The organism is Kitasatospora sp. NPDC034023, assembly GCF_055575795.1.
Genome location: NZ_JBVIRY010000014.1, coordinates 24,177 through 194,864, shown reverse-complemented (window position 1 = coordinate 194,864; position 170,688 = coordinate 24,177). Strand labels below are relative to the sequence as shown.

The window sequence follows — 170,688 nt, the reverse complement described above, 5'->3', positions numbered from 1 at the left end:
ATGCAGACGCAACCCAGCCCGAACCTGGGAAGTGGTGTTTCAGAGGATTGGCCGCCCCGGGACCGTCCGCGCCGATGCGTGTCCGGTGCTCCCTGTCAGGCAACTCGAAGAACACTAGACCTCGGGGATGATCGAGTCAAGCTCCGCAAGCGGATTTTCGGCGACCGCTTCCGCCGGCAGGTGGAAGGCCAGGATGGCGACGTCGTCGTCGTGTTCCGAGGTCACTCCCATCGCCCGCAGCAGCCGGGCGCAGATCACCTCGGGGGTGCCGATCGCGCCGGTCAGCGTGCGGGCCAGGAGGTCGAGGCCCTGGTCGATGTCCTCGTCTCGGCGCTCGACCAGGCCGTCCGTGTAGAGGACACCGGTCGTGCCGGGGAGGAGGCGCAGGGTGTGGGAGAGGTGCAGGCCGCCGCCGGTGCCGAGCGGGGGACCGTTCTGTTCCTCGCTGCGCAGGATGGTTCCGTCGGGGCAGCGCAGCAGCATCGGGAGGTGGCCGGCCGAGGCGTAGGAGAGGGTGCGGCGCTGTGGGTCCCACACGGCGTAGGTGCAGGTGGCGATCTGGTTGGCGTCGATCTCCATGGCGATGCCGTCGAGGAGGCGCATCACCTCGTGCGGCGGCAGGTCGAGGCGGGCGTAGGCGCGGACCGCGGTGCGCAGCTGGCCCATGACGGCGGCTGCCCGCAGGCCGCGGCCCATGACGTCGCCGATGACGAGTGCCGTGCGCCCGCCGTCGATGGCGATGACGTCGTACCAGTCGCCGCCGACGGCCGCCTCGGCGCCGCCGGGTTGGTAGGTGGCGGCGACCCGCAGGTCCGCCGGCTGGTCGAGCTTCTGCGGGAGCAGGCTGCGCTGGAGGGTGACGGCGGCCTCGCGCTGGCGGCGTTCGGCTTCGCGCAGGCGGGCGGCGGCGAGGACCTGGTCGGTGACCTCGGCGGCGAAGATCAGGACGCCGGCGGGCGGGCCCTCGGCGGGGGTGTCGGTGGTGTCGCCGGGGCCGAGCGGGACACAGGAGACGTTGTAGTAGCGGTTGCCGGTGAGCCCGAGGATGCAGCGGGCCTTGACGCTGCGCGGGCGGCCGCCGCGGATGACCTGGTCCATCAGGGCCAGGACGCCCATGGTGCCGAGTTCGGGGAGGGCTTCGCCGGCGGGCCGGCCGGTGGGGCGTTCGCCGAAGAGTTCGCGGTAGGCGCGGTTGGCGTAGCCGAGCTGGTGGAGCGGGCCGTAGGTGACGGCGACCGGGGCGGGGATGCGGTTGAGGACCTCGCGCAGGTTCTGGGGTTTGTGCGGGTCGAGGAGTTCGGCGGCGGTGGTGGGGCTGGTCGGGTCGCGGGGGCTGGGCACGACGACACCGTCGCTGGAGGGCGTGCCCTCGTCGGTGCCGGCCCCGTTGGACGGGGTGGCACGCCAGGGGGCTCCGGTGAGCCGGGCGCTCCAACGCATGAGGTTCAAACGACGGCCGCTTCCTCGTTTTCCAGGCATATCATCACTTTTTGTGTACGCAGCAGCACACGGGGTAATGACCAGGTCGGGCTGATCCTGTCAGGCAGAGGCCCGATTTCGGAAGTCGCGCGCCCGGCGTGGCCGTCCGATCGACCTCCGGCCCGGGTCGGCGGGCGCGGTCAGCGGGGCGCATCCGGTCCGGCGTCGGACGGTCGCCCGAACTTCTGGTCGAACCCGTCCTCGAAGGCCGAACGCGGGTGCTCCATCGCACCCAGCGAAACCACCTCGCGGGAGAACACCCCGCCCAGCACCCAGTCCATCAGCACCCGCACCCGGCGCTCCGTGCTCGGCAGCCGCCGCAGGTGCCGCGCCCGGTGCAGCCACCAGGCCCGCCGACCGGTGAGCGTGCCGCCCCGCCGGGTGTGCGCGACGGCCCGGCGCAGGCCGAGCGAGGTCGAGCAGGCCGCGGGGCCGGGCCGGTACTCGGCCAGGCCCGGCGCGTGCGGCCCACGGTCCAGGGCCACCGCGATGTTGCGGGCGAGCAGCTCGGCCTCGGCGAAGGCGTGCTGGGCGTTGGGCGCGCAGGGGGCGCCGTCCGCGTTCGGGTTCGGTACGGCCGCACAGTCGCCGGCCGCCCAGACGCCGGGCAGGGCGCGCCCGTCCGGTCCGACTGCCTGCAGGGTGGAGAGACAGCGGACCCGGCCGAGGGTGTCCAGCGGCAGGTCGGTGTCGCGCAGCAGCGGGGACGGCCGGACGCCCGCCGTCCAGACCAGGGTGCGGGCACCGAAGCGGCTGCCGTCCGAGAGCGCGACGACCCGGTCGACGGCGGACTCCAGGGTGGTGCGCAGCCGGATGTCGACTCCGCGTTCGCGCAGTTCGCCGAGGGTGTGCTCGGCGAGCTCGGGCGACTCCTCGGCGAGGATCCGGTCGGTCGCCTCGACCAGGACCCAGCGCAGGTCCTCCGCGCGGACGTTGTGGTAGCCGCGCACGGCGGCGCGGGCCATGTCCTCCAGCTCCGCGAGCGCGCCGACGCCCGCGTAGCCGGCACCGACGAAGACGAAGGTGAGCGCGGACTGGCGCAGCGCGGGGTCGCGGGTGGCGGAGGCGAGGTCGAGCTGTTCCAGGACGTGGTTGCGCAGGCCCACCGCCTCGCCGACCGTGGAGAAGCCGAGGCCGTGCTCGGCGAGGCCCGGCACCGGGGCCGTCCGGGAGACCGATCCGGGGGCCACCACCAGGATGTCGTAGGGGAGTTCGATCGGGGCGGGGGGTTCGCCGGGGCCCCCGGCGTCGGCCAGGGCGCGGCGGGCGGCGTGTTCGATCCGGGTGATCCGGGCGGTGAGCACCCGGCAGTCCGGCAGGACCCCGCGCAGTGGGACGACCACGTGTCTCGGGTCGATCGAACCGGCCGCGACCTCGGCCAGCAGCGGGTGGTAGGTGAAGTAGGCCTGGGGCTCGACGACGGTGATCTCCACCTCGCCGCGCCGCAGCCGCTCCCGCAGGCCGCGCTGGAGGTGGAGTGCGGTGGCGGTACCGGCGCATCCGCCGCCGGCGATCAGGATCCTGATGGTGCACCTCCTGCCGAGTGACGTTTCGTCCCGGCCTCGCGGCCGGGGGTGTCCCCCCATCACGCCCCCTATGAAGGACCGGCGGAGGTGGTCTTGTCCACAGTCCGTACGGGGCGGGTTGCGACGCGAGTGACTGTCGTGGCCAGTTGTGCTTCCTGGGCGACTTTCTGACGCACTTTCGGCCGCGAAGTGCCGTGAACTATGGTCGGATTGTGTACCGGGGCGGCTGTCGCCATGACAATCGGCGGCGACGCACCGTGGAGCGGCCACTACGGCCAGTTCCAGCGTTGGCGTGAGAACCCGACTGGGCCACAGTCATCCGGGGAAGGTTAGTTCCCGGACAGGGCCCCGGACGGTGCCGACGCGCCGAGCCGGACGTGGACCCGGCCCGGCGGCACGAACCGTGGTCACCGGAACGGGACGGGCGGCACGAGCGATGGGTCATCGGGTCATTTCTGACGAGCTGAGCTGCACCGGGGGGTGCGGGGGCGGGCGACGACAGGGTCCGGATTCGGACGCCTGCGGGGGAGAGTTGGGATGATGGAACAGGAGCAGGTGTTGGGTCGGGCGGGTGCACCGCAGGCCGGGCCGGGCATGGTGCCCGAGCAGCGCGGCCCGGTGGACCTGCCGGCGCAGACCGGGATGGCGCAGGTCGGCTTGGTTCAGGCCGGCATGGTTCAGGCCGGAAGCCCGTACCGGGCCGAGCCCGCACAGGCCACCGCGCCGGTGCCCGGGGCACGGCTGCGGGTGGACGCCCGGCGGAACCTGGAGAGCGTGCTGCGGGCGGCCCGCGAGGTGTTCGGCGAGTTCGGCTACGGCGCGCCGATGGAGGAGGTCGCGCGCCGGGCCGGGGTCGGGGTCGGCACCGTCTACCGGCGCTTCCCGAGCAAGGAGGTGCTGGTCCAGCGGATCGCCGCCGAGGAGGTGGCGTGGCTGACCGCGCAGGCGCGCGAGTCGCTGTACGGCGGCGACGGCGCCTGGGCGGCGCTGGCCGGCTACCTGGCCCGGGCGGTGAGCAGCGGCGCCGGGCGGCTGCTGCCGCCGGAGGCGTTCCGGTACGCGGAGGAGCTGGGCCGGGTTCCCGAACAGCGGGTGCCGGAACCGCCCGCGGCGGTCCGCTTCGACCTGCGCGGTGAGGAGGCCCGCTCCGGCGGCGAGGCCGATCCGTCGGCGGCCGACGCCGATCCCCGGCTACTGCTCCAGCTGCTGGCCGCGCTGGTGGCGCGGGCCGGTGCGGCGGGCGAACTGCGGCCGGGCGTCACGGTGTCGGACGTGGTGCTGGTGCTGACCGCGTCGGTGCCGGTGCACGCGACCCGTCCGTCGGTCTCGACTCCGCCGGCGGGCGGTTTCTCGCCGGTTTCCCCGCAGACGGACGGTCAGGCACTCGCCGGGCCATCGGACCGGCTGCTGCAGATCCTGCTGGACGGTCTGCGGGCACGCTGACATCCGACGGCGAGCGCGGGCGGCGCGCTTGGCGGGCAGGAGAGTCGGACGGATCACCGGCGCGCGGGACTGGAGCGCGCGCCGGGTGCGGGCGTCGTGCGACCCGGCGTCGCGCGCTGGGCGAACACATCCGCGACGGCCCCACGGAAGAGTGGGGAACGGCCGGTCCGGCTACCGCCCGTCCCTGCGCTATGCCATCCTTTGCCCGTGGTTGGAGCCAATGTCCCGATGCGCGCCCTTCGCGCGCCGTCGGCGCCGTACGCCGGGGAACCGTGCGCCTACGTACTCCCGCGCGCCCTGCCACACTACGGGGGCTGTCGTGGAATCTGGGGTCCGTTGTGAGCGCCGAGGAACAGAACGACTACGGGTACGGCCTCGACTTCGGGGGCCTGTCCGGTAGTACCGCCGAAGGGTCCGCCGCGGGCCCGGGCGGGGTCGGCGGCGCAGGTGGCGCAGGTGGCATCGGCAGTGTCGGAGGGGCCGGCGGTGCCGGCGGGTCGGCCCAAGTGCCGGGCGCCGCACCGGGTTCGGCCGCCGGACACGTCCCCGACCAGGCCGGGATGCCCAGCCGCGAGTCACTCTCCGCCTCCGCCGCCGCGCTGCCCTCCGGCCGGGTGCCCGGCCAGGCCCCGGCGGGCCGGGGCGGCGTCGCCCCCGAGGCGTTCGTCGGTGAGCCGTTCGGCGACAGCCGGCCCGCGCGCCCGACCGTGCCCGCGCCCGCCGACCCGGTGGACGGCGAGCGCCCGCCCTCCGACGCCGAGTTGACCGCCCGGGTCCGGGCCGGCGACGACACCGCGTACGAGGAGATCTACCGCCGGCACGCCGACTCGGTCCGCCGTTACGCACGCACCTGCTGCCGGGACAGCTTCACCGCCGAGGACCTCGCGGGCGAGGTCTTCGCCCGCACCCTCCAGGCCCTACGGGCAGGCAGGGGACCGGAGTTCGCCGTCCGCGCGTACCTGCTGACCGCCGTGCGCAACGTCGCCGCCGCCTGGCACCGCAGCGAGCGCCGCGAACAACTCGTCGACGACTTCGCCGTCTTCGCGCAGACCTCGGCCGCCGTGGTCGACCTCGACCTGGCCGACCCGGGCGCCGACGCCTGGGCGATGGCCATGGCCGACCAGCGGATGGTCATGCAGGCCTACGCCGAACTGCCCGAGGACGACCGGGTGGTGCTCTGGCACACCGAGGTCGAACGCGAATCCCCCAAGACCGTCGCGGTGATGCTGGGCAAGACCGCCAACGCCACCGCCGTCCAGGCCCACCGCGCCCGCGACCGGCTCGCCGCCGCGTTCCTCCAGGCGCACGTCTCCGGCAGCCAGGACAGCGGGTGCGAGGCGTACGCCAACCGGCTGGGGGCGTACGCGCGCGGCTCGCTGCGCAAGCGCGCCTCGGCGGAGGTCGGGCGGCACCTCAGGGAGTGCGACCGCTGCACGGCGGCCTGCCTGGAACTGACCGAGATCAACACCGGCCTGCGCGCGCTGCTGCCCGGCGGCGTGCTCATCTGGGTCGGGGTCGGCGGGTTCAGCGCCGCCGCGGCCGCCGTCGGTGGGGTCGCCGCGGTCGGCGGCGCGGCGGCGGGGACGGCGGCGGCGACCGCCGGGTCCTCGGGGGCTGCGGCCGGTACGGCGGGTACTGCGGCGGGTTCGGCCGGTGCGGCGGGTGCCGCGGGCAGTGGTGCGGCCGGTGCCGGTGCGGCTTCCGGCGGGAACACGGCCGCGGCCGCGGTCGGCGAAGGCCTGGGGACCGCCGCCAAGGCCGGGATCGCCGCCGCCGTCGCGGTGGCCGCGGCCGCCGTCGCCGCGTACGCGCTGACCGGCTCGCCCGAACCGAAGCCGCCGGTGGCCGCTCCCCCGGCCACCAGTGCCCCGGCTGCCCCCGCTCCGGCACCGCCCGCTCCCCGGGCACCCGCCCCCGTGTCGGCCCCGCCCCCCGCTCCCGCCCCTCCGGCCCCGCAGCAGCCCGCGCCGAGCCCCAGCGCGAAGCCGTCCGCCAGGCCCGCGCAGGCTCCGCCCGCCATCCGGGCGCCGAAGCCCGCCACGCCCGCGCCCAGCCGCCCGGCCGCCCCGAAGCCGACCATCGCTCCCCCGGTCGGGCCCGAGCCGACCCTGCCGCCGGTGCCCATGCCCGAGGTGCCCGTCGTCCCGACGCCCACCCTGCCGCCGATCCCGACCCCGACCGTCACCCCACCCAAACCGCCCGCGCCCACCGACTTCTGGGCCGACTCGCTGCCCGTGGTCAAGCCCGGCCACAACCGGGTGCCGCCGGACCGGCCGAGCATCCGGCAGAAGGGCAGTGACAACTTCTGGCAGCGCGAGGGCGGCTGGATCGGCGGCGACTACCACCCGCACGCCCTCACCGTGCACGCCCCGGCGACCACCCTGATCGACCTCAACCGCAGCTGCACGTCCTTCGACGCGGTGGCCGGGGTGGACGACGCCACGCTCTCACCGGGCGGGGTGGTCTTCTCCGTCCAGGCCGGCGACGGCCGCACCCTGTGGCACTCCCGGACGCTCGCCGCCGGCGACGACGCGGTGCCCGTGCACGTGCCGCTGGCCGGGCAGACGTCGATCCGGCTGGTGGTCACGCCGGCGCACGGGATCTGGTCGGCGCTGAACGTCGCGGACTGGGCCGAGGCCCGCTTCAGGTGCTCCTGAAACGGGCCTCGGGCTCCGGGCGGTAAGGCTCCGGGCGGCCGGGGTCGGCTGCGGTACGGGTCAGATGGCGCAGGAGCCGTCCGCGCAGGCCTCCCCGGCCGGGGCGACCTGCACCGGGGCCGGCCGGCGCTCGCCGATCTCGGCCGCGACCTGGTCCAGCACCTTGCGGAAGGTCTCGGCCTCCTGGCCGCCCTGGACCGCCCACTTGCCCTCGAACACGAAGGTCGGCACGGCGGTGATGCCCAGTTCCCGGCCCTCGGCCAGCTGGGCGTTGACCTCGGCGGTGCCCTCGTCGCCCGCCAGGTAGGCGGTCACCCGCTCCCGGTCCAGGCCGACCGCCACGGCGACATCGGTCAGCGCGGCGCGGTCGCCGACGTCGACGCCGTCGGTGAAGTGCGCCGTGAGCAGCGCCTCCTTCAGCCGCCCCTGGACGGCCGGGCCGTACTCGGCCTCGGCAAGGTGCAGCAGGCGGTGACCGAGGAAGGTGTTGGCGTGCAGCGCGGCGTCGAAGTCGTACGTGATGCCCTCGGCGAGGCCCAGCTCGGCCACCCGGGCGTCCATCGCCACCGACTGCGGGCCGTAGCGCTCGGCCAGCCAGGCACGGTGCGGGCTCGCCGTCGCGGGGGCGTCCGGGACCAGCTGGTACGGGCGGTAGACGACCTCGACCTGCTCCTTGCCCGGGAAACCCTCCAGGGCCTGCTCGAAACGGCGCTTGCCGATCCAGCACCAGGGGCAGGCGATGTCGGACCAGATCTCGACCTTCATGCGGGGGGCTCCAGGGGGCGTCTTGTCAGATGTGTACGAGATGGGTGAACGATGAACCATCTCGGTACATTCCCGGCAACCCCCTGACCTGCCGATTCAGCCCGCGGGCGGCGCCGGAACCACCAGAACCGGACACGCCGAGTGGTGGACCAACGCCGAACTCACCGAACCCAGCAGCAGCCGGGCGAAGCCACCGTTGCCCCGGGTGCCGACCACCAGCGTGTGCTGCCGGGTCGCCGCCTCCAGCAACACCTCGATGACATTGCCCAGCACCACGTGCAGCGACATCTCCCCCACGTACGGGGCGGGGCGCTGCCGCTGCACGGCGGCCACCGAGCGGCGCAGCCCGTCCGCCGTACTCTCCACCAGCGTCTCCACGCTCTCCTGCACCAGCTCCGCCATCCCCGGCGGATAGCCGGCCGGCGCCGGGTTCACCACGGCCAGCACGTAGAGCGGCAGGCCGAACAGCTCCGCCTCCGACATCGCCCGGTCCAGCGCCCACAGCGACCCGTCCGACCCGTCACACGCCGCCAGCACCCCGGCCGGCCGGCCGGTCGGCGGCCGCCCGAGCACCGACAGCACCACGGGCACGTCCCGCCCCGCGCTCCCACCGGCCACCGCACACCCTCCTCACCCGGATCCACACCCCCGCCATCATGGCCCGCCCCGCCGACCGCACCCCCGCCACCGCGCCGAGAGCGAGAGGAGGAGACCGGCGGACGGCGGGCGGGGTTCGGGGTGGGCGCCGGGGCTGAGCTCGGGGCCGGTGGGAGCGCGGGGCGGGGCCGGAGGGTCAGGGGGCCAGGGCGGGGGGTTGGGGGTGGGGGAGGCCGGTCCAGCAGGCGCCGTGGCGGCGGGCGCGGAGGCGGCGGAGCCAGAGTTCGGTGGAGACGAGGTCGGCGAGGCCGGCGAGGGCGGCGGGGGAGAGGGGAGTGGCGGGGTCGGCGGAGTGGGCGAGTTCGGCGCGGACGGCGGGGAGGTCGATGAGGCCGGCTTCGGCGAGGAGGGGGGCGTCGAAGAGTTCGGCGAGGCCGTCGGCGGCGAGGCGGAGGCCGGCGCGGGCGGGGGCGGTGCGGTCGGGGCGGGGGCCGCGGCCCCAGTCGGGGGGCAGGTCGGTGCGGCCGGCACCGGTGAGGACGGCGTGCAGGAGGGCGTGCCGGGCGCCGGGTTGGAGGCGGACGTCGTCGGGGAGCAGCCGGGCGGCGCGGACGACCTGGTTGTCGAGGAAGGGCGCGTGCAGCCGCTGGCCGGGTTGTTCGGCGGCGTGCACGAGCGTGCGGAAGGAGCGCGCCTGGCGGTAGAGGGCGTGCCGGGCGCGGTGTGCGCCGGGGTGTTCCCCGGGCGCCGGTTTGCGCGCCGCCAGGCGGAGCCGCAGGGCCACCGAGGAGAGCGCCTCGTCGGAGAGCCAGCGGGCGGCCGGGCCGGGCACGCACCAGGCGAGGTCGACGGCCGAGCGGCTGCCCGCCGTCCCGCCGCCGTCCGGGACGTGGCGGGCGGTCAGTTTGGCGGCGGCCTCGTCCAGCGCCTCGGCGTAGCGGATCCGGGAGAGCCGGTGGGCGGCCCGGACCACGGTGAGCGGGGTGCGCAGCGCGCCGGTCAGGACGCCCGCGACGGCCCGGTCGGCCCCGGCCAGCGCGGCGACCGGGGGCAGGAGTTCGCGCGGGCGGCCGGCCCGGATGAGGTCGGCGAGGCGGGCCGGGTGGCCGTCGAGGACCTGGCGGGCGCCGTAGCCGGTGAGGTGGTCGGTGCCGCCGGCGTCGAAGCGGGCCTCGGCGCGGTCGGCGGCCACGAGTTCGGGCCCGGGCTCGTCGGTGAGCCGGCCGGCCTGCGGGTCGGTGCGGAGTCCGGCGTACGGGAGGGTGTCGGGGCCGGGGTCGAGCACGGTGTGCCGCAGGCGCGGGGTGTCGGGGGCGAGCGCGAGGGTGGCGGGGGGTTCGGTCTCGCCGAGCGTGACGGCGGCCAACTGCTCGGGGGCGGCGGGTTCCCGGGCGGCGGGCCGGGCCCAGGAGCCCTTGACCGCGCCGTTCCTGGCGCCGACGGTCTCGGCGGTCTGCTGGGCCGGGACGGTCGGCGCGGGCACCGGCGGCACCGGCGGCAGCGGGACGGCGGCGGCGAGCAGGGCGACGGTCGCGGAGGCCGTGCCGTACGAGAGGTCGACGCCGAGCCGGGCCCGTCCGGCCGGATCGAGGACCGGCGCGGTGGTACGGACCCGGGAGCGGACGGATTCCAGCAGGGCGCGGGTGAGTTCGCGGACGGCGGGCGCCTCGTCGCGGGGCTGCTCGGCGAAGGGCGGCTCGTCGTAGGCCGACAGGTACGGCCGGCCGCCGCGGATCCCCAGCACGTGGCCGGGCGGCACCTGCTGGACGCCCAGGTACGGGGTGCCGGTGCCGAGCGCCTCGGGAGACTCGGGGCAGGCGAGGCGGGCGGCGAGGTGACCGGTGTCCACGGCGGCGCCGACCAGGTCGGCCAGCGGGAGGGCGGCGGTGGCGTACGCGGTGCCGCCGCCCCAGGGGGTGTGGAAGACGGGCTGGGCGCCGGCGAGGTCGGTGAGCAGCAGGGTGGAGCGGGTGCCGGAGCGCAGGACGACGGTGTAGCTGCCGGGCCAGGCGGTCAGGTGGCGGACGGCTCCGCCGCGGGCGCCCGCGAGGCCGGCGGCGAGTTCGGCGTCGGTGGCGCCGCAGTGGCCGAGGACGGCGAGCCGGGTGGTGGCGGGGGTGTCCTCGACCGGGTCGGGGGCGGTGGGGCCGGTGCTGACCACGGCGGGGGCGCCGGGGCGGAGCGTGACCAGGCGGATCTCCTCGGGGCGCCAGTCGCCGACGGCCCAGAGCGGGTCGGCTCCGGTCCACAGCGGGCGTGCGGCGATCGGCGCGACCGTGCCGGGCGTCTCGCGCGCGGGTGTGCCCGCCCGGGGTGTGCCCGCTCTGGGCGTGCCCGTGCACCAGCCCGTCAGCCACCGCATCGTGCCTCCACCGGACGAGGACCTGCATCCGCGCGGCGCGTTCGCCGCCGGGCGGGCGGTGCCGTCGGGCGGCCGGGTGGGTGTGCCGTGGCGGCCCGCGCGCGTCCCGACGTGCCTCCGCAGCTCGACGCGCCGTCAGGGGACATCGTGCCACCGCTCGGCGTCGCCGGGGCCGGTGTTGCCGGTTCCGCTTCGGTGGCGACCGGCCGACGGCGGGTGGGAACGGGCGGAGCGGCTGTCGGCACCGCGGCAAAACCGCGCGGAGCGGCCTGTCGGCGCCGGGTGGAGCCGAGGTGGGGCCGGGCGGGCCGGGCCTCCCCCTCCGTGGCCCGGACCGCCCGCGGGCCGCCTTTGGCATGGGCATCGCGAGATGGCCGAAAGGCGTCACCCGGCCCGGGAGGGCATCCGCATGCCCTCCCGGACTTCACCGCCACCCGCGGGGATTGAGGCGGCGGCATCCCCGGCCCGCCGGGTCCTCGACGGCGGGCCGACCCACGACCACCAGCGAATCGCCGACCAGCCGGTCGGGCCAGGGGGCACGGCCGGGCGCACGTGAACACGGGACCGGAGCACGACGCTCCGGCGCGCGGCGGGATCGGCCGGATCCGAGCGGTCCGGACCAACTCCCGTGCAACACCGCCGAGTGCGCGATCCCGCCATCCGGAATGCGACCTCTTAACCGTCGGAACGCGTCCGACTACTCTAGGTACAGCAGCCACGGCCCGGTGCCGCCCGGGCCCCGCGCACAAGGCCGCAGGAGGTGCCGCCGCCACCATGACCGTCAGCCCACGTGGACCGAACGAACGGCTCGGCACGCTCCTGACCCTCGCCCAGATCAGCAACGCCGGACTGGCCCGTCGGGTCAACGACCTCGGTGCCCAGCGCGGGCTGACCCTGCGGTACGACAAGACCTCGGTGGCCCGCTGGGTCAGCAAGGGCATGGTCCCGCAGGGGCCCGTCCCGCACCTGATCGCCACCGCGATCGGCGGCAAGCTCGGCCGGCCCGTCCCGCTGGAGGAGATCGGCCTGGGCGACACCGACCCGGCACCCGAACTCGGCCTGGCCTTCCCGCGCGACGTCGCCGAGGCCGTCCGCTCCGCCACCGACCTGTGGCGGGTCGACCTCGATCTGCGCCGGGGCCCCGGCGGCGGCCGGTGGAGCGACAGCCTGGCCGGCACCTTCTCGGTCGCGGCCTACGCGACGCCGGTCTCCCGCTGGCTGATCACCCCGGCCGACGGCTCGGTGGCCCGCGAGGTGCCGCGCTCCCCCAGTGACACGTCCTCCTACCGGGTCGGCCACTCGGACGCCGCCAAGCTCCGCGAGGCCGCCCAGGAGGCACGCCGCTGGGACTCCAAGTACGGTGGCGGGGACTGGCGTTCGTCGATGGTGCCGGAGTGCCTGCGAGTGGAGGCGGCGCCGCTGCTGCTGGCCTCGTACAGCGACGCGGTCGGCCGGGCGCTGTTCGGTGCGACGGCCGAACTGACCCGGCTGGCCGGGTGGATGGCCTTCGACACGGGGCAGCACGAGGCCGCCCAGCGGTACTACATCCAGGCCCTGCGGCTCGCCCGGGCCGCCGCCGACGTGCCGCTCGGCGGCTACGTGCTGGCCTCGATGAGCCTGCAGGCGGGCTACCGGGGCTTCGCCGAGGAGGCGGTCGATCTGGCGCAGGCCGCCCTGGAGCGCAACCGGGGCCTGGCCACCGCCCGCACCATGAGCTTCTTCCACCTGGTGGAGGCGCGGGCCCAGGCCAAGGCGCGCAACGCGGCGGCGTGCGCGACGGCGCTCGGCGCGGCGGAGAGCGCACTCGAACGGGCACGCGCCGGGGATCCGGATCCGGCGTGGATCGACTTCTACGCCTACGACCGGCTCGCCGCCGACGCCGCCGAGTGCTTCCGCGACCTCGGAGTGCCCTCGAAGGTCCGGCAGTTCACCCGCGAGGCGCTGGCCACGCCCACCGAGGGCTTCGTCCGCTCGCACGGCCTGCGGCTGGTGGTCTCGGCGATGGCCGAGGCGGAGGCGGGCAACCTGGACGCCGCGGTCGCCGCCGGCGAACGCGCCGTCGAGGTGGCCGGCCGGATCTCCTCGCAGCGCAGCCGGGAGTACGTGGTGGATATGCTGCGGCGCCTGGAGCCGTTCCACGGCGAGCGCCGGGTGCGGGAGCTCGCGGAGCGGGCACGGGCGGTGATCGTCGCTCCGGCGTGAGCGGTCGGGCCGGCGGGCGGCGGGGCGAAGGGGCGAAGAGCCGGCGGGGCCCGTTACGGCCTGACGGTAATTGAGGTGCGCCGGCGAGAGGGGCCTGGCTATGGTCTCTCTCGTCCAGGTGCGCAGGCAGAGGTTACTTCCAACTCCTTATTGGGCAGGTCGCGGGTTCGAATCCCGTCACCGGTTTCGGACCGGTGTAGCTCAGTGGCCAGAGCAGCTTCGTCACCTCAGCCGCCTTCGATCTCTGGACACCTACACGTGAATAGGTTTTTCCGCACCTCCCGGTGCGACGGCAGCGGTTACTTCTGGTAGGCGCCGGATTTCCGGCGTAGCGGTTCGAACCCGCGAAACACCGCCGCCACTCCGATCTCGGGAGGCAGTGCGCTTCGGAGTGCCCGGTGCGCAGGCGGGGGTTACTTCGGATCTTGCGGTTCCGGGTTCGAGTCCCGGGTGTGCCGTGCGCGAGCGCGGCCGCTAGCTCAAGTGGTAGAGCACAAGGCATACACCTCCGCCGACGTCGGCCGTCCCACGGTCGGCACGATCTCGGGCACCCCTCATGCGGCATGCCTCCGTCCCACTGACACCAACAGGCCGAGGGGGGCTGTCGCATGTCCAGGTTCAACATCCGCAAGACCAAGGCGAGTCCGAGTTCACCGGTGGCCACGACCGGGCAGCTCACCCGCAACCACAACGGCGGCGTCGGCCACGTCCGGGACCGCAAGTCCGAGCTGTTCCTGCTCGCGGTGGCCAACATGGTCGGCAAGGACACCTTCTACGAGCGCGGCGGCGACCGCGACGACCGCTACACCGCACTGGTGCGCGAACTCGCCGTCGCCGAGCCCGAGTGGACCCTCGGGCTGCTGCGCTGGCTGCGCTACGGCGCCCACATGCGCACCGCCGCCCTGGTCGGCGCCGCCGAGTTCACCCGCGCCCGGCTCGACGCGGGCGCCCACGGACACTCCCGACAGGCCGTCGCGGCGGTGCTGCGGCGCGCCGACGAGCCCGGCGAGCTGCTCGCGTACTGGACCTCGCGCTACGGCCGGGCGCTGCCCAAGCCGCTCAAGCGCGGCGTCGCGGACGCCGTCCGGCACCTCTACGACACCCGCTCGCTGCTCAAGTACGACACCGCGGGCAAGGGCTACCGCTTCGGCGACGTGATCGAGCTGACGCACCCTTCGCCGGACCCGGACAAGCCGTGGCAGGGCGCGCTGTTCGCGTACGCGCTGGACCGCCGGCACCGGCCGGAGGAGGCCGTCCCGCCCGCGTCCGACCGGATGCTGACCGCCAACCGCGCGCTGCTCTCGCTGCCCGTCGAGGAGCGCCGGGCCGCGGTGACCGCCGAGGACGGCGCCGAGCGGCTGGCCGCCGCCGGGCTGACCTGGGAGGCACTGGCCGGCTGGCTGCGGGGGCCGCTGGACGCGCCGGTCTGGGAGGCGGTCATCCCGTCGATGGGCCCGATGGCGCTGGTGCGGAACCTGCGCAACTTCGACCGGGCCGGGGTGTCGGACACTGTCGCGGCCGAGGTGGCCCGGCGGATCTCCGACAAGGGCGAGGTACGGCGCTCGCGCCAGTTCCCGTTCCGCTACCTGTCCGCGTACCGGCACGCGCCCTCGCTGCGCTGGGGGCACGCGCTGGAGACGGCGCTCGGGCACTCGCTGGCCAACGTGCCGGAGCTGCCCGGCCGGACGCTGATCCTGGTGGACCGCTCCGGTTCGATGTTCGACCGGTCCGGCGGCCCGACCGAGCTCAACCGGGCCGACTCGGCCGCGATCTTCGGCACCGCGCTGAAGGTCCGCGCCGCCGAGGCGGACCTGGTCGAGTTCGGGACCACCAGCCGGGTGATCGAGGTCGGCCGGGGGGAGGCGGTGCTGCGAGTGCTGGATCGTTTCTCCAGTCTCGGCGGCACCAACACCGCCGACGCCGTCCGCGCCCACTACCGCGGCCACGACCGGGTGGTGATCGTCACCGACGAGCAGACCGGCCCCCACCACTGGGGCGGCGACCCGCTCGCCGCCGTCCCCGCCCACGTCCCCGTCTACACCTGGAACCTGGCCGGCTACGCCCCGGCCCACGGCCCCAGCGGCGGCGCCCACCGCCACACCTTCGGCGGCCTGAGCGACGCGGCCTTCCGCCTCATCCCCCTCCTGGAAGCCGGGGCGAACGCCCACTGGCCCTGGGAGGAGTAAGAGGAGCAGGGGGCGGCGGCCGGCACGGTCGGCGGCCGGCCCCGGGGGCCGCACCGACCGAGGGGAGACGGTCGGCGTGGCGGCGAGCGGCCGGGAAGGGACCCACGGGGGTGGTTCCTTCCCGGCCGCTCGCCGTTCCGGCGCGGGCCCGTCGCGCCCTCGACCGGTCCGGGCCGCCGTGGCAGCATCGGCGGCGGGGGCGGCCGGGCGAGGCGAGGAGTCGGTGGTGGCGGACGAGGTCGACGTGCTGGTGGTGGGCGGCGGGATCGTCGGGCTGGCCACGGCGTACGCGCTGACCCGGGCGCGGCCCGGGCTGCGGGTCGCGGTGCTGGAGAAGGAGGCCGGCTTCGCCGCGCACCAGACCGGGCGCAACAGCGGGGTGATCCACAGCGGCGTCTACTACCGACCCGGTTCGTTCAAGGCCCGGTACGCCGTGGCGGGTGCCGCCGAGCTGGTGGCGTTCTGCCGCGACCACGGCATCCCGTACGAGGTGACCGGCAAGCTGATCGTGGCCACCGGCGCCGCCGAGCTGCCCCGGCTGGCGGCCCTGGCGGAGCGCGGGCGGGCGAACGGCATCCCGGTCACCGAGCTGGACCGGGCCGGGATCGCCCGGTACGAGCCGGAGGTGGCCGGGCTCGCCGGGCTGCACGTCGGCACCACCGGCATCTGCGACTTCCCGGCCGTCGCCACCGCCTACGGGCGGCTGGCCCGGGAGGCCGGCGCCGAGCTGCGGCCCGGCAGCGAGGTCCGGACGGTGGCGCGGCGCAGGGACCTGGTGACGGTGGGCACCGCCACCGGCGAGCTGCGCTGCCGGGTGCTGGTGAACTGCGCCGGACTGCACAGCGACCGGATCGCCCGGCTGGCCGGGGACGAGACCGGGGTGCGGATCGTGCCGTTCCGCGGCGAGTACTACGAACTGACCGAACGGCGCCGGAACTTGGTGCGCGGCCTGGTCTACCCGGTGCCCGACCCGGCCTTCCCCTTCCTCGGCGTGCACCTCACCCGGGGCATCCACGGGGACGTCCACGTCGGCCCGAACGCGGTGCCCGCGCTGGCCCGCGAGGGGTACGACTGGCGCACCGTCCGCCCGCGCGACCTGGCCGGGACGCTGGCCTTCCCCGGCACCTGGCGGATCGCCCGCCGGCACTGGCGGTACGAGCTGGGCGAGCTGCACCGCTCGCTGTCCAAGCGGGCGTTCACCGAGGCCGTCCGGCGGCTGCTGCCCGCCGTCTCCGCCGAGGACCTGGTGCCGGCCGCCGCCGGGGTGCGGGCCCAGGCGGTGGCCCGGGACGGCTCGCTGCTGGACGACTTCGCCTTCGCCGGCTTCGACCCGCAGGACCCGCGCTCCCCGCGCCGCGCGGTGCACGTGCTGAACGCCCCCTCCCCCGCCGCGACGGCCTCGCTGCCGATCGGCCGGGAGGTGGCCCGCCGCGCCCTGGCCGCCCTGGAAGCGGGCGGCTGAGCGGGCGGGTCCGCGGGCGGGTCCGCGGGCGGACGAGCGGGCGGACGAGCGGGCGGACGAGCGGCGGAGAAGCCCCGGAATGAGCCCGGTCACAGGCCCTTCGGGGGAGCCCCGGCGGCCCCGTAGACTCGGGGGATTGTGACTGCCACCGCCCCGATCCCCCAGCCCTCGCCGTCCGCCCGGATGTCCGCGGCGCCGGCCGCGTACCCCGCGCCGATGTACCCGCACAAGGCCACCGAGGCCCAGCACCGGGAGCACCGGATCCGCAGCTTCCAGCCGCGCCGGGGCCGGATGACCAACGCCCAGGCGAGCGCGCTGGACCGGAGCTGGGAGACCTTCGGCATCCCGATCGACGGCGCCCCGCTCGACCTGCGGGAGCTGTTCGGCGAACTGCCGGTGACGCTGGAGATCGGCTTCGGCATGGGCGAGACCACCGCCGCGATGGCCGCCGCCGACCCGGGCATGGGCATCCTCGCCGCCGACGTGCACACCCCGGGCCACGGCAACCTGTTCGGCCTGCTGGAGCGGGACGGCTCGGAGAACGTCCGGTCGGCCGCCGGGGACGCGGTGATCCTGCTGCGCGACATGCTCCCGGACGCCTCGCTGGCCGGTCTGCGGGTCTTCTTCGCCGACCCGTGGCCCAAGCCCAAGCACCACAAGCGCCGGCTGGTCCAGCCCTCCTTCCTCGACCTGGTGCTGCCCCGGCTCGCCCCCGGCGCCCTGGTGCACTGCGCCACCGACTGGGAGCCGTACGCGGAGCAGATGCTGGCGGTGCTGTCCGCCTCGCCGGAGCTGGAGAACCTGCACCCCGAGGGTGACGGGACCGGCTGGCTGGAGCCCGCGGACCACCCGGACGGCAGCGTCCCCGGTTACGCACCGCGACCGGACTGGCGGCCCGTCACCAAGTTCGAACGGGCCGGGATCGCCAAGGGCCACGTGGTCCACGACCTGCTGTTCCGCCGCCGCTGACGCACCGGCCGCCGTTCGAACGGCGGCCACCCGCCGACCGTACGGGCGGGCCACCGGCGGACGGTTCGTCCCGAGTCCTCCCGGCGGGCGGCTGCCGTGGCCTACCCTGTGCCGCATGGGCGGCCCGTCCGGCGGCGGGTCCCGGCCGATCGTTCGGACGACTGTTCGGACAGAGGTTCAGGTCGCCGCCGACGCACCGGAGACGGTCCCGCGCACCGGCGACACCCGGACCATCCCGGGGCCCCGGAGGCGCCGGGTCCACCGCCTGCTGCCCCGGCCGGGCGGCCCGTTACCGCGGGCCGCGAACGCCCAAGCCGCCGCGCCCGGCACGCCCGGGGGGCCGCCGGGCCGCAGCCGCTCGGTGGCGCTCTCCTCGGTCACCGCGACCGCCGTCCTGACCATGGTCGGCTGCGGGGCGCTGATCCTGCACCTGGTCCAACGGCAGACCGGCACCGTCGGGCTGCTGGTCGGCCTGGGCCTGGCGATGGTGCCGCTGCCGTTCGTACTGGGCGGCCTGGCCTGGCTCAACCTCACCGCCCGGGTGCCGCTGCGGCACACCGTGTTCTGCCTCGGCTGGGGCGCCTGCGCCGCCACCACCGTCGCCATCCTCGCCAACAACTGGACGGCCGACTACCTGACCCGGCACCAGGGTTCGCTCGGCGAACTGCTCGGCGCCGGAATCGCCACCCCGGTGATCGAGGAGACCGCCAAGGCCACCGCCCTGCTGGTGCTGCTGCTGCCGCTCGGCCGGCGGCAGCGCTGCCAGGGCCGCCGCACCGGGCGCCCCTGCGCGCCGCTGCTGCGCCGACTGCCCGCGCCCCGGCGCCCCCGCCCGTACCAGCGCCGCCAGGTCGGCCCGCACGCCCGCGGCCGGCTGCGCCCGTACCTGCGGCCGCTGCCCTACCTCCGCCCGGCCCCGCCGTCCGGCGGCGCCGGGCCGCACCGCCGCTCCCGGCCGCGCACCCTGGCCGCCGGAGTGGTGCTCGGCGGGATGACCGCGTGCGGCTTCGCCTTCACCGAGAACGCCCTCTACCTGGGCCGGGCCTTCACCAGCGACCAGCGGCAGCGGCTGGACAGCATCGGCCTCGGCGATCGGCCCAGCCTGCGCGACTTCGACAGCACCGTGCAGACCTTCGTCCTGCGTGCCCTGCTCTCCCCCTTCGCCCACCCGCTGTTCACCGCGCTGACCGGGATCGGCCTGGCCGTCGCGCTGACCACCGGGCGGCGCCGGCTCGCCCGGCTGGCCGCGCCGACCGGGCTGCTGCTGGCGATACTGCTGCACGGCACCTGGAACGCCGCCGCCGACCTCGGTACGGACGGCTTCCTGGTGGTGTACGCGGTGCTGATGGTGCCCTGCTTCGTCGCGCTGGTCTGCTTCGCGGCCTGGGCGAGGGCCCGCTCGGCCCGGCACCCGGCGCGGGGCCCCCGGCGCGGGCGGTCGAAACCCTCGCCGAGGGGCGCTTGAAGAACCGATTTCCCATCTCGGTGACTTCCACGTATTGTTGTGTTCACCGACGCGGGGTGGAGCAGCTCGGTAGCTCGCTGGGCTCATAACCCAGAGGTCGCAGGTTCAAATCCTGTCCCCGCTACTCAGTAGCCGGAAGGCCCGGAGGATTCGTCCTCCGGGCCTTTCGCGTTCCCGGCACCACCGCACCGCCGCAAGGCCGCGAATAAATCCGTTGCCCTCCGATCGGTGGGCTGCCTATCGTGGCAGCACACTGAAAGGAGGTGATCCTGAATTGAGTACCGTCAGGATGTGTGAGGTGGCTGCTCGCTAGAGCCGCCCCTGCCTGCGCAGGGTGAGGCCCCTGGCCTCCGGCAGGCGAAATCCATAGCAGTCACCCGGCCCGCGGGCTCACCGGAACATCCCCGGTGCCTCGGCGCCTGGCCAGTGCACGGGCCGGCGCGGAGGAGTAGCCCGCGGGTCGTCTGCGTTTCCGGGGGCGCCCGGGCCGCCCGCGGACTCCTGGCGCCGCAGTCGGTGCTCCCGTGTCGTAGCCGGGGCACCCGTGTGTAGCCGGGGCACCCGTGTCGCAGTCGGTACTCCCCCGTGTCGTAGCCGGGGCGTGCCCGGGACGTTTCCGGGGTGGGGCCGCGGCGCTAGAGTCGGCGCCGGGTTCCGGAGCGGAGCGGCACGGACACAGGGGGTAGGCGATGACGAAGGCGCGACGACTTGGCGGCGGATCGGCGCTGCGGACGGCGCAGTGGGGTGCCGCCGGAGTACTGGCCGGGACGGGGCTGATCGGGCTGCTGCTGTTCGCCCTCGGCCGGGACCAGACCTGGCAGGCGCTCGGCGGCGGCCTGGTGGTGGCCGGAGCCTCGACGGTGCTCGGCGCCGGCCTGGGCTTCCTGTTCGGTGTGCCCCGGGTGCGCGGCGACTCGGGCGAGCCGCACGGCTCGTACGCGCCGAACACCAATCTGGAGCAGGTCTCGGACTGGCTGACCAAGGTGCTGCTGGGCGTCGGACTGACCCAGCTCGGGTCGCTCGGCGAGCGGCTGCACGAACTCGGGTCGGCGCTGGCGCCCACGCTCGGCGGGGGCGACGCCGCGGTGCCGTTCGCGGCGGCCCTGGTGCTCTACTTCCTGGTCTTCGGCTTCCTCGCGGGCTGGCTGGTGACCAGGCTCGCGCTGCCGCGGGCGCTGAACGACGCCGACCGGGCGCTGGACCTCTTCCTCGCCGGGCAGGACCGCGACCGGCACGGCGACAAGGTGGGTGCGGACGACCTGCGGGTCCGCGCGATGCAGCAGCTCGGGCTGCTGGGCGGCAGCGCGGAGCACCCCGCCGCGCTGGCCGGGCAGCTGCCGCCCGCCTCGGGTTCGCCGGCCGGGCCGGCGGGCGTGGTGGCCGAGGTCCGCTCGACCGCGCGGCGGTCGGCGCTGACCGCGGACCAGGTGCGGGACCTCTTCACGGACGGCTCCGAGGGGCGGCGGATCCAGGCCCTCGCCCTGATGCAGGGCGACCCGTCGCTCGCGGACCTGGCGAGCGTGCTGGACGCGATCGAGCACCCGCGCTCGGGCTTCGAGCAGTACCACGCGCTGCTGGCCGCCCGGGGACTGCTCTCCCGGCTGCCGGCCGCCGAGGCGCAGCGGCTGCGGGACGCGGTGGCGGCGCAGCTGGTCGATCCGCGGGGCATCCCGTACGGGTCGGACCGCAGCTGGCTGGCGGAGAAGATCCTCTCCCGGCTGCAGGTGACGGCCTTCGTGCCGGCCCAGCAGGCCCAGGCACCCCAGCCGACCCAGCCGACCCAGCCATCCCAGCCGTCCGGCTCGGCTGCACCCGATGCGCCGACCGCACCGGATGCGCCGACGTCGCCCGCCTCGCCCGCCACGCCGTCTGCATAGCGGCCCCTACAGCCCGGCGGCCACGGGCTGCCCGGCCTCCGCCCGGGGGCGGCGGTCGGCGGCCCGCAGGACCAGGACGCGGCGGGTGCGTCCGTCCTCGGCCCGGGGGAAGCGGCGGACCTCGCTGGCTATCCGGCGCTCGCCGAGCGCGTACCGCAGGGGGTCGAGGTGCCCGCAGCGGCGGCCCCGGCCGTCGTGCAGGGGCTGGACGCGGACCTCGCCGCCCAAGGAGGTGACCCGGACCAGCTCGGTCAGGGCGGCCAACTGGTGCTCGGGGCCGAAGAGTTCGGGGTAGGCGAAGAGCAGGTAGCCGCTCAGGGTGAGGGCGAAGGTGCCGTCCGCGAAGGGCAGCCGGGGCAGCGCGGCGGCCACGTACCGCTGCGGGTGCGCGGCGGAGTCGGCGGCGAACAGCCGGCGGGCGCGGTCCCAGCTGCGCAGGTAGCGCTCGGGCCGGTGCGGGCGGGGCGCGGGGTAGAGGTGCGGGCGGGCGGCCATCGCGACGGCCATCGCCGCCCGGGCGGCCCGGGCGCGGTCCGCGACCACCGGCAGCGGCAGGGCGTACGCCGGGTCGGCGGCGATCACCCGGCAGCCCAGCGCGCGCGCCTCGGCGGCCAGGCCGGCCGCGCCGCCGGGGCAGTCCAGCAGCGGCCCGGGGAGGGCGGCGAGCTGGGCCCGGGTGAGGTCGAACAGGGCGCAGTACTCGTCCAGCGGGCGGGAGGTGACCAGGACGTCCGGGGGTTCGGGGGGAATGCCTGGGGCGGCCACGCGGTCATCCGAACACGCGGCGGCCCCGTCCGCATCCGGAGTGCGAACGGGGCCGGGACCGAGTCGGGGCCGGACGGTCAGCGCCTGGTCAGCGGCCGAGCAGGCCCTGGGCGGCGGCCCGGTTGACGTTGGTCAGGCCGCGGACGAGCTGCGCGGTGAGGAAGACCAGCACCACCCCGACCAGCGAGAACCCGGCGATCTGCCACATCCCCTCGACGTAGTAGACGTGCCGGACGTGGTGGCCGTCGGTGTAGTCGAACAGCTGGTACCCGCGCCAGCCGGTGTAGGTCGGGAAGACCCAGTGGTAGGCCGGGTAGAGCGCCATCGCCCAGCCGAGCAGCAGGAACACCAGGGTCATGGTGAAGCTGAAGATCGCCCAGGGGAACATCACCACCTGGTACAGCGCGGCCTTCCAGCCCGCCCCGTCCGCCAGCCGCGCGGTGATCGCGCCCCAGTTGCCCGGGCGGACCGGGCGCACCGGCTTCGGGCCGGGAACGTCCAGGGCCAGCATGCCCCGCGCCCGGGCCCGCTCCAGTCGGCCGAAGCCCCGGGCGGCGATGGTCAGGCCGGCCAGCACGGGCAGGCCGAGGGCGGTGACGAAGGTGCCGAGGCCGAGGCAGAACAGGGTGATCGCGACGGCGAAGCCGGCGATCGCCACCGGCAGGCCGCTGAGCACGTAGCCGACCTCGCGGTAGTAGTGCGCGGAGAACGGCGCCGTCCAGAAGGCGGGCGGCTGTCCGGTCCGGTGGGCCCGGGCGGGGCGCGGGTCGTCGCCGTGACCGTCCAGGACGTCCCACTCGTGGTCCCGTGTGCTTCGGCTGCTGCTCATGTTCCGGCCCCCGGCCCCTCGTACTGACGGTCGTTCGTGCTCGCTGACGTCGTCCAGTCTGGCCGAACCGCAGGTCGCGGCGGCATCCGGAGGCCTGGCGGATCGGGGGTGGGGTTAACCCCCCGGCCCCCGGCCCCCGGCCCCCGGTCCGCCGGCCCGCCGGTCTCCCTGGCCACACGGGTGCGCCGTGGGGGTTCAGCCGGTCGGGCCCGGCCACTCGTCGACGAGCAGCGCGAAGAGGTGCGAGTCGGAGCGGACGCCGTTCTCGAGCCGGTCGTGCCGGGCCCGCCCCTCCAGCCGGAACCCGAGTCGGGTGAGCACCTTGGCGGAGGCCGTGTTGCCCACGTCGGCCGAGGCCGTCAGCCGGTGCAGGTCCAGGGTGTGGAAGGCGAAGTCGCAGAGCAGGCCGGTGATCTCGCCCGCGTGGCCTCGGCCCCGGAAATCGCGGCCGAGGACGCAGCCTAGGTCGGCGGCGCGGTGCTTCCCGAGGGTGAGTGCGGCGTGTCCGATCGGGGTCGCGTCCTGCGGGTCCTCGGCGTCGGCGAGCCTGGTGACGGCGAGCCGGTAGGTGTCCCGCTCGTCGGCCATCGCCTCCTCCAGGTAGAGCTCGATCTGGTCGGCGCAGGTCTCGCGGTCGTACGGCTCGAACGGCAGGTGGCGGGTGACCTCCGGGTCGCCGAACAGGGCGTGCAGCGCGTCCACGTCGCCGTCGGTGTGGTGGTACTCGCGGATGGCCAGCCGGGGGCCGGTGAGTCGTACGGGGACCATGGCGGCCGACCCTACCGGCCCCCGGAGGCTACCGTTCGGACTATGAACGACGAAGACCTGCGACTCGCCCCGCGCACCAGGGCCGCCGACCTGCTCGCCTGGGCGGCCGAGCAGGGCCGCACGCCGGTGGCCGAGGCGCCGCTGCGCGCGGTGCTGGCGCTGCTGGAGCTGGGCGAGGGCAGGATGCACGACGGCTGGCCCGAACTGACCTCCGACGCGGTGGAGCACCTGCTGTACGAGCGGCTCCACCTGTACGTCCAACCCACCCCCGAGGAGGACCCGCTCGCGTACGGCGACGCGGTCCGGTTGCTGATCGACCACCAGCGGGCGGTCCGGCGGCTCAACGCCAAGCGCCAGGAGCGGCTGCACGCGGAGGCCGAGTGGCAGGGCGAGGTCGCGGCCGGGCTGCTGCGCCGCGCCGACCTGGTGACCTGGCCCCGGCTGTACGCGCTGCTGCTGCACGCGTACGGGGTGGACGTCGCGGACGAGGCGGCGGTGCGGGACTGGCTGACCGGCTTCGGCGAGCTCCCGGAGGAGGAGCGGCTGGCCGCGTACGAGTCGCTGGTGCCGGCCGGCTGGCTGGACGAGCCGGACGAGCGGGGCTGGGGACCGGGCCGGGTGCTGTCGGTCGGCATGGCCACGGACGGCGCGCGGCGGCTGCTGGAGCAGGGCCTGATGCGGCGCAGCTACCGCAACCTGGCCGAGCTGACCGCGCTCGGGCGGCCGATGCCGGACGAGCTGGCCGGTGACTTCGGGCAGTTCGAGGAGGCGGCGGTCGACGCGGCGCTCGACCTGTTCGGGGAGTGGACGGTGCCGGGGCTGCCGCGGCTGCTGGTGGCGGAGTTCCCCGAGCTGGCGCCGGAGCCCGGCCAGGAGGAGATCGACGCGTACGTGGCGCAGTTGCCCGCGGAGGAGTGAGACGCCGCGAAAAGCCCCCGGCCGCTCGAACCGAGCGTGCGACCGGGGGCTTTCGGGTGTCCGTTACGGGTTGAGGCCGTGCTGCTGGAGCCAGGGCTCCGGGTCGACCGGGGCGCCGCCGCCGGGGCGCACCTCCAGGTGCAGGTGCGGGCCGGTGACGTTGCCGGTCGCGCCGACCTTGCCGATCTGCTGGCCGGAGGCGACGCCGCCGGAGCCCTTGATGATCGAGGAGAGGTGGCAGTACCAGATCTCGGTGCCGTCGGGCAGGGTCTCGACGATCCGGTAGCCGTACGAGCCGGACCAGCCGGCCGAGGTGATGGTGCCCTGGCCGAGCGCGTACACCGGGGTGCCGGTGTCGGCGGCGAAGTCCAGGCCGGTGTGCAGGTTGGCCCAGTAGCGGGCGCTCTGGCCGTAGTGGGCGGAGAGCCGGTAGTCCTTCACCGGGAGGGTGAGGGCGGCGGCGCGCTTGGCCTCCGCCTCCGTCGCGGCGGCCTTGGCCTCCGCCTCCTTGGCGGCGGCCTTGGCCTCGGCCTCCTGCGCGGCCTGCACGCGGGCACCCTCCTCGGCGGCGGTGCGCTGGCTGTCGGCCTGCTGCTGGATGCGGGCGGCGAGCGCGAGGCCGGGGTCGGCGGCGAGCGCGACCGGGGTCTCGTCGGGGGCCTCGATGGCGGGCGCGACGGCCGGGGTGGCCGAGGCGAAGCCGGTGGCACCGAGGGTGGCGGCGACGGCGGTGACGCCGAGCAGCGGGGAGGCGCCGCGGGTCTGACGCGGCATCCGGTGCCGGTTGGCCTCGGCCTCCGGGCCGAGGGCCTCGGGCCCGTCCACGCCGGGGTGGTCGAGGAGCTGGGTACCGGCTGCGGGGCCGGCCGGGTGTGCCGGGGTGTGCGTCGACGCCACGGAGGCGCGCTCCTTTCCTTCCTTCGCGCCTACCGGGTTAGCTGACGGGTTCGGAGCAGGAAGGTCTCCTACGGCCGGGCCGGGGCCCCGCCGATTCACCCCAAGGAACATGGTTCCCCGGCTCCCTGACCTGCCCGGAGGCCGGTCGGCGGGATTAGGCGACGGCGCACGGTGCCGTCTGGGAACGGCGTTGACGACCGCGCTGCGTTATCAAACGTTAATCCTAGGACGCTCTGATTCCAAGCCATCCGTCCGGGACGGCAGTGGAGCGAGTGATCGGACGTCAACGAACGACCCCTCATGCGAGCACCCCATCTGAGTACTCCTACTCATGTGCGGCCCGGCCGGGCGGCCGCATCCTGGCGCCATGAGCGCACCGATGCAGAACCGCACGACGGCCGCGTACTACATCCAGGCCATCCTCTCCTTCGCCCTGTCGGGCACCGCCCTCGCCGTCGGGATCGCCTACCTGCCGGTCGGCGGGTGGACTCGGGCATTCCTCGGGATCGGCCTCCTCTACACGGTCACCTCCTCCTTCACCCTGGCGAAGGTGATCCGGGACCGGCACGAGTCGAACGAGATCGTCAGCCGGGTCGACCAGGCCCGACTGGAGAAGCTGCTCAGCGAGCACGACCCGTTCAAGCCCGAGGGGATCTGAGGCGAGCCAGCCTTCCCCTCTCCCGTCGACGCCCTCTTCGACAGTTCCTTCGAGACTCTCTTCGGCCGAGGGCTTGACGGCTAAGGCTATTAGCCTTAGCTTTATGGCTATCGGCAGCAGCGCCGATGTCGCAGCGAAGGACCGAGGAGGCCCACCATGAACGCCCCCATCAGCCCGGACACCCAGTACCTGACCGTCCCCGGCGGGCGGATCGCCTTCGACGACACCCGACAGGGCGACGGCACCCCCGTCGTCCTGCTCCCCGGAATGCTCGACAGCCGGGCCGCGTACCGGCACCTGCGCCCGCTGCTCGTCGCCGCCGGCCACCGCGTCGTCACCATGGACCTGCGCGGCTTCGGCGAATCCTCCATCGCCTGGGACGACTACGGCCCCGCCGCCATCGCCGGCGACGTCCTCGCCCTGCTCGACCACCTCGGCATCGAACGCGCCGTCCTCGCCGGGAACTCCTACACCGGCGCGACGGTCGTCAAGGCCGCCGGGGACGCCCCGGAGCGGATCGCCGGGATCGTCCTGATCGACGCCTTCGTCGAGAACCCGCAGCCCGGCGCCCTGATGCGCGGCGCCCTCCGCCTGATGAGCGCGGCCCTCGTCCACTGGCCCGCCTTCTGGGGCTTCTACCTGCGCCGGATGGCCTTCCCCGGCGCCAAGCCCGCCGACTTCGACGGCTACGTGGACGGACTGGTCGCCGCCCTGCGCACCCCGGGCCGCAAGACCGCCACCCGCGGATACGTCACCGGGGACTCGTCGCCGGCCGGCTGGACGGCCGCCGTGCGGTGCCCGGCGCTGGTGGTCATGGGCAGCAAGGACCCCGACTTCCCGAAGCCGGAACTCGTCGCCGACCGGCAGGTCGCGGCACTGGGCGCGCGGAAGGCGATGATCGAGGGGTCCGGGCACTATCCGATGGCCGACAACCCGCAGGCCACCACGGACGCCCTGCTGCCCTTCCTCGCCGAACTCGCCTGACCGCCGGCCCGGCCGCCCGACCGAGCGGCCGTCCGGCCCGACCCGTCGCCCGACTTCCGTACGGAGAAGCCGAAACCATGCCCCGCGTAGGACTGACCCCCGACCAGGTCGTCGACCACGCCCTCGCCCTCATCGACGAACAGGGCGCCGACGCCCTCACCCTGGCCGCCGTCGCCGCCCGGGCCGGGGTCGCCACCCCCTCGCTGTACAAGCACGTCAGCGGCGGCCTCGCCGAACTGCGGCAGCTGATCGCCGTCCGGGTCACCGAGGAGTTGGCCGACCGCCTCGCGGACGCCGCCGTCGGCCGCAGCGGGGACGACGCCGTCGCCACCGTCCTGCGCGCCTACCACGCGTACGCCACCGAACGCCCCCACCGCTACAACGCCCTCCCCCAGGCCCCGCAGCCCGACGACGACCTGGCCCGGGCGGCCGCCCGGCTCGTCGGCGTGATCATCGCCGTCCTGCGGGAGTACGGCCTCGACGGCTCCGAGGCGATCCACGCCGCCCGCACCGTCCGCTCCCTCGCCCACGGCTTCGCCTCCCTCACCACCGCCGGCGCCTTCCAACTCGCCGAGGACCTCACCACCACCCAGGACCGCCTCATCACCGCCCTCACCACCGGCCTGCGCACCTGGCCGGCGTAGCGGCCCGACCAGGTGCGCAGGCCGTGGTGGGCGGGGGCCGGTGCGGCGGCTCGGTCACCCTCCACCGTCCGGGGAAATGGGGTATTAAGAATCAGTGCCCCCCTCCGAGGACGACAGCCGGACTCCCGACCAGCGCCGGACCCCGCTCAGCGGTTCGACCACGCGCAGTGCGATGCGCTGTGTGCGCCTGCTGCTCGGCTGCACCAGCGCCGCCGAACTGCTCGGCACCGTCCTGGCCGAGGGCCCGAGTTGGATCACCGGCGAGGGTTCCGCGCTCTACCTGCTGGATGCCGCCGGGATGCTCCGGCTGACCGTCTCGCACGGGCTGCCGGAGCGGGCGCACGAGCGCTACGGCGTGGTCGATCCGGCCGGTGAGCTACCCGCGGCGATGGCCCTGCGGCTGCGCCGCCCCTACCTGCTCAGCCCGGAGCACACCGGCATCGACTACCCGAACCGGAACGCCGGCATGGGCACCGGGATGGTCACCGTGATCACCCTGCCGATGGTGGTGGACGAGCGGCCGGTCGGTGTCCTGGCGCTCGCGCTGGCCCACCGGGGCACCGTCCCGCGCCGTGACCTGGACGTCCTGGAGACGATCGCGGAGGCCTGCGCGCACCGGATCGACCACCTGCTCGACCACGCCGCGGACGCCCGGCTCCCGCAGGGCGCCCGTTGGCCGCTCGGCGCCCGCTCACCGCAGGGCGTCCGGTTATCCGACGGCCCGGTGCCGGAGGGGGCGGACGGCCGCCCCGCCGGGCCGGCCCATCCGCTGTTGTCGCTCGCCGTCCGGGCCGCCGGGCACGGCGCGTTCGAGCGCGATCTGGTCACCGGGGAGAGCTACTGGGACGCCGCGGCGTTCCGGGTGGCCGGGCGGCCGGTCTCCCCGGACGGCGCCGCCCCCGAGCTGGACCGCCTGGTCCACCCCGAGGACCTGCCGGACGTGCAGGCCGCGCTGGCCGAGGCGCTGGCCGCCGGCGGGCACTACCGGATCGGCTACCGGGTGCAGCGCCAGGGCGGCAAGGTGGCGCGGGTGGAGGAGTCCGGCGAGGTGATGCTGGACGTGCACGGGCGGCCGGTGCGGATCGCCGGGCTGCTCGCGGACGTCGGTCACCGGGAGCGGCCGCCGACCGACGAGGGGAGCTCGCCCGCCACCGCCCGGACGGCGCTGCTGCTGGCGCTCACCCGGGCGCTGTCGCGGGCGGTGACCGTCCGGGACGTCACCGCGGCGGTCACCGACATCGCCCGGCCGGCCCTCGGCGCCGCCGGCATCGTCCTCGACCTGGTGGACGAGGGCCGGCTGCTGCCCGTCTCGCACACCGTGTACGGGGGCCCGCGGCGCACCGAGCTCACCCGGCTGGCGGACCTGTCCGAGGCCGTGATGCAGCGTTCGCCGGCCCGCTCCGCCCCGCTGTTCAGCGAGCCCTCCGCCGCCCGCGCCCGGCACGACCCGCTCACCCCGGCGGCCTGGGCGGTGCTGCCGCTGGTCGCCTCCGGGCAGCAGGTCGGCTCCTGCCTGATCACCTTCGCCGCCGAGCGGGTGTTCAGCCGCGAGGACCGCACCCTGTACTCGGCCTTCGCCGGCATCCTCGCGCAGTCCCTGGAGCGGGCCCGGCTGTACGACACCCACCACCACCGGGCCACCGAGCTGCAGCGGGCGATGCTGCCGCGCACCCTGCCCCGGCTGCCCGGGATCGCCAGCGCCGCCCGCTACCTGCCGAGCACCGAGGGCATGCAGATCGGCGGCGACTGGTACGACCTGCTGCGGCTGCCGGACGGCCGGGTCGGGCTGGTGATCGGCGACGTCCAGGGGCACAACGCCGAGGCGACCGCCGTGATGGGCCAGCTGCGCAGCGGCCTGCGGGCGTACGCGACGGACGGGCACGACCCGGCCGCCACCCTGACCCGCACCAGCCGGCTGCTGGCCGAGCTGGACACCGAACTGTTCGCGACCTGCCTCTACCTGACCCTGGACCCGGCCGACGGCGAGCTGACGGCGGCCCGGGCCGGCCACCCGGCGCCGGTGCGGATCACCGCCGGCGCCCGGGCCGTCGAGCTGGACCTGCCGGGCGGGCCGCCGCTGGGCGTGGCCCCGGAGCGGCCGTACCCGCTGGCGGTGGAGCGGCTGGCGGTCGGCGAGACGCTGCTGGCGTACACCGACGGGCTGGTCGAGGACCGCGAGGAGGACTACGACGAGTCGGTGCAGCGGATGCTCGGCGGGCTGGAGCTGTGGGCCCGGCAGACCGAGCCGGGGCGGATCGGTCCGGCGGCCTCGCTGGAGCGGCTGGCCGACCTGCTCACCCTGAACGTGACCGAGCGGCGGTCCCGGCCGGACGACGTGGCGCTGCTGCTCCTGCATCGGACGACGCCCCTTCCGTAACGCCCTGCACACAGGTCCCACACATCACGGGACGTGAATCGGCCATCCGGCGTGACGCCGCCGCACCGCGGTCGGCCTGGCGGCGCCGTCCCGAGGTCTCGTGAGGTGCGGCGATCGAGGGCGAACGAGTCCGGGTTGAGGGCGGATTGGCGCGATTTTGACGAGATCCGGTCACTTGGCGAGATCCGTTCACACCTTCGTAGGATCATCACCCTAGAATTCGCCGCGTGACGATGACTCAGTGGTCCGTAACGGCAACCGGCGTACTCGCCGTCCTCGCCCTCGTGGCCGCCGCGCGGTACCGCGCCGTGTCCGTCACCCAGCGCCGCCGTGCCGACAGCCTCCAGCTCTCGCTGCACATCGCCGGCAAGGAGTTCCTCCTCGAACACAGCCGCCGGAACACCGAACTGGCCGCCGTGCAGCAGGAGCAGGAGCACACCGCCTCCACCCAGCGGGCCTTCCTCAGCGTCGCCCGCCGGATCCTGGTGATGGCCCACGACCAGCAGGCACTGCTGGACGAGATGGAGCGCACCCACGACGACCCGGCGCTGCTGGAGGGCCTGCTCAAGGCCGACCACGCGGCCGCCCAACAGGCCCGGCTGGCCCAGACCCTGGCCGTGCTGTGCGGCGCCCGGGCCGGGCGGCACTGGCCGGAACCGGTCACCCTGGAGGACGTCGTCCGCGGCGCCCAGTCCCGCATCCTGCCGTTCCAGCGGGTGGTGGTCCGCAGCCGGATCGAGACCGCGGTGGTCGGCGCCGCGGCCGAGGCGCTGATCCACGCGATCGCCGAACTGCTGGACAACGCCACCCGCTACTCCCCGCCCAGCACCCAGGTGTTCGTCACGCTGATGCCGGTGCACAACGGCGCCGTCATCGAGATCGACGACGGCGGCGTCGGCATGCCCGAGCAGGCCGTCGCCAAGGCCGCCGCCGCGCTCGCCGGCGGCAGCACCCTGGAAGTCTCCCGACTGGGCGAGGTGCCGCAGTTGGGCCTGGCCGCGGTCGGCCGGCTCGCCGAGCAGTACGGCTTCCGGGTCACCCTCAGCTCGGCGCCCTCACCGTACGGCGGTGTGCGCGTGGTCGTCCTGCTGCCGAACGCGCTGCTCACCGAGCCGCTGCCGCCCACCGTCCCCGGCCTCGGGCCGGACGACCGGACGTTCGACCCCGACCCCCGACCGGCCTCTCCCGTCGGTCACCCCCTGGTGGAGACCCCACCGCCCGGTCGGGCCCCCCAGCTCGGCGACACCCCGCCGCCGCTGCCCCGCCGGAGCCACCGGCGCGACCGCGCCGACCGCCCCGCCCAGCACGCCGCTCCCCCGCCGCCGCCCGCCCCGCCGTACCGCTCCGCCCGGGACGCGCAGGCGTTCATGGCGATGTTCCAGGCCGGGACCGCCAGCGGCCGATCGGCCGCCCGGGCCCAGGCCCCCTCCGACCCTTCCCGTCCTGCTTCCCCCCGACTTCCCCAGCGCTCCGGAGAGTTCCATGACCACCACCCCTGATCTCGGCTGGCTGCTCGCCGACATCATCGCCGTCCCGCAGGTCCAGCACGCCGTCGTCGTCTCCAACGACGGCCTGGAGATCGGCCGCAGCACGGGCATCGCGCGCGAGGACGCCGAACGGCTCGCCGCGGCCTGCTCCGGACTGCAGTCGCTGGCCCGCGGCGTCGCGACGGGCTTCGGCGGGCCAGGCAGCGCCACCCGCCAGATCATCATCGAGTACGGCGGCGGCTACCTCTTCATCGTCGCCGCCGGGGCCGGGGCGCACCTGGCCGTGGTGACCAGCGAGGCGGTGGACGCCGGCCTCGTCGCGTACCAGATGCAGGTCCTGGTCGAGCGGATCGGAACCCACCTCACCAGCCCGCCGCGGGTCGACCACGCGGCGGGGGGCCACCGGTGAGCGGGCCGGTCCGGCCGTACGTCATCACCGGCGGGCGCAGCCGCTCCACCCGGGCCGAGCTGGCCGTGGAGAGCCTGGTCAGCGCCCTGCCCGGACCATTAGGGCGGCCCGAACCGCCGCAACTGCCCGAGCACGCGCTCCTGAACCGGGAGCACCGGCGCATCCTCGGACTCTGCCACAGCCTGCTGTCCATCGCCGAGGTGGCGGCCCACCTGGGGCTGCCCTTCGGCGTCGTCAAGGTGCTGGTCGGGGACCTGTGGGACCTCGGCGCCGTGCAGGTGCTCCCGCCCGTCCCGCAGGCCGAACGCCTGCCCACAACCCTCCTGGAAGAGGTGCTCGTTGGCCTCCGCCAACTCCGCTGAAGCCGTCCCCGAGGCCGCCGGTGCGGCCGACGGGCCGCAGTACCTGCCGTCCTCGGTGCAGGGCGCGGTCAAGATCCTGGTCACCGGCCCGTTCGGGGTCGGCAAGACCACCCTGGTCGGCTCGCTGAGCGAGATCACCCCACTGCGCACCGAGGAGACCATGACCGCCGCCAGCAGCGGCGTCGACGACCTCACCGGGCACGACACCAAGACGACCACCACGGTCGCGCTGGACTTCGGCCGGATCACGCTCAACCCGCGGCTCGCGCTGTACCTGTTCGGCACGCCCGGACAGCAGCGGTTCTGGCCGCTCTGGGACGACCTGTCGCGCGGCGCGCTCGGCGCCATCGCCATGGTCGACCTGCGCCGACCGGACGAGAGCTTCGACGTCCTCGGCCGGCTGGAGGAGCAGCGCATCCCGTTCGCGGTGGCGGTCAACACCTTCCCGGACACGCCGAGCTACCCGGAGGAGGAGCTGCGCACGGCGCTGGACCTGCTGCCGGACGTGCCGATCCTGTTCTGCGACGCGCGCGACCGCCGGCAGTCCTACGACCTGCTGATCGACTTCGTCGACCACCTGCACCGCAGCTCGATCCTGGAGCTGCAGGGATGAGCGCCCCCGAACCCCCCATGCCCTCCGGGTGCCCCGTCGCGCACGGCGGCCGCCCGCCCGGCAGCGGACTGCCCGTCGGCGTGCCGCTGACCCCGCTGTACGGACCGGCCGTCGCCGAGGACCCGCACGGCCTGTACGCCCGGCTGCGCGAACGCCACGGCCCGGTCGCGCCGATCGAGCTGGAGCCCGGGGTCGAGGCCTGGCTCGTCCTCGGCTACGCCGAACTGCTCGAACTCACCCGCAACGAGGCGCTGTTCTCCAAGGACTCGCGCCGCTGGCGGGTGCCCGCCGAGGGCCGGCTGCCCGCGAACTCCCGGCTGCTGACGATGACCTCCTGGCGGCCCACCCTGCTCAACCTGGACGGCGCCGAGCACCAGCGGCTGCGCTCCGCCGTCTCGGACACCCTCGCCCAGATCGACCACCACCAGCTGCGCGGGACCACCGAGGCCGCCGCCAACAGCCTGATCGACAGCTGGGGGCCGGACGGCACCGCCGACCTGATCACCCAGTACGCCCGGCGGCTGCCACTGCTGGTCTTCACCCAGCTGATCGGCCTGCCGGCCGAGGCCGGCCCCCGACTGGTCGAACTGATCAGCCACTTCGTGGACAGCAGTGCCGAATCGCAGCGCGCCGGCGCCGAGTTCCAGGCGATCCTGGTCGACCTGGTCCGGCGCCGCCGGGCCGCGCCCAGCGCCGACCTCACCTCCTGGCTGCTCGCCCACCCGGCCGGGCTGACCGACGAGGAGGCGGTGCACCACCTGGTGGTGCTGATGGTCGCGGGCAACGAGACCTCGATCAACTGGACCGGGAACACGCTGCGGCTGCTGCTCACCGACCGGCGCTTCCGGGCCACCCTCACCGGCGGCCGGCTCACCGTCTCCGACGCCCTGGAAGAGGTGCTCTGGCGGGACCCGCCGACGCAGAACTTCCCCGGCCGCTGGGCCACCGGCGACACCGTGCTCGGCGGCCAGTACATCAGCGCCGGCGACATGCTGGTCCTCGGCCTGGCCGCGGCCAACGCCGACCCGGCCGCCCAGGGCGTCTCCGCCGCCGCCCAGGGCTCCCTCGGCGGCAACCGGGCGCACCTCGCGTGGGGCGCGGGCCGGCACGTCTGCCCGGCCCAGCACCCGGCCCGGATCATCACCGAGACCGCCGTCGAGACCCTGCTGCACCGCCTGCCGGACCTCCAACTCGCTGTCCCGTCGGGCGAACTGGCCTGGCGCCCGTCCCCGTGGTCACGGGCCCTGACCGCCCTTCCGGTGCTGTACAGCGCCTTCACCCCGCCCCGCCCGCCAGCCCCCGAGAGGCCCGCATGGACACCGCCGTCGACTCCGCAGGAACCCGCCCCGAGCCCATCAGACTCGACCCCTTCGGAAGCGACCAGCACGGGGAGAACGCCCGACTCCGCGCGGCCGGCCCCGCGGTCCTGGTGGAGCTCCCTGGCGGGGTGGTGGTCTGGGCGATAACCCACCACGACACCCTCCAGTCGCTGCTGGCCGACCCCCGCGTCGGCAAGAACGCCGGACTGTGGACGACCTTCCGGGAAGGGAAGCTCCCGGAGGGCTGGCCGCTGACCAACTTCATCGTCGTGCCCGGCATGGTCACCGCCGACGGGGACGACCACCGGCGGCTGCGCGCACTGGTCTCGCAGGCCTTCACGCCGCGCCGGATAGCCGCCCTGGCGCCCGCCATCGAGGCCAGGGCCATCACGCTGCTCGACGAGGTCGCGAAGCTGGAGGGCGAGTTCGACCTCCGCACGCACTTCGCCTACCCGCTGCCGATGCAGGTGATCGGCGAACTGCTCGGCCTCGCGCTGGAGCAGCAGGACGAGCTGCACGCGCTGTCCGACACCCTGGTCTCCAGCTCGGCCACCCCGGCCGCGGCCATCGCCGCGCAGCGGGACCTGAACGCGCTGCTGGCCTCGGTGGTGGCGGCCAAGCGGGCCGCGCCCGGTGACGACCTGACCACCGACCTGATCGCCGCCCGCGAAGCCGGCCACAGCCTCGACCAGCAGCGGCTCAGCGAGGCCGAACTGGTCGGCACCCTGCTGCTGATGCTGGTCGCCGGGCACGAGACCACGCTCAACCTGATCACCAACGCCGTCCGCGCCCTGCTCGCCCACCCGGACCAGCTGCGGCTCGTCCTGGACGGCGCGCAGCCGTGGTCGGCGGTGGTCGAGGAGACGCTGCGCTACGACTCGCCGGTCGGGCAGTTCCCGCTGCGCTACGCGGTCGAGGACATCGAGGTCGGCGACGTGGTGATCCGGCGCGGCGAGGCACTGCTGGCCTCGTACGCGGCGGCCGGGCGCGACGCCGGGCACCACCCCGACGCCGACCGCTTCGACCTCACCCGCCGGCCCGCCCGGCACCTGTCGCTCGGCCACGGCCCGCACTTCTGCCTCGGCTCCGGGCTGGCCCGGCTGGAGGCCGAGACGGCGCTGCGGCACCTGTTCACGCGCTTCCCCGGGCTGGCCCTGGCGGAGGGCCGGACGAACGAGCCGATCGCGTCGTTCGTCAGCAACAGCGTGCGCACCCTGTGGGTGACGGTCGGCGCCGCCCGGTGACCTGAGGGCGGCCGGGTCGTTCGGCAGGGCATGAAGAAACTCGCCACTCTGGCCGCCCTCACCATGGCGGGCCTCGCCATCGCCGCCCCGGCGGCCTCCGCCGCCACCCAGACCGCCTCCTCGCCGGACGCCACCGGCGGCCTGACCGACGGCCTGAGCCTCTCCCCCGCCGACCTCGCCCTGAAGACCGCGAGCAAGCTCCCGGTGGTCGGGCACACCGCCGACGAGGTGGAGGCCGTCGGCACCAACCAGATGAGCCACCCCGGGCTCAGCGGGCAGATCGGCTGACCACCCGGTCAGCCGAGGGCGGCCGGCCGACCCCCGAACGGCCGGCCGCCCGGTTCGAGGTGCTCAGCCGGCGAAGAGCCCGTTGAGCTCCGGGTAGGTCAGCCCGCCGTCGAGGGCGGTGTACGTGCCACTCGCGTACACCTCCTCGGCGGCCCGGCGGACCGCCGCGTACGCCGCCCTGGCCAGACCCGGGCCGAGGCTGATCCGGGCCACGCCGAGCTTCGCCAGCTCGGCGACCGACGGCGAGCCCGGGCCGGCCAGCACGTTCAGCGGCGCCGGGACGGCCGCGACCAGGGCGGCGATGGTCTCCGGGTCGGCCACGCCGGGGACGAACACGCCGTCCGCGCCCGCCTCGACGTACGCCCGCAGCCGGCGGACCGCCTCGTCCAGCCGGCTCTCCGGGGCGCCGATCCCCAGCAGGAACACGTCGGTGCGCCCGTTGACGAAGAGCGGGACGCCGGCCGCGTCGGCCGCCGCCCGGGCCGCCGCGATCCGCTCGGCGGCCTCCTCCAGGGGGCGTCCCCCGTCCTCCAGGTTCACCCCGACCGCGCCGGTGTCGAGCAGCGCGGTGACGCTCTCGCCGACCCCGGCGGCGGTGTCCGCGTAGCCGCTCTCGAGGTCCGCGGTGACCGGCAGGTCGACCGACCGGACCACCTGGGCGGTCCTGGCCAGCACCTGCTCGCGGTCGGCGCCGCCGCCGTCCGGACTGCCGAGCGACCAGCAGACGCTCGCGCTGGCCGTCGCCACCGCGCGGGCCCCGGCGACGGCCACCAGGCGGGCGCTCGCCGCGTCCCACACGTTCGCCAGCACCAGGGGCTCGCCCGGGCGGTGCAGCTCCCGGAGCAGCCGGGCCTTCTCCTGCTGGGCGGTCAGCGTCGTCATGTCCCCGCTCCTCACTTCGCGGCCGGGCTCATGCGGGTGCTGACGGCGATCCGGTTCCAGGCGTTGATGGTGGCGATCAGCGCGACCAGCTGGGCCAGCTCCGCCTCCTCGAACTGCCCGGCGGCCTCCGCCCACACGGCGTCCGGCACGTGGCCCTGGGTCAGCAGGGTGACCGACTCGGTGAGGGCCAGGGCGGCGCGCTCGCGGGCGGTGAACCAGGGGGTCTCGCGCCAGGCCGGGAGGGAGAGCAGACGGTGCTCCCGCTCGCCCTGCTTGACGGCGTCGGTGGAGTGCATGTCGATGCAGAAGGCGCAGCCGTTGATCATCGAGGCGAGCAGCTTGACCAGCTCGACGATCACCGGGTCGAGGCCCGTCCGGGAGGCCCGGTCCACGGCCACCATCGCCTGGTAGTAGGCGGGGGCGTGCTCCGGCATCGAGAGGCGCTGGTCCGGGCCGGGCACGTGGGCGTGGGTCCCGTCCGCCGTCACGGTCTCATTCGTCGTCGTCATGGCTGCCAGCCTAGGCAGTCGGTGGCCCGTTGCACTGGTGCATTGGGTGCCGGGTTCCTTGGGCCACTTCCGGTGCACGAACAGGCGTGCGAGGATCGCTGGGAGGACGAGGTCAGGGGACAGGGTCGTGTGCACGGCGTTCGTCAGCATCGAGCCGGGTGCGGCGGTGCCGGTGCTGCTGCTGTCCGTCCGGGACGAGTACCTGGGGCGCGCCTGGCTGCCGCCGGACCACCACTGGCCGGACCGGCCCGAACTGCTCGGCGGACTGGACCTCGCGGCCGGCGGCACCTGGCTGGCCGTCGACCCCGCCCGGCGCACCGCCGCCTGCCTGCTGAACGGCTTCGGCCCGCTCGCCCCCGCCGACTCCCGGCGGACCCGGGGCCGACTGCCGCTCACCGCCGTCACGGAGGGCGGCATCGGCCACCTCGACCTCACCCCGTACGACCCCTTCCACCTCGTCCTGGTCCGCCCGGACGGCGCCACCGTCGCCAGCTGGGACGGCAACCGCCTGGCGGAGCGCGAACTGCCCGCCGGCCTCAGCGTGGTGCTCAACGACGGGCTGGAGGGCCTGGCCGCCAACCGCTCCGCCTCCGAGCGGATCAGCGCGCTGATGGCCGCCCGCGCCGCCCACTTCCGGGCCCGCTTCACCGCCGCGCCCCGGCCCGAACCGACCGGCGACGGGCCCGCCGCGCGGGCCTGGGGCGGGTGGCTGCCGATCGTCTCCGGCGACGGGCTGGCGCGGGACGAGGACGCGGCGCTGATCCAGCGGCGGGACTTCGGCGACGGGCGGATCTGGGGCTCCTCGTCGATCTCGCTGCTCGCGCTCGGGCCGGACCGACTGCGGTACGACTTCGCGGCCGCCCCGGTGGCGGCGGACGGGTCGGGCTGGCAGCGGGTGGCGGTCTCCTGAGGCCCGCCGTCGGCGGCTACGGCGTCAGGGACTTGAACCTGACGTTGCGGGAGGCGGCATCGTGGCGTGCGCCGAGCCCGAAGCCGCACCCCGAGGAGCCACGATGCACCGCCTGCCCGCCGTCCTGACCGTCGCCCTGCCGCTGGTGGGCACGCCGCTCGCGGTGAGCGCCGTCGTCCTGCTCGGCGACGCGGCGCACCGGGCCGTCCCGTCCCCCACCGTACTGGCCGTCGTAGCAGGGGCGTTGATCCACCATCTCGGCGCCGATGTCGCCCGGACGTACGGTCGGTGAACTTCTGGCGGCGGGACTGCCGGGCGTCTACATGCCCGTAGTAGCTTCGCGAGGGCCACCGGATCAGGCCGGCCGCCGACCCCCCGAGCGAAGGTGCGCGATGTCCACCCTGACCTACCCGGAAGCGATAGGCGTCGGCCTGCTGCAGGGTGTGACGGAACTGTTCCCGGTCTCCAGCCTCGGCCACAGCATCCTGCTGCCCGCCCTGATCGGCGGGAAGATCCAGCACGACCTCGACATGACCGCCGAGGGCTCGTCCTACCTCGCCGCCCTGGTCGCCCTGCACCTGGCCACCGCGCTCGCGCTGGTCGTGTACTTCTGGAACGACTGGGTCCGCATCGTCGGCGGGCTCCTCAGCTCGATCCGCCACCGCCGGGTGGAGAGCCGCAACGAGAAGCTCGCCTGGCTGCTCATCCTCTCCACCATCCCGGTCGGCGTGGCCGGCCTCGTGCTGGAGAAGGCCCTGCGCAACGCGCTCGGCAAGCCCGTCCCGGCCGCCGTCTTCCTCGCCCTCAACGGGCTCGTGCTGCTCGGCGCCGAACGGCTCAAGCGCGGCGGCACCGGCCGCCGCCGGGCCACCGGGCACGCCGCCCCCGTCGACGAGCCGGGCCTGGACCCGGCGGTCGCCTCCGACCAGCGGCTGACCAGGCTGGGCTACGGGCAGGGCGCCTGGATCGGCGCCGCGCAGATCCTCGCGCTGTTCCCCGGCATCAGCCGCTCCGGCGTCACCATGAGCGCCGGCATCCTGCGCGGACTGCACCACGAGGACGCCGCCCGTTTCTCCTTCCTGCTCGCCACCCCGGTCATCCTGGCCGCCTCGGTGCTGAAGGTCCCCGAGCTGTTCAAGCCGGAGAACTCCGCCGTGCTCGGCCCGGTCGCCGCGGGCAGCGTCGCGGCCTTCGTCGCCGGGTACGTCTCGGTGCGGTTCCTCACCAAGTACTTCGAGACCCGCAGCCTGACGCCGTTCGCGGTCTACTGCTTCCTGGCCGGCGTCGGCAGCGCGGTCTACCTGTCCGTCTGACGACCCACGGGGAACGGCCGGACCGGGCGGGACGCGCCGCGGTGGGCGGCCCTCCGGGCCCGGCCGGCGGGGTGCCGGACGGGCCCCGAGCACCGGCCGGGCCTCAGACCACGAGGCCCAGGGCGGCCAGGCGGGTCGGGTCGGTGAGGATGTTCATCTCGGTGATGCGCCCCTCGTGGATGGTGAACGACATCACCGACAGCGGACGGCCCTCGGCGAAGGACACCACCCCGGGCGAACCGTTGACCAGGACCAGAGCGCCGTCGGCGGCGAAGCGGGCGAAGGCGATCGCCTGCGACGCGACGTCCGCCGCACCCCGGCGCAGCACGCTCGGCACCAGCGTGCCGCCGTCGGAACGGGCCACCACGTCCGGGTCCAGCACGGTCAGCAGGGCATCGAAGTCACCGCCCCGGGAGGCCGTCAGGAAGGCCTCCACCACCTCCCGCTTACGGGCGTTGTCGGCGTCCGCGGCCGGGGTGGCGCCCTGCACCCGACGGCGGGCGCGACTGGCCAGCTGCCGGGTGGAGGCCGCGGTACGGCCGAGCACCTCGGCGATCCCGTCGAAGGGCACCTCGAACATGTCGTGCAGCACGAAGGCCACCCGCTCCGCCGGGGACAGCGTCTCCAGGACCACCATGAGCGCGATCCCGACCGAGTCGGCGACCAGGATCTCGTGCACCGGGTCCAACGCCGCCAACCCGCTCACCACCGGGTCCGGCAACCGCACCTGCCCGTCCTGCTCCGGCAGCGGGTCCTCCCGGCGGGACGTGCGGGAGCGCAACTGGTCCAGGCAGACCCGGCCGACCACCGTGGTGAGCCAGGCCCCGAGGTTGCGCACCTCGCCCACGTCGCTGCGGCTCAGCTTCAGCCAGGCCTCCTGGACGGCGTCCTCGGCTTCGGCGATCGACCCGAGCATACGGTAGGCCACCGCCCGCAGTTGCGCGCGCTCCGCCTCGAAACGCCCTGCCAGCACGGCCAGTTCGGCCGGAGAAATTTCCTCGCTCACGCTGTCACATCCTCGCGTCGGGATCCGTCGGTCCAGTGACGGACGCTAACCGAAGAGGAGATCACCGTGACCACCGCCCGCATGAAGAACCCCGCCATGGTCCTGCCGGACGCGACCAAGGGCATCCAGGCCATCTACAAGGCCGCGTACCAGGGCGGCGTCGCCCCGCAGCTCCTGGAACTGGTCCACCTGCGCGCCAGCCAGATCAACGGCTGCAGCGCCTGCGTGTTCTCGGGCGTCAACGGCGCGAAGAAGCACGGCGAGACCGACGAGCGGCTGCACGCCGTCGCGGCCTGGCGCGAGGCACCGTTCTTCACCGACGAGGAACGCGCCGCCCTCGAACTCACCGAAGCCGCCACCCGCATCGCCGACCGCTCCGGCAAGGCCGTCCCGGACGCGATCTGGGACGCCGCCGCCGACCACTTCACCGAGGAGCAGCTCTCCGCGATCATCCTGATGATCGCGCTGACCAACTTCTTCAACCGCATCAACACCACCATCGAAGAGCCCGCCGGCACCACCTGGTGAACCCGGCTGGCAGCTCCCCCGCGCGAGAATGGGAGCGTGACCGGCTCCTGGACCTCCTTCGGCGGCGACCTGCACCTGGACCTCACCGAGCGGCGCGCCGCCGGAGCCGGGCTGCGGGCCGCCCTCGAGGACGCCCTGCGCGAGGCCGTCCAGGACGGGAGACTCGGACCCGGCACCAGACTGCCCTCCTCCCGGGCCCTCGGCGAAGACCTCGGGATCGCCCGCAACACCGTCGTCGAGGCGTACGGCCAGCTCACCGCGGAAGGCTGGCTGAACTCCCGGCAGGGCTCCGGCACCACCGTCGCCGGACGGACCGTGCCGGACCCGCCCGCCGCGGGCCGGCGGGCCGCCGCCCGGACCGAGCCCCGGCGGCGGCCCGTCCGGCACGACCTGATGTCCGGGCGGCCCGACCTCTCGCTCTTCCCCCGCACCGCCTGGCTCGCCGCCGCCCGCCGCGCCCTCGCCACCGCACCGCACGAAGCCCTCGACTACGGCAGCCCTCTCGGCCGGATCGAACTGCGGCAGGCCCTCACCCACTACCTGGCCCGGGTCCGCGGCGTCCGTACCGACCCCGACCACCTGCTCATCTGCTCCGGCGTCACCCAGGGCCTCGGCCTGCTCTGCACCGCCCTGCGGCAGCGCGGCGCCCAGGCGCTCGCCGTCGAGGAGTACGGGCTGCCGCCCCAGCACGCCATCGCCCGGGCCGCCGGACTCACCACCGTCCCGCTGCCACTGGACGAGGAGGGCGCCCGGACCGACCGGCTCGACACCCGCCCCGGCGCCGCCCTGCTCACCCCGGCCCACCAGTACCCCACCGGCGCCCCGCTCTCCGCCGAACGGCGGGCCGAGGCGGTGCGGTGGGCGCGCGAACAGGACCGGTACGTCATCGAGGACGACTACGACGGCGAGTTCCGCTACGACCGGCAACCGCTCGGTGCCATGCAGGCACTCGACCCGGAACGCGTCGTGTACGCCGGAACGGCCGCCAAGAGCCTCGCGCCGGGCCTGCGGCTGGCCTGGCTCGCCCTGCCGGACGCCCTCGTCGAACCGGTCGCCCGGCTCAAGGTGCTCGCCGACACGATGTCCCCGGTGCTCGACCAGCTGACCCTGGCGGAGCTGATCACCTCCGGCACGTACGACCGCCACGTACGGCGCTGCCGCCTCCACTACCGGCGCCGCCGCGACACGTTGGTCGCCGCACTCGCCGAACACGCCCCGCACGTCCGGGTCACCGGCATCGCGGCCGGCCTGCACGCCGTCCTCCAACTCCCGCCCGGCTCCACCCCCGAAGCCGAACTCCTCGCCCGTGCCCAAGCCGTCGGCCTCTCCCTGAACGGCCTCACCTGGCACCGCGCCACCCCGACCCCCACCGACACCCCGCCCTCCCTCGTCATCGGCTACGGCACCCCGCCCGACCACGCCTTCCCGGCCGCACTGCAGGCCCTCTGCGAACTGCTGCGTGGCGCGTGAGGAGGAGCGGGCGAAGGGTTCCGCCCGCCTCCCTCGGGGTGGGGGCGGGCGGGCGGCGGGGGCGGCTACTTGTTGCGGCTGCCGAGTTCGAACAGGAGCATGATGAAGCCGGCGAAGACGTGGATGCCGGCGGTGTAGATGACCAGCCGGAGGTAGACCCGCTTGTTGGCCCACTTGCCGGCGTCCATGGTCTTCGGGCCGGCGGGAGTGTCAGCGGCAGCGGCCGGGGTGGCAGTGGCGGGGGCCGGGGCGGCAGTGGCGGGATCGGCCATGGGGATCTCCTCCGAGGTGTTCTGACGGCAGGTCAGTGGGTCGCGGCGGGGCCGCCGCCGAGGCAGAGTTCGCCGCCGGGACTCTGCAGCAGGGTGTGGACGAAGAGCAGTTCGACGCCGTGGTCCGACTCGGCGGCGATGCAGTGCGGGGTGAGCGAGTCGAAGTGGGCGGAGTCGCCCACGGCGAGGTGGTGGACCCGGTCGCCGAGGGTGAGCCGGAGTGCGCCCTGCAGGACGTACAGCCATTCCTCGCCGGGGTGGACCCGGACCACCGCGTCCTGGACACCCGGCGGGACGTGCACCCGCAGGGCCTGCATGGCGCGGCCGGGGGCGCCGGCCCGGCGGTAGCCCCAGCCGCCGGCCCGGCCGGGTTCGATGGCGCCGCCGCGGACCACCGGGTCCGGTTCGGCCATGGTCTCGCCGAGCAGGCCGGACACCGAGGTGCCGTAGGCGCGGGCGAGGCCGAGCAGGACGGGCAGCGAGGGCTGGCGCCGGCCGGTCTCCAGCCGGGAGAGATACGCTGGGGAGAGTCCGATCCGCGCGGCGGCCACTTCCAGGGTGAGGCGGCTGCTGAGCCGGTGCTCGCGGAGGCGGGCGGCGAGGCCGGCGACCTCCTGGTCGTCGAGCTGGTCGCCGGTGGCGGGGGTGCCGGTGGAGCTGGTGGTCATGTGCCCAGTGGACACCTGGCGTGCCGCACGGGCAAGAAATTTGCCTCAGAGGCAAGCCCCGGAGGCGCTCCCCCGTCGCTCAGGGCCGGGGGATGTTCCGCAGGTTGCTCCGGGCCAGGTCGATCATGCGTCCGACGCCGCCGGAGAGCACCGTCCGGCCGGCCGCCAGCGCGAAGCCCTTCAGCTGGGCGGCGGTGATGTGCGGCGGGATGGACAGCGCGTTGGGATCGGTGACCACGTCCACCAGGGCCGGCCCGGGCCGTTCGAGCGCCTCGGCCAGCACCTCCCGCACCCGGGCCGGTTCGGCCACCCGCTTGGCCGGGATCCCCATCGCCCGGGCGATCCCCGCGTAGTCCACGTCCCCGTTGTCGATCTCGTACTCCGGGTAGCCGGAGACCAGCATCTCCAGCTTGATCATGCCGAGCGCGCCGTTGTTGAACACCACGGTCTTCACCGGCAGCCGGTGCTTCGCCACCGTGAGCAGTTCGCCGAGGAGCATGCCGAGGCCGCCGTCGCCGGCCATCGCGATCACCTGGCGCCCGGGGTTGGCGAGCTGGGCGCCGATGGCGTGCGGGAGGGCGTTGGCCATCGAGCCGTGGAGGAAGGAGCCGATCACCCGGCGGTGGCCGTTGGGCTGCAGGTAGCGGGCGGCCCAGACGTTGTTCATGCCGGTGTCGACGGTGAACACCGCGTCCTGGGCGGCGACGTCGTCGAGGACGGCGGCGACGTACTCGGGGTGGATCGGCAGGTGCTTCTCGATGTCGCGGGTGTAGGCGCCGACCACGTCCTCCAGCGCGCGGCAGTGCTTGCGCAGCATGCCGTCGAGGAAGGCGCGGTCGGGTTCGGCGTCCAGCAGCGGCAGGACGGCCCGCAGGGTGGCGGCGACGTCGCCGTGGACGGCCAGGTCGAGCGCGGTGCGGCGGCCGAGGCGGGTCGCGTCGTGGTCGACCTGGACGGTGTGGACCTGCGGCAGGAAGGAGTCGTACGGGAAGTCGGTGCCGAGCAGCAGCACCAGGTCGGCGGAGTGCAGCGCCTCGTGGCAGGCCCCGTAGCCGAGCAGGCCGCTCATGCCGACGTCGTACGGGTTGTCGTACTGGATCCATTCCTTGCCGCGCAGGGAGTGGCCGATCGGCGCGTTCAGGGCCTGCGCCGCCTCCATCACCTCGGCGTGCGCGCCACGCACCCCCGCGCCGCAGAACAGCACGACCTTGCGGGCCGCGTTGAGCAGCCGGGCCAGCTCCTGCACCTGGGACCACGGCGGCGCGGCGACGGCCTGCTCGGTGAGGAAGTGGCTGGTGCCGGTGGGTCCGGCGGCGGGCAGCGCGGCGACGTCGCCGGGGAAGGCCAGCACCGAGACGCCGTGCGAGCCGAGCGCGTGCTGGATGGCGATCCGCAGCAGCCGGGGCAGCTGGGCGGGGGTGGAGAGCATCTCGCACCAGTTGCTGCAGTCGGTGAACACCCGCTCGGGGTGGGTCTCCTGGAAGAAGCCGGTCCCGATCTGGCCGGACGGGATGTGCGAGGCGAGGGCGAGGACGGGCAGGCCACTGCGCTGGGCGTCGTAGAGGCCCTGGACGAGGTGGGTGTTGCCGGGGCCGCAGGAGCCGGCGCAGACGGCGAGCCGGCCGGTGAGTTCGGCCTCGGCGGCGGCCGCGAAGGCGCCGGCCTCCTCGTTGCGCACGTGCACCCAGCCGATGCCCTCGGACCGGCGGATCGCGTCCACGACGGGGTTGAGGCTGTCGCCGACGACGCCGTAGACCCGCTCCACCCCGGCCTGCCGGAGCACCTCCACCATCTGTTCGGCCACGCTCGCCACGGGTGCGACTCCTTCGCTGGGCGCCGATCGTCATGGGCACCTGCACCCTCCGACGGACGGGGGGTGCGCGCAACCGGGGTGCGCCGAACGGGTGACAGGGCAGGTCGGGTGACAGGACAGGTCGAGGGTCGGGCAGGTCGGGAGCCGGGCAGGTCGGGAGCCGGGCAGGTCGGGAGCCGGGCAGGTCGGGAGCCGGGCAGGTCGGGGGCCGGGCGCTACTCGGCCGCGAGGTGGTCCGGTTGGCCGAGTTTGCCGGCAGCCAGGCCCGCCTGGGGTTGGCGGCGGGCCGGTTCGCGGCCGGGAGGCTGGGCGACGCGCTCCTGCGCGGGCGGGGCGGTGGTGGGCAGGGTGACCGGCCGGCCCGCCTTGACCTGGACCGTCTCGCCGTCGTGCCGCAGATGGAGGACCTCGCCGCGGCGCAGCGTGTACGTCGTCTGCTCGTGGCTGATCCGGACGCCGAGCAGGTGTCCGCGCACCAGCAGGGAGAAGCTCAGCCGCATCAGCCCGGACGGCAGCCGGGGGCGGAAGAACAGCGTCTCGTCGTGGTCGCGCAGCCCGCCGAAGCCGGCCACCAGGGCGATGCAGGCCCCGGCGAGCGAGGCCATGTGCAGGCCGTCGCGGGTGTTGCCGCCGAGGTCGTGGAGGTCCATCAGGGCGGCTTCGGCGGTGTAGTCGTACGCGAGGTCGAGCTGGCCGACCTCGGCGGCGATAACGGCCTGGGTGCAGGCGGAGAGCGAGGAGTCGCGGACGGTGAGGCGCTCGTAGTAGGCGAAGTTGCGGGCCTTCTGCTCGTCGGTGAAGGCGTCGCCGCGGACCTGCATGGCGAGCACCAGGTCGGCCTGCTTGACCACCTGCTTGCGGTACAGGTCGAAGTACGGGAAGTGCAGCAGCAGCGGGTACTTCTCGGGCGGGGTGTTCTCGAAGTCCCACACCTGGTGGTGGGTGAAGTCGTCGGCCTGCGGGTGGACGCCGAGGTCCTCGTCGTACGGGATGTACATCGCGGCGGCCGCGTCCCGCCAGGCGGCGGTCTCCTCGGTGTCGACGCCGAGGGCGGCGGCCTCGCGCGGGTGGCGGACGGCGGCCTCGGCCGCGGCGCGCAGGTTCGCCTGCGCCATCAGGTTGGTGAACACGTTGTTGTCGGCGACGGCGCTGTACTCGTCGGGGCCGGTGACGCCCTCGATCCGGAACCTGCCGGCGACGTCGTGGTGGCCGAGCGAGCGCCACATCCGGGCGGTCTCGACGAGGAGTTCGAGCCCGTACTCGCGCTCGAACTCCTCGTCCGCGGTGGCCCGGACGTAACGGGCGACGGCGGCGGCGATGTCGGCGCCGATGTGGAAGGCGGCGGTGCCGGCCGGCCAGTACCCGGAGCACTCCTCGCCGCGGATCGTCCGCCACGGGAACACCGCGCCGGACAGGCCGAGTTGGGTGGCCCGTTCGCGGGCCAGCGGGAGGGTGGTGTGCCGCCAGCGCAGGGCCTGGTTGACGGCGGCGGGCAGGCAGTAGGTGAGCACCGGCAGGACGAAGGTCTCGGTGTCCCAGAAGCTGTGCCCGTCGTAGCCGGGGCCGGTCAGCCCCTTGGCGGGGATGGCCCGCTCCTCGCTGCGGGCGCCGGCCTGCAGGACGTGGAAGATCGCGAACCGGACGGCCTGCTGGAGTTCGACGTCGCCCTCGATCTCGATGTCGCTGGTCTCCCAGAACTCCCGCAGGAACTCGGCCTGTTCCGCGACCAGTCCGTCCCAGCCGGTGTACCGGGCGGCGGTCAGCGCGGCCTCCACCTGGTCCCGGACGGCGGGCAGCGAGCGGGTGCCGGACCAGCCGTAGGCCATGAACTTGGCCAGCCGCAGCCGCTGTCCCGGCTCCAGCACGGAGGTGACGCTGATCCGGCACTGGTCGGGGTCGGCCTCGGCGACGGTGTCGAGCTTCTCCGGGCCTTCGATGACGTGGTCCATCCCGGCCGCGACCCGGATGCCGCTGTAGCGGGTGCGGTGGACCAGGACGCCCTTGGTGGCAGTGGCGTGGTGCGCCTCGGACTGCAGCGGCGCCTCCAGGACGGCCGCGGCGCGCGGGTCGCCCTCGGGGCCTCCGGGCAGCTGCTCGTTGGCGACCAGCTCGGACTGCAGGACGATCCGCACCGGGCCGTCCACCGCCTCGACGCTGTACTCGACGGCGGCGACGGCGCGCTGGGTGAGCGAGACCAGCCGGGAGGAGCGCACCCGGATGGTCCGGCCGGCCGGGGAGACCCACTCGGCCTCGCGGTGCAGCAGCCCCTCGCGGAAGTCCAACCAGCGCTTGTGGCTGATGAGTTCGCCGTAGCGCAGGTCGAAGGGCTCGTCGTCCACCAGCAGCCGGATGATCTTGCCGTTGGTCACGTTGATGACGCTCTGGCTGGACTCCGGGTAGCCGTAGCCGCCCTCGCCGTACGGCAGCGGGCGCAGCTCGAAGACGCCGTTGAGGTAGGTGCCGGGCAGGCCGTGCGGCTCACCCTCGTCCAGGTTGGCCCGCAGGCCGATGTGCCCGTTGGAGAGCGCGAAGACGGACTCGGAGCGGGCCAGCGCGGCCAGGTCCAGGCCCAGTTCGGTGATCTGCCAGGGGTCGATCGCGAAGTTGTCCGAGGGACTCATGCACCCACCTCGCTGCGCTCGGCAGGGGCATTCGCCCAGACGCACCCCTCGATGACTCGCTCACTACGCTCGCTCATGCACCCACCTCGCTGCGCTCGGCAGGGGCATCCGCCCAGACGCACCCCTCGATGACTCGCTCACTACGCTCGCTCATGCACCCACCTCGCTGCGCTCGGCAGGGGCATCCGCCCAGACGCACCCCTCGATGACTCGCTCACTACGCTCGCTCATGCACCCACCTCGCTGCGCTCGCTCATACGGGCTCCTGCAGGAGTTCGGAGAGGTCGTCGACGACCACGGTGGCGCCGTCGCGGCGCAGTTCGGCGGCCTGTCCGGTGCGGTTCACGCCGACCACCGCGCCGAAGCCGCCGGCCCGGCCGGAGGCGACCCCGGCGAGCGCGTCCTCGAAGACGGCGGCGCGCGCGGGCTCGACGCCGAGCGCGCGGGCGGCGTACAGGTAGGTGTCGGGAGCGGGCTTGCCGGGCAGGCCCTCGGCCTTGGCGACGGTGCCGTCCACGATCACGTCGAACAGTTCCTCGATGCCCGCCGCCCGCAGCACGTCACGGCAGTTGGCGCTGGAGGAGACCACCGCGCTGGGCAGCCCGGCCGCGCGCAGCCGGTGCACGTAGGCGACCGAGCCCTCGTACGGCTGGACGCCCTGCTCGCGGATCATGCGCAGCACGGTGTCGTTCTTGGCCCGGCTGATCCCTTGGACGGTACGGGAGTTGGGCGGGTCGTCGGGGGTGCCCTCGGGCAGGTCGATGTCTCGGCTGTGCAGGAACGCCCGGGTGCCGTCGAGGCGTGGGCGGCCGTCCACGTAGGTGTCGTAGTCGATGACGGCGTCGAAGGGGACGAACGGCCCGCCGGTGCGGGCGGCTTCGGCGCGCAGGAAGGCGTCGAAGGTGTCCTTCCAGGCCGCGGCGTGCACCTTCGCGGTCTGGGTGAGCACCCCGTCGAGGTCGAAGAGGAAAGCGCGGATGTCGTCCGGTAGCCCCAGCATGGGTGCAGTCTTACCCGGGAACGGGGGGAAGCCGCCCATTTCCCGGCGGCGCGTCGCGGGAAGGGCGGCTTCCGCCGGCCCGGCCGTGCCGCGGGCGGCTACGGGGGGCACGCGGACGACTACGGGGAGTCGGGCAGCTGCGCGTCGGGCGCCTGGACGACCGCGAAGACCGCGCCCTGCGGGTCCCGGACCACGGACATCCGGCCGGACTGCATGTCGAACGGCGGCTGGATCACCGAGCCGCCCGCCTTGACCAGGGCGTCCACCGTGGAGTCGGTGTCGTCCACCGAGAAGTAGGTCATCCAGTGCGAGGGGGTGCCCGGCGCCAGGTAGCCGGGGATCGGCTGCATGCCGCCCACCGTGCGGTCGGCGACGTTGAACGAGAAGTAGCCGTCCATGCCCTGGATGGTCGCCGCGCGCAGCCCGAGCGCCGGCCGGTAGAAGCGGCCGGCCGCGTCGGTGTCGGCGGTGTTGAGCTCGTTCCAGACCAGCGCGCCCGGTTCGTTGACCACGCCCGCGCCGATGAAGTCCATGGCCTGCCAGACGCCGAACACCGCGCCGGTCGGGTCGGCGGCGACCATCATCCGGCCGATCGTGCCGACGTCCATCGGCTCGTACAGGATCGTGCCGCCGGCTGCGGCGATCGCCCGGTTGCTCTCGTCGGCGTCGTCCGAGGCGAGGTAGGTGGTCCAGGCGACGGACGGTGCCACGTTGCTGCCCGACGGCGCGACCGCCGCCATGATCCCGGCGACCGGCCGGTCGTTGAGCATGCACACGGAGTAGCCGCCGAAGTCGGCCGGGCCGACCTCGCCCTGCCAGCCGAACAGGTCGCGGTAGAAGTCGAGCGCGGCCTGCTGGTCGCTCGCCATCAGGTCGACCCAGCACGGGGTGCCGGGCTGGTACGGATCGGTGACTACGGGCATTGCGGGGCCTCCCGGAGGCGGTGGTGGCCGACGGCTGTGGAGACAGGGGGGCGGGGAAACAGGGGGGGCGGGGAGACAGGGGGGCGGGGAGACAGGGGGGCGGTGGTCGCGGGAACGGGGCCGGTGCGACGGCGCCCCACCGCCACCATCGGCCCGGCGCCGCGATCCCGCCACCGGACGGCGCCCCGGCGGGCGACCTGCGGCAGGTTACGGAGCGTCGTGGCGCCGGGCCGTGACGAAGTACGGCTGCACCTTGCCGCTCTGCGCGTAGTCCTTGAGCCGGACCAGCAGTTCGGCCCAGGTGCCGGCCACCGCCGGGACGCCTTCCTCGCTGCCCGGCTGCCAGCCGCCGTGCCGGAACAGCAGCCGGGTGCGGTCGGGCGCTCCGGGCTGCTCGGGCTGTCCGGGGTGTCCGGGGTGTCCGGGGTGCTGAGGCTGCTCGGGCTGCTCGGCGAGGTCCCAGCTGATCCAGGTGCCGGCCCAGTGCGGCGGGAAGGCTCCGGCGTTCGTCCACACCACCCGGTCCTGGTCGGCCCGTTCCACGCGGAGCCGGAACGGCTCGGGGACCTCGGGGAAGTCGAACAGCAGGATGTCGTCCTCCCGGTCCACGGCGGTGGTCCACCAGGCGGTCAGCCCGTCGTGCGTGGTGAGTGCGGCGAGGACGACGGTCCGGGGCGCGGCGATGTCGAGCTGCAGGGCGATCTCGGGCATGGGGTCCGCCTTTCGGGACCTCGGACAGGCCTACGGCCACCATGGCACGACCCCCGGGCCCACGCGCCCCGGAGGGCGCCGGCCCGGGGGTCGTCCCCGCTGTCCGGTGGCTGCGGTCAGCCGCCGCTGCCGTAGGTGGTGTTGGCGCAGATGTCGTCGTCCGCCGAGCGGGCGTCGTTGGTGACGGTGGTGGGCAGCGGCTGCGGCGGGGTCGAGGCGCCCGGGGCGCCGCCGGCCGCGGCGGAGGGGACGCCGAGGCCGACGGCCGACGCGAAGTCCTGGCCGACGATCACCGAGATGCCCCGCGAGCTGCCGGAGGAGAGCTCGGCGCCGGGGAACAGCGCGGCGATCTTCTCGGCGTTCGCCTTCTGCCCGGAGCCGTACTCGATCGTGGTGGTCTTGTACTTGGTGCTCGCCGCCTGGCCCCCCGTGGTGGCGGTGAACTTGGCGGCCTTCAGCTGCTCGGTGCCCTTGCCGGCCAGGCCGTTGACGACGGTCCCGTTGTAGACCGCCACCTTGATCGCGGCGTTGGAGGCGTCCCCGACCGGGGCGGGCGGGGTGGTGGGCGAGGGCTGCTGCGGAGCCGGGCTGGTGCCGCTGCCGGCCCCGTCCGGCTGCTGGCCGGTGGCGTTCTGGCCGTCGATGGTCTGGTCGGCCTTGAGGGTCTCCCAGAGCTTGTTGGCGTCCGGCTGGATGAGGTCGATGTTGGCGTCCTGGGTGCGGTAACGCCAGGGCGCCGTCACGAACTTGAGGTCGTGCAGGTCGATGTTCTTCAGCGACAGGCCGAAGGAGAGCAGCTTGTCGGCGGAGTCCAGGCCCGGGTCGACGGTCAGCGACTTGGTGGCGGCGTCGGCGAGCGGCAGGAGGGTGGTGGGGCCCATCCCCTCCTTCTTGATCTTGCTGATGAGGGAGCTCATGAAGGCCTGCTGGCGCTTCATCCGACCGATGTCCGAGCCGTCGCCGATGCCGTGGCGCAGGCGCACGTAGTCGAGCGCCTTCTGGCCGTCCACGGTCTGCTTGCCCTGCGGGAGGACGAGCGCGCCCTTCTTGTGCAGGTTGGGGTTGATGTCCCCCTCGTAGATCGGCTCCGGCAGGCAGACGTCCACGCCGCCGACGGCCTTGGTCATCGAGGAGAAGCCGTTGAAGTCGACCACGAGGGTGTGGTCGACCCGGATGCCGGTCACCTTCTCCACGGTGTTCTGGGTGCAGGCCGGGTTTCCGGCGTCAGTGCCGCCGGTCGAGAAGGCGGCGTTGAACAGGTCGTTGTTGCCGCCCTTGCTCCACTTGCCGTTGGGCAGCTTGCAGGACGGCAGCTGGACAATCGTGTTGCGCGGGATCGAGATGCCCACGGCGTGCTTGTGGTCGGCGTAGACGTGCAGCAGGATCGTGGTGTCCGAGCGGGCGCCGCCGTCCTCGCCGCCGCCGAGGTCGTTGTTCCCGTTGCCGCGGCTGTCCGAGCCGATCAGCAGGATGTTGACCGGCTTGTTGCCGTCCGCGTCGGCCTTGGCCTCGGGCGGCCGGTCGGTCGCTATCGCGTCGGCGTCGAAGGACTTGATGTTGGCGTTCAGCTTGAAGTAGATCGCACCGCCCGCACCGGCGATCAGCACCAGCACACCGGCCGCCGACCAGGCGACGATCTTCTTCACGTTCTTCTTCGGCTTGGCGTTCTTGCGCGCCGCCGCCCGGCCGCCGGCCCCGGAGTCCGCGTTGCCGCCGCCGCGGCCGCCCTTGCCCTGGGCAGCGGCACGGCGGGCCTCGGCCCGTCCGCCGGACCGCGGGGACGGCACGGCGTCACCGCTCTCGGTGCCCTCCGCCGTGAGGGCACCGGGCGCGTCCTCGCCCCGAGCCGGGCCCTCGCCCCACTGACCTGACATGCGCGTACCTTTCACCGACGGAAGCGACGCCCCGGACGATCTGGCGCACCGCACACAGAGAGACGGCCCGAACCGTTCCCAGGTTGCACATACGACCGTCGGCATCAACCGACGATCGTGGCTTCCGATCATATTTAGGTGCGACACGGTCACGGACCCCCGGTCGGCGGGCAAACCCGCCGACACCCGGGCAACCACCAGGCAGAACACCCGAAACCGCCCGATTCCGACGTGACTTACGCCACTCCGGCGCTCCCTGCCCGGGGTGCGGACGGGCGCTGCGACGGGCTCCGCAGCAGGCCCTGGGGCATGTCCCGGGACATGTCCCGGGACATGCCCCGCGGCAGGCTCTGAGACATGCCCCGTGGCAGGCCCTGAGGCATGCCCCGCACAAGGCTCAGAGCCAACCTCGGCGCCCGGCCAGGAGGCCGGCCTCGAAGCGGCTACGGGCGCCGAGCCGGTCCATGAGGTCGGCCATCATCCGGCGCACCGTGCGCAGGGAGACACCGAGGTGCTTGCCGGCCGCCTCGTCGGTGTAGCCCTGGCCGAGCAGGCGGAGCAGCTCCTGTTCCTGGCGGGTCAGGCCCTGGGCGTCGCGCTCGCGCGGGGCCCCGAAGGGGGTCGCGTCGGCCCAGGTCTGCTCGAACAGCGAGAGGAGGGCGGTGATCACGCCGGGCGAGGAGATCTGCACCGCGCCCTTGCGGGTGTTGGCCGGGTCGATCGGGACGAGGGCCACCCGCCGGTCGATGACCATCATCCGTAGCGGGAGCGCGGGCACCGTCCGCACCTCGCAGCCCAGTCCGGTCAGCCACTCGGCGTGCTGGACGGTGGCCCGGTCCTTGCGGACGCTGTCCAGGTAGACCGTCCGCATCGCCACGCCGCGGGCGAGCAGTTCCTCGTTGCCCGGGCGGCTGGCCTGGAGCGAGGCGGCGGACTGGGCCCCGCCGGGGTTGAAGGTGAGCAGTTCGTTGGAGACCGAGCGGACCAGCTCGTCCAGTCGGGCCTGCACCGTGGCGAGCCCGATCAGCCGCTCCAGCTGGCTGTCCTCCCGCGCCGACTCGTCCCGGTACTCGGCGAGCAGGGTGGTGATCGCCGCCTGGCGCCGCTCGAACTCCTGCTGGGCACGCTGCTGGACGGACTCGTAGTGGCGCAGCAGGGCGGGCAGCCCGACCCTCGGGTCGACCGGCCGCAGGCCGCCCGGGAGCTCGCCCGGGAGTTCCTCGGACGGTCGGAGCAGGCGGAGGTCGGCGAGCTGGTCGAGCGCGCCGCGGACCCGCCCCTCGGTCAGGCCGAGCTCCTCGGCGAGGCCCTTGGCATCCAGGTGATGATCGGTCAGCATTAACCGGTAGACCGCCTGTGCCGCGTCGTCGATCCCGTCCAACATCGGCGCACCACCCCCGCAGTCCGTCCCCTCGACCGGCAACTTCGACCGGACGAGTTGCCGCCTGATCATGCCAGGGCGAACGGACCGGGACAACCGTCCGACGCCCCCCGTTCCGCCCCCCGGATCGGCCGGATCGGGACAAGGTAATGGAAGGGTAATGGCACCATCGTGCCAGGGCGATCTTCCTGCCGTCCCGAACACCTTCCGGTGCCCCTCGGCGTGCAGCAGACTTTCGGTTGTCGGGGAGCGGCGAGCTCCCCGGCCGGGCCCGCCAATGACCGCGGACCGCCCTCACCGGCGGTCGACCGCCGCGGCCGCGGAAATGCCCGGCATCCGCTTCCGAAACATCGCTCGTCCAGGGGGATTCCATGCTTTCCTGTCGCAAGTTCGCCTGCACCACCGCCGCCGCGATCGCCCTGGCCTGTGGCGTCCTGGCCGGGTCCGCGCAGGCCGCGACCGGCCACGCACCGATCGTCGGCACGGGCGTCACCCTCCCGGCCGCCACCGTGCTGGGCCACCTCGCCGACGAGATCAACATGTCCCGGCTCGCCGAGGCGCCCGCCATCAACACGCCGGGAGACTGGCGCTGGGAGTGATCGGCAACACCGCCGACGATCCCCGCACATGACGTCTCCTCACCGCACCCCGGCAGCCGGGCAGCCTGACCGGACGGTGAAGGACTTCCCGGCGGACGCGCCCGGCCACTGAGCCGGGCGCCGACCCCGATGCACCGCGCCCCCCACCCGTCCGCACCGGCCGCAGCGCCGCCGACAGGTGCTCCCCGGCCCCGCACGCCCCACCTGGGCCGTCGCGGCCGGGACGAACTCCGGGTGCCATCAGAAATTGAATGTGCAACAAACCCGTCAGGAGCGACAGTGCCGGTTATCGAACCGATTGTGCTGAACTTCTTCGGCATCGAGGTCGGCCTCGTCCGGGCCGACCGCGACGAGATCTCGTTCCATTTCGGCCCGCACCTCACCGGGATTTCCCAGGACCCCGACCAACTGCGGGTGGAATTCTCCGGCACCCCCGGAAAGGGCGACCCCGTCGATTTCCTGGTCCGCCGCAGCGACGGCACGCCCCTGCTGCGCCGCACCTTCCGGGGCTGGGGCAACGTGCCGCCCGCCGTGCCGCCGTTCGCCGCGCTGCAGGACCGGTTCTGCCTGGCCCCGGCCGTCGTCCTGGCCAAGGGCGGCGCCACCGTCGCGCTGCTCGGCGGACCGTACTCGGAGCAGGCCAACGTGGGCGCCGCGCTGGCGCAGCGCTCCTGGGAGTTCGTCTCCGGACGGCTGCTGGTGCTGGACCGGCGCAGCGGCCACGTGCTGCCCTACCTCGCCCCGCTGGAGGCGCGCGGACCCGCCGCGGCCTGGCTGCGCGGCGCCGGACTGCCGGAGGGGATGTGGCGCACGGTCGCCTCGCCCATCGGCGGTGAGGTGCTGCTGGTGCGCCCGGAGTGCCTCGGCCCGGTCGTCCCGGTACGGGCCCGGCTGGCGCCGCCGGCACTGGTTCGGCTGTGTCGCAGCGCCGACGAGGAAGTACGCCTGGCACCATGGGAGTTCACGACCCAGACCTGGCCGGCCGGATCGGCCGGCCTGCTCGCCGAAGCGCCGACCCACTGCCTTCACCTGCCCGGTGTGGGCGGAGCGGAGGAGGCGGCGGGCCTGATCGACCACGCAATGACCAACGAGAAGGACGAGTCGTGCCTCGACGTACCCGCTATGCCATCGGTGCACCGTGCTGGGCTGACTGCATCACTCCCGATCTGAGCGGCAGCCGGGACTTCTACTCGGCGCTGTTCGGCTGGGAGTTCGTCACCGAGTCGACGGACTACCAACTGGCCATGCTGGACGGGGAGATCATCGGCGGCTTCGGTGCCGCGCCGACCGGGCTGCCGCCCGGCGCGGTGTGGAACATCTACCTGGCGACCAAGGACGCGAACCACAGCTGCGCGCAGGTCGGGCGGCACGGGGGCCGGGTGGTGATGCCGCCGGTCCCGGTCGGGGCGAACGGACGGCTCTTCCTCGCCGTCGACCCCGCGGGCGTCGCGGTCGGGTTCTGGGAGGGCAGCCGCGCCGAGGGCGTGGTGCTCGCCGACGAGGCCGGCGCGATCTGCGGCCACGAGCTGCGGGTGCCGCTCGCCGCCGCCGCCGAGTCCTTCTACGGCGCGCTCTTCGGCTACCGGCTCACCGCCGACGGGGAGTTCGAGCTCGACGGGGTCGGGCAGGCCCGGGTGGTGGAGAGCGACCAGGGCCGCCCGCTGTGGCTGCCCCACCTCGGCTCCCCCGATCCGGCGGACACCGTGCGCCAGGCGATGGAGCTGGGCGCCCGGCTGATCCGCCCGGGCCGCGAGGAGCCGCCGGTGCTGCGCGATCCGTGGGGCGCCGAGTTCGGCGTCGTCGCGGTGCCGGACGGGGCCTGACCGACCGAGGCCGCGGGGGACGGCACGGGGGCCGAGGCCGCGGGGGCCGGCACGGCCCGGGTCACGGGGGACCCGTGGGGGCGGGAACGGGGGGACCGCACGGGGGCGGGAACCCGGGGGGAGCGAGTGGGCGGGGTCACGGCTTACGGCCGCGGCCCCGCCCGTCGGCATGTCCGGGCGTGGGGCGGGGCCGGGCGGGGCCCGAACCGGCCCCCGCCGTCACAGCGCCTTGACGGCCGAGGCCAGTTCGGGCCTCCCCTTGATGGCCAGCTTGCGGTAGATCCGGCCCAGGTGGGTGTCGACGGTGCGCTTGCTGAGGCAGAGGCGTTCGGCGACCTCCAGGTTGCTCAGCCCCTGCAGGACCAGTTCGGTGACCCGGCGTTCGCTCGGCGTGAGCCGGACCGGGCCGGCGTCGCGGGTGCCGATGGCGGGGCCGCGGTCCTCGGCCGGACGGGGGCGGGCGTCGCCGCCGGGGAGCGGGTCGGCGGCGATGGTGCGGGCGGCGGCGGGTTCGCCGAGTGCCTGGTAGGCCTGTGCGGCGTGCGAACGCCACGGTACGCAGGCCGGGTTGGCGATCCCCCGGGCGGCCAGCTGGTGGCCGCACTCGAGGAAGAGCCGCAGCGCCTGCTGGTGGTCGCCACGGTGGGCGGCGAGCAGCCCGCGGGCCTCCAGCACCACCGCGCGCAGCAGCGGGTGGGCCTCGGCCGGCAGGTCGACCGCGGCGAGGTCCGCGCCGTCCACCGGCAGGCCCCGGCGCAGCCGGGCCCGGACGACCAGTGCCCTGGCCGCGCCCGCGAGTTCGTCCGCCCGGACCCGGCAGGCCAGTTCGGCGGCGTGTTCGGCGTCGGCCAGGGCGGCGTCCAGCCGGCCCTGGCGGTGGGCGATGTCGGAGCGGGCCAGCAGGGCGAGGGCCAGTTCGCCGCGGTGGTTCCAGCGCTGGGCGGAGCGGACCGCCCGGCCGGCCCAGGCGGCGGCCTCGTCCAGCCGGCCGGTCCAGGCGTAGGCCATCGCCGCGCCGAGCACTTCGACGCCGGCCTCGGCGGGCGAGACCCCGCGCACGCTGCGGGCCGCGAGCCGGACCGCCGTACGGGGCAGTCCGCCGGCGGCGGCCACCGCGGCCTGGGCGCCCAGCAGGTCGGGGGCGGCGGCCGCGGAGGCGTCGGCGCGCAGCGCGGCGACGGCCTGCCGCAGGGCGGTGCGCCGGCCGGTCAGCAGCGCCTGGGCGGCGAGCGGCAGCAGGAGGTCGGCGGGCGGTTCGGTGGTGGCGGCGAGGGCGTGGGCGGCCTCGGTGAAGGGGACCGGCGCGGCGCCGGAGGAGCTGAGTGCCAGGACCGGGCCGGCGAACGGCCGCAGCAGCTCGGCCCGTTCGACCGGGTCGGCGACGGCGGCCAGGCCGGTGGCGCAGCGGGCGGCGGCGGAGACGTCCCGGTGGAGTTCGACGGCGCCGAGCTGCCCGGTGAGCGAGCGGACCGTGTCCGGGTCGGTGGTGTCGGCGAGCGCGCGCTGCAGGTAGCGGGCGGCGTCGTCCCAGTGGCCGTCGACGGCGGCCTCGCGGGCGGCGGTCCGCAGGACCGGGACGGCCCAGTCGAGGCCGGTGGTGCCGGAGGACATCAGGTGTTCGGCGGTGCGGCCGGCCGGGGCCCCGAGCCGGACCAGCAGGGCGGCGGCCCGTTCGTGCAGGGCGACCAGGACCCGCGGGTCGGTGCGGGCCAGCACGGCGGTGCGGACCAGCTCGTGCCGGAAGGTCTCCGGCGGTCCGGGCTCGATCAGGTCGGTGCGGCGCAGTGCCTCGCGGGCCTCGTCGGCGAGCAGTTCGCCCTGGCCGGCCAGCAGGGCCGCGGTGGCGAGGTCGGCGTCGGCGCCGAGGACGGCGAGGCCGGTGAGCAGTTCGGCGGCGCGGGGGTGGCTCTGCCGCAGCCAGCTGAGTGTGGTGTCGGCGAGGGTGCCGGCGCCGATCCGGCGCACGGTGTCGAGGTCGGGCGAGCCGGGTGAGATCCGGGCGGCGACCAGCCGGGCGGTGAGCTCTTCCAGCACCAGCGGGTTGCCCCGGGAGAGGTTGTGGCAGACGGCGGCCAGTTCGGGGTCGACCGGGGCGTCGAACTCCTCGGCGACCCGCTCGGCCACGCAGCTGTCGCAGAGCGGTCCGGGGGTGACGGTCCGGGCGTGGCCGAGTGCGCCGAGTTCGGCGGCCAGTGGGTCGTCGGCCTCGTCGGCGGTGGTGGCGAGCAGCGCGACCGGCAGGCCGTCGAGCCGGCGGGCGAGGTAGGAGAACCACTGCCGGGACTCCTCGTCGGCCAGGTGGAGATCGTCCACGGCCATCACGACGGGGGTTCGGGAGGTCAGCGAACGGGCCGCGTGGAAAAGGCTGTTGAGGACCCTTTCGCGCCCGTTCCCGGGGGTTTCGGAACTCTCCGGGATCGCTTCGGCGAGGAATTCGCCGCCGGGGAATTCCCCGTCTTGCGCGGAGATGCTTGACATGCGCATGATGGGGTCGAAGAGCTGGCGCACCACCCCGTACGGAAACTCCCGCTCGTTGTCGTGACATCGGGCCCGCAGCACCACCGCCTCGCCCGGCATCCGGGCCAGCGCGGCCCGCAGCAACGCACTCTTGCCGATCCCCCGCGGACCCCTGACCAGCACCACCGCAGGCCTCCCGGCACCGGCACCGGCCACCGCGCGGGCCAACTCGGCCAGCTCCTGTTCACGGTGCAGCAAAACTCCAGTCGGCATCGCAACCCCCCGTCGACACGCTCGCGCGGACACAGCAGTATCCCCTGCCCCACCCCACTGTCAACGCGCCGGACGAATACGTACCGCACTACGTACCGGCGCCGCGGAATACGTAATTCCACGCGATGCGTATATCGACCGGCCGACCGAATATGCAGTATGTACAGCTGTTTTGACGGCGTGTTGAATATCCGCAAGGAACTTGTGAACACAGGGGGATGACTTATGGAGCGTCCGCGGCTCAAGGCCCATTTCCTCACCGAGACGGTGGGCGAAAAGGTCTTCCTGCTCGGAGAGGGTCAGGACTACCTCGTACCGGGGGCCGCCGCGGTGCGCCTCCTGCCCTACCTGGACGGACGGCGCACCGTCGCCGAGATCCTCCAGGAACTCGGCACCGCCGTGCCGCTCGGCCAGGCGCTCACCGCGCTGCGCCGCTACGAGGCGGCCGGGCACCTCGCCGAGGGCCGGCCCGACCTGCCGGACCACGTGCTCGCCTACTGGGACGCCCAGGGCGTCGACCCGGCCGTCGCCCTGGAGGCCGCCCAGGCCACCGAGCTGCTGGTGCTGGCCCTCGGCGCCGCCGACGCCGCGCCCGTCGTGGACGCGCTGACCGCGACCGGCCTGCGGGCCCGGGCGGTGACCGAGGACGACGCCGTCGCCGCCGGCCCCGACACCATGGTGATCGCGCTCACCGACGACTACCTGGACGGCGCGCTGGAGCGGCTGAACACCGCCCGCCTCGCCGACGGCCGCCCCTGGCTGCTCGCCAAGCCCACCGGCACCGCCCCGTGGCTCGGCCCGCTGCTGCGCCCCGGCGAGACCGGCTGCTGGACCTGCCTCGCCCAGCGGATCAGCGGCAACCGCCAGGTCGAGCGCTACCTGGCCGGCAAGCGCGGCGAGACCGTGCCGCTGCACCCGCTGCGCGCCGCGATCCCGGCCGGCCCGGCGATGGCCGCCCAGCTGCTGGCCGCCGAGACCGCCCGCACCCTGGCCGACGAATGCTGCTCCGCGCTGGCCGGCACGATGGTCAGCCTCGACCTCAACACCCTGCAGACCACCGAGCACACCCTGGTCCGCCAGCCGCAGTGCCCGAGCTGCGGCGACCCGGCGCTGCTCACCGAGCGCAGCCCCAAGGTCGTCCTGCAGCCCAGCCCCGCCCGGCACACCACCGACGGCGGCTACCGGGTGCAGGCCCCGCAGTTCACCTACGACCGGCTGAAGCACCACATCAGCCCGCACCTGGGCGCGATCACCCGGCTCGGCGCGCACGAGGACACCGGCAACGGCATCACCTACAGCTTCACCGCCGGCCACAACTTCGCCATGGTCAACGACAACATGGACCTCCTGCGCCGCAACATGCGCGGCCAGAGCGGCGGCAAGGGCCGGTCCGAGATCCAGGCCAAGGTCAGCGCGATCTGCGAGGCGATCGAGCGCTACTCGGCGGTCTGGCGCGGCGAGGAGCCGGTGGTGCGCGCCGCCTACCGCGACCTCGACCCGGCCGTCGCCGTCCACATGGACGCCCTGCTGCAGTTCTCCGAGGAGCAGTTCGCCGGCCGCGCCGCGTGGAACGCCGACCCCAACCACCGGCTGCACCTGGTGCCCGACCCGTTCCCGACCGACGTCGAACTGGACTGGACCCGCGCCTGGTCGCTCACCCACGACGCCGAGCGCCTCGTCCCCTCCGGCTACGCCTGGTACGGCCACCCCGACCTGCAGCAGCACTTCTACTGCGTCGGCGACTCCAACGGCTGCGCCAGCGGCAACACCCTGGAGGAGGCGATCCTCCAGGGCTTCTGCGAGGTCGTCGAGCGCGACGCGGTGGCGCTGTGGTGGTACAACCGGCTCGCCCAGCCCGAGTTCGACCTCGACTCGCTGAACGACCCGTACGTGGACACCATGCGCGCCTTCTACGCCTCGGTCGACCGCGAGCTGTGGGTCCTGGACATCACCTCCGACCTCGGCGTGCCGGTGTTCGCCGCCATCTCCCGGCGCAAGCACGCGGTCGAGGACATCATGGTCGGCTTCGGCGCCCACCCGGACCCGCGGATCGCCGCGATCCGCGCGCTCACCGAGGTCAACCAGTTCCTCCCGTTCGTCGACCGCCGGGACGAGGAGGGCAACACCCTCTACCGCACCGACGACCTGGAGACCCTGGAGTGGTGCAAGACCGCGACCGTCGCGAGCGAGCCCTGGCTGCTGCCCTCCCGCGACCAGGCCGCCAGCACCCTCGCCGACTTCGCCCCGCTCGTCGGTGACGACCTGGCCGGGCACGTCCGGGACTGCGTCGAGCGCGCTGCCAAGGCCGGCGTCGAGGTGATCGTGCTCGACCAGAGCCGCCCCGACCTCGACCTGAGCGTGGTCAAGGTGATCGCCCCCGGCATGCGCCACTTCTGGCGCCGCCTCGCCCCCGGCCGGCTGTACGACGTGCCGGTGCGCCAGGGCCGGCTGGCCCAGCCGCACACCGAGGAGCAGCTCAACCCGAAGAACGTCTTCTTCTAGGAACGGCCGGGTGCTGACACCATGACCACCGCACTGACCACCGCGCCGACCACCGCCGTGGACGAGATCCACCTGCCCGCGACCGCCCGTACGGTGCGCCGGCTGCGGCTGCGCCCCGACGGCGCGTTCGCGCCGCTCGGCCCGCGCGCCGTCCGGCTGACCGCGCCCGTCGGCGCGCTGAACCTGAACGACCTCGCCCCCGGCGCCCTGGAGGCCGTGGCCGCGCTGGCCGCCGGGGAGCAGACCGAGGAGGAGCTGGCCGCCCTGGTCGCGGCCCGGGACGGCGACGCCGGGCTGCTGCGCTGGCAGCTGACCCGCCGCCGGCTCGGCACCGCCGGGCTGCTGGAGCACTCCGTCCACCTGGTGACCGAGGCCTCCGAGGCTTCCGAGGCCTCGGACGAGCCGCTGGCCCGGCTGCGGCCCGTCGGGCGCGGCGCCGCCGAGCCGGGGCCGACGCCGGACCCGACCAACCAGGTCAAGCTGTCCCGCTTCGCCTCCGCCTCGGCCGAGGACGGCGCCCTGCTGGTCCGCGCCCCGGGCAGCCCGCTGGCCGTCCAGCTGACCGCCCGGGCGGCCGGGCTGCTGGCCGCGCTGGCCGGCTGGACCAGCCCCGCCGCCCTCGCCCAGCTGCCCGGCGGCCTGCCGCTGGACGCCGTCCGGCAGACCCTGCGGCTGTTCGCCGCGGCCGGCCTGCTGGCGTACGGGGCCCCCGGCGCCGAGCCGGAGGCCGAGGAGCAGCGCTTCGCCCAGTGGCAGGCGGCCGACCTCGCGTTCCACTCCCGCACCCGCCGGCCCACCACGGTCGCCGGGTACGGCGGCACCTACCGGTTCGGCGACCGGTTCGCCCCGGAGCCGGCCTCGCCCGCGCCGTTCCCCGGCGAGAAGGTCGCCCTGCCCGTCCCCGACCCGGACGAACTCGCGCGGGCCGACCGGCCGTTCACCGAGGTGCTGGAACAGCGCCGCTCGGTGCGCGACCACGACGAGCAGGCGCCGATCACCGTCGAGCGGCTCGGCGAACTGCTCTGGCGCTCCATGCGCCGACGGCAGACCTTCACCGGCGGCGACGGCCAGGAACTGGCCGACCGGCCGTACCCGAGCGGCGGCGCGGTGCACGAGCTGGAGGTGTACCCGCTGGTCACCTCCTGCGCCGGCCTCGCGCCGGGCCTGTGGCACTACGCGACCGACCGGCACGAGCTGGAGCTGGTCAGCGAGCCCAACGCGGCGACCGCCCAACTGGTCGCCGGCGCCCGCAAGTCGAGCCTGATGAAGGCCGACCCGCAGGTGGTGCTGCTGGTCACCGCGCGCTTCGGCCGGGTGATGTGGAAGTACGAGACGGTCGCCTACCCGCTGATCCTCAAGCACGTCGGCGCGCTCTACCAGACCCTCTACCTGGTCGGCACCGCGATGGACCTCGCGGTCTGCGGCCTCGGTGGCGGCGACGCCGCCGACTTCGCCGCGGCCAGCGGCATCGACTACTTCACCGAGGGCACCGTCGGTGAGCTCGTGATCGGCAGCCGGCCCCCGACGCTGCGCCAGGACGTCGGCGTCCCACGGAGAGAAGCCAGACGATGAAGTTCCGTTTCAAGGCCCTGCAGCGGATGCGCGAGCCGGACGAGCTGGACTCGCCCACGCTGCTCGCCGCGCCGCGGGGCTGGATCGCCCTGTTCGTCGTGATGATCACCATGGCCGCGGCGCTGCTGTGGACCTTCGCCGGGAACATTCCGATCACCGTCGACGCCCCCGGCCTGCTGACCCGCCCGCACGGCACCGCGATGATCCAGAGCCCGTTCGGCGGGATGGTCCGCTCCGTCCTGGCCCGGCCCTCCGACCAGGTCAAGCAGGGCCAGTCGGTGGCCCGGATCGAGGACGCCGAGGGCCACAGCCGGGAGATCACCAGCCCGTTCGGCGGGCGGGTGGTCGGCCTGTCGGTCACCGACGGGCAGGTCGTCACCCCCGGCTCCCCGGTCGTCTCGGTCGAACGGATCGAGGACCCGCAGGAGGGCATGGTCGCGATGGTCTTCGTGCCCGCGGCCCGCACCGTCGGGCTGGAGCCCGGCGACCAGGTCGACCTCAACGTCTCCACCAGCCCGGCCGGCGCCTTCGGCCTGCTGCGCGGCACCGTCAGCTCGGTCAGCCCGTACGCGCTCACCAAGGAGGCCGTGTCCGGCCTGGTCGGCGGCGACCTCGCCGCCCAGCGCTACCTGGGCAAGGAGGCGCCCCGACTCGTCGTCGTCGACCTGATGCCCGACCCGAACACCCCGACCGGCTACTCCTGGACCTCGCAGAGCGGCCCGCCGAACCCGCTCGGCACCCAGGTGTCCGTGACCGCCACGATCAACGTCGGTCAGCAGACGCCGTTCAACCTGATCCTCGGCCGCTGAGGGGGGCTCCGATGACAGCCACGATCCCGGAGAGCACCCGGACCACCGCCCCGGAGCCCGCACCGGGCAAGAAGCCGAGGAAGAGCCGCCGCGACCGCCCCACCCGGGCGGCCGCGTCGCGGCGCTGGCGGCACGTCGTACCGACCGTCCTGCAGATGGAGTCGGTGGAGTGCGGCGCCGCCAGCCTCGCCATGATCCTCGCCTACCACGGCCGCTGGGTGCCGCTGGAGGACCTGCGCGGCGTCTGCGGCGTCTCCCGCGACGGCGCCCGCGCCTCCACCCTGCTCAACGCCGCCCGGACGTACGGGCTCAAGGCGCGCGGCTACCAGACCGAGGCCGAGAAGCTCCGCGACCTCGACGGCCCGGTGATCATCTTCTGGGCCTTCCAGCACTTCATGGTGGTCGAGGGCATCCGCACCCGGTACGGCCGCACCGTCGTCGCGGTCAACGACCCGGCCAGCGGCCCGCGCCTGATGGAGTGGGACGAGTTCGACTCCGGCTTCACCGGGATCGTGCTCTCCTTCGAGAAGGGCCCCGACTTCGAACCCGGCGGCGACAAGGGCGGCATCACCCGCGCCCTGCTGGAACGCCGGCTGCCCACCGGCCGCGCCATGCCGCTGGTGCTGCTCGCCAGCCTGCTGCTGGTGCTGCCCGGCATCGCGATCCCCGCCTACACCCGGGTGTTCATCGACCGGGTCCTGGCCGGCAGCGGGAGCGGCTACCTCCTCCCGCTGCTGGCCGCCATGACCGCCACCGCCGTGGTCGTCTTCGTGCTGACCTCCGTCCAACGGCACTACCTGCTGCGGATCGAGATCCGGATGGGGCTGGTCAGCTCCGCCCGGTTCTTCCGGCACCTGCTGCGGCTGCCCGTCGACTTCTTCCTGCAGCGCCGCCCCGCCGAAGTGGCCAAACGGGTGTCCGGCAACGACGTGGTCGCCGAGATCCTCTCCCGCGACCTCGCGCTGACCGTCATCAACCTCGGCCTGGTGCTGTTCTACGCGGCCATCCTGATCCGCTACGACATCCTGCTCGGCGTCGTCGGCGTCGGCATGGCGCTGCTCAACATCGTCGTCCTCCAGGCTGTCGCCCGGTCCCGCACCGACGCCGTCGCCGCGCTGCGCACCGACCGCGGCAACCTGACCGCGACCACCTTCACCACCCTCTCCCTGATCGAGACGGTCAAGGCCACCGGCGCCGAACCGGACGCGTTCAGCCGCTGGGCCGGCTTCCTGGCCAAGGTGGTCACCGCCAAGCAGAAGCTGGGCATCCCCAGCGCCGTGCTCACCGTCGTCCCGCCGATGCTGGCCGCCCTCAACAGCGGGCTCATCCTGCTGGTCGGCGGGCAGCGGGTGGTGGACGGCGCGATGAGCGTCGGCATCCTGGTCTCCTTCCAGACCCTGCTCTCCTCGCTCAGCCGCCCGGTCACCCAGCTCACCAACCTGGGCGGCCGGCTGCAGGACGTCACCGCCGACATCAAGCGGCTGTACGACGTCGAGCGCTACCCGGTCGCGGCCGCCTTCGCCAAGCCGGAGCCGCCCGCCGGGCCCAAGCTGGACGGCAACCTGGAGTTCGAGAACGTCCGCTTCGGCTACAGCCCGCTCTCCGACCCGATCATCAAGGACCTCAGCCTGACCGTGGTCCCCGGCCGCCGGATCGCCGTGGTCGGCGGCTCCGGCAGCGGCAAGTCCACCCTCGGCCGGCTGCTGACCGGCCTCTACACCCCGTGGTCGGGCCGGATCCTGCTCGACGGGCGGCCCCGCGAGGAACTCTCCCGGACCGTCCTGGCCTCCTCGCTGGCCTACGTCGACCAGGACATCTCGCTGTTCGAGGGCACCGTCCGGGACAACCTCACACTGTGGAACGACGACGTCCCCGACGAGGCGGTCACCGCCGCCCTGCACGACGCCGCCGTCTTCGACACCGTGATGACCAGGCCCGGCGGCGTCCACAGCCCGGTCCTGGAAGGCGGCCGCAACTTCAGCGGCGGCCAACGCCAACGCCTGGAACTGGCCCGGGCCCTGGCCACCGAGCCGACCCTGCTGGTCCTGGACGAGGCCACCAGCGCACTCGACCCGGAGACCGAGCGGGTGATCATGGACAACCTGCGCCGCCGCGGCTGCGCCTGCCTGATCATCGCGCACCGGCTCTCCACGGTCCGCGACGCCGACGAGATCATCGTGCTGAACCAGGGCGAGATCGTCGAACGAGGCACCCACGACGAGCTGTTGGCGCTGGGCGGGCACTACACCGCGCTCATCGAGTCCGCGCGCCGCGAGGAGGAGGACGAGCTGTGAGCGAGCGAACCATCAGAAGGTGCGACTTCGCGGCAGCGGCTGCCGAGCGAAGCGAGGTGGCCGCATGAGCACTGCCCTGGAGGTCTTCTCGCCGTTCTTCACCGAAGCCGCCGAACCCGTCGAACCGCTGACCGACCGCTACCTCGTGCTGGACGACCCCGGGCGGATGCTGCTGGTCCGCTCCGGCGCCGTCGACCTGTTCGCCGTCAGCCTCGACTCCGGCACACCACAAGGCCGTTGGCACTTCCTCTGCCGGATCGAGGCAGGCACCCTGGTACCCGGCGCGGCCGCCGGACCGCGCCGCGGCATCGTCGCCCGCCCGGTGCTCGGCGCCGAACTCTCCTTCCTCGCCACCACCTGGGTCGAAGGCCTCTCCGCCCGCGGCCGCGAATGCGGCACCGCGGCCGGCGCCGCCGTCCGGGCCCTGCCCGCAGGCGAACAGCAGCAGGCCGCCGACCAGTTCCTCGCCGGGCTCGCACGCGGCCTCACCGCACTGGCCGGCGCGCTGCGCGACACCCTGCCGCCCCGCGAGTTCACCCCGCTCGACCCGGCCGAACCGACCGTCCTCAAGCGCGGCCAGGCGCTGCGCTCCGTGGACGGCCTGCAGTGGGTCCGGGTCGAGGAAGGCGCCGTCGAGGCGCCCGAAGGCGCGGCCGGCTGCGCGGCCGGTGAACTCGCCGAGGGCGCCGAACTCTGCCTCACCGAGAAGGACTGGCTGGTCGCCACCGGCCCGGCCACCGTCCGGGCCCGCTCCCCGCGCGAACTCCTCGACGAAGGCGGCCTCTGGGAACGCCTCGCCACCCACTGCGGCCGACTGCTCGACGCCGTCGACCGCCGGATCGGGACCCGCCGCGACAGCGAGACCGAACTCATCGCCGCCCGCCGCGAACGCGACGCCGGCACCCTCGCCGACTCCGCGCGCGGCTTCGAGACCATCCTGCGCGACACCGCCTCCCGGCTGCGGATCGGCGACGCCACCGGCGACGATCCCACCCTGGCCGCCGCCCGGCTGGTCGCCGCCCACGAGGGCTACACCGTCACCGCCCCGGTCTCCGGCAACGGGCACGACCGCCGGCTCGACCGGCTGCAGGCGATCGCCCTGGCCTCCGGCGTCCGTACCCGCTCCGTCCGGCTGGACGGCCGCTGGTGGCACCACGACCTCGGCGCGATGATCGGCTACCGCAAGGCCGGCGCCCCCGTCGCGCTGCTCCCCCTCGGCGACGGCTACGTCCTCGCCGAGGGCGGCAAGGTCACCCCGCTGACCCCGAAGGTCGCCGCCGAACTGCAGAACAAGGCGACCGTGCTGTACCGGCCACTCCCGGCCACCGTACGGACCGTCGGCGGACTGCTGAAGTTCGGCCTGCGCAACAACCGGCGCGACCTGTGGATGTTCACCGGCATGGCCGCCCTCGTCGCCCTGATCGGCCTGCTCGTCCCGGTGATGACCGGCGAAGTACTCGGCACCTTCGTCGCCCACGCCCAGCGCAACCTGATCACCGAAGGCGCGCTGGTCGTCATCGGCTCCGCGATGGCGGTGGCCGCACTGTCCATCGTCCAGAACATCGCCGTACTGCGGATCGAAAGCCGCTCCACCGCGGCGATGCAAGTCGGCGTCTGGACCAGGCTGCTGTCCCTGCCCGCGCCGTTCTTCGCCAACTACTCCACCGGCGAACTCGGCACCACCGTGCTCGGCGTCAGCGCCGCCCAGGAAACCCTCTCCGGGATGATGACCACGGCAACCCTCGGGCTGCTCACCGGGCTCGCCAACCTGGTGCTGGTCTTCTTCTACGACCTGCGGCTGGCCGGGCTGGCCACCCTGCTCGTCCTCGTCGGCGGCGGCTTCGCCCTGGCCGCCGGCCGGTTCGAGGTCCGCTGGCAGCGCCGGCTGTACGCGCACGAGCAGACCATGTCCGCCCGTGTCTTCCAACTGCTTACCGCCATCCCCAAGTTGCGGGTCACCGCAGCCGAGGACCGGGTCTTCGGGGTGTGGGCCGCCGAATTCGGCAAGGGACGCGGCCTCGCCGCCTCCTCCCGCCGGGTCCAGAACGCCGTCACCACCTTCAACGCCGGCTTCCCGCTGGTCTGTTCGGTCATCGTCTTCGGCGTGATCGCCGGCCCGCTGGACGGCCGCGTACCGATCCCGGTCTTCCTGTCCTTCTTCACCGCCTTCAACCTGCTGATCGCCTCCAGCCTCCAGTTCACCTCGGCCGCGGTCACCGCGATGGGCGTCGTCCCGATGCTCGAGCGGCTGCGGCCGATCCTCGAGGAGAAGCCCGAGGTCGACGACACCAAGGCCGACCCGGGCGACCTCTCCGGACGCCTCGGCCTCAGCCACGTCACCTTCCGCTACGGCCAGGACGGCCCGCCCGCCCTGCAGGACGTCACCCTCACCATCGAACCCGGTGAGTTCGTCGCCGTCGTCGGGCCGTCCGGCAGCGGCAAGTCCACCGTCCTGCGACTGCTCCTCGGCTTCGAACGGCCCGAGGCCGGCACCGTCCTCTACGACGGCCAGGACCTCGGCGAGTTGGAGGTCTCGGCGGTCCGCCGACAGTGCGGCGTCGTGCTCCAGCACGGCGCACTACTGGCCGGCGACATCAAGGCCAACATCGTCGGCTCCACCAACCACACCCTCGACGACGCCTGGGCCGCCGCCGAAATGGCCGGCATCGACAAGGACATCGCCGCCCTCCCGATGGGCATGAACACCGTGCTCTCCGAAGGCACCAGCACCCTCAGCGGCGGCCAGCGGCAACGCCTCATGATCGCCCGCGCACTCGTCTCCCGGCCCCGCATCGTCTTCTTCGACGAGGCCACCAGCGCCCTCGACAACCCCACCCAGCGCCTCGTCACCGAATCCACCCGCCGGCTCAACGCGACGCGCGTGGTGATCGCCCACCGGCTCTCCACCGTCGCCGAAGCCGACCGGATCATCGTCATGGACCAGGGGCGGGTCGTCCAACAGGGCCGGTACGAGGAGCTGCTGGCCGACCGGGACGGACTGTTCGCCCGACTCGCCAGCCGCCAGATGTAGGCCGTTCTTACCGGGGAGGGGACGCATGGAGTACGCACTGCTGGTCTACGGCCAGGAAACGGACTGGGACCGGATGACACCCGAAGAACGCGAGGCGCGGTTCACCGCCAACCGCGCCTTCGGCCGGGAACTCGCCGAAGCCGGCGTACGGATCTCCTACGGCGCGCGGCTCGCCCGGCCCGCCGCCGCCGAAGGCGAGGCCCGGGCAGCGGACGGCGTACCGGAGGTCGGCGGCCTCTGGGTGATCGACGTGCCCTCCGACCAGGAGGCGCTCGGCTGGGCGGCGAAACTGCCGGTCAGCGAATCAGGCCGGGTGGAGGTCCGTCGCTGCGACGGACCCCCGCGGACCAACCGGCCGGTGGGAACGGAGAACTGAGGATCATGGAATACACCCTGCTCATCCACGGCGACGAGCGGGTCTGGAACGGGCTGACCGAGGCCGAGGAGGCCGAACTCGACGCCGCCCACGCCAGATTCGGCCGCGACATGCACGAGGCAGGGGTGGCCGTCCGGTACGGCGGCGGGCTGCACCGCAGCTGCAGCGCCCGACTGGTAGTGCCGGGCGGCGCCTCCGGAGCCCCGGTCTCGGACGGACCGTACCGGGAGGGCCACGAACACCTGGGCGGCATCTGGGTCATCGACGTCGCCGACGAGGCGGAAGCCATCACCTGGGCCCGCCGCATACCCTCCGCCCCGGGCGACCTGGTCGAAGTCCGCCCAGTCCGGGCCACCTGAGGCGAGTACTGAAAGAGCGGGAAGTCGACGAGGTCGACTTCCCGCTCCTCGCACTCACGGGCCCCTATGAGACACCGGTTCGCGCGGCGAGCTCCCGCACACCGGGCACCGTCACCGGCGCGTACAGCAGGTCCGCTGTGAGGGCCCGCAACGCCGGCCGACGCACCTCCTCCGGGGCGACCTGCTCGGTGAACCGCAGCGACGCGAACGTCTTGCGGTGGTCGCCGAGGTGGTGCCACATGCGCGCGCAGTCCGTGCCGTACCGGGCCCGGCGCTCGGCCGTCGGCAACTGCCCCGGCGCGATCCGCGCCGCGTACGGCACGCCCTCGTCGGGGGTGCCCAGCGCCGTGTGCACGCCGATCCAGTACAGGTCCGCCTGCGCGCTGGTGGCGTCGACCGTGAACAGCGGGGTGCCTGGTCGGAGCCTGGAGCCGGCCAAGCGGTCGACCGCATCCTCGGCGCCCGCCATGAGGTCAAGGGCGTCGCCTCGGCGCTGACCGCACGCGGCCGTGTAGGCGGCCGTCATCAGCAGGGTCGCCGCCACTGCCCAGGACACGTCGTTTCGATCCTGAGAGAGCGAGTCGGCGGTGCGACGCAGGAGATCGACGGCGGCGGCCGGGCGACCGGAACGCCGCATCGTGATCGCCAGAACCCGAGCCGCCTCCCCGTGCACCACCGGGTCACCGCCGGCCTGGGCCGCGGCCAGGGCCCGGTCCGCTGCCGGCCACGCGACGTCGGAATGAGCCTTCAACGCAAGCTCCGTCGCCAGCACCCAGGCACGGGCCACGCATGCATGGGCCTCCTCGCGGTTCCGGCCGGACAAGGCCTCGCGGGTGGCCTGCGCCGAACCCAACAGGCTGGGCAGGAAGTCGCCGAGGTGCTGGTAGCGGGCCGCCGTGAACTGCACGCGAGCCGAGGTCAGCGACGCCTTGAGCTGCTGTAACGGCATGGGTGCGGACGGTTCGGGCTCATACAGGGCCCCAACGATCCGGGCTGACGCATCGGGGCGCGCGGCAGTTGCCGAGGCGGAAGGCAGCACTGACGCCCCGGCTGCCGCCATGCCAACCAAGAGCAGCTGCCTGCGGCGCATGGCGTCCTCCTGACCCTGAGTCACATCCTGGGCCAGCGTAACCGGTCGGCCCATCCCGATGGCGTCAAGCGGCAGGTCCAACGCCTGAGCGATCAGCAGAATCGCCTGCTCGGTCGGCCGGAGCGTGCCCGCCTCGACCCGGCTGATCGCGGATGCCGAGTAGCCGCACACCCGGCCCAACTGGACCTGGGTCATCCGCTGCGCACACCGGGCGGCCCTGATGACCGTCCCAAGCTGACGTTGACGTAACACGGCGTTGCCCTTCGGCTGCGTGGAGTGTCCACCGTATCGACAGGGCGACACCCCCAGGCAGGGCGCGCACGGGGTGTGCGGGGCACGCACGAGGCGTGCGGGAGCCGCCCGGCGGCATCCACATCCGGCCCACGGCCCGGTTCCCTGGGTGATGCCCGGCCGGCGCACCTCTGCCACTCCATCCCGAGGGGAGACGCCATGATCACCATCCTGCCCGACAAGCCCGTCACCAAGACTGAGCCCACCACCGTCGCCGCGCCCACTACGCTGCGGGAGCGGGCCGATGGGCCGAGTGCCCGCGCCTGCCCGGTCTGCGGATCGAGCGCCACCTACCAGACCATGGACGGCCGATGGGGCTGCACCGCGTGCGGCTCCACCTGGGCCTGACTCCGGGGAGGACCCGATGGCGGACTGTACGCAGTGCTCTGCTCCTGCGGTGATCTCGGATCTCGACGTAGAGCCGCCGCAGCCCTGGTGCCTCGGGTGCGCGACCGCCCTCGTGCGGGCCGGCGATCCGGTGATCAACTACCGCTCGCTCAACGGAGAGAGTGAGTACGAGCGCGTCTTGGCCGGTGGCAGCACCCAGGTCCTGCCCTTCGGCTGACCGGCACGCACATGCGGCCCGCTCCCTGCGTCGGGGAGCGGGCCGTACGCGTTCGGGGTCCCGGTAGCCGGCGGGTTGGGGACCGTGACTCGAGACAACGTCAAGTGCTGTACTCGGCATGGCAATTCCTTCATCAATCTTCGCGCCGCACCTCTTGCCGGGCTCATGACAGGTCGGCAACTCTGGACTGCCGCCGCGTCACGGCCACCCCCACGGCTCGTGCCGGCGTGTGAGCCTCCTGCCTGTTCCCCCACGAAGGAGCCAGCATGCGCACGTCCCTGATACGCGTCGCCACCCTCGCGGCGGCCGCCGTCCTCGCCGCCCCCGCCGTGCCGGCCACGGCGGCGGCCGCGCAGGCGGTGTCGTTCCGCCCGCTGAGCTACAACACCAACGGCTACAACTGGGGCGGCTACGCCGCCACCGGCAGCGGCTTCACCTCGGTCTCGGCGACCTGGACCGAGCCGCACGCGACGTGCAACTCCACCAACGACCTCTACGCCCCCTGGGTCGGCATCGACGGGTACGGCTCCTCCACCGTCGAGCAGACCGGGGTGGCGACCGACTGCTCCAGCGGCAGCCCCGTCAACCAGGCCTGGTACGAGATGTACCCGGCGAACCCGGTCTACCTGAGCCTCAGCTCGTACCCGGTGTCGGCCGGTGACTCCATCACCGCCTCGGTGACGTACGCCGGGAGCAACAGGTACACCCTCAAGCTGACCGACTCCTCGCGGGGCTGGACCTACAGCACCACCAAGTCCCTCACCGCGCAGCGGACCAGCGCTGAGGTCATCATCGAGTCGCCGACCGGCTCCTACCCCAACTTCGGCACCCTGAGCTTCACCTCGGCGACCGTCAACGGCAAGTCCCTCGGTTCCTCGGGCCCGGTCGCCCTCGACCCCAGCTCGAACGGCACCTACGAGGCCCGCACCGGTGGGCTCGGTTCCAGCGGCACCAGCTTCACCGAGACGTACCTGCACCAGTAGCCGCACCGACGTCGAAACGGCCCGTTCCCTGCGCGCAGGGAGCGGGCCGCACTCGTACGACGTTCAGGCGAGGTGCGCGGCGATCAGCGGGGCGCAGACGTCGGGGCGCTCCAGGAGCGGGAGGTGGCCGGTCTCCTTCAGCGACGACAGCCGGCAGTCCGGCACGGTGTCGCGCAGCAGCTCGGCGTTGCGGACGAACGCGGGCATGTCCTCGTCGCCGAGCACGACCAGGGTCCGTGCGGTGATCCGGCGCAGGTCGTCCGCCGTGTGCCGGTGGGCGGTGAGGGCGTCCATCGCCCGGTTGCCCAGTTCGGCCCAGCTGTGGCGGGCGATGACCTCACGCAGGGCGGCGCGGAGTTCGGGGTGGCGCCGGGTGCCGGTGAAGATGTCGGGCGGGGACTGCATCCAGAGGTCGGCCAGCTGTTCGCCGGGGCCGGCGAAGCGGTAGAGCATGGCGAGCTGCCGGTAGCGGACCCGGGCCGAGTCCTCGTTGGGGATGCCGGCCAGGGTGGGGGCGGCGAGGACCAGGCGGTCGAGCAAACCGGCGTCCTGAAAGGCGAGTTGGATGGCCGACATGGAGCCGAAGGAGAGGCCGACGAGCCTGCGGGCGCCGGTCTCCTTCGCGACCTCGGCCAGCTGCCCGGCCAGGGCGGTGAGCGTCAGCCCCGGGGGGAGCGGGGCGGAGCCGCCGTGGCCGGGCAGGTCGACGCCGATGTGGGTCCAGCCGGGGAGGCGGTCCCACAGTGGCTGCCAGGTGGTGGAGTCCATGGTGTAGCCGTGGATCCACAGCACGGCCGGGCCCTCGCCCTGACGGCGCAGGTGCAGGTACGGGGCCTCAGGCACCGGTGCCTCCGGAGAAGTCGGCGCAGAAGGCCCGGAAGGCGAGCACCGGCTCGTCCCGGGCGTCGTAGCGCGGGGTCATCGTGTGGTCCAGGTGCTCCCAGACCACCTTGTCCTCGGCGAGCGCCTTCTCGCTGCCGCCGAGCAGGGCCGGCAGCGCGGCCCGCTGGTTCTCGCGCACGCCGATGGCGACCCGGGCGACGCAGCCGCCGTCCTCGGTGGGCACCGAGCCGGTGACGATCACCTGCCGTTCCTCGAGCGGGCCGAACTCGGTGACCACGATGTTCGGGCTGAACGCCTGGGCGTGGAAGCGCGGTTTGAAGTCCCAGCGGACGCGGCCGGTGCGGACCGCCTCCCAGCGGATCTCCTCCAGCTTGCGGGCGTCCTGCCAGGGCGAGGCCTGCATCAGGAACTCGCCCTCGATGACCAGCTCGCCGTTGTCGCCGGCGCGGGTGGTCATGCCGCGGGTGCCGGGGACGCCGTGGACGGCCTTGAAGTGGTCGGGGTCGAAGGCGTTCTCGACCACGTACTCGGAGGGCACCGCGACCGGCAGGCTGACGGCCGCGACCAGCGGGTAGTCGTCCTCCCAGTCCTTCAGCGCCTGCTCGAAGCCGCGGTCGCCGTCCGGGTCGTCGGAGAGCCGGACGAACAGCGCGTCGCCCCACTCCAGCACCCGGTGCTCGGCGACGGACCAGTGCTTGGACGGGTCGCCGAGGGCGATCCGCTTGCCGTGGAACGGGCAGACCAGGCAGTCGCCCTCGCGCCGTCCGCCGTAGCCCAGGTGGGCGCCGCGGTGCGGGCAGTTGGCGTCCAGGACGCGGATCCGCCGGCCGCCCTCGCGGACGGCGATCAGGCGGCGCGGGCCGATCGCCAACGGGGTGATCTCGTCGGCCAGTTCGGATCGGAAGGCCAGCAGGTACCAGCCGTGGTGCACGGTCATCGGACTCACGTTCGTCGAATTGCCTTGAGGACTTGTTCGGCGGCCCGCTCCCCGCTCGCCAGGGCGCCGTGCACCCAGGGCAGCCGTTCGCCCGCGACGGTCGCCTCGCCGGCGAAGAACAGCGTGCCGTCCACCGGCTCCGCCCACTCCCGGGCGGCTCCTTCCAGTCCGGCGCGGGGCGCGGTGAACGCGCCGCCGGCGTACGGGTCCCGGCCCCAGTCGGCGACGGTGAGGCCGAGGACGGTGGCGTCGGAGGTCCAGGGCAGTGCGGTGGCGAGCAGGGCGGCGAGCGCCGTACGGTCGGCGGCGGCCGCGCGCAGGTCGGCGGCGGCTCCGGCCTTGGCGACCACCAGTGCCTCGGGGCGGCCGGCGGTGCAGCGGACGAAGCCGGTACGGCCGTCCACGTCGAAGACGATCATCGTGTCGGGTGCGGGCCGGTCCAGTGTCACCACGGCGCAGCAGCCGTCCCCGGCGGGCAGTCGGGCGGCGTCCGCCAGCTTGCGCGCGGGCAGTCCGGCGATCGCGCCGGCGGCGAGGACGGCGGGCGGGGCGGTGAGCACGACGGCGCGGGCGGTGGCCGTGCCCGTGTCGGTCCGGACGGTGACCCGCCCTGGTCCGTACATCAGCTCCCGGACGGGTTCGCCGAGCCGGACGTCCAGGCCCTCGGCCAGCCGCTCGGGCAGCCGGGCGAAGCCGCCCTCGACGGCGAACTCGCCCTCGCCGACGCCGTCCCGGCGGTGCGCCTCGGCGACGGCGGCGGCGCTCAGCTCGTCGGGGTCGGCGGCCCAGTTCTGCCGGAACCACTCGGTGGCGGCCGCGGCCTCCGGGCCGGTGCTGCCCTGCGCGCGCAGCCAGGTGCCGACGGACAGGCCGGTGATGCCGGGCGCGCGCTGCAGCATGGCTTCCAGCTGCCAGGGCGCGCGCCGGCCGAAGCTCAGTGCGCCCATCTCCCGGTTGGCGCCGTCCTCGACGATCCGGGCGGTGACCCGGCGCGGTACGGCGGTGGTGGCGCCCGGGCCGACCAGTTCGTGCACCGGGTTGTGCTCCCCGTGCACCACCTGGGCGCCGAGTTCCAGCGGCGGGCCGCCGTCGGCGGGGTGGTGGGTGTGGATCCGGCCGCCGAGCCGCTCCCGGGCCTCGAACACCACGACGCCCAGGCCCTCCTGGCGCAGCAGGCGGGCGCAGTTCAGGCCGGAGGCGCCGGCGCCCACCACGATGACGTCGTACGTGCTCACAGCTCGCCTCCGAGGTCGATCGGCAGCGCCCGCAGGCGGCGCGGCACCAGACACTGGTCCCAGTCCGGGGCGCCGGCCGGGCCGCGCAGGGCCGGGTAGCGGCGGACCAGGCGGGGCAGCAGCAGGGCCATGGTCTGGCGGACCAGCGGGGCGGCGAGGCAGAAGTGCGGGCCGCCGCCGAAGCCGAGGTGGGGGTTGGGGTTGCGGTCCAGGCGCAGTTCGTCGGGGTCGGCGAAGACGTCCGGGTCGCGGTTGGCGGCGGTGAGCACCGCGAGCACCCGGGCGCCGGGCGGGAGCACGCCGCCGTCGAGTTCGACCCGGTCGGTGGTGACCCGGGCGGTGAACGGGATCGGCGCCTCCAGCCGCAGCAGTTCGTCGACGGCGAGGCGGCCGGCGTCCTCGCCGGCTTCCGCGAGCCGGGCGACCGCCGAGCGGTCGGGCAGCAGCAGGTGCAGGGCGTTGCCGATGGACTCGGCGAGCGGCTGCCAGCCGCCGATGACGGCCAGGTTGAGGATGCCGAGCATCTCGGCGCGGCTGAGCCGGTCGTCGGCGGCGAGCGCGGCGAGCGGCACCTCGGCCCCGGAGACGGTGATCCGGGCGGTGTGCTTGTCGAGGTAGTGGGTGAGCGCGCCGGCGGCGCTGCGGCCTAGGGCGGCGCGGGCGGGCGGCACCATCGGGTCGAGGTTGACCGAGGCGGCCCGGGCGAGCGCCTCGAAGCGCTTCAGCTCGGTGGCGGGCAGGCCGAAGAGGCGGGCGTAGACGGCGGTGGCGAGCGGCCGTCCGAGGTCGGCGACGGCGTCCACCGGCCGGTCGACGGGAAGGGTGTCGAGCAGCGCGTCCACGTCGGCGGCGAGGTGGACGCCGAGCGGGCGGACGGCGGCCGGCCCCAGGAGCAGCGCCCCCGGGGCCCGGAGCCGGTGGTGGTCGGGCGGGTCGGTGGTGAGCATGGACGGCGGCAGGGCGTCGTCGCGGGCGCGTTCGCGCTGGCCCTGCGCGGCCGAGAAGCGCGGGTCGCGCAGTACGGTCGCGCAGTCGGCGTGCGCGGTGACGAGCCAGAGCCGGGACGCGGCGTCGTAGTGCACCGGGTCGTTGGCCCTGAGCCACCGGTACGCCGGGTGCGGGTTCGCCCGCCCGGCCGGGGCGAACGGGTGGATCAGGTGCTCCGGCAGGCGCACCGGCGCCGTCGTCATGTCCGGCTCCGAGCGGTCGTCATGGTCCGGCTCCCAGGGGGTCTCAGCGGACCCGGGGTCCGCGCCAGCGGAAGGAGAAGGCGGTCAGTACCAGGCCGGCCAGCGACCAGGCCACCAGGACCATCGCGATGTGCCCCAGTTCCCAGTTCCCGGCGGGTTCCACGACGGTGAAGGAGTCCGGCAGGAAGACCGAGCGGAAGCCCTGGGCCATCCACTTGACCGGGAAGAACGCGGCCACGGTCTGCATCCAGGCGGGCAGTTGGCCGAACGGGAAGAACACGCCGGAGATGAACTGCAGCACCATGAAGACGGGGGTGACGATCGCCGCGGCCGACCGGCTGTTGGGGATCAGCGCCGAGTACGCGGCGCCGGCCATCGCGCAGGCGACGGTGCCGAGCGCGAGGTCCCAGCCGAGGGTGAACCAGCGTTCCGGGGTGCTGGGCAGCGGCAGCCCGAACAGGGCCAGCGCGATGCCGATCAGCAGCACCGTCTCCAGCGCGGTGGTGACGATGACCCGGACCAGCTTGCCGACGAAGTAGGCGGACTTGGGCATCGGGGTCATCGCGAGCCGCCGGACCGTGCCGGTGTCGCGCTCGATCGCGATGTTGATCGCGAGGCCGGAGAAGGCGGTGCTCATCACGCCGGCGGCGATGATGCCGGCCATGAACACCAGCTTGACGTCGGTGTCGGTGCCGGCCACCTTGCCCGAGAAGATCGAGCCGAAGACGACCAGCAGGATCACCGGGAACATCAGCGTGAAGACCAGCGACTGCTTGTTGCGGAAGAACGCCCGCAGTTCCACCTTGGAGCGGGCCGCGCCGGCCCGCCAGATGCCGGGCGGCCGGGCGGCGCTCCGGGGCGCCTCGTCGGCCTTGCGGGCCCGGGCGGTCGCGGTCGGTTGGGTGAGGGTCATCGCTTGCCCGCCTCGGGGGTGCCGTGGCTCGTGCCGTGGGTGATGCTCTGGCTGGTGTCGGCACCGCGGTCGGTGCCGTCGGCGTGCTCCCGGATCAGGTCCAGGTAGACGTCCTCCAGGGTGGGCCGGTGCACCCGCAGCTCGGGCAGCTCGCCGACGCCCGCCTGGTGCGCCCAGGGGACCAGCGCCGCGAGCAGCGCGGTCGGGGCGTGCGTGGCGATCCTGAGCACGTTGTCCACGCCCACCGGGGCCGGTTCGGCCCCGGGTGGCAGCGGCGGCAGCGTGCGGCCGGCCAGCTCCGGCGGAATCCGGAAGGAGACCGTGGTCGGAGTCTGCGTACGGCCGCCGAACTCGGCCAGCGGCCCGTACTGGACCACTCGGCCGGCGACGATCACCGCGGCGCGCTGGGCCAGCGCCTCGGCCTCGTCCAGGTAGTGCGTGGTGAGCACGGTGGTGCGACCGCGCTCGGAGAAGTAGCGGACCAGGTCCCAGGCCTCTCGGCGAGCCACCGGGTCCAACCCGGTGGTGGGTTCGTCGAGGAAGATCAGGTCCGGGTCGCCGACGATGCCCACCGCGACGTCGAGCCGGCGGGCCTGGCCTCCGGAGAGGTCCGTGCTCTGCTTCTTCTCGTGCTTGCCGAGTCCGACCATGTCGATGACCTGGCCGACCGGCAGCGGGTTCGGGTAGAACGCGGCGAAGTGTTCGACCACCTCGCGCACGGTCAGGTCCGAGTAGGCGCCGGTGGTCTGCGGGACCACCCCGATCCTGGCGCGCCACTCGCGCCGGTCCTCGGCTGGGTCGCAGCCGAGGACCCGCACGTCACCGCCGGTTCGCTGGCGGACGCCCTCCAGGATTTCGACGGTCGTCGTCTTGCCCGCGCCGTTCGGCCCGAGCAGGGCGAAGACCTCACCCTGGTGGATGTCCAGATCCAGACCCTGGACCGCGTGCCAGTCGCCGTAACTCTTGCGCAGGCCGCGGACTGAGACGGGGTGTTCCCCGACGGCAGTCGCCACTGTGGATCGCTCCTCTGTGGGGTGTTCAGGCCGACCCGGTACTCGGGTCGACCGGCCGGGCGCTCTGCCCGGCGGGCGGGTTTCCCGGCTGGATCAGGTGCAGCAGCAGCACGGGCAGCAGCAGGAGTTGCCGCCGGCCGCGATGTCCGACAGGTCGCCCTCGCTCAGCTCGGCGGTGTCGATCTGCGGGGTCTCGGGGATGTGGAACTCGTAGCGACCGGTCGCCAGACCGATCTCGAAGAGCTCCACCTGCACCTCGAGGTTGCCCTCCTGCTCGCCCTCGGCGGCAGTCTGGACGATGACGATCTCGGCGTCGGCCGGGAGCTCCAGGCCGGCCTCGGCGAGGGCGGCGCGGGCGTCGGTACGCAGGCGGGCCGCGTACTCCTCGCTCGACCAGGCGCTGATCAGGGCACGGGTGTAGCCGTTGACGAACTCGGCCCGCTTCCTCTGGTCCAAAGCCATGTGACTTTTCCTTTTCTCGGTTTCCGGTGGTGCCGGCGGCGCTTCCCGGCGCTGCCTGCAAATGAAGAATGACACGGCCGCAATCGGCCGCCAAGACCTCATTTCCGGTGCCCGGACTAAGTATTGAGCACGTGCGGCAGGTGCGGTAGATTTCAGCCGTCACGCGCCCATGAATACGTATCAGAATACGCATCGGAATACGTATCCGAATACGTACGTGGAATTTCCGCGTACGCATTCCGGAGTCACGTACGTATTCCGGAGTCCCGGGTAAGCATCGAGAGGAAATCACGGGGGTGGTCCGCACCGTGCCTACGCACACCGTCCCGCCAGGCCCTGCCGACGACATCGACATGGCACTGATGAGGGAGTCGCCGCTCGACTTCATCACCGACCTGGCCCGCCGCTACGGCGACATCACCCGCCACCGTGCGGACGGCGACACCGTCTACCTGCTCAACCGGCCCGAGTACGCCAAGCACGTGCTCAAGGACAACGGCGCCAACTACACCAAGGAAGGCACCCCGGACGACGCCATGCTGCGCCCGCTGCTCGGCAACGGGCTGCTCACCAGCAACGGCGCCGACTGGGCCCGGCAGCGGCACCTGACCGCCCCGGCCTTCCGCCCCAGCGCCGTGCGCACCTTCGACACGATCGTCACCGACGCCACCACCGGCATGCTGGAGCGCTGGCGCCCGGCGCTGGAGTCCGGCGCCCCGGTGGAGGTGGACGAGCAGTTCACCGCGCTCACCCTGGGCATCCTCACCCACGCCATCCTCGGCGCCGACATCGACGGCATCGGCGAGGGCTTCGGCCGCGCGGTCGACGCCGTCAACCGCTGCATCGGCCACTACGTACCGAACCCCGACCCCGACCCGGCCGACACCGCGCGCCGGTTCGCCGACTTCGGCCGGGCCCGGGTCTTCCTCAACACCGTCACCCGCACCCTGATCGCCTCCCGCCGCGCGGGCGGCGGCGGAGGCGGCAACCTGCTGGACACCATGATGTCCACCGACCACCTGGTCTCCGACGAGGACCTGCGCGACCAGGTGCTGACCATCGTGATGGCCGGCCACGAGACCACCGCCAAGTCCCTGACCTGGACGCTCTACCTGCTCGACCGTCACCCCGAGGAGCTGGCCAAGGTCCGCGAGGAGGTCGACCGGGTCCTCGACGGCCGCCCGCCGACCGCCGCCGACCTCCAGGACCTCCCGGCCTGCCGCCGGGCGATCCAGGAGGCGATGCGGCTCTACCCGCCGGTCTGGCTGATCTCCCGGCGGGCGGTGGAGGAGGACACCGTCGGCGGGTACCGCGTCGAGCCCGGCACCCTGGTGTGCGTCAGCCAGTGGGTGCTGCACCGCCACCCCGACTACTGGGACGCGCCGGACGCGTACCGCCCCGACCGCTTCGACGGCGCCACCCTCCCCAGCCACCTCTACCTGCCGTTCGGCGGCGGCGACCGGATCTGCGTCGGACAGCACTTCGCGATGCTGGAGGCGGTCCTGGTGCTCGCCACGCTGCTGCAGTCGGTCCGGCTGGAACTGGTCGAGGGCTTCCCGGTGGAACCCGAGGCCCTGGTCACCCTCCGCCCCAAGCACGGCATGACGATGATCGCGAGGCCCCGATGACCACCGCCCCTGCCCTTGACCGCCCGGCCGAGGACCGTCCCGTCGGCGGCTCCTACGACCCGGCCCGCACCACCGGCGGCGGCCTGACCGCCGAACTCGACCGGCTGGAGGCGCAGGCCGCGCTCTCCTTCCCCGAGGAGCTGCGCATCCTGCGCGAACTCGGCCTGGGCGGCGGCACCGTCCTCGAACTCGGCGCCGGCCCGGGCGCGGTGACCCGACGGCTGCGCGCCGCGCTGCCCGCCGGCACCGCCCTGATCGCCGCCGACATCGACGGCGGGCTGCTCGCCCACGCGGCCGGCCCCGGCGTCACCCTGCTGGTCGCCGACGGCGCCGACCTGCCGCTGCCGGACGCGAGCATCGACTTCGTCCTGCTCCGCTACGTCCTCCAGCACGTTCCCGACCCGGCCGCCGTCCTGGCCGAGGTCCGCCGGGTGCTGAAGCCCGGCGGGCGGGTCGCCTGCACCGAGGTCGACTCCGCGCTGTGGGGCGCCGCCGAGCCCTCGTACCCCGAACTCGCCGGCGTGCACGCCAAGATGGCCGCCGCCCAGCGCGCCGACGGCGGCGACCGGTCGATCGGCCGACGGCTGCCCCGGCTGCTGCACGCGGCCGGCTTCGACGAGGTCGTGCTGCGCCCCTTCGCCACCACCAACGACGACCACCCCACCGACGCCTTCGCCCCCCAGCTCGGCCCGCAGCGGCTGGAACCGCTGGTGGCCCGGGGCGTCCTCTCCCTGGCCGAACTCGCCCTCGCCGCCGACCGCTGGAACCGCTTCCGGTCGGACCCCGACGCCTGGGTGATGCTGCTCGGCCTCACCGCCGCCGCGACCGCACCCGCGGGCCGCGGACCGCAGGAAACCGTCCGAGAGCAGCACTGACAGAGCAGCACTGAAAGGAAACCCGTGCACCCCAAGGTCAAGATCTTCATCACCATCTTCTGCTACATCAGCGCCGTGGCCGGCCTGATCACCGCCGTGATGGACGCCAGCCACAAGCCCGCCCAGACCACCGACGCGGTCGTCGCCGGCGTGCTCGGCGTCGCCTTCCTGCTGGGCGGTCTGGCGCTGACCCGGAAGCCGCGCTACTGACGGTGGTGTCGACGCCCGGTCGCTTAGCAGCAACAACGGGTCGGGGGGTAAGGCTTCAAAAGCCTTACCCCCCGACCCGTTTCCGGTACGGCCTACTCCGCGTCCGCCTAACGCGACCGGCGCAGCGGGTTGATCACCCCGAACGCCCCGGTCAGCGTGGACGGGTCGACGAAGGAGCCGCCCGGCCCGTGCGTGCGGCGGAAGTTGTCGACCAGCCCGCGGAACGACGGGTCGACCTTCGCGCGGTACGCGGCCAGCAGGTTGACCCGCTCCGGCGTGGACAGCTCCTGCTCGGCACGCAGCTGGTGGCTGCGCGACAGGTGGTACATGCCCTCGACGGTGTACCCGGCGTCCAGCCAGCCCTGCCACAGCGCGTCGCGGTCCGCCTCCTGCCCGGCGAAGTACTCCAGGGCGCGCTGCCGCGGCTCGGTCGGCGCGGCCGCGGCCGGCACCGGCTCGGCCCGCAGCTCGACCCGCCGCCCGCACAGGTACAGCACCGCGACGCCCTTGCGGACGCAGAAGTTGAGCGCCTCCCCGGCCTGGTCGACGACGGCCTCGGCCTTGTCGTTGAGCGAGGTGTTGCACAGGATCGGCACCCCGGTCGCGGCCCGGAACGCGTCCAGCGCCCGGTGCAGCCGCGGGTTGGACTCGGCGGTGACGGTCTGGTGCCGGGCCGAGCCGTCCAGGTGGACGATCGCGGGCACCAGGTCCCGCACCTCCGGCCGGACCTGGACGGCCTCCAGCATGTACGGCGACTCGCGGTCCGAGGCGAACCACTCGCCCGCGTACTCGGCCATCACCATCGGCGCGACCGGGCGCCACCACTGGCGCCGCTTGTACGTGTTCAGCAGGTCCTTGACCTTGTGCGAGCGCGGGTCCCCGATCAGGCTGCGGTGGCCCAGCGCGCGCGGCCCGAGCTCGGCCCGGCCGTCCACCCAGGCGATCACGCCGTCCGAGACGTCGGCGACGAACCGCTCGGCCTCGAAGTCCGTCACCGAGGCGATCCACGGCGCGAACTCGGCCAGCGCCTCCTCGACGTCCAGCACGTCCCGGCCGTAGTACGGCGAGACGATCCGCAGTCCGGCTTCCGCCAGCGCGCCGGCCCCGTACAGGCCGAGCAGGCCGAGGCCGATGCCCTGGCCGGAGTCGTTGGCGCACGGCGGGGTGACCAGGCCCTTGAAGCCGAACCGGTCCATCAGCAGCGTGTTGGTGGGGCAGTTGAGCGCGTAGCCGCCGCTGGTCGACAGGTGGGTGTCCTCGGCGCGGATGCCGCCGACCTCCAGCAGCCGTTCCACGTTGCGGATCGCGACGCCCTCGCAGCAGCGCTGGATGACCTTCATCACCGCGCTGCGCAGGTGGTCCTCGCGGCTGAGCGTGTCGTCGAGCTCGACGCCGGCCAGTTGCTCGTCGGCGGCGGCCACCACGGCGCGCACCAGGTCGTGCGCGGCCTTCCAGGGCTGGGTCGCGGCGCCGCCGAAGAAGGTGACTTCCGCGATGGCCGCCTCGGCGTCGTACTCGATCGCCGCGGTCGAGGCCGAGGCCAGGGCCATCAGCGAGCCGGGCTCCAGGCCGAACACCGTCTCGGCGGCGGTGTACAGCGGGCCGGGAGACTCCACCGGCTCGAAGGTGATCCGCCCCTGCTTCACCACGCAGCCGGCGTACCAGTAGGTGTTCGGGCGGCTCTCCTGCGCGTAGTCGGGCAGTGCGTCGATCGCCAGACCGATGATCTGCCCGTCACGGAACAGCGGGACGTCCCGCAGCACCCCGCTGAACAGGTGCGCCAGGCTGTGCAGCGGGAACTCCTCCGACCCGGCCGGCTTGGGCACCGACTGCGCCTTCGGCAGCCCCGGCGTGCCCCAGGTCGCCGTCACGTCGTCGAGGGTCAGCCCCTCCTCGGCCAGCAGGGCCGACAGGAAGGCCTCGGCCCGGCCCTCGGTGTACAGCGGCCAGAAGTGGTGCTTCTGCCCGCTGACCCGCTCCAGTTCCCACACCCGCACCAGTTCGACGTCGGCGCCGTCCCGGCGCCACAGCGCGACATTCTGGTCGTGCCGCACCGAGAAGACCGCACCCGGCCCCGGCGGCGTGAGATAGGCGGAAAGGAAATACTCGGCCACGGTTACCTCTTTTTTCCTCGGTCTGCCCAGGAGGAGGTAATTCCGGCCCGTTCGCGAGGGGATTTCCCGCACCCCGCCCAGGGCCGGCCGCCCGCCCCCGGCACCAGCGACTACCCGGTCATTCGACCATGCGTGCGGACGCCCGGTACATACTGAAATCCCCGTTTACGCACGTCCCGGCCGCCCGCATACGCATGCGCAGCGGGGCCGGCGGCCCGTCTGACGGAGTTTTTGACAGAGCAGCCAAGAACTGCCATCATCCTCCCATGGCACGCCCGAGGAAGTTCGACACCGAGGCCGCGATCGACGCGGCCATGAACACCTTCTGGACCAAGGGGTACACCGCGACCTCGACCGACGACCTGGCCGAGAGCACCGGCATGCTGCGCGGCAGCCTGTACAACGCCTTCGGCGGCAAGCGGCAGCTGTTCGAACTGGCACTGCGCCGCTACCGGGAGCAGGGCGCCGCCGGCGCGAACGCCATGGCCGACGACCAGCCGCCACTGGAGCGCATCCGGCGGCTGCTGCGCACCGGGGTGGACCGCACGACGGCCGACCACCGCGGCTGCCTGGCCGTCAACACCGTGACCGAACTGGCCGGGCCCGAGCCGGAGTTGGCACACCTGGCCCGACAGGCCTTCATCCCGCTGGAGTCCGCGCTGACGACGGCGGTCGAGGCGGGCCGGGTCCGCGGCGAGATCCGCGCGGACCGCACCCCGCAGCAGCTCGCCCGGCAGGTGATGGCCGCCTTCCACGGCCTACTGCTGCAGGCCAAGGCCGGCTTCGAGCCCGAATCGCTGCACGCGACCGTCGACGCCGTCGTCGACGACCTGCGCGCCTGAGTTTCTCCGCCGGGCCACCCCCGGCGCTTTTCCTGCCCAAGTTTTTGGCACTTCAGCCAATAACAGCCTTCACCGGAGGCCTGACCCGATGTCCGTCCAGCCCCGCCCGACCCATCAGTCTCGCCCGCCCCGTCCGTCCAGCCCGCTCCAGCGGCTCCGCCCACCCCTCCTGCCCGTCATCCTGGCGGCCTTCTTCATGTACGGCTTCGACGGCAACGTCGTGAACGTCGCCCTGCCCGCCATCCGCGCCGACCTCGGCGCCGGCCAGGCCATGCTGGAACTCGTCGTCGCCGGCTACGTGTTCAGCTACGCCACCGGACTCGTCCTCGGCGGACGGCTCGGCGACATCCTCGGCCACCGGCGGATGTTCCTTACCGGGATGGCCGCCTTCACCCTGGCCTCCGTGCTGTGCGGACTGGCCCAGTCCCCCACCCAGCTGGTGCTCGCCCGCCTGCTCCAGGGCCTCACCGCCGCCGCCATGGTGCCCCAGGTGCTCGCCCTGATCACCACCGCCCTCCCCGCCGAGGGCCGGCCCCGCGCTCTGGCCTGGTTCGGCGTCACCGGCGGACTCAGCGGCGTCTGCGGCCAGTTGCTGGGCGGCGTCCTGCTCGACGGCGACCTCTTCGGCCTCGGCTGGCGCGCCGTCTTCCTCGTCAACCTGCCGGTCGGCCTGATCGTCCTCGCCGTCGCCGCCGCCGTCCTGCCCCGCACCACCACCGGCCGCCGCCCCGCCCTCGACGGCATCGGCGTGCTCGCCGTCTCCGGCTCGCTGGCCCTGGCCCTCGTCCCGCTCGTCCTCGGCCGGGAGGCCGGCTGGCCGCTGTGGGCCTGGGCGATGCTCGCCGCCGCCGTCCCCGCCTTCCTGGCCGCCCTGCGCCGGGAGAGCCGCCTCGCCGCCCGCGGCGGACAGCCGCTGCTCGACCCGGCGCTGTTCCGCGGCCGGGTCTTCCGGACCGGACTGGCCGTCAACGCCGCCTTCATGGCCTTCTTCGCCGGCTTCGTCTTCGTCATCAGCCTCACCGTGCAGACCGGCTTCGGCTACAGCCCGCTCCGCTCCGGCCTGGTCTTCACCCCCATGGCCGCCCTCGCCATGGTCTCCTCGCTGACCGGCAAGCGCCTGATCCCCCGGTACGGGCTCCGCGTCCCCGTCGTCGGCGGACTGATCACCGCCCTGAGCCTGCTGCTCACCGCCCTCGCCCTGCAGACCGACGGCGAACGGCATGCCCTCCCCTGGCTGCTGACCACCATGGGCCTGATGGGCATCGGCAACGGCCTCGTCCTGCCCTCCCTGATCGGCGCCCCGATGGCCGGCATCACCCCCCAGCGCGCCGGCACCGCCGCCGGCACCCTCTCCACCACCCAGCAGTTCGCCGCCGTCACCGGCGTCGCCGTCCTGGGCGGCACCTACTTCGCCGTCCTCGACCACCACACCCACGCCACCGCCGCGGCAGCCGCCACCTGGCTCGCCCTCGCCGCCGTCCTCGCCATGATCGCCCTCACCCTCCGCCTCTCCCGCGCCACCACCGCCCCCGCCCCCGCCCCCGCCGAAGCCTCTCCCGCCCGCACCGCCGTCCCGGCACCCGCTCGGGCGAACTGAGCGACCTCCGGCGCCAAAGGCCCCTTGGGCACACCGCAGTTGAGCCTCCACCCGGGCCCGACCCGCCCGCCCCGGCCGGGCCCCTCCCCGGCCCCGAAGACGACTAAGGGCGTCCTCCCCTCAGGGGAGAACGCCCAGGTCGGACAGCATTCGATCGGGTGGGGCACCAGGGGCTCGAACCCTGAACCTACGGATTAAAAGTCCGCAGCTCTGCCAATTGAGCTAGTACCCCGCGGCCCTTGGTCCCGGTGGTGCCTGGTGGGAGGGCCAGGGCGATCCTACCCGGTGGGGCCCCGGGCTCCGCCAGTGGATTGCGCGGGCGCGCCGGGGGTGTGCAGCGGCCCTTGAGGCGGGGTGTAGTGGGCGGCGCGGACGCGGCGGAGCCAGGCCTCGGCGGGGCGGGGGTCGGGAGCGGCCGGGAGGACGCCGGGACCGGCCAGCCGGTCGGCGGCGTCGGCCAGCAGGGATTCGGCGACGGCGGGGCGGTCGGCGATGCGTTCGCCGAGGTCGCGGATCCGTTCCGGGTCGGGCAGCCGGATCAGGTTGTGGCCGGTTTCGTGCAGGCGGACGGCCTGCTCGACCAGCCGGACCAGGTGCCGGGCGTGCTTGGCGGCCCGGCGGCGGGTGGCCGGGTCGGTGGTGTCGCGGGTCAGCAGCTTGCGGAACTGCTGGTCGGCGTACCCGAGGTAGGCCTTCCGCACGGCGGGGGCGCTGAGGAAGGCCGCCCGGATGCCGATCAGCTCCTCGCCGAGCGGAGTGCGGGTCTCGTACAGATGGTCCGGCAGCCAGACGAGTTCGGATGCGGTCGGGTTGCAGGTCAGCGCGAGCCGGCACCACTTGGCGGCCTCGTGCAGGGTGAGGTCGGGCCGGGTGCTGACGTGCGACTCGGCCGGGCGGTGCAGGCCGTGCAACTCCTCGGTGGGGGTGGCGAACAGGCCCAGCCGGTCGAGGTCGGAGCCGGCGTGGGCGAAGCCGTACGCGGTGGAGCCGACGATGCCGGAGAGCAGGACGGTGCCCGGAGTCTCCGCTGGGGACAGGGCTGCGGGCACGGGCGGTCTCCTCCCGGGAGGCGTACGGACGGGCTGCGGACAGGTACGGGGCATCTTCTCCGGAACAGGCCGCGCCGGGCGAGCGAATTCCGGTCCGGGGCCCGCCCGGCCGCCGATACTGGCCGCATGGAGCACGATCCCCACGTGGAAGCGGTGGCAGCCGTCGGCGTCGAGAAGCTGCGGGCCTGGTGGTCGCACCGGCAGTGGCTGGACCGCCCGCACAGCGGCGCGTCCGCCGCCGAGGTGCTGGCCGCCACCGGCTGGGCCCGCTCCGTGGGCGGCGCGGCGCCGTACCTGGGCCTGTTCGCCCGGGCCGGGATCCGCCGGGCGGCGGTGGACGCGGCGGTGGCCCGGCTCGAGGTGCACGAGCTACCGGCCGCGCGGGGCTGTACGTACGTGCTGCCGGCCGCCGACTTCGCGCTCGGCCTGGCCGCCGGCGCGGCCGCGCCGGCGGGTGAACTGGTCGCGGCGGAGAAGCACCTGGGGGTCGGCCGGGACGAGGTGGAGAAGCTCTGCCTGGCCATCGAGCGCGTCGTGTCCCCGGACGAGCCGCTGGACCCGACCACGATCCGGGAGTCGGTCGGCGACGCGGTCCGCCCGCTCGGCGACGCGGGCCGGAAGCGCGGCGTCGCCACCACCCTGCCGCTCGCCCTCGGGCTGATGCAGTCGCGCGGCCGGCTCCGCCGGGTGCCCGTCAACGGCCGTCTGGACCAGCAGCGTTACGGCTACGTCGGCTGGGACCAGCCGGTCGCGGGGGACGCCGTCGACCTCGCCCGCCGCTACTTCGCCTGGGCCGGCCCGGCCACCCTCAAGCACTTCCGCTGGTTCTCCGGCTTCACCGCCGCCACCGCCCGCCGGGCCGTCGCCGAGGCGGGCGTGGTGCCGCTCGCACCCGGCTCGGAGCTCCTGTTGCCACCCGAACTCGCCGAGGAGTTCGCCGAGTTCAGGGCACCCCGCACACCGCACTACACCCTGCTGGCCGGCATCGACGGCATCCACCTGCTGCACCGCGAGCTGTCCCGGCTGCTCGACCCCGCCGACGCCGCCCGCCCGCTGCCCGCCGGCCGGGCCGGCCGCGCCTTCGGCACCGAGGCCGACCCGCAGACCCACGTCGTGCTCGACCGCGGCCGGATCGTCGGGCTCTGGGAGTACGACACCGAGCGGACCGAGATCGTCCTGTTGCCCTTCGTCCCGCTCGACGACGCCCTGCGCGAGGCGGTGGCGCGCACCGAGGCGTTCGTCCGCGAGGAGCTCGGCGACGCCCGGGGTTTCAGCCTCGACTCGCCGAAGAGCCGGGCGCCGAAGATCGCGGCGCTGCGGGCGGCGGCGGGCGCGGCGGGCGTGGCCCGCCCAACGGCCGGGTAGCGTACGGATCATGTCGACCACCACCACCGACGGCGTCCTGCTCGTCACCGGCGCCGGCCGCGGCATCGGCGCCGCCACCGCCCTGCTGGCCTCCCGCCGCGGCTACCGGGTCTGCGTCAACTACCGTACGGACGAGACCTCGGCGGCCGCCGTGGTGGACGCCGTCCGGGCCGAGGGCGGCACCGCCCTCGCCGTCCGCGCCGACGTCAGCCGGACCGCCGAGGTGGAGCGGCTGTTCGCCACCGTGGACGCCGAACTCGGGCCGCTCACCGGCCTGGTGAACAACGCGGGCACACTGGAGAAGCAGTGCCGGCTGGAGGAGATCGACGAGGACCGGCTGAACCGGATCTGGGCCTCCAACATCACCGGCCCGTTCCTGTGCGCGGCCCAGGCCGTCCGTCGGATGTCCACCCGGTACGGCGGGCGCGGTGGCGCCATCGTCAACGTCTCCTCGGCCGCCTCCCGGATCGGCTCGCCGAACGAGTACGTCGACTACGCGGCCGCCAAGGGCGCGGTGGACTCGATGACCCGCGGCCTCGCGCTGGAGGTCGCCGCCGAGGGGATCCGGGTCAACGCGGTGCGGCCCGGGCTGATCCACACCGACATCCACGCGCTCGGCGGCGAGCCCGGGCGGGTCGACCGGGTCGCCCCGAACCTGCCGATGCGGCGCGGCGGGCAGCCGGAGGAGGTCGCCGAGGCGATCCTCTTCCTGCTCTCCCCGGCCGCCTCGTACACCACGGGGGCCTTCCTGGAGGTCTCGGGCGGCCGCTGACCGCCGTTCCCGGGCGGCTGACGACCACTGACACCCGTTCCCGGGCGGCTGACTATCCCCGAGGGCCGTTCCCGGGCGGGTCGGGGACCGATTTCGGACAGCGTCGACCCGCTACCGAACGGCCCCCTCCGGTTTCCTTCCGCACGTCTGCCCCCGCCCGTACGGTGGAGGCCATGACCGACGCCTTCATCGACATCCCCGGTGTGCGCAACTTCCGTGACGCGGGCGGCATCGGCGCCCTCCGCCGGGGCGTGCTCTACCGCTCCGGCTCCTTCCACGCGCTCACCGAGGAGGGCGCCCGGCGGCTCAAGGCCCTCGGTCTGCGGACGGTGATCGACCTGCGCAGCGCGTTCGAGCTGGAGATCTGGCCGGACCAGCGGCACGGCCTCGACCACGAGGCGTTCAACCTGCCGACACTGCCCGCCGACCGCGGCGGCGTCGACCGGCCCTGGCCGGAGGACCAGGCCGCCCTCTACCCCTTCATGGCCGAGACGGCCGGGCCCTCACTCGCCGCCGTCATGCGCCGCCTCGCCGCACCGGATTCGCTGGCCGTCGTGGTCCACTGCGCCGTCGGCAAGGACCGCACCGGCCTCACCATCGCCGTCCTGCAGTCCCTGCTGGGCGCCTCCGAGGCCGACATCACCGCCGACTTCCTGCTCTCCAACCTCGGCCTCGGCCTGGACAAGGGCCCCGTCCCGTACGTCGACGAGACCGGCGCCGAACGCCTCTCCCGGCCGGTCGGCGCCGAGCTCCTCGCCTCCTCCCTCGCCTGGATCCGCACCCACCACGGCACGATCCCCGCCTACCTGCGCCACCACGGCGCCACCGAGGCCGAACTGGACGCCGTCCGCGCCCACCTCTCGGCCTGAGCGGCGGCCGGGCCCACCGCTACCCCCGGCGCTCGAAGCGCCACCACTGGGTCGGCTCGTCGAGGTCCTCCCACTGGTGGACGACACCGTCCGGGCTCTCCGGCGCGGTCAGCGGCTTGCCGCTGATGAAGCTGGTGACGGTGTACGTCCCGGGGGCGTCCACGTGGGCTTCCAGCAGCCATTCCTGGGCGCCGAAGGCGTTGGCGCCCCACTGCTGGACGGGGACGCCGTTGTCCGGGGAGGCGCCGGTGACGTCGAGGCGCTTGCCGCTGGCGGCGTTCTCGACGTGGAAGAGCGCGCCGCCCGGGTGGACGGCGGTGAGGTGCCAGAGCTGGGCGTCGGTGCCGTCGTCCGCGCCCAGGACGATCCGGGCGCCGCTGCGCCGGGAGGCGTCGGCGACCTGCAGCAGCAGGCCGCTGCCGACGTTGCGGAGGAGGTAGCTGCCGTCGGTGATCGCGGAGTCGGTCGCGCTGTCTGTCACGGTCGAAGTCTGCCACCGGGCACCGACAGGCCTCGTGGCCGAAGTGGCCGCGCGGCGGGCGTTTCGACCGGACCGGCTCCGCCGCCTATGCTGCGGCGAATGTCCACCGAGCAGATACCGTCGCACCGTCAGCAGCCCGCGTTCCTCGACGCCGTGGCCGAACTGGAGGCGGTGGTCGCCGCCGGGGACGACGAGCGTTTCGGCTCCACCCTCGGCCTGGTCGGCGGCCTGTTCGGCTCGGCCGACCCGGAGGAGCGGGCGGCGGCCGGCCCCCGGCTGGCCGCGCTCCTGCCGGACGCCCCGCCGTTCCCCCGTTCCCACCTGGCGATGGTGGTGGGTGCCTGCGTCGAGTACGGCGCCGACCCGGTCGCCTGTGCCGGCCCGGTGCTGGCCGGCCTGCGCGGGGCGCTGACCGGGGTGGAGCTGCTGGTGCGGCGCTGGGCCGAGACCGGCGGCGGCCCGCTGCCGGACCCGGAGGAGGACGATCCGGCCGCGGCCCACGAGCGGATCGCCGACCCGGCGCTGCTGGACGAGTGGCACGCGCACCTGGCCGTGGTCGGCTGGTGGACGCTGCACCTGTGGCAGCAGGCGTCCTGGGCGGTCTACTCGCACGCCCCGGTCCGGGCCGAGGCCCACGCCTCGGGGGTGACCGAGGCGCTCGTGGAACTGTTCGGCCGGTACGGGGGCGAGCAGCACGACCTCAGGGGCCTGGGCCACCTGGCGCTGATGCTGGACGACGAGCCGCTGCTGGTGCTCGACCGTCCGACCGGCACCGGCTACCTGCTGCGGATGAGCGGCCTGAGCGACACTTTCCAGCTGCACACCCTGCTCGCCGATGTGCTGATCGGCGGCGGCCACCTGCCCGGCGCCCCGCAGGACCCGGAGGTGGCGGCGCTGGCCCGGACGGCCTTCCTGGACGGCCGCCGGGTGACCGCGACCGGCGCCTTCAACCTGGTCGCCCCGGACGGCTCCTGGCTCTGGAACGAGGGCACCCCGAGCGACATCCCGGTGCTGGACGGCCTGCGCACCCTGGTGCTGGAGCCGCTTCCGTACGAGCGCAGCTGGTCGGCCGGGCGGTTCATCCAGGAGGTCCCGGGCGACCTGCGGCTGGAGCGGGTGCTCGACCCGGCGGAGGCGGCGCACAAGCTGGCCCGTACGGTCCCGGGGCAGTCCCCCGCGGAGGCCTTCCGGTAGCGGGCGTACCGACGAGCCGCAGGCCCCGGAGGTTCGCCGGCCCGGTCGGGTTAGGGTCGGAATCCGACACAGCCCCGAGGAGTGGAGTCGACGATGGCGAAGGTCCCGAACGTGCTCGCGGCCGCCGCGCCCGCCGCGCTGACCGCGGCGAGCGGTCTGGTCGGTGGTTACGGCGTCGCCCGCTGGACCGGCCGGCGCGAACTGGGCGGCGCGGTGCTGGCGGTGGCCGGCGCCGGGGCGGCCGCGCAGTGGCGCCGGAGCTCGGGCCCGGGCGCCGCGGCGGCGCTGACCGGCCTGTACGTGTCGGCCTTCGGCGGCTCGCACCCGCTGGCGAAGAAGATCGGCGCCTGGCCGTCCGTCTTCGCCGTCACCGGTGTGGTCGTGGCGGCCTCCACGGCCGCGACGGCGCTGTCCGCCCGCAAGCGGTAGCCGGCCCGCGGTAGCCGGCCCGCGGTAACCGGCGGCCCGCGGTAACCGGCGGCCCGCCGAACGGGACGGCCCGCCGCTCCCGCTACTGCTCCCCCTTGCCGAACCGGGCCTCGAAGGCGGCCCGGTTCGCCGAGACCGGCGAGCGGTCCCAGACCGCGAACACCACCCGGTCGAAGGCCGCCCCGTACCGGGCCAGCGCGGCCTCGAAGGCCTCGGCGACCTGGGCCGGGTCGTTGCCGAACACCCCGCAGCCCCAGGCGCCGAGCACCAGCGCGCGCACCTCGTGCCGGGCCGCCGCCGCGAGCACCCGGACGGCCCGCTCGGCGAGCACGCCCCGCACGTCCGTACCGGGCGAACGCCGTTCCAGCTGCCCGGCGTTGGGCGCGGGCGAGGTCAGGAAGGTGACCGGGTACGGCTGCGCCAGCAGGTCTCCGCGCCGGTCCCGGATGACCGGCACGTCGGGCGAGACGATCACCCGGTGGCTGTACCGGAGGTCGGTGGAGGCCCGGTGCGCCTCGTAGTAGTCCGGCGCCTCCAGCAGGCAGCTGTACAGCAGCGCGCTGCGGCACACGTCCTCCTCCTGGGCGCGGGCCCCGCGCAGGTACCCGCCGCCGGGGTTGCGCGCGGAGGCGAAGTTCAGCACCCCGACCGGGCCGCCCCCGGCCTCGACCAGCCGCCGGGCGGCCTCGATGCTCCCCTCGGCCGTCACCTCGACGCTGCCGCGCGGCCCCGGGCCCGGCTCGCCCGCCGCCACCAGCGCGTCCAGCGCCTGCGGTGTGTACGACACCGTGCCGGCCTGCGCCGCCGTCAACTGCTTCCCCACCCGCACGGGTTCGCCGCCGGCCGTCCGGTAGTCCCCCCGCTCGGCGATCTCCTCGTTCACCCGTGCCACGTCCTGCAGTCTGCTGCTCATGCTCCGGACGCTACGGGACTACCGCGTCCGCGCGCCACAGGTTATTCTCACTTCCAGAACAACACCTCGGGGGGAGCATGACGAGGTGTCGGGGGGTATCGGGGGAACGCGAAGGGCCCGCTCCGGGGGACGGAGCGGGCCCTTCGTACGTTCAGCCGGGCGGGCGGTCGACTACCGCCCGTACGACGTCAGTTCTTCCAGCGCGGCTTGCGGTCGTCGCGGTTGAAACCGCCGCGGTCGGCGCCACGGTCGCGGTCGCCGAAGCCACCACGGTCACGGTTGAAGCCACCGCGGTCGGCCTGCGGACGGCCGCCGGAGCGGTGGTCGTCGCGGCGGGCGAACGGACGGCTGCTGCTGCTGCCGCCACGCTCGTCACGGCCGAAGGCCGGACGGTCACCGAAGGAACGGGCCGGACGGTCACCGAAGGAACGGCCGCCGCGGTCGTCGCCACGGTCGCGGTTGAAGCCGCCGCGGTCGCCACCGCGGTCACGGTCGCCGAAGCCACCGGAGCGACGGTCGTCGCGGTCGCGGCCGCCGAAGCCGCCACGCTCGCCACCACGGTCACGGTTGAAGCCACCGCGGTCGCCACCACGGTCACGGTCGCCGAAGCCACCGGAGCGACGGTCGTCACGGCCGCCGAAGCCACCGGAGCGACGGTCGTCGCCACGGTCGCGGTTGAAGCCGCCGCGGTCGCCGCCACGGTCACGGTCGCCGAAGCCACCGGAGCGACGGTCGTCACGGTCGCGGCCGCCGAAGCCGCCACGCTCGCCACCACGGTCACGGTTGAAGCCACCGGAGCGACGGTCGTCGCCACGGTCACGGTCCCGGTCGCGGTCACGACCGAAGGCCGGACGCTCGCTGCGCGCCTCGCGGTACGCCGGGGCGCGGTCCTCGGTCTTCGGCGCGGAGGCGCGGTCCTCGGCCTTCGGCGCGGAAGCGGGGGCCTCGGCGGCGGCCGGAGCGGCAGCGGCCTCGGTCGGCTCGCCGGTCTCGTCGGCGGCCGGCTCCTCGTCCTCGATGCCCAGGTCGGCCCGCTCGCGCGCCGCACGGGCGGCCAGGCGGTCGGCCTCCTCGCGCAGCTCGGTGGCGCGACGCTGCGCGCGCTCCAGCTGGCGGGTCATGTCGGCGATCTCGCGCTCGGCGGCACCGGCGATGTTGGCGGCGCTCTCCGCCTGGACCTCGGTCAGCGAACGGGCGCCGGTGATCCGGGCGACCTCCGCGTCGAAGGCGTGGTCCAGGATGTGGCGGCTGGCGTCGACGCCCGCGTCCTCCATCAGGCGGAAGATGCCGCGACGCTGGTGCGGCAGCACCAGGGTGACGACGGCGCCGGAGCGGCCGGCCCGCGCGGTGCGGCCGGAGCGGTGCAGGTAGTCCTTGTGGTCGCCGGCCGGGTCCACGTTCAGGACCAGGTCGATGCCGTCGACGTGGATGCCGCGGGCGGCGACGTCGGTGGCGACGACGACGTTGACGTAGCCGTCCTTGAAGTCGCCGAGGACACGGGTACGGGCGCCCTGGGTCATGCCACCGTGCAGCGCGTCGGCCTTCACACCGGCCTCGATCAGCTGCTCGGCGACCCGGTCGGCGCCCATCTGGGTGCGGACGAAGATGATCGTGCGGCCCTTGCGGGCGGCGATCGCGTTGGTGATCGGCGCCTTGTCCTTGGGCTTCACCACGAGGATGTGGTGGGTCATGGTCGTGACGGCGCCGGCCGAGGGGTCGACCTCGTGGGTGACCGGGTTCTTCAGGTAGCGCTTGACCAGGGTGTCGATCTCGTTCTCCAGGGTGGCGGAGAACAGCAGGCGCTGGCCGCCGGCCGGCACCTGGTCGAGGATCTCGGTGACCTCGGGCAGGAAGCCCATGTCCGCCATCTGGTCGGCCTCGTCGAGCACGACGGTCTGGACGTCGGCGAGCTTGGCACTGCCGCGGTTCAGCAGGTCCCGCAGGCGGCCCGGGGTGGCGACCAGGACGTCGACGCCGCGCTCCAGCGCGTAGATCTGGTTCGACATCGAGGTACCGCCGCAGACGACCTTGAGCTTGAGGCCGAGCACCGAGCCGAACGGCTCCAGGGCGTCGGCCACCTGCATGGCGAGCTCGCGGGTCGGGACCAGGATCAGGCCGCGCGGGTGCTTGGGCTTGGTGCGCTCGCCGTCGGCGAGGCGGGTCAGCAGCGGCAGGCCGAAGCTGAGGGTCTTGCCGGAGCCGGTACGACCACGGCCCAGCACGTCCTTGCCGGCCAGGGCGTCCGGGATGGTCGCGGCCTGGATCGGGAACGGGGTGGTGACGCCGCGCTTGGCGAGGGCGCGCACGACGTCGTCGTGCAGGCCCAGGTCGCCGAAGGTGAGGGTCGGCTCGGCGGCCGCCTCCTCGGTGGCCTCCACGGCCTCGGCGATCACCTCGTCCGCGGCGGTGTCGATGGTGTCGATGGTGTCGGTGACATCGGCGGCGGCCTCGTTCGCGGGCATGGCGAAGCGGGCGTCGTCAACGAGAGACATGCAAAACCTTCCGGAAGTGGCACGCGCCAAAGTCCGGGGTTCTGTTTCACAACCGCCTCTATGCGGTCAGCCACGGATCGCCGGAACGCGCCAAGGGCGCCAGATGAATTAGGGCGCCAGTCAAATGAATCAAACGAACGATCTACCACCATAGAGGACCCGGGGGGGCGGAGGCAAATGCCCTGGTTGATCCCCCAGTGCCCACCCCCGGCGCCCACCGCTAGTGCCCGGCGGCGCGCGGGCTCGGCGCCGGGGAACCGGAGCTGCCCGACGAGGGTTCCGGGCCCGGCGGGACGGTCGCGGCGGGCGAGGTGTGCTCGGGCTCGGGGGTGCTCGACGGGCGGCTGCTCGGGGTGGCCGAGGGGGAGCCCGCCGAACCGCCGGAGCGGGGCTCGCCGGTGCCGCCCGTCCCGCCGGAGCCCGTCGTGCCGCCGGAGCCGGTCGACGCGCCGCCGCCGGGGTGCGGCGCCGGGCTGGTGTCCACCGCGCCCGCCGAACCACCACCGGGCGCACCCGCCGGAGCCCCCGGCACCGGGACCACTCCGGTCACCGTGCCACTCGCCCCGGGCGCCACCTCGCCCGGCGTCGAAGCCGTGGCCCCGCCCGGCGCGTTCTCGGCCTGCGGGCCCCCCGGCCGCTCCGGGCGCCCCGACACACCGCCCGGGTGCCCGGCCCCCGGCGAGGCCGACGGCCCGCCCGTCGCCCCCGGCCGGGCCGCAGCACCGGCCTGCCCGACCGGCGCCACCCCGCCGTGCTTCTCCTCCGCCGCCGGGCCCACCGACATGCACCCGGTCAGCCCCATTCCGGCCACCGTCAGCACCGCCGCCGCCCGCACCGCCCGTGAGCGCAGCACCGCCGTGTTCCGCACCCGCACCGCCCGCACCGCCCGCGCCGCTCGCACTGCCCGAACCGCTCGTCCTGCCCGAACCGCCCGCACCGAAGCCACCGAGGTCCCTCTCTACCGCCCCACCCGGGCCGCCCACTCACGCGCGGCCGCTTTCGGTGCCCAACGCGCGCCCGGCCCGGCGGGACACGGGCAGGGCGGCAGTTCGCCCCCGGTCTCCCGCCGAGGGCGCCGCCTCAGCCCCGGAGTTTCAGCCCCGGAGCATCCGCCCCGAAGCCTCAGCCCCGAAACCTCAGCCCCAGAGCGCCGAGGCCAGCTCCGCCCCGGCGTACACCGCGGCCAGCCCGGCCACCACGCTGCCGGCCACGTTCGCCAGCGCGAACCGCCCGGCACCGGTCTCGGCCAGCCGCAGCGTCTCGTACGAGAAGGTCGAATACGTGGTCAGCGCACCGCACAGGCCCGTCCCCAGCAGCAGCTGGACCCGCGAGGACGCCGCACCCGCCGCCACCGCGCCGGTCACCGTCCCGAGGATCAGGCAGCCGACCACGTTCACCGTGAAGGTCCCCCACGGAAACACCGAGTCGTGCCGGGACTGCACCGCCCGGTCGGTCAGATACCGCATCGGCGCGCCGACCACCGCGCCCGCCACCACCAGCAGCCAGTTCACCCCGCCGACTCCCCCCGACCCGACCCCTCGCCCGACCCCCGGTCCGAACCCTCGCCCGAGCCGCCACCCGCGCCGTCACCCGAACGCCCGTCCGGGCCGCGCCCGGTGTAGGTCACGACCTCGCACCGGTCCAGCAGCACCAGGCCCTCCGCCACCAGTCCGTCCAGCTGCGGCAGGAACGCCCGCACCCGCTCCTCCTCGTCCACGATCACCACCGCCACCGGCAGGTCCTCGCTCAGCGACAGCAGCCGCGTGGTGTGCACCAGCGACGACGCCCCGAACCCCTCGATCCCCCGGAACACGCTCGCCCCGGCCAGCCCGGCCGCCCGCGCCCGGTGCACGATCTCGCTGTACAGCGGGCGGTGGTGCCACCGGTCGCTCTCGCCGACCAGCACCGTCAGCCGCAGCGCCGGCCCGCCCAGCCGGGTCACCGCGCGCCCCCGCCGGTCGCGGCGCCGCCCCGCACGGCTCCGCGGCGCACCGCGCGGTGGATCAGACGCCGGGTCAGCCCGGCCGCCGCCCACACCGCGACCAGCGCGCCCAGCAGCGTCAGCCCCAGGTACGCCAACCCCGGCCCGAGCCGGCCCGCCTCCAGCAGCCGCCGGACGTCCACCGCGTACGTCGAGAAGGTGGTGAACCCGCCCAGCACGCCGGTGCCGAAGAACGGCCGCACCAGCGGATGCGCCTGGCGCCCCTCGGTGATCACCACCAGGAACACCCCGATCACCGCGCAGCCGACCACGTTGACCAGCAGCGTCATCCACGGGAAGGCCGTCGGCCCGGTCTGCCAGCCGAGCCCCGCCGCGTACCGGGCCACCGCCCCGATCGCCCCGCCGGCCGCGACCGCCGCCACGGCGGGCCCCTGCCCGCGCAACACCGGCGGCCGGTTCGGCACCCGGGCCGCGACCGGCGGCGGCGTCCGGGGCGGACCGTCCACCGTGCCGTCCAACGCGCCCTCCGAGGTCGTCATAGCCCCATCAAACACCGGCCTCCGCCACCTGGCACACCGTCACCCCAGACCCGACAATGATCCGGTGGAGATGACCCGGGAAGAGTTCGAGACGCTGGTCAGCGATGCGCTCGACCAGATCCCCCCGCAGCTCGCGGCCATGATGGACAACGTCGCGATCTTCGTCGAGGACGAACCCGACCCGAGCGACCCCGAACTCCTCGGCCTCTACGAAGGCACCCCGCTCACCGAACGCGGCGAGTGGTACGCCGGCGTCCTGCCCGACCGCATCCTGATCTACCGCGGCCCCACCCTCCGCCACTGCGAGACCCGCGAGCAGGTGGTCGAGGAGGTCCGCACCACCGTGATCCACGAGGTCGCCCACCACTTCGGTTTCGACGACCACGAACTCGACGAGCTCGGCTGGTCCTGACCCCCTCCGCAGCCCCGCCCCGCCTCCGCTCCACCGGCCGGCCGAAACCCGTTTTGGCGTTCCGCCCGACATCCCATATGCTTCTCGACGTCCCCGAACGCTGGAAACAGCGGGACAGGCCGCAAGCCCTCATCGTCTAGTGGCCCAGGACGCCGCCCTTTCAAGGCGGTAGCACGGGTTCGAATCCCGTTGGGGGCACGCAGTACCGTAGTAAAGTGCAGTGCCGCAAGACCTTAGTGGTTCGCCACTACCAGGTCCCGTGGAGCAGTTGGTTAGCTCGCCACCCTGTCAAGGTGGAGGTCGCGGGTTCAAGTCCCGTCGGGATCGCTCGTCTCGCAAGAGACGGTGCAGTACGGCCAGGTAGCTCAGTTGGTACGAGCGTCCGCCTGAAAAGCGGAAGGTCGCCGGTTCGACCCCGGCCCTGGCCACATAGCCTGACCAGGCACGATGCCCTCGAAGCAGATCGCTTCGGGGGCATTTTCGTGTTGTTTGACGCCAACGGCGCAGCGGACGGTCACTCCCCTCACCAGGCCAGTGAGTACGTGACGTACTTGACGTACTTCCACCGGAGGGCGACCCTGGCCCTCGGACGAGGAGGCTTCCCATGACAGCGGTCCACTATGAGAGCTATACCGAAGCCCGAGCACATCTGAAGGACCTGCTGGACGCGGCGGGGCAAGGCCGGGTCGCGACCGTTCGCCGAGACACCGGGTACGCGGCCGTGGTCGACGCGGGGCGGCTGCGCCACGCTCTCACTCTGCTGTGCCCTTCCAAGGCCGAGGTGGTCGCCGAGGGCGGCGGCTGGTCGGTGTTCTTCCCCGGCCTGCCGGTCGCCGCGGACGGCGGCACATTCGATGAGGCCATCGACGAGATGGTCGACGCGCTGCGCGAGTATGCGGAGGACTGGCAGGACCGTCTCCTGAACGCGCCGAATCACCGCGGCAATTGGGGCCTGGTCCAGCTCATCGGCCTCAGCGACGACACCCAGCTCCGCGACTGGCTACTCGGAGCCGCGAAGTGACCTGGCCTCAGCCGACACGCGAACGACACGAGCAGTTCTGCAAGATCGAAGGCTGGGGCCGCGTACGGGACGCCCGTGGCCGCGCCGGCACCCATCACGTGACCTACGAACTCGGGCTTGCCGACGGGCGCGTCCTGCGCACCCGAGTGTCTCATCCGGTGGACCGCACCGCGTACGGCGCCGGTATGTGGGCACACATCCTCCGCGACCAGTTGGATGTGACGGAGGACGTGTTCTGGCCCTGTGTCCTGGAAGGCACGCCTCCCGGTCGAGGCGCGCCTGAGCCACCACGCGAGACACTTCCCGCAGATCTGGTCCACCTGCTGATCAGCCGCGCCGGACTCACCGAGGACCAGGTCGCCGAGCTGGACAAGGCCCAGGCGATCGCGCGACTCCAGCAGTTCTGGACCGAGGGCCACTGACACACTGCCCTCGCTGCCGGTTCAACGCGCCCGGCGTGCCGAGCTCCCACCTCGGGTCTGGGAGCTCCGAAGCGACTTCACCGCCACGGCACGACGCACATCGCCCTGCCCGAGGGCTTCGGGCGATCCCCTGGTCAGCGGTCGGCCAGCAGCGCGCTCGCCAGCGCCGATGCGGTGCTCGGCCCCTTGCCGTGGCGCGGTCGTGCTCCGGACAGTGACGGCATGCGCTTGGGACCGCGTTCCTGGCGGGCCCTCTCGATGACCGTAGTCCCGGTCTCCGCCTCCAGCACGGGGGCGTAGCCGGCGGCACGAAGCGCAGTAAGGGTCGCTTCCGGCTCGGCCGTGCTGATCAGCACGGTCGGTGCGATCCGGCGCAAACCGAGCTTGGAGAGCGCACGGGCCGCGGCGAGCTCCGACACCAGTGCCTCGTCGTCGGAGCGGATGCAGCAGGCGGAGCGCACCACTCGCATCCGGCCGTGGGTCCGCGCGGTGTCCTTGATCAGGTACTCCAGGGGCTGCGGAAGCGGCCGCCCGCCCGCGGAGACGTCGGCCAGCCGAGCCAGCAGGTCGGCGGCGTCCAGTCCGGAGTCCAGCGCCCGGCGGACCGCCGCCGGGGTGATCCGCCACACCACGGCATGGCCCTCCGACTCCCGGTCCGCACAGGCGGCCAGCAGGTCGGTCAGCTCTGGTGCGGCAGCTCCGGCGACCACGGCCGTAAGGTCCGCCTGGAACCGGGCAGTGGTCTGCGGCGCGGGCAGCAGCGCGTCCAGGGCAGTGGACAACTGCCGGACCGCCTCGTCCAGAGCAGGACGGTCGTGCAGCGCCGGCCCCGCGCCAGGAACGGCGGGGAAGTGGCGGTGCGCCCCCGCCCTCAGGAGCCCGAGCACGGCGTGCCCGAGCGGGGTCAGCGCTCCGTGGGCGACGACCCCGAGCAGCTCCGCCTCGGCCAGGGTCGCCTCGACCCGCTCAGCCTCCCACGGCCCTTGGGCGAGGGCGGTCGGGCGGAACCAGGCCGCCGTGGCGCTGAGGCCGGCGAGAGCGGTCGCCCGCGCGCGGGCGGACTTGCCGGTGGGGACTCCGCGCCCGGCCGGGAGGGTGGCCAGAGCCTCCAGCACGGCGTGGCGCAGATCGACGGCCTCGCCGTCCTCCGGCGTGACCAGCGCGACCGGGGTGTCGTTCTCGTCCGGCCAGTGGCTGAATACCTCGGGCACCACCGCCCAGGTGGCGACGAGCGGCAGCAGCCGTTGAGCCGGTGGGGCCGCCAACCACTCGTCGTACCGCTCGGTGGGCAGCATCCGGGCAGGTGGCGGGGATTCCGGCCGACGCGCGCGGCCCCGTCCTCTTGCCGGGGCCTCCGGTTCCGCGGCGCAAGGGGTGATCAGGTCCGCGTTGTTCGCCAGGTCGAGCCACAGCCGGGCCCGTTCCTCCGACATGCCGACCGCCTTCGCCAGCCGACGGGTGTCCCGGACTGCGATTCCGCCCGCCTTACGCACGGCGAGTGGCTGCGCGGCAACCTGACGAAGCATCAGCTCGACCCGGGAGGCCGCCTCGGCCAAGGCCGCCTGCGCCTGGCTCTCGACTGCACCACCTGGGATCTCCACCGTGCCCTCGACCGGGGGCGGGGCAGACTGGTAGCTCGGCGCGCGATCGTGGTCGCGCAACGCGTCGGCCACCTCGCGCGGCAGTTCCGCCAGGTCCTCATCCACCGGAAGGACCAGGCCGCGGGCGGCCAGCCAGTCCGTGCCGGGATCTCCCGAGCCGCCTTCCCGGAAGGTGAACTTGCCTCCGGAGCCCGGGTAGAAGCCGCCGTACCGGGAGACGAAGCAGTGCGTACGCAGCAGTGGCGGGCCCGGGACCAGTTTGTTTAGCAGGTCCAAGGCCGCGGGCGGCGCCTCGGCGGCCATGGCGCGCACGCGCTTCGCGTCCCTGAGCACGTCCACGATCTGCCGCTGCGCCTCGTCCCGAGTCCGCGCCTTCGCGAGCCCCAGCCCCTGCGCGATGCGGTGGATCTCCGGAGCGTTGAAGGCCTCGGTGAGCAGTTGTTCGGCGGGCCGGCCGTAACTGTCGCCTTCACCCGCCTGGCGGTGGACCAGGATCGGAACGATGACCCTGCTTCCGGACGAGGGCAGTACCAGCGCCCGCTCGGTCAGCCGGGACAGCGCGGCCCCGGCCGCAGACCGGCCCCCGCCGTCGAGTTGCAGGAATCGGAAGAGCTGGTCCCGGGGCACGGACCGGTCGGCCGGGTCGACCGCAGGCGCGTCGAGCCGTGGTGAACGGCCGCCGTAGCCCATGAACAGGTGATGAGCGGGCGGGAGGGCCGGTAGCGGACCGTGCAACCGTTCGGCCAGGGTCGCCACAGCGACCAGCAGTTGAAGATCCCCGAGGTTGATCTCGCTCAGCCCCAGGGCCGTCGAGGCATCCGTCAGGAGGTGGCCGGCCAGGTCGGTCAGGCTCGCCACCCTTGCCGCGTAGGGCAGTTCGCGCTGCTCCAGCAGTTCGGTCAGCTGCGAAGGAGTACGGTCGGCCAGCCAGATCGCGAGACTTCGTGCTGCTTTCACCGCGCCAAGCGTAGTGAATCGCCAGCGGGGATGGGGCCAGAGGTTTGAACCAGGGACCTTCCACCGTCGCTTGACGCCGACGCGAACCGAAGTGGGCTAGGGCATCCGTTGACGCCCTCTCCCCCGGCCTTCGGCCGGGAGGTACCCCGAGGTGCCCCCGGCGGACGGTGGCCCCTCGGCGAAGTGCCTGGCGTCAACCACGGAGAGCCCGGTGGTCGAGTCGGCGCAGCAGGCCGGGCAGGTGCCGGTACTCCTCGCGGAGCCATCCTCGTCTTTGACTCAACGCTGCCAACCCCGCTTCACGCCGCGTCGGCGCGCCGACGCGGCACGAAGCGCATCGTCGTCCTTCCGTCCAGCGGGGCCAGCTGGATGTCGAGGTCCGCCTCCAGCGCTTCGGCGAGCCGTGCCAGGAGGGGGAGGGTGGGGGTGGTTTCCCCCAGTTCCACGCGGGAGATGCCGGGCTGCGTCATGCCGGCCCGCCGGGCGAGTTCGGCCTGGGAGATTCCCAGTTGCCTTCGTCTCTCGCGTAGAGCGGCCGACAGCTGCTGCCCGTAGTCCATGGCTTCCCCTCAGGCAGCGCGAGCAGCGAAGCTGACTGCCGTGCCCGAGGTCGCCAGGTGGACGTCCACGGACACCTCCAGAGCCGCGGCAATCCGGAGCAGCAACTCGGAGGTGACCGGGAGGACTCCCCCAACCTCGAGGTGTTCCACCTCGTCGGCGGTGACACCGAGGCGAATCGCCAGCTCATCCTCGTTCAGGCCCAGCTGGGTGCGCCGGTCGTAGACCAGCTGACCGAGTGCCATGGCCAGACGGATCTGCTCTCGCTCGGCGACGATTGCGGGGGGCTCGAACTCCCCGTGCAGCGCGCGCTTGTCCCTAGCCAGCTGCCAGCGTGCGTGGTTCACCGCTCCTCCTCCGCCGTGCACGGTCGCGGCAGCCGGTTCGCCGCGCATGCGGCGCAGGAGTTCGGCTCCCAGCTGAGGCTCGTCCCCCAGCGCGAGGCGCAACAGGAGGTCGTCCTTCTCCTTCTCGGGAAGCGCGGCGATCAGCGGCGCCAGCTCCTTCTTCCCGGGCCTCTTCCGAGGTGCGGGGGCCGGCGGGCTGGCCTGGGCGGCGACCGCCAGCAGGTCGGCGTCGACGCGCAGGAAGTCCGCGAGCGCTCGCTGCGGGGCGGTGAGCCGGTCGAGCCCGGCCGGGACCGGGGGCTCGACCGCTTCCCGGTAGGCCTCCTCGTCGTCCTCCTGGAGCGCCCAGGCGCCGATGGCGGACAGCCATGCGAGGTACAGGGCACGGTGGTCCCCGGCGGCCAGCTCGGCCCGCACCCCGGCGATGGCACCCAGTGAGTCCTCGGCGCCCTCGTCCCAGTCTCCGCTCTCGTCCTCGCTGCGCAGGTCCAGGACGAGGTGGGTCTTGGTCGTCCATGCCTCGACGCACTCGTCGAAGCAGTACGGCTCCACCGCCCGCAGCGGGAGCTGCCCCTTGGGCAGGCGCAGGATCACCTGATGGGTGCCCCAGTTGGTCAGGTAGAGGTGGGCGTCGTAGTACTGCTCCACCATCCGCCGAGGATCGCCGCGGAAGTTGCCCCACTGATATTCGTTGGTGAAGCTGGTCGCGGTGATCCGGGCCCGGGTGGACAGCGACCGCAGTTGCCCCTGCTCGTCGCTGGTCAGCGGCCGGTCGATCGCCAGGAACTCGTAGTACTGGTACTCGCTCATCGCGGCGACCCTAGCGGGAATGCCGGTCGTCGCTCTTCTGGAGACCGGCGACGCCATCGACCCGGCCATCGGTGACAGGACATTCAAGACCAAGTCCAGCCAGGAGCTGTACCACCTGAACCTGCTGGTCGAATGGGCCAAGGCGGCCCGGCTGCTGCGGGTCCCCGGCGGCCGCCTGGTGCCCGTCAAGAAGAACGCGCGCGTGCTGGAGGACCCCGAACGCCTCCTCGACGCGCTGTTCGAGGCCGTTCCGCGCATCGGCGAGGCGGTACTCCCCTTCGGCTGGCTCGGCTCGATGCTCTCTGAGGAATACCCCGCCGGGCTGCGGGCGGTGCTGACGAGCCTCTACGCTGCGGACCTCCCGGTGCCGGAGCAGAAGCTGCGGACTGCGGTGTGTGACTACGGTTGACGCCAACGCTGACGCCAACCGCCCCGAACGATGGCGTCCGACGGCAGCCTTCCGCGGACGAGAGAATCACCCAAACTTGGGCATCTCGACGCCCCGGCTTGGCCTGAAAAGCGGAAGGTCGCCGGTTCGACCCCGGCCCTGGCCACAACCGGGAAGCCCCCGTAGCGAATTCGCTACGGGGGCTTCGTCGTTCCGCAGGCCCGGCCACGGGCTGCTACCCGGCGAGAACACCGATCTGATCCCGCCCGACGTCGGCCCTTCTCCAGCAGGCCGGACGCCACCCGCCACCACCGGCGCGAGGACATCGGCTTCGGGGAGACGCTGCGCGTCCCGGACCCCTTCGGCTTCGAGCCGGCCACCGACGGCCTGCTGCCGTACCGGCCCCGCGCCGCCCGAGATCCCCCCGCAGGGGGAGGGGGAACCACCGGCGGGACGATCCGTCGGGGTGGGGCGGGGCGGGACCGTGGGGGCATGGAGACGACGAGGGACACGGGCTGGAACCGGGTGGCGGCGGGGGCCGGGTACGTGGCGGCGGGCTGGGCGGTGGCCTTCGCGCTGGTGCACGTGTACTGGCTGGCCGACGGGCGGCTCGGGCTGCCGGAGGGCCGCTCGGTGTGGAGCAGCACGCCGCTGCTGGTGATCGACGTGATCGCGATCCCGCTGTGCGCGGTGGCTGCGGCGGTGGCGCTGGCGCCGGTGCGGCGGTGGGGCGGGCGGGTGCCGGCGCGGCTGCTGACCGGTGCGCTGTGGGGCACCACCGCGCTGCTGGTGGAGCACGCCGCGCCGTCCGTGCCCGACTGGATCGCCCTGGCCGTCGGCAGCCGGTCGGGCGCCGAGCTGGACGCGATGGCCCGGTTCGCGACCTTCGGCTACGAGCCGTTCTTCCTGGCCGGCGGCCTCCTCTTCGCCCTCACCTCGCTCGGCCGACGGGCATCCCGCCGGTCAGCCGCGCGGTCAGCCGCGCGGTGAGCCGGTCGGCGGTGGTGGCGAGCCAGTCCGGCAGGGCGGGGCCGAGCAGGTGGTTGCCGTCCGGGACGAGGAGCAGCTCGGCGTCGGGGGCGTGCTCGGCCAGGGCGGTGGCGGTGGTGACGCCCGGGATCCGGTCCTCGCCGCCCTCGACGACCAGCAGCGGCAAGGCACCCCGCCCCGCTCGACGTGCCCGGCGAGGACCTCGGGGATCCGGCTCAGCCGCTTCGGGTGGAACCCGGTGGTGTTGCCCATCGGTCGGCACCTCTCCGACCCTTGACGGCACATCAGGTCGATCGGGGCCACTGTGCCGCACGGCACCGACAATTCGGACGAGGCGGGCGGTCCGGGACGGCGGAGGGCGGCTCAGGACGTGCGGAACCAGTTGTCGTCGGTGCCGAGGACCGTGCCGTCGGCGGCGTAGAGGGTGAAGGTCCTGGCGTCCGAGCCCGGCTTCTTCGGGATGGCGAACCAGCGGGTCGTGGAGTCGCCGACGGCGACCGGCACCGCCTCGGTGGAGCCGCCGGTCTGCCAGGTGACCACGACCTTCGCGACCTCGGGCGTGACTCCGGCGACCACCACCAGCGAGGCGCCCAGCTCCCCGCCCTTGGCGCCGAGCATCGCCCCGCCGCCGGAGAAGTAGTCGCCGGGGACGGACTTCGCGCCCGGCTTCGCCGGCACGACGGTCTGGTGCACGGTGTCGTCCACCTGCCGCCGGCCGTCGAGGGTGAGGTAGAGGTTCACCTCGTCCAGGTCGGCCCGCCAGTGGCGGTCGACCTCGCCGTTCGTCATCTTCGGCAGCTGTGGGATGGCGGTGTGCCGGTCCTCCCAGCGCAGTTCCTCCTGCCGGTAGGCGTCCTCCTTGGTGGGGGCAGCCGGCCACAGGGCGGCCCAGGCCTGCCAGGTGTGGCCGTTGGCGGTGCCTTCGCCGACCTTGACCCGGATCGGGGTGAACGGGTCCCGCGCGGGCTCGGTGGGGGTGGCCGCCGCGGAAGCCGGGGCCGAGCCGGACGCCGAGGCCGCCACCGCCACGGAGGAGACCGCCTGCCGGCCGCGCTCGCCGAGCACCGCCCCGCCGCCGACGACCGCCGCGACCAGCACCGCGGCCGCGCCGGCGGTCAGCAGCCGCCGGCGGCGCAGCCGGCGCCGCCCTCCGCTGAGCAGCCGGTCGTACGGCACCGTCCCGATGTCGACGCTCCCGGCCAGTTCGCCGAGGGCCCGCGCGGCCTCCGCCGCGTCGTCCCCGGCGCCCGCGGGGCCCCCGGTCATCGACTCCTTGTTCATCTTCCGCCTCCGATGGTGGTCAGTCCGCTGAGTGAGGAGGCCTGCCGGAGCTTGGCGAGCCCTCGGGCCGCCTGGCTCTTGACCGTCCCGACCGAGCAGCCCATGGCCGCCGCGGTCTGGGTCTCGGTGAGGTCCTCCCAGTAGCGCAGGACGACGGCCTGGCGCTGGCGCGGCGGCAGTGCGCCGAGCGCGGCGAGCAGCGCGGCCCGGTCGTCCGGGTCGGCCCCGGCCGGTGCGGCCCGGTCCGGGACGGCGTGCACGAGCTGTTCGACCGGTCTGCGCCGGAACCGCCGGGCGTGTTCGTTGACCAGGATCCGGCGGACGTACGCGGGCGGGTCGTCGGCCGCGCGCACTCGGCCCCAGGCGACGTACGCCCGCTCCAGGGCCTGCTGGACCAGGTCCTCGGCGCCGTGCCGGTCCCCCCGCGAGCAGGTAGGCCGTCCTGAACAGCCGCGACCACGCGCTGCCGGCGAACGCCCGGAACTCCTCGTCCCGTGCGGTCTTCTGGGCTCCCATGAGCACCTCCTCAAACCCCCAGAGCCCGCAACGGCCGCGGACCGTTGCCCGCCGTTCGCGATTCGCCGTCGGCGGCTGTGACACTGGAGGGGCTCGAAAACCGAGGTGCGCTCCGCCGTGCCTCCTTGCGAACCTAGAGGGATGCCCGCAGTGAGTTCTCCCGCAGTCCAGTCCGCCCCCGTCCCCGCCGAGGGTCCCGGAATAGGTGAGCTGGCCGCCCGCCTGCCCGAGCTGACCTTGCGCGACGAGGTGCGGATCGGGCGCCGCCTGGAGGGGGCCCGCCGGGTCCGCAAGGCCGAGGCCCGGCAGAAGGTCGCGGCCGAGATCGCCGCCGACATCGACCGCGCCGAGTTGCTGGTCGAGCAGCGCCGGCGCGCCGTTCCGCCGATCACGTATCCCGCGGAGCTGCCGGTCAGCCAGAAGAAGGACGAGATCCTGGCGGCGATCCGGGACCACCAGGTGGTGATCGTCGCGGGCGAGACCGGCTCCGGCAAGACCACCCAGATCCCGAAGATCTGTCTGGAGCTCGGCCGCGGCGTGCGCGGTCTGGTCGGCCACACCCAGCCGCGCCGGATCGCCGCCCGTACGGTGGCCGAGCGGGTCGCGGAGGAGCTGAACAGCCCGCTGGGCGAGGCAGTCGGCTGGAAGGTCCGGTTCACCGACCAGGTCGGCCAGGACACCCTGGTCAAGCTGATGACGGACGGCATCCTGCTCGCGGAGATCCAGACAGACCGCGATCTACGCCAGTACGACACCCTGATCATCGACGAGGCGCACGAGCGCAGCCTCAACATCGACTTCATCCTCGGCTACCTCAAGCAGCTGCTCCCCCGGCGCCCCGACCTCAAGGTCGTGATCACCTCCGCGACCATCGACCCGGAGCGCTTCGCCCGGCACTTCGGCGACGCCCCGATCGTCGAGGTCTCGGGCCGGACGTACCCGGTGGAGGTCCGCTACCAGCCCGTCCTCGACGACGACGCCGAGGAGCCGGACGAGGCCGACCGCGACCGGGACCAGGTCCAGGCGATCTGCGACGCCGCCCAGGAGCTGCAGGCCGAGGGCCCGGGCGACATCCTGGTCTTCCTCTCCGGCGAGCGCGAGATCCGCGACACCGCCGACGCCCTCAACCGGCTGAAGCTGCGGAACACCGAGGTCCTGCCGCTGTACGCCCGGCTCAGTTCGGCCGAGCAGCACCGGGTCTTCCAGCGCTCCGGCAGCCGCCGGATCGTGCTGGCCACCAACGTGGCCGAGACCTCGCTCACCGTCCCCGGCATCAAGTACGTGATCGACCCGGGCACCGCCCGGATCTCCCGCTACAGCCACCGCACCAAGGTGCAGCGGCTCCCGATCGAGGCGATCAGCCAGGCCAGCGCCAACCAGCGCAAGGGCCGCTGCGGCCGGACGTCGGACGGCATCTGCATCCGGCTGTACTCGGAGGAGGACTTCCTCTCCCGCCCCGAGTTCACCGACGCCGAGATCCTGCGCACCAACCTGGCCTCGGTGATCCTGCAGATGACCGCGGCCGGTCTCGGCGACATCGCCGCCTTCCCGTTCCTGGACCCGCCGGACTCGCGCAACATCAAGGACGGCGTCCACCTGCTGCACGAGCTGGGCGCGCTGGACCCGGACGAGAAGGACCCGCGCAAGCGCCTCACCCAGCTCGGCCGCAAACTCGCCCAGCTCCCGGTGGACCCGCGGATGGCCCGCATGGTGCTGGAGGCGGACCGCAACGGCTGCGTCCGCGACGTCATGGTGATCGCCGCCGCGCTCTCCATCCAGGATCCGCGCGAGCGCCCCGCCGAGAAGCGCCAGGCCGCCGACGACCGGCACCGCCGGTTCACCTCGGAGACCTCGGACTTCCTCTCCTACCTGGCGATGTGGCGGTACGTCCGGGAGCAGCAGAAGGAGCTCTCCTCCTCGGCGTTCCGCCGGATGTGCAAGGCGGAGTTCCTCAACTACCTGCGGATACGGGAGTGGCAGGACATCTACACCCAGCTGCGCACGGTCGCCAAGCAGTTGGGCGTGACGATGGAGGAGCCGCATCCGGACGCCGAGCCGGACGCCGACCGGATCCACCAGTCCCTGCTGGCCGGCCTGCTCTCCCACATCGGTCTGTTCGACGTGGAGAAGCGCGAGTACGGCGGCGCGCGCGGCGCCCGCTTCGCGGTCTTCCCGGGCTCCGGCCTGTTCAAGAAGCCGCCGCGCTGGGTGATGTCGGCCGAGCTGGTGGAAACCTCCCGGCTCTGGGCCCGGATCAACGCCAAGATCGAACCGGAGTGGGTCGAGCCGCTGGCCGGCCACCTGATCAAGCGCAGCTACAGCGAGCCGCACTGGGAGAAGAAGGCCGGCGCGGTGCTGGCGTACGAGAAGGTCACCCTCTACGGGATGCCGGTCGTCGCCCAGCGCAAGGTCAACTACGGGAAGATCGACCCGGAGCTGTGCCGCGAGCTGTTCATCCGCAACGCGCTGGTCGAGGGCGACTGGGAGACCCACCACAAGTTCTTCGCGGAGAACCGCAAGCTGCTCGGCGAGGTCGAGGAGCTGGAGAACCGGGCGCGCCGCCGGGACATCCTGGTGGACGACCAGACCCTGTTCGAGTTCTACGACTCCCGGCTGCCCGACGAGATCGTCTCCACCCGGCACTTCGACTCCTGGTGGAAGAAGGCCCGGCACGAGCAGCCGGACCTGCTGAACTTCGAGAAGTCGATGCTGATCAACGACGCCGCCGACGGCGTCACCGAGGCCGACTACCCGGACCACTGGCAGCAGGGCAAGCTGCGCTTCCAGCTGACCTACCAGTTCGAGCCGGGCAGCGACGCGGACGGCGTGACGGTGCACATCCCGCTTCCGGTGCTCAACCAGGTCACCGCGGAGGGCTTCGACTGGCAGATCCCCGGTCTGCGGGAGGAGTTGGTCACCGCGTACATCAAGTCGCTGCCGAAGGCGATCCGGCGCAACTTCGTGCCCGCGCCGGACTTCGCCAAGGCGGCGCTGCGCGGGGTGAAGGACCGCCAGTCTGCAGGCACATTCGGCTCCGCCGAGGGGCTGCTCCCGGCGCTGGAGCACGCCCTGAAGCGGCTGACGGCGGTCACCGTGCCGCCGGAGGCATGGGACGACGAACGGGTGCCGGACCACCTCAAGGTGACCTTCCGGGTGGTGGACGGGCGCCGCAAGCTCGCCGAGTCCAAGGACCTGGAGGAGCTGCGGCTGAGGCTCAAGCCGAAGCTCAAGGAGACGCTGTCCTCGGCCGCGTCCGGCCAGGGCATCGAGCAGAGCGGGCTGACCGCGTGGCCGGAGTCGCTGCCGGTCCTGCAGCGCACCTTCGAGCAGCGCTCGCGCGGCCACGCGCTGCGCGCCTACCCGGCCCTGGTGGACGAGGGCAGCGCGGTCGGCATCAAGCTGTTCGACACCCCGGAGGCCCAGGCGCAGGCGATGTGGGAGGGCACCCGGCGGCTGCTGATGCTGACCACCAACTCCCCGGCCAAGTCGATCCAGGGCCGGCTGGGCAACCAGGCGAAGCTGGCGCTCTCGCACAGCCCGCACGGCTCGATCGCCGCGCTCTTCGAGGACGTCGTGTCCGCCGCGACGGACCGGCTGATGTCCCAGGCCGGCGGCCCGGCCTGGGACGAGGCGGCCTTCGGCAAGCTGCACGAGAAGGTGCGCACGGACCTGTACGAGCTGTCCGCGGACACCACGCTGAAGACGGCCACCGCGCTGATCGCCTTCCACAAGGCCTCGACCCGGCTGAAGTCGGTGAGCAGCCCGGTGCTGCTGAACGCGGTGAACGACGTGCGGCTGCACCTGGCCTCGCTGGTGCACCCGGGCTTCGTGACCGCCACCGGCTGGCAGCGGCTGCCGAACCTGAAGCGCTACCTGCTGGCGGTGGACCGCCGCCTGGAGGCGCTGCCCAACCATCCGCAGCGGGACGCCCAGCAGTTGCTGAAGGTGCAGCAGGTGCAGCAGGCGTACGGGGAGCTGCTGGCGGCGGTGCCGGCCGGGCGGCAGCCGTCCGAGGAGGTGCGGGCCATCCGCTGGATGATCGAGGAGCTGCGGGTCAGTTTCTTCGCCCAGTCGTTGGGCACGCCGAGCCCGGTCTCGGAGAAGCGGATCATGAAGGCGATGGAGGCGGCCAGGGCGACGCTCTGAGCTGCGGGTGGGCCTTCAGGAGCCAGTTCGACCTGGAGGCCCACCATGGGCTACGATCTGTCTTGTTCGCAGCGCAAGCGAGTGAACGAGATCAGAACACTCTGGTCCTGTGGAGCAGTTGGTTAGCTCGCCACCCTGTCAAGGTGGAGGTCGCGGGTTCAAGTCCCGTCAGGATCGCCGTACCGAGAGGCCCGGAACCGTCAGGTTCCGGGCCTCTTGCGTTTGACCGTCCGGCTCCCTACCCCGGCCGGGTCCGGACCTCAAGCGACAGCCCGCGTGACGGTCGTCACTCATGTTCCCCGAAGGCCGGCCCCGGGGCGGACCTATCCGAACACCACTAATTTAATATGTAAAATTGTACAGCTATTCACTGTATTTCCCCCCCGCATCATGCGCATCAAATCGTTATCCGGAGTTCAACATTCCGACCGGCCGACCGGTACCGGCCACCCGGAGCCGAACACGACAAAGGGGCCGCTTACCGGACCCGGCGGAGTCCGGTAAGCGGCCCCTTTAAAGAGCCTTTGGCCTATCAGGCCTCAGTGCGCTGAGCCGGAATCCCGGCAAGCAGGGCGCGCACCTCCGCCTCACGGTAACGGCGGTGACCGCCGAGCGTGCGAATCGACGTCAGCTTGCCCGCCTTGGCCCAGCGGGTGACCGTCTTCGGGTCCACGCGGAACATGGTGGCAACCTCTGCCGGCGTCAGCAGCGGCTCAGCATCAGGGGTACGAGCGGTCATGAGCGGCCTCCTCGGGAGAACCGAACCAGGGCGGTTCTATCCTTCAAATTCTGCACCTTGGCCCGCGATGCCCGAAATGGCATAGACGGGCCGAGTCGGTTATAGGACGAACGGCTTGTCCTGGTGTCTACAACTACACCATCCGTCCAGCCCTATCGACCAAACCGCCAAAATTGACCCCTCACGGGTTCAAGGCCGACGGATGGCAATGGACCACCCCATAACGGACAGTCACGCGACGATGACGTCCGGTTACGGAGGGGCCAGACCCTCCGTTTCCCCACAAAGCACGCATCGACTCCAGAACCACCCAAAAGTGGGCACGCTCACGTGAAGTTGGGCTGGTTGTCCCATTTTTGCACATAGGGGTAAGTTCGCGTCAACGGTGAGTAGTGTCACGTTCGACAGCTATTGACCCGAACCGGGACCTTGGTCATGGGTGGGGCGCCCCTCAGGACTCTTACAGTCATACACGGGCGGTCGGACGTCAGTTCGCGTGCCGCAGCGCCAGCACCCGGCGCCACCGCGCCGTCAGTTCCCCGTACACGCGCAGCGCCTCCGCGGTGTCCCCGGCCCGCAGCGCGCGCAGCCCCTCCTCCAGCTCCCCCGCCGAACGGTCCGCCAACAACCGGTCCGGCCCCAGCAGATGCACCAGGCCCCCGTAGTCCAGTTCCACCAGCGAGCGCGGATGGAACTCCTCCAGCCACCGCCCGATCCGCTCCGCCCCCCGCACCAGCTCCCCGTCCGGCACCGCCTCGCGCAGCGCCCGGTAGGCCCGCGCCACCCTCCGGCGCGCCTGCGCCATCGGCACCAGGTAGAACAGCGACGCCGGCCGGGCGCCCCGCTCCCCCGCGCCCCCTGCCGCGCCCGCCTCCCCCGGCAGGAAGCAGCGGTCCTCGTCCCCGAACGGCAGGAACCAGCGCACCGGCACCTCCCACCGGCTGGTGAGGATCCACGGCCGGGCGTCCGGGTGCTCGGCCCGCCAGCGCTCCCGGTCCGCCTCCGCGGCCTCCCGGGTCGCCGGCGGCAGCGCGGTGTCCAGCAGCGCCACCGGCCCGGTCCGCAACTCCTCCAGCGCCTGCCAGCTGCGCAGCCTGGTCGCCCACGGGCAGACGTACAGGACACCGTCCACCACCCGCAGGTAGGCCCGCCCGCTCTCCCGCTCGGGCAGCGCCCGGGGCGTGCGCGCGACCAGCTCCGCGAGGGCCTCCCGCTGCTCCTCCAGCACCGCCGCCGCCACCGGCTGCGCCGCCGCCCCGGCGTCCGGCCCGCGCTCCGCCGCGTAGGCCTGCCAGCGCGCCCGCTCGGGCTCCGGGTACGCGGCCAGCGGCTCGTAGACCCGCAGGTGGGCGGCGTAGGGCGGCTGTACGGAAGTACGTACGACGGTCACGTCCTGCATGGTCGCACGCGCCGCGCGGGCCCGGGAGGGCGCGACCCCGAACAGTTCGCGCCCACACCGCGCACCCCCTCCTGTCTCACCCCTCGGACAACCGGCACAAGCTCGGACAAGAGGGCGGATCGGCGGCGCCCACCCGACTACGCTTCGCCCTAGGCGCCCGCACCACAGCAGCGGGCCTTCGATACTGGAGTCACCACAGTGACCGACGTACAGACCCCCGCAACGCACCCCGCACCCGGCGTGCTCAGCAGGATCTTCCGTACCGAACAGGACGGCGCCCCCGGCGACGGCCACGAGCAGGTCGTGCTGTGCCACGACCGCAGCTCGGGCCTGAAGGCGATCATCGCCATCCACTCCACCGCCCTGGGCCCGGCCCTCGGCGGCACCCGCTTCTTCCCGTACGCCTCCGAGGAGGCGGCGCTGGAGGACGCGCTGAACCTGTCCCGCGGGATGTCCTACAAGAACGCGCTGGCCGGCCTGGACCTCGGCGGCGGCAAGGCCGTCATCATCGGCGACCCGAACAAGGACAAGAACGAGGCGATGCTCCGGGCCTACGGCCGCTTCGTCGAGTCCCTGCGCGGCCGCTACATCACCGCCTGCGACGTGGGCACCTACGTCCAGGACATGGACGTCATCGCGCGCGAGACCGAGTTCGTGACCGGCCGCTCGCCCGAGCACGGCGGCGCCGGCGACTCGTCCATCCTGACCGCCTTCGGCGTCTTCCAGGGCATGCGCGCCACCGCCCAGGCCCGCTGGGGCCAGCCGACCCTGCGCGGCAAGCGGGTCGGCGTCGCCGGCGTCGGCAAGGTCGGCCACTACCTGGTCGGCCACCTGATCGCGGACGGCGCCACCGTCGTCATCACCGACCCCTTCGAGGCCGCCGTCAACCGCGTGCGCGCCGCCCACCCGGACGTGGAGGTGGTCGCCGACACCGCCGCCCTGCTCCAGGCCAAGCTGGACGTCTACGCCCCCTGCGCCCTCGGCGGCGCCCTGACCGACGCCGTGGTCGCGGCGCTCGGCGAGGCCGGTACCGCCGTCGTCTGCGGCGCGGCCAACAACCAGCTGGCCCACGCCGGCGTCGAGAAGGACCTCGCCGACCGCGGCATCCTCTACGCGCCGGACTACCTGGTGAACTCCGGCGGCGTCATCCAGGTCGCCGACGAGATCGAGGGCTTCAACTTCGAGCGGGCCAAGAACAAGGCCACCAAGATCTTCGACACCACCCTGGAGATCTTCACCCGGGCCGCCTCCGACGGCGTCCCGCCGGCGGTCGCCGCCGACCGCCTGGCCGAGAAGCGGATGCGCGAGATCAGCGCGCTGCGCACCGTCCTGCTTCCGGGCGCCCGCCGCGGCTGATCCGGCCGCCGTACCGGACCCCGGCTGCGCGGGGGGCTGCCACCGCGGCCCCCCGCGCATCACGATGTGGAACCGGATTCTCACTTCTCCGCCCGAACGGGTGATCCGAGGTCCCCCTAGGGGGGATAATCGGTCCTGGAACGACGGACCGAAGACACCTCTGGACAGCGCGCAAATCGCCGCAAAACCTCCCCTGACCTGGGAAGACCTGGCCTCGGGTGCGGTCGGTGCGCGCCACGTCACACCGACGACGTACCGTCCAGCGGCGGAAACAGGTACCGTTAATGCTCCAAGGGACGGTCCTCCCATTCGGGCAGACCGGTCCTGATCATGAACACGTGTCAGACTCGGGGCCGTGAGCCCCATCGTTGAGGGGGTCGACCCATGGGGCGCGGCCGGGCCAAGGCCAAGCAGACGAAGGTCGCCCGCGAGCTGAAGTACAACAGCGGCGGGTTCGACGCTAACCGTCTGTCCAACGAGCTGGGCGTATCACCGTCCACCGCTTCGATCGACCCTGAGCCGATCGAGGAGGAGGAGGAGGACGACGACCCGTACGCGGAATACGCCGCCCGCTACGCCGACCTCGACGACGAGGACGACAACGAGCCGGGTGCCGGGGCCTCGCAGGCCTCCCGCCGCTCGTAACCAGCCGGCTTCACCGGACCGGTCCAGGCGCCCAGGGCGCCGGGCCGGTCTTCGGCGTTCCCGCGCACGGGCAGGCACACCGGCCGCCCGCCGGGTGTCGCCCGAGCCGCACGGGCTTTCCGCCGAACGGTGCACGGGCCCGCTCGTCGAGCGGTGCCCGTGGAACGCGAGAGGGCCCCTCCGGTACGCCGGAGGGGCCCTCTCGTCGTCGCCGAGCCTGCTCAGGCCGGTCTTGGGCCGCTCTAGGCCCGGAAGCCCTCGTAGGCGTTGTAGAGGGCCGCGCCGCCCTCGTGCTCGTCGGTGCGCTCGACGACGTCGCCGAGCAGCCAGGCCTCGACGCCGCGGTCCTCCAGGATCGACAGCACCGCGTCCACCGAGTGCGGCGGGACGACGGCGACCATGCCGACACCCATGTTGAGCGTCTTCTCGATTTCCAGGGTGGCCACGTTGCCGACCTCGGCGACGGTCCGGAAGACCGGCAGCGGGGTCCAGGTGCCGCGGTCCAGGCGGGCGTGCAGGCCGGCCGGGATGACCCGGTCCAGGTTGGCCGCCAGGCCGCCGCCGGTGACGTGCGAGAAGGCGTGGACCTCGGTGGCGCGGGTGAGCGCCAGGCAGTCCAGCGAGTAGATCCGGGTCGGCTCCAGCAGCTCCTCGCCGAGCGTGCGGCCGAACTCCTCGACCTTGCGGTCCAGCTTCCAGCCGGCCTCGTTCAGCAGCACGTGGCGGACCAGCGAGTAGCCGTTGGAGTGCAGGCCGGAGGCGGCCATCGCGATCACCACGTCGCCGGCCCGGACCCGGTCCGCGCCGAGCAGCGCGTCGGCCTCCACGACGCCGGTGCCGGCGCCCGCCACGTCGTACTCGTCCGGGCCCAGCAGGCCCGGGTGCTCGGCGGTCTCGCCGCCGACCAGGGCGCAGCCGGCCAGCGCGCAGCCCTCGGCGATGCCCTTGACGATCGCGGCGACCCGCTCCGGGACGACCTTGCCGACGCAGATGTAGTCGGTCATGAACAGCGGCTCGGCGCCGCACACCACCAGGTCGTCCACGACCATGCCGACCAGGTCGTGGCCGATGGTGTCGTGCTTGTCCATGGCGGCGGCGATGGCCACCTTGGTCCCCACGCCGTCGGTGGCCGAGGCCAGCAGCGGCCGCTCGTAGTTCTTGAAGGCGGACGCGTCGAAGAGGCCGGCGAAGCCGCCGAGACCACCGACCACCTCGGGGCGGTTGGCCTTCTTCACCCACTGCTTCATGAGCTCGACGGCGCGGTCGCCCGCCTCGATGTCGACACCGGCGGCGGCGTAGGTGGCGCCGTTCTGGTTGCTGGTCACTGCGGTGCGGCCCTCTCGGGTCTGGGGGGTGTTCGGGAACTCTGGGGGGTGTTCGGGAACATCGGGGGCGGAACGGCGGTGGGGCCCCGGTTCGCGGGACCCCACCGTGGAACGCTTACGGGCGGCGCAGCGCGTCGGCCGCGCCCGCCCCGCCGAGCAGCGACTGGACGCCGTCCAGGTCGCTGCCGCTGGTCGGCTTGCCGCGGACGGCCGGCTGCTGCTGGCCGCCCTTGATCTCGGCCTCCAGCAGGAGCTTCCCGAGCAGCGCCGGGTCCGGCAGCTCCATCGGGTACTCGCCGTCGAAGCAGGCCCGGCAGAGCTTGTCCTTGGGCTGCTTGGTGGCCTCGATCATGCCGTCGATCGAGATGTAGGAGAGCGAGTCGGCGCCGAGCGTGCGGCCGATCTCCTCGATGGTCATGCCGTTGGCGATCAGCTCCGCGCGGGTGGCGAAGTCGATGCCGAAGAAGCAGGGCCACTTCACCGGCGGCGAGGAGATCCGGATGTGGACCTCGGCGGCGCCGGCCTCGCGCAGCATCTTCACCAGCGCGCGCTGGGTGTTGCCGCGGACGATCGAGTCGTCCACGACCACCAGGCGCTTGCCCGCGATGACCTCGCGCAGCGGGTTGAGCTTGAGGCGGATGCCGAGCTGACGGATGGTCTGGCTGGGCTGGATGAAGGTGCGGCCCACGTAGGCGTTCTTCACCAGGCCGGAGCCGTACGGGATTCCGCTGGCCTCCGCGTAGCCGATCGCGGCGGGGGTGCCGGACTCGGGCGTCGCTATCACCAGGTCGGCCTCGACCGGGGCCTCCTTGGCCAGGCGGCGGCCCATCTCCACGCGGGAGAGGTGCACGTTGCGACCGGCGATGGAGGTGTCGGGGCGGGCCAGGTAGACGTACTCGAAGACGCAGCCCTTGGGCTTGGCCTCGGCGAAGCGGGAGCTGCGCATGCCGTTCTCGTCGATGGCGATGAGCTCGCCGGGCTCGACCTCACGGATGAAGGAGGCGCCGCAGATGTCCAGCGCCGCCGTCTCGGAGGCGACCACCCAGCCGCGCTCCAGCCGGCCGAGCACCAGCGGGCGGATGCCCTGCGGGTCGCGGGCGGCGTAGAGGGTGTGCTCGTCCATGAAGACGAGCGAGAACGCGCCCTTGACCTTGGGCAGCACGACCTTGGCCGTCTCCTCGATGGAGAGGTCCGGGTGGCCGGCGAGCAGCGCCGTCACCAGGTCGGTGTCGTTGGTCGCGGCGGCCCGGCCGGAGCGCGAGACGTGCTCCTCGCCGGGCAGTTCGGCGACCATGGCCGCCAGTTCGGCGGTGTTCACCAGGTTTCCGTTGTGCCCGAGGGCCAGCGAACCGTGCACGGTCGCCCGGAAAGTCGGTTGGGCGTTCTCCCAGACCGAGGAACCGGTGGTCGAGTAGCGGGCGTGTCCGACGGCGATATGCCCGTGCAACGACCCCAGGGAGGCCTCGTCGAAGACCTGGGAGACGAGTCCCATGTCCTTGAAGACGAGAATCTGGGAGCCATTGCTCACTGCGATGCCCGCGGATTCCTGACCGCGGTGCTGCAGGGCGTAAAGGCCGAAGAACGTGAGCTTGGCGACCTCCTCGCCGGGAGCCCAGACACCGAAGACGCCGCAAGCGTCCTGGGGGCCTTTCTCACCGGGAAGAAGATCGTGGTTGAGTCTTCCGTCACCACGTGGCACGCCTTCGAGTCTAGGGCAGTTGGCGGACGCTTCCGGAACCCGGGATGCCGGGATTGTCGGACGGTCGAGGAGTAACGCGCGTAGACAAAACCCCTTACGGGGTGGGGATTTCGGTGCGCCGGAATTCCGGCGGGCGGCGGTTGGCCTTGTGGTTCGCGCCTGTTGGGGAGTTCCGTGTGCGGAGCGGCGGGTGTCGGGGCACGGCCGAACGTGAGCCTGCTCACCCGCCGTTCACGCCGGCTTCACGCCGCCGGGAGCAGCAGGCCCCAGGCGCCCGGGTGCACCGTCCAGGTCCGGGCGCGGACCGGGCCGACCGGGTGGCCGTCCGCCTCGTAGCCGAAACCGCTGCCGACCACCGAGACGCTCGCCGCCCGGGCACGCACCAGGGCGCCGGAGGCCCGGACCACGATCTCCATCTCGCCCGTCCCGTCCGAGGCGCCGGACGGCAGGGAGACCTGGACCAGCCGGACCGGCCGGTGGACGTCCGCGAGCAGCCGGCCGTCGGCCTCGACCCGGACCCGGGGGCTGTGGTCGGCGCTCTCCGGGGTGAGTGCGTTCGCCTGCTCGGCCGCAGCCAGTTTCGCCCATAGCGAACGCAAGCCACCCGTACGGCTCACCAGTCGGCGCGCGCCCCCGCCGATGATCCGCACCCCGCCCAGCGCCACCCCGCCACCGTCGTCCACCAGCAGATCCAGCCGGCGCGGCGCACCCGACAGCACCGCCCGCGCGGCCCGTACCGGCTCCGACGGCACCCCGAGCGCACGGGCCGTCGACAGCTCCCCCGTACGACCGACCGGAACCATCCCCACCGGTTCCGTGCCCAGCTCACGCTGCCGATGCAGCGCCTGCAGCACCCGCTGCAAGGCGAGATCGGAACCGATCACCACCGGTCGCCGCCGCCCCCGGTGCGAAAGCACCCGGTCGAGTTCGGAAGGGCTCTCCGGATAGACCACCTTGACGTCCGCGCCCCCGCACAGCACGTCCTTCGCGATCCGCACCGACTCGCCGTCGGTCTGCCGGGCCACCGGGTCGAGGAGCAGCAGGAGCGGCTCGGGACCGCCGGATGCAGGCGTGGACAGGGACGACACGACCGGTCCTTCCTCAGGTAATCTCTCGGTGCAAGAGCCCCTTGCGCCATTGCGCCAGGGGCTTCGTCTATCTCGGGGCAGACTGCGGCCTACGCAGGATGCCCCAACCGGAAGGGGTGTACGCCTGTGCCGGCACTCGTGCTCGTTGGCGCTCAGTGGGGGGACGAGGGCAAGGGGAAGGCCACCGACCTCCTCGGCGGCTCCGTCGACTACGTCGTCCGCTACCAGGGCGGCAACAACGCCGGTCACACGGTGGTCATCGGCGACCAGAAGTATGCCCTGCACCTGCTTCCTTCCGGAATCCTCAGCCCGAACGTCACCCCGGTCATCGGCAACGGCGTCGTGATCGACCCGGCCGTCCTGCTCTCCGAGCTGGCCGGACTGAACGACCGCGGCATCGACACCTCCAAGCTGCTGGTCTCGGGCAACGCCCACCTGATCACGCCGTACCACCGCACCCTGGACAAGGTCACCGAGCGCTTCCTCGGCAAGCGCCGGATCGGCACCACCGGCCGCGGCATCGGCCCGACCTACGCGGACAAGATCAACCGCGTCGGAATCCGGGTCCAGGACCTGTTCGACGAGTCGATCCTGCGCCAGAAGATCGAGGCGGCGCTGCACGACAAGAACCAGATCCTGGTCAAGCTCTACAACCGCCGCACCATCCCCGCCGACCTGGTCGTCGAGGAGTACCTGGGCTACGCGGAGAAGATCAAGCCCTTCCTCGCCGACACCACCCTCGTCCTCGACGAGGCGCTGAAGGCGAACAAGGTCGTCCTGCTGGAGGGCGGCCAGGGCACCCTGCTCGACGTCGACCACGGCACGTACCCCTTCGTGACCTCGTCGAACCCGACCGCGGGCGGCGCCTGCACCGGCGCCGGCATCGGCCCCACCAAGATCGACCGGGTCATCGGCATCCTCAAGGCCTACACCACCCGCGTCGGCTCCGGCCCGTTCCCGACCGAGCTGTTCGACGCGGACGGCGAGGCGCTGCGCCGGATCGGCGGCGAGCGCGGTGTCACCACCGGCCGCGACCGCCGCTGCGGCTGGTTCGACGCGGTCATCGCGCGCTACGCGACCCGGGTCAACGGCCTCACCGACTTCTTCCTCACCAAGCTCGACGTCCTGACCGGCTGGGAGCAGATCCCGGTCTGCGTCGCGTACGAGATCGACGGCAAGCGGGTCGAGGAACTCCCCTACAACCAGTCGGACTTCCACCACGCCAAGCCGATCTACGAGACGCTGCCGGGCTGGACCGAGGACATCAGCAAGGCGAAGACCTTCGCCGACCTGCCGAAGAACGCCCAGGCGTACGTGAAGGCGCTGGAGGAGATGTCAGGCGCGCCGATCTCCGCCATCGGCGTCGGCCCGGGCCGGTACGAGACGATCGAGATCAACTCGTTCATCTGAGCCTGATCGCGTCGAGGGCCCTGCGGGACATCCGTCCCGCAGGGCCCTTTCGCTTGCCCATCCGCCGATGCATTGCACTAGTTCAAATATCTATTGCATCTAGTGCAGAGCGGCGCTACGTTCGGATCATGACCGCGAAGCTGCCCGCACCCATCACCCTCACCGGCCGCCACATCCGTCTGGAGCCGCTGGAACGCCGCCACCTCGCCGAGCTCTGGGCCGCCGTCGGCCACGACCCCGAGGTCTGGCGCTGGGTCCCCACCCACACGCCCGCCACCGAGGAGGAGCTGGGCGCGTTCCTCGACGCCCGCCTCGCGGAGGCGGCCACCGGGGAGTCGGTGTACTTCGCCGCCGTCGACCTCGCGAGCGGCAAGGCCGTCGGCGTCACCGGCTACCACGACGCCGACGCGGCGAACGAGCTGGTGGAGATCGGCGGCACCTGGTACGCCCGCTCGGTCTGGCGCACGGCGGTCAACACCGAGGCCAAGCTGCTGCTGCTCACCCACGCCTTCGAGGACCTGGGCATGGGACGCGTCTTCTGGAAGACCGACTCCCGCAACGAGCGCTCCCGCAACGCGATCCAGCGCCTCGGCGCCCGGTTCGAGGGCGTCCACCGCCGCCACCGCCACCTCCCCGACGGCACCTGGCGGGACAGCGCCTACTTCTCGATGCTCACCGACGAGTGGCCGACCGCCAAGTCCCGCCTGACGGAGCGCCTTTCGCGCGGCTGAGGAACGGCGCCGGTCCCGCCTGCCGGGCGGGGCCGGCTGTCATTTCCGTTCTCCGGTGACGGAATGGCCGGCCGCGATGCCGCGCTTCGCCGGGCGGGGTTCGCGGGGCTGGATGTTGACCAGCCAGACCAGCCAGCCGACGAATAGGACGGCGAGGAGGAGTGCGGACAATGCGACGACGAGAAGCGCATTCACCGGGATACGGAAATGCGGCGGGAAGGACGGGGATGGCGGGGAATACGGAGAGGCGAGGGAAGGGGCATGGCTGTCTCCGGTCGGTGATGTCGGGCGCCGTGACCATGCATCTGGTGTGTAATTACGGCTGATTGACGACTGTTTAGGCGACAACAAGTCAGTGAGTGACACGGACGACCCTAGGGTCAGGGTGCCAGAGTTGCTACCGAGCGGGAGAACGTTCACTCCATCGTGGGGTATCCCCCATTTCGGTAGCTAGGGCCCGGTACGCGCGGCACACTTCACCGGAAGCATCGACCGAAGCCGCGATCCGGAGAAGAGAGACATGCCACCCCGCTTGTCGCCGACCGTACGCCAGCAGCGCCTCGGGATCGAGTTGCGCAGGATGCGCGAACGCGTGGGCGTCACGCCCAAGACGCTGGCCGCCACCATCGGCACCGACCTGCCGAAGATCTCCCAGATGGAGAACGGGAAATCGGGCATCAGCGCGGACCGGCTGCGGACCTGGGCACACACCTGCGGCTGCGAGGACGGCCCGTACCTCGACGCGCTGCTCGCGATGACGCAGGACCGGCGCAAGTACTGGTGGGACAGCTACCGGGGCCGGCTGCCGAACGGGATCATCGACATCGCGGAGATGGAGCACCACGCGGCCTCCCTGTCCATCCTGAACAGCACGTTCATCCCCGGCCTGTTGCAGACCCCGGCGTACGCCGCCGCGGTGTTCGAGCGTCTCCCCCCGCAGTACCGGCAGGAGGCGGAGGTTCGGAAGGCATTCCGGATTCGGCGCCAGCAGATCTTCGTCGACCGTCCGAAGCCGTACAGCGCATTCCTGCACGAGTCCGCCCTGCGCATGCAGTTCGGCGGTCCGGAAGTACTGCGGGACCAGTTGCAGAGCCTGGCGGAGAATTCCGAGCGGCCCGGGGTGGAGATCCGGGTGATCCCGTTCAGCGTCCCCACCTACACGGGGTCCGGGGAGAGCCTGTACCTCGCCCGCGGGCCGGTCCCGGAGCTCGACACCGTCCAGATCGATCTCTCTCACGGGCCGAAGTTCGTGCACTCCGCAGAGGAATTGGACTCCTACCGCCGGATCAAGGAGAGGACCGCGATGATCGCGCTCGGGCCGGAGGAGTCCTGGGACTTCATCCGGACCTTACTGAAAGACTTCTCATGAGCAGGTGGCGCAAGGCCTCGGCCAGCGGAGAGAGCACCGACTGCGTCGAGGTCAGGGCGGCGGGCGGGCTGGTGGAGATCCGCGAGTCGGACCAGCCCGAGGTGGTCGTACGGACCACGCCGCGCAAGTGGGCCGCCTTCGTCCGCGGGGTGAAGGCCGGGGAGTTCGACCGGTACGGCGACCTCACCCGGCCCTGACCGCAGCCGTCCGGGCCGGCGCCGGCGGTAGGCTTGGCAGCCCACAGTGGACCCCTGCGCCTGGCACAGCACTCCGGGTGGGGGTGCGCGTGCGGGAGAAATCGGAGCATCCGAGGATGGCTCGGCACCTGATCACCAGCGCCCTTCCGTACATCAACGGGATCAAGCACCTGGGCAACATGGTCGGGTCCATGCTCCCGGCGGACGTCTACTCCCGCTATCTGCGCCAGCGTGGCCACGAGGTGCTGTTCATCTGCGCCACCGACGAGCACGGCACCCCCGCCGAGCTGGCCGCCCAGGAGGCCGGGCTGCCGGTCGCCGAGTTCTGCGCCCGGGCGCACGACGCGCAGAAGGCGGTGTACGACGGCTTCGGGCTCTCCTTCGACCACTTCGGCCGCAGCTCCTCGCCGCAGAACCGGGAGATCACCCAGGAGATCGCCCGCGAGCTGCAGCGCAACGGCTTCATCGAGGAGCGCTCGATCCGCCAGGTGTACTCCAACGCCGACGGACGCTTCCTGCCGGACCGCTACATCGTCGGCACCTGCCCGCACTGCGGCTACGACAAGGCGCGCGGCGACCAGTGCGAGAACTGCACCCGCGTACTGGACCCGACCGACCTGCTGGAGCCCCGCTCGGCGATCAGCGGCAGCTCCGACCTGGAGGTCCGGGAGACCAGGCACCTGTTCCTGCTCCAGTCGAAGCTGACCGAGGAGGTCGAGGACTGGGTCGGCGCCCACGGCGACACGTGGCCGGTGCTGGCCTCCTCGATCGCCCGCAAGTGGCTGACCGAGGGCCTGCAGGACCGCTCGATCACCCGCGACCTGGAGTGGGGCGTCCCGGTGCCGGCCGACGTGTGGCCCGAACTGGCTGCCGAGGGCAAGGTGTTCTACGTCTGGTTCGACGCCCCGATCGAGTACATCGGCGCCACGAAGGAATGGGCGGACGCGGCCCCGGCCGGGCAGCCGCGGGACTGGAAGTCCTGGTGGTACGAGGCCGACGCGGCCGTCCGGTACACCGAGTTCATGGGCAAGGACAACGTCCCGTTCCACACGGTGATGTTCCCGGCGACGATCCTCGGCTCGCGCCGCCCGTGGAAGAAGGTCGACTACGTCAAGGCCTTCAACTGGCTGACGTACTACGGCGGGAAGTTCTCCACCAGCCAGAAGCGCGGCATCTTCAGCGACGTCGCGCTGGAGCTGCTCCCGGCCGACTACTGGCGCTACTTCATGATGGCCCACGCGCCCGAGTCGGACGACTCCAGCTTCACCTGGGACCTCTTCGCCTCGGTGGTCAACAAGGACCTCGCCGACACCCTCGGCAACTTCGTCAACCGGGTGCTGTCCTTCAGCCGCAAGCGCTTCGGCGACGACGTCCCGGGCGGCCACCCGGCGGGCGAGGCCGAGCAGCGCCTCGGCGAGCAGGTCGCCGGGCTGCTCGCCGAGTACGAGGCCCAGCTGGACGCGCTCAACTTCCGCAAGGCGGCGCAGGCCCTGCGCGCGCTGTGGAGCGCGGGCAACGCCTACCTGGACGAGAAGGCGCCCTGGCGGCAGGTGAAGACCGACCCGGACGCGGCGGCGCTCACCCTGCGCACGGCGATGAACCTGATCCACCTGTACGCGGTGGTGTCCGAGCCGTTCATCCCGACCGCGGCGGCGGCCATGCGCGGGGCCTTCGCACTGCCCGCGGACTCGCCCGCCGCCACCCGCGCCTGGGTCGGCCCGGAGGAGGCTCGGGCACTGGACCTGGTGCCGGCCGGGACGGCGTTCACGGTGCCGCCGGTGCTGTTCGCCAAGATCACGGACGAGGACCTGGCGGCCTGGACGGCGCGCTTCGGCGGCTCCGAGGGCTGAACCGGCCCAAGGGCCGAACCGGCCCCAAGGGCTGAGGACCGTACCGCGGGCCGGGGCCCGGAGGCGACCCTCCGGGCCCTGCGCGTTCCCGGAGGTCGCGCCCTGAGCCGGCGCTACCCGGCCGTCTCCCCGGCCACCCAGTCCAGGTAGCCGGGGCTGCCGGCCACCACCGGCACGGCGATCACCTCCGGCGTCTCGTACGTGTGCCGCTCGGCGACGAACGCGCCCAGCCGGTCGGCGAGTTCGGCCCGGGTCTTGAGGTCGATCCGCCACTCCTCGGCGTCCCGCACCTCGCCCTCCCACCAGTACACCGACCGCACCGGGTACACCTGGGCGCAGGCCGCCAGCCGCTCCCGCACCACGGCGGACGCCAGGGCCCGGGCCCGCTCCTCGCTCTCGTGGGTGGTGGTCACCACGACGAAGCGCTGCTCGCTCGCTGTCATGCCCCGACGGTATCCCGGGGGCGCCGCCCCGGCCGCACCCTCGGCCAGGCCCTCTGAGCACGGGGCCCGGGACCGGGCGGCGGCACCGCCCGGCCCCCGGACCTCAGGGCTTGCGGGCCGTGTGGACGGTCATGGCGGAGAGGTAGAAGGCGTCCGGGCGGCGGAGGATGCCGGTGGGGGCCTCCTCGTCGAGGAGGGCCTCGAGGGTGCCGCGGTCCTCCGGGAGGAGGCTGTCGGCGAGCTGGTCGTGCAGGCGGCGGAGCTGGGTGTGCAGGTACCGGCGGGTCGGGCGGTCGAGCGGGGCGGGCCGGTCGACCAGGAAGGTGCGGGTGCCGCTCGGGGTCAGCCCCGCGCGCTTCAGCATGGCCGGCCAGTCCTCGATCTCCTCGGTGCTGCCCGGCAGTTCGGCCCGCATGGCGCTGAAGCCGTCCTCGTGGACCGCGTCCAGCCGGGCCTGGAATCCGGGCCGGCCGAGGCCGAAGTCCCGGGGCAGGTAGCGCGCGGGCAGGCCGCGTTCGGCGACGGCCAGCAGGCCGCCCGGCCGCAGCACCCCGGCGAGCGAGGCGAGCGCGGCCTGCTGGTCGCCCAGGTGGTGGATCGCGTTGCCGGACCAGATCAGGTCGGCCTCGCCGAGCTTGTCGAACTCGGCGGGCAGATCGGCCTGCTGGGTGCCCAGCCGGCCGCCGGAGCGGGTCCGGGCGCGCTCCAGCAGGGCGGCCGACTGGTCGACGGCCACCACCTCGGCCGCCGGGAAGACATCCGCCAGCAGTCCGGCGATCACCCCGGGGCCGCTGCCGACGTCGAGGACCCTCCGTACGGTGCCGTCCGGCCCGGCCGTCCCGTCCGTCCCGCCCGTCCCGTTGCCGTGCAGGCCGGACAGCCACCGCCCGGCCTCGGTGACCGCGGCGGCCCGCAGGTCGGCCTCGTGCTCCAGGTGCGCGGCGAGCGCGTCCCAGTCGAAGTCGGCGGCGGGGACGTTCCCGTGGCCGCGGCCATGCCCGTGCCCGTGCCCGTGCTGCTTCTGGTGCTGCTGCTGCGAGGTCATGTCCGGTCTCTCCGTTCGTGGTTGACGAAAGCTTCCCCGCTCACGCGGGCACCGCGGCGCCGGACGCGCGGCCGTGCCGGTCCCGCAGGGTCGCGACCGCCCGTCCGGGATCCTCCTGCGCGAGGTCGCGGTCCGGCGCGAAGGCGGCCGCCACGCCCATCCGCATGGCGCTCACCTCCACCGCCAGGCTGCGACCACTCTCCCCACAACGGCAAGCTTTGTTGCCACCCCAGCAAACCGAAACACCCGGCGCCGAAGAGCGCCCCGCTCAGCCGCCGGTCCGCCGCCAGTACGAGCGGGCGGCCAGCGCCAGCGCCACTCCGTAGCCGGCGAAGGCGCAGATCCCCACCCACGCCACCTGCAGCGCCTGCTCGGGCGTGGCCAGTTCGCCCTGCCGGATGCCGATCACCCCCGTACCGCACAGCGCCAGATAGCCGAGGCCGACCAGCCCGTACGGCGCCAGCGTCGCCGCGCCCAGCAGCGCCGGGGTGAGCGGCAGCCAGCGCGGGACGCGGCGGCCGCGCAGCGGAAGCGTCCAGCGCGGGAAGACCTGCCCCCACGGCCGCACCAGCCCCCACAGCAGGAACACCCCGATCGCCGCCAGCAGCACCGTGCCGTCCAGCCCCCAGGACTCCAGCGCCAGCCAGAGCCCGGAGGAGCCGTTGCGCACGTACCCGGCGTACATCTCGGCGCCGCTGACCCCCGCGAAAGTGCCGCCGAGCGCCCAGATCAGCTTCATCACCACGTACGGCACGAAGGCCAGGGTCCCCGCCCAGGCCGCGAGTTGGACGGTCGCGGGAGCCGCCGACGGGGCCGGTGCCGTCCTCCGCACGGCACCGTCGGGCCGCCGGGTACGGGCGGTGCGGGCCAGCAGCAGCGCCCCGGACGCCGCCAGCGCGCGGTGCACCGTGTCCGGGACACTGTCCACGCCCTGCCCGAACAGCAGCGTCACCACGTCCATCAGCAGGCTGAAGGCCGCCACCGCGGCCAGCCCGCACAACAGCCACAGCAGCCGCCTGAGCCCCGCCGACGGCCGCAGCCGCACCACCGCCACCCCCGCCGCGAGCGCCGCCACCCCGACCCCGGCGACCACCCACCCCAGTCCGCGCACACCGAGCAGCGCCGTCCCGGTCAGCGCACACCCCAGTCCGTAGCCCGCGTAGCCGACGCCCCAGGCCGCGACCGCCCATCCGTCATTCCTCGTCATGCCGACAGGCTCGCCCGCACCACCGGGCCCGGGCCTCCCCCCGCACGGGGATCCGGCTCCCCCGCCGGAGGGATCCCGGCGGGGACGAGAGCGCGACGCCCTTGCTTTGGAGCGCACTCCAACTCCTAGCCTCCGAGGCACCACTGACGCACCACCGACCCACCACCAGGGGGAGCACGACCATGCGCTACCGCGTCCTCGGCGGCACCGGCATCGAGGTGAGTGCCCACTGCCTCGGCACCATGATGTTCGGCCACATCGGCAACCCCGACCACGACGACTGCGCCCGGATCATCGACACCGCGATCGACCGGGGCATCAACTTCATCGACACCGCCGACATCTACTCGGCGGGCGAGTCCGAGGAGATCGTCGGCAAGGCGCTGGCCGCGCGCGGCGACCGCGACGAGATCGTGCTCGCCACCAAGGCGCACTTCCCGATGGGCGAGGGCCGCAACCGGGGCGGCAACTCGCGGCGCTGGATCGTCCGCGAGGTCGAGGAGAGCCTGCGCCGGCTGCGCACCGACTGGATCGACCTCTACCAGATCCACCGGCCGGACCACACCACCGACATCGAGGAGACCCTGTCCGTCCTGGGCGACCTCGTCCGGGCCGGCAAGATCCGCGCCTTCGGCTGCTCGACCTTCCCCGCCGAGCAGTTGGTGGACGCCCACCACATCGCCGAGCGCCGCGCCCTGCCGCGCTTCCGCACCGAGCAGCCGCCGTACTCGCTGCTCGCCCGAGGCGTCGAGCGCGACGTGCTGCCGGTGGTCCAGCGGCTCGGCATGGGCGCGCTGACCTGGGGCCCGCTCGCCGGCGGCTTCCTCACCGGCCGCTACCGCCAGGGCCGCCCGGTGGACCTCACCCAGGGCCGCGCCGCCATCAACCCGGGCCGCTTCGACCCGGCGCTGCCCACCACGGCCGCCAAGCTGGAAGCCGTCGAGGCCTTCACCGCCCTCGCCGAGGAGCTCGGCCGCACCCTGCCCGAGCTGGCCCTCGCCTTCCCCGCGGCCCACCCGGCGGTCACCTCGGTGATCATCGGCCCGCGCACCATGGAGCAGCTCGAATCCGCGCTCAAGGCCGCCGACCTGGTCCTGGACGACGCCACCCTCGACCGCATCGACGCCATCGTCCCGCCCGGCACCGACCTCTACCAGGCCGACGGCGCCTGGCAGGCCCCGTCCCTCACCACCCCCGCCCTCCGCCGCCGCCCCGCCCCCGACCGCCCGGCCGCCTGACCCGTCCCCGCGCCGCTCCGGCCCGCCCGGCCCGCCCGGCCCGCCCGGCCCGCCCGGCCCTCGCGGCCGGGCGGGTGAGCGGGGTCCGGCGCTATCCCCTCGGGGCGGCGAAGCAGTGGACGGTGACCGTACGGCCGGAGGGCCACTGCTGGTCGGCGCTGCCGAGGTGGGCCCAGCCGAGACGGCGGTAGAGGGCGACGGCCGCGGTGTCGGTGGCCAGGACGTCGAGGACCGGGTGCAGGCCGAGCGCCCGCGCGTGCGTCACGGCGCAGGCGAGGAGGCGGGCGCCGATGTGGTGGCCGCGCGCCCCGGGGGCGACATAGAGGCGGCCGATGACGGCGGTGAGCTCCGGGCGGCCCCCGGTGCGGTGGCTCCACCGGGCGGGGGCGAGGTCGCCCGGGGCGCTGCGGGCGAGGCCGACGTGGCCGGCGAGCCGGCCGTCCGACTCGGCGATCCAGGCGGCGAGCAGGCCGTCCGGGGTGAGCCAGGAGGCGGGGCGGTCGGGCCAGTCGGCGGGGTAGCCGTCGGCGCTGTGGACGTCGCCCAGCACCCGGACGCAGTCGGCCAGGTCGTCACCGCGGCGCGGTCGGACCAGCACCCCCGCCCCGGTCTGCCGTGAGCCGGACGCGACGACGTCGGCGCGTTCTTCAAGGTCTGCCATGCCGGTACGTTACCGGCCGGCCTTCACCGTCGCAGCAGGTCGACGACCCCGGTCAGGTCCTCCTCGCCGCTGCCGACCTCCAACCGCCGCTCCATCAACCGGAAGTACGGCTCCAACAGTTCGGCACTCACCCCCTGCTCCTCGGCGGTGCGCAGCAGCGTGCCCTTGCCCGCCACCTGCATCGCCAGACTGGACACCACGCCCTTGGTGTAGTCGCCGCTCTCCAGCTGCACCGCGGTGCCGGCGATGGTCCGGGTCATCGCGGTGACGTAGTCGCCGAGCAGCGGCGCGAGGTCGCCCGGCGCGACGGCTTCGCCGCGGAACAGCGCGAAGGCGTGCGCGACCCCGGCGAACATGCCGTACATCGCACTGAGCAGCGCCACGTCGTGCAGGGCCGCGTACCCGGCGTCCTCGCCCACGTACCGGGTGCCGGCGGGCGCGGCGAGGGCCGCCCGGTGCTCCTCGAACAGCTCCGCCGAGCCGCTGTAGAAGACGTACGGCCCGGCCGCCGGGACGCCGATCATCGGCGGGACGGCCATGATCCCGCCGTCCAGGTAGCGGGCACCGTGCCGTGCGGCCCAGGCGGCGCGGGTGCGGGCCTGCCCGGGGGTGCTGGTGACCAGGTTGACCAGGTCCTTGCCGGCCAGGTCGACGCCGGCCAGCGCCTCGTCCACGGACGCGTCGTCGAGCAGGCAGACGACGACCAGGCGGTTCGCCGCGACCGCCTCGGCGGCGGTGGAGGCGACCGTGGCACCGCGGCCGACGAGCGCGTCGGCGCGGGCGGCGGTGCGGTTCCAGACGGTCAGCGGATGCCCGGCGGTGAGCCAGGCGTCGGCCAGTGCGGTGCCCATGGCACCGAGGCCGAGCAGGGTGAGCGGGGTCCTGACCGCGTGCTCGGACGGATTCTCGGGGGCGGTCTCGGGAGCGTTCTCAAGGAGCTCGTTCGTCATGGGAGTCAGCCTCCGCGCCGCCCCCGGGAACGATCAAGTACGCACTTCGAAGTGGGTGGTTACCCTGAAGTGAGCATCCAGGTCGAGGGGTTCGGAAGGGGTGGGCATGGCGACCGTGCCGAGGCCGGGGGCGTACATCTGTGGGACGGACGCCGCGATGGACGTGATCGGCGGCAAGTGGAAGGTGTCGATCCTCTGGGCCCTGGGCGAACGCCCGAGCTGCCGCTTCGGCGAGCTGCGCCGGCTGCTGCCGGGGATCACCGAGAAGGTGCTGGCCGCGCACCTGCGCGAGATGGAGGCGCACGGCATCGTGCACCGGGAGGCGTACGACGAGGTGCCGCCCCGGGTCGAGTACACGCTGACCGAGGCGGGGCGCCGCCTCAACACGGCGCTGGGGCCGCTGGGGGACTGGGGACGGGAGCACGTCCTGGGCCGGGCGCCGTACCCGGCCTGACCTGCCCCGCGCCTTCCGTCCCGCGTTTTCCCGTTCCGTGTTTTCCCGTTCCGCTACGCGATCGCGGCCGACACCACCGCCGCCACCGCGATGTTGCAGCTGGCCGACACCCACACCGCCGGGTGCGGCTCCGGCTCGACCAGGACGGCGCCGAGCTTGCCGGGCGTCAGCAGGTCCACCAGCCAGAACGCGAGGGCCATCAGCACCAGCCCGAGCAGGCCGTAACAGGCCGTCGAGACCAGACCCTTGGCGAAGTCGGCGTAGGTGTACATGATCGCGGTGAAGACGATGCCGCCGATGCCGAGCAGCGCGGAGCTGAGCAGGACCGCGGCGTTGTGGTTGCGTTCGACCCAGATCTGGTGGCCGAGCTTGCCGGGCGTCAGCAGGTCCACCAGGCCGACGCCGAGGAGCAGCAGCACCACCCCGAGGGCGCCGTAGGCCGCCGCCGCGCCGAGCCCGTGCAGGATGTCGTTCATCGTGGTTCCAGCCCCCGGTCCGCCCTCGCCGTACGCCCCGACCGGCTGGTCAGAGCCCCTGACCGGCCTGGTCAAGGGTTGGCAAAAGATACCCCACACGGGTGAGAGGCGGACCGGGGATCCGGAAAGCGGGACGGGTCAGTCCTCCTCGTGCACCAGGTGGTCGACGCAGGCCGCGATGGCCAGCAGCAGGCCGGTGTCCGCGCCGTCGGCGATCTCCACCCCGTAGGTGTCCCGGATCCGGAACCACTTGCGGCTGATCCGGGCCAGCTCGTCGCCGTGGTCGTTCTCGACCCGGTAGTCCTTGTCGATCAGGTTGCCGTGGATCTTCAGCTCGCCGCCGGAAGCCAGGTCCACCAGGTACTTGTCGCGGAACGGGGTGAACAGCTTCTCCCGGACGGTCGCGATCACCTCGCCCTCGGCGTCCTCGATCTTCATCGCGTCGCGGACGGTGAGCATCTTCTCCTTCACCACCGCGACCACCCGGCCGTGCGCGTCCTTCAGCTCGAAGGTGTGCCGCAGCCGCAGCACCTTGCCGTCCACCAGGTACGCCTTGTGGCCCTGGTCGTCCTCGATCCAGTAGTCGTCGCCGACCGCGAACAGCTTCTCCCTGACCAGATACCGCACCGCGGAACCTCCTCCGTGTTGACGTCGGCCCCATTCGACCCTGTTCCCCCGCCCGCCGAAAAGCACCGCCACGAAGCACCCGCCGGAAACCCCGTCGCACGACGGCATCCGGTCGCGTTCAATACCGCCATGCACCCCGACCCCACCGCCGCCCCGTTGCACAGCGAGCGCCTCGACCTGCTGCCGATCGCCCCGGAGCACGCCGAGGAACTGGCGGCCGCACTCGCCGACCCGGCCCTGCACGCCTTCACCGGCGGCCGCCCGGCCACCGCGGAGGAGATGCACGCCCGCTGCGCCCGGCTCGCCGCCGGCTCCCCCGACCCGGCCGAGCAGTGGGGCAACTGGGTCCTGCGGCTGCGCGCCGACGGCGCCCTCCTCGGCTACGTGCAGGCCACCGTCCGCCCCGACGAAGCCGAACTCGCCTGGGTGGTCGGCACCCCCTGGCAGCGCCGCGGCCTGGCCACCGAGGCCACCCGCGCTCTGCTCGACCACCTCACCGCCGCCGGCGTCACCACCGCCGTCGCCCACATCCACCCCGACCACCACGCCTCCGCCAGGGTCGCAACCGCCCTCGGCCTGCACCCCACCGCCCGCACCCAGGACGGCGAAACCCGCTGGCAGGCCGACCTCACCCGCCGGTGAGGTTGTGACGCAGGGGTCCGCCCGCTCCGGAATGCGGGCAGGTGCGATGCGGTTTGATGGGGTTATGGCATCTCGTGCACGTGTACGCGCCCCCGAGCTGGTCGGGGCAGGCGGTTGGTTGAACACCGGCGGCAAGGAGCTCACGCTCGCCGACTTCCGGGGCAAGATCACCGTCCTGGACTTCTGGACCTTCTGCTGCATCAACTGTCTCCATGTCCTGGACGAGCTGCGGGAGTTGGAGGAGAAGCACCGCGACACGGTGGTGATCGTCGGGGTGCACTCGCCGAAGTTCGTGCACGAGGCCGACCATCAGGCCGTGGTGGACGCCGTCGCCCGGTACGAGGTGCATCACCCGGTGCTGGACGATCCGGCGCTGGCCACCTGGAAGCAGTACGCCGTGCGGGCCTGGCCGACGCTGGTGGTGATCGACCCGGAGGGGTACGTGGTCGCCCAGCACGCCGGTGAGGGGCACGCCCACGCGATCGCCCGCCTGGTCGAGGAGCTGGAGGCCGAGCACGCCGCGAAGGGCACGCTGCGCCGTGGCGACGGCCCGTACGTGGCGCCGGAGCCGACCGCGGGGGATCTCAGGTTCCCCGGCAAGGCGGTGCGGCTGCCGAACGGGCACTTCCTGGTCGCCGACTCCGGCCATCACTCGCTGGTGGAGCTGGCCGAGGACGGCGAGACGGTGGTGCGCCGGATCGGCGACGGGCAGCGCGGCCTGGTGGACGGCACCAGCCCTCGGTTCAGCGAGCCGCAGGGCCTGGCGCTGCTGCCGGAGGGCTCGGAGTACGACGTGGTCGTGGCCGACACCGTCAACCACGCCCTGCGCGGCCTGCGGCTGGCCGACGGCAGCGTGACCACGCTGGCCGGCACCGGCCGCCAGTGGTGGCAGGGCTCGCCCACCGAGGGCCCGGCCCGCGAGGTGGACCTCTCCTCGCCGTGGGACGTCGCCTGGTTCGACGGCCGGGTGTGGATCGCGATGGCGGGCGTGCACCAGCTGTGGGCGTACGACCCGGCGGCCGGCGAGGTCGGCGTCGCGGCCGGCACCACCAACGAGGGTCTGGTGGACGGGCCCGTCGCCGAGGCCTGGTTCGCCCAGCCGTCCGGCCTCGCGGTCTCCGCGGACGGCGAGCGGCTCTGGGTCGCCGACTCCGAGACCTCGGCGCTGCGTTCGGTTTCACGTGAAACCAAGACGGTCCAAACCGCCGTCGGCACCGGCCTGTTCGACTTCGGCCACCGCGACGGCGCGGCCGACCAGGCCCTGCTCCAGCACCCGCTGGGCGTCACCGTGCTGCCGGACGGCTCGGTGGCCGTCAGCGACACCTACAACCACGCGCTGCGCCGCTACGACCCGGCGACCGGCGAGGTCAGCACGCTGGCCACCGACCTGCGCGAGCCCTCCGGGGCGGTGCTGGTGGACGGCGACATCGTGGTGGTCGAGTCGGCCCGGCACCGGCTGACCAGGCTGCGGCTGCCGGAGGAGGCGGTGCGGGTCGAGTCGGTGGCGCACCGCACCCAGCGCGCGGCCACCGAGGTCGCGCCGGGCGCCTTCCGGCTGGACGTGGTCTTCTCGGCGCCGAGCGGCCAGAAGCTGGACGAGCGTTACGGCCCGTCCACCCGGCTGCTCGTCAGCGCGACCCCGCCGGAGCTGCTGGTCTCCGGTGGGGGCGCGGACAGCGACCTCTCCCGGGAGCTGGTGCTCTCCGACGAGGTCGCCGAGGGCGTGCTGCACGTCTCGGCGATGGCGGCCTCCTGCGACGACGACCCGGGGATCGAGTACCCGGCCTGCCACGTGCACCAGCAGGACTGGGGCGTGCCGGTGAAGCTGGTCGCCGGCGGTGCCCGCCGCCTCCCGCTGGTCCTGGCCGGGATGGAGTAGCCCCCGGACGACACGGGGCCCGGACGACCGGACGACACGGGGCCCGGCTCGCAAGCCGGGCCCCTGTCGTACCGGAGGTGCTCAGCCCTCCAGGAAGGCCTTGATCGCGCTCGCCAGCAGGTACGGGTCCTCCGCGCCGCACAGCTCGCGCGCCGAGTGCATGGAGAGCGCCGCGATGCCGCAGTCCACGGTCTTGATGCCCAGGCGCGCCGCCGTGATCGGGCCGATCGTCGTTCCGCAGGGCATCGCGTTGTTGGAGACGAAGGTCTGCCACGGCACGCCCGCCTTCTCGCAGGCGGCCGCGAACACCGCCCGGCCGACGCCGTCGGTCGCGTAGCGGTTGTTGACGTTGACCTTGAGGATCGGCCCGCCGTTGGGCATCGGGTGGTGGCCCGGCTCGTGCCGCTCGCTGTAGTTCGGGTGGACGGCGTGGCCCATGTCCGAGGAGAGGCAGACGGTGCCGGCGAGCGCCCGGACGCGGTCCTCCGGGGTGCCGCCGCGGGCGTGGATCGTGCGGTCCAGGACGTTGCCGAGCAGCGGGCTCTGCGCTCCGGTGTCGGACTCGCTGCCGGTCTCCTCGTGGTCGAAGGCGGCCATGACCGGGATGTACGGCAGCTCGGCGGCGCCGTCGGCCGTGGCGGCGGCGGCGAGCGCGGCGGTGGCGGCGTGCACCGAGAGCAGGTTGTCCAGGCGCGGGCCGGCCAGCAGTTCGCGGTCGCGGCCCAGGTAGGAGGCGGGCTGGACGTCGTGCGTCATGAGGTCCCAACCGACCACGTCGGCGGCGGCCAGGCCGGCCCGCTCGGCGACGTAGGAGATCAGGGAGCCCTCGTCGACCGGGCCGAGGCCCCAGATCGGGGTGAGGTGGCGCTGCTTGTCGAGCTTCATGCCCTCGTTGACCTGGCGGTCCAGGTGGATGGCGAGCTGCGGCACGCGCAGCAGCGGCTCGTCCAACTGGACGAGCCGGGCGGTGCCGTCCTTGAGCGCGAGTCTGCCGGAGATGCCGAGGTCCCGGTCCAGCCAGGTGTTCAGCGGGACGCCGCCGTAGATCTCCACGGCGACCTGCCGCCAGCCGGCCGAGCCGGTGTCAGGCAGCGGCTTGACCCGCAGGTTGGGCGAGTCGGTGTGGGTGCCGACGATCCGGAACGGGGTCTCGGGGCCCGTCCCTTCCGGCAGGTACCAGGCGATCAGTGCGCCGCCGCGGATCAGGTACCGCCCGCCGGCGGCGCCGTCCCAGGCGTCCGTCTCGGCGACCTGCCGGAAGCCCGCCTTCTCCAGCCGCTCCGCGGCGCTCGCGACCGCGTGGTACGGGGACGGCGAGGTGCCGAGGAACGCGATCAGATCGTCGCTGTGCGTCCGGTCGAAAAAAGCCTGGCGGGCGGCGGTCGACATACTGCTCCTGGGTTGAGGGAGGGCCGAAGCCGGATGGGGAGTCGACTTCGCACGTTGAGCATATGCCCGTACACGGACAGGGCATTCGGAAGCTCTCAACCCGGACACAACCGTGAACGACCCGCAACACGCGCCGCCCGCCGGGCGGATACTCCCTGGTCGCGTACGGTCAGCAGGCCGTGAAGCCGACGGCCACCGGGGAGAGCACCGCAGCAAAGCACCGCGGAAGAGCACGGAGGAAGAGCACGGAGGAAAGCACCGGCGAAAAGCGCCCGGGGAAAGCGCCCGGGAAAAGGGCCGGGACACACCGAAGGGCCCGGTGGCAGCCGGGCCCTTCGGTGTGAGGGTTTTCGTCAGGCAGTCAGAAGGTGCAGGAAGGCCTTAGAAGGCCTCCTCCGCCAGCTCCATGATCTCGTTGTCGATGCCCTCGGCGATCACGCGCTGCGGCGTGACGGTCGGCAGGACGTTCTTGGCGAAGAAGCGGGCCGCCGCGACCTTGCCCTGGTAGAAGGGGATGTCCTTCTCCGAGGCGCCGGCCTCCAGCTTGGCGAGGGCCACCACGGCCTGGCGCAGCAGCAGCCAGCCGACGACGACGTCGCCGGAGACCATCAGCAGGCGGGTGGTGTTGAGGCCCACCTTGTACATGTTCTTGACGTCCTGCTCGACCGAGGTCAGGTCGGCGAGCAGCTTGCCGACGATGGCCTCCAGGTCGCCCGCGGCCTTGGCGAGCAGCTCGCGCTCGGCGGCCAGGGCGTCGCCGCCGGCGGCGGAGCCGAGGAACTTCTGGATCTGCTCGGACAGCGCGGTGAGCGCCTGGCCGCCGTCCTTGACGATCTTGCGGAAGAAGAAGTCCTGGCCCTGGATGGCGGTGGTGCCCTCGTACAGGGTGTCGATCTTGGCGTCGCGGATGTACTGCTCGATCGGGTACTCCTGCAGGTAGCCGGAGCCACCGAAGGTCTGCAGGGACTGGGCGAGCTGCTCGTAGGACTTCTCCGAGCCGTAGCCCTTGACGATCGGCAGGAGCAGGTCGTTCAGGCGCTCGGCGGCCTCGTCCTGCTCGCCGCGCAGCTTGGCCGCCATCATGTCGTCCTGGGTGGACGCGGTGAACAGGACCAGCGCGCGCATGCCCTCGGCGTAGGCCTTCTGGGTGAGCAGCGAGCGGCGCACGTCCGGGTGGTGGGTGATGGTGACGCGCGGGGCGGTCTTGTCCAGGAACTGCGAGATGTCGGCGCCCTGCACGCGCTCCTTGGCGTACTCCAGCGCGTTCAGGTAGCCGGTGGAGAGGGTGGCGATGGCCTTCGTGCCGACCATCATGCGGGCGAACTCGATGATCTTGAACATCTGGCGGATGCCGTCGACCTTGTCGCCGAGCAGCCAGCCCTTGGCCGGGTGCTTGGCGCCGAAGGTCATCTCGCAGGTGTTCGAGGCCTTGAGGCCCATCTTGTGCTCGACGTTGGTGGCGTAGACGCCGTTGCGCTCGCCGAGCTCGCCGGTCTCCCAGTCGAAGTCGAACTTCGGGACGATGAAGAGGCCCAGGCCCTTGGTGCCCGGCTTACCGCCCTCGGGGCGGGCCAGCACCATGTGGATGATGTTCTCGGACATGTCGTGCTCGCCCGAGGTGATGAAGCGCTTCACACCCTCGATGTGCCAGGAGCCGTCCTCCTGCTGGATCGCCTTGGTGCGGCCGGCGCCCACGTCGGAGCCCGCGTCGGGCTCGGTGAGGACCATGGTGGAGCCCCACAGGCGGTCGGTCATCCGCTTGGCGACCTCGAGCTGCGCCTCGGTGCCCTCCTCGGCGATGACGCCGGCGAAGGCCGGGCCGGAGGAGTACATCCAGATGGCCGGGTTCGAGCCGAGGATCTGCTCGGCGAAGGCCCAGATCAGCGAGTTCGGGGTGACCTGGCCGCCGATCGACTCCGGGATGCCCAGGCGCCACCACTCGGCGTCCATGAAGGTCTGGTAGCTCTTCTTGAACGCGGCCGGGATCGGCGCGGTGTTGGTCTCCGGGTCGAAGACCGGCGGGTTGCGGTCGGTGTCGGTGAAGGACGCGGCGAGGTCGTTCTCGGCCAGGCGCGAGATCTCGCTGAGGATGTTCTTCGCGGTCTCGACGTCCATGTCCGCGAACGGTCCGGTGCCGTAGACCTGCTCGCGGCCGAACACCTCGAAGAGGTTGAACTCCACGTCACGCAGGTTGGACTTGTAGTGACCCATGGCCGTTTTCTCCGGTTCGTCGCTTCCGGGAGACCGCCGCGTTCCGGCGTCCCGTACCCACCAGTAGGCATCATGATGCTACCCAGCGGTAACTTGGGCAAGCCCTCGACGGTGAATCCGCTATGAACGTGGTCACGTCCCACAGTCCCGGCGACCACTCCTTGTCAGGATCGGCGCCAGCGCGGGCGGGTGCGCTCCCGCTAGCCTGTCCGTGTGTACGGATATGACCAGAACGCATACCCGGGCGACCCCTACCAGCAGCAGGCGGGACCGCAGCCGGGCATGAACGGCATGCCCGGACCGGACGCCTACGGCGCGCAGGCACAGACGGACCAGCAGTCGCTCTACCCCGAACCCTCCCCGCCCTCGCTGGCGGACGCGGTCCGGGCCTTCACCACCGGCTCGATGGCGGTCGAGGACTTCCAGGCGATCTTCATCACCTCGAAGGTGCACTGCCCGCGCGGCGAACGCCCCGGCTTCCTCGCACTGCACAACACCCCGACGCCGGTGATCCCGATGTTCAGCTCGCTGAAGGAGCTGCGCCGCTACGCCGGCAAGGACTCCAAGCACTTCACCGTCACCGGCGCCGAGGTCCTGGACCTGCTGCCGACCGGCTACGGCTTCGCGCTGGACATGGAGGGCGAGCACCGGATGGTGTTCGACGCCAAGGCCGTCGAGCAGATGGTCGACTTCACCATGCGCCGGATGTACGGCTAGTCCACCCTGTAAGGAAGAGGAGCCCGCGCTCCTCCGTCGCTACATAGTTCAATTTTCAACTTGCTTGTTGTTGAGAATTGAACTAACCTCGTGCACGTAGGCCGAAGAACCCCCCTCGAAGGAGGCCGACATGCCCGCCGTGACCGTCGACAACCCGCTGACCCTTCCCCGCGTCACCACGCCGGACGCTGCCGTCACGAGCGCCCGCCCGGTCCGCACCGTGGTCACCGCCCCCGAGGGCTTCGAGGGCGAGGGCTTCCCCGTCCGCCGCGCCTTCGCCAAGATCGACACCAAGTACCTCGACCCGTTCATCATGATGGACCAGATGGGCGAGGTGGACTACGCGGCCGGCGAGCCCAAGGGCACCCCCTGGCACCCGCACCGCGGCTTCGAGACCGTCACCTACATCATCGACGGAACCTTCGTGCACCAGGACTCGCACGGCGGCGGCGGCGTCATCACCGACGGCGACACCCAGTGGATGACGGCCGGCTCCGGCCTGCTGCACATCGAGACCCCGCCGGAGTCGCTGGTGATGTCCGGCGGCCTCTTCCACGGCCTCCAGCTGTGGGTGAACCTGCCCGCCTCGGACAAGATGATCGCCCCGAAGTACCAGGACATCCGCGGCGGCAGCGTCAAGCTCCTCAGCACCGAGGACGGCGGCGCCCTGCTCCGGGTGATCGCCGGCGAGCTCGACGGCCACCAGGGACCCGGTGCCACCCACACGCCGATCACCATGATCCACGCCTCGGTGAGCCCCGGCGCCCAGGTCACCCTGCCCTGGCGCTCCGACTTCAACGCCCTCGCCTACGGCCTGGCGGGCAAGGGCTCGGCCGGCCAGGAGCGGCGCCCGTTCCACAGGGGCCAGGCGGTCCTGTTCGGCGACGGCGACTCGATCACCCTGCGCGCCGACGAGAACCAGGACTCCCGCAACCCCAACTTCGAGGTCGTACTGCTCGGCGGCCTGCCGATCCGCGAGCCGGTCGCCTGGTACGGACCGTTCGTGATGAACAGCCACCGCGAACTCCAGCAGGCCATGGAGGACTTCCAGGCCGGCCGCCTCGGCACCGTCCCGGCCTCCGGCAGGTAAGGCGGACAGGTCCGGGCACCGACCCGGAGGGGGCGGCCGCAGGTCTCACCTGCGGCCGCCCCCGCAGTCCTGCCGTTCTGCTGTCCCGGCCGTTCTCCTGTCCCGGCCGTTCTGCCGTTCTCGCGGCCCGGCCGGCTGCGTGCGGGGTCTACAGCAGCGCGTACACGGCCGAGGCGTCGTCGTGCGTCTTGCCGCGCGGCCAGCGCTCGCAGGCGGCGTCCGCCCGCTCCACCGCGCGGACCTGGGCGATCAGCTCGCCCGGGCCCGACTCGGCGAGCAACCGCAGGGCGTCGCCCCAACTGCCCAGCCCGAAGCGCTCGGTGAAGCGGGAGGCGCCGTCGGTGAGGGCGGCCAGCGCGTGCAGCCGGTCGAGCCGGACGAAGCCGGTCTCGGCGTGCTCGGCGGCGCGCGGGCTGGCGGCCGCGATCCACGGGCCGTTGCCCCGGTTGCGGGCGGCACGGACGGCCAGCGCGTACTCCAGGTGCAGCGCGGCCCGCTCGGCCGAGCCGGGGACGGTCGACCAGACCTGGCGGCGCAGCCCCTCCCCGCCGGGGAAGCGCTGGTTGTCCCCGATCACCTTCGGCGGGCCGTCCTTGAACTCCAGGACCAGCAGCGAGTCGCCGAGCACCAGGTACTCCAGCGTCTCGCCGTGTCTGCGGGCCGCGACCACCATCGCGGCGGGCGTGTTGGGATGCGCCAGGTCGCAACGGCCGCCGTGCAGCGCGGCCGTCTCCACGATGGCGTCGGCCAGGCACTCGGTGATCGAGCGGTCCGCCCGGTCGGTGAGCCGGGCGAGCAGGTGCACACCCAACCGACGCACGTACCAGGCCGTCCCGTGCCGGCACCCGGACTCCAGGCCGGCCGGCGAACTCGCGCCGTCCAGCAGGACCAGCGCCTCCGGCGAGGCCGCCGCGAAGTCCTCACTCTCGCGGTCGGGCCGCCGTGCTTCCCCTGCGAGCTGTAGCTGCATCCCGACAGTGTGGACGCCGCCCCCGGCCCGCGCCCAGACCCGTGCGCCGGTGCGGCGCGGGCCCGGGCGCGACGTCCGGTGGCAGCCGGGGCGATTCGGCCATACCGTCGGGAAGTGACCGGACAATTCGGCCAATCGGGGCGGGTCAGGTTTGGGATCACCTTCGGGTGCCCGGGCGGCCCGTGACTGACGAGGAGCGGAAGATGTTCTGGCAGTTCATCGTGTTGCTGGCCGCCTCGCTCGGCTTTCCGACCGCCGCACTGCTCTTCCTGATCGGCGGACCGCGCTTCCCCGACGAGCAGCGCGACGAAAGCCCCCCAGCCGCCCGTTCCCGAGCCACCCGTTCCTGAGTCACCCGCTGCCGAGCCACCCGCTGCCGGGCTACCCGTTCCCGAGTTGCCCGTTCCAGGCCGGATCGCGGCCGAGCAGCGCCAGGGCGCGCTCGAACCGGCCCGGCCCGGTTCCCGGTCGCAGGCCCGGGCGGAAGGCCCGGCCGGGCGCCCGGGCCTCCGGGGTGTCCGGAACGGCCTCGGTCACCGCCAGCAGCGCAGCGATCAGCGCCTCGTCGCCGTCCACCGCCGCGACGAGGCCCGCCCCGGTGCCGAGCGTGGCCGCGACGTCCCAGCCGTGCACGAGGGTGTCGAGCAGGTGGAAGCCGACCGCCTGCGCGAGCGGGAACGGGCCGCCGTCGCGGATTTCCGGGAGCCAGAGCGCCCGGTCGGCGGCGGCCGCCTCGCGGAAGGCGGCGCCGAGGTCGAGGCCGGTCCGGCGGAAGGCGCCCGCCGGGTCGGCGCCGAGCGGGGCGTCCGCGAACAGGGCGAGGTCGGGCCCGGCGCCGCGGGCGGCCGCCGCGAACCCCTGGTGCTGGCCGACGCAGTGCTCCAGCAGCTGACGCAGCGTCCAGTCCGCGCACGGGGTGGGCAGGTCCAGGTGCTCGGGCCGTACCGCGTCCACCACGTCGGCGGCCAACTCCATGGACTGTGCGTGTAATTCGACGAGCTTCATACGACGGTGACCTCCAGGTCGGCGGACAGGAATCCGATCACCTGATCAACGACGGCCGGTTCCGCGATAATCCGGCGGTGGCCGAGCCCGCGGGTGACCACCAGGTCGAGCCGCCGTACGAGCGGGCCGACCGCCTCCTGCTGCGCCTGCTGTGCGCCGAGGCCGCCGATCCGGCCGACCCGGCGCTCGCCTAACCCTCCGCCAACACCCGCTCCAGCAGGGCGGATCGGAGCAGGAGGCGCTCGTCCTCACCGGCCGCGCCGACCACCTGGAGGCCCAGCGGCAGCCCGTCCCGGGTCCGTCCGGCCGGCAGGCTCAGCGCCGGCCGCCCGAGGAAGCTCCACGGCAGCGACATCACCGCGTCCCCGGTGCTGTGCAGCCCCTCCGGCGCCCCGCCGGTCGCCGAGGGCGCCAGCCACAGGTCCACCCCGGCCGCCGCTCCCGCCCCGTCCACCCGCTCGCGCAGCCGCTCCCGGAACCGCAGCGCGGCCGCCCGGTCCTCGGGCGCGACGCCCTGGCCGACCCGGATGCTCGCCACCGTCTCCGGCCGGTAGAGGCCGCCGAACCGGGCGAACCAGTCGGCGTGGCTGCGGGCCAGCTCGAACCGGTTGACGGCCTGCAACTGCCGCCTCACCTCGGCGAAGTCCGGGAACAGCTCGACCCGGCGCACCCTCAACCCGGCCCGCGCCAGCCGCTCCAGCTGCTCCTCGAAGGCGCGCAGCGCGGCCGGCTCGGCGTGCTCCAGGTACGTCCCGTCCGGCACCCCGAGCACCGGCTCCGGCCCCGGGCCCCCCGCCACCGGCCGCCAGTCGTCACAGAGCACCGCGGCCGCCAGCTCCGCGCCCGCCAGGTCGGCCGTGAACACCCCCAGGGTGTCGAAGCTCGGCGCGTTCGGGAGCACGCCGTCGATCGGGATCCGCCCGTACGTCGGCCGGAACCCCACCACCCCGCAGTACGCGGCCGGGCGGATCACCGAGCCGACGGTCTGGGTGCCGACCGCGAGCGCCACCAGCCCCGCCGCGACCGCCGCCGCCGAACCGCTGCTGGAGCCGCCCGGGGTGTGCCCCGGGTGGTGCGGGTTGCGGGTCGGGCCCGGGGCGCTCGCGGCGAACTCGGCGGTCACCGTCTTGCCCGCGACCAGCGCCCCCGCCGCGCGCAGCCGGTCCACCACCGCGGCCTGCGGCCCGGCCAGCACCCCGGGCGGCAGCGCCGACCCCCCGTGCGTGGGCAGCCCGTCCACGTGCACGATGTCCTTGACCCCCACCGCCACCCCGTACAGCGGCGGCCGCCCGTCCGGCACCGGGTACCGCGCCGCCAGCTCCCGCGCCTGCGCCCGCAACCGGTCGTGCCGCCCGGGCTCCGGCACGAACGCGTGGATCAGCGGGTCCACCCGCTCGAGCAGCGTGCAGAAGCGGTCGACGTACTCGGGCAGCCCCGGCTCCCCGGCACGCAGCGCGGCGACCTCGCGGGTCAACGACCGCGGCCGGACGGGGGGTTCATCCATACCGGGCACAGTAGACCGGGTCTACGGGTGCTCGGCCGCCAGGTACGGCGCCTCGCGCAGGAAGTACGCCCCGCAGGTGTGGCAGCACAGCTCCGGGGTCCTCCCCCAGTCCACCGCCTCCCGCACCGGCGCCTGCGGATCGAGCTCCCGGCCGCACATGGCCACGCTCTCCTCGCCCCGGACCACGTGCCACAGCCGCACGCCCTCGGCCGCGCCGCCGGCGCCGTACTCGGCTCGCATCTGGTGCATCATGCCCCCCATCGTCCGACCCCCTCCCAGCCCCGGCAACCGGAGCCTCCGCCAGGCCTTTCGCGCCGCCACCGGGGAACCCGCCGAGGTTCTCCGCCGCCTGCCGCAGGACCGTCCGGCCCCTGGGCGAAATCCGGCCACCATGGCCGGATAAGGTGCGCGGGCGCGACCAGCGCCGATGGCCCTGCCGAAGCCCGAAGTCGCCTGATTTCAGCCATATTTCACCGAACTGGAAGCCCTCACCGTGCGCTCTTCCCGCCTTCTGGCCACGTCCACGCTGGTGGCGCTCTCGCTCGGCGCCACGATCGGCGCCGCCACCGCCGGCGCCGTCGGAGTCGCCCCGACCCCGAGCGCCGCCGCGACCGCCCCGGCCACCCCCTCGGGCCCGCCGAGCACCGCCGCGACCACCCCGGCCCCGCCGGCCCCACCGGCCACCGGCAAGCCGACGAACCTCCCGACCCTGCCGGCCCCCACGCCGACCGCCGACAACCGCTGCCACGGCGGCGTCTACCAGAGCTCCCTGCTCAAGGTCACCGGCACCGGCCTGTACGGCACCACCCTGGTCAAGGGCGGCCCGGCCGCCGAGATGACCATGACCTGGGAGAACAAGAGCGGCGTCGACCTGCCGGTCATCCACAACAGCCTCTACGTCACCGACGAGTTCGACGGGGCCGCTCCGGTCCAGTGGAGCACCGAGTTCTTCGACGTCCAGCTGGACACCGGCTCCGGCTGGAAGCCCGCCAAGCTCGACGACCGGGCCCTCCGGGTGGCCGACTTCAAACTGGCCAAGGGCGAGAAGGTCACCTACAAGGTCCGGATAGCCGCGACCGCCAAGGCCCCGGTCGGAAAGTACGGCGCGAACTACGAGGCCGGCTCGGACGCCTTCGACAACGACAAGGTGCCCACCCCGGCCAACAACAAGCCGCAGGCCTGCACGCAGTTCCTCGACGACTACCTGGGCGAGTTCCGCGTCGCCGCGACCGGCGGCGCCACCACGGCCGCCACCACCCCGGCCGTCGCCGTCTCCGCCTCGCCCTCGGCGGGCGGCCCGCACCTGGCCGAGACCGGCGCCGGCTCCGACACCCTGCCGATCGCCCTCGGCGGCGCGGCCGTCCTCGCCGCCGGCGCCGGCACCCTGTTCGTCCTGCGCCGCCGCAAGGCCGGCGCCCACGGCTGATCCCACCCCGACTCACCCCCGAGGGGCGCAGCCACCCAGGTCCGCGCCCCTCGGCGTCTCCCCGGCCGCACCCTCAGGACGCCCGCAGCAGCGCGCCGTCCTGCCACTTGAGGATCTTGTCGAAGCTCACGATCGCCCCCCGCAGGGGGTGGTTGCGGAGTTGTACGTGGTCGGTGAGGGCGTGGATGAGGAAGAGGCCGCGGCCGGATTCGGCGGTGAGGTCGGGGAGGGTGTCGAGGTCGACCGGGCGGAGGGTGGGGGGCGTGGGGCCGCAGGGGAGGACGTGGGTGTCGTACGGGTGGTAGTCGCGGCGGGGGCGGTGGCCGGTGAGGACGCGGGCCGGGACGGTGGCGCGGCCGCGGCGGGAGCGGTGGGGCCCGCGGCCGGTGGCGGCCGGGCGGGTCGGGGCGGCGGCAGCGGGGCGCCGGACCGGCGGGGCGGCGGGGGCGGGCAGGCCGGGGCCGGAGTCGGTGACCTCGATCCGCAGTCGGTCGCCGCTGATCGAGGCGGTGACCTGGAAGCCGTCGTCGGGCCGCCCGGTGGCGCCGTGCTCGACGGCGTTGGCGCAGGCCTCGCTGAGGGCGACGCCGAGGTCGTCGGCGATCTGCGGGTCGACGCCCGCCGTCGCCATGGCACCGAGCAGGATGCGCCGGGCCAGCGGGACGCTGGCCGGGTCGCGCTTGAGGTGCAGAGTCCACCAGATGTCCACGGGAGGTCCCTCCTGGCTGCGGCTCCACATACAACTAGGTATCTCCGGGCGATTCGGCGGTGAACCGTGCACGGGGGCCGCTACCGCCCGTTCGGCGGATGGACTGGGGGACGGGGTCTGTGCGCCGCGGCGCACACGGGGGCCTGCACGCCGCCGCCGAAAGGGGCATTCGTAGGGATTTCCCACCCTGCCCGTGTCGCCGGCGTACGCAATGAGAGGATGGCCCGGCCATGCCTGCCCTCGCTGCCGCCCCGTTCCCGGGCGCCCCCGGACCGGCCCAGCCGGCGGGGTCCGCCGCCTGGGACCTGCGGCTTGCCCGGGCCGTCCCGTTCGCGCTTTTCTGCACGCTGATAGCGGCCGCCGGGCACGCCGTGGCCGGTGGCGGGAACGTTCCGCCGACCGCGCTGGCGGCGGGTTTCGTCGCGGTGCTGGCGCTCGCGGTGGCCTGCGGTGGACGGGAGCGTTCGCTGGCCGGCATCGCCGGGGCGCTGGCCGCGGGGCAGCTCGGACTGCACTTCCTCTTCCACAGCCTCGGTGGCCACGGCTTCACCGCCATGTCCGGTATGTCCGGCATGCACCACGGCGGCTCCGGTCCGCTGACCGTTCCGCAGGTGGCCGGCCGGCTGATCTGCAACGAGGCCCACCCGGGCACGCTGCTCGGCCTGCCCGGCGGCCCGTCCCCGGAGCAGCTGGTCTCCTCGGCGGGCCTGGACCCGCACGCGTTCGCCGCCGCGCCGTGGTGGCAGGGCGGCGTGTTCGGCATGACGCCGTCGATGCTGGCCGGGCACCTGGTCGCCGCGCTGGTGGCGGGCTGGTGGCTGCGGCGGGGCGAGGCGGCGCTGTGGCGGTTGCTGCGGGTGGCCGCGTCGGCGGCGCGGGAGCACTGGGCGGCGCCGCTGCGGTCGGTGTTCGCGCTGGTGGCCGCGGTGCTGCGGGGTCTGTTCGGGGTGGCCGGTCCGGTCCGCCGGTTCGGGGTCCGGGGCGGGGAGCGTCCGCTTCCGGCGGGTGCCGTGCTGCGGCACAGCGTGGTGCGACGTGGACCGCCGTGCGGGGCCTTCGCGTACTGATCCGCGTCTTCCGGCGGCCTGCGGGCCGTGCCGGGTCGCGGTGTGCGCACCGTCCGGGCCGTTTCCCGACCACCGGGTCCGGCCCCGAGGCTCTGCCCCACACGTCCCCACGCGCGGCACCACCGAGGTACCGCCGAGGCGCGGTTCAGTCCGTCGCCCGGTCCCGGCCTGCCGCCCAGCTCCGATCGGAGACCCGCATCATGCGTTCCCTTCCCGCCCGTCGTCTCGCCGCCGTCGCCCTGACCGCCGCCGCCTCCGTGGTGGCGCTGGCCGGTCCGGCCTTCGCGCACGTCACCGTGAACCCGGGTTCGGCCGCCCAGGGTGGCTACACGGCCGTCGACTTCCGGGTGCCGAACGAGAGCGACACCGCGAGCACCGTGAAGCTGGAGGTCAACCTCCCGCTGGACCACCCGCTGGCGTCGGTCCGGACCCTGCCGCTGCCGGGCTGGACCGCCACCCTGGAGAAGTCCAAGCTCGACAAGCCGATCAAGGTGCACGGCAGCGACGTCAACGAGGCCGTCTCCAAGATCACCTGGACCGCCGACGCCGGCACCAAGGTCTCCCCCGGGCAGTTCCAGGAGTTCCGGGTCTCGCTCGGCCCGCTGCCGACCGACGCCGACAGCATGGTCTTCAAGGCCCTGCAGACCTACGACAACGGCGATGTCGTCCGCTGGATCGACGAGTCCAAGGACGGCCAGCCCGAGCCGGCCCACCCGGCCCCGGTCCTGAAGCTCACCAAGGCCGCCGCGGGCGGGGACGACCACGGCGTCACCGCCTCCCCGGCCGCCGACGCCCACGGCGGCAGCTCGGACCACGCCGCCGCCTCCGACGGCGGCAGCAAGAGCAGCGACTCCACCGCCCGCACCCTCGGTGTGGTCGGCATCGTGGTCGGCGTGATCGGCACCGCCGTCGGCGTGCTCGGCCTGCGCCGCAAGAACGGCGGCTCCGCCTCCTGACCCCCGCGCCGACGGGGCCGTACCCAGGCCGTACGGCCGCACTCCCGCCGTACCCGCACCCCGGGTCCGGCCCCGTCGGCGGTCCACCGCGCACGATCGGATCACGCACGCATGCCCCGTACCGCCCGCACCACCCGCCTGGCCGGCGCGGCCGCCCTCGCGCTGGCCGCCGCCCTGACGCTGTCCGCCTGCGGCTCCTCCGGCGGTGACTCCACCGCCGCGAAGGTCACCCAGCAGAAGGAGGACACCCCGTACCAGGGCACCAAGCTGGCGAAGAACTTCGAGAAGCCGGACCTCCAGCTGACCGACACCTCCGGCCGGCCGTACGACCTGCGGCAGCAGACCAACGGCAAGGCCACCCTGCTGTTCTTCGGCTACACCAGTTGCCCGGACGTCTGCCCGACCACCATGGGCGACATCGGCGTCGCGATGAAGGCGCTCTCCCCGGAGGACCGGCAGAAGGTCAACGTCGTCTTCGTCTCCACCGACCCGCAGCGCGACACCCCCAAGGTGCTGCGCACCTGGCTGGACTCGATGGGCAGCGACTTCATAGGCCTCACCGGCGACCTGGCCAAGGTGAAGACCGCCGCCAAGTCGCTCGGCATCATGATCGAGGACCCGGTGGTCAACGCGGACGGCACGGTCACCTCCACCCACGGCGCGCAGGTGCTGGCCTTCCTCCCCTCGGACGACAAGGCGCACGTGCTCTACATGAGCGGCACCGAGGAGAAGACCTACGAGCACGACCTGCCGCTGCTCGCCAAGGGGGTCGCGGCGTGACGACGGGCACCCGCCGCTTCCGCCGGACCGCCCTGCTGGGCGCCGTCGTCGCGACCGCCCTCGGCGGCGGCGCCATCCTGGCCGCCTGCGGGACGGACGGCCAGGACGGGGCCGGCGGCGGGCCGGCCAGGCTCAGCGTCGCCGACTCCTACATCCCGCTGCCGCCGGCCGGCGGCATGGCGGCCGGCTACCTGACCGTCCGCAACGACGGCGGGCAGGACCAGCTGGTCAAGGTGACCAGCCCGGGCGCCGAGTCGGTCACCATGCACCGCTCGACCCCGTCGAGCATGGAACAGGTCGACACCCTGGACGTGCCCGCCCACGGCGCGCTGCAGTTCGCCCGCGGCGGCACCCACCTCATGATCATGGGCTGGCAGAAGGCCCCCACCCTGGGCGACGAGGTCGAACTCGACCTCACCTTCGCCAAGTCCGGCACCATCTCGGTCAAGGTGCCGGTCAAGGAGCTCACCTACCGCCCCGGCCAGAGTTAAGGGGACCGCCACCATGCAGTCGGCCGGCCTGGAGAAGGCCTCGCACCGCCGGACCGCCGGGGTGCTCGGAGTGCTCGGCGCGTTGCTCGCGCTGATGCTCGCGGGCGCCGGACCGGCCTCCGCGCACGCCACCCTGGATTCCACCGACCCCCGGCAGAACTCGGTGGTCGCCACCGCCCCGCCGGAGGTCACCCTGACCTTCAGCGAGTCCGTGTCGCTCTCCTCCGACTCCGTCCGGGTGCTCGACCCTGCCGGCAAGGCCGTGGACACCGGCAACCCCGCGCACGCCGACGGCAGGGGCAACACCGCCCGGGTCGGGCTGAAGGGCGGGCTCGCCAACGGCACGTACACGGTGGCCTGGCGGGCGGTCTCGGAGGACTCGCACCCGGTCGGCGGGGCGTTCACCTTCTCCATCGGCGCCCCCTCGGACACCTCGGTGTCGGCCACCGCGCTGCAGGGCGCCAAGGCCGACGACGTGGTCGCCGCCCTCTACGGCACCGGGCGCACGGTCGCGTACGCCGCGTTCGCGCTCCTGGCCGGCGTCGCCGCCTTCGTGCTGATCTGCTGGCCGGCCGGCACCGCCCGGCGCCCGGTGCAGCGGCTGCTGATGACCGGCTGGACGACACTGCTGGTCTCCACCGTCGCGGTGCTGATGCTGCGCGGCCCGTACGAGCGCGGCTCGGGCGTCGGGCAGGCCTTCGACCTGTCGCTGGTGCGCGCCACGCTCGACGAGCGGATCGGCACCGCGCTGGCCGCCCGGCTGCTGCTGCTCGCGGCGGGCGGGGTGTTCCTGTCGCTGCTGGTCGGCCAGCTGGGGCAGCCGCCACGGCCGCTCCCCGCGAAGCCCGCCAAGGACAGCGGCGGCGACGAGGGCGAGGACGCCGAGGCCGCCGAACTGCGCGAGCTGGAGCAGCGGGCCGCCGAACGGCCGCAGCGGGAGACCCGGCTCGGCCTCGGCGTGGCCGGGCTGCTGCTGGCGGTCGCCCTCTCGGCGACCTGGGTCGGCGCCGACCACGCCTCGGTGGGCATCCAGGTCTGGCTGGCGCTGCCGCTCGGCATCCTGCACCTGATCGCGATGGCGCTCTGGCTGGGCGGGCTGGCCGCGCTGCTGGTCGCGCTGCGCGAGGGCGTGGGCGCGGAGGTGGTCGACCGCTTCTCCAGGATCGCCTTCGGCTCGGTGGCCGTCCTCGCCGCGACCGGGATCTACCAGTCCTGGCGGGGACTCGGCAGCTGGGGCGCGCTGACCGGCACCGCGTACGGGCGGCTGCTGCTGGTGAAGAGCGGCTGCGTGGTCGTGATGATCGGCGTCGCCTGGATGTCCCGTTCCTGGCTGGCCCGGCTGCGGTCGGCCCCGGCCGAGGCGGCCGAGGTCGAACAGGCCGAGGTGCCGGAGCCGGTCGGCGCCATGGCGCACGGCGAGGACCCGGTCCGCCGGGCCCAGCTGGCCCGCCAGCAGGCCGCCCGCCAGAACGCCGGACGCGAACGCGGACTGACCCCGACCCGGGCCGGACTGCGCCGCTCGGTGCTGGTCGAGGCCCTGGTCGCGGTCGCGGTGCTGGTGGTCACCACCATGCTCACCAACTCGCCGCCCGGACGGGTCGCGAGCGAGGTCACGGCCGGAACCGCCGCGCCGGCCGCCGGCGGGGCCGTGGCCGCGCCGCAGACCGAGCCGGGCCGCACCGTCGAGCTCAAGCTCCCGTACGACACCAAGGGCCGGACGCCGAACGCCAAGGGCACCGCGACCGTCACCCTCAACCCGGCCCGGACCGGCCCGAACGAGGTGAAGCTCGCGCTGGACGGCGCGGACGGGCAGCCGGTGGACGTCCCCGAGGTGCAGCTCGCCTTCACCCTGCCGGACCGCGACCTCGGCCCACTGCCGGTCGCGCTCACCCCGGAAGGCACCGGCCGCTGGAGCGGTACCGCGCAGCTGCCGCTGGCGGGCACCTGGGTGGTGTCGGTGCAGATCCGCTCCTCCGACATCGACCAGACCACGCCGACCCAGCAGTTCAAGATCGGCTGACGGCGATGGACGACGTGACGACGACGGAGCAGGCCTCGGCAGGGCAGGACCCGGCGGAGCAGGCCTCGGCAGGGCAGGACCCGGCGAGCCGTACGGGTTTCACCCGGCGGGCGCTGCTCGGCACCGCCGGCGCCGGGCTGCTGGTCGGCGCGGGCACGGGCGTCGCCGGGGCGGTCGCCCTGGAGGGCACCGACCACCCCGCGGGTGCGGCACCCGCGGGCGGCGCGCTCGGCGCGGCCCGGGTGCCGTTCCGCGGCGAGCACCAGGCCGGGATCCTCGAACCGCAGCAGGCCCGGGTCCAGCTAGCCGCGTTCGACCTGGCCGAGGGGGCGGGCCGGGACGGGCTGCGCGCCCTGCTGCAGCGCTGGACGAAGGCGGCCGAGCGGCTGACCGCCGGGGAGCCGGCCGAGGAGTTCGACAACCAGATCGCCCTGGACGCCGGGCCCTGCTCGCTCACCCTCACCGTCGGCTTCGGCGCGGCGCTCTTCGACAAGGCCGGGCTCGCCGACCGCCGACCGCCCGGGCTCGAACCGCTGCCCGCCTTCCCCGGCGACGCGCTCGACCCGGCCCGCGGCGACGGCGACCTGTTCGTCCAGATCGGCGCCGACGACGCGCTGGTGGCGGTGCACGCGCTGCGGGTGCTGCAGCGGCTGGCGGCCGGTACGGCGGCGCTGCGCTGGCAGTCGGCCGGCTTCGCCCGGACCCCCGGGGCCGCCGCGCGGCCGGTGACCGGCCGCAACCTGATGGGCCTGGTCGACGGCACCAACAACCCGAAGCCGGGCGAGGACGGCTTCGCCGCCAAGGTGTTCTGCACCGCCGACGGCGACCGGCCGGGCTGGTCGGCCGGCGGCTCGTACCTGGTGTTCCGGCGGATCCGGATGCTGCTGGACCACTGGGAGGCGCTCCCGGTGGACCGGCAGGAGCGGGTGATCGGCCGGCGCAAGGCGGACGGCGCCCCGCTCGGCTCGCCCGCCGGAGCCGGCGAGCACACCCCGGTCGACCTGTCCGCGCAGGGCCCGGACGGCGCCCTGTCGATCCCCGCCGACGCGCACATCCGGGTCGCCGCCCCGGCGGCCAACGGCGGGGCGGCCATGCTGCGGCGCGGCTTCTCGTACCACGACGGGCTGCTGCCGGACGGCTCGCCGGACGCCGGGCTGCTCTTCCTCGCCTTCCAGGCCGACCCGCGCCAGGGCTTCACCCCGGTGCAGCGCAAGCTCTCCCGGGGCGACGGCCTCTCCCGCTTCCTGCGGCACGAGGCGAGCGGCCTGTACGCGGTGCCGCCGGCCGCGCCGGACGGGGGCTACCTCGGTCAGCAGCTGCTGGAAGAGGGGTAGCCGCAGGCCGCTGCCCGGGGCACCCGGCCCAGGCGCCCGAGGCCCTTAGCACAGGCGGTCCCGGCCATTGGAACGCTTTCCTGCCGGGACCGCGGAATCGTTAGGGTGACTGTTTCGGCACCACCCTGCAGCACCGAGTCCCACGGAGGCGTCATGTCGGCCACCCGCTACACCTACCTCGGCCCGGCCGGCACCTTCACCGAGGCGGCGCTGCACACCCTGCCCGAGGCGGGGACGCGGGAGCTGGTGCCGCTGTCCTCGGTAGCGCTGGCGCTGGACGCGGTGCGCGTCGGGGAGGCCGCGGGGGCGTTCGTGCCGATCGAGAACTCGGTGGAGGGCGCGGTCACCGCGACCAACGACGAACTGGCTTCCGGCGCACCGCTGATGATCTACCGCGAGGTGCTGCTGCCGATCTCCTTCGCGCTGCTGGTGCGGCCGGGCACCGAGCTGTCCGGGGTCAAGACGGTGACCAGCCACCCGGTGGCCCAGCCGCAGGTGCGCCGCTGGCTGGCGGCCAACCTGCCGGAGGCGACCTGGGAGTCGGCCGCCTCCAACGCGGACGGCGCCCGGCTGGTCTCCGAGGGCCGCTACGACGGGGCGTTCGCGGGCGAGTTCGCGGCGCCGATCTACGGGCTGGACCCGCTGGTCAAGGACATCGCGGACGCCAAGAGCGCGGCCACCCGGTTCGTCCTGGTGGGCCGCCCGGGCCGGGTCTCCTCGCCGACCGGCGCGGACAAGACCTCGATGGTGGTCTGGCTGCCGGACGACCACCCGGGCGCGCTGCTGGAGCTGCTGCAGGAGTTCGCGGTGCGCGGGGTCAACCTGATGCGGATCGAGTCCCGGCCGACCGGCGAGGGCCTGGGCAACTACTGCTTCCTGATCGACTGCGAGGGCCACCTGTCCGAGCGCCGGGTGGGCGAGGCGATCATGGGGCTCAAGCGGATCTGCCCGCAGGTGCGGTACCTCGGCTCCTATCCGCGCGCCGACCGGCAGGTCTCCACCCACCGGCGGCCGGGGACCTCGGACGAGGATTTCACCTCGGCAGCGGACTGGCTCTCCCGTGCGCTCGACGGGCGCGGGGACATCTGAGACATCTGAGCGACACCTGTTGTCTTTCTGACCTTTTCCGACTGTTTTGGATCGGGCCGATCAGGCGGGGCGGGCGACCGTCCCCGTCATCCACAGGGCGGTCCGGCACCGGGGGCCACTGTCCACAGGCCTCTCCGCTGTCCACAGCCGGAAGTTATCCACAGGCCTGGGGATGAGTCGACAAACCGGTATAGCCATTGCCCAGAACTGGTCGGATCATCGGTTTGCGCCACAGAGATGACTAATCGGACCAGAGTCACCTGGTTGCCAGCAAATCACCCGTCTGAGTGCTTCAATTCCCTCACTCGAGAAGGTCGAATGAGGTTTGAAACATCAATTCCCTGGTTCGACCGCGCGGAGGGTGATCTTCCTCTTCGATCCACAGCCTCGGCCCCAGCCCTGTGGATAACCCGCCTACGGCGAGTTCCCCACAGAAGTTATCCACAGGATCGGGCCGGTTATCCCCAGGGAAAAACCGGTACCGGTGGAGGAACGCCCGCCCGGTACGCTTGGGCCTGTGATTGACCTTCGCCTGCTCCGTGAGGACCCTGACCGAGTGCGCGCCTCGCAGCGCGTCCGTGGCGAGGACGTCGACCTGGTCGACGCCCTCCTCTCCGCCGACGAACGGCGCCGGTCCTCGGGCAGCCGCTTCGACGAACTGCGCAGCGAGCAGCGAGTGCTCGGCAAGCAGGTCGCCCAGGCCAAGGGCGACGAGAAGACCGCCCTGCTGCAGCGCACCAAGGACCTGGCCGCCGCGGTCAAGGCCGCGGACGCCGAGCAGAGTGCCGCCAAGGAGGAGGCCGACCGCCTGCTCCGCTCGCTGGCGAACCTCATCGACCCGGCCGCTCCGGTCGGCGGCGAGGAGGACTTCGTCACCCTCGAGGAGATCGGCACCCCGCGCGACTTCGCCGCCGAGGGCTTCGAGCCGCGCGACCACGTCGAACTCGGCCAGATCCTGGGCGCGATCGACACCGAGCGCGGCGCCAAGGTCGCCGGCGCCCGCTCCTACTACCTGACCGGCGTCGGCGCGCTGCTGGAGCTCGCCCTGGTCAACATGGCGATCGCCCAGGCCACCGCGGCCGGCTTCACCCCGATGATCACCCCGACCCTGGTCCGCCCGGCCGCCATGGACGGCACCGGCTTCCTCGGCCAGGCCGCCGAGAACGTGTACCACCTCGCCGAGGACGACCGGTACCTGGTCGGCACCAGCGAGGTCCCGCTCGCGGCGTACCACATGGACGAGATCCTCGACGCCGAGAAGCTGCCGCTGCGCTACGCCGGCTACTCGTCCTGCTTCCGCCGCGAGGCCGGCACCTACGGCAAGGACACCCGCGGCATCATCCGCGTCCACCAGTTCGAGAAGGTGGAGATGTTCGTCTACACCACGCCGGAGGACGCGGAGAACGAGCACCGCCGCCTGCTCCAGTGGGAGAAGGACTTCCTCAACGCGCTGGAGCTGCCGTACCGGGTCATCGACGTCGCCTCCGGCGACCTCGGAGCCTCGGCCGCGCGCAAGTTCGACATCGAGGCCTGGATCCCCACCCAGGGCAAGTACCGCGAGGTCACCTCGACCTCCAACACCACCGAGTACCAGGCCCGCCGCCTGTCGATCCGGATGCGCGAAGAGGGCAAGACCCGCCCGCTCGCCACCCTGAACGGCACCCTGGTCGCGATCCCGCGCACCATCGTGGCGATCCTCGAGAACCACCAGCAGGCCGACGGATCCGTCGTCGTGCCCGAGGCGCTGCGGCCGTTCCTCGGCGGGCGGACCGTCCTCGAGCCGGTCAAGTAACCACTCGCATCACCCGCACCACCGCGCAGCATCCGCTCCACCCGCAACTCCCGGGAGACGACCGGCCCATGAGCACCACCAGCCCCAGCCCCGTCTCCCTGGCAGGCACCCGGGACGGTGGCGGCCTGCCCTACCGGCTGGTCGCCACCGACCTCGACGGCACCCTGCTGACCAGCGAGGAAACCGTCTCCGAGCGCACCCGCGCCGCCCTGGCCACGGCCACCGGCGCGGGCGCGCTGCACATCGTCGTCACCGGCCGCTCGGCCGTCTGGGCCCGTCCGGTCTTCGACGAGATCGGCTACACCGGGATAGCCGTCTGCGGCCAGGGCGCCCAGGTCTACGACGCCGGCGCGCACAAGCTGCTCACCTCGCTCACCCTGGACCGCCGGCTCGCCGCGCTCGCCATCGAGAAGATCGAGGCCGAGACCGGCCCGCTCGCCGTCGCCGCCAACCAGGACGGCCTCGACGGCCAGGTGCTGGCCGGCCCCGGCTACGAACTGCTGATCGGCTCCGACCTGCCCGTCGTCCGGGTCGACCGCGACGGACTGCTCGCCTCCCCGGTCAGCAAGCTCTACATCCAGCACCACGCGCTCACCGACGACGCCCTCGCCGAAGCCGCCCGCCGCGCCGCCGGCGACCTGGTCGGCGTCGTGATGGCCGGCCCCGGCGTGGTCGAACTGCTCCCGCTGGGCCTGTCCAAGGCCACCGGCCTGGCCGTCGCCGCCCGCCGCCTGGGCCTGCGCGCCGCCGACACCATCGCCTTCGGCGACATGCCCAACGACGTCCCGATGTTCGGCTGGGCCGCCTACGGCGTGGCCATGGCCAACGCCCACGAAGAGCTCCTCGCCGTCGCCGACGCCGTCACCACCAGCAACGACGAGGACGGCGTCGCGGCCGTCCTGGAGCGCCTCTACCCGGCCCGCTGACCCCGCCCGCCGAGCCGGGCGCCCGCCGAGCCGGCCCGCTGACCCCGCCCGCTGACCGGGCGCCGGAGAGGGTGCGGCGTGTCGCCGGTCGGGCGTTCACGCACTGTTCCCCACTAGTTGTAGGATGACCGGGCAAGCAGTTGTAGGATGACCCACGACTGGTGAAGGCGCGTGTTGCGGTGGCGAAGGGAGGTCCGGAATGAGCGGCGACGGCAGTGGCCTGCAGGCAGCCGGACGGCGATCCCTGGTGGACACCGCGATCGACCAGCTGCGCGAGCAACTGGCCGGCGGGGTCTGGCCGGTGGGGTCGCGGATTCCCACCGAGCACGAGCTGGCCGAACGGCTGCAGGTCGGGCGGAACACCGTGCGGGAGGCGATCCGGGTGCTGGTGCACGCCGGGATGCTGGTCTCCCGGCAGGGCGAGGGGACGTTCGTCCGCTCGACCAGCGACCCGGCGGCCGTCCTGCGCGGCGTCCAGCGTTCGGGCATCCGGGACGTCCTGGAGGTCCGCGCGGCGCTGGAGGCCGAGGGCGCCCGGCTGGCCGCGCTGCGGCACACCCCCGAGGACATCCGGCGGATGCGGGCCGCGCTGGCCCGTGAGGCCGAGGTGTTCGCGGCGCACCCCGAGCGGGCGAGCCGCGAGGCCACCGTCGAGCACGACCTGGAGTTCCACACCGCCGTCGTCGAGGCCGCGCACAACCCCGCGCTGGCCGAGGTGTACCGCTACTTCGGCGCCTCCGTACGCGAGGCGATGACCTCCGCCTTCGGCGACCACGACATGCCCGAGGCGGTCGTGGCGACCCACGAGGCGCTGGTCGACGCGATCGAGAGCGGTGACCCGGACCGGGCCGAGGCGGCGTGTCGTGCGCTGCTCGCCGGCCCGACCGCGGCCGTCGAGCAGCTGCTCGCGGCCATCGCGGCCCGGAAGTAGGACGGCGCGAGCCTCCTCCCCCTTCCCGCCCGCATCCACGCACATCCGAGAGAGAACAGCACACCCATGGCCGTCACCCGTGCCCAGCAGCCGGTTGCCACCACCCCTGCCCCGCTCCCCGTCCGCGCCCGGCTGGCCCATCCGCTCCTGCTGCTGACCGGCATCCTGCTGGTCGCGCTGAACATGCGGGCCTGCCTGGCCGCGATCTCCCCGATGGTCAACGAGATCCAGCGGACCTTCGGACTCTCCGCGACCGCGAGCGGCCTGATCACCACCGTGCCGGTGCTGTTCCAGGGCGTCGGCGCCCCGCTCACCCCCCGGCTCACCCGCCGGTTCGGCGCCGAGCGGGTGGTGCTGGGCGCGGTGCTGGTGCTGGGCGCGGGCGTGCTGCTGCGGGTGCTGCCCTCGGTGGCGGCGCTGTACGCGGGCTGCGTGGTGATCGGCGTGGCCATCGCGGTGCTGAACGTGTCGATGCCGGGCCTGGTCAAGCGGGAGTTCCCGGACCGCGCGGCGACCATGACCGGCGTCTACTCGACCACCATGCTGGTCGGCGCGACCCTCGCCGCCGGCACCTCCGTCCCGCTGGAGCACGTGCTCGGCGGCGGCTGGCGGGCCTCGCTCGGCGCGTGGTCGCTGCTCGCGCTGGTCGCGGCGGTGGCGTGGCTGCCGCAGGTGCTGCGCAGCCGTCAGGAGCGGGGCGCGGTGGACGCGGCGGCGGTGCCGGGCAAGCCGATCGAGGGCATCTGGAAGTCCCCGCTGGCCTGGCAGATCAGCCTGTTCATGGGCATCTCGTCGCTGCTGGTCTACACCCTGGTGGCCTGGATGCCGACCATCCTGGCCGACCACGGCATGGACCGCGGCCAGGCCGGCCTGGTCTTCGCCTTCTCCAACCTGGTGCAGGTGGCCGGTGCCTTCCTGGTGCCGCTGATGGCCGGCCGGATGACCAACCAGCGCGCCCTGGCGGTGACCATGGCCGCGCTGAACGGGCTGGGCATCGCGATGCTGCTGGTCGCGCCGGTCTCCGCGGCGTGGCTGTCGGCGACGGTCCTCGGCGTGGCCCAGGGCGGTTCGCTGGGCCTGGGCCTGGCGTTCATCGTTCTGCGCACCGGCAACGCGGCCGGTGCCGCCCAGCTGGGCGGGATGTCGCAGGCGATCGGCTACCTGGTCGCGGCAATCGGCCCGGTCGGCGCGGGCGCGCTGCACCAGCTCACCGGCGGCTGGGAGACCACCCTGGTGCTGATGCTGGTGCTGGTCGCGGTGGTCGGCGCGGCCGGCTGGGGCGCGGGCCGCAACCGTACGCTCTGAGGCTCTCCGCACGGCGCTCCGGACCACCCGACGGTGGACCGGGGCGCCGTTCGGCTTCTGCCGTACGGTTCACGGCCGGGCCGCGTGCCGCCCTACGGCTCGTGGCTCTACGGCTCGCGGCCCTACGGCTCGCGGCCCTACGGCTCGCGGCTCTACGGCTCGCGGCTCACTCCTCGCCGGCCAGGGTCAGTCCGGCCAGCTTCACCGAGGCCAGCACCGTCGCCCCGACGGTGACCACCAGCAGCAGCGGGACGGCCGCCCCGAGGGAGACGTCGGCGCCGATCGCGGTGTCCCCGGCGACCGCCTCGGCCACCGCCCGGCCCCACTGCTGGACGCTCAGCGTCCGGGCGCCCTCGACGTAGTTGCCGACCACCGACTCCCAGATCAGGGCGTAGGCCAGTCCGGCGACCACCGCGTGCCGGGTGACCACGCCGAGCAGCAGGAACAGGGCGCTGTACGCGGCGCCGGCGACCAGGACCGCCACGGTGTAGCCGAGCACCATGCCGTCCCGGGTGCCGTACAGCAGCAGCCCGGACAGCAGGGTCGGGACGACCGAGAACAGCCAGGTGACGCCGGTCGCGACGGCCAGCTTGGTGGTGATGATCCGCCAGCGGGGCAGCGGCTTGGCGAGCAGGTAGACGATCGAGCCGTCGTCGATCTCGGTGGCGATGGCCCCGGTGCCGACCACCAGGCCGAGGATCGGGACCAGGGTGCCGAGGCCGAGCTGGCCGAGGATCTTGACGGTCAGGCCGTGTGCGTCGGCGCTCGACCCGCTCGCGATGGCGGAGATGAGCAGCAGCAGCGCGGGGACCGCCAGCAGCAGGAGGCCGCGGCGGCGGCCCAGCAGCCCGCGCAGGGTGAGCCTGGCGACGGTGGGGTTCATGGTCGGTCGGCCCCTTCCTGGGCAACGGCGGTCACAACGGCGGTCAGGGCGGTCAGGGCGGTCAGGGCGGCGGTCCCCGGGGTCACGGCGGCGCTCACGCGGAGACCAGGTACGAGAAGACGCTCTCCAGCGACTCGTCGGCCGGGGAGACGGTGTACAGCCGGATGCCGGCCTCCCGGGCGACCCTGGGCAGCAGGGTGGTGAAGCCCTGGAAGTTGACCGCCTCGATCCGCAGGGCCCGCTCCCGCTCGTCCACCTCGATGCCGGTGGTGGAGCCGTCGGCGATCAGCGCGGCGGCGAGCCGGCGGTCGTCGCTGGAGCGGACCAGGTAGCGGTGCGGGCGGTCGGTCATCAGTCGGCGGATCTTGCGGAAGTCGCCGGAGGCCGCGTGCCGTCCGGCCACCACGACCTCGATGTGCCGGGCCAGTTGTTCGACCTCCTCCAGGATGTGCGAGGAGAACAGCACGGTGCGGCCGTCCGCGCCGAAGCGGCGCAGCAGTTCCATCAGCTGGAGCCGCTGGCGCGGGTCCATGCCGTTGAAGGGCTCGTCGAGCAGCAGCACGGCCGGGTCGTGGACCAGCGCGGAGGCCATCTTGACCCGCTGCTTCATGCCCTTGGAGTACGTCCCGGTGCGACGGTCCTTGGCGTACGCCATCTCCACCAGGTCCAGGGCCCGGCGGGCGGCGGCGCCCGGCTGGGGCAGGCCGTGCAGTTCGGCGTTGGCGAGGACGAACTCCCAGCCGGTCAGATAGTCGTACATCGACTCCCGCTCGGGGACCAGGCCGATCTGCCGGTACACCTGCTGGTTGCGCCAGATCGGCACGCCGTCCAGGGTGACCGCGCCGCTGGAGGGCGCGAGGAAGCCGCTCATCATGTGGATGAGGGTGGACTTGCCCGCGCCGTTGGGCCCGAGCAGGCCGGTGATGCCGGGGCCGATGACCATGGTGATGTCGTTGACCGCGACCACGTTCCCGAACCAGCGGGAGACCTTGTCGATGCTGATGGTGGCCATGCCGCCCTCTCAAACCTTCTTGTAGCGGCTCAGCAGCAGCCGGTAGGAGCCGACCACCAGGGCCGCGGCCACGAGTGCGAACACCGCCGTGCCGAGCCCGCCCGGGGCGTACCGGCGGTCGAGGCCGGTGCCGAGGTCGAACACCTCGTTGACCAGCGACTCCACCAGGTTGGTGGGCGAGATCAGCGAGGTCCACTGCGCGGCGTCGGAGCCGGTCGTGCCCGGGTTGCTGATGCCGACCGCGATCCCGGCCACCGCGGCGCTGATCGCCAGGTAGCCCATGATGGCGGCGACCCCGAAGCCCCGGCGCGGGGTGGCGGCCGCGATCACCAGTGCCACCGAGGTCGGCACCAGGGCGTACAGCACCGCCGCGGCCAGGCCGTAGAGGAAGTGCCCGGTGTTGTACGAGAAGTCCATCCCGCCGAGCAGCGCGCCCAGGTACAGAACCAGCAACGGGGCTGCCATCAGAAGCAGTTGGGCGCAGACCATGGCCGCGAACTTGGCCCGGACGTAGTCGGTGCGGGTGATCGGGCGGGAGAAGTAGAGCGGGACGGTCTGGTACCGCAGGTCCCGGGAGAGCAGCACCGGCGCCTGGGAGGCGAGGAAGACCGAGACCACCAGGTTGAGGCTGGCGAGGTAGCCCGCGTACTCGACCGGCAGTTGGTCGCGCTTCATGGTGATCGCGAGCGCCACGATGATCACGGCGGGCACGGTGACCACGCCCAGCACCAGCATCGGCAGCACCTTGGACTTGCCGGAGCGGCCGAGGCCGTACGCGGCGCGCAGGCTCTGGGTGAAGAGCGAACGGGTGGCGTAGCCGCGGCCGAGCCGGGGGCCGGTGTAGCCGCGGTAGCCGATGTCGTGGATGACGCCGGTGTCGGCGGGCCTGGTCTCAGGAGGCAGCGACATCGTCCGTCCCTCCCTTGCTCTGCTCGGTGGCCCGGGTGCCGTCGGCCCGGGAGTCGGTGGCCCGGGTGCCGTCGGCCGGGGAGGTGAAGAGTTCGGCGACCCGGTGCCGGCGCTGTTCCAGCCGGACCAGGCCGAGGCCCAGGTCGGCGACGGTGTCGCGGATGGTGTCGTACGTCGACTCGTCGGCCAGCCGGACCAGCACCAGGTGCGAGCCCTCCGGTTGGACGTCGATGCCGGCGGCGGCGAGGCGTTCGCGGAGCGCCGTGCCGGGTTCGAGGGCGTGGTCCTGCGGGTGGTCGGTGACCTCGACCGCGAGGACCGCCGTCGCCTCGGTGAAGGAGGCGGTGGAGGAGGAGCGCAGCAGCTTGCCGCCGTCGATGACGACCAGGTGGTCGCAGGTGCGTTCCAGCTCGCCGAGCAGGTGGGTGGTGACCAGCACCGAGATGCCGAAGTCGGTGTGCACGCGGCGGATCAGCGCCAGCATCTCGTCCCGGCCGGCCGGGTCGAGGCCGTTGGTCGGCTCGTCCAGCAGCACCAGCTTGGGGTCGTGCACCAGGGCCTGGGCGAGCTTGACCCGCTGCTTCATGCCGGTCGAGTACCCGCCCATCGGCCGGTACCGCTCCTCGTGGAGGCCGACGTGCCGCAGGGTGTCCGCGGTGCGCTCACGGGCGGCGGTGGCGGGCAGGCCCGCCATCCGGGCCATGTGCACGACGAACTCGGTGGCGGAGACGTCCGGTGGCAGGCAGTCGTTCTCGGGCATGTAGCCGACCCGCTCGCGGATCTCGGAGCCCCGGGTGGCGATGTCCAGGCCGAGGACCTCGCCGCGGCCGGAGGTCGCCGGGGCGAGCCCGAGCAGGATCTTGATCAGTGTGGACTTGCCCGCCCCGTTGGACCCGACCAGCCCGACCACCCCCGGCTGCACCTCGACGGTGAGCTGGTCGAGGGCGGTGACCCGGGGGAACCTCTTGGTGAGGCCGTCCGTCTTGATGACAGCTGTGGACACGCCTTCAACGTAATGGCCCTGCGCGGCAGGGGTCATGAGCTGGAATGACGAGCCCGTCTGCTGCTGCGGTATGACGCGGGGGCCGATCTCCCCTAGGGGTAGGGGGGATCGGCCCGGGGTCAGCAGCCCGCCGTCAGGGGTGCAGGTCAGGCGGGCGGGGTCAGGCGTGCGGGGTCAGGACCGCCGGATCAGGAGTGCCGGATCAGGAGTGCGGGCGCTCCCACAGCTCGGTGACCTTGCCGGAGGCGTCGAGCGCCAGCTTGTAGTCGCCGGCCGAGCAGGGGTACGAGCCCTTCTCGTTGTGCGGGGTCGCGAGGCACTCGGTGATGTGCTTGACCAGGTCGGCCACGTTGACGTCCTTCGGCGCGGCGATCACCGACCGGAGGTGGCCCTTGGCGGCGGGCGCGAACGCGGCGGTCTTGTCGGCGCCCACCGGGTCGAAGCCGACGTCGTCGACGCCGCAGACGTCCTTGGTCTCCTTGTAGACCAGGTTGGTCGCGGTGGTGCCCTTCACCGGGTAGATCCACTTCTGGCCGGCCGGCAGCGGGTCGTGGGTGCAGAAGCCCTCCTCACTGCCCGGGGTGCCGGACGGCGCGGGCTTCCCGGTGCCGGCCGGGGCGGCGGTGGGCGAGGCGGGAGCCGCGGCGGTCGGGGCGGCGGACGCGGTGTTCGACCCGCTTCCCGCGCCCTGGTCCGACGAGTTGTCCGGTCCGCAGGCGGCCAGGCCGAACGCGGCGGTGGCGACCAGAGCGGTGGCGAGCAGTCTCCTGGATGCAGACATGAAGAAGGAACCCCCGTTGTAACGCATGATCAGATTGAAGGTGCGGCGGACAGACTAGCGCCTCGCCCGGCCGCCCTCCGGGGCCCTCCCTCCCCGTCCCGCCCGCCGAAGCGCCCCACCCGGCCCGCCGAAGGGCCCCGTCCGTCCCGCCGGAGCGCCCGGGGCGTCGGGCGCTCCGGCGGGAGGGGTCAACCCAGCTGCGCCAGACCCTCGGTGGCGATCCGCTCGAAGACGGCGAGGTCGTTCTCGAAGATCGAGTCGGGGACCGGCCAGTGGACCACCAGCTCGGTGATGCCCAACTCCCGGTAGGTGCCCGCCCAGTCGACGAAGGCGTCCACGGACGCCAGCGGCTTCTCCGCCGTCGAGCCCTGGAGCAGCACCTTCTCCAGCGTGGCCACGTCCCGGCCGGTCTCCTCGCAGGCCGCCGTGAGCTTCCCGATCTGCTGCGCGATCACCCCGGGCGCCTGCTCGACCGGCACGTCCGCCGGGCCCTTCGGGTCGCCGTACGTGACCCAGCCCTGCCCGTACTCGGCGGCCAGCTTCAGGCCGCGCGGGCCGGTCGCGGCGACGTAGAACGGCACCCGCGGCGTCTGCACGCAGCCGGGGATGTTCCGCGCCTCGACCGCCGAGTAGTAGGTGCCCTCGCGGGTGGTGGCGTCCTCGCGCAGCAACTCGTCCAGCAGCGGCAGGAACTCGCCGAACCGGGCCGCCCGCTCCTTCGGCGACCACGCCTCCTGGCCCATCGCCGTCGCGTCGAATCCCGTGCCGCCGGCCCCGATCCCCAGGGTGAGCCGTCCGCCGGACACGTCGTCCAGCGTGACCAGTTCCTTCGCCAGCGTCACCGGGTGCCGGAAGTTCGGCGAGGTGACGAGGGTCCCGAGCCGCAGCCGCTCGGTGGCGGTGGCCGCTGCCGTCAGGGTCGGGACCGACCCGAACCACGGCTCGTCGCGGAAGGACCGCCAGGACAGATGGTCGTAGGTGTACGCGGCATGGAAGCCGAGGTCCTCGGCCCGACGCCAGATCTTCTGCCCCTCGCTCCACCGGTGGATGGGGAGGATCACCGTGCTCAGTCGCATGGCAACGACCCTACGGCAGCCGTCAGCGGCCGACGCCCTCTGACCGGACGACCTCTTTGCCCCGTGATGAAGCCGGTACGGAGCCCTGGCCTGCGGGATTCGCAACAGTCAGGGCGACGCGGATTCAACGCTGCAGCCAGCTCAGCAGGGTCGTCGCCGTGAACACCGTGCCCGACGCCAGCCAGACCGCGCGCGGGGTCAGCCACCCGGGGCCTTCCAAGGGCTGGGACTGCGGGACCGGCGCCAGCAGCGCGTCTGCGAAGGCCTGGGCGGTCGGCGGTCGGTCCGCCGGCTCGACGGACGTCGCGGCCCGTAGCAGCACGGCGACGTTCGGTGGGAGCTCCGCTCCGGCTGGGAGCGCCGGCAGCGTCGAGGCGGACTGCCGGTCGGTCATCAGGGCTGTGGCGCGTCCGCCCGGGCCGAACGGCTTCTGCCCGGTCAGCAGCTCGTAGGCCACGACGGCCAACGCGTACACGTCGGCCCTCCCGTCGAACCCGCCGGTCTGGAAGGCCTGTTCCGGTGCCATGTACGCGGGCGTGCCCGTGGTCACCGTAAGCCCGGATGCGTCGGCCAGTTGCTTGGCGCTGCCCAGATCCGCCACCAGCACCGCGGCGGGCGCAGGGCCGGCGGCGAGCAGCAGGTTGGACGGCTTGACGTCGCGGTGCACCACGCCCGCCTCGTGCAGGACCTGGACCGCGTAGCTCGCCTCCGCGGCCAGCCACAGCGCCTCCTGCGGGTCGCACTGCCCGACCCGGTCCGCCAGGGTGCCGCCGCGTACGTAGTCCATGACGAAGTAGGGCCGGTCCTCCTGCACCCCGACGTCGTGCACCCGGACCACCCGCGGGCTGGCGATCCGGCGCAGCAGCCTCGCCTCCGCCAGGAACCGCTCGCGCACATCGGCGTTGGCGGCCCAGTTCTCGGCCAGCACCTTCACCGCGACCTCGGTGTCGAGCTCCGGATCGTAGGCCTTCCAGACCGTCGCGAAGGAGCCGGCTCCGAGCCGGTCCAGGAGGAGGTAACGGCCGAGCTTGCGCATGTGGCAGCATTCTGCCGGAGTCGGGGGGAGTGCGGAACTCCCGTTCGACGAGCGGGATGCCAGGCGGGACGAAACGGGGGATCCGGTGTTCGAGGACGGCGAGCTGGAACGGCTCGTGGCGGCTGCTCAGGCAGGGGACCCGGGGTCGATGGAGCACCTGCTGGCCAAGCTGCGGCCGGTGCTGCTGCGCCGCTGCTCGCGCTTCCTGCCCCACCACGCCGACGCGGAGGAGGCCGCGCAGGACGCGCTGCTGTCCATCAGCACGCACCTGGGCGAGTACGGCGGCCGCGGCTCCTTCCTGGGCTGGGTGACGGTGATCGCCTCGAACGCCGCCCGGTCCACCTACCGCTCGATGCGCCGGCGCGCCGAGGACAGCCACGCCGACCTCCCCGAGTCCGTCGACCCGCGCACCACCAGCGTCATCGCCGGGACCCGGCTCGACCTGATGGAGGCGCTGGCCGCGCTGGAGCAGCAACACCCCGCCCTGGTGGAGGCCTTGGTGCTGCGCGACCTGGGCGACCTGACCTACGTCCAGGTGGCCGAGGCGCTGGACGCCCCGTTGGGCACGGTCAAGGACCGTATCCACCAGGCCCGCCGCTTCATGCGCGAGCGCCTGGTCCCGGGTCTGTGAACGGCGGTCCCGCGGCGGGCGGCGGCCACGCCGTCGTCCGGCTCCGGTCCGCCGTCGCCGCCCTGGCGGCAGCCGCCGCGCTCGGGCTGGCGGCCGGCCGATTCGTCCTGCCACCGCCCCCCGGCGCCACCGCGCACCCGGCAGCGCGGTCGGGTGCCGCGGTCGGCGGGGCGTCCCAGGGCGCGTCCGCTCTCGCGACGCCCGGTGTGCCCGTCCCGACGCCCGAGTCCTCGGCCTCCGGCTCCGGCTCCGGCTCCGCCTCGCCGACCGGTGCGACCGGTGCGACCGGTGCGACCGGTGCGACCGGGCCGGTGACGACCGCGAACCTTCTGGGACCCGCGGCGTTCGGCCCGGACCTCGGCATCGGGCAGATCCACGTCACCGACCGGTACGGCGACGGGTCTTACGCCAACGCGGCCTGCTCCGGCGAGAAGACCCTCACTCAGACCCTGGGCGGGCCCGGCGCCCACTTCCGCGGGCTGATGACCAGCCCCCGCACCAACCCGGACGACCCCACGCTGGCCGCCGCCGGCGTCGACCAGGTCGCCCGCGAGGTCGCCGCCGATGCCCCGAGCCCTTCCCGGGCGCAGAACTTCACCGAGCGCCTGCTGCTGGAGGAGGTGCCCTGCCAGGAGGAACAGCCAGGGCACTGGATCTACGGAAGGACCACGACGGTGCAACTCGCCCCGGACGTCACCGCGAGCTGGATGGGCACCTACCAGGGATCGCTCAACACCACCGGCAGAGCGCCCGAGGGCAAGGAGCCCTGCGGCGGCATCGCCGTGCTGCGCAGCGGCAACCACTACGGGGTGCTGGAGGTCGATGCCTGCCTGGGCACGGCCGCGATGGATCGCGTCGTCAGGACCGCTCTGTCACAGCTGTGAAACAGCCGGTCAGGGCTCCAACTTTCCCTCCCCCGGCGGCATCTCCCCGGTTGTACGAGGACGCAGCAGGCGTCCCGACCAGCAGGGGGACCAGATGACCGAGAACCAGACCGTCCAGCAGAAGTCCGTTCGCCGCAACCGGATCGCCGCCGCGGCCTGCTTCGCCGCCGCACTGATCACGGCCAGCGTCGTCGGCACCCAGTCGGCCGCCGCCGACGGGGCCGCGCACAACGCACCGCACCGCACCGCGGTCGCCGCCCACCCGGCTGCGGTCGCCGCGCCCGGACTCGGCTCCGCCGACCTCGTCCAGAGCGAGGACTTCCAGCAGGGCCTGAACCCGGTTGGCGCGACCGTTGCGCTGACCGGACGCCAGGCGCTGTCCGCGTGCTCCGGCGAGGAGACGATGCGCGACCTGACCAAGGACAAGGCCACCGCGTACGCGTCCGTGACCTGGACCTTCGACACCGATGGCCGGCTGTTCGAGTCGGCCGCGAGCGCCCCCACCGAGACCGCGGCCGCCACCTGGGAGAAGCAGCTCGTCGCGCTCGTTCAGGACTGCCAGGACGAGCCCGCCGGCCACTGGCACTACGGCGCGGCCCACACCCTGACCGTCACCGGCGGCACCGCCCACTGGTACCCGGCCTACAACGGCGACGGCACCGTCAGCGGCGGGGTCGCGGTCCTGCGCAGCGGCACCAAGGTCGCCGTCGTCGAGCTCACCGGCCGGCCCACCGACGCCCCGGCCCACGTCGAAGGCATCGCCACCGCAGCACTGAACCGCCTCTCCTCCTGAACGGCAGGGCCGCTCCGCCCGCGCCGCCGGGCGGAGCGGGCCCCGAACTCGGTCGCCGTGGCGGCGGCGGTCAGGGTCGGGACCGAGCCGCACCAGGGCGCGTCCCGGAAGGTCCGTCAGGACATGTGGTCGTAGGTGTACGCAGCGTGGAAGCCGAGTTCTTCGGCCCGACGCCGGATCTTCTGCCCCTCGCTCCACCGGTGGTCGGGGAGGACCACCGTGCTCAGTCGCATGCCGACGACCCCACGGGAGGCGAGCCGGGGGCCTCCGCGCGCGGCGAGGGGGGTATTCGGTTGCGGAGGTGTCCGCACGGCCTGATAGAACTCCGGTCGGACCTTCGTTCGAGAGTCCATCGAATCATCAAATTGGGGGGAGCGCGGATGTCCCATCCGACGCCACACGCCCGGCCGGTGTGGACCGCGAGACCACTGTCCCGCACGGCCGTCCTGGCCATAGCCACCGCGGCCCTGGTCACCTACGCGGGCCTGCCGGCCGCCCACGCCGACGCTCCGACGACGCAGCGCGTCGGCACCGTGCCGACCGCCCCGGGGAACGCCACCAAGACCGCCGCACCCGCGGACGACACGCCGGTGCAGCTCAGCGTGCACCTGAAGTCCCGCAACGAGGCCGGCGCCAACGCGCTCGCCGCGGCGGTGAGCGACCAGGCATCGCCGCAGTACCACCACTTCCTGCAGACCGGTGAGTTCGCGCAGCGCTTCGGCGCCGACCCGGCCACCGTCGCCAAGGTCAGCCAGGCCCTCAAGGCCCAGGGCCTGAAGCCCGGCGCGCTCGCGGCCGACGGCCTGACCATCCCGGTCGCCACCACCGTCGCCGAGGCCAAGAAGTCCTTCGACGTGGACCTGGCCGGCTACACGACGCCCGACGGCCGGACCGGCTTCCTCAACACCGCCGCCCCCGCCGTGCGTTCCGACGTGGCCGGGGCGATCACCGGCGTCGTCGGCCTGAACACGCTGGCCCAGGCGCACAGCAGCCACGTGATCGGGGCCACCGGCCAGGGCGGCGCGGGGCTCGCGCACCCGGCCGCGACGCCCGCCGCGACCGGCGGCTACCCGGCGATGTGCACCGGCGCGGCCTCGCAGTTCCCGGGCAAGACGGACGGCAAGGACTACTTCAGCCCGTCCGCGCTCGCCTCGGCCTACGGCCTGAACGGCATGACCGACGGCGGCTTCGGCACGACCGTCGCCGTCTTCGCGCTGGAGGACTACTCGGACGCCGGTCTGAGCACCTTCCAGTCCTGCTACGGCACCAACGCCTCGGTGCAGCGGGTCAAGGTCAACTCGGGTTACCAGGCCCCGCCGACCAACAACGGCGTCGGCGTCGAGACCGCGCTGGACATCGACACCGTCATCGGTCTCGCGCCCCGCGCGAACGTGCTGGTCTACCAGGGTCCGGACGCCTCGCGCGCCACCCAGGTGGACATCCAGAACACCTACCGCCAGATCGTCTCGGACAACCACGCCCAGGTGGTCACCACCAGCTGGGGCGTCTGCGACCAGGTGATGTCGGGCAGCGACCTGTCGGCCGAGCGCGACATCTTCCTCCAGGCCGCGCTGCAGGGCCAGACCGTGGTGGCGGCCTCGGGTGACGACGGCTCCAGCGGCTGCAACTACCTGGCGAACGCCGGCGCGCCGGCTTCCGTCACCAACCTGCTGAGCACCTCCGACCCGGCGAGCCAGCCGCTCGTCACCGGTGTCGGCGGCACCACCCTGAGCAGCAACGGCGGCGCCGTCTCCGAGTCGGTGTGGAACCACAACGGCGGCGCGAGCGGCGGCGGCGTCTCCCGCTGGGCCCTCAGCACCTCCTACCAGGCCGGCTACTACGGCCCGGGCTACACCAACCGGTGCCAGGGCGCGGCCGGCACGACCTGCCGCCAGGTCCCCGACGTGGCCGCCAACGCCGACCCGTCGACCGGCTACGTGGTCGCCACCGGCGCCGGCTCCTGGATGATCATCGGCGGCACCAGCGGCTCCGCTCCGCTCTGGGCCGCCATCACGGCGCACCAGAACAACCCGGGCTGCAGCGGCCGGGTGGGCTTCATCGCCCCGGCGTTCTACTGGGCCGCGAAGAACGGCATCAACGCGCTGCGGGACGTCACCTCCGGCAACAACGACATCGGCATCCAGGGCGGCCTGTACTGGGCCGGGCAGGGCTACGACATGGCCACCGGCCTGGGCACCCCTGACGCCGACAAGGTGATGAAGCTGGTCTGCAACCCGAACGCCGGCTACGACCGGACGATCGAGGTCGTGGAGAACGGCCAGCTGCACGAGGTCTACACCGACGTGACCGGCTGGCACGACGGCGCCGTCCCCGGCGTCACCGGCCTCTCCGCGCTGAGCTTCACCTACAACGCCAACGGCAACCGGGTGATCGAGGCCATCGAGAACGGTGAGCTGCACGAGATCTACACCGACGCCACCGGCTGGCACGACGGTGTGATCCCGGGCCTGTCCGGCATCACCGCGATGAGCTTCGGCTTCAGCCCCTCGGGCGACCGCGTCATCGAGGCCATCAAGGGCGGCGAGCTGCACGAGATCTACAGCGCCTCCGACGGCTGGCACGACGGCGTGATCCCGGGCCTGTCCGGCATCACCGCGATGAGCTTCAGCTACAGCCCCTCGGGCGACCGCGTCATCGAGGCCATCAAGGGCGGCGAGCTGCACGAGATCTACAGCGCCTCCGACGGCTGGCACGACGGCGTGATCCC

The 170,688-nt window shown here is 73.5% G+C and carries 155 protein-coding genes, 6 tRNA genes, 3 pseudogenes and 1 riboswitch; of the genes and pseudogenes, 89 read left to right on the top strand and 75 right to left on the bottom strand.

Annotation, left to right across the window (positions count from 1 at the left end; all coding sequences use genetic code 11):
- Positions 1–165 precede the first annotated feature (165 nt).
- Together ACZ52R_RS20440 and ACZ52R_RS20435 are read right to left on the bottom strand one after the other, a co-directional pair.
- Positions 166–1,449, bottom strand: a pseudogene (locus ACZ52R_RS20440) (SpoIIE family protein phosphatase); the annotation flags it as partial.
- A gap of 170 nt (positions 1,450–1,619) precedes the next feature.
- Positions 1,620–3,065: an NAD(P)/FAD-dependent oxidoreductase gene (locus ACZ52R_RS20435; RefSeq protein WP_465753850.1), complete on the bottom strand. Its 1,446-nt coding sequence runs from the start codon at positions 3,063–3,065 to the stop codon at positions 1,620–1,622.
- 612 nt (positions 3,066–3,677) lie between these two features.
- On the opposite strand from ACZ52R_RS20435, the gene ACZ52R_RS20430 reads away from it, so the two are divergent.
- Entirely contained in the window at positions 3,678–4,448 is a 771-nt protein-coding gene (locus ACZ52R_RS20430; RefSeq protein ID WP_465753853.1) for a TetR/AcrR family transcriptional regulator, read from the top strand.
- A 560-nt stretch (positions 4,449–5,008) separates the two neighbouring features.
- A complete protein-coding gene (locus ACZ52R_RS20425) occupies positions 5,009–7,105 on the top strand; it encodes a sigma-70 family RNA polymerase sigma factor (protein ID WP_465753849.1) in 2,097 nt (698 codons plus the stop codon).
- A gap of 60 nt (positions 7,106–7,165) precedes the next feature.
- On the opposite strand, the gene ACZ52R_RS20420 is transcribed toward ACZ52R_RS20425, so the two are convergent.
- The 3 genes from ACZ52R_RS20420 to ACZ52R_RS20410 form a co-directional block, all read right to left on the bottom strand.
- Complete coding sequence (locus ACZ52R_RS20420; RefSeq protein ID WP_465615849.1) at positions 7,166–7,870, bottom strand: DsbA family oxidoreductase; 705 nt, start codon at positions 7,868–7,870, stop codon at positions 7,166–7,168.
- Positions 7,871–7,966: 96 nt separating this feature from the next.
- Entirely contained in the window at positions 7,967–8,488 is a 522-nt protein-coding gene (locus tag ACZ52R_RS20415) for a universal stress protein (RefSeq protein ID WP_360505792.1), read from the bottom strand.
- Between the two features lie 175 nt (positions 8,489–8,663).
- The gene (locus ACZ52R_RS20410) at positions 8,664–10,829 is read right to left on the bottom strand and encodes an asparagine synthase-related protein (RefSeq protein WP_465753848.1); all 2,166 of its coding nucleotides are present in this window, start codon (positions 10,827–10,829) and stop codon (positions 8,664–8,666) included.
- A gap of 774 nt (positions 10,830–11,603) precedes the next feature.
- Between ACZ52R_RS20410 and ACZ52R_RS20405 the strand changes: the two genes are divergently transcribed.
- From ACZ52R_RS20405 to ACZ52R_RS20375, 7 genes are all read left to right on the top strand, one after another.
- Positions 11,604–13,031 (top strand): MFS transporter, encoded by a 1,428-nt coding sequence (locus ACZ52R_RS20405; protein ID WP_465615844.1) that lies wholly within the window; start codon positions 11,604–11,606, stop codon positions 13,029–13,031.
- A gap of 608 nt (positions 13,032–13,639) precedes the next feature.
- Complete coding sequence (locus tag ACZ52R_RS20400; RefSeq protein ID WP_465753847.1) at positions 13,640–15,217, top strand: TROVE domain-containing protein; 1,578 nt, start codon at positions 13,640–13,642, stop codon at positions 15,215–15,217.
- Between the two features lie 223 nt (positions 15,218–15,440).
- Entirely contained in the window at positions 15,441–16,679 is a 1,239-nt protein-coding gene (gene lhgO / locus ACZ52R_RS20395; RefSeq protein WP_465753852.1) for an L-2-hydroxyglutarate oxidase, read from the top strand.
- A 138-nt stretch (positions 16,680–16,817) separates the two neighbouring features.
- Positions 16,818–17,648 carry a tRNA (guanosine(46)-N7)-methyltransferase TrmB gene (gene trmB / locus ACZ52R_RS20390; RefSeq protein WP_360505804.1) on the top strand — a complete coding sequence of 277 codons (831 nt, stop codon included), beginning with the start codon at positions 16,818–16,820 and terminating at the stop codon, positions 17,646–17,648.
- 115 nt (positions 17,649–17,763) lie between these two features.
- Complete coding sequence (locus ACZ52R_RS20385) at positions 17,764–19,113, top strand: PrsW family intramembrane metalloprotease (RefSeq protein WP_465615842.1); 1,350 nt, start codon at positions 17,764–17,766, stop codon at positions 19,111–19,113.
- Between the two features lie 50 nt (positions 19,114–19,163).
- A tRNA-Met gene (locus ACZ52R_RS20380) sits at positions 19,164–19,237 on the top strand.
- A gap of 565 nt (positions 19,238–19,802) precedes the next feature.
- Positions 19,803–20,990, top strand: a complete 1,188-nt coding sequence (locus ACZ52R_RS20375) for a hypothetical protein (RefSeq protein ID WP_465753846.1) — start codon at positions 19,803–19,805, stop codon at positions 20,988–20,990.
- Positions 20,991–20,996: 6 nt separating this feature from the next.
- Here ACZ52R_RS20375 and ACZ52R_RS20370 read toward each other — a convergent pair whose 3' ends face one another.
- The 3 genes from ACZ52R_RS20370 to ACZ52R_RS20360 form a co-directional block, all read right to left on the bottom strand.
- On the bottom strand, positions 20,997–21,755 hold the full coding sequence (locus ACZ52R_RS20370; RefSeq protein ID WP_465615840.1) for a hypothetical protein: 759 nt from the start codon (positions 21,753–21,755) through the stop codon (positions 20,997–20,999).
- A gap of 88 nt (positions 21,756–21,843) precedes the next feature.
- Complete coding sequence (locus tag ACZ52R_RS20365) at positions 21,844–22,584, bottom strand: sensor domain-containing protein (RefSeq protein WP_465753845.1); 741 nt, start codon at positions 22,582–22,584, stop codon at positions 21,844–21,846.
- Positions 22,585–22,779: 195 nt separating this feature from the next.
- Positions 22,780–23,352 carry a GNAT family N-acetyltransferase gene (locus ACZ52R_RS20360; RefSeq protein WP_465615837.1) on the bottom strand — a complete coding sequence of 191 codons (573 nt, stop codon included), beginning with the start codon at positions 23,350–23,352 and terminating at the stop codon, positions 22,780–22,782.
- A 42-nt stretch (positions 23,353–23,394) separates the two neighbouring features.
- Here ACZ52R_RS20360 and ACZ52R_RS20355 point away from each other — a divergent pair, with 42 nt between their 5' ends.
- Positions 23,395–24,270, top strand: coding sequence for a hypothetical protein (locus ACZ52R_RS20355; RefSeq protein WP_465615835.1), 876 nt, complete (start codon positions 23,395–23,397; stop codon positions 24,268–24,270).
- Positions 24,271–24,333: 63 nt separating this feature from the next.
- Here the strand turns inward: ACZ52R_RS20355 and ACZ52R_RS20350 are convergent, their stop codons facing one another.
- Complete coding sequence (locus ACZ52R_RS20350) at positions 24,334–25,167, bottom strand: M23 family metallopeptidase (RefSeq protein ID WP_465615833.1); 834 nt, start codon at positions 25,165–25,167, stop codon at positions 24,334–24,336.
- A 12-nt stretch (positions 25,168–25,179) separates the two neighbouring features.
- Positions 25,180–25,338: riboswitch (cyclic di-AMP (ydaO/yuaA leader) on the bottom strand.
- A gap of 196 nt (positions 25,339–25,534) precedes the next feature.
- Between ACZ52R_RS20350 and ACZ52R_RS20345 the strand changes: the two genes are divergently transcribed.
- From ACZ52R_RS20345 to ACZ52R_RS20295, 11 genes are all read left to right on the top strand, one after another.
- A complete protein-coding gene (locus ACZ52R_RS20345) occupies positions 25,535–25,825 on the top strand; it encodes a YiaA/YiaB family inner membrane protein (RefSeq protein ID WP_360505828.1) in 291 nt (96 codons plus the stop codon).
- 156 nt (positions 25,826–25,981) lie between these two features.
- Complete coding sequence (locus ACZ52R_RS20340) at positions 25,982–26,809, top strand: alpha/beta fold hydrolase (protein WP_465615831.1); 828 nt, start codon at positions 25,982–25,984, stop codon at positions 26,807–26,809.
- A 77-nt stretch (positions 26,810–26,886) separates the two neighbouring features.
- Entirely contained in the window at positions 26,887–27,453 is a 567-nt protein-coding gene (locus ACZ52R_RS20335; protein WP_465615829.1) for a TetR/AcrR family transcriptional regulator, read from the top strand.
- Between the two features lie 94 nt (positions 27,454–27,547).
- The gene (locus ACZ52R_RS20330; protein WP_465753844.1) at positions 27,548–29,830 is read left to right on the top strand and encodes a SpoIIE family protein phosphatase; all 2,283 of its coding nucleotides are present in this window, start codon (positions 27,548–27,550) and stop codon (positions 29,828–29,830) included.
- A gap of 233 nt (positions 29,831–30,063) precedes the next feature.
- The gene (locus tag ACZ52R_RS20325) at positions 30,064–31,329 is read left to right on the top strand and encodes an ATP-binding protein (protein WP_465615878.1); all 1,266 of its coding nucleotides are present in this window, start codon (positions 30,064–30,066) and stop codon (positions 31,327–31,329) included.
- The gene (locus tag ACZ52R_RS20320; RefSeq protein ID WP_360505840.1) at positions 31,313–31,726 is read left to right on the top strand and encodes a roadblock/LC7 domain-containing protein; all 414 of its coding nucleotides are present in this window, start codon (positions 31,313–31,315) and stop codon (positions 31,724–31,726) included. The genes ACZ52R_RS20325 and ACZ52R_RS20320 overlap by 17 nt, the downstream gene beginning before the upstream one ends.
- A complete protein-coding gene (locus ACZ52R_RS20315; protein ID WP_465615824.1) occupies positions 31,723–32,088 on the top strand; it encodes a DUF742 domain-containing protein in 366 nt (121 codons plus the stop codon). The genes ACZ52R_RS20320 and ACZ52R_RS20315 overlap by 4 nt, the downstream gene beginning before the upstream one ends.
- Positions 32,066–32,701, top strand: a complete 636-nt coding sequence (locus ACZ52R_RS20310) for a GTP-binding protein (RefSeq protein ID WP_360505846.1) — start codon at positions 32,066–32,068, stop codon at positions 32,699–32,701. The genes ACZ52R_RS20315 and ACZ52R_RS20310 overlap by 23 nt, the downstream gene beginning before the upstream one ends.
- Positions 32,698–34,167: a cytochrome P450 gene (locus tag ACZ52R_RS20305; protein ID WP_465753843.1), complete on the top strand. Its 1,470-nt coding sequence runs from the start codon at positions 32,698–32,700 to the stop codon at positions 34,165–34,167. Before ACZ52R_RS20310 ends, ACZ52R_RS20305 begins: the two co-directional genes overlap by 4 nt.
- Positions 34,131–35,264 (top strand): cytochrome P450 family protein, encoded by a 1,134-nt coding sequence (locus ACZ52R_RS20300; protein WP_465753842.1) that lies wholly within the window; start codon positions 34,131–34,133, stop codon positions 35,262–35,264. The genes ACZ52R_RS20305 and ACZ52R_RS20300 overlap by 37 nt, the downstream gene beginning before the upstream one ends.
- A 30-nt stretch (positions 35,265–35,294) precedes the next feature.
- Positions 35,295–35,552: a hypothetical protein gene (locus ACZ52R_RS20295; protein ID WP_360505853.1), complete on the top strand. Its 258-nt coding sequence runs from the start codon at positions 35,295–35,297 to the stop codon at positions 35,550–35,552.
- Between the two features lie 63 nt (positions 35,553–35,615).
- Here ACZ52R_RS20295 and ACZ52R_RS20290 read toward each other — a convergent pair whose 3' ends face one another.
- Entirely contained in the window at positions 35,616–36,434 is an 819-nt protein-coding gene (locus ACZ52R_RS20290; protein ID WP_360505856.1) for an isocitrate lyase/PEP mutase family protein, read from the bottom strand.
- An 11-nt stretch (positions 36,435–36,445) separates the two neighbouring features.
- Complete coding sequence (locus ACZ52R_RS20285; RefSeq protein WP_360505858.1) at positions 36,446–36,943, bottom strand: carboxymuconolactone decarboxylase family protein; 498 nt, start codon at positions 36,941–36,943, stop codon at positions 36,446–36,448.
- 127 nt (positions 36,944–37,070) lie between these two features.
- On the opposite strand from ACZ52R_RS20285, the gene ACZ52R_RS20280 reads away from it, so the two are divergent.
- The 3 genes from ACZ52R_RS20280 to ACZ52R_RS20270 all read left to right on the top strand — a co-directional run bounded on the left by ACZ52R_RS20280 (position 37,071) and on the right by ACZ52R_RS20270 (position 39,166).
- Positions 37,071–37,853: an NRDE family protein gene (locus tag ACZ52R_RS20280; protein WP_465753841.1), complete on the top strand. Its 783-nt coding sequence runs from the start codon at positions 37,071–37,073 to the stop codon at positions 37,851–37,853.
- Between the two features lie 103 nt (positions 37,854–37,956).
- The gene (locus ACZ52R_RS20275) at positions 37,957–38,145 is read left to right on the top strand and encodes a hypothetical protein (protein WP_360505863.1); all 189 of its coding nucleotides are present in this window, start codon (positions 37,957–37,959) and stop codon (positions 38,143–38,145) included.
- Between the two features lie 100 nt (positions 38,146–38,245).
- Complete coding sequence (locus ACZ52R_RS20270) at positions 38,246–39,166, top strand: undecaprenyl-diphosphate phosphatase (protein ID WP_465615815.1); 921 nt, start codon at positions 38,246–38,248, stop codon at positions 39,164–39,166.
- A 103-nt stretch (positions 39,167–39,269) separates the two neighbouring features.
- On the opposite strand, the gene ACZ52R_RS20265 is transcribed toward ACZ52R_RS20270, so the two are convergent.
- Positions 39,270–40,172: a sigma-70 family RNA polymerase sigma factor gene (locus tag ACZ52R_RS20265; protein WP_465753840.1), complete on the bottom strand. Its 903-nt coding sequence runs from the start codon at positions 40,170–40,172 to the stop codon at positions 39,270–39,272.
- 81 nt (positions 40,173–40,253) lie between these two features.
- On the opposite strand from ACZ52R_RS20265, the gene ACZ52R_RS20260 reads away from it, so the two are divergent.
- Both ACZ52R_RS20260 and pdxR read left to right on the top strand, forming a co-directional pair.
- Positions 40,254–40,700 carry a carboxymuconolactone decarboxylase family protein gene (locus ACZ52R_RS20260; RefSeq protein WP_465615876.1) on the top strand — a complete coding sequence of 149 codons (447 nt, stop codon included), beginning with the start codon at positions 40,254–40,256 and terminating at the stop codon, positions 40,698–40,700.
- A 36-nt stretch (positions 40,701–40,736) separates the two neighbouring features.
- Complete coding sequence (pdxR, locus tag ACZ52R_RS20255) at positions 40,737–42,170, top strand: MocR-like pyridoxine biosynthesis transcription factor PdxR (protein WP_465615811.1); 1,434 nt, start codon at positions 40,737–40,739, stop codon at positions 42,168–42,170.
- Between the two features lie 65 nt (positions 42,171–42,235).
- Here pdxR and ACZ52R_RS20250 read toward each other — a convergent pair whose 3' ends face one another.
- The 9 genes from ACZ52R_RS20250 to ACZ52R_RS20210 form a co-directional block, all read right to left on the bottom strand.
- Positions 42,236–42,442: a DUF6126 family protein gene (locus ACZ52R_RS20250; RefSeq protein ID WP_465753839.1), complete on the bottom strand. Its 207-nt coding sequence runs from the start codon at positions 42,440–42,442 to the stop codon at positions 42,236–42,238.
- A gap of 32 nt (positions 42,443–42,474) precedes the next feature.
- Complete coding sequence (locus ACZ52R_RS20245; RefSeq protein ID WP_465615807.1) at positions 42,475–43,110, bottom strand: helix-turn-helix domain-containing protein; 636 nt, start codon at positions 43,108–43,110, stop codon at positions 42,475–42,477.
- A gap of 79 nt (positions 43,111–43,189) precedes the next feature.
- Entirely contained in the window at positions 43,190–44,902 is a 1,713-nt protein-coding gene (locus tag ACZ52R_RS20240) for a pyruvate dehydrogenase (RefSeq protein WP_465753851.1), read from the bottom strand.
- 236 nt (positions 44,903–45,138) lie between these two features.
- The gene (locus ACZ52R_RS20235) at positions 45,139–47,544 is read right to left on the bottom strand and encodes a glycoside hydrolase family 65 protein (RefSeq protein ID WP_465753838.1); all 2,406 of its coding nucleotides are present in this window, start codon (positions 47,542–47,544) and stop codon (positions 45,139–45,141) included.
- Between the two features lie 253 nt (positions 47,545–47,797).
- Entirely contained in the window at positions 47,798–48,544 is a 747-nt protein-coding gene (locus ACZ52R_RS20230; protein ID WP_465615803.1) for an HAD family hydrolase, read from the bottom strand.
- A gap of 119 nt (positions 48,545–48,663) precedes the next feature.
- Positions 48,664–49,467, bottom strand: a complete 804-nt coding sequence (locus ACZ52R_RS20225; RefSeq protein WP_465753837.1) for a VOC family protein — start codon at positions 49,465–49,467, stop codon at positions 48,664–48,666.
- Between the two features lie 207 nt (positions 49,468–49,674).
- Positions 49,675–50,178: an SRPBCC family protein gene (locus ACZ52R_RS20220; protein ID WP_465615799.1), complete on the bottom strand. Its 504-nt coding sequence runs from the start codon at positions 50,176–50,178 to the stop codon at positions 49,675–49,677.
- A 116-nt stretch (positions 50,179–50,294) separates the two neighbouring features.
- Positions 50,295–52,052 (bottom strand): LCP family protein, encoded by a 1,758-nt coding sequence (locus tag ACZ52R_RS20215; RefSeq protein WP_360505894.1) that lies wholly within the window; start codon positions 52,050–52,052, stop codon positions 50,295–50,297.
- 397 nt (positions 52,053–52,449) lie between these two features.
- Positions 52,450–53,436 carry a LuxR C-terminal-related transcriptional regulator gene (locus tag ACZ52R_RS20210; protein WP_465615796.1) on the bottom strand — a complete coding sequence of 329 codons (987 nt, stop codon included), beginning with the start codon at positions 53,434–53,436 and terminating at the stop codon, positions 52,450–52,452.
- A 368-nt stretch (positions 53,437–53,804) separates the two neighbouring features.
- Between ACZ52R_RS20210 and ACZ52R_RS20205 the strand changes: the two genes are divergently transcribed.
- From ACZ52R_RS20205 to ACZ52R_RS20195, 3 genes are all read left to right on the top strand, one after another.
- Positions 53,805–54,032 (top strand): hypothetical protein, encoded by a 228-nt coding sequence (locus ACZ52R_RS20205; RefSeq protein WP_465615794.1) that lies wholly within the window; start codon positions 53,805–53,807, stop codon positions 54,030–54,032.
- Between the two features lie 300 nt (positions 54,033–54,332).
- Complete coding sequence (locus tag ACZ52R_RS20200) at positions 54,333–55,202, top strand: hypothetical protein (RefSeq protein ID WP_465615792.1); 870 nt, start codon at positions 54,333–54,335, stop codon at positions 55,200–55,202.
- A complete protein-coding gene (locus tag ACZ52R_RS20195; RefSeq protein ID WP_465661736.1) occupies positions 55,136–55,855 on the top strand; it encodes a VOC family protein in 720 nt (239 codons plus the stop codon). The genes ACZ52R_RS20200 and ACZ52R_RS20195 overlap by 67 nt, the downstream gene beginning before the upstream one ends.
- 219 nt (positions 55,856–56,074) lie before the next feature.
- On the opposite strand, the gene ACZ52R_RS20190 is transcribed toward ACZ52R_RS20195, so the two are convergent.
- Positions 56,075–58,585, bottom strand: a complete 2,511-nt coding sequence (locus ACZ52R_RS20190) for an ATP-binding protein (RefSeq protein ID WP_465753836.1) — start codon at positions 58,583–58,585, stop codon at positions 56,075–56,077.
- A gap of 225 nt (positions 58,586–58,810) precedes the next feature.
- On the opposite strand from ACZ52R_RS20190, the gene ACZ52R_RS20185 reads away from it, so the two are divergent.
- From ACZ52R_RS20185 to ACZ52R_RS20155, 7 genes are all read left to right on the top strand, one after another.
- The gene (locus ACZ52R_RS20185) at positions 58,811–61,087 is read left to right on the top strand and encodes a TOMM precursor leader peptide-binding protein (RefSeq protein ID WP_465753835.1); all 2,277 of its coding nucleotides are present in this window, start codon (positions 58,811–58,813) and stop codon (positions 61,085–61,087) included.
- Positions 61,088–61,108: 21 nt separating this feature from the next.
- Positions 61,109–62,659, top strand: a complete 1,551-nt coding sequence (locus ACZ52R_RS20180; protein ID WP_465753834.1) for a SagB family peptide dehydrogenase — start codon at positions 61,109–61,111, stop codon at positions 62,657–62,659.
- Positions 62,656–63,468: a biotin/lipoyl-containing protein gene (locus ACZ52R_RS20175; RefSeq protein ID WP_360505917.1), complete on the top strand. Its 813-nt coding sequence runs from the start codon at positions 62,656–62,658 to the stop codon at positions 63,466–63,468. Before ACZ52R_RS20180 ends, ACZ52R_RS20175 begins: the two co-directional genes overlap by 4 nt.
- A gap of 11 nt (positions 63,469–63,479) precedes the next feature.
- Positions 63,480–65,762 carry an NHLP family bacteriocin export ABC transporter peptidase/permease/ATPase subunit gene (locus ACZ52R_RS20170; RefSeq protein WP_465753833.1) on the top strand — a complete coding sequence of 761 codons (2,283 nt, stop codon included), beginning with the start codon at positions 63,480–63,482 and terminating at the stop codon, positions 65,760–65,762.
- 64 nt (positions 65,763–65,826) lie between these two features.
- Positions 65,827–68,793, top strand: coding sequence for an NHLP bacteriocin export ABC transporter permease/ATPase subunit (locus ACZ52R_RS20165; protein WP_465661730.1), 2,967 nt, complete (start codon positions 65,827–65,829; stop codon positions 68,791–68,793).
- Positions 68,794–68,818: 25 nt separating this feature from the next.
- The gene (locus ACZ52R_RS20160) at positions 68,819–69,169 is read left to right on the top strand and encodes a YciI family protein (RefSeq protein WP_465615779.1); all 351 of its coding nucleotides are present in this window, start codon (positions 68,819–68,821) and stop codon (positions 69,167–69,169) included.
- Between the two features lie 5 nt (positions 69,170–69,174).
- Positions 69,175–69,528: a YciI family protein gene (locus tag ACZ52R_RS20155; protein WP_465615777.1), complete on the top strand. Its 354-nt coding sequence runs from the start codon at positions 69,175–69,177 to the stop codon at positions 69,526–69,528.
- A 64-nt stretch (positions 69,529–69,592) separates the two neighbouring features.
- On the opposite strand, the gene ACZ52R_RS20150 is transcribed toward ACZ52R_RS20155, so the two are convergent.
- Positions 69,593–70,870 (bottom strand): helix-turn-helix domain-containing protein, encoded by a 1,278-nt coding sequence (locus ACZ52R_RS20150; RefSeq protein ID WP_465753832.1) that lies wholly within the window; start codon positions 70,868–70,870, stop codon positions 69,593–69,595.
- A 198-nt stretch (positions 70,871–71,068) separates the two neighbouring features.
- Between ACZ52R_RS20150 and ACZ52R_RS20145 the strand changes: the two genes are divergently transcribed.
- From ACZ52R_RS20145 to ACZ52R_RS20135, 3 genes are all read left to right on the top strand, one after another.
- Entirely contained in the window at positions 71,069–71,257 is a 189-nt protein-coding gene (locus ACZ52R_RS20145) for a hypothetical protein (RefSeq protein WP_465753831.1), read from the top strand.
- A gap of 49 nt (positions 71,258–71,306) precedes the next feature.
- Positions 71,307–71,474 carry a hypothetical protein gene (locus tag ACZ52R_RS20140; protein ID WP_465753830.1) on the top strand — a complete coding sequence of 56 codons (168 nt, stop codon included), beginning with the start codon at positions 71,307–71,309 and terminating at the stop codon, positions 71,472–71,474.
- A gap of 266 nt (positions 71,475–71,740) precedes the next feature.
- On the top strand, positions 71,741–72,457 hold the full coding sequence (locus tag ACZ52R_RS20135) for a G1 family glutamic endopeptidase (protein ID WP_360497828.1): 717 nt from the start codon (positions 71,741–71,743) through the stop codon (positions 72,455–72,457).
- Between the two features lie 63 nt (positions 72,458–72,520).
- On the opposite strand, the gene ACZ52R_RS20130 is transcribed toward ACZ52R_RS20135, so the two are convergent.
- The 7 genes from ACZ52R_RS20130 to ACZ52R_RS20100 form a co-directional block, all read right to left on the bottom strand.
- Positions 72,521–73,300 (bottom strand): alpha/beta fold hydrolase, encoded by a 780-nt coding sequence (locus ACZ52R_RS20130; RefSeq protein WP_465753829.1) that lies wholly within the window; start codon positions 73,298–73,300, stop codon positions 72,521–72,523.
- Positions 73,293–74,237, bottom strand: a complete 945-nt coding sequence (locus ACZ52R_RS20125) for a Rieske 2Fe-2S domain-containing protein (protein ID WP_465753828.1) — start codon at positions 74,235–74,237, stop codon at positions 73,293–73,295. Before ACZ52R_RS20125 ends, ACZ52R_RS20130 begins: the two co-directional genes overlap by 8 nt.
- Before the next feature lie 5 nt (positions 74,238–74,242).
- Positions 74,243–75,472, bottom strand: coding sequence for a flavin monoamine oxidase family protein (locus ACZ52R_RS20120; protein ID WP_465753827.1), 1,230 nt, complete (start codon positions 75,470–75,472; stop codon positions 74,243–74,245).
- Positions 75,469–76,662 carry a cytochrome P450 gene (locus ACZ52R_RS20115; RefSeq protein ID WP_465615758.1) on the bottom strand — a complete coding sequence of 398 codons (1,194 nt, stop codon included), beginning with the start codon at positions 76,660–76,662 and terminating at the stop codon, positions 75,469–75,471. The genes ACZ52R_RS20120 and ACZ52R_RS20115 overlap by 4 nt, the downstream gene beginning before the upstream one ends.
- 43 nt (positions 76,663–76,705) lie before the next feature.
- A complete protein-coding gene (locus tag ACZ52R_RS20110) occupies positions 76,706–77,575 on the bottom strand; it encodes an ABC transporter permease (protein ID WP_360497838.1) in 870 nt (289 codons plus the stop codon).
- Positions 77,572–78,588, bottom strand: a complete 1,017-nt coding sequence (locus tag ACZ52R_RS20105; RefSeq protein ID WP_360497840.1) for an ABC transporter ATP-binding protein — start codon at positions 78,586–78,588, stop codon at positions 77,572–77,574. Before ACZ52R_RS20105 ends, ACZ52R_RS20110 begins: the two co-directional genes overlap by 4 nt.
- A gap of 93 nt (positions 78,589–78,681) precedes the next feature.
- Positions 78,682–79,050, bottom strand: coding sequence for a hypothetical protein (locus ACZ52R_RS20100; RefSeq protein ID WP_360497842.1), 369 nt, complete (start codon positions 79,048–79,050; stop codon positions 78,682–78,684).
- Positions 79,051–79,403: 353 nt separating this feature from the next.
- On the opposite strand from ACZ52R_RS20100, the gene ACZ52R_RS20095 reads away from it, so the two are divergent.
- Genes ACZ52R_RS20095 through ACZ52R_RS20085 form a run of 3 tightly spaced genes read left to right on the top strand, consistent with a single transcriptional unit; the run spans position 79,404 to position 81,763 of the window.
- The gene (locus ACZ52R_RS20095; protein WP_465615755.1) at positions 79,404–80,678 is read left to right on the top strand and encodes a cytochrome P450; all 1,275 of its coding nucleotides are present in this window, start codon (positions 79,404–79,406) and stop codon (positions 80,676–80,678) included.
- Complete coding sequence (locus tag ACZ52R_RS20090; RefSeq protein ID WP_465615753.1) at positions 80,675–81,553, top strand: class I SAM-dependent methyltransferase; 879 nt, start codon at positions 80,675–80,677, stop codon at positions 81,551–81,553. The genes ACZ52R_RS20095 and ACZ52R_RS20090 overlap by 4 nt, the downstream gene beginning before the upstream one ends.
- A 24-nt stretch (positions 81,554–81,577) precedes the next feature.
- A complete protein-coding gene (locus ACZ52R_RS20085) occupies positions 81,578–81,763 on the top strand; it encodes a hypothetical protein (RefSeq protein ID WP_030245889.1) in 186 nt (61 codons plus the stop codon).
- 107 nt (positions 81,764–81,870) lie between these two features.
- Here ACZ52R_RS20085 and ACZ52R_RS20080 read toward each other — a convergent pair whose 3' ends face one another.
- Positions 81,871–83,877, bottom strand: coding sequence for a carbamoyltransferase C-terminal domain-containing protein (locus ACZ52R_RS20080; protein ID WP_465615751.1), 2,007 nt, complete (start codon positions 83,875–83,877; stop codon positions 81,871–81,873).
- Positions 83,878–84,143: 266 nt separating this feature from the next.
- Between ACZ52R_RS20080 and ACZ52R_RS20075 the strand changes: the two genes are divergently transcribed.
- Entirely contained in the window at positions 84,144–84,719 is a 576-nt protein-coding gene (locus tag ACZ52R_RS20075) for a TetR/AcrR family transcriptional regulator (RefSeq protein ID WP_465615749.1), read from the top strand.
- 88 nt (positions 84,720–84,807) lie between these two features.
- Complete coding sequence (locus ACZ52R_RS20070) at positions 84,808–86,316, top strand: MFS transporter (RefSeq protein WP_465753826.1); 1,509 nt, start codon at positions 84,808–84,810, stop codon at positions 86,314–86,316.
- A gap of 159 nt (positions 86,317–86,475) precedes the next feature.
- Here ACZ52R_RS20070 and ACZ52R_RS20065 read toward each other — a convergent pair.
- Together ACZ52R_RS20065 and ACZ52R_RS20060 are read right to left on the bottom strand one after the other, a co-directional pair.
- A tRNA-Lys gene (locus ACZ52R_RS20065) sits at positions 86,476–86,548 on the bottom strand.
- A 46-nt stretch (positions 86,549–86,594) separates the two neighbouring features.
- Complete coding sequence (locus tag ACZ52R_RS20060) at positions 86,595–87,365, bottom strand: nucleotidyltransferase domain-containing protein (protein ID WP_465615745.1); 771 nt, start codon at positions 87,363–87,365, stop codon at positions 86,595–86,597.
- 126 nt (positions 87,366–87,491) lie between these two features.
- On the opposite strand from ACZ52R_RS20060, the gene ACZ52R_RS20055 reads away from it, so the two are divergent.
- The 3 genes from ACZ52R_RS20055 to ACZ52R_RS20045 all read left to right on the top strand — a co-directional run bounded on the left by ACZ52R_RS20055 (position 87,492) and on the right by ACZ52R_RS20045 (position 90,371).
- Positions 87,492–88,730: a DNA glycosylase AlkZ-like family protein gene (locus ACZ52R_RS20055; RefSeq protein WP_465753825.1), complete on the top strand. Its 1,239-nt coding sequence runs from the start codon at positions 87,492–87,494 to the stop codon at positions 88,728–88,730.
- 10 nt (positions 88,731–88,740) lie between these two features.
- Positions 88,741–89,502, top strand: coding sequence for an SDR family oxidoreductase (locus ACZ52R_RS20050; protein WP_465753824.1), 762 nt, complete (start codon positions 88,741–88,743; stop codon positions 89,500–89,502).
- Positions 89,503–89,675: 173 nt separating this feature from the next.
- Entirely contained in the window at positions 89,676–90,371 is a 696-nt protein-coding gene (locus ACZ52R_RS20045) for a tyrosine-protein phosphatase (RefSeq protein ID WP_465661719.1), read from the top strand.
- A gap of 19 nt (positions 90,372–90,390) precedes the next feature.
- Here the strand turns inward: ACZ52R_RS20045 and ACZ52R_RS20040 are convergent, their stop codons facing one another.
- Positions 90,391–90,852 (bottom strand): RICIN domain-containing protein, encoded by a 462-nt coding sequence (locus ACZ52R_RS20040; protein WP_465615739.1) that lies wholly within the window; start codon positions 90,850–90,852, stop codon positions 90,391–90,393.
- 99 nt (positions 90,853–90,951) lie between these two features.
- Between ACZ52R_RS20040 and ACZ52R_RS20035 the strand changes: the two genes are divergently transcribed.
- Complete coding sequence (locus ACZ52R_RS20035; protein WP_465615737.1) at positions 90,952–92,046, top strand: hypothetical protein; 1,095 nt, start codon at positions 90,952–90,954, stop codon at positions 92,044–92,046.
- A gap of 93 nt (positions 92,047–92,139) precedes the next feature.
- Positions 92,140–92,475, top strand: coding sequence for a hypothetical protein (locus ACZ52R_RS20030; protein ID WP_465661718.1), 336 nt, complete (start codon positions 92,140–92,142; stop codon positions 92,473–92,475).
- A gap of 82 nt (positions 92,476–92,557) precedes the next feature.
- Here the strand turns inward: ACZ52R_RS20030 and ACZ52R_RS20025 are convergent, their stop codons facing one another.
- From ACZ52R_RS20025 to crcB (ACZ52R_RS20000), 6 genes are all read right to left on the bottom strand, one after another.
- Entirely contained in the window at positions 92,558–93,388 is an 831-nt protein-coding gene (locus ACZ52R_RS20025) for a TIGR02452 family protein (protein WP_465753823.1), read from the bottom strand.
- 188 nt (positions 93,389–93,576) lie between these two features.
- Positions 93,577–95,880 carry a DEAD/DEAH box helicase gene (locus tag ACZ52R_RS20020; protein ID WP_360497870.1) on the bottom strand — a complete coding sequence of 768 codons (2,304 nt, stop codon included), beginning with the start codon at positions 95,878–95,880 and terminating at the stop codon, positions 93,577–93,579.
- A 220-nt stretch (positions 95,881–96,100) separates the two neighbouring features.
- Positions 96,101–96,781 carry a hypothetical protein gene (locus ACZ52R_RS20015; protein ID WP_465661714.1) on the bottom strand — a complete coding sequence of 227 codons (681 nt, stop codon included), beginning with the start codon at positions 96,779–96,781 and terminating at the stop codon, positions 96,101–96,103.
- Between the two features lie 235 nt (positions 96,782–97,016).
- Positions 97,017–97,391, bottom strand: a complete 375-nt coding sequence (gene crcB, locus ACZ52R_RS20010) for a fluoride efflux transporter CrcB (protein ID WP_465661712.1) — start codon at positions 97,389–97,391, stop codon at positions 97,017–97,019.
- Entirely contained in the window at positions 97,388–97,822 is a 435-nt protein-coding gene (locus tag ACZ52R_RS20005) for a DUF190 domain-containing protein (RefSeq protein WP_465615730.1), read from the bottom strand. Before ACZ52R_RS20005 ends, crcB (ACZ52R_RS20010) begins: the two co-directional genes overlap by 4 nt.
- Complete coding sequence (crcB, locus tag ACZ52R_RS20000; protein WP_465753822.1) at positions 97,819–98,361, bottom strand: fluoride efflux transporter CrcB; 543 nt, start codon at positions 98,359–98,361, stop codon at positions 97,819–97,821. The genes ACZ52R_RS20005 and crcB (ACZ52R_RS20000) overlap by 4 nt, the downstream gene beginning before the upstream one ends.
- A gap of 70 nt (positions 98,362–98,431) precedes the next feature.
- Between crcB (ACZ52R_RS20000) and ACZ52R_RS19995 the strand changes: the two genes are divergently transcribed.
- The 6 genes from ACZ52R_RS19995 to ACZ52R_RS19970 all read left to right on the top strand — a co-directional run bounded on the left by ACZ52R_RS19995 (position 98,432) and on the right by ACZ52R_RS19970 (position 100,216).
- The gene (locus ACZ52R_RS19995) at positions 98,432–98,773 is read left to right on the top strand and encodes a metallopeptidase family protein (RefSeq protein WP_316523923.1); all 342 of its coding nucleotides are present in this window, start codon (positions 98,432–98,434) and stop codon (positions 98,771–98,773) included.
- 125 nt (positions 98,774–98,898) lie between these two features.
- Positions 98,899–98,971 (top strand) — tRNA-Glu (locus tag ACZ52R_RS19990).
- A gap of 55 nt (positions 98,972–99,026) precedes the next feature.
- Positions 99,027–99,100, top strand: a tRNA-Asp gene (locus ACZ52R_RS19985).
- 27 nt (positions 99,101–99,127) lie between these two features.
- Positions 99,128–99,201: transfer RNA gene (locus ACZ52R_RS19980), tRNA-Phe, on the top strand.
- Positions 99,202–99,377: 176 nt separating this feature from the next.
- Positions 99,378–99,794, top strand: a complete 417-nt coding sequence (locus tag ACZ52R_RS19975) for a prevent-host-death protein (RefSeq protein ID WP_465615727.1) — start codon at positions 99,378–99,380, stop codon at positions 99,792–99,794.
- Positions 99,791–100,216: a cytotoxic translational repressor of toxin-antitoxin stability system gene (locus tag ACZ52R_RS19970; protein ID WP_465753821.1), complete on the top strand. Its 426-nt coding sequence runs from the start codon at positions 99,791–99,793 to the stop codon at positions 100,214–100,216. Before ACZ52R_RS19975 ends, ACZ52R_RS19970 begins: the two co-directional genes overlap by 4 nt.
- Before the next feature lie 134 nt (positions 100,217–100,350).
- Here the strand turns inward: ACZ52R_RS19970 and ACZ52R_RS19965 are convergent, their stop codons facing one another.
- The 3 genes from ACZ52R_RS19965 to ACZ52R_RS19955 form a co-directional block, all read right to left on the bottom strand.
- On the bottom strand, positions 100,351–102,774 hold the full coding sequence (locus ACZ52R_RS19965) for a helicase-associated domain-containing protein (RefSeq protein WP_465753820.1): 2,424 nt from the start codon (positions 102,772–102,774) through the stop codon (positions 100,351–100,353).
- Positions 102,775–103,073: 299 nt separating this feature from the next.
- Positions 103,074–103,334, bottom strand: coding sequence for a helix-turn-helix domain-containing protein (locus ACZ52R_RS19960; RefSeq protein WP_406113099.1), 261 nt, complete (start codon positions 103,332–103,334; stop codon positions 103,074–103,076).
- Positions 103,335–103,343: 9 nt separating this feature from the next.
- On the bottom strand, positions 103,344–104,489 hold the full coding sequence (locus tag ACZ52R_RS19955; RefSeq protein ID WP_465615721.1) for a helix-turn-helix domain-containing protein: 1,146 nt from the start codon (positions 104,487–104,489) through the stop codon (positions 103,344–103,346).
- A gap of 19 nt (positions 104,490–104,508) precedes the next feature.
- Between ACZ52R_RS19955 and ACZ52R_RS19950 the strand changes: the two genes are divergently transcribed.
- Together ACZ52R_RS19950 and ACZ52R_RS19945 are read left to right on the top strand one after the other, a co-directional pair.
- A complete protein-coding gene (locus tag ACZ52R_RS19950) occupies positions 104,509–104,898 on the top strand; it encodes a hypothetical protein (protein ID WP_465615719.1) in 390 nt (129 codons plus the stop codon).
- 471 nt (positions 104,899–105,369) lie between these two features.
- Positions 105,370–105,867 (top strand): DUF3995 domain-containing protein, encoded by a 498-nt coding sequence (locus ACZ52R_RS19945; protein WP_465753819.1) that lies wholly within the window; start codon positions 105,370–105,372, stop codon positions 105,865–105,867.
- Here the strand turns inward: ACZ52R_RS19945 and ACZ52R_RS19940 are convergent.
- The 3 genes and pseudogenes from ACZ52R_RS19940 to ACZ52R_RS19930 all read right to left on the bottom strand — a co-directional run bounded on the left by ACZ52R_RS19940 (position 105,809) and on the right by ACZ52R_RS19930 (position 107,664).
- Positions 105,809–106,033: an alpha/beta fold hydrolase gene (locus tag ACZ52R_RS19940; RefSeq protein ID WP_465615715.1), complete on the bottom strand. Its 225-nt coding sequence runs from the start codon at positions 106,031–106,033 to the stop codon at positions 105,809–105,811. The genes ACZ52R_RS19945 and ACZ52R_RS19940 overlap by 59 nt on opposite strands.
- Positions 106,034–106,230: 197 nt before the next feature.
- The gene (locus tag ACZ52R_RS19935; RefSeq protein WP_465753818.1) at positions 106,231–107,133 is read right to left on the bottom strand and encodes a hypothetical protein; all 903 of its coding nucleotides are present in this window, start codon (positions 107,131–107,133) and stop codon (positions 106,231–106,233) included.
- Positions 107,134–107,144: 11 nt separating this feature from the next.
- Positions 107,145–107,664, bottom strand: a pseudogene (locus tag ACZ52R_RS19930) (SigE family RNA polymerase sigma factor).
- 141 nt (positions 107,665–107,805) lie between these two features.
- On the opposite strand from ACZ52R_RS19930, the gene hrpA reads away from it, so the two are divergent.
- A complete protein-coding gene (hrpA, locus tag ACZ52R_RS19925; protein WP_465615709.1) occupies positions 107,806–111,810 on the top strand; it encodes an ATP-dependent RNA helicase HrpA in 4,005 nt (1,334 codons plus the stop codon).
- A 103-nt stretch (positions 111,811–111,913) separates the two neighbouring features.
- A tRNA-Asp gene (locus ACZ52R_RS19920) sits at positions 111,914–111,987 on the top strand.
- Positions 111,988–112,342: 355 nt separating this feature from the next.
- Here ACZ52R_RS19920 and bldC read toward each other — a convergent pair.
- Entirely contained in the window at positions 112,343–112,549 is a 207-nt protein-coding gene (gene bldC, locus ACZ52R_RS19915) for a developmental transcriptional regulator BldC (protein ID WP_014137253.1), read from the bottom strand.
- Between the two features lie 487 nt (positions 112,550–113,036).
- Positions 113,037–113,939: a DUF8083 family protein gene (locus ACZ52R_RS19910; protein WP_465615707.1), complete on the bottom strand. Its 903-nt coding sequence runs from the start codon at positions 113,937–113,939 to the stop codon at positions 113,037–113,039.
- A gap of 207 nt (positions 113,940–114,146) precedes the next feature.
- Here ACZ52R_RS19910 and ACZ52R_RS19905 point away from each other — a divergent pair, with 207 nt between their 5' ends.
- Together ACZ52R_RS19905 and ACZ52R_RS19900 are read left to right on the top strand one after the other, a co-directional pair.
- Positions 114,147–115,304, top strand: coding sequence for a Glu/Leu/Phe/Val dehydrogenase dimerization domain-containing protein (locus tag ACZ52R_RS19905; RefSeq protein WP_465615705.1), 1,158 nt, complete (start codon positions 114,147–114,149; stop codon positions 115,302–115,304).
- A 384-nt stretch (positions 115,305–115,688) separates the two neighbouring features.
- Positions 115,689–115,949, top strand: a complete 261-nt coding sequence (locus ACZ52R_RS19900; RefSeq protein WP_360497891.1) for a DUF3073 domain-containing protein — start codon at positions 115,689–115,691, stop codon at positions 115,947–115,949.
- Positions 115,950–116,191: 242 nt separating this feature from the next.
- On the opposite strand, the gene purM is transcribed toward ACZ52R_RS19900, so the two are convergent.
- The 3 genes from purM to ACZ52R_RS19885 form a co-directional block, all read right to left on the bottom strand.
- Positions 116,192–117,274, bottom strand: a complete 1,083-nt coding sequence (gene purM / locus ACZ52R_RS19895) for a phosphoribosylformylglycinamidine cyclo-ligase (RefSeq protein ID WP_360497893.1) — start codon at positions 117,272–117,274, stop codon at positions 116,192–116,194.
- 115 nt (positions 117,275–117,389) lie between these two features.
- A complete protein-coding gene (purF, locus tag ACZ52R_RS19890; RefSeq protein ID WP_360497895.1) occupies positions 117,390–118,973 on the bottom strand; it encodes an amidophosphoribosyltransferase in 1,584 nt (527 codons plus the stop codon).
- A gap of 242 nt (positions 118,974–119,215) precedes the next feature.
- Positions 119,216–120,061 (bottom strand): diacylglycerol kinase family protein, encoded by an 846-nt coding sequence (locus ACZ52R_RS19885; protein WP_465615702.1) that lies wholly within the window; start codon positions 120,059–120,061, stop codon positions 119,216–119,218.
- 126 nt (positions 120,062–120,187) lie between these two features.
- Here ACZ52R_RS19885 and ACZ52R_RS19880 point away from each other — a divergent pair, with 126 nt between their 5' ends.
- On the top strand, positions 120,188–121,471 hold the full coding sequence (locus tag ACZ52R_RS19880; protein ID WP_465615700.1) for an adenylosuccinate synthase: 1,284 nt from the start codon (positions 120,188–120,190) through the stop codon (positions 121,469–121,471).
- Positions 121,472–121,599: 128 nt separating this feature from the next.
- Positions 121,600–122,202 (top strand): GNAT family N-acetyltransferase, encoded by a 603-nt coding sequence (locus ACZ52R_RS19875; RefSeq protein ID WP_465615698.1) that lies wholly within the window; start codon positions 121,600–121,602, stop codon positions 122,200–122,202.
- Between the two features lie 39 nt (positions 122,203–122,241).
- On the opposite strand, the gene ACZ52R_RS19870 is transcribed toward ACZ52R_RS19875, so the two are convergent.
- Positions 122,242–122,397, bottom strand: a complete 156-nt coding sequence (locus tag ACZ52R_RS19870) for a hypothetical protein (protein WP_360497903.1) — start codon at positions 122,395–122,397, stop codon at positions 122,242–122,244.
- A 325-nt stretch (positions 122,398–122,722) separates the two neighbouring features.
- On the opposite strand from ACZ52R_RS19870, the gene ACZ52R_RS19865 reads away from it, so the two are divergent.
- The 3 genes from ACZ52R_RS19865 to metG all read left to right on the top strand — a co-directional run bounded on the left by ACZ52R_RS19865 (position 122,723) and on the right by metG (position 125,618).
- The gene (locus tag ACZ52R_RS19865; RefSeq protein ID WP_360497905.1) at positions 122,723–123,571 is read left to right on the top strand and encodes a helix-turn-helix domain-containing protein; all 849 of its coding nucleotides are present in this window, start codon (positions 122,723–122,725) and stop codon (positions 123,569–123,571) included.
- Complete coding sequence (locus tag ACZ52R_RS19860; protein ID WP_360497907.1) at positions 123,568–123,768, top strand: DUF397 domain-containing protein; 201 nt, start codon at positions 123,568–123,570, stop codon at positions 123,766–123,768. The genes ACZ52R_RS19865 and ACZ52R_RS19860 overlap by 4 nt, the downstream gene beginning before the upstream one ends.
- 116 nt (positions 123,769–123,884) lie before the next feature.
- Positions 123,885–125,618 carry a methionine--tRNA ligase gene (metG, locus tag ACZ52R_RS19855; RefSeq protein WP_465753817.1) on the top strand — a complete coding sequence of 578 codons (1,734 nt, stop codon included), beginning with the start codon at positions 123,885–123,887 and terminating at the stop codon, positions 125,616–125,618.
- 113 nt (positions 125,619–125,731) lie between these two features.
- Here the strand turns inward: metG and cutA are convergent, their stop codons facing one another.
- The 4 genes from cutA to ACZ52R_RS19835 all read right to left on the bottom strand — a co-directional run bounded on the left by cutA (position 125,732) and on the right by ACZ52R_RS19835 (position 128,313).
- A complete protein-coding gene (gene cutA / locus ACZ52R_RS19850; protein ID WP_360497911.1) occupies positions 125,732–126,061 on the bottom strand; it encodes a divalent-cation tolerance protein CutA in 330 nt (109 codons plus the stop codon).
- Positions 126,062–126,164: 103 nt separating this feature from the next.
- Positions 126,165–127,106 carry a class I SAM-dependent methyltransferase gene (locus ACZ52R_RS19845; RefSeq protein ID WP_465753816.1) on the bottom strand — a complete coding sequence of 314 codons (942 nt, stop codon included), beginning with the start codon at positions 127,104–127,106 and terminating at the stop codon, positions 126,165–126,167.
- Between the two features lie 40 nt (positions 127,107–127,146).
- Positions 127,147–127,272 carry a hypothetical protein gene (locus tag ACZ52R_RS19840; RefSeq protein WP_465615691.1) on the bottom strand — a complete coding sequence of 42 codons (126 nt, stop codon included), beginning with the start codon at positions 127,270–127,272 and terminating at the stop codon, positions 127,147–127,149.
- Positions 127,273–127,374: 102 nt separating this feature from the next.
- On the bottom strand, positions 127,375–128,313 hold the full coding sequence (locus ACZ52R_RS19835; protein WP_465615689.1) for a hypothetical protein: 939 nt from the start codon (positions 128,311–128,313) through the stop codon (positions 127,375–127,377).
- A 182-nt stretch (positions 128,314–128,495) separates the two neighbouring features.
- Here ACZ52R_RS19835 and ACZ52R_RS19830 point away from each other — a divergent pair, with 182 nt between their 5' ends.
- Entirely contained in the window at positions 128,496–129,551 is a 1,056-nt protein-coding gene (locus tag ACZ52R_RS19830) for an aldo/keto reductase (RefSeq protein WP_465753815.1), read from the top strand.
- Positions 129,552–129,642: 91 nt separating this feature from the next.
- Here ACZ52R_RS19830 and ACZ52R_RS19825 read toward each other — a convergent pair whose 3' ends face one another.
- Together ACZ52R_RS19825 and ACZ52R_RS19820 are read right to left on the bottom strand one after the other, a co-directional pair.
- A complete protein-coding gene (locus ACZ52R_RS19825; RefSeq protein ID WP_465615687.1) occupies positions 129,643–130,212 on the bottom strand; it encodes a GNAT family N-acetyltransferase in 570 nt (189 codons plus the stop codon).
- A gap of 23 nt (positions 130,213–130,235) precedes the next feature.
- Complete coding sequence (locus tag ACZ52R_RS19820) at positions 130,236–131,162, bottom strand: NAD(P)-dependent oxidoreductase (protein ID WP_465753814.1); 927 nt, start codon at positions 131,160–131,162, stop codon at positions 130,236–130,238.
- A 106-nt stretch (positions 131,163–131,268) separates the two neighbouring features.
- Here ACZ52R_RS19820 and ACZ52R_RS19815 point away from each other — a divergent pair, with 106 nt between their 5' ends.
- Entirely contained in the window at positions 131,269–131,616 is a 348-nt protein-coding gene (locus tag ACZ52R_RS19815; protein ID WP_360497923.1) for a winged helix-turn-helix transcriptional regulator, read from the top strand.
- 53 nt (positions 131,617–131,669) lie between these two features.
- Here the strand turns inward: ACZ52R_RS19815 and ACZ52R_RS19810 are convergent, their stop codons facing one another.
- Together ACZ52R_RS19810 and ACZ52R_RS19805 are read right to left on the bottom strand one after the other, a co-directional pair.
- Positions 131,670–132,092 carry a DUF350 domain-containing protein gene (locus ACZ52R_RS19810; protein ID WP_360497925.1) on the bottom strand — a complete coding sequence of 141 codons (423 nt, stop codon included), beginning with the start codon at positions 132,090–132,092 and terminating at the stop codon, positions 131,670–131,672.
- A gap of 138 nt (positions 132,093–132,230) precedes the next feature.
- Complete coding sequence (locus ACZ52R_RS19805) at positions 132,231–132,719, bottom strand: LURP-one-related/scramblase family protein (RefSeq protein WP_360497927.1); 489 nt, start codon at positions 132,717–132,719, stop codon at positions 132,231–132,233.
- Positions 132,720–132,848: 129 nt separating this feature from the next.
- Here ACZ52R_RS19805 and ACZ52R_RS19800 point away from each other — a divergent pair, with 129 nt between their 5' ends.
- Both ACZ52R_RS19800 and ACZ52R_RS19795 read left to right on the top strand, forming a co-directional pair.
- The gene (locus ACZ52R_RS19800) at positions 132,849–133,361 is read left to right on the top strand and encodes a GNAT family N-acetyltransferase (protein WP_465615683.1); all 513 of its coding nucleotides are present in this window, start codon (positions 132,849–132,851) and stop codon (positions 133,359–133,361) included.
- Between the two features lie 64 nt (positions 133,362–133,425).
- Positions 133,426–135,240, top strand: a complete 1,815-nt coding sequence (locus tag ACZ52R_RS19795; protein ID WP_465753813.1) for an NHL domain-containing thioredoxin family protein — start codon at positions 133,426–133,428, stop codon at positions 135,238–135,240.
- 81 nt (positions 135,241–135,321) lie between these two features.
- On the opposite strand, the gene ACZ52R_RS19790 is transcribed toward ACZ52R_RS19795, so the two are convergent.
- Together ACZ52R_RS19790 and ACZ52R_RS19785 are read right to left on the bottom strand one after the other, a co-directional pair.
- Positions 135,322–136,629 (bottom strand): M18 family aminopeptidase, encoded by a 1,308-nt coding sequence (locus tag ACZ52R_RS19790; RefSeq protein WP_465615679.1) that lies wholly within the window; start codon positions 136,627–136,629, stop codon positions 135,322–135,324.
- 381 nt (positions 136,630–137,010) lie between these two features.
- Positions 137,011–138,840 carry an acyl-CoA dehydrogenase gene (locus ACZ52R_RS19785; protein ID WP_465661677.1) on the bottom strand — a complete coding sequence of 610 codons (1,830 nt, stop codon included), beginning with the start codon at positions 138,838–138,840 and terminating at the stop codon, positions 137,011–137,013.
- 213 nt (positions 138,841–139,053) lie between these two features.
- Between ACZ52R_RS19785 and ACZ52R_RS19780 the strand changes: the two genes are divergently transcribed.
- Together ACZ52R_RS19780 and ACZ52R_RS19775 are read left to right on the top strand one after the other, a co-directional pair.
- A complete protein-coding gene (locus ACZ52R_RS19780; protein WP_396288965.1) occupies positions 139,054–139,557 on the top strand; it encodes an SseB family protein in 504 nt (167 codons plus the stop codon).
- Positions 139,558–139,687: 130 nt separating this feature from the next.
- Positions 139,688–140,647: a pirin family protein gene (locus tag ACZ52R_RS19775; RefSeq protein WP_360497937.1), complete on the top strand. Its 960-nt coding sequence runs from the start codon at positions 139,688–139,690 to the stop codon at positions 140,645–140,647.
- Positions 140,648–140,795: 148 nt separating this feature from the next.
- On the opposite strand, the gene ACZ52R_RS19770 is transcribed toward ACZ52R_RS19775, so the two are convergent.
- Positions 140,796–141,617 (bottom strand): protein phosphatase 2C domain-containing protein, encoded by an 822-nt coding sequence (locus ACZ52R_RS19770; protein WP_465615624.1) that lies wholly within the window; start codon positions 141,615–141,617, stop codon positions 140,796–140,798.
- A gap of 203 nt (positions 141,618–141,820) precedes the next feature.
- Here ACZ52R_RS19770 and ACZ52R_RS19765 point away from each other — a divergent pair, with 203 nt between their 5' ends.
- Entirely contained in the window at positions 141,821–141,967 is a 147-nt protein-coding gene (locus ACZ52R_RS19765; protein ID WP_465615622.1) for a hypothetical protein, read from the top strand.
- A gap of 31 nt (positions 141,968–141,998) precedes the next feature.
- Here ACZ52R_RS19765 and ACZ52R_RS19760 read toward each other — a convergent pair whose 3' ends face one another.
- From ACZ52R_RS19760 to ACZ52R_RS19750, 3 genes are all read right to left on the bottom strand, one after another.
- Positions 141,999–142,622, bottom strand: coding sequence for a TIGR03086 family metal-binding protein (locus ACZ52R_RS19760; RefSeq protein ID WP_465661675.1), 624 nt, complete (start codon positions 142,620–142,622; stop codon positions 141,999–142,001).
- Between the two features lie 190 nt (positions 142,623–142,812).
- Positions 142,813–144,126: an amidase gene (locus tag ACZ52R_RS19755; RefSeq protein WP_465661673.1), complete on the bottom strand. Its 1,314-nt coding sequence runs from the start codon at positions 144,124–144,126 to the stop codon at positions 142,813–142,815.
- 21 nt (positions 144,127–144,147) lie between these two features.
- The gene (locus ACZ52R_RS19750) at positions 144,148–144,378 is read right to left on the bottom strand and encodes a hypothetical protein (protein ID WP_360497947.1); all 231 of its coding nucleotides are present in this window, start codon (positions 144,376–144,378) and stop codon (positions 144,148–144,150) included.
- Positions 144,379–144,619: 241 nt separating this feature from the next.
- Between ACZ52R_RS19750 and ACZ52R_RS19745 the strand changes: the two genes are divergently transcribed.
- Positions 144,620–145,552, top strand: a complete 933-nt coding sequence (locus ACZ52R_RS19745; RefSeq protein ID WP_465661671.1) for an LAETG motif-containing sortase-dependent surface protein — start codon at positions 144,620–144,622, stop codon at positions 145,550–145,552.
- Positions 145,553–145,625: 73 nt separating this feature from the next.
- Here ACZ52R_RS19745 and ACZ52R_RS19740 read toward each other — a convergent pair whose 3' ends face one another.
- Complete coding sequence (locus ACZ52R_RS19740) at positions 145,626–146,261, bottom strand: ATP-binding protein (RefSeq protein WP_465615614.1); 636 nt, start codon at positions 146,259–146,261, stop codon at positions 145,626–145,628.
- Between the two features lie 230 nt (positions 146,262–146,491).
- Here ACZ52R_RS19740 and ACZ52R_RS19735 point away from each other — a divergent pair, with 230 nt between their 5' ends.
- The 11 genes from ACZ52R_RS19735 (at position 146,492) to ACZ52R_RS19685 (ending at position 158,952) form a co-directional block, all read left to right on the top strand.
- Positions 146,492–147,328 carry a hypothetical protein gene (locus tag ACZ52R_RS19735; RefSeq protein ID WP_465661669.1) on the top strand — a complete coding sequence of 279 codons (837 nt, stop codon included), beginning with the start codon at positions 146,492–146,494 and terminating at the stop codon, positions 147,326–147,328.
- A 200-nt stretch (positions 147,329–147,528) separates the two neighbouring features.
- The gene (locus ACZ52R_RS19730; protein WP_465615610.1) at positions 147,529–148,284 is read left to right on the top strand and encodes a YcnI family copper-binding membrane protein; all 756 of its coding nucleotides are present in this window, start codon (positions 147,529–147,531) and stop codon (positions 148,282–148,284) included.
- 111 nt (positions 148,285–148,395) lie between these two features.
- Positions 148,396–149,064 carry an SCO family protein gene (locus ACZ52R_RS19725; RefSeq protein WP_465661668.1) on the top strand — a complete coding sequence of 223 codons (669 nt, stop codon included), beginning with the start codon at positions 148,396–148,398 and terminating at the stop codon, positions 149,062–149,064.
- Entirely contained in the window at positions 149,061–149,555 is a 495-nt protein-coding gene (locus ACZ52R_RS19720) for a copper chaperone PCu(A)C (RefSeq protein WP_360497958.1), read from the top strand. The genes ACZ52R_RS19725 and ACZ52R_RS19720 overlap by 4 nt, the downstream gene beginning before the upstream one ends.
- Before the next feature lie 13 nt (positions 149,556–149,568).
- Complete coding sequence (locus tag ACZ52R_RS19715; RefSeq protein WP_465661666.1) at positions 149,569–151,575, top strand: copper resistance CopC/CopD family protein; 2,007 nt, start codon at positions 149,569–149,571, stop codon at positions 151,573–151,575.
- A 5-nt stretch (positions 151,576–151,580) separates the two neighbouring features.
- Positions 151,581–152,909, top strand: a complete 1,329-nt coding sequence (efeB, locus tag ACZ52R_RS19710) for an iron uptake transporter deferrochelatase/peroxidase subunit (protein ID WP_465661664.1) — start codon at positions 151,581–151,583, stop codon at positions 152,907–152,909.
- Positions 152,910–153,062: 153 nt separating this feature from the next.
- On the top strand, positions 153,063–153,998 hold the full coding sequence (pheA, locus tag ACZ52R_RS19705; RefSeq protein ID WP_360497964.1) for a prephenate dehydratase: 936 nt from the start codon (positions 153,063–153,065) through the stop codon (positions 153,996–153,998).
- A 517-nt stretch (positions 153,999–154,515) separates the two neighbouring features.
- Positions 154,516–155,790: a serine--tRNA ligase gene (gene serS, locus ACZ52R_RS19700; protein WP_360497966.1), complete on the top strand. Its 1,275-nt coding sequence runs from the start codon at positions 154,516–154,518 to the stop codon at positions 155,788–155,790.
- A gap of 68 nt (positions 155,791–155,858) precedes the next feature.
- A complete protein-coding gene (locus ACZ52R_RS19695) occupies positions 155,859–156,716 on the top strand; it encodes an HAD family hydrolase (RefSeq protein WP_465661661.1) in 858 nt (285 codons plus the stop codon).
- A gap of 199 nt (positions 156,717–156,915) precedes the next feature.
- Positions 156,916–157,647 (top strand): FadR/GntR family transcriptional regulator, encoded by a 732-nt coding sequence (locus tag ACZ52R_RS19690; protein ID WP_360497970.1) that lies wholly within the window; start codon positions 156,916–156,918, stop codon positions 157,645–157,647.
- A 66-nt stretch (positions 157,648–157,713) separates the two neighbouring features.
- Entirely contained in the window at positions 157,714–158,952 is a 1,239-nt protein-coding gene (locus tag ACZ52R_RS19685) for a CynX/NimT family MFS transporter (protein WP_465661659.1), read from the top strand.
- Between the two features lie 166 nt (positions 158,953–159,118).
- On the opposite strand, the gene ACZ52R_RS19680 is transcribed toward ACZ52R_RS19685, so the two are convergent.
- The 7 genes from ACZ52R_RS19680 to ACZ52R_RS19650 form a co-directional block, all read right to left on the bottom strand.
- Positions 159,119–159,835, bottom strand: a complete 717-nt coding sequence (locus tag ACZ52R_RS19680; protein ID WP_465615596.1) for an ABC transporter permease — start codon at positions 159,833–159,835, stop codon at positions 159,119–159,121.
- A gap of 94 nt (positions 159,836–159,929) precedes the next feature.
- Positions 159,930–160,847, bottom strand: a complete 918-nt coding sequence (locus tag ACZ52R_RS19675) for an ABC transporter ATP-binding protein (RefSeq protein ID WP_360497976.1) — start codon at positions 160,845–160,847, stop codon at positions 159,930–159,932.
- 9 nt (positions 160,848–160,856) lie between these two features.
- A complete protein-coding gene (locus tag ACZ52R_RS19670) occupies positions 160,857–161,756 on the bottom strand; it encodes an ABC transporter permease (RefSeq protein ID WP_465753812.1) in 900 nt (299 codons plus the stop codon).
- Entirely contained in the window at positions 161,740–162,795 is a 1,056-nt protein-coding gene (locus ACZ52R_RS19665) for an ABC transporter ATP-binding protein (RefSeq protein WP_465615592.1), read from the bottom strand. The genes ACZ52R_RS19670 and ACZ52R_RS19665 overlap by 17 nt, the downstream gene beginning before the upstream one ends.
- A 166-nt stretch (positions 162,796–162,961) precedes the next feature.
- Positions 162,962–163,567: a hypothetical protein gene (locus ACZ52R_RS19660; RefSeq protein ID WP_465615590.1), complete on the bottom strand. Its 606-nt coding sequence runs from the start codon at positions 163,565–163,567 to the stop codon at positions 162,962–162,964.
- 161 nt (positions 163,568–163,728) lie between these two features.
- The gene (locus ACZ52R_RS19655; protein WP_360497984.1) at positions 163,729–164,616 is read right to left on the bottom strand and encodes an LLM class flavin-dependent oxidoreductase; all 888 of its coding nucleotides are present in this window, start codon (positions 164,614–164,616) and stop codon (positions 163,729–163,731) included.
- Positions 164,617–164,740: 124 nt separating this feature from the next.
- Positions 164,741–165,652, bottom strand: coding sequence for a serine/threonine-protein kinase (locus tag ACZ52R_RS19650; RefSeq protein WP_465753811.1), 912 nt, complete (start codon positions 165,650–165,652; stop codon positions 164,741–164,743).
- A gap of 85 nt (positions 165,653–165,737) precedes the next feature.
- On the opposite strand from ACZ52R_RS19650, the gene ACZ52R_RS19645 reads away from it, so the two are divergent.
- The 3 genes from ACZ52R_RS19645 (at position 165,738) to ACZ52R_RS19635 (ending at position 167,960) form a co-directional block, all read left to right on the top strand.
- Positions 165,738–166,283 carry an RNA polymerase sigma factor gene (locus tag ACZ52R_RS19645; protein WP_465615586.1) on the top strand — a complete coding sequence of 182 codons (546 nt, stop codon included), beginning with the start codon at positions 165,738–165,740 and terminating at the stop codon, positions 166,281–166,283.
- The gene (locus tag ACZ52R_RS19640; protein WP_465753810.1) at positions 166,280–167,167 is read left to right on the top strand and encodes a hypothetical protein; all 888 of its coding nucleotides are present in this window, start codon (positions 166,280–166,282) and stop codon (positions 167,165–167,167) included. Before ACZ52R_RS19645 ends, ACZ52R_RS19640 begins: the two co-directional genes overlap by 4 nt.
- Before the next feature lie 94 nt (positions 167,168–167,261).
- The gene (locus tag ACZ52R_RS19635) at positions 167,262–167,960 is read left to right on the top strand and encodes a hypothetical protein (RefSeq protein ID WP_465615582.1); all 699 of its coding nucleotides are present in this window, start codon (positions 167,262–167,264) and stop codon (positions 167,958–167,960) included.
- A 47-nt stretch (positions 167,961–168,007) separates the two neighbouring features.
- Here ACZ52R_RS19635 and ACZ52R_RS19630 read toward each other — a convergent pair.
- Positions 168,008–168,313, bottom strand: a pseudogene (locus ACZ52R_RS19630) (hypothetical protein); the annotation flags it as partial.
- Between the two features lie 27 nt (positions 168,314–168,340).
- Here ACZ52R_RS19630 and ACZ52R_RS19625 point away from each other — a divergent pair.
- On the top strand, positions 168,341–170,688 hold a 2,348-nt coding region (locus tag ACZ52R_RS19625), incomplete at its 3' end, for a S53 family peptidase (protein WP_465753809.1).

Excerpts from the sequence above, each read along its gene's own strand:
- ACZ52R_RS20435 (WP_465753850.1), bottom strand. The coding sequence starts at position 3,065 with ATGGGGGGACACCCCCGGCCGCGAGGCCGGGACGAAACGTCACTCGGC.
- ACZ52R_RS20430 (WP_465753853.1), top strand. The coding sequence starts at position 3,678 with ATGGTTCAGGCCGGAAGCCCGTACCGGGCCGAGCCCGCACAGGCCACC.
- ACZ52R_RS20425 (WP_465753849.1), top strand. The coding sequence starts at position 5,009 with ATGCCCAGCCGCGAGTCACTCTCCGCCTCCGCCGCCGCGCTGCCCTCC.
- ACZ52R_RS20420 (WP_465615849.1), bottom strand. The coding sequence starts at position 7,870 with ATGAAGGTCGAGATCTGGTCCGACATCGCCTGCCCCTGGTGCTGGATC.
- ACZ52R_RS20410 (WP_465753848.1), bottom strand. The coding sequence starts at position 10,829 with ATGCGGTGGCTGACGGGCTGGTGCACGGGCACGCCCAGAGCGGGCACA.
- ACZ52R_RS20405 (WP_465615844.1), top strand. The coding sequence starts at position 11,604 with ATGACCGTCAGCCCACGTGGACCGAACGAACGGCTCGGCACGCTCCTG.
- ACZ52R_RS20400 (WP_465753847.1), top strand. The coding sequence starts at position 13,640 with ATGTCCAGGTTCAACATCCGCAAGACCAAGGCGAGTCCGAGTTCACCG.
- ACZ52R_RS20385 (WP_465615842.1), top strand. The coding sequence starts at position 17,764 with ATGGGCGGCCCGTCCGGCGGCGGGTCCCGGCCGATCGTTCGGACGACT.
- ACZ52R_RS20375 (WP_465753846.1), top strand. The coding sequence starts at position 19,803 with ATGACGAAGGCGCGACGACTTGGCGGCGGATCGGCGCTGCGGACGGCG.
- ACZ52R_RS20365 (WP_465753845.1), bottom strand. The coding sequence starts at position 22,584 with ATGAGCAGCAGCCGAAGCACACGGGACCACGAGTGGGACGTCCTGGAC.
- ACZ52R_RS20360 (WP_465615837.1), bottom strand. The coding sequence starts at position 23,352 with ATGGTCCCCGTACGACTCACCGGCCCCCGGCTGGCCATCCGCGAGTAC.
- ACZ52R_RS20355 (WP_465615835.1), top strand. The coding sequence starts at position 23,395 with ATGAACGACGAAGACCTGCGACTCGCCCCGCGCACCAGGGCCGCCGAC.
- ACZ52R_RS20345 (WP_360505828.1), top strand. The coding sequence starts at position 25,535 with ATGAGCGCACCGATGCAGAACCGCACGACGGCCGCGTACTACATCCAG.
- ACZ52R_RS20340 (WP_465615831.1), top strand. The coding sequence starts at position 25,982 with ATGAACGCCCCCATCAGCCCGGACACCCAGTACCTGACCGTCCCCGGC.
- ACZ52R_RS20335 (WP_465615829.1), top strand. The coding sequence starts at position 26,887 with ATGCCCCGCGTAGGACTGACCCCCGACCAGGTCGTCGACCACGCCCTC.
- ACZ52R_RS20325 (WP_465615878.1), top strand. The coding sequence starts at position 30,064 with ATGACTCAGTGGTCCGTAACGGCAACCGGCGTACTCGCCGTCCTCGCC.
- ACZ52R_RS20320 (WP_360505840.1), top strand. The coding sequence starts at position 31,313 with ATGACCACCACCCCTGATCTCGGCTGGCTGCTCGCCGACATCATCGCC.
- ACZ52R_RS20305 (WP_465753843.1), top strand. The coding sequence starts at position 32,698 with ATGAGCGCCCCCGAACCCCCCATGCCCTCCGGGTGCCCCGTCGCGCAC.
- ACZ52R_RS20295 (WP_360505853.1), top strand. The coding sequence starts at position 35,295 with ATGAAGAAACTCGCCACTCTGGCCGCCCTCACCATGGCGGGCCTCGCC.
- ACZ52R_RS20290 (WP_360505856.1), bottom strand. The coding sequence starts at position 36,434 with ATGACGACGCTGACCGCCCAGCAGGAGAAGGCCCGGCTGCTCCGGGAG.
- ACZ52R_RS20285 (WP_360505858.1), bottom strand. The coding sequence starts at position 36,943 with ATGACGACGACGAATGAGACCGTGACGGCGGACGGGACCCACGCCCAC.
- ACZ52R_RS20275 (WP_360505863.1), top strand. The coding sequence starts at position 37,957 with ATGCACCGCCTGCCCGCCGTCCTGACCGTCGCCCTGCCGCTGGTGGGC.
- ACZ52R_RS20270 (WP_465615815.1), top strand. The coding sequence starts at position 38,246 with ATGTCCACCCTGACCTACCCGGAAGCGATAGGCGTCGGCCTGCTGCAG.
- ACZ52R_RS20260 (WP_465615876.1), top strand. The coding sequence starts at position 40,254 with ATGAAGAACCCCGCCATGGTCCTGCCGGACGCGACCAAGGGCATCCAG.
- ACZ52R_RS20250 (WP_465753839.1), bottom strand. The coding sequence starts at position 42,442 with ATGGCCGATCCCGCCACTGCCGCCCCGGCCCCCGCCACTGCCACCCCG.
- ACZ52R_RS20245 (WP_465615807.1), bottom strand. The coding sequence starts at position 43,110 with ATGACCACCAGCTCCACCGGCACCCCCGCCACCGGCGACCAGCTCGAC.
- ACZ52R_RS20240 (WP_465753851.1), bottom strand. The coding sequence starts at position 44,902 with ATGGTGGAGGTGCTCCGGCAGGCCGGGGTGGAGCGGGTCTACGGCGTC.
- ACZ52R_RS20235 (WP_465753838.1), bottom strand. The coding sequence starts at position 47,544 with ATGAGTCCCTCGGACAACTTCGCGATCGACCCCTGGCAGATCACCGAA.
- ACZ52R_RS20230 (WP_465615803.1), bottom strand. The coding sequence starts at position 48,544 with ATGCTGGGGCTACCGGACGACATCCGCGCTTTCCTCTTCGACCTCGAC.
- ACZ52R_RS20225 (WP_465753837.1), bottom strand. The coding sequence starts at position 49,467 with ATGCCCGTAGTCACCGATCCGTACCAGCCCGGCACCCCGTGCTGGGTC.
- ACZ52R_RS20220 (WP_465615799.1), bottom strand. The coding sequence starts at position 50,178 with ATGCCCGAGATCGCCCTGCAGCTCGACATCGCCGCGCCCCGGACCGTC.
- ACZ52R_RS20215 (WP_360505894.1), bottom strand. The coding sequence starts at position 52,052 with ATGTCAGGTCAGTGGGGCGAGGGCCCGGCTCGGGGCGAGGACGCGCCC.
- ACZ52R_RS20210 (WP_465615796.1), bottom strand. The coding sequence starts at position 53,436 with ATGTTGGACGGGATCGACGACGCGGCACAGGCGGTCTACCGGTTAATG.
- ACZ52R_RS20205 (WP_465615794.1), top strand. The coding sequence starts at position 53,805 with ATGCTTTCCTGTCGCAAGTTCGCCTGCACCACCGCCGCCGCGATCGCC.
- ACZ52R_RS20190 (WP_465753836.1), bottom strand. The coding sequence starts at position 58,585 with ATGCCGACTGGAGTTTTGCTGCACCGTGAACAGGAGCTGGCCGAGTTG.
- ACZ52R_RS20185 (WP_465753835.1), top strand. The coding sequence starts at position 58,811 with ATGGAGCGTCCGCGGCTCAAGGCCCATTTCCTCACCGAGACGGTGGGC.
- ACZ52R_RS20180 (WP_465753834.1), top strand. The coding sequence starts at position 61,109 with ATGACCACCGCACTGACCACCGCGCCGACCACCGCCGTGGACGAGATC.
- ACZ52R_RS20175 (WP_360505917.1), top strand. The coding sequence starts at position 62,656 with ATGAAGTTCCGTTTCAAGGCCCTGCAGCGGATGCGCGAGCCGGACGAG.
- ACZ52R_RS20170 (WP_465753833.1), top strand. The coding sequence starts at position 63,480 with ATGACAGCCACGATCCCGGAGAGCACCCGGACCACCGCCCCGGAGCCC.
- ACZ52R_RS20165 (WP_465661730.1), top strand. The coding sequence starts at position 65,827 with ATGAGCACTGCCCTGGAGGTCTTCTCGCCGTTCTTCACCGAAGCCGCC.
- ACZ52R_RS20160 (WP_465615779.1), top strand. The coding sequence starts at position 68,819 with ATGGAGTACGCACTGCTGGTCTACGGCCAGGAAACGGACTGGGACCGG.
- ACZ52R_RS20155 (WP_465615777.1), top strand. The coding sequence starts at position 69,175 with ATGGAATACACCCTGCTCATCCACGGCGACGAGCGGGTCTGGAACGGG.
- ACZ52R_RS20145 (WP_465753831.1), top strand. The coding sequence starts at position 71,069 with ATGATCACCATCCTGCCCGACAAGCCCGTCACCAAGACTGAGCCCACC.
- ACZ52R_RS20135 (WP_360497828.1), top strand. The coding sequence starts at position 71,741 with ATGCGCACGTCCCTGATACGCGTCGCCACCCTCGCGGCGGCCGCCGTC.
- ACZ52R_RS20125 (WP_465753828.1), bottom strand. The coding sequence starts at position 74,237 with ATGACCGTGCACCACGGCTGGTACCTGCTGGCCTTCCGATCCGAACTG.
- ACZ52R_RS20115 (WP_465615758.1), bottom strand. The coding sequence starts at position 76,662 with ATGACGACGGCGCCGGTGCGCCTGCCGGAGCACCTGATCCACCCGTTC.
- ACZ52R_RS20110 (WP_360497838.1), bottom strand. The coding sequence starts at position 77,575 with ATGACCCTCACCCAACCGACCGCGACCGCCCGGGCCCGCAAGGCCGAC.
- ACZ52R_RS20100 (WP_360497842.1), bottom strand. The coding sequence starts at position 79,050 with ATGGCTTTGGACCAGAGGAAGCGGGCCGAGTTCGTCAACGGCTACACC.
- ACZ52R_RS20095 (WP_465615755.1), top strand. The coding sequence starts at position 79,404 with ATGGCACTGATGAGGGAGTCGCCGCTCGACTTCATCACCGACCTGGCC.
- ACZ52R_RS20090 (WP_465615753.1), top strand. The coding sequence starts at position 80,675 with ATGACCACCGCCCCTGCCCTTGACCGCCCGGCCGAGGACCGTCCCGTC.
- ACZ52R_RS20075 (WP_465615749.1), top strand. The coding sequence starts at position 84,144 with ATGGCACGCCCGAGGAAGTTCGACACCGAGGCCGCGATCGACGCGGCC.
- ACZ52R_RS20070 (WP_465753826.1), top strand. The coding sequence starts at position 84,808 with ATGTCCGTCCAGCCCCGCCCGACCCATCAGTCTCGCCCGCCCCGTCCG.
- ACZ52R_RS20055 (WP_465753825.1), top strand. The coding sequence starts at position 87,492 with ATGGAGCACGATCCCCACGTGGAAGCGGTGGCAGCCGTCGGCGTCGAG.
- ACZ52R_RS20050 (WP_465753824.1), top strand. The coding sequence starts at position 88,741 with ATGTCGACCACCACCACCGACGGCGTCCTGCTCGTCACCGGCGCCGGC.
- ACZ52R_RS20045 (WP_465661719.1), top strand. The coding sequence starts at position 89,676 with ATGACCGACGCCTTCATCGACATCCCCGGTGTGCGCAACTTCCGTGAC.
- ACZ52R_RS20035 (WP_465615737.1), top strand. The coding sequence starts at position 90,952 with ATGTCCACCGAGCAGATACCGTCGCACCGTCAGCAGCCCGCGTTCCTC.
- ACZ52R_RS20030 (WP_465661718.1), top strand. The coding sequence starts at position 92,140 with ATGGCGAAGGTCCCGAACGTGCTCGCGGCCGCCGCGCCCGCCGCGCTG.
- ACZ52R_RS20025 (WP_465753823.1), bottom strand. The coding sequence starts at position 93,388 with ATGAGCAGCAGACTGCAGGACGTGGCACGGGTGAACGAGGAGATCGCC.
- ACZ52R_RS20020 (WP_360497870.1), bottom strand. The coding sequence starts at position 95,880 with ATGTCTCTCGTTGACGACGCCCGCTTCGCCATGCCCGCGAACGAGGCC.
- crcB (WP_465753822.1), bottom strand. The coding sequence starts at position 98,361 with ATGACGACCTCGGAGGGCGCGTTGGACGGCACGGTGGACGGTCCGCCC.
- ACZ52R_RS19995 (WP_316523923.1), top strand. The coding sequence starts at position 98,432 with ATGACCCGGGAAGAGTTCGAGACGCTGGTCAGCGATGCGCTCGACCAG.
- ACZ52R_RS19975 (WP_465615727.1), top strand. The coding sequence starts at position 99,378 with ATGACAGCGGTCCACTATGAGAGCTATACCGAAGCCCGAGCACATCTG.
- ACZ52R_RS19960 (WP_406113099.1), bottom strand. The coding sequence starts at position 103,334 with ATGGACTACGGGCAGCAGCTGTCGGCCGCTCTACGCGAGAGACGAAGG.
- ACZ52R_RS19955 (WP_465615721.1), bottom strand. The coding sequence starts at position 104,489 with ATGAGCGAGTACCAGTACTACGAGTTCCTGGCGATCGACCGGCCGCTG.
- ACZ52R_RS19950 (WP_465615719.1), top strand. The coding sequence starts at position 104,509 with ATGCCGGTCGTCGCTCTTCTGGAGACCGGCGACGCCATCGACCCGGCC.
- ACZ52R_RS19945 (WP_465753819.1), top strand. The coding sequence starts at position 105,370 with ATGGAGACGACGAGGGACACGGGCTGGAACCGGGTGGCGGCGGGGGCC.
- ACZ52R_RS19935 (WP_465753818.1), bottom strand. The coding sequence starts at position 107,133 with ATGACCGGGGGCCCCGCGGGCGCCGGGGACGACGCGGCGGAGGCCGCG.
- hrpA (WP_465615709.1), top strand. The coding sequence starts at position 107,806 with ATGCCCGCAGTGAGTTCTCCCGCAGTCCAGTCCGCCCCCGTCCCCGCC.
- bldC (WP_014137253.1), bottom strand. The coding sequence starts at position 112,549 with ATGACCGCTCGTACCCCTGATGCTGAGCCGCTGCTGACGCCGGCAGAG.
- ACZ52R_RS19900 (WP_360497891.1), top strand. The coding sequence starts at position 115,689 with ATGGGGCGCGGCCGGGCCAAGGCCAAGCAGACGAAGGTCGCCCGCGAG.
- ACZ52R_RS19875 (WP_465615698.1), top strand. The coding sequence starts at position 121,600 with ATGACCGCGAAGCTGCCCGCACCCATCACCCTCACCGGCCGCCACATC.
- ACZ52R_RS19865 (WP_360497905.1), top strand. The coding sequence starts at position 122,723 with ATGCCACCCCGCTTGTCGCCGACCGTACGCCAGCAGCGCCTCGGGATC.
- ACZ52R_RS19860 (WP_360497907.1), top strand. The coding sequence starts at position 123,568 with ATGAGCAGGTGGCGCAAGGCCTCGGCCAGCGGAGAGAGCACCGACTGC.
- metG (WP_465753817.1), top strand. The coding sequence starts at position 123,885 with ATGGCTCGGCACCTGATCACCAGCGCCCTTCCGTACATCAACGGGATC.
- cutA (WP_360497911.1), bottom strand. The coding sequence starts at position 126,061 with ATGACAGCGAGCGAGCAGCGCTTCGTCGTGGTGACCACCACCCACGAG.
- ACZ52R_RS19845 (WP_465753816.1), bottom strand. The coding sequence starts at position 127,106 with ATGACCTCGCAGCAGCAGCACCAGAAGCAGCACGGGCACGGGCACGGG.
- ACZ52R_RS19840 (WP_465615691.1), bottom strand. The coding sequence starts at position 127,272 with ATGCGGATGGGCGTGGCGGCCGCCTTCGCGCCGGACCGCGACCTCGCG.
- ACZ52R_RS19835 (WP_465615689.1), bottom strand. The coding sequence starts at position 128,313 with ATGACGAGGAATGACGGATGGGCGGTCGCGGCCTGGGGCGTCGGCTAC.
- ACZ52R_RS19830 (WP_465753815.1), top strand. The coding sequence starts at position 128,496 with ATGCGCTACCGCGTCCTCGGCGGCACCGGCATCGAGGTGAGTGCCCAC.
- ACZ52R_RS19825 (WP_465615687.1), bottom strand. The coding sequence starts at position 130,212 with ATGGCAGACCTTGAAGAACGCGCCGACGTCGTCGCGTCCGGCTCACGG.
- ACZ52R_RS19820 (WP_465753814.1), bottom strand. The coding sequence starts at position 131,162 with ATGACGAACGAGCTCCTTGAGAACGCTCCCGAGACCGCCCCCGAGAAT.
- ACZ52R_RS19815 (WP_360497923.1), top strand. The coding sequence starts at position 131,269 with ATGGCGACCGTGCCGAGGCCGGGGGCGTACATCTGTGGGACGGACGCC.
- ACZ52R_RS19810 (WP_360497925.1), bottom strand. The coding sequence starts at position 132,092 with ATGAACGACATCCTGCACGGGCTCGGCGCGGCGGCGGCCTACGGCGCC.
- ACZ52R_RS19800 (WP_465615683.1), top strand. The coding sequence starts at position 132,849 with ATGCACCCCGACCCCACCGCCGCCCCGTTGCACAGCGAGCGCCTCGAC.
- ACZ52R_RS19795 (WP_465753813.1), top strand. The coding sequence starts at position 133,426 with ATGGCATCTCGTGCACGTGTACGCGCCCCCGAGCTGGTCGGGGCAGGC.
- ACZ52R_RS19790 (WP_465615679.1), bottom strand. The coding sequence starts at position 136,629 with ATGTCGACCGCCGCCCGCCAGGCTTTTTTCGACCGGACGCACAGCGAC.
- ACZ52R_RS19785 (WP_465661677.1), bottom strand. The coding sequence starts at position 138,840 with ATGGGTCACTACAAGTCCAACCTGCGTGACGTGGAGTTCAACCTCTTC.
- ACZ52R_RS19775 (WP_360497937.1), top strand. The coding sequence starts at position 139,688 with ATGCCCGCCGTGACCGTCGACAACCCGCTGACCCTTCCCCGCGTCACC.
- ACZ52R_RS19770 (WP_465615624.1), bottom strand. The coding sequence starts at position 141,617 with ATGCAGCTACAGCTCGCAGGGGAAGCACGGCGGCCCGACCGCGAGAGT.
- ACZ52R_RS19765 (WP_465615622.1), top strand. The coding sequence starts at position 141,821 with ATGTTCTGGCAGTTCATCGTGTTGCTGGCCGCCTCGCTCGGCTTTCCG.
- ACZ52R_RS19760 (WP_465661675.1), bottom strand. The coding sequence starts at position 142,622 with ATGAAGCTCGTCGAATTACACGCACAGTCCATGGAGTTGGCCGCCGAC.
- ACZ52R_RS19755 (WP_465661673.1), bottom strand. The coding sequence starts at position 144,126 with ATGGATGAACCCCCCGTCCGGCCGCGGTCGTTGACCCGCGAGGTCGCC.
- ACZ52R_RS19750 (WP_360497947.1), bottom strand. The coding sequence starts at position 144,378 with ATGATGCACCAGATGCGAGCCGAGTACGGCGCCGGCGGCGCGGCCGAG.
- ACZ52R_RS19735 (WP_465661669.1), top strand. The coding sequence starts at position 146,492 with ATGCCTGCCCTCGCTGCCGCCCCGTTCCCGGGCGCCCCCGGACCGGCC.
- ACZ52R_RS19730 (WP_465615610.1), top strand. The coding sequence starts at position 147,529 with ATGCGTTCCCTTCCCGCCCGTCGTCTCGCCGCCGTCGCCCTGACCGCC.
- ACZ52R_RS19725 (WP_465661668.1), top strand. The coding sequence starts at position 148,396 with ATGCCCCGTACCGCCCGCACCACCCGCCTGGCCGGCGCGGCCGCCCTC.
- ACZ52R_RS19715 (WP_465661666.1), top strand. The coding sequence starts at position 149,569 with ATGCAGTCGGCCGGCCTGGAGAAGGCCTCGCACCGCCGGACCGCCGGG.
- efeB (WP_465661664.1), top strand. The coding sequence starts at position 151,581 with ATGGACGACGTGACGACGACGGAGCAGGCCTCGGCAGGGCAGGACCCG.
- pheA (WP_360497964.1), top strand. The coding sequence starts at position 153,063 with ATGTCGGCCACCCGCTACACCTACCTCGGCCCGGCCGGCACCTTCACC.
- ACZ52R_RS19695 (WP_465661661.1), top strand. The coding sequence starts at position 155,859 with ATGAGCACCACCAGCCCCAGCCCCGTCTCCCTGGCAGGCACCCGGGAC.
- ACZ52R_RS19690 (WP_360497970.1), top strand. The coding sequence starts at position 156,916 with ATGAGCGGCGACGGCAGTGGCCTGCAGGCAGCCGGACGGCGATCCCTG.
- ACZ52R_RS19685 (WP_465661659.1), top strand. The coding sequence starts at position 157,714 with ATGGCCGTCACCCGTGCCCAGCAGCCGGTTGCCACCACCCCTGCCCCG.
- ACZ52R_RS19680 (WP_465615596.1), bottom strand. The coding sequence starts at position 159,835 with ATGAACCCCACCGTCGCCAGGCTCACCCTGCGCGGGCTGCTGGGCCGC.
- ACZ52R_RS19675 (WP_360497976.1), bottom strand. The coding sequence starts at position 160,847 with ATGGCCACCATCAGCATCGACAAGGTCTCCCGCTGGTTCGGGAACGTG.
- ACZ52R_RS19670 (WP_465753812.1), bottom strand. The coding sequence starts at position 161,756 with ATGTCGCTGCCTCCTGAGACCAGGCCCGCCGACACCGGCGTCATCCAC.
- ACZ52R_RS19665 (WP_465615592.1), bottom strand. The coding sequence starts at position 162,795 with ATGACCCCTGCCGCGCAGGGCCATTACGTTGAAGGCGTGTCCACAGCT.
- ACZ52R_RS19660 (WP_465615590.1), bottom strand. The coding sequence starts at position 163,567 with ATGCGTTACAACGGGGGTTCCTTCTTCATGTCTGCATCCAGGAGACTG.
- ACZ52R_RS19655 (WP_360497984.1), bottom strand. The coding sequence starts at position 164,616 with ATGCGACTGAGCACGGTGATCCTCCCCATCCACCGGTGGAGCGAGGGG.
- ACZ52R_RS19650 (WP_465753811.1), bottom strand. The coding sequence starts at position 165,652 with ATGCGCAAGCTCGGCCGTTACCTCCTCCTGGACCGGCTCGGAGCCGGC.
- ACZ52R_RS19635 (WP_465615582.1), top strand. The coding sequence starts at position 167,262 with ATGACCGAGAACCAGACCGTCCAGCAGAAGTCCGTTCGCCGCAACCGG.